The organism is Nostoc sp. DSM 114160, from assembly GCF_053470305.1.
Genome location: NZ_JBPFGO010000001.1, coordinates 777,542 through 1,008,227, shown reverse-complemented (window position 1 = coordinate 1,008,227; position 230,686 = coordinate 777,542). Strand labels below are relative to the sequence as shown.

Sequence of the window (230,686 nt, the reverse complement as noted above, 5' to 3'; positions counted from 1 at the left end):
CCACTCTTCCAACGCTTTTTTGGTTCTCAAATACCAGAACAACAGGATCGTGTAGAAAGAGGTACTGGTTCAGGTTTTATTATTAGTGCTGATGGTCGTATTCTTACCAACGCCCACGTAGTTGATGGTGCTGATACCGTAACAGTAACACTCAAGGATGGGCGTAGCTTTAAAGGAAAGGTGTTAGGAAAAGACGAGTTGACCGATGTTGCTGTTGTGAAGATTCAGGCAGACAATCTCCCGTTAGTAGCCTTGGGTAATTCAGATCAACTGCAACCCGGAGAATGGGCGATCGCGATCGGCAATCCCCTTGGATTAGATAATACAGTAACTACCGGAATCATCAGTGCCACTGGACGCAGTAGCAATCTCATCGGCGCTCCCGATAAGCGAGTAGAATATATTCAAACCGACGCCGCAATTAACCCCGGTAACTCCGGCGGGCCTTTGCTAAATTCTCGCGGCCAGGTAATTGCCATGAATACAGCCATTATTCAAGGGGCACAAGGATTAGGCTTTGCTATTCCGATCAACACAGCACAACGCATTTCCAGTCAACTAATAGCTACAGGTAAAGTAGAACATCCTTACTTGGGAATTCAAATGGTGGGGTTAACACCTCAGCTAAAACAAAGTATCAACTCAGATCCCAATAGCGGTTTGAGTGTGAATGAAGATAAAGGTGTATTAGTTGTAAAAGTTGTACCAAATTCACCAGCCGCTAAAGCAGGGATACGTGCTGGTGATGTAATCCAAACCCTTGGAGGTCAAGCAGTCACAGATGCCAGCAGTGTCCAAAGGGCAGTAGAAAATAGCCAAGTCGGAAGCGATTTACGTATGGAATTACGTCGCAATGGGCAGAATCTTAACATAGCTGTGCAACCTGGTGCTTTCCCCACCCAAACCCAAGTGCAATAAAAGTTTTGCTAGTCAATTAAGTAAAAGGGAATTTTCTGGGATGGGTATTTTACCCGTCTCTTTTTTTCAGGTGGCAAAATTGAATTGCAGTAATTGTATTGCCGTCAGATAGGCACTGCCCCAAACATCAAAATCACAATTTTCGGTATTAACAGTTCTATCTCGTAAAAATCGTTTTATTCAATAGCAGAGTCATGTTTATAATTTTTATCCATGACATTAGTCACGGTTCAACTAATGACCTTTCTCACTAGTAAATAGCTCTTTCCAACCCTAATATTTATTTGTCAAAGAGATTATTGGGCAATTATTAATCTCTTTGATGTCAATATCATAAAAGGGAAGTTTGCGAATGAGTATTAAAAGAATGCTTGCTAGTGCAGCCCTGATTTTACCAATTGCTGTTACCTTTATTCCTTTTCAAGCCGACGCTCAGATCAGACGACCAGTTAGGCGATCGGTTCCAGCTAGAATAATCAGAAGACCAGTGCGATTTAGAGTTCATACCCCTGCTCAAGCAAGAAGGAGAATAGTGATTCCTGGACGTTGGGTGCAAACAAATCGTGGTCGCCGCTGGATACCTGCTCGCTATGTATATCGATAAGAAGTCTTACAATTGCAAAAAAATATTGTCCATCAATATTGATTGCAGATTTATTTTTTCATAGCTTTAGTTAACGTGAGTTCGATGAACCTCTCCCCAACCCCTCTCCGAGGCGGAGAGGGACAGAAATATTCTTAGTTGACAACAAAAAAATTAGGGTTTCAAAGCCTCTCTCCCTGTGGGGGAGAGGTTTGGAGAGGGGTTTTTAGAGCCGTCGAACTCACGTTTAGTTAGTGTTTAAAAATCCCCTTTAGAAATCATCTAAAGGGGCATTATTTCGTATTTAACATGGTTCGACGAGTGCTATTTTGACCTCTCCCTTTGGAAGAAGACCGCGCTAACTCACTACAAACCTTAATTTATGGCTAGCAATAAGTTGCAATTGAATTTTAAGCTAGAGCCACTGCTGGTTGCTTCCAGCGCCCCACCGCCTTACCAATTACTGCCAATTCTTGCATCAAGTTATCGAAACCATCTGGTGTCAGAGATTGGGGCCCGTCGGATAAAGCTTTGGCAGGATTAGGGTGAACCTCTATCATCAGGGAATCTGTACCAGCTGCGATCGCAGCCATTGCCATTGAAGGCACAAACTCAGACCAACCTACGCCGTGGCTGGGGTCAATCATGATTGGCAGGTGAGTCAGCTTTCGCAACACTGGCACTACCGATAAATCCAGTGTGTTTCGTGTATACTGACGGTCAAAGGTGCGTATTCCCCTTTCACACAAAATTACATTGGGATTGCCAGATGCCAAAATATACTCGGCTGCCATCAACCAATCTTCAATAGTAGCTGCCATTCCCCGCTTCAACAGAACTGGTTTCGGCTGCGCTCCCACTTTTTTGAGCAAGGAGAAATTTTGCATATTTCTTGCTCCCACCTGAATTACGTCAGCAACTTCGGCAATTTTTTCGAGGTCTACCGCATCCATCACTTCTGTAATAATACCTAGTCCGCTAACTTCCCGCGCCTTCGCTAACAAATCCAAAGCACTCTCGCCGTGTCCTTGGAAAGCATAAGGTGAAGTCCGGGGTTTGTATGCTCCTCCGCGCAAAAATGCCGCTCCAGCAGCCTTGACGCGCCGCGCTGTCTCCACAATCATTTCTTCATTTTCTACGGAGCAGGGGCCAGCAACGACTACCAAAGGCTGATGTTCGCCAAATACTACTGCTCCATCAGGAGTATTAACTACCACATCTGACGCTTCGCCGTGGCGGTACTGACGGCTAGCTCGTTTGTAAGGCTGCTCTACCCGTAACACCTGCTCAATCCAGGGACTAAGTTCCTGAATTTGTAGCGGATCTAAGCTGGCGGTTTCACCTACTAGACCAATAACTACTTTGTGTTGACCAACAATTTTTTCTGGAGTTAGCCCCCAGCTACTAAGTTCCTCATCAATGCGGTTTATTTCCGCCTCTGGGGAACCACTTTTCATTACTATAATCATCTGAAAGTTCCTGATTAATTAATTGAGTAAAATTTTCTGTAAATAGGCTAACTTTATTGTTGCCTATTGGCCTAATTACAAATAGTTAAAAATAAAATTTGTTTACAAAATAAACAGATAAAATGCAGCGCTCAGTCAGTATTTTTACTGCTAATTAACTAGATATTGTGTATAAAAATGATTGTAGGATTTTAACTAGCAATGTTGAAGCGATCGAATTTCAACTTCAACATTAACTTTTTCATTTACCCAATATCACAGTTACTCAATACCTGAGCGCCGTTCATCATAAGTTTTTTTGCCGAGTTTCGCGCCAAGCTGCCACCATTCGTCCCAAATTGGTGTTGAACTCACCCAAACCCAGAAAACTTCCGACTTTTTCTTCATCCCAAGAGGCAGAGAGAACGCCATAAGTTATCCCTAAAACCCCCAAACCAAATAATCCCATGTTTACCAATAACACGGCGATGGGAGGTAGTCGGATATCAGAGTAGGCAGCAAGCAGATAGCTAACAACCAAGGCGCTAATGCCCAAAGCTGTTGGTACACCAGAGAACCCAGCTACCCGTCGGATCATCCGTTGGCTGACTACTTGGGGAATTGCCATCTCTTGTTTGGTATAAACCACTTTTTTATCAGCCTTTTTGACGGATTCTTGGGGCTGTGCTGCTGGTTTACTTTGAGCTTTTGCGGGTTTTTGGCGCTTTTTGTTCGGTTCAAAAGGCAAACGACTGCGTTCAGATTCTTCAGCAGACATAAGCGGTAGTCCTATCCACGAATACCGAGACGAGCAATCAAAGCTTGATATTTTTCCCGGCTTTCCTGCGATATGTAAGCTAGAAGACGCTTACGCTGTCCGATTAGCTTCAACAGTCCTCTTCGGGAAGAATGGTCTTTTTTATTTGCTTGGAGATGTTCGCTGAGGCGGTTAATGCGCTCAGTTAGCATAGCAACTTGGACATCGGCCGAGCCAGTGTCAGTTTCGTGAACTTGGTAGTTGGAGATTATTTCTTGTTTCCGCTGTTGCGTGAGGGCCATGGTCGATTCAGTTTCTAGTTTTTCTAAAATGTATGCAGCAGTCTCCTATAATATCACAGCCCTCAAGCTGGATGTGGAATGACCTTTATAAGAATATTTGTAATTTTTGACACCAAATGGTTAGAGGCTAACTCTCAGTATAATTAGTTTTAATCCTTAATAGGAGACTTCTAGAAAACAAATTATACCATTAAAATAATGATAATCATTTTAATAAAGAGTGTGAAGGGGCTGCCGTCGGCAATTCCTTCACACTCTTTTTGTAGTAATTAAAATAATGACTGATTTTTGATAAATATCTAACTGAAAGTAATACTTTGGGATGGAACCTTCCCACTTTTTTTGTAGTAATTTAAATAATGAATGACTGATTATTGAATATGGTGTGAGCAGCATGAACTTCCAGCAATTTGCTAAACAAGGCTACTCGATCCTGAGACAAAACTATCTTGACACAACCTTGGAATCCACTGAATTGGAGAGGTTTCACCAAAATATAGTCTTCTTCCGTGAAGCAATGAAGAAGTTTTTTGAGCAACCAATCCCAGAAAGACTTTTGTTTAAATCCGATCAACCTAAAGATTTAAGAGTATCAGGGTATCGTTGTGGCTATTGGCCTAAAGGTGTATATCAGGATAAATATGAAGGCAAAAATTTTCCACTTGAGTACTATCACTCCCGAAATTTCTCTTCTAGTGAACACGATAACTTCTTGATTCCTGAAAATGGATTAGAGCCTAGCTGGAGAGATAACGTCGATCGGTTGCCTCATCAACAAGGCTATGAAATAGCTGGGTTTATAGATCGCCATATCCTTAAACCACTTCTGGAAAACTTAGTTATCTATTTACAACCTAACTTGCTGCCATCCTTGATTCTTCAGGTTGGATCGACATATTATCGAGATCGGGTAGTGCTAAATATACATCGAGACAAAGGCTTTCTCCAAATTATTATTGGACCTGCATCGGGGTTAAGAATTCAACCTAGTGATAGTGCTAACCCTCAACCATTAACTCTTGATATTGGAGAAATACTTATTTATACAGGTTTTCAGTTTCAGGATTATTTTGGGGGAGTTCCTGCTCTTGCCAAGGTTGAACCCCTTTTGCATGAAGTTATAGCTACTGAAGACAAAAGAATGAGTATTGTAGCTGCGGCCTTTTTGAAGATATGACGATCGCTCCTCCTATGCATAGTCTGATTTTTCACGGGAAGTCCTCAAGCCTTGAAAAAGCATGGCTTTTTCCACAGGCTAATTTTCAATAGTCCTAAATTAATGAAAATAGCTGAGGAAAAAATCAGATTAGTAAAGGTAATTGATTGGGTGGTGGTAGTGTTGTTTCAATCCCTAATAGGGATTTTAGTTGATTGCAATTTGCTTGAGAAAGGTTTGAGAATTTTTCTGAGTAGTTTCAATCCCTAATAGGGATTTTAGTTGATTGCAATCGATGTATGAAATTAGCCAGAGGAGAAGAACCCGGTTTCAATCCCTAATAGGGATTTTAGTTGATTGCAATATGGTAATTTACCATCTGCGATCGCACTCTCAACGTTTCAATCCCTAATAGGGATTTTAGTTGATTGCAATGTCACAGGGTTAAACTCAGCCCTGGCTGGCTACGCGTTTCAATCCCTAATAGGGATTTTAGTTGATTGCAAGTTTATATAATCTGATTGGTTTTTAGAGGATTTGTTTCAATCCCTAATAGGGATTTTAGTTGATTGCATTGAGGATGGCACATTGGCCACCAACAGAGATATTTGTTTCAATCCCTAATAGGGATTTTAGTTGATTGCATCACCTCGGCAACCCTAATGAACCATAAAGCTAATTTGTTTCAATCCCTAATAGGGATTTTAGTTGATTGCAGTTCAAGGGGCGACAAGCGAACTAAAGTGCTTGCTGTATAAGCTTCATAGCCCTTAAACCTAGCTGATAATATGCTTGCTTATTGCGAATGAAACCGACCAGTTCCTTGACCCATGCTTGACACTCATGCCAAGCAACTATCCAATTTTGACCATATAAACCTATCCAGAAATTACTGTGACGTTTTTGAGTTCGATTTTTTTCTTGCCTACGACAAACATAAGATTCTTGGGATTGAAATTTAGTTCTTTGTCCATGCAACCAAGCACTGGTCATAGCTAAAGCAATTAAAAATATTATTCGTACAAGTCTATCAGGATTAGCTTGCGAAGCTTCTAGATTGTAACCACCAGTTTTACAATCTTTGAACATTGCTTCAATGCCAAAACGTTGAGCATATATTTTAAGAGCAGTATTTAAATCAGGCAAATTAGTTAATAAATACCAAGCTTCTTTATCCTGTTTACCTCGGTACTTTCTTTTCCAGTAAACTGCTAAATTAAACCGACCAAACCCTTTTTTCTGAGTAAACTTAATATTGGGATAAAACTGACGAATACCTGGGTAAATTTCAATACTACTTAAAGGCTGAAATTTCTGTCTTTTTTCTTGAAAAGTAGTATCCTTTTTTTGACGAAATACAAAACTCTGGTTCTGCTTGTGGAGCCACTGAGCCAGTTCAACGCTATGAAATTCTCTATCCCCGATAATTACTAATTTGAACTTTTTTAATAAACGGATTACTGGACGTAATACTTTTTGCTGTTCTTCTAGATTACTACTACCATCTTTCTCTAACAAACACCAATATATTGGCCAAGCTCTTTTTTGATAAATCACGCTCACCATCAACACATTATTTTCTTTCCACTGTGTTCTATCCATCGCTATAGTTAATTGTGACCCCAGTTTAAAATGTTGGTTAATTATTGATTCAATAATGGGAAACCACAACAATACTACACTCAAGGCATTTAGTGTTAGAAATCTTTGTAAATGTCGCCTCCGACTGTTTTGCTGTATTGGTAATGGTAACGTTGCTGCCAGTCTTTCTATCCTGACTTGCTTCTGATTTTGTAATAACCACACCAACATCTTTAGCGTGATTAACTGCGCTTTATTTAGATATTTTTCTAAGAAGTTTTGATAGAATGATGCCAGCATTATTATGACGGTCTTGGTCAAATTACGAGACCGTTCTTTTTTACCATTAAACTGTACCCTATAGATAGCTGCTTAATAACTGTACAGTTCATTCTCAATAAGTACCCTAATTGTTCTAGGGGTCTGTGCCTCCTAAACCTTTATTTGGCTGGGTTTAGAGGCGATTGTCGCCCCTTGAATGATTGCAGTTTCAAAATATTGGTATGGAACTGGCTAATCAGTTGTTTCAATCCCTAATAGGGATTTTAGTTGATTGCACACCGCCCGACCTAATCTTTGCTCGTATTGATCGGAGTTGTTTCAATCCCTAATAGGGATTTTAGTTGATTGCACAGCAAACCTCAAGAAAATAGACAGCCAATTAAAGTTTCAATCCCTAATAGGGATTTTAGTTGATTGCATTAAACTTCCCATATTCAGCATTAATCGCCCCCATGTTTCAATCCCTAATAGGGATTTTAGTTGATTGCTTTGCTGCTTCTATTGCTTCTTCACGATTGTCAACCCATGTTTCAATCCCTAATAGGGATTTTAGTTGATTGCATTGATTGGCTTGTCTCTTCGTCTTCAGATTCAGATTCATGTTTCAATCCCTAATAGGGATTTTAGTTGATTGCATTCCCGTAACTCCAGTCGTTCCAGCAGTTCCTCCCATGTTTCAATCCCTAATAGGGATTTTAGTTGATTGCACGCATCATGGTTCTCTTTGTTGCGGCTAGTGTAATGTTTCAATCCCTAATAGGGATTTTAGTTGATTGCATACCGAACCATTGCATTTAGATGGCATACTTGCTAAGTTTCAATCCCTAATAGGGATTTTAGTTGATTGCATATTAAGAGTAATGGTCGTGATGTTCGTAAGACTGGTTTCAATCCCTAATAGGGATTTTAGTTGATTGCAGATGCGGCTAGCCGTGGCCCTGGTGAGATTAAAGTTTCAATCCCTAATAGGGATTTTAGTTGATTGCAAGCAGGCGTCTGAAAGACTTGTGTTATTTGGTTTTCAAGGTTCAATAGCGCGAATGCAAAAATCATAACATAAGGAGTGGCAATTGTGCTAAATGTAAATAGCTGAAACTCAGTCTACATAAGGTGCGCGGATGGTTTGAAGATGCTACAGCCCTCAAAACCTTGCATATAGGGCAATTCAGCTATTTTTGTATTCCCCCCTTCTCCAACACCTACCCATCCGCGCATTTAGTTAAAAAACTAATCCGATTGAAAAGCTGTTTACTATAGATATCCCAAGATATCCCACTCAACTAGGTCAGATGGCTTTAAGATGATGCCTATACTTAGGCAATTCCAGCATCCCCATAACTAAACTTATTTGGCAACGTCTTCAAAGTCTGTTATCGCACAAGCAAATTCTCTAAAAGCTGTTTTAATCAGAACCTCTTTCGTTCCTCTTTCCAGAGAAGAGTTGCGTATAAGGTCTGTTAATTCTATGAACAACATAGAAAACATAAAACGATCTTGGCGGTCAACTTGTTTTAAACAAGACGATATAAACTGATAAAGCTCTGTTTTTCTAGGTTTGGTTTGTTCATCCCATATTTGCAAACCAAGCCGAAAAGTTCTCAAGCGGATTTCATTGGTGTTGAAGGACGCGTCTTTGTAGCGGACTGATACGCGTTGGGGTAGTTCCATGAGTTTTAGCTATACATATTCAATGTAAAGTAATTATTCACTTATATTTTGGCTCAACCGGAAAAATCTGATATTTTGCACCAATTGCAACAGCCACCATCGGTTAGAAACGAATGACTGGCGTAGAATATATGAAATTTTGTAGGGTAGTACAGCAGTTCTACCCTACGATCGCCAATTTAGAGGATACCCCAGAAATGGAGTAGCCCTTGACCAGAAAAAGCTTCAATCAAAATCGCAGAGACAAAACCAATCATTGCAAGACGACCGTTCCAATTTTCACTCTGAGGAGTGAAGCCAAAACGCACAGCATTAGGATCTTCTGAAACGATAGGCGCAGAATTCTTAAAATCTGACATGAGAATAACTCCAAAGTTCAAGTGTTGTAGCAGTTGTAACTGTCTGTAAAGTAATGTAACAGATGTTTAAAAAAATGCAAGATTGAGTGAATTAGGACTTACTCACTCTCTATGAATTCTTTGTCTATGAGACGCTGCGTGATGTTGATGATAACAGCGAATTAGTGCAATAAAATTGGACTATTAGCTTGAGTATAGATAATGATTTTGGCGATTTTTGATGGTTAAAGCGCTTTTCAAATGCATCGATTTTTCTCCTAAAGGACTTCCAAAAAATAAATTATCCATTTTGTGGGGTGGGCACATGAGCGCCCTAAATTTGGGACGGGTGGGGACACCCATCCCACAAGAAAATTTGGGATGTTTTTTTATTTGGAAGTCCGCCCCTACTATGGGATATTTTTTTAACTGGAAGTCCCTTAAAGTTACGCTGGATAAATCCGTAATCTTCTATTTGGTTCTTCGCCAAAACTATGCGACTTGAGGCGATAATGTTCTACCAACTCATGTTGCATTTTGCGAACTTGGGGAGAACGTGGCAATAACTCGACTGGCTGTCCTTTAGGAATCACAATTTGCTCAACGGCAAGTCTAGCTTCTTCCAAGGCATCCATCTCATCATCGCTACCATTGTGCAAAAACAATTGTAGTTCTCTATCGTCGGCCATCTCTGGGTCGTCAATGTTCAGCAACCGCCGCAAACCACGGGTAATTTGGGGAATGGTGCTGGACTTAATCATGTGGATGGGTACATGACGAGCTTTGGCCATTTGGCGTAATTTGGCGTGGTTTTTGACGTGCGATCGCAGTGCTAAAATTGCATCAGCACTATCTATATCTTTTGTCAATACTACGGGCAAAGTTAGCACACTAATCACCTGTTCCAGTTGGTGGCGGCTCACCCCATAAGGGTAAACGTGCAATGGCAAATCTTCACCATTCGGCCCTGGGTGTCTAGTAACAGCATCGAAATCAATGCTCTCAGAATAGTTGAAGGATTCATCCAGCAAACGGTCAAACTCACTGCGCCCAGTTACCCGCTCTACAGGCAATTGGGGTAGTGCAACCATTTGTCCAGATGAACGCCAGCCATTAGACGGTCGCGCCGGTGGGAAAGAATCCTCCACTGTTCCTAGCTGTCCACCACGACCGTTGACAACAGCTAACTGACGTGTAACTGCAATTTTGCCGTGGTCATCAACGGTTCTGGTTTGTGGAGTAGGTTGACGCCCCCGCAACAGATTATCCACGGTGTCAGCAACACTTTCGTGTACTGTCCAGCGTTGGCGTTCCAACATTTCCACCGCAATTTCAAAGGTAGGTGGGGCTTTGCGCTCCAAAACAGTCTTTTGAGAGCCTCGCCGTCTGGCTTCATCGTCTCCCAAGGTCACAGCTTGGATACCCCCAACTAAATCAGCCAGGGTGGGGTTTTTAATCAGGTTTTCGATCTGATTTCCGTGGGCAGTACCTACCAACTGTACGCCCCGTTCCGCAATGGTACGAGCTGCTAAAGCTTCCAATTCCGTGCCAATTTCATCAATGACAATGACTTCTGGCATGTGGTTTTCCACTGCCTCAATCATCACCTGATGCTGTTCGTTTGGATGAGCCACTTGCATCCGTCGAGCGCGACCAATGGCGGGGTGGGCAACATCACCATCCCCAGCGATTTCGTTGGAAGTGTCAATAATCACTACTCGCTTTTGCAAATCGTCCGCTAAAACACGGGCAATTTCCCGTAAGGCGGTAGTTTTACCCACGCCTGGACGCCCCAGCATGAGAATCGATTTACCAGTTTCTACCAAATCGCGGATCATGCCAATGGTTCCGAATACGGCTCGACCAACGCGACAGGTCAAGCCAATAATCTTACCAGTGCGGTTGCGAATAGCGCTGATCCGATGCAAAGTTTGCTCAATTCCTGCCCGATTATCTCCGCCAAAGATTCCGACTCGTTGAATGCAATCATCTATTTGTTCTTGAGTAACGGGTACTTCGCTCAAATACTCAGCTTGATTAGGAAAGCGAGCCTCTGGGCGACGACCCAAATCCAAGACCACTTCTACTAAACTATCTCGTTTGGGATGACTCTCTAGTACTTGTTGCAGGTCTTGGGGCAAAATGTCTAATAACTTTTGGAGATCGTCTGTAATCGTCATGCGTTCTATGGTGACGTTTTTAGAGATAGCGAGGACATTTGCGTGCAGGAGAACCCGTCCTGGGTATATTTCCGAACGAGCGATTAATGCTCCTGCTGTGACTTGATCTGGGAAACGAGAGAATGGGCAAGTTCTACAGCTTGCCAAAGCAATACTTCATCTTCTTCTAGGCGAACAGTCGCCTTCATATTGGTGTTACTTACCTCCTTATTCTCTAACTGTTCGAGAATTGGTGACAGCAGTACGCGAGCGTAGCTACCGTAGGCGACCCCGGCAATGGAGGCAGGGGAGCAGGGAGCAGGGAGCAAGGGGGAAAACTTTTCTCCTCTGCCCCCTGCCCCTTGCCCCTCTGCCTCTTTAAGTAGTCCCATTGCCTTTAACTTAGCAACGGTATACTTATTTGTGCCGCCTGCTAACTGCACATATCCTGGTAACTTAGCTGCCAAAACTTTTTGCCCTAATTTCACTGCGGCTATTGTGGTGCCATCGCCAATATCACCACTCATTGGACGACCATCGGTTTGCCAAATTAAAGCACCCTTGAGTGGGGCAATCCTCTCGTAGAGCGTTCTTAAGTAATCAATCATCCCTTCACCATCAGGACAGCTGATGGCTAGTAACTTTAGTTTATCGACCCACGGTAAAATTGCTTGCCATAATCGCTCAAATTCTGCCAATCGCCCGACTTTTGTATGGATTTCTACGGCATCTACTCCTGTTGACATTACCAATGGCGCGATCGCTCCTGGCGTTGTCACGTATGAAGCTGTATAAATTATACCATAAGGGCAAACTGGAATGCAACGACCGCAGCCATAACACTTTTTGGATACTACTCCTGAAAAGTCTTTTTTGATACTGTCAAACACAATCGCTTGTGCCGGACAAATCCGTTCGCAGGGTCTAGGGCAGTCTGGAGGACACTCATAAGGATTAAATTCTGCTTTGCGAAAATGGGGGTCTTCTCCATCGTTTAGGCTGACCATCAAAAACGGTAAATTGCCTTTGTAGTCAAAGCCTCGCTTTTGGGCATCCTGAGCCAGAGATTTGGCTGCTTGTAGCCCTGATTGCGCTGCTGCAATTACTGCTGGATCAGCTGCAACATCTATGCAGTCAGCGCCCGCCAAAGTATAGGCTAACGTTAAACTTCTGACTGCCGGCAAATGCTGGAAGCTGGCTCCGCAGATCAGCTTGAACCAGTCACCTTGTTTGAGAGATTGTAAAGGTACGAACAGATCAGTCACTATTCTATTATGCGTTTATGCGACTAAAAATAGTAGTCTGCGATCGAGAAAAAGTCCGAATTTGCTAACTTAGGGTTTATCGAATTGGGTATGGGGCACAAGAGGCAGAGGGGCATTGGGCATTGGGCACTTGTACTGAGCGAAGTCGAAGTATTGGGCATTGAGAAGAGACAAGGTAGACAAGGAAGATAAGGGAGAGACTTGTTCAATAATTCCCCCTTGTCCCCCTTGTCCCCCTTGTCCCCCTTGTCCCCCTTGTCCCCCTTGTCTCCCTTGTCTCCCTCATCTCCCTGCCCCCTGCCCCCTGCCCCCTGCTCCCCACTCCCACAGCTGTCTTAGGAGGCCGACAACATGACAACTGTATTTTTTGTAGAAGACTCTGCTGAAGATAGAGCTTTGTATCGACGCTTCCTAAAGCGGGACGATCGCTACACTTATGATATTTACGAATTTGAGTCTGGCAATCAGGCGCTACAAGCTTGTCAAGGGAAAATACCAGATGTGATTTTGTTGGACTATCGATTACCAGATTTAGACGGGCTGGAATTTCTCACTCAGCTACAGAGACAAACTTCTCACATTATAATTTCAGTAATTATACTGACGGGACAGGGAGACGAAACGATCGCAGTCCAAGCAATCAAGAGTGGGGCGCAAGATTATCTAGTCAAGGGAAAACTGACTTCTGATAATTTACGTCGAGCGGTTCATGGGGCGATCGAGCAGATGCAGCTAATGCGGCAGCTAAAACAACAACAAGAACAACAAAAGTTAGTAGGTGCGATCGCTCTTAATATCCGCCAATCGTTGAGACTTCAAGATATCCTTGCCACGAGTGCTCAAGAAGTCCGCAAGTTACTAAGCGCCGATCGAGTACTGCTGTATCAATTTATGCCTCAAATGCGCGGTAACATTGTAGCGGAGTCAGTATTACCCCAATGGACATCAATCTTCGGACTGGAGATTGAAGATACCTGTTTTCAGGAAAATCAGGGGGGAGAATATCGCCGAGGAAAAATTTGGGCAGCGACAAACATCTACGAAGCGAGTTTAAGTGATTGCCATATTCAACTTTTGGAACAGTTTCAGGTGAAGGCGAATTTAGTTGTCCCGATTTTGTTGGAGAGCAAAGAGACTCAAGCTGTTGAACTTTGGGGGCTATTTATCGCACATCAATGTTCTGCCCCGCGACAATGGCAGACATTTGAGGTGGAATTGCTCAAGCAAATAACGGTGCAACTAGCGATCGCTATCCAACAAGCGGAACTCTATCACAATCTCCAAACCCTCAACACCGAGTTAGAAGCCAAAGTAAAGGAGCGCACTGCCAAATTGCACCAAAGCGATCGCCGTTTCCGTGCCATCTTCAATAATACTTTCCAGTTCATCGGACTGCTAACGCCAGCTGGCATTTTACTGGAAGCGAACCAGACGGCGCTAAGTTTTGCCGGACTGAAACTAGAAGATGTCATCAATCGCCCTTTTTGGGAAGCACACTGGTGGACAATTTCACCGCAAACTCAAGCAGAATTAAAACAAGCGATCGCTCGTGCAGCCCAAGGAGAGTTTATTCGCTATGAAGTTGACGTTCTTGGTGCAAATAATCGGGTAGCAACAATCGATTTTTCACTCCGTCCGCTTTTAGATGAGACAGGTCAAATTGTTTTGTTGATTCCAGAAGGGCGAGATATTACCGAACTCAAACAAGCTAAAGAAAAGCTCCAACAAAGTGAAGCACTGCTAGCTACTACTCAACAAATCGCCCATGTAGGCAGTTGGGAATTGAATTTAGAAACGAAAAAGCGCTCCTGGTCAATGGAAACCTTTCGCATCTCTGGTCTAAATCCCACTCAAGGCGAACCCGACCAGACGGAACTTCTCCAAATAATTCATCCAGACGATCGCGCCTGGATAGAGGCTCAACTCGAAAAGATGATGTCTACAACGGGCTACGCCTACGCTCAACAAGCCCCTTTCAATCTTGAGTATCGAATTATCCGACCTGATGGTTCGGTGCGCTACGTTGAATCAAAAGCAGAGATAGCTTATGACGCTCAAGGACAACCAGTTAAGCTATTGGGAGCGGTTATAGATATTACAGAACGTAAACAAAATGAGTTAGAAATCATCCGTAGTCGTGACCTGCTAGAAGCTGTTTATAACGAATCCGCTGATGCACTTTTTTTGGTAGATGTTGAAACATTACTGATCGCTGACTGTAACGATCGAGCGGTGGAGCTATTTGCAGCCTCTAGTAAAGTTGAACTGATTAATATTGACAGTAATACTCTACAAAAACAACCCTTCACTTCCGATGAGATCGCCATCTTTATGGAAGAAATTAACCAGCAAGGGTTTTGGAGTCGAGAAGTTGAATATATTACTAAGCAGGGCAAACCCTTTTGGGGAAACATCGCCGCCAAGCAAATCACAGTCGCTGGTACTGTGATGCAACTGGTACGAATCACGGATATTACTGCCCGGAAGTATGGTGAAAAAGAGCAGCAACGAGCAGAAATAGCTCTCCGAGAAAGCGAGGAACGACTACAATTAGCCCTTGAGGCTTCTGGAGATGCTTTGTGGGACTGGCATATTTTGACTAAAGAGGTGTATTACAGCCCTGGCTATTTAGAAATGCTCGGATACCGCTTTGATGAACTCCCACAGAATTTGAGTACTTGGCAGCGATTAGTTCATCCAGACGATCTACCTTGGGTGGAGAAAATCTTGGCAGCTCACCTCAAGGACAGTTCAATACCGTACAAATTTGACTATCGGCTTTGCACTAAGTCAGGGGAATACAAATGGATTGCCAACTACGGCAAGGTTGTGATGCGAGATGCAGATGGTAATCCTCTGCGAATGACTGGTACTCATCGGGATATCAGCGATCGACAAGCCGCGCTACGCGAACACAAACAAGCCGAAGCAGCCTTAGCCAAAAGTGAAGAACAACTGAGACTAACGTTGGAATTTAATCACATCGGTCTTTGGGATTGGAATGTTCAAACAGGTGAAGTTATCTGGAACGACAACCATTTTCGTTTGTTAGGTTTAGAGCCAGAAATATCAGCCAGCTATCAATTATGGCGCGATCGCGTGCATCCAGAGGATGTTGACGGAATTGAACAGACTGTATCAAATGCACTGGCACAACATATTAATTTTCAAGCTGAATATCGAGTGATTTATCCCGATGGCAGGGTTCGCTGGCTCACGGGGAAAGGGCGTGCTGCTTACAACGAAGCAGGCGAACCTGTACGGATGTTAGGGGTAATTATTGATGTCAGTGAACGTAAGCAAGCAGAAGCAGCTTTGCAAGAAAGTGAAGCCCGATTCCAGGCATTTATGAACAACAGCCCAGTGCTAGCTTGCATCACTGATACAGACGGCTGTGTACTTTACTTAAATCAAACATACCTGCGGACATTTAAATTACTACCCGAACAGGTAATTGGGCAATCTATTTTTGACCTCTACCCAGATGAAATTGCTCGGCAGCATTTCGATCGCATTCGCACAGTCATAGAGACAAATCAGGCAATTGAGGTGATTGAATTTGCTCCTCGACCAGACGGTTCCCTCGGTGAGTTCTTGGTATACAAATTCCCGATTCTCGGATTGTCTGCACAAAAGCTAGTGGGTAGGGTAGCGATTGATATCACAGAACGCAAAATTCTAGAGCGAGAACTAGCTCACAAGCAAAAGTTATTGGATACCTTCATCAATAATGCACCTGTTGGGATAACCATTCTCGATCGGGAACTGCGTTATTCATTGATTAATGAAGCATTAGCAGAAATTAATGGCATTCCCGCAGCAGAGCATATTGGTAAGACACCGTGGGAGATTGTCCCTGATATAGCACCAAAACAAAAGCAACTCTTTCGACATGTTTTAACAACGGGCGAACCGATTTTAGATTTAGAAATCAGTGGAGAAACTCCAAAATTTCCAGGTGTAATCAGGACTTGGCTAGCTTCCTATTTTCCAATTCAGTCTGAAGCCGATCGACCTATTAGCATAGGCATTGTGGTAGTTGAAATCAGCGATCGCAAACGCACTGAACAAATGTTAGAGTTGCAAGCAGTCATTACCCGCAACATGGCGGAGGGGATTTGCTTAGTTCGTGCTACAGATGGCGTGTTTGTCTACGCCAATCCTAAATTCGAGCAGATGTTTGGTTATGAATCTGGTGAATTAATCGGTCAGCACGTATCGATTGTTAACTATGGTGATGAAAACAATACACCTGAAGATGTTAATCAGGCGATTAGAACTGCTGTTTTAGAACACCGCGAAGCAATTTATGAAGTCCATAATATTAAAAAAGATGGCACTCCATTCTGGTGTAGCGCTACCGCTTCCGTTTTTGAACATCCTGAGTATGGAAGTGTCCTTGTGGCTATCCAACAAGATATCACCGAACAAAAGCAAGCGGAAGAAAAAATCAAAGCCTCTCTAAAAGAAAAGGAAGTATTACTCAAAGAAATTCATCATCGTGTTAAGAACAATTTAGGAATTGTTAGCAGTTTGCTGCAAATGCAATGCAGACGAACACAAGATCCTGTGGTGACAGCTATTTTGCGCGATAGCCAAAACCGCATTGCTTCCATTGCCCTAGTTCATGAAAAATTATATTGTTCTGAAGACCTCGCTGATATTGATTTCGCTCAATACATTCCAGATTTAACAACTCATTTATTTGATTCCTATAATGTCAGTTCCAGCCAGATTCAACTACATATTCAAGTTGATAATGCTAGCCTTGACATCGAAACAGCCATTCCTTGTGGCTTAATTATCAACGAACTGGTTTCTAATGCTTTAAAATACGCTTTTATTGGCAATTGTGGGGGCAAAATTGAGGTTAAGTTTTATCAAGAATCCGCATCTACTTTGACACTCATTATTAGAGATAATGGTGTTGGCTTACCTGAAAACTTTGATAGTAAGAAAACTAAAACACTGGGTATAACACTTGTCCAAGGTTTAGTCAAGCAGCTAAGAGGAAAACTTGAAATTGACTCTCAACAAGGAACAGAGTTCAAAATTACTTTTACAAACAGCCGGATATGAACATAATTGACCTCTCACCAAACATGCAGACAAAAGAAACAGTTCGAGTCCTTGTTGTTGAAGATGAATATATCCTTGCTATCAACTTACAAGAAACTTTAGAGTCTTTAGGATATGTTGTTTTAGATATTGCCGATTCTGCCGAAGAGGCAATTGCAAAAGCAACTGAATTACGCCCAAACTTGATTTTAATGGATATCAGATTACGCGGTGAAATAGATGGTATCCAGGCATCAGAGCAAATTTGGCATCATTTGCAAATCCCAATTATCTACGTCACTGGGCACTCCGATAAAAGTACTGTTGAGCGAGCAACGCTGACATCCCCCTTTGGGTATATTCTTAAACCCATTAAAGAGCAAGAACTTTACGTTGCTATTCAAACAGCACTCAATCGCTACGATCGCGAGCAATTTTTGAGTTCTGTACTTCGAGGAATGGGCGATGGGGTAATTGTAGTCGATACTCAATTAAATATTAAATATATCAATCAGGTAGCTGAAGCTTTAACAGGGTGGCAATGGAATGAAGCTAAAGACAAGACGTTAACTGAAGTTATCAAAATCATTGATGAACAAACTCAGTTGCCGATAGAAAATCCAATTATTGCAGCCCTCCAACAAGAAACTATTATATATTTAAGCAGTGGTGTTCTACTAGTTGCTAGAAACGGGACAATTATACCAATAGCTGATAGCGCTACTCCCCTGAGAAATAACAATGGTGTAATTACCGGAGCCGTATTTGTTTTTCGGGATGACACGCAAAGACGGTTAACCGAAGAACGCAATCTCGCAGCTGAACGCGCTCAACAACTAGAAGTTAGAGTGGCAGAACTGCAACGCCTGAACCAATTAAAAGAGGATTTTCTGGCAACCACTTCTCATGAAATGCGAACGCCTTTGTCAAACATCAAAATGGCAATCTCTGTGCTAGAAAATATTCTCGATCGCCAGGGTATCTTAAATTCAAACACACTTCCCCCACCTGAATCTGTAGACCGCTATTTACGTATTGTGCGCGAACAGTGCGAACAAGAACTGGATTTGGTAGACAATTTACTGCATCTACGAATGATTGATGCAGATGTCTATCCATTGGAATTAACATCAATTCAACTTCAAAACTGGCTGCCTCACGTTGCCGAGTATTTTCAAGAACGCGCTCAAGCTAGAGAACAGTCTTTGCAAGTTAGTGTTTCTCCAGATTTACCACCTTTAGTTTCAGATTTGGCTAGCCTGACTGAAATTATCTCAGAATTACTCAACAATGCTTGTAAATACACTCCACCTGATGGGCAGATTGTGTTAAACGTTCAGCTAATTTATATCACAAAAAGTCCGCTTGATGAGGATGCTAAATCTGATGTATTAGATAATTTTCAAGTTCCTTATTTTCAAATCACAATTAGCAATTCTGGGGTGATAATTCCGAAAAAAGAACAATCTCGAATTTTTGAGCCGTTTTACCGGATTCCTGAAAGCGAACGCTGGCAAGAAAGCGGCACAGGATTAGGTTTAACATTGGTTAAGAAGTTAGTAGAATATCTCCAAGGCACGATTGAAGTTACCAGTTCTCAGGGCTGGACAACGTTTACAGTTCAACTTCCTTTAAGTTTGTGATGGTATTTGGCATTTGTCATTTGTCACTTGTACTGAGCGAAGCCGAAGTATTTGTCATTTGTCACTTGTACTGAGCGAAGCCGTTGGCGCAGCCTCTCGTAGAGAAGTATTTGTCATTTGTCATTAGTTATTTATTATTCTCCCTAGCAAGAACTGCTCCGCTGCCCCCAGTCCCCTGCCTCACCGTTCAAAAGAGTTCAAACTACGCCAAAATCTAAATAAACGCGATCGCGTCTTACTAACATCTTACCGACAATGCAGATTACCCAAAGTCTCCATACAGCGATTCTTGTGACTGACTTAGAACGCTCTGAACATTTTTATGGCAAAGTATTGGGATTATCCAAAATCGATCGTTCCCTAAGCTACCCTGGTGCATGGTATCAAGTCGGTAACTATCAAATTCACCTGATAGTTTCAACCACTGTCCCCACGGAAAACCCAAACGAAAAATGGGGACGTAATCCCCACGTTGCCTTCACAGTAGCTAACTTAGAGGCCGCCAAACAAGAATTCCTCAATCAGAATTATCCCATTCAAGCTAGTGCTTCCGGTCGCGCTGCCCTGTTCACTCAAGACCCGGATGGGAATATTATCGAGTTGAGTCAGCAGTGAGCCGGAGTGGGAAGCAGGGGAGCAAGGGAGCAGGGGAGCAGGGGGCAGGGGGCAGGGAGATGAGGGGGACAAGGGGGAATTATTGAACAAGTCTCTCCCTTATCTCCCCCCTCTTTTTTGTCTACCTTGTCTCCTCTCAATGCCCAATGCCCCACTTCTATTCTGGTAATTTATATTGCCCAACAATACGCTTGGCAAACTCTGGAACGTGCGCTTCCAATTTTTCTGGATGATTGCGCTTTACATACAAATAATTCCGAGTAAAGTGAGAATCAATGGAAAATCGTGCGTATTCTAGACCCTTGGGGCCGATTTTTTCGATTACCACACCCATCAGTTTTGCTGCCCACATCGGCAGGGTAACGCCTTTATCGTAAGCGGGAATACTTTGTTGTACGGCTTCTTTCCGGTTGCCTTTAGACGTTACTGGTTGAGTGTCTAACTGGTCTTTCACTAAATCCAGCATTTCCTTACCAGTGTCATTTCTAACTACAATCCATTGCCAGCCGAAGGGTGCGCCCATGTAACCAACAACTAAGTCGGCTAGGGAGTTGACGTAATCAAAGCAACTCATACAGGATGGAGCAAAGACATCTTTGAGTTGGTTAGTCTTCAAGCCAAAGAAAGGCACTGTTTCTGATGAGCCATCTTCATGTTTGAAGTGAACCCGAAAGTCTTGCATAAATTCGTAATGCACAACTGTATGAGGCGAACGACTGGTGGTTTCTAAGAATTTTTGCAGTCCGGCGCGGTTAACGTTGTCTACGCAGGGCGTACCCAAAATATACAGCTTTTCTAAACCAAGTTGTTTTTCTACGGCTCGTAATGCCTGGATTTGGCAACCAACCCCAATTACCAACAGCCGCTTCATCCCCGATTTTTCCACCTGTTCTAATATGGAAAGGTTCGGAGAAAGTGTTGGTTTGTTGACTCGTGCTGCTAGTATTTCTTCTGGAGTCCGGGCGATGACGGGCATGGGTTGGAAGCGGTCTTCTTTGGTGTTTTGCACGCAGACTACACCTTCAACTAAGCCGCGATTCAGCATTTCAATGGCAATGCTGCTCACGATACCCGTCCATTGTGCGCCTTCTATGGGTTGTTGTTTCTTCGCCGCTATCATATCTTGATGAACGCCAAAGTATAGTTCATCGGGGTTTTCGAGATGGCGCGATCGCGTGTGTGTTTCTTCTTCAAGTTCGCCTATTTGCTGATTAATAAAAGCGCAAGCTTCCTTGACATAGTGAATATAATATGTATCGCATAGCCCGCACTCGCTACAGAGTTCTTTGGCTGGGCGGCGGCTGGTAGGTTTTAAGGCTCTGGCTTTTTTGTGAGGAGAAACTGAGGTCATATAAACTTTTTGTTTTATCCAGGAATCGCTTTTATTACAATACCTTCACTCGCTATGAACTTGACGATAGAGAATGAACAAGACATTGTAATATTTTGAAACGCAGAGGGACGCAAAGTAAACGCATAGGCGCTTCTCTACGAGACGCTACGCGTAGCTTGCTTCCCCGTAGGGGTACGCCTTCCCGCAGGGTAGGAACGCAGAGTTTTACCTAATTTATTTTGCTACGAATTAATTAAATATTGTACTGAGGCTTTGATGAGGAACTATAGAAATACAGCCGTAGCCACATAGGTTAGGACATAATGACAAGCGTAAATGCTAGGAATAGTAATAGTTCTACCTTCTGCCTCCTGCCTTCTGCCTTCTGCCTCTTGCTATACAATCGCACTCAGCGATGAGTAGAAGAAATAGAATTTGATTTTTGATACACAGATAAAAGCAGACATTCCCAAACTAGCCGTGGTTGAGCGTAAGCAAGCAAGTATTTTCGAGATTGTTCTAACTGGTTAATGATACTAGGTTGATGCCACTGCTGCCAGTAAGATTGCTGAAGATAATCAACTAACCACAGTTGTGCTTCTGTATCTAAATCCCGATCAATTGTCTTGGCTAACTCTAAGGCGTTGCGGTAAGATTTAGGCGCTTTTTTCAAGTCTTCAAGTAATTTATCAGGAATAGCTTGTAATTGCTCATAAGATGCGATCGCACTTCCTGCACTACCAGCTGCTATGCTCAATACTGCCTGATTTGACAAAATTTCTTGATGACCTGTTTGTGTGAGTACAACAGCTAAAGACTGTGCATTTAAGCGATAAAAAGGAATGCGTTGACAGCGTGATACCAAAGTCGGCAACACAGATTCAAGTGTCGGTGCAATTAAAATTAATGTCGCCTGTCCCGGTTCTTCTAAGGTTTTAAGTAAAGCATTGGCTGCGGCTTCAGCCATTGTTTGCGCTTCTTCTAGCACTACCACATTTCTCGGCGCTTCTAAAGGGGGACGACTTAAAAACTCGGTAATTTCCCGAATTTGCTCTAGTCGAATTATAGGAGGGGCTTTACGCTTGAGTCCTTTTTCGGCTGCTTCTGCTGTTGTTAATCGTTGTCCCTGGTATTGGTACGTTGGTTCCACCCACAATAAAGCTGGATGGTTGCCCTGACGCAAACGGTTTTGTAAAGATGCAGTAACTCCCATCCCATTAGAAAATAGCAATTCCACAAAGCATCTGGCTGCTAAACTCCTGCCTACACCATCTGGCCCCACAAATAAGTAGGCTGGAGAAACCCGGTTTTGTCTGACAGCCTGAGTGAGTAACTCTATAGCTTGCTGTTGTCCGATAACTGGTGCAAATGGATCGTTAGTCATTAATCGACGTGACAGGGGACAATCGATATGGCATAAAGCTGAAATACCTCAGCCTTTGGTGGCAGTTGGTTGATGAGTGCCCAAGTGCTGAGTACGATTCTTACTTTTGTACTCAGCACTGTTTGGGTAAATTAGCAATCAAACCTTAGACGTGAGAAATCTGGATATCTCCGCGTGTGCCAACACAGCACCAGGTTCGCGCTGGAGAGCGTTGTAATACTTTCTCTCGAAGGTATTACCCGTCTCTAACGGTACAATGAGTGTACGGACATCAGCAATCAATTTTTGGAAATCTTCCAGCAATATCGGTTCATCTGCTTGGAGCATTTCATCAACTTGCACAACCATCTCAGAAATGCGATGTAGCCAAGCAAATTGTTCGTGAGCTATGACTAGCTGAAGAAGTTCTCCACTTGATACTCGTCCACTAATCTGTTCGTAGGCAATGCGTTCTGTCTCCAGCAACATCTTGTGAAGGTGGAGTAATTTGTTTCGTAAATCGCGCAGATATTGATGCTGACGTATTCTTTCTGTAAGTGTGTTAGAAGTCAATGTTACTTATCCTCTCGTTACAATAGTCTTCAATGGCTTAAGTAATTTCTAAGCATTGAGAATTGGGCATTGGGATTGGGGAAGAGGTGACAGGTAACAGGCGATCGCGATCTGTACCCTGTAACCTTTAACCTTGCTTTGATTTAGGTTTAGATGTCGATCCAGAAATACAGGCGATAGGGATCTGTACCCTGTAACCTATTCCCTTGTTCTTCCCCATGCCCTGGTGAATGAAGTTTTTTATCTATTTGGTTTCCTTGCTAAGAAGCATTATAATGAGCATATCTTTTTATAACCGTTATGTCTTATATCTGATTAATCATATATTAGCATAAAATTATAAGAAGTACACAGTGTAGAACCGAGCGAGAAAATATCAATTATGGGAAAACCATCTTCATGTCGCTAGCAAATGTAATTTTAGGTCTTCTTCAGCAGCAAGAAATGACGGGCTACGACCTCAAAACGAGCTGCTTCGATCAATGCATTGCCCATTTATGGCCAGCAGATCAGGCACAAATTTACAGAACTCTCGATAAGCTAGTTGAGCAAGGCTGGATTACCTGTAACATTGAGATTCAACACGATCGCCCCAACCGCAAAGTCTACAGTGTGACGGAGCTAGGGAAAGCGGAATTTAGGCGATGGCTAGGGATTCATCAGCCCTTACCGACTATCAGAGAACCTTTACTCGTCCAGTTGCATTTTGCAGATCAGTTGTCGAATGAAACCATCATTGATCTACTGGAGCAACAATTAGCGGCTCGAAGCAAAAAGCTGGCTGAATGTGAAACCATTGATTTGCCATCAATCGGTGATGAATCTGCCAACCGCAACCAGGTGATGCAAAGGCTGGTGCTGGAGTTGATAATCCGAAGAGAAGAGACTTATATTGATTGGTTAAAGACAGTAATCGAAGTTGTCAGTCGCCAAGAGCCATATCCATTTACCAAGAAAGAATTCAGGAGCCAGGAGGGTCACTGAGCGACTTGCCTTGAGCGAAGTCGAAAGGAGTCAAAGTGAGCCAGAATCAGAATTGAATTTTGAACGAAACAGCAGATGAATCGTGGATTATTTGTAGGTTTAGTAACTTTAGATTTGATTTACCTTGCTGACTCAGCCCCTAAGAATAATCAGAAGATTGTCGCTACTGACTATACTGTAGCGGCAGGGGGCCCAGCAACAAACGCGGCTGTAACTTTCAATTATTTAGGAAATCAGGCTACAGTCTTAGGTGTAGTGGGTTCTCACCCAATGACGCAGCTAATTCGAGATGATTTGGCAAATTACAAAGTTGCGATCGCAGACCTTGAGCCTAGCACTGATTTAGTACCGCCTGTATCTTCGATTATTGTCACTCAAGCCACAGGTGAACGCGCTGTGGTTTCGATCAATGCTGTGAAAACTCAAGCTAGCAACGCATCTATTCCGCCAGATATTTTGCAGAATGTCGATATCATACTGATTGATGGACATCAGATGGCGGTTGGTGATTCCATAGCTCAAATGGCTAAAGCCAATAATATCCCAGTAGCGATCGATGGTGGTAGTTGGAAGCCTGGATTTGAGCAAATTCTACCGTTTGTAGATTATGCTATCTGTTCAGCTAATTTTTATCCCCCCAACTGCCAGACTGGAGAAGATGTTTTTAGCTATCTCAGTGGATTTGATATTCCTCACATCGCCATTACTCACGGACAAGAACCAATTGAATACTTGAGTGGCACTAAAACTGGTATCGTAAATGTGCCGCAGATTCAAGCAGTTGATACGTTAGGGGCTGGAGATATTTTCCACGGTGCTTTCTGTCATTATATTTTAAGGGAAAGCTTTACTGATGCACTGACACTGGCAGCTAATATTGCTGCTGATTCCTGTAAATTTTTTGGTACTCGGCGTTGGATGGATTTAAGATAATTCGTAATTCGTAATTTGTAATTAGTTAGACTAAGTATCGCTGTGCGCCCCTAATCAACGTTATACATATTTTTAAATAGGCCAAATTAATGAAAGATTTACAAGAAATATTAGCGATCGCTCGTGAGGTAGGTTGGGGCGCAGCAGATATACTGCGATCGTATTACCACGGCACAGCAAAAGACCCTAATTTAGAAGTCCAATATAAGCAGAATGAGCCTGTCACTGTTGCCGATGTCGCTGTGAGTCAATACATTTTACAGAGGCTACAAGCAACTTTGGGTAACGAAGATTTTGCTTACATCAGCGAAGAAACTTATCAATCGTCAAGTAGTGGTAGACAGGCTTCTGCCCCTTGGGTATGGATAATTGACCCTTTGGATGGCACGCGAGATTTTATCGAAAAAACTGGCGACTATGCAGTTCACATTGCTTTAGTCAAAGAAACACGCCCAGTGTTGGCAGTGGTAGTAATACCAGAGGCTCATAAGTTATATTACGCTACCAAAGGCGGGGGTACATTTGTAGAAACCCGTAACGAATCTGTTCCTATACAAGTGTCTTCAGGTAAACAAATTGAAGATTTAACCTTAGTCGTTAGTCGCTCTCACCGCAACCAACGGTTAGATCGCCTGCTACAAAATTTACCCTGTCAAAATCAGAAATCTGTGGGTAGTGTAGGCTGCAAAATCGCCACCATTGTTGAGCAACAGGCAGATATCTACATTTCCCTTTCCGGCAAGTCTGCGCCCAAAGACTGGGATATAGCCGCTCCAGAATTGATTTTAACAGAAGCCGGTGGTCAGTTTACTCACTTCGATGGCACGCCGTTGCAGTATAACACTGGTGATATCAATCAATGGGGAGGTTTGCTAGCTAGTAATGGTGAATATCACGAATTACTATGTAAAAAAGCAGAAGGTATCTTAGCGCAGTTTGACCATAGCTAACGGGATACTGGATGATGAATATTTTTTAATTTGCTTTAATTTGCTTTTAAGACTGTCGATCGTGGTATGATTAATCCTATTACCAATAATAATCTTTACCTCTTAGTCCACAGGTTAATTTTGAAAACACTAAATATCTAGGCGATCGCGAGTTAATTACGATTTCCGATTAAAAGTGTAACTTGATATAGTACAAGCAAAAAAAGCCAGTCTTTAGAAAGTCTGCAAACCGTCTTTAAAGGTTTGATTTGTGAATAAAATTCACTATCAGACAATATTCAAAGACTGAATGCTGTGCTACACTCATGGACATAAAGATTATTTTCGGTTGAGTAACTCGTTTTGATTTCTAAAAACCGTCTCTCCGAATTTAACTCTCTACACTCCCTGAATTCGGAGATTTCTATGTCAATTTACGTCGGAAACCTGTCCTATCAGGTTACAGAAGAGGACCTAAAGCAGGCTTTTGCAGAATACGGAACAGTAAACCGTGTTCAACTACCCACAGATCGGGAAACAGGCCGGCCGCGTGGGTTCGCTTTTGTGGAAATGGAATCAGACACACAAGAACAAGCTGCCATTGATGCACTTGATGGTGCTGAGTGGATGGGACGTGATTTGAAAGTGAACAAAGCTAAACCCCGTGAGGAAAGAAGCAACTCCTCTCGCGGTAGCTGGGGTGGCGGTAATAATGCCCGCCGCAACAATAATCGCTACTAAGTCAATTCCTGAAAATTTCACATTTAGAGTCTCCAGCAGATAAAGCCAAAGGCTCCATTCTGCTGGAATATTTTATTTGGTATCTAGTCTTGAACTATTCATCCATATTAAGGAGGAATGAGAATGACACAAGTAGTTCTAGGAGAGAATGAAGGTATTGAATCAGCCTTGAGAAGATTTAAACGGGAAGTTTCTAAAGCAGGAATTTTCCAAGATATGAGAAAAAAGCGTCACTTTGAGACGCCGATAGAAAAAGAGAAGCGTAAAGCAATTGCTAGGCACAAACAACGTCGTCAACAACGTTCTCGCTTCAGTTAAAAGTCCAAGCAAATTTGCCCTTCGATTTGACATCTAGCCAACATCTCTTCATTGTTGCCAGTAATTAGCATACATCAATCGATAAACAACACTGTTCGTAGAATCGCTGTATTGGCTTTCGGCGCTACTGAATTATACATGTTTTCAGTTGCGTGAAGTATGGGCTTACAGCTAGCTATGCGCCCTTAACTAATATCGTGTCCGGTGAAAGACTTATAATTAAGACCACAGTTCTTGCTGGGAACTTCTTAGCTGCGGGAAAGAGGGTTTTCCCGTTTCTGCATAGATTACAGGAATTATAACTAATTAACCGGACATGATATTACTCATCTTCGCACTCACTACTTTTATCGTAAGCGATTATCCGGACATGATATAACGATTACCTAGCATTTCTCCAGGTTACGGTTATACTGCTATCATTGCTGGCTCTACTGGTCAGCTAAATTTACTGAGTATTATTTTATTCAGTGTAACAAGGGTAGCAAATTAGTACTAACAAAATTGAGACATCCTTTAGCTGGAATGTTTCAAGGTATTTTATTGTTTTCTTTTTTCTTTCAGCAGTAGATATATTAATTACAACAGCCTAGAAATAATATCAAGTCCGGGTAATTCCAGTTTAATAAGTAATCACGCGGACATGATATAACGTATGGGAACATCAGGGAGAAACCAATCCCCAATAACTAATATTTGAGGAGATTTAATGTGTCTAGTCGTAAATTATCTTTATTACTGAAAATAATATTTGTTACATTGGTTACTAGTGCTAGTAGTTTAGGTATCAGCTTGCTTTTAACCACAAGCGGATTTGAGCATTTGTTGGGAATTCTCAAGCCAAAAAGCGAGAATGCTAAAGCGAGTCACAACAAGCTGATGAGTGCAGATGCACAGAATATAAATCCAGTCACAGACCAGATAAATGAACTGCCAAAGGCATTTCAGGGAGCAATCGTATATCAAGGGAAACTAAAACCGAATGAGAAAGTTATTGCCCTAACTTTTGATGATGGCCCCAGCCCCAAAAATACGGCACAGATTTTAGAAATCTTGAAGAAAAATGATATAAAAGCCACATTCTTCATGATCGGGGAAATGGTGAAATATTTTCCTCAAGTTGCCAAGCAAGTGGCTGCTGATGGTCACATAATTGGTAATCACACATGGCATCATTGGTATCGCCACATGGACTTAGCTACTGCGGCTAGTGAAATCGATCGTACAGCAGAAATTATCTACAAGACTACTGGAGAGAAAACTACTCTATTTCGTCCTCCTGGGGGTTTTCTGAACAATGGGCTAGCCGAATATGCCAAAAACGAGAAATACGCTGTCATGATGTGGTCAGAACAATCGGGAGATGCTGAACGTCATTCGCCTCAAGTTCCAGGGCTGGTTAAAAATGTGCTGAAATATGCAAAACCCGGTGCAATTGTACTGTTGCACGATGGGGGTGGCAACCGTTCCAAATCTGTCAAGGCTTTACCAGAAATGATCGCAGGTTTAAAAGCCCAAGGCTATAGATTTGTGACAATTCCCCAACTACTGGAAATACAAGCTCAAGAAAAAAGTGTGGAGACAGCAGCATCACCCGTAACAAATCAAGAACATCCAAACCAACAACTTAATCATCAGTGATATCATGTCCGGTCAAAGACTTATCATTAAGGCAGCAGAGGGGCAGGGGGGCAGCACTTCGGCTACGCTCAGTGACCGAGGGGCAGAGGAGAAGGGTTTTTGGGTTTTTGCATAGATTCGGAAATCATAACTAATTAGCCGGACTTGATATGATGTCCCAATACGGTTCGGTTAAGGTTTTTTGATGAAAATTATTGCTCGTCAAAGACGCGATAAATCGCCGTCTCTACAAAGGCGATTCATCGCGTCTCTTGCCTTGACCAAACAGTATTGAGTGATATCCTGTCCAGGTAATTAGTTAGTTTATTGGCCAGCAATGCGATTGTGTCGGCTGACAATGCTAATACAGCAATCTAAAATCGTGTTTCATACTCAACTTGAAGTTGATTGTCATCTCCCACATCAGTTGAGCCTCGCATCAGAATTTCGTCATTAACTCGATAGAGGACATTGAAACGGAAAGAGTCATCGCTAGAAAGAGCGCGTGATAAAGAGGCAGAGAAATTTTTATTAATATCAAACACACCTTCCGCTGATAAATTAAGAATTGAAGTTCTTGATGTTTTTGATTCGTCATTATTAATAGATGGAGTCGGAAATATCCGAAATTCACTGAAACCAACAGCCTGTCCGATCGCAGTGATAGTTCCTTGTAAACTACCTAAAATGGTAGAACTAGCGAAATTAGTTAGCCCTTGGCCTGCATCTGCTTGTTGACCGAAAGAACCCAGAATTGAGCCACCTAGCAAAGCAACTATTTCTCCCTTACTACGGCTAGGTTCGCTCGTCAGTTCTAGATTCTCACCCAATTTACTAGCTGGCCCGTTCACCCTCGCTTGAACGGTAACGCTACGTAAAGTCCCAAAGTTGTTTACAGAAACATCACTGACTTCAGAAGACAATGGTGATTCCAAAGTTTGAGTGTTCCTTGCTGATGCTTCCGGCACAATTGCCGTCAGTCGGACATCCAAAGTCGGGTCAAGTCCTTGACTTGGAGTAAACCGCGCAGTTTGTTCATAGCCCCGCGCCAAGGTAAACTCAGTAGAAAATAAGCTGAGTCGTCCTCCTGTCAAACGAATGACTCCTTGAGGAAGCGGTTTGGCTAATGTACCATTAATGGTCAAGTCGCCTGTTGCGTCAAACCTCAATAGGGGCTGACTTAATGCCGCTCCTCCTGGTACAAAGCTGAGTAGGGACTGAGTTGCAACCCGAATATCTTTGCCTAAAATCAACTTTAAATCTGCAAACTCTACAGGTAAATTGGGTGGAGTTGCGGCGCTAGTGCTTGTGTCTGCTGTCGCCACTGGGTTAGTGCTTCCATCCACTGTAACCACTGGGTTAGTGCTTCCGTCCACTGTAGCTACTGGGTTAGCGTTATTCTCTGCTGTTGGTGTGGCGTTAGGGTTAACTTGGTTAACTTGTTGTCTATCTAGATTTATGACTTTAGTGTTAGACTCTGCTGTAGCTGCTGATTTTTTTGCCGTAGTAGGCGAGTTGCCAATAATTACCTGACCATCACTCAGTTGAATCTCTCCACCAATTACAGGTTTTAAGGCTGTGCCGCGAATCACGACATCACCACCAACACCACCTTCATACAGTCCTGCAAGCTTAAAGTTGAGTTTGTCTGCTATTGATACTGTTAGGGGATTCGCTGCGGCTTGTTGAGCATCAAAAATCGGCAAGATACCTGATGCAGTTACTTGCCCTTGATTGTAATTACCTTGGATATTTTCAACGCTTACCGTTTTACCATTAAATTGCGCTGTTCCTGTGACATTAGTGAGAGGATCGGATAAGGCTTGAGCGCTAAAGGTAGCATTATTAAATGTGGCATTTCCGTTAATAATTGGTTCGGTTAAAGTACCTTTAACGTTTAAATCTACTTTTCCTTGACCGTCTACCCAAGCGACTTGATTGTTGGTTAACAGATTTAACAGTGCCAATCCTTCATTTTGCACATTGGCGTCGATGTTGATTTGATTGCTATCAGGTTGCACTTTGGCAAAAGGCAAAGGAGCAGGTACGCTACCTGTAATGGCAACTGGCTGCGTTCCTGTCACGAGTAAGGTACTATCAAAATTCAAGCGAGCGTTGTTGTAATCAAAGTTCACTTGTCCTGTTTGTACGGGTTGTTTGTTAAGGGTTGCATTCGCTAGCGCCACTTTCCCTTGAACTCTGGGGTCTTGCAAACTACCTGCTAAAGTGGCATCAGCATTTACGTTACCAGTGATATCTACGGGGTATTTTTCGATAAAAGGTTCTAAAAGTGATAAGGGCAGACTGGCTACATTCAATTTTCCAGATAGTTGATCGGTTCCTAACTGTCCTGAAAACGACACTAGTCCTCGATCGATCCCCACACTCAAGGGTGAAAGGGTGACGATACCATCGGCGAAAGTGCCTTGAGCAACGACTGGATTGATGGAATAATTACCCCATTGCCAGTTAGCACCTTGAAAATTAAAGCCAACATTCAACCCAGATTTTAACGAGCCATTGGCTGTAATTGCTCCGCTTAAAGCACCTGTTAATTCTGCAAGGCTGGGCAAAGATGCGGTTTTTTTGGTTTCAGCTTGCTGTTCTTTTGCTAGTGCTGTGGTAATATTCGAGAAATATGCTAACTGTGTTTTCAAGTCTGCATTGGGTAAACTGATAGGCTTGGTGTCAAGTACTTCTGCACCAGCTAATGTTGGAGGCTGCAACCCAGTACTAAGGTCTTTAAAGTCAAAGATATTAAACGCTTGTAAAAGTCTCTGGATATTGGCTTGGGCAAAATTAGCTTGGAATTGAAATTGCGGGTCATTCCCTGTTTGCACATTGCCACTGAGAGCAATGTTGCTACCTCCAATCAGCAATTGACCGTTAGCCAAGCTAGCAGTACCATCGGCATAATTGATGCTGCCGCGAAATTCATCGGCTGCAACTCTGGCAACGCGAGGCCCTGCGATCGCCACATCTCCCGCAATGGCATAATTATTCAGATTCACAACTAAATTACCCGATAGTTGCCCCCCCAGTGGTTTCAATTGATTGTTAGGTAAAAAGCCGCCAACCAGAGCGATGGGAAACTGTTGGGCGTTAATTATCAAGTTATCTCCCTCAGTTCTACCTGTAGTAACTGCCTCATCGCGTTTAACTAAAAATGAAGTGGGACGATAATCTGCACCTAAGTTAAGGGCAATCCGATCTTGTTTTCCAGCTAGTCGCAGACTTCCTCCTTGTCCGCCTTGAAAATTCACATTTCCGGTTAAAAGTCGGTCAAATGCTAAGTTACTGACATTGAAATTCCGCAACCGGATATTGCCATTAGCTTGCGGCACATCTGGAGTGCCTGTAACTTTTCCATTAAAATCAAGTCGCCCTGCTATTGCTACGTCCCCAGGAACTTTAAAGCCAGTATTTTGTAAGTTGAAATTCTGTGCCAGTACATTTAAATCAAATCCGGCAATTTGAGGTGCGCCAGTTGGGGGAGACTGAATAGCGATCGCACCATTAGCACTAAATCCTGGGGTACTTGCGTTTTCAACGATAATCTGCTGTCCATTCCACTGAAATCTGGCGGTGAGCGGTTTTGCCAGCTGCGCTACTCCTTGGGGAAGGCTGATTTGTCCTGCGGCGCGAATATCCGCAAGCTGGAAAGATTGGGTTGTGCCTGCTAACTGAATATTGCTATTCAGCCGTCCTCGCAGTTGTGGTGAGAAACGGCTGAGTTGAATTTGAGAAGTTTTGACAGTTCCTTGCCAGCGTTGTTGTGCAAGTTGACCTTGAGCTGTGATTGTCCCACCTGCGACGTTCACAACTGCATCGGGAAAGACGATATTCTCTCCTTGTTTGGTAACAACAACTCGTCCGCTAGTGGGATAGGTAGCTTTAGGCGCTTGCACTCGCGCGACTGTTTGCAGATTGCTCAGAGTGCCGGAAATATCGGCATTTGCCGAGACATTCCCAATGGTAATGGAGGGTGAGGAATTGTAGGCTTTGGCGATCGCATCCCCTGGTATATTTTGTGCTTGTACATTCAACGCTACCCTACCTTGGGGTGCAAGCTGAACTCGTCCGCTAGCTGTGACTTGCCCTCCTACATCTGGATTTGCTTGAACGCGAGAAACGTTGACATTTAACGGTGTACCCAGAGAACCAGAAATTTTCGCGTTCGCAGATATACCACCAACATTAATCGGAGTTGAAATGCCGTAACCTTGAGCGATCGCATTTCCTGGAATACCTTGAGCTTGAATATCTACGCCTACCTGACCTTGGGGAGCGAGTTGAATTTGACCATTGGCTGTGATTTGTCCCCCGGCTGGTGGCGTTATCTGAACACTAGAAACATCAAGTTTCAAAGGCTGTTTGCGAAGTGAGCCAGAAATTTGAGCTTTTGCTGAAACATTCCCCACTGCGATCGGTAGAGTAACGCCATAACTTTTTGCTAGTATATCTCCTGATATTCCATCAGCTTGAGCATTAAATATTACCCCATCTTTGGTTCCCAAATTAGCTTGACCGCCGCCGATAATTTGACCGCCAGCTGCGGGGACTATTTTCAGATTAGAGACAGTAAGTTGAGATGCAGTTTTGGATGCATTCAAGCGAAAATCAGTGTTGATGGTATTAAATTGAATGCGGTCAACTTGAATTGGTTTAGTGTTACTTACTGTACCGCTGACTACTGGTTGCTCAAGTGCGCCGCCTACCTGAATTTTTGCCTGAATTTCGCCACTAGCTGGGACTGACGAATTTACTTTTAATGTATCTAAGATATTTTTCGCAGTAACAGGTTTTATCTGAGCAGAAACATTAAAACCTGTTTGAGTATTAATTGTTCCATTCGCCACAATCGGAACTTTGCCAAAGTTAGTACTCAGACTATCTAAAGTAACTGTCTGACCCTCAAATAGAAATTTCCCATTAAAATTAGAAACAGGCTGAGGAAGATTTTGAATTTTAGCAGTGATTTGATTAGCTGTAGCTGTTCCCGTAATTGCGATGTCTGAAAGTTTGGGGGGAATCTGAACCCCTAAGTCAGCATTTAAATATCCTGCTTGCAGCGCGATCGGTAACTGAATTAATCGAGTGATATCGGATGCTTGTAAATTTTGCGCTGAAAGTTGGAGGTTAGTTTGTTGAGCTTTTACTTGGGTTTCGCCAACAATTTTAGCAGCGCCTCCCCTAGTGAATTGAGTATTGAAATCATAACCGATCCTTTGATTTTGATCGGAAAATCGGGCAATACCACCAACTCGATCTAATATGACTGAGCCTTTCGGTTTAGTCGGTGCGGCGAATGGCATCAACTCTATATTGCCATCTTGAATTTGAAGCGACTGCAACTCAGTTTGAATAAAACCTTTTCCTTCCCCAGCCTTAACTTGGGCTGTCACCCAACGACCATCTTTATCTTGTTGAATGTAGACATTGGGTTGAACTAACGTGACATCTAATACCAGTTTTCGGGTAAGGAGGAGTTGCAACGGCGAGAACTGCACATCCAAAGCTTTTGCTACTACCCGATCTGCATCGTTGGGAGTTGCTGGTATCGATAAAGAACTAAACCTCAGACTAGAAAGCGAAAAACGTTCAACGTTCCCAACTTTTACTGGACGCCCTAGCAATTGCTCAAGATTTTGCTGTACTAACGGTGCTAAATCTTTGTATACATAGTTTCTAGCCCACCAAGCACCAACTATAATTCCAACTAGTAAAACCCCACCCAGAGCCAAACTGGTACGTCCTAAAAGCAGGAGCCATAGACGACGATTAGATGGTTCCTGATTGTTTTCTGAATTTGGCGATCGCGTCATGATTGTTACTACTACCAGTAATTTTTCTGGAGTGAGGCTAGAGACAAATTAATTAGTTCTATCAGCAAGTTACAATTTATGGTTTCACAATATCAGGACTTACGCAAGAACTTTGTGGCAAGCTGCTTGTATTTTCGAGGAGAGGCTACGCCAATAAGACGCATTTGCGGTGCGTCTATGTTATTTCATGATTTTGTGTAATTCCTGAATTTCTTTCGATTAATAATTTTTCACCAGACGTTAGTTTTGTTCGTTTTGAGATTTGGAAACTTTGCTGGTATTAGGAAAATTATTTAGAATATTATGTGCATCTTCAAAAGAATTGGTATAGATATTATCTTTCACCAAGTCAGTAATTTTTTATTAAATGACTTTATAACCGCTCCTGTATATACAACTCTGGTTATAAACTTTAACTTTCCAGAATCTAACTTAGTATAGATGACAATGATGATTTAGCCTTCCATTATTCAGGAGGCAAATGTATCTGCGAACACACTTACAAAATATCTATGAATAAAGCTTAGAGGATATTTGAAAAGTGGTATGTTGTGTTAATTGAATTATTACCCCCCTTAACCCCCCCGATATATTGGGGAAAAAACAAATCTAGTTCCCTCCCCTTTATAAGGGGAGGGTTAGGGTGGGGTAAAAAATATTTTATACATCAATCATGACTTTTCAAACATCCTCTTAGGTTTACGCCAACTTATCAAATAATTTTATCCAGGAATTTATCAAGTTAAATTTGATACTCAGGCTGTGCTATCAGACATCAACACGCCGGAAATATATAGCGAATAACTACATAATCTTGAATAGCAACACATTACTAACAAGATTCGCTACTTGTGTAGAGAAGTAGCGAATCTAAGCTTTTCGATTACTGTTTTGCAAACTTAATCAATCATTATCAGATGGATCGTCAATCATTTCTGGTACTAAAGCTGGGTTACTTCTACGTTCTTCTGGTGATTGCTCTCGAATTACATCGTCTATTCTCGCAGGGTGTTTGATTTTGTCCAAAACCTCTGGACTTAATTGTGATGGATCGCCTTCTGGATTAGACTTTTCAGCTTGACTAGGAACTGTTTCCTTATTCATAACTATTTCCCTAAACCCTAAACTTATATGCCAAGCTTAAGTTCTTCTATGGTCGGGTACACACTATCTTGGGACTTAATTTCACATCATAGTGGGTGAGAAAGGCGATCGCTTAACGAAACAGCAATATTGGCGTCAGTCACCAGAAATCAGTTGGGTATTTTGAACGAAAGAGTTGATAGTGCAGCGTCTTTGGCTTTGCTTTTAAATTCTGACTTCTGAATTCTTCTTCAAGAATTGGGGTTTTTGGCTAACCCAGAAATAAATGTCATGAAAGTTTGACATTATATTCGTTGCTAAACACCTAGATTGCTCCAATTATCATGATTTCATGACAATAAGATCCCAGAAGGGCTGATAAATTCGTGAAACAGCCAAAAAACCTACTTCTGACCCCTTGATCCCTAGATATGCTTAGTGGTTAATATAGACTTAACAAATAGAAATCCTCCGATCCCAAAGAAATGCTAATTTTGGCATCAGAAGGAATTGAAAGGATGTTGGCTCAATTTAAAAACAGATTAAAAAACTTAAAAACTGGGCAAAACCAGGAGTCAGGAATAAGAAATTCATCTGGAATGGATGAGATTTTACATAGCATTCTTTAACCAGGGGAAATCATTTACCGCTTAAACTACTGGAGGCCAAATTAATGGCAAAAGAACGCCCGCCACTAGAGGAGATGACCTTACGCCAACTACGCAAAGTTGCTAGCGAATATAGCATCTCTCGCTATAGCCGAATGCGTAAATCACAACTGCTGACATCAATACAAGAAGTCCAGCGTAGCAAAAACTTACTCAGTCCATCTCGTTCATTGGAGGCACAAGAAACCGTGGAAGCTGCAAAGTTTGAATTAGGTCAGGAAGATCGTACTGGCGGATCTTTGGCTGATGTTGATGAAGGACTCGCAGATTTGCCCTCTGGCTATGGTGAAAGCCGGATTGTACTCTTACCGCGCGATCCTCAGTGGGCTTACACTTACTGGGATGTTCCCAATGAACACAAAGAGGAACTGCGTCGGCAAGGCGGACAACAACTGGCACTACGGATTTATGATGTCACCGACATCGATATCGAATACCAAAGCCCACATAGCATTCAAGAATATCCTGCTGATGAACTAGCTAGAGAATGGTATCTACCAGTTCCAGTTAGCGATCGCGATTATGTGATTGATATCGGCTATCGTGCTGCTGATGGTCGCTGGTTAGTACTAGCTCGTTCTAGTAAAGTACACATTCCTCCCGTCTATCCTTCTGACTGGATTGAGGATGTCTTCATCACTGTCAATTTTGAAGAAGATTTACGTGGCAAAACTCAGTACGAACTAGTTCCCCCTGCCAAGAAGGTTGCAGCTACCGCCAATGGTAATGTTGGTAATGCTGTGAATGGCAGCAACCCCATCTACGACGAAATATTTGGTTTAGCAGAATCTGCCGAAGCACTACGGGTTGCTGGTTCTATCTTCGGCTCCCAACAAGGTGCAGCGCGTCCCGAACAAGCTATTAGCTCCTACATTTTCCCATCTGGTGTAGGTCTGTGGGCTGTTCCTACCGTGTCTGGCTTAACCGCTTCCGGTGCAGGTATGTCAGGTGTTGGCTTCTCGGCTTCCGCCGTACCAGTGCGTCCGCGCAAGTTCTGGTTAATTGCTGATGCTGAGTTGATAGTCTACGGTGCAACCGAACCCGATGCTAATGTAACTATTGGTGGCCGTCCAATTAAGCTGAATCCAGATGGAACATTCCGCTTCCAGATGTCCTTCCAGGATGGTTTAATTGACTACCCAATTTTGGCTGTAGCTGCTGATGGCGAGCAAACCCGCTCGATTCAGATGAAATTTAACCGTGAGACACCATCTCGGAATACTAACACCAAAGAAGAAGCTGTCTTAGAATGGTTCTCTTAAGGTTTGGTTCTGAGATTGACTCCAGACTGAAATTTTAAATTATTCCCCGCTATAGTAATTCTGTAGCGGTTTTTTTTGCATTATATGTCCACAAAAAAATTATTTTTGTTATTTATTTTGATAATTAGTGCAAGCTTATTATCAGGTTGTCAAAAGATGGAAGCAAATTTAGTTCCAAAAGCGTCTAAAAGTTGCCCTGGCAAAGATGCCAAGTTTAGTATTGATTTTTTTAAAACCAATAATCAAGGTAAAAAAAATCCTAAAGGTATTAACAATGTAATTATTTTTAATCCCAAATCAGCAGAATTAGATTTCAAAGTTAATGTTGGACTATCTCATAAACTTTACGCCAAAGATAGTAGAGGGAAACTGCGTAAAGAATATGTAGCAAAACAGTTTCATGAACTCATCGCCGATGAAAATGCCAAGTTAAACGGACAGCTACCCATTGCCGCAATTAATGCCGACTATATAGATACTGATAATAAACCCCAAGGCTTAAATATTTCTCGTGGCGTAGAGTATTCAGGAGCATTTAAAAATAAACGTTCTTCCTTTGGGATATCAGGAGGTACACCCCAGCAGCGACAGGCTACTATTCAAACTGGCAGAAGAACAAGCGATATTCTCAATTATAATTTAGTCGGTGGTAATGGCAGATTCTATCGTCAGGGTAAATTTAAAGATATTTGTCAAGATTTGGGAGAATTTGCTTGTAAAAATGCAACTAATCGCTCTTTGGCAGCTATCACGAATCAAGGCTATGTAATCTTATTAGTTAATGACTTGAAAGCTAATTCTAAGATTGAATTATCGCAACTTAATCAAGAGTTACTGCCAGATATGTTTGATAATGTCTTAGAAGGTATTGCTAGCAATAACTGTTTAGGTAAGATACAAGAAGGGATTTTATTTGATGGAGGTATGTCTCCAGGATTGTATTACAACCAGAAAACTTATGTAGAAAACCTTGGGCCGATTGGTTCAGTTTTTTTGATTTACAAAAAATAAAATAGTTATAATTACCAGAGTTATTGCAGCCCTCCCCGATGCTTTGGCGGGGAGGGGTGATTCGTGTTTAATACAATAGGGTTCAGGTTTTTGAGACGCGATAAATCGCCGTCTCTACAAATATTTTCCCTCGTTCTCAGTCTCCGACTGGGAATGCATTCATTGAGTCTCTGACTCAATTCCAGGCGGAGGCAGAGCCTCAACGAGGGCATTCCCATGCAGAGCATGGGAACGAGATAGAATGCTTATTTACGACTTTATGATTCATCTTGATTTTTAGTTTTTTGATGAGAAAAGCGAATTCCGACAAAGATATCGTAAATAAACTCTAAAAAGTCTTTCTTTTGTAGTAACCCTGAAGTTTGATAACAGCATTTTTCATCTAACAAAGGCTTCATTAGATAGTATGTAGACTGATATTTGTACCAGGGAATACAAGTCCATAAATGATGAATTAAATGGTAGTTCTGACCTAAAATTAGGATGTTAAGAATTGGGCTAGGGTATACACGAGCATTTTTCCAGCGATCGCGTTCAACAAAGGGACGATGGGGCAAATAATCAAAAAACAAACCAAGTACTAATCCCACGATACCAGAAGGTACAACCCAAAAATTGAGAACGTACATTAAAAAATGATATTGAACTGAGATATAAAAAATTGCAACAACAATTGAGCGGCTAATTAACCATTCCCATAACTCATATTTGCGCCACAGTCGCCGTTGAAAGAAAAATACCTCATGGGACAAGAATCGAAATGCAATCATCCACAGCGGCCCACCTGTAGAAACAAAATGATCTGGGTCATCTTTGGGATGGTTGACATGAGCATGATGCTGCAAATGTACTCGTGTAAACACTGGAAAAACGAACCCTAGCATCAGGGCGCTACCATGCCCTAGTATGGCATTAATGACTCGATTGCGGTGAGCAGATTGGTGACAAGCATCATGAATTACAGTTCCAGCACAATGCAAAGCAATAGTGTTAGAAATAAAACACAGCCAGTCTGGCCATTGCCAAAGCCAGTAACCGCAATGAGATGACACCAGTACTGTCACAGATGCAAAAAACAGTTGTAGTGTAGGATTGAAATCACCAGGAGGTACTAACAATTCTTTTGGTGGAGCTTTCAGTATTTTTTCTGCTTTTGAAGTTACCGTTATTACTTCTGGATCTACTACGTCTTTAAAGATGACTTCCAAGTTGTTGCCATTTAGCTTTTTATAGTCATCAACGGCTGGGGTCGATGATGATTAGGCTTTTGTCCGGGATGTCAAAAAAATTAGGATCTAAAGAGGTCATAATTTTCCTGGTCGTGATTCGTTGATAAAATGAGTTTTAAATCCCAAACTCAGCCAGCACAGAATAGATTTCTTGCCCCGATTAAAGAGATGAAAAGATTGAAAGTTTAACCAATACTCTTCTCTATTCAAATTAGGTATGGACTGTAAGAGATAGGGAATAGTAAAAATTTTTGAATTTTTTGCTACATTACATGCATAAACAAAATATTTGATTTTTCATTTTGAGAGTTGCTCCTGTTACTCAATAATGCCAGCAACAACAGCATACATAGATTTTGGTTTGATATCGACATTTATCGATTTGCCCAGTCAATGTTTTTTGCGATGTGCTGAAATTGTGCTTTGTTATTGCTTTTGTGAAAAGCAATTTTCAACAATATAAAGAATACAGTTATTTTAACGATCGATGCAAGAGTTTTATCGGAATTTGACGTATAATAAAAATATTTTAGACACAAATATCATACTTCTAACAAAAATATATATTTTATTTGCTTACATAAAAATTTCATCCCTGGCTCTGGATGATGCAATAAGTATATATACTAGCGATCGCTTATCCTCTTTCGATTCCATGCAGTTTTGCTGTCTTCTTCTTTTAACCAAAAATCCATCGCTGGATACTGGTAGCCAGAATAAGCAAAGGTTCGTGCAAACCATGACACTTCTTTGTGGAGCATACCACTTTCTACTCTGATTCTGAGTTCGAGACCACCAAAAAGATCAAATTTCTATATTATTTAAGAACAAAGATTTTGCTATGCGTCAATTATTACTAGTTTTGTCCAGTATACTAACTCTCAGCAGTTTAAATCCCCTCGCCATGACAATAGCAGGCACAACGCCTGATTTATCTGAGATGCGCTTAGTTCAAAAGCTCAACTGCAATAATCCTCAAACTCAAGCGGCAATTAATGAATGTACAAAGTTGTCTTATCAGAATGCAGATAAAAAACTGAATCAGGTTTATCAACAATTGATATCTTCATTAGAAAGGCCTAGAAAACAAAAATTGATTGCTGCACAACTAGCATGGATCAAGTTTCGAGATACCAATTGTGAGTTTGAAAGAAGTAGATATGAGGGCGGAAGTATTGCCTCTAGCATTTATTTTGGTTGTTTGGAAGATACTACAAAACTGCGTACCCAACAATTACAAGAATATCTGAAAACTGACCCTTAAGCTGAAAGCAGGTTAGAAGAAGCTTTTAGAGATTATATTTGTTGCATGAATTTAAAGTCCTCACCCTAAATCTCTCTCCCAGGCTCTACCGTGTATACACAAGTCTCAAGTAGTTGATAAATCTTGGTTTTACCCCACCCTAACCCTCCCCTTATAAAAGGGCTACGGTGTACACACAAGTTATCGAATTACCCCACCCTAACCCTCCCCGTATGTATTGGGGAGGGAACTAGATTTTCTTGTTTCCCCCCTTTCCAAGGGGGGATTAAGGGGGGTAATTTGACTTGTGTATACACCGTAGCTTCAGGCTTGGGAGAGGGACTTTTAAATTTGCATTTGTGCAAGAGGTTTATTGAGTCAGAGACTCAATGAATGCATTCCCAGGCGGCAGCCTGGGAACGAGGAAATGGAAACTAGAGTAATTATCTTTTTTTGAGATTAACGCAAACCTAAAATTTCGGAAATCGCCGCTACAATATCTAAATAAAAATTGCCTTTCACCGCCCGAAATAACTCAAATTTAGAGTCAGGGGCACCAAAAAACGGTCTGAGAAACCATCCCAATTGCATACCAACAAAGGCATAAAGCAATAACCAGGATCTTAAAATAGTGGTGCGGGTTTTTTTACCAACTTCATCTTGTTGAGAAAGTAATTGCATTCCTTCATACAGGAATTTAACGCCAAATATGCCTGTAATACCAAAAATGAACACATTCAGCAGTTTAAAAAATTGATAAGAATCGGGTGTAGTTATTAGAAAAAATAGCGTCACGGGTGCCAAGCTAAATAAAAGTACGCTAATCACTGACACAGATGTGAGTAATACAACGAAATGCTGTAGAATACTGCTCCGAGAACCAAACAAAACATTAAAAAAGAATAACGTCGGGAAACAAATAATCAGTGTGATTAAATAGAATACCGGAAGTTTAATAGCACCAGATAATGCCTGTGCCCAACTGTGGGATGCACCGATAATTGCTCCATAAAGGGCAAAGAAAATGGAACTAGATACGAATAGAGAAGTTATTTTATTTTGTAATCGCACTCCCTGACGAATTTCTTCTAAGAACGACTGGCGATCGCGCAGTAAATTAACTAAAACTCCAAATTGTTGAATTCCGCGATTTTGCTTTTTCAGCATATTTTTTAGTTTGTATATTTTGGGGTATTGCTAACGACTAATTAACGGAATCCAAAGAGATAGCTAAGAGATTTAATCACGCTTAAATAGAAATTACCTTCTCTTTCGCGGAATAGTTCAAAGACAGAACCAGGTGTGCCAAAAAACGGTCTGAGAGTCCATCCTAACTGACTGCCTACGAATGCGTAAAGAAATAGCCAAAATTGCAAAATTTTCTGGCGTGTCTTACTACCTTCATTATCTTGTTCTAAAACTAAACTCGTGGCTTGATATAAAGATGAAACACCAATAAATCCAGTGATGGCAAAGATAAAGACATTTAACAAAATTAAAAATTGGTAATTATTAGTGGTAATTAAGAAAAAGAGTGTGATTGGAGCAAAGCTAAACAAAAGTACGCTGGTGACTGAAACCGCAGTTAAGACTAATGCTAAATGCTGGGCAAAACTCCGTTTGGAACCAAAAATAATGTTGGCAAAGAACAACGTCGGGATACAAATCAAAAGTGTGATTAAATAAAGGGCTGGGAGTTTAATGGCGGAAGATATAGCTTGCATCCAGCTATGATATGCACCAATGATTCCGCCATAAGCAGCGATAAATAAAGAACTGCAAACCAAGAGCGAAATGATTTTATTTGGTAATCTCGTACCTTGACGAATTTCCTCTAGAAAACCTTGGCGATCGCGCAGGAATCCAATCAGCACTGCAAAGTATTTTATTCCTGAAGATTTCCGTTCAATCATGTTATCCTCACACCGATATTATTCTAAGTTTCATTTGAGTAATCACAGCCAGAACCATACTTCCAAGCATCAACCAAACGATGCCAATAATATTGTTGTTCGTTCGGTTGATTCTTAATCCATGTTTCTAGCATTGGACTTAGCGAAAGCAAGGCAGTGTATACACCTAAATTACTGTAATGTAACATCCAATCTAACAAACTTGCCAAACCTACTTGTGGAATTATCTTGACAACTAATAGAGGATGATATAAACCAGTTTTTAACAGTGTTTGCGTTAATGCCGAAAATTGCACTATATCTTGTAAAAATGGTTTTAACACTGGCGTACCCAATTGTTGCATTTCTTGAAATACTGCTGAGAGTAATTGGTTAATTTGATCTGGGGCAATTTTCTGATTTACACCAACACTCATCGCCCTTTGAAACAACCAGGTAACAGTCAAACTTGGCTGATAGGGTTGCAGCAGTGTTAACGCTTTTGCAGATAATTGTTCTGTTTCTAGCGCTTCCTTGATGCCATAAGTTAAACGCTTCAGGTGACGCACCATTGCCCCAAAACCTCCAAAACTCAAGGGAGATTGACTACCACTGCTATCTCCGGCTGGGAGAATGCGATTCCAAGGAGTTTTTAAGGGACTTTGGCGATAGGTGGGAAAGAAGCCAAATAGTGCCCGTTGAAATTTCAGGTTGCTTAATTCCACTCCCTGATATTCTGGTAACAGACGCAGATATTCCTCAAATAGAGTTTCTAAACTCAAGCGTTGAGCATCTGCATCCATGTAGGTAAACAAGTAAGTTGTTCTGCCATCCCTGGCTGGAAAGGCTTCCCAGAAGTATTGGCATTGATTTTGCAACTCAGTGAATGATAATAATAAATCGCCTGAGTTATTTTCAGGAAAACCTTGGGCGCAACTTCCGACAACTAAGCATAAAGCATCTGGTTTTTTGCCTTGGCGTGCTTGTTGGCTGATGGGTGAAAAATGTCCCATCGCGTCGATTAATAAGCGAGTTTTGAATTGGTTATTTACCATCACCCCATCGGGATGAACCACGGCTTCGCTAAAGGGTGTGTTTTCTAACAACTTTCCCCCGGCGGCGAGAAATCGGGTTTTCAAGGTAGCGAGTAGATAAACTGGATCTACGCCGATATTCAAGACATCCTCTACCCAAACTTCTGTACCGCCAGCAAAACTAACTCGCGCTGGGTTATATTGAGTGGCGATCGCACTTGCTAATTCTTCCTCACTCAGCAAGTTCAATTCCACAAATACATCTAATTCTTTGCGAGAAATATTCCACTCTTGTTCCCTCCCCCGCAAAATACCCCGTTCCAGCAACGCCACCCGCAACCCCTTCACCGCTAAGGCGCAACCAATTAAAATGCCTAAAGTGCCACCGCAGATTAGCACATCGAAGTCTGTATCGCCTAAAAACTGTTGACTTTCTTTAACTAACGTTGGTATTGGTGCGGAGTTTTCGCGCACAGATGTTAAGATGCGATCGCCTTGGCGCAATCCTTTTAAAACATCGCCGGGTAATTGGGAAAGAATTTCTTCAGTTAAAGACATTTTGGAAAAATTCAACTCTACATTCCAAAACTACCTGAGAATGAAGAAAGTAGATATGATATTATTTGTAGAGAGTTACGAGCGTGGTCAACAATAATAATCAAATACTACTATTACCCTTAGAGGTTGACACAGAAGAGTTAGAAGGCGTTGTGCAGGTGTTAGCAAACGTAACTAAGCTCCCTGCTGAAGTGGTTAAGCCACATTTAGATGCATTACTTGAGCAGTTGATGAAATTAAAACAGGAGCAACCATTTTACAAAACTGCAACGGCTTTTGAGTGGATAACAGCTTTTCGGGAATGGGCACAGAGCCATAGGCGAGATACGCCCTTACTATCAGAGTATGCTTTAAGTCGGACAGGAATATACGATGATGAGGAGTCGGAAGATATTTAAGTGACTTATCTTGTCGATACCAACTTATTGCTACTAAGCTTTTATTAGGATAAAAATACGATGGATAGTATAAAAATCCGGTCGCATGTGGGTAAAGATGGTATTTTACATTTAGATATTCCAGTAGAAATGCCAGATACAGAAATTGAAGTTACGGTAACAATTCAAAGAGTTACACCACAACAACGGGGCTGGATGCCTGGGTTTTTTGAAGAAGTAATTGGTGGTTGGGTAGGAAAACCGCTAGAACGGGCAGAACAGGGAGAATACGAAACTAGGGAGCCGCTATTTTGATTTATCTGCTCGATTCTAATGTCTGTATCCGCTTAATAAATAATAGTAGTCCTGCGGTAACAACTCGACTGGCATCCCAACAACCAGAAGATATTTTAGTTTCTACAATAACCCAATTAGAACTGTACTATGGTGCTTACCGTAGTGCCCAACAGGAGAGAAATTTAGAAATATTGCAACGTTTTTTTAGTCAGTTTATTATTATACCTTTAGACCCAGAAGCCGCAAGGATAGCAGGGAGAATTCGGGCTGAGTTAGCGGCTAGTGGTACGCCGATTGGCCCTTATGATGTGCAGATTGCAGCTATTACAATGGCGAATAATTTGATAGTGGTTACGCATAATACAAAAGAATTTGGTCGAGTGAATGGGTTGCAGATTGAAGATTGGGAAGAAAAGAATTGACCAGCATTGTAAGAAATTGAATTTACCACAATAGGTAATTTCAATCTTTGATTAATTATTCTTGAACACCTAAAGACTGTTAATTTTCTTTAACTAACTGTGGTGTGGGTGCGGAGTTTTCGCGCCTAGATGTAAGGATGCGATCGCCTTGACGCAATCCTTTTAAAACATCGCCGGGTAATTGGGAAAGAATTTCTTCAGTTAAAGACATTTTGGAAAAATTCAAATGTGAAGAAATATTTTGCCAACAGCATCAGTAAAGCTTCAAAAAACTCGCATCCTCTACCCCCTCAATTCACCTTACCTGCGCCAAGAGTGCGATCGCCATCCTCTAAGAAAATAGACAAGCGATCGCACTAATAACGCTATATATTAAGTTAACTTCTCATCTTATTTAGCAGTGACAAGCTGACCTGTAAAGAAGAATGACCCACCATTTTGTCCATTACCTTGTAGTGGATTCCCTTGTAGAGGAAACAGACGAAGCTCAATTGTCCCTTCTACTGTTTGAGTTATCGGATTAAAAGTAGCTTTATAATCATTTCTTGCAATACCGCTACCGCCCTTGTTTGAAAGACTAAAGTTGAGTGCCCTACCTATAATCGCCTTCTTTCCATTACACGCCCAAGTACCCACAGATGTGGTAAAAGGATCAAACTGACCCGTAACACCACCTTGATTTGAGTCACTACTAATCAAGTTGCCTTCTTCAGTAAGAGCGATCAGCGCGCGTGAAGCAAACTTTCCTGTTTTATCTTTAATTGTCACGAGGTATGTACCAGCGACAAATTTGCTGCAAACTTTCAGTTCAGAATTGGTATCGACAGAGCCAGCCTTGACTTTTTGAATGCTCCAGATATCCAAAATGCTCGCTGTGCAAAGTACACCAATTGTTAATCCAAGCAAAGTTTTACGAATTTTCATGAGAAACAGTAGTAAAGAATTTATGAAACCTACTTAGAAACATATACAGAAACAAGAAACATTTTTGGTAAATTTTGGTTAACGCCTGATTAAAAAAGGCGATGTCTGCGACGGGCTACTCGGCGTCGCGTGTCTTGCCAATGAGAGCTAAATTGTAAACTCACGTTAAATTATCCCAAACCGAACAGTTTAGAAATCGCAGGCAATAATTTATTACCCGCTTCCACCAGAGAAGCAACAGCAGGTAAGCCTGTAAATATTCCTTTCAACATGGTGATTGCAGTTTTCGCCGTCTTCTGCTTAGTGGATTCTTGAGGATTTTTCCCCGCTTCTGCTAAAGCTTTCACCTGTTCTAGCGCTTCGGCTTTCTCTTCTTCTGGTAAATATGTGGATTGGATAATTGCATCTTGCAACTGCGACAATAATTCTTTGATTCCTGGTTTCTCGGCATCGCTTGCATCAGGTAACTCATTGAGGGCAATACTCACGTTACCGCTAATGGTTCCTAGATTAGCAATCGAATTATTGCCAGCGATACCGCTAACATTACTGCTACCTTGAATATTGATGCCGCTAATATCTGACATGATGGTATTTCCTTGTGTATAAGATTTAGGCTGCCCAAGTGCAGTTGTAATCATATTTTTTAAATCACTAATATAACTATCTTTTTCTACCAGCAATAATTGCTGACTCTGCGATAAAGCTTTGAGTTGATTATAATCATCAAAATATTCTGCACTCAGTTGAGATTTATCGCTACCTGCGGCGGTTTTGGCTCTGAGCAAGATTTTATCATCGCCGCGTTTCTCCATTGCCACGATTTCTAACTCGGCTTCGGGATGATTTTCAGCAAGGTTTTTGAAGGCAATAGCAATAGCGCGGGGGTCAACGCCTTGATTATGGTAAAGGTCGAGGGTGTCAAAAATTGGTTTGATAAAGTCGGCAAAATCCCCATCCTTGAAAAACTCTCGCTCATTATCAGGTTTGCGTAGGGGATTGGGGTATTCTTTTGTGGGTAAGCGCATGAAGACATATTCACACCTCACCCCATGCAATTTAGTTGTATTTGTAATCCCCCAATCTTCGATGTAGGCTCCGGTGAGGGTTGCACCTGTTAAATTTGTGCCGTCTAGTTGCGTTTGCTTCAGGTTTGCTTTTGACAAATCGGCATCTTGCAAATTAGCTTCACTGAGATCGGTGCCAATAAAGCTTGCATCAGCTAGGTTAGCTTTTTGTAAGTTCACACCTCGCAGGTTTTGACGGTCAAAGTTTTTGTTCTGTCCTTGTCTTGTAATTACTAGCTTGCGTACTTGTGGTTTTTCAAGATAAGTTGCACTAACACGAGCACGATCAAGCCTTTTAGCTTGAAACCAGCAAGTATTAGTTACATTAGCATATGCAAAATTAGTGTTTTTTAGCGTTGCCGCAGTAAAATTAGCATTTGTTAGATCAGCTTTGCCAAAACTTGTACCACCCGTATTAGTAATAGCAGTCTTTAAACACTCGTCAGCTATTGCTATGGAAAAAGGCACAATACCAGCTTCAACACTAGCTCTAGCTGTAGATATAATTGCGCCTCTAGAGCCAACTACAGCTAAGTATATAAACCCTAAAAACGCTAAAACAACTGGCACACTACCAGCAAAAACAACATCAAATATAGATATAGAGCCAGTTACAATTGCTGAGATAATCAAAGCCAAAACGAAAGCTATAGAACCAGCTATAGTTAAAACCAGATTTGCAGTCAGAGCAACAGCCCAGTTATATCTAGAAGCAACCATAGCTATGCTGATAACTACCAGTGAAGCTATTAGTAAAGCTATAATTACAGATTTTGATAGTGCGGATAAAACCAATAAGCCTGTTACTAATACTGCACCAATTGCCCAACGTCGTTGTAGTCCAGCTTTGGCGTGGCTGAAGTTTGCCCCTGTCAGGTTGGCTTTGGTGAAGTTTGCCCCTCGGATGTCGGCATAGCTAAAGTTTGCACCCGCAAGGGTCTTGTCCTTTGAAGTTGCGTCCTCGGAGATTTTGACCGGAGAAGTCTAAAGCCATGTTCCACTTTACGGAGGTGAGCAAATTTTACTACACGCTCACCCCTGTAAATTCAAGAATGGTTAGATATATTTGTTAGTTGAGCTTCAAAGGTGCAACATCGAGGATAAAAGGTGCAACATCGAGGCTCAGAAGGTCAACGTTGAGCTTCAGAAGGTCAACTTTGAGCCTCAGAAGGTCAACTTTGAGCCTCAGAAGGTCAACATTGAGCCTCAGAAGGTCAACGTCGAGCCTCAGAAGGTCAACATTGAGCCTCAGAAGGTCAACATTGAGCTTCAGAAGGTCAACGTCGAGGCTCAGAAGGTCAACGTCGAGCATCAAAGGCTCATTTTTCCCCTTTTATATTAAAATTCGATGTGCGACTTAATATTCTGACCTCTCTCCTAAAAGGCTACGGTGTATACACAAGTCTGAAATAGCTTACTCACCTGGTTTTTCGCGTCAGTTTTACCCCACCCTAACCCTCCCCGTATGTATTGGGGAGGGAACAAGATTTCTTATTTCCCCCCAATATATCGGGGGGATTAAGGGGGGTAAGTCTAAATTGGCAGCCAGGGAGCCATCGCTACTTTGGGTGGGTGGGTTGGATGCTGGTGATTTTAGAGTACCTGCAAGTTTTTGAACATACTGCAACACATCTTTTAGGTGCTGCTCTGGCAGTTGTTCTATTGCGTCAAAGATAGCTTGTTTCGTTGTCATGGCAATAGCTCAATGTCGCTTTCAGCTTGTTAAGATTTTATGCGCTAAAGTGCGGCTGGCTTACGCCCAGAAACAATAGCCGAGTCTATTATGTGGATATAGGCACTGAATAACAACTTGCATTACAGGAAATACTGATGGAACGTTCAAAATTAATTGCTATTCTTACAGGTGCGATTTCGGTCATTTTAGCGATCGCCTACCTCATCGTAGTCCAATTGCTAGACTACCGAGATATGAAACCCGCCCCCATCAGCCAAGTTGACTCCCCACCTGCCATTACTATCTCTCACTGGCAGGTTGACAAAATCACCAAAATATAAATTACATTTAGTCGATTCGTAGAGACGCGATTGATTGCGTCTCTTGTCATTTATATAAATTGATAAAACTAATGATAACTATTGATTGATCCCTCATGCAATGCATAGATAAGAATAAATACCTATTTTTCCTTGTTGAAATAGTTGCTTATATAAGAAATAATTAGAGTTATTATCTTAAATTTATTTAATTAACTAATTCCCTTTTGACAGATATAACGGTAAGCTGTTTTTAACAAAATTAAATAAACATAAATTTGTATGTTCTGCGTAGGCGTCGTCCATCGTAGATCATTGCTGGATTAACTGGGATCAACGCCAGTTGACTAAAAACCCATAATTTTTGATCTAAATCTTAGAGGTGAGTTGATGGCTCAGTTTCTACTAGAGACTGTTTGGCTTGTTCCGTGCTATGCCTTATTAGGTGGCTTGTTAGCCGTGCCTTGGTCGCCAGGGATCATTCGGAAAACAGGGCCAAGACCGGCGGGTTATGTAAACTTGGTGATGACATTTTTGGCGTTTGTACATAGTGCGATCGCCTTACAAGCAACTTGGAATTATCCAGCCCAAGAAGTATTTATTCCTTGGTTATCTACGGCTGGTTTAGACTTAACCATTGCTTTGGATATATCCTCAGTCAGTATCAGTGCTTTGGTTGTAATTACTGGCATGAACTTGCTGGCGCAAATTTATGCGATCGGCTACATGGAAATGGATTGGGGTTGGGGACGTTTCTATTCGTTGTTGGGATTATTTGAAGCGGGATTATGTGCCCTTGCTTTGTGTAATAACTTGTTCTTCAGCTATGTAATTCTGGAAATCTTGACGCTGGGAACTTATTTACTAGTCGGCTTATGGTTTAGCCAGCCTTTGGTAGTTTCCGGTGCAAGAGACGCGTTTTTAACCAAGCGGGTGGGAGACTTATTCTTGCTGATGGGCGTGTTGGCATTATGGCCTTTAGCTGGAACTTGGAATTATACAGAATTAGCCCAATGGGCGGCTACTGCTAACGTCAACCCGACAACTATGGCGCTGGTAAGTTTAGCTTTAATTGCTGGGCCGATGGGTAAATGTGCCCAATTTCCCCTGCATTTATGGCTAGATGAAGCGATGGAAGGCCCGGTTCCCAGTACGATTTTGCGGAACTCGGTAGTAGTAGCTAGTGGTGCATGGGTGCTGATTAAATTGCAACCCGTGTTAACCATCTCGCCCATAGCTTCCTCAGCGATGGTTGCGATTGGTGCGGTGACAGCGCTGGGTGCTTCTTTAATTGCGATCGCTCAAATCGATATGAAACGCTGTCAATCCTATTCTGTCAGCGCATACATGGGTTTAATATTCATCGCCGTGGGAGTGCAACAAGACGAAGCAGCACTATTATTAGTTCTCACCCACGCCATATCCGCAGCACTATTGGTAATGAGTACCGGCGGAATTATCTGGAATAGCATCACCCAAGACGTAACCCAAATGGGTGGACTGTGGAAACGTCGCCCAATTTCTGGAATTGCTTTTATTGTCGGCAGTTTGGGGTTAATTGGTTTTCCACCACTGGGTAGCTTTTGGGCACTGATGGAATTAGCAGATGGGTTATGGGAAACTCAACCTTGGTTAGTCGGAATCATCGTTGTGGTAAATGCTTTGACAGCTGTGAGTTTAACCAGAGAATTCGTTTTAGTTTTTGGCGGGAAAGCTACACAAATGACAGAGCGATCGCCTGAAGCTCACTGGCCGATGATTCTGCCGATGATGATTCTACTTGGCTTTAGTCTCAATCTGCCTTTCATCTTGCAAAATTTATCACTTTTACCAGATTGGGCAAGCCTAAATAAAGATGTCGCACTACTTTTAAATTGGTCAAGTATTTTCGGTTGCAGTATCACTGGGGTGATTTATTTCAGCAAGATTCCCAAACCGATTCGTCTGCCTTGGAAAGGGTTACAAGACTTAATCGCATACGATTTTTATACGCCCAATATCTATCGAATGACGATTATTTTCAGCGTTGCCAAAATTTCCCAACTTGCCGATATGATTGACCGCTTCGTAGTTGATGGCATCGTTAACTTCGTTGGTTTATTTTCGCTATTAGGTGGTGAAGGTCTAAAATACAGCAACTCTGGACAAACCCAATTTTATGCATTTACTGTGCTTCTAGGAGTGAGTCTTTTAGGAATGTGGGTAACTTGGCAATTTTGGGGAATGCAGTTTTTAAATTTGGTTTTTCAAATCTCGACAATTGGATAGCAGTTACTATCCTACTAAAAGTCGGCAGTTTAATATGGTGAGGAGAATTTCATGAGCAGACAATATCCCCAAATCAATGTTTCTAGAAGAGGTTTATTGAAGTTTGGTGCAGGTGCGATCGGTACAGGTGTATTGACAGCCGGACTGGGTTCCAACTTACTTGCAGCCGAAACCAAATCAGTACCAGACGATCTTACACCTGATAAGGCACTGCAAGAGTTATTAGATGGAAACGATCGGTTTGTTAAAGCAAGACGGCGCAATCCTAACCAAACTCAATCACGTTTAGTCGAAATTGCCAAAGGTCAAAAGCCCTTTGCTTCTATTCTAGGCTGTGCAGATTCACGAGTACCTTCAGAAATTGTTTTTGACCAAGGACTTGGAGATTTATTTGTCTGCCGGATAGCTGGTAATATTGCCACAACACAGCAAATTGGTAGTTTAGAATTTGGTAGCTTAGTGTTAGGTACCAAAGTCATTATGGTCGTGGGGCATGAAAGATGCGGTGCAGTAGAGGCGGCGATTAAAGGTGCTCAAGTACCAGGGCGAATTGGAAGTTTGCTTGAAGCTATAAAACCAAGTGTAGAAAGCTCAAAAGATAAATCAGGAGATAAGTTAGAAAATGCTTGTAAAGCAAATATTTTGGCGCAAATTGAAAAATTGAAATCATCGACAGTTTTATCTGAGTTAATCAAAGCAGAAAAACTGAAAATAGTCGGTGGTTATTACGATTTAGATACTGGAAGAATCAGTTTAGTAAGTTAGCTTTTTTGTCCTTTGTCCTACCCTGCGGGAAGCCCTTCGGGTTCAGCAGTCGCTCATGGGGGAAACCCCCAAGACCGCGCTACTTCACCGCTGGCGCGTCTATGTCATTAGTCATTGGCTAAAAGTTAAGTCATAAAGCAATACAGTTCAGTTAAGCTTGAAAATTATACTGATGTATGTTGGATTGAACAACTTAGCTTGCTTCTTATTTGCGTAGCGTTTCCAAAGAAGAAAAGTAAACCAACATTATCGAGACTTTGTTGGGTAATGCATACGCTCAATCCAATCTATTATTCTCTTAACTGAAGCGTATTGAGTCACAAAGGACAAAGGACAAAGGACAAATGACAAATACTTCGACTTTGCTCAGTACAAGTGACAAAGAACAAAGGACAAAATTCCCATGTTAAGTGTCTTGATTTGGCTGCCGATTTTTGTTGCTATTATCATAGCAATATTACCTGGAAGTATACCGAAGCATCGCATTCGTTTAATAGCATTAATATTTTCGGGAATAGTTCTATTCTGGAACCTGTTTATCCTACTAAAATTTGATATCAGCAATCCAGGAATGCAATTTAAAGAGTATTTACCTTGGAATGAAACCCTTGGGTTGAGCTATCAAATAGGTGTTGATGGGCTTTCTATCTTGATGTTGGTGTTAAATAGCCTGCTCACCTGGATTGCTATTTACAGCAGTAGTCAAGAAACTGAACGTCCCCGGCTATTCTACTCCATGATTTTATTAGTTAGTGGAGGAGTCGCAGGTGCTTTTTTAGCAGAGAATTTGTTGCTATTTTTCCTATTTTACGAACTAGAATTAATCCCTTTCTATTTGCTAATTTCCATTTGGGGAGGGGCAAAACGGGCTTATGCTGGAATGAAATTCCTGATTTATACTGCTGTTTCGGGAGCCTTAATTCTGGCAACATTCTTGGGTATGGTATGGCTTAGTGGTTCTACCAATTTTGCTTTTGATGCAGTCTCTACAGAAAACCTCTCAACAGCAAAGCAAATCCTTTTACTAGCAGGAATAGTATTAGGTTTTGGGATTAAAATTCCCTTAATTCCTTTCCATACTTGGCTACCCGATGCTTACGTTGAAGCTTCAGCACCAATTGCCATTCTTCTCGGTGGCGTGTTAGCAAAGCTGGGAACTTATGGATTGTTGCGATTTGGGTTGGGTATGTTTCCTCATGCTTGGAGCATTATTGCACCGACTTTAGCAATTTGGGGAGCAATCAGCGCCATCTATGGGGCAGTAATTGCGATCGCTCAAAAAGATATTAAGCGCATGGTAGCATACAGTTCCGTTGGTCACATGGGCTATATCTTGCTAGCTGGTGCGGCTAGTACTCCCTTAGCACTTGTGGGTGCAGTCGCCCAAATGTTCAGCCACGGTATCATTTTGGCGATTCTCTTCCACTTGGTGGGAGTTGTAGAAGCCAAAGTCGGTACACGCGAGTTAGATAAACTCAATGGTTTAATGAGTCCTATACGCGGTATACCCTTAATTAGCGCTTTATTAGTTTTAAGCGGAATGGCTAGCGCAGGTATTCCCGGTTTAACAGGATTTATTGCCGAATTTCTTGTCTTTCAAGGTAGTTTCTCTACTTTTCCCATCCCGACAATTTTGTGTGTAGTCGCTAGTGGATTAACCGCAGTTTATTTTGTCATCCTCCTCAACCGCACTTGTTTTGGCAGACTCGATAACTTCGCTTACTATCCCAAAGTTCTGTGGCCTGAAAAAATCCCCGCTTTAATTTTGGCAGCTTTCATCATCTTTTTAGGAGTACAACCCACTTGGTTAGTGCGTTGGAGTGAATCCACAACTACAACAATGGTGGCTGCAATTCCCCCCTTGGAAAAAACCGTAATCTCTGAAGTCGCCCTGAAATAAAAAATACATCGAAACACTTGTAGAGACGGCGATTTATCGCGTCTCAAAATCTATCCCCCCAAACGCGAGAAATTGCGTTTCAAAACCTATCCCCCAGACGCGATAAATCGCGTCTCTATCAATACCATGACAGCAATTAAAACAGCAATTAAATTACCTCCTTCTACACATGAATTTGCCGAAGTAATTCACCGCTTAGAAGCTGGCGGTGCAATGTTACCCGATACTCCAGAAAATTTGATGCAAATCATCGGTTTATACAAAGCTTATGCTGTACCGATGGATTTCTACTGGCGCGACCCTACTTTATATTGCCGAACGCGAATTTTTAAACCCGTTACCCTTCTTTAAATACTTCTTACCCAAAGAGTATTTAGAACGGCATAATCATTATGCTGGTGATGATGCCGATTTACGAATTTGGCGCGGCGAAGCCACTGCACATCCAGAACTTTTGGCATTTCTGGAAAAGGGTGAAACTTTCAAAATGCCAAAGTTGTTGCATCACTTGTTGCACGATCGCATTAACATGGAATTTGCGGAAGCTTGTATGCGGGCGATGTTGTGGCACAGAGGGATGGGTGGACAATTTGACCCTTACCTCGATTCAGACGAATACAAAGCCAACGCCGATAGAGCAATTAAAGCTTACTTCCAAGGGAACCCCGTGATGCTGGGGCTTTACAAGCTGTTCCCCGATATGTTTTTGGAACAGTGCCGCCAGATGTCATACTACGCGAATCTGGGCTTATTCTGGGAAATCATGGCCCCAGTATTCTTTGAAATGTCCGATCGCTATGACGAAGGTACCATTAGCAGCGTCCCAGAGGCGATGAGCTTCATAGTTAATGGTATATTTGCGATCGCAGGTCGTCCCATTTACCATCACGTTTATATTCGTGGTGAATGCTACGAAATTATCCCCAAATCTAAGGGTTTCATGTGGCTATACGAAGCTGCATTACCTTATGTAGAAGCAGTTTTCTACCGCACTGCACCCTTTAGAGGCACAAAATCTTATAATGCTCAAGCGGGTCAAGTGCCGGCAGACCAAAAAGATTTTCACTATGGTATTCTTTACGCTGATGTATTCCCAGTGGGTACTGCTGGCATTCCCCCGACATTATTAATGCAAGATATGCTGCATTTTTTACCACCATATCTTGTTGATTACTACAGCCAACATTGCCGCGGTGAAGAAGATATGTTGATTCAGTTGGGAGTGAGTTTTCAACGCTCAATGTACTGTGTCACTTCTGCCGTAATTCAAGCTTTGCGAACTGCACTTTTATATCCATTAGATGACCAAAATCCCAAGCATTTACAAGCTAATCGAGACTTTTTTGAAATGCAGCTAAATCGCTTTACCCGTGCTGACTACAATATTCGTGATGCTGCTCGTTTAAGGAGCATTCAAAGTCAAGATTATCGCTAAAATATCTCCATCTAAAACCTTTGTAGAGACGTATCACTGCTACGTCTCTACATTCTTTTATCCCAGGTGTATAATAGACCTCTTGCAAAAATATGTTTTTGCACTTTTAGGGTAAAGGGTAAAGGTTAAAGGGAAAGGATTTTGAGTTTCTTTACCCTTTTCCCCCTTGCCCTTTACCCCGACAAATGCCAAGAAGTCTAAAGTAAAGCTAATAGCTATGAGTAATTTCAAATACTTACAATTTCATCGAGTGTAGCCCAAGAGGGAAGCAACCCAGCCAATGAAGGCGCTACCAAAGACTAACCATGCAGCATTGATGCGAAAGTGAATGGCTAAAATGGCTGAGACGATCGCGATCGCCAAACCGAGAAAATCTACAAATGGGGCTTGTGGTAATGTTAAAGTCGCTGTCCCCAGTTGCAGAGTAGTCACAACCATTAACGCTACAGCACTAACATTCACAGCATCCAAAAATGCTCTAGTCCAAGAAGAAGCTCGTAAGCGTGGAATTAGGGGATTTAGGGCAGCAACGAAAACAAAGGAAGGTAGAAAAATTCCGATTGTGGCAACAATTGCGCCAGGTATGCCAGCAATCACATAACCGATAAACGTCGCAGTGGAAAGTACTGGCCCAGGGGTAAATTGACCAATTGCGATCGCATCTAATAACTGCTGTTGTGTCAGCCAGCCGTATTCTTGAACTAATCCCCCTTGCAGAAAAGCCACCAACAAGTAGCCACCACCAAACAAGACACTACCGACTTTTAGAAAAAACCAACCCAACTGCCATAAAGAAACATTGGCTACAGTAGATGCAGTAGCTACCGATGTAGCAAGTACAGTGGATGCTTTCAAAGTCGCACCTGTGCTAAGACTAGCAATGAGAAAGTTGGCTTTATCTCCTGGTTTATCGTGTTTATCGCCAGAATGTAACCAAACCATCCCCAGCAATCCCCCAATTAATAGGGCGATTACTTCATTTAATTTGAATAACAATGTCAGCAATGCCACAGCAAAAGCGATCGCTAGTAATTGGCGAGTTTTCACAGCCTTTTTGGCCAACCCCCACAGAGCATTGATGATAATTGCTAAAACGGCCGGTTTAATCCCATAAAGTAAAGGAGCAATTTGGGGTAGAGTACCGTAGGCAACATAAACCCCAGCAAACCCACCAGTAATTAGAACCGCAGGTAAGACAAAACAGACACCTGACACAATCAGCCCCAGCCATCCTGCATAGATGTATCCTATGTGGATAGCCATTTCTGTGGAATTTGGCCCAGGAATTAGATTAGTTGCACCCAGCAAATCTAGAAAATGCTCCCTTGTCAACCACTGACGCCGCTTAACCACTTCATCTTCAATCATGGCAATATGAGCAACCGGTCCCCCAAAGCCGATGACGCCCAATTTAAAAAACAGGTTGGCGAGTTCACCTAAACGACTTGGTGCTGAGTTAGTCATTTTTGCTGGGCAATATACTTTTCAAGTAGGAATTGCTTGAGGTGGGGTTGTTCTAAATTTAAACCAAGCTCTTGCGCTTTCTGACTAATTTCCTCATAAGTCAAACCTTCACTAATAGCATTGGCAATCAAGGCGATACCACTAGCCCTTGCTCCAGCAGCACAGTGAATTAAAATTGGTTTGGGTAAGTTCTCAATCTCCTGAATTGCTAACTCTGTTTGCTCTTGATTTGCTTCTGAAGGCTTTAATGGCACATTAGCATATTGCAGCCCAGCCGCTTCAGCTTGCTGCTGCTCGTCACTGAGAAAACCAGCTTCATCGGGATAACGCAGGTTCAGCACTGACTTAAATCCCTCTTGGGCTGCCTGTTTTAACTCTTCAGAAGTTAGTTGGGGAGCAGCGCTCAAGTCGTCACTAACTTTTTTAGTGTTACTCATAATCTTTCAAAGCACTATTCCGATAGTTTTATCGTAGTTTATTATATAAACTATTTATAGAGCAATTTTTGTAGGGTGCTTTAGCCTAAAATACAAATGCCTTGACTACTATATATAATCGATCGCTTCAACGAAAGAATCAGATTTAAAAGGCTGCGATCGCTCTACTTAAATTTAAAAAGCCCTGATAAAAGTTCAGGGCTTTGCTTTATATGCGGTTTATTAAATGCCAGCCTAAAATTTGTGCTGGCGCTTTTCTATAGAATTAATCATCCCTGAATCGCTTGCTTAAAGATAGCGGAGAACTACCCAATTTTTACCTGGGTAGCTATTTAATAAAGTCTTTAGATTTGTATATATCTCCACTGTGCGCTCGCTTCTTGGTAAAATTCCCCTGTCCTTTGGTATTTGGTTACACCACGTTAAATATGAGTAGGTAAGTGCTAACTAACCTGAGTAAAACCAAATTCAGTTCTCTTGAGATTTTCTTTACGAGCATGAACTATAACGTACCACCTCCGATGAGGATAAATCTCCGCCCTGCTACCTTGGCCGATTTGGATCTGCTGCGACATTGGGATGAGCAACCTCATGTGGTAGAATCCGATCCTAATGATGACTGGGGCTGGGAGACAGAACTTGACCGCACTCCTGAATGGAGAGAGCAATTGATTGCTGAAATTGATGGTCGCCCCATCGGATTTATTCAGATCATCGATCCGGCACGTGAGGATAGTCACTACTGGGGTGATGTTCCGGCGAATCTTCGCGCTATTGATATCTGGATTGGGGAAGAGAGTGATTTGGGCAAAGGCTATGGAACCCAAATGATGCAGCTTGCACTTGCTCGATGTTTTGCTGACCCGCAAGTGATAGCTGTACTCGTCGATCCACTTGCTAGCAATACCCGCGTCCACTGCTTTTATGAACGTTTTGGTTTCCAATTTGTCGAGTCTCGACGATTTGGTGACGATGACTGCTTCGTTTATCGTATGAACCGAGTAGATTGGCATCATGAAGGTGTTACGGCAGCACATTAAACCTCTTGCAAAAGTGCTTTTTGCAAGAGATGGGAAAAGGGTAAAGGTTAAGGGGGAAGGGCAAAATACAGAACCTTTCCCTTTCCCACCGCCCCTATCCTCAGAGGAGACCCCACCTTCCCCTTTCACCTTTACCCTTTCCCCTTTACCCTTTACCCTTTACCCTCTGAACCTTAAGGCTGAACTTCGCGCAGCCGACGCTCCAGAAAGCGGCGTTCGCTGTCATTTGTAACCAGCATAAGCGCGATCGCGTAACTCTCTGCGGCTAACGCTGAGGCTCCGATGCGGCGCAGCATCTCGGCACGGGTGGCGTGAAATAGATGGTAGTCGTTAAGTTGGGGGACAAGCCCATCAATCAGTTCAAGGGCCGTTTGAGGACTCTCTATCATTGAGATCGCCACTGCCCGATTCAGCGACACAATCGGCGAGGGCTGCAAGCTTTCGAGCAAATCATAAAGGCGGACAATTTGCAACCAGTCCGTTTCTTCTGCTTGTGCTGCTTGACAATGTAGTGCCGCGATCGCTGCTTGCACTGCAAACGAACCAATCTCGCCCCGCAATGCCTCTTCCACGAGCGGTAGCGCCTCAGCAATCTGCTGTTGATTCCAGCGACTACGATCCTGATCTTCGAGCAACACCAGATCGCCTGCCTCATCCAAACGGGCATCGCGTCGGGAGTCGTGCAGCAACATCAGCGCCAAGAGTGCAGTCACTTCTGAGGGCGGTTGCGGTGCCATCAACGTCCTTACGAGGCGAGCCAGCCGAATCGCTTCTGTGCAGAGGTCAGCCCTCATCATCGTCTCGCCCCTAGTCGTCGCGTAGCCCTCATTGAAAATCAGATAGATCGCCGTCAGCACTGCGTCTACCCGCACAGACAGATCGGTTGTGTCCGGCACTTTATAGGGAATACCTGCATCCCGAATCTTGCGTTTGGCGCGTACCAGTCGTTGCGCCATCGTTGCCGTGGGTACGAGAAACGCCCGCGCAATTTCGTCTGTTTCAAGTCCGCCCAGCAGCCGCAGCGTCAAAGCAACCTGCGCCTCGATCGCCAGTGCTGGGTGGCAGCAAGTAAAGATCAGCCGCAGCCGATCGTCTGGAATTTCGTCTGTATCGTAAGTTGGCTCCTCGCGGGTTGGGATTAACCCAGAGGCGGCGTACCATTCCAATTTTTCCGTCAGCCGTGTCCGCCGTCGGAGGCGATCGATGGCTTTGTATCGGGCTGTTTTGACGATCCACGCACGGGGGAGATCGGGCACGCCGCTCGATTGCCATTGATTCACGGCGGCGATAAAGGCTTCCTGTACCGCTTCTTCAGCTACATCGAAATCCCCCACCAAACGGATGAGGATGGCGACGATCCGCCCCCATTCAGCCCGGTAAAGGGAGGCGATCGCTTGTTTTACGTCTGTTTTTCCGTTTGGGATCATACCTGAATTGAAGGAGGCAGGGGGCAGGGGGCAGGGGGCAGGGGGCGGTTTTTCTCTTTTCTTCGATAAAAATTTTTGGCGAGGTGTCGATTTGAGTTAGCGCCGTTCGACTTACTAACAAAGGGGAACAAGGGAGGTATACCCAGATCGTACTAAAGGATAAAAATTTTTGGCGAGGTGTCGATTTGAGTCAGCACCGTTCGACTTACTAACAAAGGGAAGTAATACCAATTCTCTAAAATGAGGCAACACTTTCAAACCCCGAAAGCCATGCCATATCTGACTTTCTTAATTACAAACTACGAATTACAAATTACGAATTGGTATAACAACGGGAAATAAAGGAGGCAACCCGATGAAATATTTGCTGCTGATTTACCTGGAGGAAAATGCCCTGAGCCAAACCGAACGGGAACATTGTTATGTTGAATCCGCGCAACTGGCACAACAACTCAACTCGAAGGGGCAATATCTCGCAACCGCCCCACTCCACCCTGTGGCAACTGCAACCAGTCTTCGGGTGCGCGACGGCAAACCACTAATAACTGACGGGCCGTTTGCAGAAACTCGCGAACAATTGGGCGGTTTTTTTCTGATTAATGCTCAGGATCTCGACGAAGCGATCGCGATCGCTTCGCGGATTCCAGGCGCGCACGTCGGCACCGTTGAAATTCGACCTGTGATTGAAGTTGCAGGCTTGCCAGAAAATTCGTAACTGCACTCAACCTCAACCCAAAAGGAGAGATGACAATGACAACTAAAAACGCGATCGCAACTAACGAAGTTCAGATTCGCCAACTAATTGCCGAGCAACAACGCGCTATCTGCGCCAAGGATGTTGAGCAAATCATGTCTCACTATGCCAACGAGATTATCGTCTTCGATGTTAAACCTCCTTTCCAAACCCAAGGAAAAGATGCTTGGAGTCAAGTGTGGAAAGAATGTTTGCCTTACTTCCCCGACACCTTTGAGATTGAAACACGAGACCTGAAGATTACCGCTAGTGAAGACCTTGCGGTTGCACACTGGCTATTTCGCTTCACAGGAACCCAAGACCATCCGGCAATGCAGACGTGGATGCGCGTCACCGCTGTTTGCCAGAAAAATCAAGGCGAATGGCAGATATTACACGAACATCTCTCGGTTCCATTCAATCCAGAGACTTCTCAAGCTGTATTCACGCTCAACCCATAGGCTAATCTACTGAGTCAACGCCATGAAACTCAATCCTTATCTCATGTTCAACGGTAACTGTGAAGCAGCGTTCAAGTTCTACGAACACTGTCTTGGCGGCAAAATTGTCATGATGATGACCCACAAAGATGCACCCTCAGCCGAGCATATACCTGCCGAATGGCATGACAAAATCATGCACGTCTGCCTCGATCTGGGCGATCGCCTTTTGATGGGGTCTGACAGCCCGCCTGGATATTTTGAAACACCCCAAGGCTTTTACGTGCAAATCAGCGTTGACGAGCCAGGGGAGGCAGAACGCATCTTTCATATCCTGGCAGAAAACGGAAAAGTGAAAATGCCGATCGATCAAACCTTTTGGTCTGTCCGCTTTGGGATGTTGGTCGATCAATTCGGTATTCCGTGGATGGTCAATTGCCAGAAAACTCCTTGACTTGGGGGGAGGCGCTTATAGGCGTCTTCCCTAGAGTAAAACCTCAGCACTTTTTCGCCAATCCTTTACTGTGCAATAATTCAAAAGAAGAACCCATGAGTACTCAAATTTTCGTTAATCTGCCAGTCAAAAACCTCAATCAATCGATCGAGTTCTTTACTCAACTCGGCTTTGAGTTTAATTCTCAATTCACTGACGAAACTACCACCTGTATGATTGTGTCCGAAAACATTTTCGTCATGCTCTTAAACCATGAAAAGTTTAAGACGTTTACTCCCAAAGAAATTTGTGATGCCACAAAAAGCACAGAAGTGCTTGTGTGTTTATCTTGTGATAGCCGAGAACAAGTTGATGAAATGATTCGCAAAGCTGTCGCCGCTGGTGGAACAACCTACAATGAACCGCAAGATCACGGTTTTATGTATGGACATGGATTTGCTGACTTAGATGGCCACATTTGGGAAATTATCTACATGGAGCCAAGCGCAATAAATCAAGGTTGATTGCAGACATCTAAATAATACTGCAAGTAAATAGGGCACGCGGTAGAGGCGCAAGGCCTTGCGCCCCTACGATAGGTGTGGTTCCAATACTACTCGGTTAATGAATATTCGTAGGTTGGGTTGAGCCAAGCGAAACCCAACAAACCCCTCAAAATGTTGGGTTTCGTTCCTCAACCCAACCTACACATTTTTATTTTTTAGCCTTAACTAAGATAGGTGTGGTTCAAAGATAGCCGTAATCACACAGGTTAGAACATTTGGAAAGAGTGAATGCGAGAGTTAGCAATAGTTTTACCTCCAGCAAGAACTGCCTTCTGCTATACACGAATAACTGCTGTAATACACAAATGCAAATATTCCTACCTTCTTCAACTAGCTCTTTGCCGCAGATGTCGCCCATCAAAGCCTTGCTTAATCCAATCCAAACATTCATATTCAGATTTGAATAACTTTGGAGCTGCAATATTATTTAATAACTCTGGTGGATAATGGTCATAAAAATATTTGTCTCCTTCTTGGAAGATGATAATCAAATTGTTCCGATAAACATAGCGAGACTTAAAACTATCCCCCCGATGAACAAACTCGGAATTTCGATCGATATGCTCTTTAGCAATATCAATGATGTTACTAACGTCACTTCCATAGATTTCTGCTGGATTTTCTGCTTTATGAAATTTGCTTCTGTGCCCAATTTCAGATAGCATTTTATACGAATAAATTTCGTAATTATCGGCTTTGCCAAAAACAAATGGAATTATGAGATATCCTTTATATGAGACTGAATTTTCATAAAGAAGACGACTCATCTCAACTCCTTTGGTAGAACTGCTCTAAAAAAATTTTTCTTTAACAGAAAAGTATTACAACCCTAATTATCTACTAAATACGATCGCCATAAACTGAGTTGATTAGGGGGATACTCAAGGTTATTCCAAGGTAAGGGGGGAACTGGTGTGCCACTTTGTTCTAATAGCTGTTGGAAGTGACGGGCCGTGCTGGGCGATCGCGCTTCTATTGGACAATGGACAAAGAAATAAATTCGCACTCCCATCTGTAACCATTGCTGAATCTGCCTTACCCACTCTTCCATAAATGGCTGATTCACTGATAAATTCGGATGAGAAATAAACCGAATCAGAGTAAAAGGTGCTGTCACACTCAATTGCAACGGTAATTTAGGTTTACGCCGTTCCGATTGCAACTGGGGGTCATCATCTCCAGTGTAAATCGGGCGCGAGTCTAACAGTACTCGTCCGACACCTAAATTTTCTAAAAGCGCCGTCAAATTACTAGCATGAGGTTCCTTGAACCAGTCGGGATGCCGAACTTCCACTGCTAGGGGTGCTTCTTTACGCGGCCAAGCTTCTAGAAAGTTGGACAAATCATCAAGTAATGCAGGTGCATAGCCCGGTGGTAACTGGGCAAAAATTGGGCCAAGATGCTTACCTAAAGGGCGCATCGCCTCCAGAAATTTTAAAGCAGCTGGTATATAAGGTTTCAGCAATCCTTGATGGGTAATATCTCGCGGTAATTTTAGACAAAATTCAAAACCTGTTGGTGTTTCGGCAGCCCAACGAGTTACAGTTTCTTGCTTAGGCACGGCATAAAAGGTCGTGTTACCTTCTACAGTGGTGAAGCGACGGCTGTAGAGATGGAGAAAATCAGCAGTGCGAGTACCTTGGGGATAGAGTTCGCCTACCCAACCTTTATATGCCCAAACAGCACAACCGATAAAAAAGTTCACAATGCCTAAAAGCCTCGATGTATCATATTTAATTTTACACGCAGATTGTAGGGATAGATAAAGCTAGGCCAGATTCCCGACTTGTGAAAAAAATCACAGATTTTTTCTCAAAATGCTTGATTGCTTTCTCATTTCAGTAGATTTAGCAAGCAAAAAGGCACATTGCTTTCTCAAAATGCTTGATTGCTTTCTCATTTCAGTAGATTTAGCAAGCAAAAAGGCATATTGCTTTCTCAAAATGCTTGATTGCTTTCTCATTTCGGTAAATTCAGCAAGCAAAAAGACATATTGCTTTCTCAAAATGCTTGATTGCTTTCTCATTTCGGTAAATTCAGCAAGCAAAAAGGCATATTGCTTTCTCATTTCGGTAGATCGCGTACTCATTGTAGTGTTTTAGGCAAGCAAACAGGCATATAGCAGTTTTCAATTGGATTGCATAGGAGTCATTTATGCACCAATACGTTTCAGTTAAGGGTTATACCAATTTGAAAAAAGAATGCGACAAATAGATCATTTGTAGAAACGCGATTTATCGCGTCTTTAGCCAAGGATATGTTGCAATCATTAATTGAATTGGTATTATTAGTCTGGATAACTGGTTTTTTAAGACGCGATCGATAAATCGCGTCTCTACATGAGGGTTTTGGTGTTATGGCGCAACCTCAGTTATTGATAAATTGAGCCATCAGGCATAATTGCCCCTGCTAAATTAGTTCCAACTAATTTAACCAGAAGCCGCTCACCAGAGCGAATCCGCGCTCCCGTCAAGTCGGCTCCTCGCAAGTCGGCTCCACTGAGATCCGCTCCAATCAAATTAGCAGCGCGTAAATTCGCCTCCCTGAGATCGGCTAAAAGTAAATTTGCCCGAAATAAATTTGCTTCAGATAAATTTGCACCTCTGAGGTTGACTTTGTGCATAAAAGTATCGCTGAGATTAGCACCGCTCAAATTGGCATAACTCAGATTTCTGCCAGATAAGTCTTTATTGCTCAAATTTGCCCGACTGTAGTCTTTGCCACTCAAGTCTGGGTTTTGCTTTGGTGGCCGCTGGATTGTTTGAGATGGTTTTTCCTGTTGAGGTGGCGGTGAGTTAGGTGAGTTAAATGTAGTTTGAGGTTTGGTTTTTAGAGAGCGCAACTTTTCACGAGCTTCATTTATAGCTTTTAGCTTGTCTTGCGCTTTCTGCTGTAAACGGAGATTGTCTTTGGGAATGCGATCGGGATGCCAAACAAAAACTAAATCTTTGTAAGCCTGGTTCACTTCTTCAAGTGTAGCCCCAGGCTCTAATTCCAAAACTCTATAGTACCGCTCCAGATCGCTCATACGATATTTTGGTGGACAATCAACTTAATTATGAGTGATGGAGTCATTTATACGCTGCATCATTTGTTATGGATTATGGGGCATGGGGCATTGGGCATTGGGGATTGGGCATTGGGGATTGGGCATTGGGGATTGGGCATTGGTATTAATTATTCTCCTCTGCTCCCTGCTCCCCTGCCTCCCCTGCTCCCTGCTCCCTGCTCCCCTGCCTCCCCAATCCCTCATCTCCCCATCTCTCCATTTCTCCATCGAGCGATCGCTCGAAAATATGCTGCAACTGGAATCTGATAAACTTCAATATAAATCCAAACAATAATTGATAAATGTGATAAGAAGGTTAATATTGTCCAAATATATGGCATCCAGGTAATGGGTTCTTTCAGATTAGCAGGAAAATAGTAAGCTACTATACCAATTAGAGTAGTGGGAAGAATTATAAAAACTGCTGCTGCTAATCCATAACCCCAACCTAATTCCACGCCTTCCAACTGGCCTTCTGTCCAACTAAACCCATTCCAACGCCAAGTTAAAGGTGGTTGCCTAGAAGGCATCTTGATTTGCTGTTGCTCTAAGTTGACTGTAAAAATCTCTTGACAAAAGTCACAAGCCATAGCTTCCATCAATGGCATGTGAGAAATCTTACCTATTCGACAGACTGGGCAGGGGTAAGCTCCATAATAGTCGAAAGATTGGGTTAAGATTTTGGAACTGGGCATAATGAGACAGATGATCCTAAAAAATTGATCTGGTGAATGAGAACTTGGTCAATAATGTATGGCGGTTGTCAATTCCCTGCAATAAGCTTTCGTAAGATGAAGTCTGGAGAATTATATATTTTAACTTTTCAATCCTGGCTTTTTCTTCTGAGGTTATATAACTATTGCGATCTTTAATGACAAGCCCTTCTCTACGAGAGGCTGCACTTCGACTCATTTCGGCTACGCGGTAGTTGAGCGCAGTCGAAACTCAATGACCAACGCTCTGTTACCACGCCAACGGGTTCGGAGGTGACGCTCGAAGACTCGCTTGCCGCCGACGCTATCGCAAGATGCTCGCAAGCTCGCTTGCCGCCGGCGCTAACGACGGGAATCGCCATCGCTCTTAGCGTCTCCCCTTCTCCCAAAGGGAGAGGCTAGCGCCAAGGGAGAAGACTGCGACCCCCTCACCGCTTTTTTCGTCTACGCAAATAAGCAACTAGTACAATTAGAACAGAGCGTGATTTTGAATTGTGCAAAGCGTTATTAGTCTTAATCCCCAGAGTTGTACTGAGTCTATCGTTTTTTTATAGTTTGTGCAGGTCTTGACAAAGCCCACTCTTCCTGCTAAGTTTACGTTAGATAGGTATATTTCTGAAGTTTCCCAGCAAAAAGCCCGCAAATGCTTAACACAAATTCCTACTTTTATTTTTGGTTTAGGGTGGTTCACCGGGGGTGAATTAAGTTTCCTAATGGAAACCGCCCGGTGAACCGCAGAGCAAACTCTGCGGTTTTTGTTTTTTTAAGGAGAATTTCATTGTCATGACTTATTTCATTAGCTGGTTTTATGGCTTTTACTTTTGGCCCAGAATAAATTCCGGGTAAATAGCGTCATGCCAATGAATCAGAACGCGCCCGGAACCTTGGTTTCGGGCTTTTTTGTTAATAGGGTATGGGGAATAGACGGACAAGGGAGACAAGGGAGACAAGGGAGACAAGGGGGACAAGGGGGACAAGGGGGAATGAAGGAGAAGAATGAATAACCAATGCCCAATGCCCAATACCCAATGCCCCATGCCCAATGCCCAATTCCCAATGGCCAATGCCCAATTCCCAATACTTAATTTTTCAGGAAAATATAACCATGATTAATGCCAAACTTGCTGCACAAGCCCATCTCAACCACCAGACAATCGTTAAAATCTCGAAAGAAGTCGCTTTCGGCGGTAAAGAACTGGTAATTATCGGCGGGCCCTGCACTGTTGAAAGCTTAGAACAAATGGAGATAGTCGCCCAAAAGCTATCTACTGCATCAGTACAGGGGTTGCGTGGCGGTGTCTACAAACCCCGTACATCTCCCTACGCTTTCCAAGGTATGGGAGAGTCAGGATTAGAGATTTTAGCTAGAGTGCGATCGCATTACAATATGCCAGTTGTCACGGAGGTGATGTCAATTTCCCAAATTGATGTAGTCGCCGCCCACGCTGATATGCTGCAAGTTGGTAGCCGCAATATGCAAAACTTTGATTTGCTCAAAGCTTTGGGACAAGCTGGTAAACCAATACTGCTCAAACGTGGTTTAGCAGCGACTATTGAAGAATTTGTCATGGCTGCTGAATATATCCTCAGTCACGGGAATCCTGATGTGGTGTTGTGCGAAAGAGGTATTCGCAGTTTCGACGATTACACCCGTAATGTCCTAGATTTAGGAGCTGTGGCAGCACTCAAGCAAATAACTCACTTGCCTGTAATTGTAGATCCTTCCCATGCCGTCGGCAAACGGGAGTTGGTTGCACCTGTAGCTAGGGCTGCGATCGCTTGCGGTGCAGATGGATTAATTATTGAATGTCATCCAGAACCAGAAAAATCTGTTTCTGATGCCCGCCAAGCACTTTCTTTAGAAGATATGGTGCATTTAGTTGATAGTTTAAAGCCTGTAGCTACAGCCGTTGGGCGCAGTATATCAGATGTTGGGGCGGGTTTATCACCTGCCCCGATTTTTTGGGCTGCTTAAATTTCAGCTTCAAGCGATCGCTTCAATGTCTCAGCCAAAATATTTCTTTTGGCTTTAGGACAAATAGCGATCGCTTTCGTAAAATAAACTTGTTACTTCAGCTATTCCATTTGTTCTCATTCTATATATAAATCTAACTTATCGTTTTAACAAATAAGACTATTTGATTTTATTCTCTAAGTCGTTTTATCCTGAAATCAGTAGATATTTTAATTTTTGCTAAATCATCTAAAGAAGTTTTAGTATACCGATCTTTAAACTTTGAAAACCAAAAGAAGGACAATAACTAAATGCTAGAGCAGCAGATTGATTGCCCCATAAAACCTAAGACAAGTGCAATGATTATGAAACTTTTTCAAATCACTCTAGTGGTCTTAGTACTTTTGATTAACTTAGCAGTTGCTTTTCCCTCTTGGGCAGACAGTACGCCTTCTTTAACTAGCAATCCTAACAACTTTCAAGTTGGGCAAAAAGTGATTTGGCTTTACAAGCCGCGCACAGATTCTAGCGATATCCAAAGAATTCCTGCTGAAATAGTCAAGTTAAGTTCCAAGCAAGTGCAAATCAAGATTTACAAACATAACAACGAATTTGTCAATCGTTGGGTGAATCCAAACAAGCTTGAGAATTCGACAAAAATTAAATAGTCAGTAGTCATTTGTCCTACCCTGCGGGTTCGCCCTTGGCGTTCTCGAAGAGTAGCCGCTAGGGCGTCTATGTCATTTGTGATTACAAAGAACAAATGACAGCCAACTCCAAAAATATTTCACAAATGATTTAGGCCTGCTATAGTTAAAACTCCCTTATATGGGTTTCGTTTTCATAATTAGGATCTTCAGTACCGAGCAGTTTGTCCCAGAACGTAAAATACAAACCGTAGTGTACTTTATACTTGCGATGATGTATGGAATGATGCATAGAACCAATAAGCCACTTTTCAATCCAGTAACTTTTAGATGAGGAGGGAAATAGCTCAAATCCAAGATGAGTAAACACTGCCCATACTGTCATAGTTATAAGTGCGGCAACTAAGGTGACGAAATGCAGGGGAACTATGAAGCTTACACCGACAAAAAAAAGTGCTTGTACAATTGCTTCTGGTAAGTCGAAGGCAGAAGAACTCCAGGGTGTTGGCTCTCCTGAACGGTGGTGTCCAAAATGCATCCATCTAAAAATTCTAGGATGGTGAAACATCCGATGGATAAAATAAAAATAAGTATCTTGAAGAATTAGTACTGCAATAAAGCTAACTATTAAATACCACAGTCCGTATTTCCAGATATCAGCGTATAGCAGGGTTGCTCCCAAATTATACTCTGAGATCATAAATGCTCCAGAAATAGCAAAAACTACTGTGGAGATTACTGATAATTCAATATCATTTTTAATCGAACAATTCATCAACGGTTTCAAACGCAAACTCTTGTTGGCAAGAGACTTTCCTAAAACTAAATAAAAGAGCAAGTATGCTCCGCCAGCAATCAGAAAGTATCGGGCAAGAGTGATGCCGAAGAAGAAAAAGCAATAATACCAAAATGAGTGATTCGTCAATTAGACCCATCCGTAAGATTAATTTGGTGAAATAAAAATGCTGATTATGTCCAATTTTTTGGTCTTCATTACCAAAAATAACCAAATTAAGATTTAATTTGTTAATCGACAAAATCCACTGCTTATTTTACAGCATCAAGTAGTTCAAATAATATATATTAACTTTTGTTAATAAAAACTAAACTAATTTTATTGCATATATAAATATAAATTATTAGTATTGATAAAAAAAGGTTCTTAATTGACTGAAATTGTAGTAAATAGCTAAATTGTAACTAAGTTACAATTTATTTAAGTTGTTTGTTTATATTATATATTTCAACAACAATTGAATTGATTTTTAACCATTGTGTTCTTTAACACCTAAAAAAACTTTTAAATCACTTTTCCCTCAATACGCTTGGGTTAAGGGCTAATGGCAAAAATTTTGGGTTTTGGAGACGCGATAAATCGCCGTCTCTACAGACGCGATAAATCGCCGTCTCTACAGACGCGATAAATCGCCGTCTCTACAAGTGTTTTGGTCTTATCTGGACTGTATTGACTTTTGCCTATGTCTACTTTTTATAAATTAATTTGCTATGGATTTTGTTCTACTTTTCTAGGCTCCAGCCCAAGGCTATGGCTACTTCAGCAGCTAATTCGAGAGGATTGAATGGTTTGGCGATCGCACTAATCATTCCCATCTGATTATAGCGACGGCGATCGGAAGCCTGGATTTTAGCAGTTAACAAAATTACTGGAATCGCTTTGGTTAATGGATTGGATTGTAACTTTTCAAAGGTAGTGATGCCATCCATCTCTGGCATCATCACATCTAGTAAAATTGCATCTGGTTGGTAAGTCTCAGCTTTAATTATGCCCTCTTGACCAGAACTCGCAGTCATTACTTTCCAGCCTGCGACTGTCTCCAAGCAAATCTTGGCAACTTCTTGAATATACTGCTCGTTATCAACCACTAGAATTTGCTTTGTTGTCATCGCTGCTATCCTCTTGTTGGTTCGGGGTAATGCTCTGAAGTAACTTCATCACCCGTTGTTCAAATTCCTTGGTAGTAACACGCCCGTTGCTCAAAAATTCTGCATTTGGACTTAGTTGGCTATTTGTAGTTGGCTCGTAACTACTATGAACTAAGGGAATGTTAGAAGAGTCTTCTAAATCAGGATTTTGGAAAGCCCTAAATAATGGCAGAGTGACGTAAAAAGTGCTACCTTCACCTAATACACTTTCAGCCCAGATGCGTCCGCTGTGTTGTTGCATAATACTCTTGCAAATTGCCAAACCTAAACCAGTGCCATCATGGTTACGTGAATCTGAAGAGTCAACTTGTTGAAAGCGCTCAAAGATACTCTCAAGTTTGTCTGTTGGGATACCGCGGCCGGTATCTTTGACTGTCAACAAAACTTCATTTTCTTGTGGTTGCGCCCCCAACCAAACCGTAGATCCAGCAGACGAGAATTTAATGGCGTTACTCAATAAATTGGTCAATGTTTGGACAATGCGATCGCAATCTGCCAATACTTGGCCAGATATAGCAGAAACAGATACTTTCACTCCTGCTTTGTCAGCCAGAGGCTGCATGACATTTACTGCTTGAACGATCAAATCAACAATATTGCAGATTTCTGGTTCCATCTTCGCCTTACCCGACTCGATGCGCTCAATGTCTAGGATGTCGTTGATTAAACGTACTAGGCGTTCGCTGCTATCAGTCGCAATTTGCAGTAGGCGTTTTCCCTGCTCTGAGTTTGTTGCTAGCAAACCACTGGCTAGCATTCCTAGAGAGCCGTGAATCGAAGTTAAAGGTGTGCGGAGTTCATGACTAACAACAGAGACAAATTCATCTTTCATACGTTCAATTAGTTTGCGCTCTGTGATATCTCGTAAAATAACCGTATAAAATATCTCCTCAGCCATCTCTATTTTAGAGATAGAAGCCTCCGCTGGAAATTCAGTACCATCCTTGCGGCGTCCGTAGATTTCACGCCGTTCTCCCATCCGACGGGCAACATTGGGAGATTGTCCAAAGTCAACCACATGTTGACGATGCGCTTGAAAAAAGCGCTGCGGTAAAAGTAAATCAAGTCCTTGTCCAATCACTTCCTGGGCCGAGTAGCCAAAAATCTTCTCTGCTCCTTGATTAAATAAAGTGATGCTTTGGAACCCGTTAATGGAAATAATTGCATCATCAGCAATATCTAAAATTCGTGCAAATCGGGCTTGAGAGAACAGTAATTCTCCCTGTGTCCGTTGACGTTCATCAAGTTGTGACTGCAACTGTTGATTCACCCGAATTAACTCAGCAGTGCGCTCTGCTACTCGCAATTCCAGTTCGTTGATGGCTTGTAAATTGAGAGATGAGGGAGGTGAGGGAGACAAGGGAGATGAGGGAGACAAGGAAGACAAGGGAGACAAGGGAGAACTAAGTTCTCCTGCTCCCCCTGCCCCCTGCCCCGGTGCCTCCCTGCCTCCCTGCACGACGCGCTGCCGCAATTTCATCCGTTCTAAGCGATTGACGATCCGGGTTACTAGTTCTGGCCCAACAATAGGCTTACTTACAAAGTCATCAGCACCAACACTAAACACTTGATTTACCATCTCGCCATCGCTATGCACAGTCAGGAATAGAATGGGTAATTCACACCAGCGCGAATCGTTGCGTACTAATTGGCAAAGTTCTATACCATTTGTATAAGGTAATTCCACATCCAGAATCAGCATATCTGGCGTAACTATTTCCAAGATTTCCCAGAACTGACGCGGATCTTCAAGAGCGATCGCTTTTAATCCCCAAGGACTAAGTAAGGTTTGTAAAAATGCCTGAATTTGCGGATCGTCATCCACAACCAATATTTTAGTTTCTGCATCGAGGTGATTTTGCAGTGGTTGTGTGACTGTTTCTAAAACCTGTGGGGTTGGTGATGCAGATATTGCTGCTGTGTCGTTTCCGTCAATTTCTCGACGCAATAACTTTACCCAACTTTCGAGGTTGCTAATTTCAGATTGACTCAAAGTTTGACCAGAACTCAGTAACAATTCGATATTGCGTGCTAATTTTGAGCCAAGAGGCAAGCCAAAAGTACCTAAAGATCCCGCCAAGGTATGCGCCTCTTTGGCTGCAAGCGATCGCAAATCGGGATTTAAACTATTTTGGTTTAAAGTTGCGATCGCTTCCTCCAGCACCCGCACCTGCTCGTCTACCCGCTTTTGAAATCGTTGCCAAATTTCCGCAACTGCCATTAATGTTTGCTGTTGTGATTTGAGATTAGGAACCAAAGATTTTTCACAATCTAATTCCCCCCTGCTCCTCTGCTCCTCTGCTCCTCTGCTCCTCTGCCCCTCTGCCCCTCGGTCACTGAGCGTAGCCGAAGTGCTGCCCTTCTCCTCTGCCAGTGATTTCAGCCGATAGCCAATACCGTAAACTGTTTCAACTAAATCACCGGGCGCTCCTACAGCTTTGAGTTTGTGTCGTAACCCTTTGATATGGGTGCGAACAGCTTCTTCTTGTGGAGTGTCTTCATAACACCACAGATGTTCTAAAATCATGCCGCAGCTAAACACCCGGCGAGTATTTCGCAAAAATAGTTCTAAAAGAGCATACTCTTTGGGAGTAAGTGCTAGCAGATTTCCAGCATACATCACTTCACAGCTACTAGGGTCTAGCCGCAACCCACCATACTCCAGCACAGGTTGCGAGGTTACGCCTTTGCGACGCAACAGTGCCCGAACACGAGCAATTAACTCTTCTGCATCAAAGGGTTTAACTACGTAGTCATCTGCGCCTGCATCTAGTCCGATCGCTTTCTCATGACTACTATCGCACCCTGTCAATAACAATATTGGCATTTGCAGACCACTAGACCGAATTTGACGACAAAGACTAATGCCATCCAGTTTGGGCAACACTACATCTAGGAGGATTAAATCATAATCGTAAGTTTTAATAAAATTCCAAGCAGTATCACCATCAGTGGCAACTTCAACCGCGTAGTTTTGGTTAGTTAAAACACAGGTGAGTGAATATGCACTTAACTCGTCATCTTCAACAACTAAAATTTTCATGTTAAAAGCTTTCCAAGTTAAAATGGATATAACAGATAATAAGTAATCAATTTAAATAGCAAGTCCAATATAATATCAATACTTATTTTTAAAGCATCTTCCAAAAGGTCTATATTTGCAATTTTAAATCATTAACAAATATCAATATTGATTAATTTTAATTGGATTTTCTAGCTACCTGCCCAAGAGCAGATGGTATGGAGAAAAAAACATTTTCCAGAGTATACTACCTTACTTACAAGTTTTTCTAGTACAGAGAGGTTTAGATCCAAAACTTTTTCAAGAAGCCAGGGATCTTTTTGTTCGTAACTCCTGCACGAATTGCTATAGTTTAACGCCATCACACGAAATCCCCGTTCTTGTAGGGGCGTACAGCCGATTTATGTGTTGCAAAGATTTTTGGAAATAGTGCTATGTATGTTGAGGTAGGAGCAGTGTCCTTCTCTTGCCTTGCTCGTTCGTTCGTGCAACTTACCACAAGAAAGGACTGATAAAACTCTCAATACGCTACAACAAAAAAAACCCTCTGCTAAACCTGTGAAAAAACGAGTAACACTCACCTTCCCAAAACGCGCCGTGCAAATGCCAGTCACTTACGTACTGGCTAAAGAGTTCAACGTCGCTGCTAATATTATCCGCGCCCAAGTTGCCCCAAATCAAATTGGCAAATTGGTAGTGGAATTATCGGGAGACATCGATCAATTAGATGCAGCGATCGAGTGGATGCGATCGCGTAATGTTAATGTTTCTTCGACGTTAGGCGAAATTGCGATCGACGAGGATGTGTGCGTCCACTGTGGCTTGTGTACTGGGGTTTGTCCTACCGAAGCCCTCACCCTCCAGCCAGAGACATACAAGTTGACATTCACGCGATCGCGCTGTATCGTCTGCGAACAGTGTATCCCTACCTGTCCCGTACAAGCAATTTCTACTAACATTTAACAATCTAAAATCCCAAAACCAAGAGCGAAGTTAGCCCAACTTAAACACATCCGCCATTACACTATCATCACCCACCAGCCTACTTTTTGCTGGAGAATCATAAACTACCAATAGCGAAGGTATACCAGCTACATCCTGAAACAGCGTCATTCCCTCAGCGTGTTCTTCCCGATTCCCATAAGGAATATCTTGCACAAAATCGGGATTGCTGAAAACATTTTCTCGCATATTCACACCATTTACCCAACGATAAACTTGCACGGGGCCATCTAAATCCATCGTTGGCCCGGCTAAAATCAACAAATCTTGCTCATCTACATACAAATCTCGAATTCCCAAACCATTCAACCAGATAAAATGCTTTTTATATAACTCCTGCAATTCCCCAATTTGCTTTAGTTTCATCAATCCAGAGGTAGAATCCTCTAACTCTATTTCCAGCACCACAGCCCAACCTCGCAATACAGGCCCGCGCAAACCCAGAAAAACGCGGTTTTGATAAATGCCTATTCCTTCAATATCAAAGCCATTATCCTTTCCGGGAATTGCTGCTTGAATAAACGAGCCTAAATGGGCATCATCTGCTAAAGCTGTCATCAGCAAATTACCCTGATTCGTCACCTCTAATTTACTAGCAGTCAATTGCACATCTGGCTTTTCGGGATGTGGGCAAGATGAGAATAGCTTACCGTCTATTAGAGGAATTCGTCCTAAAATGTAACGGTTAGGTTCTGATTCAATTTTTGCTAGCCTTTTAAAATTTTTAGCATCTGTATTTTCGGGGTTGAATTTTTTCCGTTTGTAGCTGTGAGAACCAACAAACCATAAGTAATTATCCGCGTAAGCCAGTCCTTCTATATCAATTTCTTCCTCTTCTGGTGCAGGTAAATCGATAAATTCTGCTACACCAAATTGTTGATGATCTGTAAATTTATCAGTATCAACCAAAGAGAGACGCTCAATAGTTGAAGTTTCATCTGACCCTAACCATAAATACTTCTGATGTGTGAGTAGCAGTGCTGATAAATCTTCTCTATGCTCTTTAAAAGAATCTGCAAAAGTCAATAAAACTTGATTTAGCAAATGTAACTTTGACATTTTAAATTATATTGATATTTACAAATATATTAGCCATGCTATTATAATATATAACTTGATGAGCGAAAAATCGGATTCTCAAAACTATAGCTCATATCAACTTAAGGGGATGAAATATTGTCAACCTTTGATAGATACTGCATATTTATAAAATCAAATGCAACTATCAATAGTCATAGGCATACCTAACAATTATCATACCTAAAAAACTTTCAAAAGTATATGCAATTTATCAAATAATCTTGTTATTATGCAATAACTTCGTGAGGTAATAATTCAGATAAATTATGAAATTAGCTACACAAACTACAGTAAAAACTCTCGGTGACTACGCCTACCAAGCGATTGAAAAACACTTTAAGAAAACCTTGAAGTGGGAAAAGTCAGTGAAGAAAGATGAAGATCCAGAAGCACTGCACCAAATGCGAGTAGGAATGCGCCGCCTACGGACAGCGGTAACTCGGTTTGGGCTAGCAGTGGATCTGTCGAAACCAGTCAGCGATAAAAATATTGGTAAAATAGCCCGTCGTCTTGGTAATCTGCGAGATTTAGACGTACTTAAAGAAAGTTTGGAAAACAATTATAAACCAAACTTACCCCGCAAAGAACAGGAATCTCTGCAAACAGCTTTTACAGCTTTGGCGAAACAACGTGAAGATGTAGAATCGAGCGTGCAGAAAACATTAAGCGATGAATCTTACAAGTCTTTAAAAGATGCATTGGATAAGTGGTTAGAAAAACCTACTTATCAACCTTTGGCATCTATTGCCATTCAGCAAGTATTACCAGACTTACTTTTACCAGAAGTGAGTAACTTCTTATTGCATCCAGGTTGGCTAGTTGGTACTGAAATTGTAGAATCAGAAGTGAAGATCCAGAAAAACTGGAAGCCAAAAAAGGTAGAAAAACAATTGACAACAGAAGGTGAAAATCTTCATAGTTTGCGAAAAGAAGCTAAACGTATACGCTATCAAATGGAGTTATTTACTGACTTATATGGCGAGTCTTACGAAGCTTATATTACAGAAGTGAAAAATATCCAAGAAATTTTGGGTACGATGCAAGATAGTGCCGTATTAACTGACTGGCTTGGAGATGTTTATAAATCAGAAATTCACACTGAGTTGCCCACCCTTGCTAATTTATTAACTGAAAATCGTTACCAGTCGTGGCAGCAGTGGCAACCTTTGCAAGAACGGTATCTGAAAACTGAAACCAGACATAGTTTTCATTTAACAATACTGCACCCACTTTCAGGAGTAATCAGTTAAAAGTTACTCTTTGTTGAGAAAAGATTGGACTAACAAACGGCAGTGTCAGTAATTACGTTCTTCACCATGCTCCTTGTTCTTCTAAATCAAAGCAAGATTCTGAAACTTTGATTGAGTCAACCTTTGAGCCTCTATTTTCTAATAGTAACTATTTGTAGCCAAAACCGGAAAATTAAAGCTCTGAAAGTCTTTCAGCGATTGGGTTCTCCCAAAGTGACAAAAGAAAGTTAGTTTGACATCAACTCAACCAGCAACGAATGAGATTTTGGGCAGGAGCTTGGGTAGCGAACTCTTGAGCCTGCGCGATCGCAATATCTCACACAAATCAACAAGTTTTAATCCGGTTTCCGCAAGGGAGCTATTATGACACGACAAAAAAAGCAGATCGTTAGACTTCTTGGCATTTGTCGGGGAAAAGGGGAAGGGTTAAAGGGTAAAGGTATGGAATTTTCCCAAACCCAGTAACCTTTTACCTTTCTCCAACCGGAAAGCAAAAGCTACTTTTGCAAGATGTCTATTGCTTTTGCACAGCAACAAATAAAAGTCACTGTACATCCTCTAAGAGTTGTTTCCTACTGGTCTCCAAGCTAAGAATACAGAAAATCAACCACAGTAAACCTGCGGCATAGCCAGCTGTCACATCAGTTAACCAATGGACTCCAAGATAAAGCCGACTAAAACCAATGGCAGCAATTAAGACCGCAGTCAAGGTATAAATCCAAAAGCGCCATTGAGGAAACTGTTTTGCTAGAATATAGCCGATAAAACCGTAAATTACTATTGAGACCATTGCATGGCCGCTGGGGAAACTGTGTTGACCCACATTAATAATATGCTTCCATAGTGCTGGACGCGCTCTACCAAATAATAGTTTCATCAAATAATTTAGTAAGATTGCGCCGACTCCAGCTATGCCCAAGATAGTTGCTTCCCGGCGACGATTATAATATAAAGGACTAATTGCCAGCCCCAAAGAAGATAACAGTATTACTACTGGATCGCCGAGAAAAGTAATACTAACCATGATGCGATCGCGCAGTGGTGTATGCAACTTCTGAATCAAGAGCAAAATGGCTTCGTCAAGATTATATGCATACAACAATCCGGTGCTGCATACAAAGGCGCTAACAACCCCCAATACCGGAATAAATCGATTACTTGTTTGGTGTAATTGTCGCTGCATCCATATTTGAGACAGTACGGCTGAATCAAATATGTTTCGATTTTTCCCCCTCACCAAAGCTATATTTTTTTTAGTGCCAAAGGATTGCAAGTTACTGTCTTCAATGACTGCGGCAGATGATTTTGGAGCCTTGACTGATTGACTTTGTATAGAAGAAGCAAGTGATTTATTGACTTTTTTCCAATAATCTAAAACAATTTCTTGAATAAGCAGCCCGATGGTCATTGGCGTAGCGTCTCGAAGAGAAGACCCACCTTGTCCTGCCGGACACGCTTCGCGAAGGGCGATCGCGTTTAAACTCTTATCTGGAGAGAAAATAACAAGCACATTCCCGGTGTAACTATTAGCACGAGCTTCTAAGATTATTTTCTGCTCTAATAATCTCGATTCCAGATATCTTTTGAGAGCTTCTGAATGGTAAAGCCCATTTACCTTATATCTAGCTCTTCCTTTAACAGCAGTATGTATTGCTTTAACCCAATGATTTTCATTGAGAAGTTCATCGAAATGAGCTATACCCATTTTTTTTTAATTGATAATAGGGACATTTGGACTGGGGACTAGGAAAGAGAAATTTTCATACGTTCTGGGACGCTGTTGTTCAAAGTTACTTACTCTTAACTATCAATAAGTTAATGGCCACTGTATTGGCAACTACACAACCTTTTCGCTCACAGGTTGCAGTTGTAAAGCCTGGGAGTTCACCCCACCATTACCACGCAATCGCCATCGCTTGTAGGGCAAGATAAATATGGTGGCAGATTTTAGTTTCTTAATTATGTTTCTTGAGGTAGAAAGTATCCGTTCCCAAACATCTGTCCTAAACCTTCGATACACAATAACATTATGTGCTTGGTTGAGTTTGCGCGTACTATCAATTAGATTAATTAAAGCGTCAAAAATAGCACCTACAATTGATTTTGTCGCTACCTCTTTTGGCTCAATCGCTTCACGGGCAGTTTGAATCAGACTAATCAGATGCTGGCGCATTTGATTGTCTGAAATTACACGTACTTGATAATTGATAACGATGGATGTAGCTTCTAAATTAGTACGAACATTTGTAACTCTATTATCAGATTCTATGATCATTTTGAGTTTATTAGCATACTCTGTATCTCTGGCTAACAGAGGAATACGAAAACGAATGCGTCCAGGAATTGCATGGACAATACTATAGAATATTTTTGGAGTTGGTGGTGTTTTATTAGCTGCGCTTTTAACTGCATTTTTTGGTGATAAATGCTGATAAAAATTAGCTTTTTTGTCAGAATGAGGCCGATTTCTATTAGTCATAAGATTATATGATGTTTTAGTTTCAAAAGATAAAATAATCTATTAATGTGCTGATATAGCGTTTTATTTAACTGCATTTATTTTACTTTAGTTATACATATTCTTCTGAGTGAAAAAATCTATCCCAGTAGTGAATCTAGCTGTTGCTATCATCAGGTTGATTTATTTCCAGATATTTAAGTATACATAGGGTTGAATGTAAAATTTGTAACTTATGACTGTTGAATTACTATAGTCACAAGTAGTAAGATCGAGAGTATATATGAATTGACTGGATAAGAGTATTAGCTTGATTTCATACAAGCGTTGCTTATTTATTTTATTTAGTTTTTAGGTATGTGTTTATGCCGCAAGGGTTAGGGTTACTAATTCAACTGGTACTAGAGTTCGCACCTGTTGTTGCAGAGCTAGTACAAAAGAGAAGTCAAGACAGTTTGGCTCTAAGTAAATATAAACCGATTGAAGCAATTCCCGAATTACTCAAAGTTATAAATGCTTCCAATCAAAAAAGCAGTTATTTGGAAGATTTTGAACAAGAAAAAATTCTCCAACAGCAATTAGTAGTTGACAATCAAGAAACAAGATTAAGAATAGCCGCCGAAGAGCGAGAAACAACGCTCAAGTTGCCAGAAGTCAATAAAATTATTGATAGCTGGCCCTTAAGATTATACCCTTCACAAATCTTAGAACAAACCAATTATGGACGCACTCCACTAAAAATTTTTATCGCTCCTCCTCAAATCAATTTTGATCGATTTGATGATAATCGAGATGAAAAAATTCCCCAAATTGAGTTAATGTTAGCTGAAGGATTACGAGATTTTCTTAACAAGCATTACTCTTTACACAGTCAAGTTAGACCAACAGAGTTGTTAGCAGGAGCTTGGGATAGTAAACGTTTTCACAGTGAATCAAGTATTAAGGCTCTGTTTAGTATGTTGAAAACAGAGCCTATTTTAATTTTGGAATCAGAAAAGGATGGAGATTATTTAAATTTTCGGATTGCCTACTGGGGTTTAGAACCAGGGAATTATTTTTATAAAACAATTGCTCGTCTACCTTATCGAGAGATTTTGGAAGAGTCTGCTAAAAGACGAGCGTTAGAATGGAAAAAAATTAGAGATGAACTGATTGCTTTGGGAGAAGAAAGCGAGGAAATTAATCACATTGGAAAAGAGAATGTGGTTAATTTGACAATTTTAGAAAAGGTAGAAAAATGGAATGAAAAAGGAATTGATATTAGTAAGTTATCTTTACAATATCAAGTCAATCGTCAAGACTTGGAAGAACTTTGCCAGGTTTTGATTACCTATCACTGTTTGGTTGCAGGTTGGATAGCTGATGCTTACCATTTAGTCGATCGCGGTGTACCTCCACTATTACCAGAGTTGCTGCCGAGTTTGCTATCAGATAGTATTGATTTACAATCAATACAGGTTATTGCTTCAGGTTATAAACAACTTTACCAAGCTCTGGAAAATGAGCGTTCTTACTGGATTCCAGAGTTGGCTTTGCAATTAGCCCAAAGTTTATCACATTTAAGTAAGACCTACGGCGGTAAACTACGTACTTGGGCAAACGAACAGCTTGATTATTCTGTGAATACATGGTTACAACTACGCCAAATATCACCACAGAATTTTACTAACCCGCTTCAGGCAATGCAATCAGCAGTCAGCATCAAAGATGAAGAATATATCAAAAAGCTAAAAGAATATTTTGTCGCAGTAGGTGATAGTCAAAGTATTGCTGATGTTGAGTCAATTTTAAATTGCGTCGCCAACCTCAAACATCAAGTTAAACTAGAACATACCGTCCTTAGCCATACTCTAACGGGACATTCCGAAAAGGTGACATCTGTTGTTATTAGTCCCGATGGTGAGACTTTAGTTAGTGGGTGTGCAGATAAAACCATTAAAATATGGAATCTCAACACTGGTAAACTTATCCGCACCACAGAAGATTTAGGCAAAATTTCATCTGTTGCTATTAGTCCTGATGGCAATTTTCTTGCTGTTGGTAGTTCCCAACATCCCAAAAGTAATGTTAGAGTATTAAACGCTAATTCTGGCAAGTTAATCCACACTCTGTTAGGACATCAAAAACCGGTTAATTGCATCGCAATCAGTCCTGACGGACAAATTCTTGCCAGTGGTAGTAATAAAATTAAAATTTGGAATTTGCATAAAGGCGAACGCATTTGTACTCTTTGGCATTCATCGGCAGTTAATGCTGCTGCTATCAGTCCCAATGGTACAATTCTCGCTAGCGCTAGTTCCGATCGTAAAATTAGGCTATGGAACCCACGCACAGGAGATCCATTACGCACCATTAACGGACATTCAGGTGAGGTGAAATCAGTAATCATTAGTCCTGATGGAGAAATGCTCTTTAGCGGTAGCGCAGATAAAACCATTAAAATTTGGCATTTAGCTACGGGTAAAGTGCTACACACCTTGAATGGACATTTAGAAGAGGTTAGATCCTTAGCTGTTAGTCCTAATGGAGAAATTCTCTTTAGTGGTAGTGCAGACAAAACTATCAAAATTTGGCATTTGCAAACTGGAGAGTTACTACAAACTATCACAGAACACTCAGGGGCAGTAAACTCTATTGCTATTAGCCAGAATGGTCAATTTCTTGCTAGTGGTAGTTCTGATAAAACTATTAAAATTTGGCAGATTAATTAAACTTTTTAGTTACTCGTTTGTTGATTCTTCTTGGCTAGTTCCATGCAATTTAATAAAGCTATCAAAAGCATACCATGCTAAAACATACCAAGGAATCACTTCTAGTTGTAACCCTTTCTTAAGTAATTGCCGTACTGAAAGACTAGCTAATCCCAAAGGGAAAAGAATCCGCAGATCGAAAGCACCATGCGTTAACTGTTTGACGCGTTGGTTTAAGTCAACAACCGCAGATGATACTCCATCTGCTGCCTCGGTGTTACCTTCGGTAACATCAGCAAAAATTATGCCTAAATCTTTAAGGGTTGCTAGCACATCTTCCAGACTGCCATCATTACCATCGTGATTAATCACAATACTGCCATGAGCAACATTTGTCTTAACTCGATTAATGTGCGAATTTGCTGACAAAGCATTAGCAATGCATTGCATTTTTTCTGGTTGACGATGAGAATGAGCCACTCTCAACCGCAATCTTCCGGGAGTCGAACTTACAACTTTTGTAGATATCGGTTTTGGCGGGGTTTTGAAAGTAGTTTTGTTTATAATTTCTGACATTTTATTGTAAGTATTATAACCATTTGTCAACATAAAATCGCCTTTTTAACTGAAATTAGTCTAGTGGATTATTTTTCGTAAAAGGGCTTATTATATAGCAGTCACAAATTATTTATGAAGTTATTTATTTCTCTTTATTTGCGTTCTGCTCCGTAGGAGTATGCAGTTTGTTAAAAAGAGTCATTTTCACAAATCATGAATGATTTATGAAATTTTCTATTTTCGTAGGGTGGGTTAGGTAAGACACCGTAACACCCCCTACTAATTTGAGATTTTGATAATTGAAAGTCCGATATCAGGAACAATTTAATTTGCTGATATGTAGATGAAATTACACACCATTATCGGGGACATTATCTGCATGGGTGGCACTAGCTTCAAAGGCTGGGGTTTGTTTTTCCTCAGCAAGTTCTGCTCTAGCTTCAGCTACCATGTCTTCCCAAGTTTCCCCCATTTCTGCAATGGTTCCTTTGCTTCTTTCATAAAGACCAATTCCACCTTTGATCGCTGATTTGATTAAGGGTTTACCAACTCCAGCCACAATGGGCAACAAAACAGGTGCTAAAAGTACTGCACCAATTCCGGCTATTATACCGGGAGCGCCTGCGTCTTCAATAAAATCACTAATTTTAGGTGCCATATTCAAGTTCCTCCTATTAATTAAAAGGTTTGGGAAGCTTTCTAAATTACTCTGTCGGCATAGTTGTATCATCTCGCCGATGGTAGAGTTTTTTGGTGACGACTTTTGAGAATTGGACGCAATCCGTTGATGCCGGCAACTACTGTTGAGCCGTTGTTAACTACCGTTGCAGCTAAGGGGTTAAGACCAAAGAGAACGGCGATCGCTAATGCTGCTAAGTTAGGAACAGCAACAAGTCCTGTGTTTTGTCGAATCAATTGCTTGGCTTGACGAGCGATCGCGATCGCTTCTAATAAACCATGCAAGTCATTCTGCATCAACACTAAGTCTGCTGTCTCACGGGCGATCTCAGAACCGTTGGCAAAGGAAACGGAAACATCGGCGTAGGCTAAAGCTGGCGAATCGTTGATCCCATCGCCTACAAATGCAACTGTCTTACCTTGCTCGTGCAGTTGGCGGACAACTGTTGCCTTTTGTTCTGGAAAAGCTTCGGCGTGAGTATGCGTTGGCAAGATACCAAGTTCAGCAGCAACAGCAGTCGCAGTTCGCTGATTATCGCCGGTTAGCATGTGAATTTCTACACCTTCGACCGTCGAAAGTGCTGCGAGCACTTCCCGGCTTTCGGGACGGAGAAGGTCACTATATTTAATAATACCTTGAAGTTGACCGTTGCTGGCTACATAAATCGCTGAATTTGGAGATTTTTGCTGACCGTTTAGCGCTTCGGTATTAACGCCATTGGAGCGCAAAAAGCGATCGCTCCCCACGTAAACTGTCTCTCCATCAATCAGAGCTTGTACGCCCAAACCTAGTTGATAGTCCCACTTACTACGCGACAAAATTTCCACTTGCTCTGCTTGGGCATAGCGAACAATTGCTTCTGCTACTGGATGAGTTAAACGTTGTTCGGCGGCGGCTGCCAATTCCAACACCCGCAATCTTGAGGTTGCTGGATTGAGACTTTCCACACTAACAACATCGACTTCTCCCTTAGTCAGTGTCCCGGTTTTATCAAAAACTATGGTATCAACTTCTGCTAATTGTTCTAACGCCCGCCCGCTACGGATGAGAATCCCCCGTCGGGCAGCATAAGTTAATGCTGCTAAAACTGTTGTCGGGACTGATACTCGAATCCCTGTAGCAAAATCTAGAGTTAAAACGCTGGCTGCCCGTGAAGGATTGCGGGTTGCGGCAAATACTGCCCCACCAAGTAACAAAGTTGGCACAACAGCTTTTTGAGCAAATTTCGTGGCATAATTCTCCATCCGGGTATCGTGAACAGGTGCTTCTTGCATTAATTTAATGCTCTGTCCGGCGCGGGTATCGTTGCCTATCCGTTCTGTGAGAATATAAATTCGTCCTTCCCGTACCAGCGTTGAGGCGAAAACTGGTTGTCCTTTTTTCTTCAGCACCGGCATCGACTCGCCAGTTAGTTTCTGCTCATCTAGCAGGGCTTTACCTCGCAAAATGCTACCATCAATCGGCACTTGTTCGCCGGGGTAAACAATTACTGTATCGCCACGCTGCACATCTTGAATGGGAATTTGTTGCTTGTCGCCATTGCGTTCCACCCAGACGAATTGCCCTAGAGAACTAAGTAAATCTAGAGTTTGTTGAGCAGAAGAACGAGCCGTGCGATCGCGGATATTTTCGCCCACTTCAATTAAACTGAGCATCAGCGATGGTGTGAGAAATTGACCTTGGAAGGTAGTAATTGCGATCGCCATCAGATCCAAAAAGTCAATATTCAATTTTCGTTCTACCCTAATACCTTCCCATGCTCGTTGGACGACGGGAAGTGTGGCAATGGCGATGGGAAGCGCCACTATCAAAGGCGGGATCGGTAATCCTAACGGCCCTCCTAGTACTGCTAAAGTAGTGGCAACGGCAGACAGTTGTAAACCTGGCCAAGATGCCTCTTTTTCGGTTTCTGATAAAGATGTAGAGTTTTTGAGAACGACTACAACACTAGCAGCCTGAATCAAATCGTGAAGGTGCGATCGCATCTTCGCTTCGGAAACTTTATCAGATTTATAAGTAACTGCAACCGACATTGCCGCAGGCTTGACACGGACATTCTTCACCAACGCATCTGCTGTTAATAACACTTCCAGACGTTTGGCATAATCTGCATCACAACGTAAGCGAGGTAGGCGAAACCGCAGTCTTCCCAAAGTTGTATGGGACAACGCTGTAGTTAACATTGGGCAACTCTGCTTGAGAGTGTCCATTAGTGTCAATTAAAGAAACTTTTCCATTCCCTTCCAACACAGTGAATTGAGATTTTAGGGGTGATGGTAGTTGCAGTGCTACTTTTGCCATTACTTTTCTTTAATCCAATAGGAGTTACACTTCGATGAAAATCAGGCTCTTTGCTGGGGTAAAGAGAGCAAATTAGCCACCAATCCGGCGAGATTGATTAGCGATCAAAAGTTTGATTATTTGCGCTCTTCTGGACTGGTTGGCTAACTTATCGCTGTAGGTAAGCTAAGTTTGTCAGCCACGGGGTTTCAGAATCAGGGCGATAAGGTGCAATTTACGTTTATAAAGGTAAATTCGCCATAAATCCTAAAGAAACACACATCGCCGGGGATTTTAGATTACTCCACAGACTGGAGAACTCTGGAGTAGTATGATTTGCCGTTGTTGTGTCTGTAACTTCAACAGTCCGATCGACGAAAGTAGGATGATTTGCCGTTGTTGGATCTGTAACTTCATTCGTCTGACTAACTTCTTCTAGGGGTTGGTTAGCCGTTGCGCTCCCTAGTGTTGGTGGGTTTGTTTCCAACGCTAATTCCATCAGACTCACCCAATGAGATAATGGGATATCACCAAACTGATAAGCGATCGCGATCGATGCTACATCAAAATTCACACGCACGCTGGTAACTTGAGCATCAGTTTTCACTATTCTCTCAAGCCGCCGCCCATAGGCTCGATCTTGGGCAATTTTTGGCACATTCAACCGAATACGTCCCGGAATTTGATGAACTACGCTGTAGTCAATCTTTGCAGGTGCTACCACCTCACTATTTTCTTGTTGGATAGTAGATTCGGAGATGTCGCTTGCGATCGCAGAACTGGTGTGATTACCTTCGTTTTTTTCTGATGTCGGAACTTGAGAGCCAAGATAACCAATTACACCACGGGTTGCATCCGCCGTAATCATATAAACTGGAATCGAAACCCAGCCATGAATTCCTAACCCTCCTGTTACCGCCAAGCCTGTCATCATGGGAATTAAGGAAATACCTTGTTCTTTCCAAAATGAAAGCGATTTCCAAGCTGCAAAGGGATCGGTGTTGCTAGGTGAATCAGAGGAAGCTGGCGGCTGTTGAATCTGAAGATCGGATTTTAACGCCAAAATCTGCGGGAATGACAGCTTATGTTCATCAAAATTAATCACCAAACTGCCCGTTTGCTCGTTTACAGAAACTTCCCTCACTCCTTCTATAGAGCGTAAATCTTGAGCTATGTTGTCTAATATTGAGTTAAGACTACTGTCAGTGGTACGGAGTCGCACGCGCCCGGTAGTTACATGAACTATTTGCAAGGCACCTGAAGGCTGTAACTCCGTTGACTCTGCCATCGCTTTAGTTGTATTATGTCTAACTTTATTACTTTGTTGTGTAGAGATTAAGTCAGATGAAATTTTATCCGACAGACTTAATTTTTCGTGATTAATGATACTTTTAGTCATTTCCTCGATTACCCAATAGCTCAATCAAGCAATAGGTTAACAATAGGTTAATAATGGATTAACTGTAACACGTAGCTTTGAGGTTAAATCTATTTCTTGCGGATTATTTTCTATTAAAACTTATTAAGGTTTGCTGTTTATATTCTTGTTTAGTAAATACGTCTAAAGTAAGTAAACCAAAAAGTTTTGTCAGGATTCAGATCGAATAGTTAGGAAGTAGAGACGGGCAAAACTGATAATTAATAGAATCAGCCAGTAGTGCTTGTACAAAGAAATCAATCACAAACCGATCTTGACAGCGATAAGTCTAGAAACGTCTTAATTCTTCTAGTATTCCCTGCAAGCGTCTGGCTCGTTGGTTGAACTGGCTTTGGTCTAACAATTTTGAAAACAGGCTCAAGTAGTTTGCCTTCATAAACCCTATAACTTAGTGTCATTCGGTCAAAGGAACCTAGAGAACTGTGTAATAACCTTTCAATACCATAAATAAACGTGAGTTCGACAGACCTCTCCCGGACAGCCTCCCTCTCTTAAAAGGCGAACGCGAGTGCGTCTTTGTCAGGAGAGGGAGGAGTAACGAGTAAGGAGAGTTTTTGCTCCCCTCTCCTAGTAGGCTACGGTGTATACACAAGTCCTAAAAACCTAGCTTGATAAGACTTTCCTCGTTCCCAGTCTTCGACTGGGAATGCATTCATTGAGTCTCTGACTCAATATCTGACTGGAGGCAGAGCCTCAACGAGGAGCATTCTCATGCTCTTCATGAGAACGAGACAAACGAAAGAACAATGGAAAATCAAACTTTTTTTGACTTGTGTATACACGGTAGCTCCTAGTAGGAGAGGGGCTGGGGGAGAGGTCAAAATCGCACTCGTCGAACTCACGTTAAATAACTATATACTCAGTAAATAATTAATTTGCAATACTTAATGTTTGAAAAACTAATTATTAGTTTTTCGTGTTATTGTGATTTCCAGCACATCTTTTTTTGTATTTATTGTGTAGGCTCTATCTGGTAAGTAAAATTACTAGATAAATTTATGGTGATTAAAGCGCCAAGCAGCAGAATTCCTAATTTTGCTGTGGTATTAACCTGACTTACAGTTCGGTTATTTGATTTTTGAGCAATTAGTAGGTAACTCAACGGTAAGTTACTAGAAAAGCTTTGCATGACGACATTGAGTGTCTAGCAAGAGGTGAATGCCTACCTTTTGTAGCAGCAGTAATCATAACTGGCGTAGCGCAAATCAGCCATATCGAGCCTAAGCTTTCTCTACGAGACGCTCCGCTAACGCACTATAAGAAAAGAAAAATATATGAGTACAACACGCAAAATTCGTTTAGGTGCATTCATTCAAGCCACCGGACACCATGTTTCTGCTTGGCGACACCCCGATTCACAAGCAGATGCGGGACTGAATTTTGAGCATTACAAAGAAATTACCCAAACCGCCGAACGCGGCTTATTCGATGCAGTTTTCTTGGCAGATAGTCCAGGAGTCTGGGGCGGCGCTCCAGAAACTCAGCATCGCAATGGTAAAATTGCCCATTTTGAGCCTGTTACCCTCTTCTCGGCTTTATCCTCTGCAACCCAAAACATCGGCTTCATTTCCACCGCTTCGACCACTTATGAAGAACCCTACACCCTGGCACGTAAGTTTGCTTCCCTAGACTACTTGAGTAAGGGCCGGGCCGGGTGGAATGTAGTCACTACAGGCAATGAGAATGCTGCACGTAATTTCGGACTTGAGCATCACCCAGAACACAGCCAGCGTTATGAACGAGCTGAAGAGTTTGTGGAAGTGGTGAAAGGTCTATGGGATAGTTGGGAAGATGATGCTTTCATCCGGGACAAAGAGTCTGGTGTCTATTTCGATCCTGATAAACTCCATACATTGAACCACAAGGGCAAATATTTCTCTGTAAAAGGCCCTTTAAACGTCGGTCGTCCGCCTCAAGGTTATCCGGTGATTGTTCAGGCTGGAGCCTCGGAATCAGGACGGGACTTGGCTGCACAGACTGCCGAAGTGATTTTCACCGCCAATCAAACCCTAGCTGATGCCCAAGAATTTTATGCTGATGTCAAAGGTAGGCTAGCACAATATGGGCGATCGCCAGACGATCTCAAAATCATGCCTGGTGCTTTCCCAATCATTGGTCGGACTGAATCAGAAGCTCAACAGAAGTACGAATTTCTGCAATCGTTAATTCATCCCGATGTCGCCTGGGGGATTTTAAAGAACTATTACAAGGGTGTGGATTTGTCGAAATATTCTTTAGATGATGTGGCTCCCGAACTACCCAGCGACACCAACACTAACAAAAGTCGTCTCAAACTAGTTAGAGATTTGGCTACTCGTGGCACTCTTACACTGCGTCAGTTGTATCTTTCTCTTGCTACTGCACGAGGTCATCGCACCATACTTGGTACTCCTGAAACCATTGCCGACCAACTAGAAGAATGGTTCAACAACAGTGCAGCCGATGGCTTTAATATCATGCCGCCAATCCTTCCCACAGGATTGGATGAATTCGTTAACTTAGTCGTTCCCGTCCTCCAAAAACGCGGACTGTTCCGTACTGAATACGAAGGCAGTACTTTGCGCGAAAACCTGGGATTGCGTCGTCCGGCCAATCGTTTTGCTGCTAAACAACTAGATGAAAGATTGGTGTTGGCGTAAATGATTTTTCATATCTGCACTGTGTTGATAGTGCTGTAGCGTAAATCAATTTTTCACGGATGCTTATGCCATACCTTTTAAATTGCACTTTCTGTAGATCGCCACCTACAGACAATTGTGGAGAGACGCGATAAATCGCCGTCTCTACAGGAAATGTATTTGTCAATAGCAGCATTGGATGCTGAAAAAACCTGTAATTTTTGTTGTAGGGAAGGAAAAAAACATGACTGAATATAGCCGATTGAAGACCTCACGCTCTGCTGCAATCAGAGCAACCCTTGATTATCCAGTAATCGACACCGACGTTCACACCAATGATTTCACGCCAGCTTTTGAGGATTACATCGCTAAGTACGGCGGTGTGAAACTTGTAGATGAGTTACGCAAGACGGAAGCTTCCCGTCTGAACTCTAAGAGCAACGGTAAAGACTGGTATCAACAAACTCCTGAAGAACGTCAATACAACCGCACAATCCGATCGCCTTGGTGGGCTAGAGTTACCAAAAACACATTGGATTTGGCAACTTACACCCTCCCCGGACTTCTCTATGAGCGTCAGGCGGAGCAAGGATCGGACTATTCGGTGCTGTTTCCCAACAATGTCTTAGCACCGGCTGGAGCGAGTCCAGAGAATCGTCAAGCACTGCAACGTGCGGTCAATCACTATCATGCTGATATTTACCGGAAATATAGCGATCGCTTGACACCGGTTGCTGGTATTCCTTTAACTACTCCCCAAGAAGGCATTGAGGAGCTAGAGTTTGCTGTAAAAACACTGGGTTTAAAGGTGATTAATATCACTGGCGGTGTAAAACGGCCAATCAAAGCGATCGCTGATAAATATCCAGCCGATAAATTCCCTGAAATTGCCAAGTATGCTTCTTATATCGACTTCTACGGACTAGATAGTGAATACGACTACGATCCTTTCTGGGCAAAGGTCGTGGAACTTGGCGTACCTGTCACCACCCATTACGGCAGTCAGGGTTGGACTGGCCGCTCCTCCATCAGTAACTACATGAACAACCATATCGGTCACTTCGCCGATGGTTCGGAAGCATTTGCGAAAGCACTGTTCTTCGGCGGTGTTACCAAGCGTTTCCCGCAGTTGCGCGTAGCAATGCTGGAAGGTGGTGCAGATTGGGGTGCGCGTGTCTACATCCATTTGGTAGATCGTTTTTCCAAGCGCAACATCAAAGCACTGCAAAACTACAATCCAGCGTTGACAAATGCCGATGAGTTGTTTGAAATATTTGAGCGCTACGGTGCAGAAGTTACTCAAGGGTATTCCCTCGATAAGGAAGAATTGACCAAGACTGTACTGGGAGCTTCATTCAGCCGTCATAGCCGTGCGCCAATTGGTAGCGAATTGGATGATTTTGCCGCCGCAGGCATTGAAACAATTGAAGACATCCGCGATCGCTGGGTGAATAGTTTCTTCTTTGGTTCCGAGTCAGACGATCGCACGATCGCTACGGCATTCAACGACAAAGCCAATCCCTTGGGAGTCAAAATCAATGCCATCTATTCCTCCGATGTTGGTCACTGGGATGTACCAGACCTCACCTCCCCCTTGGCTGAAAGCTGGGATCTCGTACAAGAAGACGTTATCTCCGAAGCCGACTTCAAATCCTATGTATTCGCTAATCCCTACAAGTTTTACACCCAAGCTAACCCCGATTTCTTCAAGGGTACAGCGATCGAATCTAAGGTAGGTAACACCGAATTTAAACAAGTGGACAAGAACCTAGTAGTGGCATGAAGAGTGCTGAGTACTGAGTTCCGAGTGCTGGCTGAGTACTTCTTAATTCACTCAGGACTTAGGACTAAGTAGGGTAAAAGGCGAGATGAGGGAGCAGAAGAGAAGTTGCAGTAATGTTTTACCGCTCTCTCTGCCTCTGCTCCCCTGCCCAATGCCCAATGCTCAATGCCCAATGCCCAAATAATCAATTAGGAGTCATAACAATGCCTGTTGAACAACGCTCTCATGACACTAACAATGGTTCCTTGCCTTATCTGTTCTCACCCGTTTCTGACAATGCCAAGCAACCTGCACCTTTAGTATTGTTTCTGCACGGAGGACGCGATCGCGGGACGGATTTGAATGTGCTACTGAAATGGGGTCTACCTCGTTTCGTGGATTTATCCGACTCGTTACCTTATGTCTTTGCTGCACCCCAGATTCCGGCTGAACAGACTTGGGCAGATCGAGCCGATGATGTGCTTGCTTTGCTTGATGAACTGATCGTTTCTCAGCCTGTCGATCCAGCGCGGGTGATATTGGCTGGGTTCAGCTTAGGCTCGGCGGGTATCTGGCATATCGCTGCTTTACATCCCGATCGCTTCGCAGGTTTAGTACCTGTGTCTGGACGTGTACCAAAAACATTAGCAGAAAGCGAACTAGCTGCACTCAAAAACATTCCCGTTCAGATATTCCAAGGTGGACAGGACAAAAATCTGCCGATTGAGGATACAGAGAATTTTGTTGAGCGCTTACGCAAGGTAGGGGGGAAAGTTGATTTAACAGTGCTACCAGAAGGCGATCATTTTATTGCAGATGAAGTATACGGCGATCCGAAGTTACAACAGTGGCTAATTTCCCAGAACCGTCGTGAAATTTCTGTAGTCGCTTGAGGTGAAATATTCAAAAACTAATTTGCAATATTCTCTGAGGTAGGCAGCGTTCTGCCTGCTTAACATAACAATATATTAATATCTTCTAGAATCATGAACATAATGCTTCTCAAGTCAAAACCGAATTTTTTCGGCAAAATTTAGTTGACTTATGTCATCTCGCAAAGAAATCAGAATTTGTTTTATTGGTGAATCTTTTGTCAATGGCACAGGCGATTCAGAGTTTTTGGGTTGGACAGGTAGAGTGTGCCGCAATGCTGAGTCAAGAGGATACGCTATCACCCATTACAACTTGGGGGTGCGGGCAGAGACAAGTCGGTATCTCAAACAACGTTGGTACTCGGAAGTCTCCTATCGTCTCCCAAAAGAATCTGATGGTCGAGTAGTGTTTTCTTTTGGGGCAAACGATTCAGGATGGGCGGGTAAACAACAAGGAATCGAACTTTCAGAGTCGATCGCAAATGCTCGCAGTATCTTAAGCCAAGCAAAGCAACTCTATCCGATTTTGATGGTTAGTCCGCCACCCTGTGGTGATAATCAAATTCTTGCCAATCTCTCCGAGGAATTCGCATTGGTTTGCGATCGACTAGATGTTCCTTATCTCGATGTGTTTTCTCGTTTGGTGAAGTCACCAATCTGGCTAGCAGAAGCAAAAGCTAATGATGGCGCTCACCCAAAAGCAGATGGTTATGCCGAATTTGCGGCGATCGTTCAAAACTGGGAAGGTTGGTTAAATTGGTTCACACCTTAAAAAATGCATTTATTGCACAGCGTTTTAGTTCTGTGTTAGCGTACCCCTCCGGGGATCTTGCTACGCGTAGCGTCTCGTAAAGAAGCGGGGCAAAACGCACGTCGCATTCTATTTAAAAATTTTAAAACTTTCTCAATCAACTTCAATCAACAACATATCTATGACTTTACCAACTACTAATCTCGGTAAAACTGGATTAACTGTTTCGCGTCTTTGTCTCGGTACCATGACCTTTGGTTTACAAACCGACGAAGAAACTTCCAGGCAAATCCTCGACACCGCCGCCGATGGCGGAATCAACTTTTTGGATACAGCCGACGTTTATCCCCTTGGCGGCGGACTTACTACTGCGGGACGCACCGAAGAAATTGTTGGACGCTGGCTCAAAGGCAAACGCGAACATTTTATTTTAGCTACCAAATGCGTTGGTCGAGTCGGCCCTGCACCTTGGGATCGAGGGGCTTCGCGTAAACATATTTTGGATGCGATCGATGCTTCTCTGCGACGGTTGGGAACCGATTATATCGACCTGTACCAGTTGCACTCCGACGATGCTTCAACTCCCCTTGATGAAACTTTGGAAGCACTGGATGCAGTGGTTCGTGCTGGTAAGGTGCGCTACATTGGGGTTTCCAACTTCTTAGCCTACCGACTCGCCCGTGCTTTGGGTCGTGCTGAGACGCGCAATTTAACCAAGTTCATCTCAATTCAGCCCCGCTACAATTTGTTATTCCGCGAAATTGAGCGAGAACTATTGCCCCTGGCCAAAGAAGAAGGACTGGGTGTAATTTCTTACAATCCTTTGGCGGGTGGTCTACTTACGGGTAAACACGATTTTACTCAAGGCCCCACGTCAGGCACTCGTTTCACGCTAGGTGCTGCCGCAGAACGTTATCAAGAACGCTACTGGCGCGATCGCGAATTTAATACTGTTGAAGAATTACGCACGGTAGCCGATCTCGCCGGATTATCCCTCACCACCTTAGCAGTAGCTTGGGTTTTATCTAATCCGATTATCACTGCCCCGATCGTTGGCGCTAGCCGTCCCAGAACAACTTGCTGACAACCTCAAGGCGGTAGAACTAAAACTCGACGACAATTTGAAACAAAAGTTAGACGACATAACCGCCGAATACCGAAGGGGAGATTCTCTTCGTTAGAAACTAGGGACGCAGCGAATAACAAATGACAAAAAAAGCTAGACAATCCAAATCCTTTCAACGTGCCCCTGATGCACCAGATTTGCCATCAACTCCATTCAGGTTCATTTGCTATTTCGTTAACCAGTTTCGCTGGTGGTATGTGTTAATGGTGATCCTGGAGATTATACACGCAACCTGTGGCATTATGTTGCCTTATGCCATTGGCCAGATCATCCGGGGCGTAACGGCGACGGGACACAGCCAGCCCATTTTTGATGCCATGAAGCAACCCCTGATGCTGTTCATCGGCTTGAGTGTAGGTGAAGTGGTATTCGGGCGCTCGGCTGGACTCTTGCAAACGATTCTCCATCCCATCCACCGACAGCACATTGTGCGATCGCTATATGCCTACTTGCAACACCATTCGCATCGCTATCTGAGCAGCAGTTTTTCCGGGGCATTGGCACATCGGATTAGCGAAACTTCTCTGGGTGTTACCCAGACGATGCAAATGATGATTACTGAATTTATGCCAGTAATTGTTGTATATTCCGTCGCCACGACGATACTGTATCGCGCGTATCCTCCACTGGCTGCACTCGTGGGAATATGGGCAGTTCTCTTCATCAGTATTTCGTTTTGGCTGGCAACTCGCTGCCGATTTTACTCCCGGAAAGCCGCAGCCGCCAGAAGTGAGACAACTGGCATTATTGTAGATACAGTCACAAATCTCACTAGTAGCCGACTATTTGCTCGCTTTGGTTTTGAACGACGCTATTTAAATGAGCAATTAAGGCGCGAACTCAAACACGTGAGAGAGTCTAACTGGTATTCGGAGCGCATTCGCTGGTTTCAGTTCATCTCAGCAGCTATTCTCAAAATTAGCACCCTGTATTACTCGCTCTCTCTCTGGAATCAAGGAAAGATCGCTGCTGCTGACTTCGTTGTTGCAACCAGCCTCTCGCTATTGATTATCAGTGAAGCCCGGAATTTGAGCCGCCGCTTTCTGGAATTTTTTGAACATGTTGGAAATGTTGCCAATGGTGTTTTAACCATCGTTCAACCCCACGAGTTGATCGATCGCGATCGAGCGATCGCCCACTCAATCACTCAAGGTAAGATTGAGTTTCGGCGGGTGAATTTCAACTACACAGAAGAGAAGAAAGTTTTCAACAACCTTTCTGTAACCATCCAAGCGGGACAGCGTGTCGGATTGGTGGGCTTGTCCGGCTCTGGAAAATCCACCTTTGTCAATCTGATTTTGCGTTTGTTCGACCCACAATCTGGACAGATTATCATTGATGGGGTCGATATTCGAGACATGACTCAGGATGCTTTACACGCTCAGATTAGTTTGATTCCCCAAGATCCGTCTCTGTTCCATCGCACTTTGCTAGAAAATATTCGTTACGGACGTTTGGATGCAACCGATGAGGAAGTCATTGAGGCTTCGCGAAAGGCTCATGCTCACGATTTCATCGTTCAAAGTAAGGATGGTTACAATTCTCTGGTGGGTGAACGTGGCGTTAAGTTGTCTGGGGGGCAAAGACAGCGTATTGTGATTGCGCGGGTAATCCTCAAAGATGCGCCGATTCTAATCTTAGATGAAGCCACCTCTAGCCTCGATTCAATTACCGAAAAAGCAATTCAGGATACCCTCGATTTAGCCATGAATGGCAAAACGGTCATCGTAGTAGCTCATCGATTATCTACCATCGTCCATCTAGATCGGATTTTGGTGTTCGATAAAGGTCGGATTATCGAAGATGGTTCCCACGCCAAACTGCTGGCACTCGGCGGCGCTTATTACAGATTATGGAAAATGCAAGCAGGTGGATTTCTACCGGAAAATCTTGATGAGGTTCGCAGTGGCACAGATAACATCGAAAAGGGAATGATCGCTTGACATTTGCCGCTACTTGGGGCTTATTTGCAAATTCAATTCAAGAATTGTCCGAGAAAGAGTTCACAAAACTAAAGTAATGTAATTGAAGTAGTGGCGTGTCAAGACTAAATTTGTGCATTAGCAAACTCTTGTGGGATGGGCTTCTAGCCCGTCCTAATTTGCGGGCAAGATGCCCGCCCCACAAGAAAATTTATTGCAACATTTTAGCCTTGCCGCGCCACTACGTATATTTCAAAAATTAAATATGAGTTTTATATCATAAGTGCTGCATCGATCGCGACTATTGTTATTCTCTACATCTTCACAATCGGCTTGAATGTCTATTGTAAGTCTACCGATGCAGGTAACGGGGGAACTTTACCACCAGGGAAATAAAAGACAGATGCGATCGCTTCCTTAAGAGGAGCAACGCGAAAAAGTGAGATTATCGTGAAATGAGCAGGGAAGGCAGGGAGAGTAAAGAGAAATTTTGAGTAATTTTTACGACTGGTATAGCCATCAATACACTTATTTATTTCCTCTCCCTATCTCAAAACCCCAAAACGCGATCGCATTTATAATTGAGTTACTGTCTTAGTTATAGCCTCAGTTGAGAATAAGAAAGACAAATTATAAACATATATTTGCAATAAAAGAGGTCTAAAAATGAAAAGTGAACAGGAACGCGAACAATTAATTAAAGAGATTAACATTCTGTTAAATCAAGCTTATGATAGTACTTTAGATGAGATTTACGCCCTACTTCAAACAATCGAAGAAGAAGAAGAGGAAGAAGATTTAAAAGCCTACGACAAAGCGAAAAAAGAAGCTAGTGTTGAGAACTCATTGTCATGGGAAGAAGCTAAAAAAGAACTAAAGACAGGAATCAAAAAGGAAGTTGCGTAAGTTATAAGGTTGAAATATTGAGGGGTGCATTGAAGCAACTTAAAAAAATACCGTCAGAACTTCAAGAACGTATACAAATTAAAATTGACGATTTAGCTACAGAACCACGTCCGAATGGAGTCAAAAAGCTAAAAGTGAAAGAAAATGCTTACAGAATTTGAGTCGGTGAATATCGCGTTATCTATGATATTTTCGACGATCTTCTAGCGGTGAATGTTGTGGAAGTCGGACATCGTAAAAATATTTATAAAGATGAAAGTTGAGAAGCAAGAAAAACTTAGAGCGATCGCACCTCCACAAACCCAATACCCGTAGATGTAATGCGGTGAGGGGGTCGCAGTCTTGGCGGTTCCCGTCGATTGCAAACCCCCGAACCCGTTGGCGCAGCCTCTCGTAGAGAAGGGCTTGTCGTTAGACATCGACCTCCACAAACCCCAAACGCGATTCCCGTTGAGCATACAATATAGAAAAGCAAGTTATCTGTAATCTCTATGGAAAAGCTCAATATTAAAGAAGAAGCTCGAAAGCTAATTGATAAATTACCTGCTAACTCAACATGGGATGACCTCATGTATGAGATTTATGTTAGGCAAGTTGTGGAAGCTGGACTTGCTGAGAGTCAAGCTGGTAAAGTAATTTCCGTACAGGAAGTTAGGGCAAAATTTGGACTACCAGAGTGAAAGTTTTTTGGACAGAAACAGCCGTAGAAAACCTATCGGCAATTTATACTTACATTGCCCAGAATTCACTCCGGTACGCAACCAGGATTATTGACCGTATAACCAAACGTTCCCAGCAGCTTGCGAATTTCCCTCTATCTGGTCGAATTGTACCAGAGTTTGAAACCGAGCAAATTCGGGAAGTCATTGAAGGTTCATATCGAATTATCTATTACAACAAGCCCGAACAAATTGATGTACTTGCTGTTATACATGGGGCACAGGAAATTACACCAAGTATAGAATGAATAGCGATCGCTCTCCCCAACCAATCAAGCAACCGCGATCGCCCTTTCCCAAAAAACCCAAATGCGTAGACGCAACGCGGCTTATCGTTAAACTTTGCACATCGCCCCCCCTACTCCGGTAAAGCCTCTAAATTCTCTCGCGTTACCGTAGCCATATATTCATCCTGATACTCAATATATATCTCCAACGCTGTCTGCAAATTAGCCCTAGCCTCTGCATAGTTTTCCTCTGCTTGTGCAAGCGTTCCTAAACCATGAAGCGTGAGAGCTTGCGAATATCGATTGCCAAATTCGATATCTATTTCCAGGGCTTGTTGATAATAATCCCGTGCCTGGTCGTATTGGCGCAAATCTTGGGCAACCATTCCCAAATTGTGGTAAGTGTTAGCACAGTTATAGCGATCGCCAAATTCGATTTTGATTTCCAGGGCTTGTTGATAATAATCCCGTGCCTGGTCGTATTGGCGCAAATCTTGGGCAACCATTCCCAAATTGTGGTAAGTGTTAGCACAGTTATAGCGATCGCCAAATTCGATTTTGATTTCCAGGGCTTGTTGATAATAATCCCGTGCCTGGTCGTATTGGCGCAACTCTTGGGCAACCATTCCCAAGTAGTGGTAAGTGCTAGCACTCCAATAGCGATCGCCAAATTCAATATATATTTCCAGGGCTTGTTGATAATAATCCCGTGCCTGGTCGTATTGGCGCAACTCTTGGGCAACCATTCCCAAGTGGTGGTAAGTCCTAGCACAGTTATAGCGATCGCCAAATTCGATTTTGATTTCCAGGGCTTGTTGATAATAATCCCGTGCCTGGTCGTATTGGCGCAACTCTTGGGCAACAATTCCCAAGTGGTGGTAAGTGCTAGCACTCCAATAGCGATCGCCAAATTCGATTTTGATTTCCAGGGCTTGTTGATAATAATCCCGTGCCTGGTCGTATTGTCGCAACTCTTGGGCAACGATTCCCAAGTTGTGGTAAGTGGTAGCACTCCAATAGCGATCGCCAAATTCGATTGTGATTTCCAGGGCTTGTTGATAATAATCCCTTGCCTGGTCGTATTGGCGCAACTGTTGGGCAACCATTCCCAAGTGGTGGTAAGTGCTAGCACTCCAATAGCGATCGCCAAATTCGATTTTGATTTCCAGGGCTTGTTGATAATAATCCCGTGCCTGGTCGTATTGGCGCAACTCTTGGGCAACCATTCCCAAGTGGTGGTAAGTGCTAGCACTCGAATAGCGATCGCCAAATTCGATTGTGATTTCCAGGGCTTGTTGATAATAATCCCGTGCCTGGTCGTATTGTCGCATATTCAGAGAGACATTACCTAAATCAAACAAAGAATTGGCGACAGCAGCACGATTTTTCTGCTTTTTGGCAATATCTAAAGCTTGTTGATGATAGCTGTTTGCACTTTCAAACTGTCGTTGCTGCTGATAGCTTTTACCTAACTGATTGATAACTTCGATTTCTAAGGAATAATCAGGAAATTGCTGGGCAATTTTCCCAGCTTTTTCTAAATATTCTCTAGCTTTGATTGGTTTGTGCTGGCTTAAATATGCTTTGCCCAATTCATTTAAAATATTACAGCAATTGCGGAGATGTTCTGGGCGGGGTATTTCTCCAGTTGGGTTATATTCCATCAACAAGCCATGTAATAAATCGATACGTTCTTGTTGTTCTGGTGTTGGTAAGCGTTCTATATTTGTGTCTGCATTCAGAGTATTGGCAATTGCCTTATCTCTAGTCAATTCTGTGGTTTTAAAGCGAAATAAACCTGATTTCCAAGCCCAAAAATCGGGTGCAAATTTTGCTAACCGCGAAATCGCATAATCTGGCAAGATAAATAAAAGCGGATGAGGTACGGTTTGACGATAAGAATCGCGGACGAAGTTTAAATCCTGTAAAACTGGTGGATAATCTCCAAAAACACCAATCGATTTTTCTAAATTCCGAATTAATAAAACAAGTTTTTTATTTGTTTCTTTAGTAATTTTGGCTAATTGCTGTAACAACTCATCCCGCAGAAATCGCAAATTCTGATCGGGAAAATCTAAAACCACAAATTGGATTTCTTCACATTGAGGATTTTGTTGCAATCCAGCAATTAATAGGTCTATATCGGGTGTAAAGTTAATTTCAATAAAACCTAATGTAAAATTTTCTGCAAAATCGACAAATGTCACTAATTCAGCAAATTCATCTTGATTATAGGCAATAAATTTACCTATTTCGGCTTGAAGTTCACTGTTTTTGTGCTGATTGGAGAGCTTCTTGGAAGAACTCATTTCGCTTCACCACCGGATTTGGATAATTCCATCGTTTATCGCCGTTATATTCCAACACGGAAGTATTAAATAACATTAATTGTCCAATTTCATCTTTACTGACATTTTTAGTTAAACAAACCTGAGCCAAATGAGGGTAATGTTCTTCAGGAATAAACCGCTCAAAACTAAATTGTTGCTGTTTAACTGCATACTCTATATCTTCGGATATAATTTTTTCGTGTTTTTTGGTACTCGCTGTTTGACATGCAGAGCGCATCATTTGCATTAACTGACGCACATGACCACCACTTGCTTGTGCTAGTTCTAATAATTGATTACGGCTATTAAAAATTGCATCAATATCAACCCGCTTTTCAATTACACTTGCCATCGCATCTAAGCCCGTCTGATTGTAATCTAGATCGCATTTATGCCGTTCAAATTCATAGATATTAATCATCGGCACAATATGAGGATTACCATCAAATTGATTCAGGGGATTTTTTGGCGAACAAAGAATTGAAATTGGTACTGTATAAATAATTGTACAATTTAATTCTTGCATCTGAGCCGCATAATCAAAGAACAAATGTTCTGCTACGACAGGAGGAACCCGATCTAAATTATCGAAGATAATTAATAATCCTTTACATTCAGGAAATTTTTGCCGCAATTTTGCGTAAGCGTCGCTTAATAATAGATTAGTATCAGATTTGAGGCGAGATAAATCTTTTTCTAGAGTTTGCCGAATAGTTGTCTTTTGCTTGTCCGAGCCTTTAATTTGTGCCAGCAATTTGACCATTAGTTTGGCGAGAAATGGTGCAGTCGGGCTGAGAGTGGCTTCTGCCTCGACGTTGACTGATTTTTCTACACTTTGCTCGTTTTCTTGAGTAATGTCTTTAAACCATGATTCAAAACTTTTTAATAAAGCTTGATTAAAAGTCAAACCTAATTTTCGTAATTCAAATTCAACTTGTTTAATTACAATCAAATATAAATCTGTATACCGGGTATCATTAATATCTGTCTCTTCATTCGCTTCCAAATAAATTACCCGATAATTGTTTTCCCAAAGACTCTGAATTTTTTTTAACTCCGTACTTTTCCCACAACCGCGATGTCCGGTAAATAAAATTGTTGTAAAATCACCTGCTTCTTGAAAATCCAAAATTGTACTGACATTATCAATAGCCGAAGTTTTCCGCACCAGCGACAGATCGACATAATACCGTTCCATTTCTGCTGGTTCAAGCGGCTCAACATTACAAGCCAAAAAAGCCGCTTTAAGAGTATTTGCACGCTGAAAACTTGAGTGAGGCATTCTTTTGAGCAGATAACAATCACCAACTTTTAAATTTTAAGCGATCGCCCATCAAATTTAGCAAATATAGCTATAGCACTCATAAAACTCCGCGCGCAAGTTCGGAATTTAGTTATGATTCCTACAGCCATTGCACCCCAAAGAGCCAAAGCTATGCTTTGTCTCCCCTTTCCTTGATATCAGCACTTGTAACTCGCTTAACCTTCAACACTAGTTGCCAAAATTGAAACGTTTGCAACAATTACTTGTTCATGTATAAGAAAGGTTTAAGTATTTCCAAGAAAGGTATAAGCAATTGCTGCAAAGGCTTCATACTTTGCAACAATTGTTCCTTCATGTATAAGAAAGGCTTAAGTATTTCCAAGAAAGGTATAAGCAATTGCTGCAAAGGTTTCATGCTTTGCAGCAATTATTTGTTCATGTATAAGAAAGGTTTAAATCATTGCAGCAATCGTTGTAACTAACTTATGAGTCGCTCTATAGTGCGTCACTTCGGCTCCTTTCGACTTCGCGGTAGTTGAGCGCAGTCGAAACTCAAGGCAAGTCGCTCAGTGACCATCGTAGACATCGCAAACCGTCTCCATGAGGATAGCTTGGCGCGGACAGCATCAATTCTCGCTAATAATTGCTGTAAGTCAACCTGGTATAGAAACAGAAAGTGCGATCGCAATTAGCTGAGAAAGATTACACTTCTTGGCATTTGTAGGGAAAAGGGTTCATGTCAAAGGGAAAAGGAATAAAAAAACCTTTCCCCTTTGACATGAACCCCTTTGACCGCAAGAGTGCAAAAGTTACTTTTGCAAGAGGTCTATTGAATTTACGTTAACAGTGTTGTTGTTTTTTGAACAGTGACAACAGCAAACACACCAGTCCCATTACTAACAATGGCACTGAAGAAGTAGATTCTGGGACAGGCTGAGGGTTTTGCACAGGCTGATAATTGATAAAATTTCCTTGAATTGGGCTGAGTGATGCCAAAAGTTGCTCAATATCGCTAGATATATTAGTGTCATTACCAACACTTTTAGAAGAGATGAGGCGGTTAAAGGTTTGGCTACTCGATTTATCAAAATCTCCTGTGAACCCAAGAAAATTTTTACCTATTTTACCTATAAGAGAGTCAATTAGATTGTTAACATCAGTTTTGATTCCTAGTGGGGATAACTTTAAACTGCTGAGATTATTGACGTTTCCAATCGTTGTATTGTCAGTCTTTGTTAACCAATTGCCATTACCAATAATTTCATTTCCATTGGTAAAAACCCAGTTACCATTACCAATAATTGTATTATCTTTACCGAAGTCCCAATTACCGTTTCCAATGGTTGCGTTGTCACTGCCAAAGTGCCAATTACCATTACCTAATGTTGAATTATTACTTCCATCGTCCCAATACCAATTGCCATTACCAAGGGTTGTGTTACTCTTTCCAAATAGCCAGTTGCCATTACCGATGGTTGTGTTGTCATTATTAAAGTTCCAGTTACCATTACCAATGGTTGCGCTGTTACTGCCAGAATCCGAGTTAAAATTACCAATAGTTGCGTTATTACTGCCAGAGTCCTTATTACCTTTGCCAACCGGTGCGTTGCTCTGATTAAAGGTTTGGCTACCTGAATTAGATGTATTCCCAGTGTTACTAAAGGGTATATTGTTACCAAGGACTTCTTTCAACGGATCGAAAGGTGATTGTTGAAGCAAGCTTCCAGCACTTGCGATCGCATTACCACCACCTGCAAATGGGTTACTACCGCCTGCAAATGGATTACCACCGCCTGCAAATGGGTTAGTAGCCCCACTTGGAATCGCATTACCGTTACCTGCAAATGGATTAGTAGCTCCACTTGGAATCGCATTACCGTTACCTGCAAATGGGTTAGTAGCCCCACTTGGAATCGCATTACCGTTACCTGCCAAAGGGTTATTAGCCCCACTTGGAATCGCATTACCGTTACCTGCCAAAGGGTTATTAGCCCCACTTTGAATCGGATAACCACTGTTTGCAAAAGGATTACTACCTCCTGCCAATGTGTTGTCAATACCCTTGAAATAGTTATCACCTAGAACTAACTTTAATCGCTCAAAGATTAATTTCTGAAGCCCACTACCAGCATCGCCTGCAAATGGGTTAATACCGCCACCTGGAATAGGATTGTTACCGTTACCTAATAACAGATTGCTACCACCCGTCAACAGGCTGCCTTTAGCAGCAGACAAACTGTCATTGGCAGCAAAGGAATTACCGTTATATAGGTTGCTAGCGCCACCTGCACTTAATGGATTAAATCCACCATTTATGGGATTGACAGCAGACGCTTCCATTGGCACTAATTCTCCTATTTTTAGTTAAAAAATTATGGGGTCTTCAGTACTTCTTATACCAATTATGAATTTGCTAAACCCAAAATATCTCTACAAAAAAGGCTTTAATAATCTTACCGTCAAACTAACAGAAGATATTGCCTAAACCTTTGCCTGAGAAGAGTTTCGGGCGTAAAATAGCAAACTAGTACAATAAGGCAGAAGGCACATCAGAGATAATACACGCTTTTCCGGTTTATCGAATAATATGTTTATTTGCGCCAAGCTGTACTAGCATACTATGTACTGAAGAACTCATCATTGTTCACTTCTATTTATCTGCTGATTTTCGCAAATATTGTATTAAGCGAAGGGGTTTTGTCCACCAGTTGGAAATGGCGAGGTTTGTCCACCAGTAGGAAATGGCGAAGTTTGTCCATCAGTAGGAAATGGCGAGGTTTGTCCACCAGTAGGAAATGGCGAAGTTTGTCCACCAGTAGGAAATGGCGAGGTTTGTCCACCAGTTGGAAATGGCGAGGTTTGTCCACTACCCACTTCCTTGTCAAGCTTTGAGTTAACTAGCTTGTCAATAGTGGCCCTCAAAGTGAACCCGTCCGGTATTTCAGTTGTGCTAATGCCATAAGTCTGGCTGTTACTACCAGTCAAAGAGTCGTAGCCACTACCTTGGTTTCCGCCACCTGTGGATGGGCTGCCACCACCTGTGGATGGAATACCGCCACCTGTGGATGGAATACCGCCGCCTGTGGATGGAATACCGCCACCTGTGAATGGAATACCGCCACCTGTGGATGGAATACCGCCACCTGTGGATGGAATACCGCCGCCTGTGGATGGGATACCGCCGCCTGTGGATGGGATACCGCCACCTGTGGATGGGATACCGCCGCCTGTGGATGGAATACCGCCACCTGTGGATGGGATACCGCCGCCTGTGGATGGAATACCGCCACCTGTGGATGGGATACCGCCACCTGTGGATGGGATACCGCCGCCTTTGGATGGGTTGACACCGCCTGCAAAGATATTCCAGAAGTTGTCGCCAGCGAAAGGATTACCACCATAGGCTAAATCAGGCTGACTGCCACCCGCACCACCAGCAGCACCGCCACCAAATGGGTTACTGCCACTTTCTCCATTACCAACACCACTGAATAGATTTTTGACGCCTTCCTTACCGACAACTTCTTCCAAGCGACCGAAGGGTGATTGGCTAATCGAATTGTTCCCATTAGTAGAGGAGTTACTGCTACCACTATTACTTGAATTTTCTGCCATTAGATTAATCCTCATTATTGGATAAAAATTTTGCTAGCATCACAACATAAAATAGACTTTATTTTTGTCTATTGCATGGTTATTTTGTTGTTTTGATTGTTAGCAAAAATAGTTAGTAGCTATGAAATTACTTGATTATCTTTGTTAAGTGGAGATAATCAGTTTTGAATTAATGCTACCTATTGACAATTACAATTTATCTGATTTAACTTGGAAGCACAATGAAAAATATTTTGATATTTTTATCAAAATCGTAGATATTTTTAGACAATAATTAAAAAGATTAACTGATAGATATGTTTGTAAGTAGGTGGAGATAAACAGACTTAAAATAAAATAAAATCTTTGCGATCGCTTCTCTAGGAGAGGCTGCACGAACGTTTAACTCGCAATAACGTAGTTATGAATTTTCCCGCCTACTTACCTATAACAAAAATTAAACTTGGTTAAACATTATATTGCAATGAACAATCTTTTGATAAATTTACCAAATTTTTAGATATTTAATTAATATCAAGTCCGGCTAATTAGTTATGATTCCCGAATCTATGCAAAAATCCAAAAACCCTTCCCCTCTGCCCCCCTGCCCCTCTGCTACCTTAATGATAAGTCTTTAACCGGACACGATATAACTTGCGTTTAACCGGGCTTCTATTACTTTTAGCCGATGTAATACCCAATTTATCGGGGAATTGAGGGGGATATAAAACGTTTTGTTACCGTCCAAATAACTTTGAAAACATTCTCTTAGCACCACTACAAAGTGTAGCGAAAAAAAGTTCAGTACAGGAATTACTTCAGATAAATCAGCAAATTCAATCCCGGAATTGTGCGGGAAAGTGTCCACAAAACTAGCGTGATGTAAATTACACCCAAACTCCATTGATACCAAGCAAGTGCAGAGATGATGCCAGGTAGGTGTTCGTCTCGCAGGCGAATGTCGTTAAATCCTAATTTAACTAGGTTGTTGAGACTAAAATCATAGTAGTTGAGCCAGTTCCAACGGCGATCGCACAACAAAGGCATATATCGTTCCCGAAATGTCTGATTCCTTGGTATGACTGGCAAACGTCCAATCAACAATCGTAACTGGCGAAATGTGCCGTCTTCTGTGAAGTAAGAAACGTCCATTAAGTCATGATAACGCCCTTGTTGGTAAAGTCGGATTAATAAAGCCATTGGGACGGGGACAAGAATTATCAAAAGACACCCCAATGTCAACCAAGGTTGTTCGGCATTGCGAAAGATTGCTAGTAAGCTGAAGAATTCTAAAACGCTAAAACTGACTAATATTGAAATGGTTTCGTAAGATGTGGGAATAATTGGTACGGGATGCAGCCGACGACAGCGATCCACTAGCCAAAACAGTAAGCCGAAATAAGCGATCGCTAATCCTCCCACGCCAAAAACTAACCAAAAATTTGTCCCATAGCCACTCAACAACAGCAGTACACTCAACGCCAACCAACTCCAAGCTTGCAGCAACCATCCAACTATAGAAAGGGTTTCGCCAACAATTAAGCGATCGCTTAGTTGAGTATATTTTTCTAAATCGATGTCTGCAATGGTGAGTAACTCATTACTGTTGCGAAAGGATTTTACCAGACGACGCTGGGCGATCGCTTGGGCTTGAGTTGCAGAAAAACCCAGGTTAATCAAAGTTGCAACAGTTGCACTATTAATATTTGTAGCCGTCAAACGATGCCCAAACTCGATTAATCGCAATCGTTGTTTTGTGTATTCCAGTTCATTAGCATCGCCTACTTGCTGTTGCTGACGGAAATTTTGCCCCAAATTCCGCAAGACGTTTTGATTACCTTGCAATGTTGGGATGCAGAACATCTTACCAATCTCACCGGGATTACCTAAAATTTTCGCTTGGTTAGAGTTAAAAGTTAAACCAGGTACGCTTAAACAAGCCTCTTTAGCAAACTTGGCATCACTAAAATCTGCAAGGTTCAGAATATTTGCACCTTGCAGATTTATCAATAGGTTAAACTCCGCTTCTCGGAAGCTTACACCTTGCTCAAAAATCGCTTCTGTTAAAAGAAGAAACTGATTAAAACCTGCTTTAGTAAACTGGGCTTGATTGGCAAAATCCACTTCCGAAAAATCAGCATTTCCTTGCCATTGGACGCTACTGAATTTAGCCAACTGTTTAAAAGTTGCTTGGTTAAAGTTGGCAGTCGCCTCAAAGATACTACCTTGAAAATCAGCCAGTTCCCGAAATTTAATTTTTTTAAAGTTAGCTTTTTCAAAAAATATACTGCCCTGAAAATTGCTTGGTTGTTGGAAGTTAGCACTGGTAAAACTAACAGGACGAGCAAATCTCGTTTCAGTCCAGTCAGTAGGTTGGAGAAAAGTTGCACCTTGGGCATCAACAGACTGAAGAAAAAAAGTATTGGAGAACTTCACTTCGCCATTGAAGCGAGTTTGCACCAGTGTTAAGACACCACGAAAGACGGCGATTTCACTGGCTGGGGTTGACTCTGTTCCCAGAAGCGATCGACAATCTTTAGAGTTGGGTAAAGCGATTGCGAGTGACTCTAGACAAACGAAGCGCAAACGTTCTAGTTTTTCTTGTTCGGTAGCGGTGAAAATGGGTGCGTAGACGCCTCGCGGCTTGTCGCCAGACATCGCTTTTGCATACAATGGTGTTCTTAAACCCAAATCGCTGCCGACAAAATCCCCCAGAATTAAAGCATAGCTGAGGTCTAAACCCAGAGGTTTTGTACCGAGTTCTTTTCGCAGTAATTGGTAAAAAGCATCACGAAAGCTGGCGTTTTCTGGGCGTAAATCGATCGCCATTTTTTGCAAATCTACAGTCAAATTTCCTTCGCGGAGTATGGGTGTGCGTAGTCGTTCTTGTAATAATTCTAGGGTTAAGGGTGTGCGTTCTGGTTGTGTTTGTGTTGCCGAAACTGGTAGAGGGAAAAGGAGTAAAACGCAAAGGAACGCTAAGGGAAGCGCAGAGGTACGCCAAGAAATTCCTCTGTGTACCTTTGCGTTTAACCTCTGCGTGCCTCTGCGTTTAAAAGATAAATTATGCAAATTGTTCGATCATTCGTCACTAATCAGCAGAACAATTTTACCTGCCACAGACCCGCTTTCAATTAATTGGTGGGCTTTAGCTGCTTCTTTTAAGGGAAATTTGTGACTCACATGGATTTTTAATTTGCCTTCATCGAACCAGGTGGCACATTGTTCGAGAATTTCTGCATGATGGTGGAGACTATCTTGTAATCCTAGCAAGGCTGGTGTCAGCATTAATTCTAAACCGATGCGGAGGTTGCGAGTTCTAGCAGTTTTCCAAACAGTATTGGCATCTGGTTCGAGAATCGTCACAATATCGCCATAAACTCGCACTGCGGGGAAGGTTTTGTGAAAGGTTTCGCCGCCGACGGTATCAAAAGCCAAGTCTACGCCTTCGCCGCCAGTCCAATCTAATACCGCTTGCACAAAGTCTGTTTGTTTGTAAAAAATTACATTATCGGCACCAAGTTCTTTGACGAAATTAGCTTTTTCCTCAGAACCCACGGTGGTGGAAACAGTAGCACCTTTGAGTTTCGCCAATTGAATTGCTACATGGCCGACACCACCAGCACCCGCATGAATCAAAACGCGTTCCCCAGGTTCTAATCGTCCCCGTTCATATAAAGCTTCCCAGGCGGTGATTAATACTAAAGGCGCTGCTGCTGCTTCGGCAAAGGAGATAGAGGCGGGTTTACGTGCCACAAACCGCTCATCGACAACGGTATATTCAGCGTAATTTCCTTGGTGTGCGCCCAAGCCACCATAGCAAAAATATACTTCATCACCTGCGCGAAAACGCTGAACGCCAGCACCCACTGCTTCCACGACCCCTGCACCATCACATCCTAAAATTGTCGGCGTGCGATCGGGGTAGAAACTGCCTCGACTCCGAAGTTTAGTGTCAATGGGGTTAATGCCAGCCGCCACCAAACGCACTAAAAGTTCAGTATTCCCGACAGGAACAGCAGGATTTGGCACATCCTGCACTTGTAGAACGTCGGGATTGCCAGCTGCTGTCATCAAGACTGCTTTCACAACTCTTTCCTCCTGGCTTTAGATGCACATTCTTATGCAACTTTACCGCAAGAGGGTAGATCCAGAGATATTTATCAGCCAAAACTGCAATGTCTCCCACGTTTTTAGATATGTGTTCCCTTCTACCGTGTAGCTGGAATCCCCAGTGATTTATTTTTGAGGTGCTGGTGCTTGTGGTTCGCCAGTCGCAGGCTGTTGCACCAGATACCCAAGAATAGCTGTAGCGATGCCCCCAATAGTTCCAGCTGTGGAGTGATTGATAATACCAGTACTTCCAAGTAAGTTAGATCCGCCTGCAATCAAACCAAAAATTGTAGCTAAAGTATTGAGTGTAGATTTAGACATTTGATTAATCCTCGTTAGTGTGTTCGTAGTATTCCCGGATTTTGAAATCAGAATCACGCTGTAAAAAGCTTTGAATATCACGGGTATAAAACAGAATTTTTTTGAATTTGTGGTCAACCTTCTCATTGATTTGACCGAAAAGCATTTGCACTACATCTTTTCGATTTATATATTCTTGAAGATGTAAATCCAGTTTTTTATCAAGCTGGTCAATTCTTTTGGCATTATCAGCATGTTCTTTTAGGTCTTTTTCAATTTGAGTAATTGAAGAAGAAATCCGGTTGATGCTGCTAACAACTTTGATGCAAACTCCAGCTAAAACAGAAGCGCTAACAAGAATCCCTAAAAATACACCTGTAGATTCTAAGGTAAGTGTGATTCCTGGTGAACTAGAATAATTAGCAATAACAGGATGTTCATTTTTTAATGAATCCATACTTCAACAGAAACGGTTTTGAAATAATTTGGAAAACTAATGTCTATTGAGTAGTTATCAATCGCTTGAGGAAAAAAGATAATATTTCCTCCAATCTCAAGCTTTTTAGCAAAAGTAATCCAAGGGGTAGAATCTAGCTCAGTCAGAATTTTTTGCTCTATCCAGCCTCCCGTATACCAACTGGATTTGGCATTAATTGTTGAAATCTTAATCCCAATAATCTGAGAATTAAAAAACCCAGGAACACTAAATAAAGGAATAGAGCCACTGGCTGAACTAAAGCTACCATTCCCTACAGAAGTCCAACCAGTAGATAAATCCATTTTTGTTTGTCTTTATCTAAAAACTAAACAAAACTTTTGTTCCGGCGTTCAATAACTTCTTTAACAGTTGTATTATTGAACTTTGCACTTTTACCGCCAGCGTATTTTTTACCAAGAATATCTGCTTCGATTGTTGCTGATTTTAAACCAGAGTACCTAATTGCTCTTTGTCCAACAATCTTATTATCAGAACCTCCCAAATCAACTTCTACGGTGCGAATTATCCCGTGCAACAAAAGTTGATCTACATCGTGTAGCGGTACTTGTCCGGCTAGGGTATTGGTTACGTCAGTTATACCTGTAGCTGTAGCCATATCAGCATCGGCATAAACACCTTTAGCGCCTAAAAACCATGCTTTTTGAGTAGTCTGATTTTGTCCAGATCCAACATGGAATTGAACTTCGAGCGTTGCAAGCAAAGCCATATTTTTATTCCTAATTTAATACTAAACGTTAAGATGTTGCCCTAAATTAAACGGTAAGGTTTTACCCTAATCTGATGTGTTGAACAACAGAAGCAGATTTAATTACACTACTTCCATAAGTCTTGCCGATCAGTCCTTTAATTGTTTTTATACTACCTACTATTACTTTTCTGCGCTTACCATTTTCCAGCCCAACAGATACTTTAATAGCCTTTCCTTTGCGGCAGATAGAAGATTCGGTTTCGTCAACAACATTATCAGGAACAGGCGTAGGCATGTCAGTTAGACCGCACGCATCCTTAATTCCATCGTAATCAGAAGATAAATGCAAAGCGTACTGCACGCCACCAGAAGCCAATACGTAAGATTTTTTCGTCATAATAGACACTTATTTAACCGTGTACTTTATTATGCTATTGACAAACACTCGTCTTACGTATATGGAACCCTATAGGGTTCTAAAGAAAGCATACAAAAAACACACATGATAAAAGCCAATTAGCAACTAGGCGCTTATCTGATGACTGGTCTGAACGTGCCATTTGTTTTCGCAATCAAGGGAATTTCTTCTGCCTCTGCCCATAAAGAAATCCAGGCTTCTGTGGCGCGCACAGTGCAATTTGGTCGCCATTGTGGACGCTGCTTAGTTTCACCAAGAATTGTGATTGTATCGCTTGACGAGACGGTATTGCTCCTGGCTGGCTTGGTAATTTTGAACAGTGACTCGGTCCAAGCTTTGTTTAGTTTAGAAACAATTGCCTGAGCTACGCGAGAGCATTCTGCTTCATCAATGCAGTAAAGCTGCAAATGTAGCCCGTCAACGGGTGAAGTGTACCAGCCGATATATTTGCCTTTGTTAATTACAAACTGGTCTTGAAAAAAAGCAGTGTAAACAAGTCTTGCATAGTTATTCAATTTTTCATTTGTAATTGTTTCGCTAGTTTCTCCCATGACCCGATAAGAAAATTCCGCAGATTTGGGAAATTTCCCACGTGGCACGGCTGTAGAATCTTGCCAAAGTCTAATAAAAACTTGTGGATGATAAGTTACATCAGCATCTACATCGACTTTTGGCTTGCCAATAATAGTTGGTTTGTTTTGGATTTTTAAAACTTGATGATAAAAGAATGATTGTCGTTGTGCAGCAATTTGCATTGAGTCAGTAGAAGTTATCAAGCACAGGTTTTTTGCAGCATCCCGCCCAGAATCAGCAGAAGTATCACCAAAGTGTGCGTTAACTTCTGCATTGTAAGAAGTGCCATTAATTAAACCTTGGCGAATTAGTGCCCAGTTCCTAACACCACTCACGTTAAATCCTCCCAACTAAAATCAGGAGTAGTTAACTGCTGAATTTCATTGGTTCTTTGAGTAGATGCGTTAGTTATTGCAGTTTGAATATTAGTGTCTAAGTTTGTTAATTCTGTGTTTATTTGTTCAACTAAAGCTGATGCTGTTTTGGGATTTTGATTATTAATTACGGTGGTTGCATCAATGGGATTAGCAATGCTTCCAGTTTTCAAAGATATAGTAGAGGGGTGGTATTTCCAGTTATTTTCTGATAGGATTCCATCATCTTGAAGGGCGTTGAATCCTGAAGAAACTGTGTTAAGTGTTTGCTCAGATGCATTGACTATGATTGCCCCAATCTCGCGGACTTCATTTAGAACATTAGCAAAGCCACTTCCAGAACCAATCCTACAAGTAGCACCATTAGCAATTGCTTCTTGTTGAAATTTGAGTATTTCAGCTTCTTCTGTTCCTTGAATTACCGTAACAGTTCTTGAGCCATAGACAGGATTATTATTCTGGTCGCATCTTTCAAATATATCTACAGTTATTGTTGATGTTTGCACTGGTTTATCTGGTTTATTTTCGATTTCATTTTGAAGGTCATTTATTGATTTTGCTAGAGCATCAATATTTGCATTACTCTGAATTTCATTTCCGAGCAACTGACCGATTAATCCTTGGTCAATAATGCTAGCCGTAGTTAATCCAGCAAGGACAGAAATTAAAGCTGGGTTAGTAGCGCTCTCTGTTGCTGCTCCGACTGCTTCAAGTTCGGTTTTTGCAAGTCTAGCAACCGTTTCAAGTTCAGTTTTTGCAAGTTGAGTCGCACTTGTTAGTTCAGCTTCCGCTAACTTGGTGGCTGTTGACAGTTCAGTTTTTACAGAATCGCCAAGACTTTGTAAGTCTGATTTGACAGAATCACCAATACCTTTCAAGTCATCTTTAACAGAATCACTAATACCTTTTAGCTCACCTTCAACCGATTCAGCAGTTGATTTCAAGTCATCTTTAACAGAATCACTAATACCTTTTAGCTCACCTTCAGCCGATTCAGCAGTTGCTTTTAGGTCATCTTTGGCAGTGTCAGCAATTCCTTTAATTTCAGTTTCAGCAGTTTCAGCAGTTGCTTTCACTTCATCTTTAACAGTGTCACCAATGCTTTTTAATTCAGTTTCGGCAGTTTCAGCAGTTGCTTTGACATCACTTTTAGCAGTATCAGCAACACCTTTGAGTTCAGTTTCGGCAGTTTCAGCAGTTGCTTTCACCTCATCTTTGGCAGAGTTGGCAATATCTTTTAGTTCACCTTCTGCCGATTCAGCAGTTGATTTCACCTCATCTTTGGCAGAGTCAGCAATTCCTTTAAGTTCAGTTTCGGCAGTTTCAGCCGTTGCTTTCACCTCGGATTTTGCAGAGTTGGCAATATCTTTTAGCTCACTTTCAGCGGATTCAGCAGTTGATTTAATATCATCTTTGGCAGAGTCAGCAATTCCTTTAAGTTCAGTTTCGGCAGTTTCAGCAGTTGCTTTCACCTCATTCTTGACAGTATCAGCAACACCTTTTAATTCAGTTTCTGCCGAAACTGAAGTTGCTTCAATTTCAGACTTAGCGTTACGAGCTGTTGCTTCAATTTCAGCGTTAGCACTCCTAGCCGTCGCTTCAATTTCAGCTTTAGTAGAGCTACTAACACCTTCAACCTCACCTTTTACACTACTGCCAACGCCTTCAACTTCGCCTTTGATACTGTTACCGACACCTTCAACCTCACCTTTTACACTGCTACCAATGCCCTCGACATCACTTTTAGCAGAACGACTTAATGCTGCAATCTCTTCTGAGCCTAAGCCTACTACTTCTGTAATCTCTTTCAGCGCTCCGGCTAAAGCCGCTGCGATCGCAGCCGGTACGATACTCCCTACAATTCCGGCAACTGCTGGCCCTGCCAGAGCAAGTAATTCCGGTAAGAGAATCGGAATTAGCGCGGCTACCAAATCTACGATTATAAGTAGATCGATTTGTTTTTGTAGTTCTTCTATTCGCCTTAATAGCTCCCCATCATTAATTTCAATTGCCCCGCATCTTTCATTTACAAGATGTATTTGTGCTTGTAAATTATTGATTTTGGCTTCTAAGTCAGAGCAGCAATTGCATTGATGACCAGAACAATTACTAATGTTTGAAAGTGAGGATATTAGAGACTGACCCTCTGTAGACATTTAACAAACCTCACTACCAATTTTAGAAATCAAGGCTTCAATTGAATCAAATTCGCCCTGGTCAATGCAGACTTTACCACTAGGAATAAATTTAGTGGGATCTATACATTGTTTACCCTCAGCGCAAGCTCCACCGTTTGCACAAACAGCCTGACAATCAGAAAGTGAGTTGTACAAACCCGGTGTACTATATTGATTTGATAAAGTACAAGTGCCATTAATGCAGTCATAGCGCGCTGTAACTTGGCAAGAAGCTTGATCGGATTGAAAAATCGTGTAGCTTCCATCCGCAAATGAAGCAGCGTTATTGAATGATGTGTATGCATAGCCCCAATAACTTTGGTCTGCGGAATTGGAATGATAAGTAATTTGTGGTTCAGTGGTGTAATAAATCGCCTGTCGTGTGACTTGTCCCGGCGCTGTTACCACGTTTCCAACTATGCACCAACCCATATTTTTATTCCCTTGATTAGATTGCTAGTCAGACTGCATTGGGATCAAAAGTTGGAGCCGCGTAGGTTCCAAAAAACCTTTCTGAGAATTGAAACTGGGTTTTAGCAACCCCATTGCGAGTTATTGGAGATGAGATAGTTAGGTCGGAAGTTGCCATTACTGAAACATCTGTATTGGCATTTATCCAAGTGTGAGCAGTTTGAACGATGGCTGCATAAATTTCCAATGCTGTAGGGTTGGAACTTGTAAGCGCAGTCAGAGAACTTAGAGGAATTTCTAATACTTTCGGAGTCCCAGAGAATGTTGCAGTCGGGCCAAATAAATCAGTGATTCCAGGTTGCATAACAGATTTTTGTGAAGTGAATAAATCCGTTGTATTCGCTTTAGAAATTCATGTAAATGTTCCACTTTTATGTAAAACCGGAAGCTTCACTGACGACGCTAAACCGTTGCTGTGATTAGGATTGATGCGTGTTTAGGTAATACCTGAAAAATAAAAGCTTCCAGATTAACACCTCATGACGGTTAATCCGGAAGTCATTAACATCAAAATAATTCTATGAAAAACAACCGCAATGGACAAGCGGCTGTTTTTACGGCCAAGGAATATTCTCGAATCCGTAATAACATCCAAAGCCAAAAATACAAATTGCTTTTAGACTTGGCATGGTTCACTGGGGAGAGATGGGGGGCACTGGTGCAAATGAAAATTGCGGATCTTTACGATGCTGAGGGTAATCCACTTAAATTGATTACTTTTCGGGCCCGCACTCGCAAGGCTGTAGGGGGGAAAAAGAAAACCCAAAAAACTAGACAAGTGCCAGTACACCCAACTCTTCATGAAGCTTTGAAGGCATACACCCCAGAAGATCCAGATCAAGAGTGGTTATTTCCTTCTAAAAGGGACTACACAGCAGGGGAAATCCCTAAGCACATCACTTTGAGATATGCGGACATGGTGTTTCGGGAAGCTGTGCAAAAAGCTGGTTTGGAGAGCCGCGGACTCAGCACTCATTCCAGCCGCCGGAGTTTTGTAACCCATCTTGCCAGGAATGGTGTCTCGTTGCGAATTATTCAAAAGTTGTTGGGGTATGCGGATTTGAAGATGTTGGCGGTTTACATCGATGTGAATGATTCCGATCTTGAGGGCGCGATCGCAACTCTATGAACCCCAACCTGTGACAAAGTTTCTATGAGCAGGTAAGCTCAAACCAGCAATTAGTCACAGCGCGATCGCCCACATTTACTCACAAGGCGATCGCATTTTTAAAGGAGAAAAATATGCCTACAACCGAAGAACTGACAACAGAAGAACTGACTGTAGAGAAGCTGATTCTTGAATTACAAGACTTTCCCAGTGATGCAGTAATTTGCTTGACAGATGCCTATGGTGAAACATACAGCATCATCGGTTTTGAGGCTGGGTCTGACTGTGTGAATGTTGTCATCAGCACAGATGACGATGATGATGGGGAATAGCCAAAAGTCAAAAGTCAATTCGTCATTGGACATTGGGCATTGGGCATTGGAGAATGGGGAATGGGGAGTTAAGAGTTAGGAGTTAGGAGTTAGGAGTTATGACTGACTACGCCAGGAGTGAATCAACTCTTCAATCTCACTTGGCGGCTGCCCGTCCGCGATCGCAATCTCAACTTCCAGCTTCCTGTGCTGTGCCAACTGCGATCGCACACTCCCCCCGGTAATGTGCCGATGCTTAATTTTGCTGCCGGTCTTCCAGCAATAGCGGTAATAATGGTTATCTTTGCGATTGCTTGGGCAGTACTTTTCTACCCAGTGAAGATGTTCTGGAACGGGTAAAATGTGTTCTGGAACATCGGTATAGTCCCCCAATCCTGGGGTTTTTTGTTCTGGAACAGGATTTTGTGTATCACGTTCCAGAACAAGAGACGGGCGATCGCCCCCGGTTTTTTGCGAGTGTTCACTGACTAATGCACTCTGCTGTGTATCCCGTTCCAGAACGCGGGCTGACTCCCAATCACTCCAGGCTTGCTCATATTCGGTCAGATTTAAAAAATCGTCTGGGTCTGGTGGTTCAAGCGATTCATCGTAGAAAATTGTCAGTTGTCCATTGTCGCTTTGATGGGGTACTTCTCCAAAGTCGGCCGGGTTCCAGCGATCGCTGGAAGTTAGTTCCCCAGGCTCAGGTTCACAAGAGGGAACAGGGGAGCAGGGGGGAGCCGCAGTTTCAAGCGATTCCACCGCGAACAATGTCAGCTGCCTGGGGGCCCCTGCTTTGTCGGTTTCCGTCATAATCAAGTTAGTGTTAATCCCCGCAGCAGTGATTGCTAAATCACTGCTGCGAATTTTTAGTATCGGTCAGCTTACTCGTAGTCGTCAGGTATGCCTGAGATATCAATACCTAACGATCTGAACATAGTCTTTAAGGAGACTTTGTATAAACGGCATAGTGCTGCTATGTTTTCAGCGCTTGGCATAGCTTTTCCAGACTCCCAGTCAGCTTGCCGTCGCTCTGAAACACCTATTTTCTGCTTAACTTGAGGGCGTGTTAGCCCTGATTCTTCTCTTAGTAGCCTCAAGGGAGACTTTTCCTGTTGTTGTTGGTTATCTTCTATCATAGACGCTTAGTTCATGAATGAAACGTCTTGACAAGAGACATGACAGGACGTATCATTCATGTTGAACGACAAAAAAAGACCAGCCGATATAAGTGACTCGGCAGAGAAACAGCGTTGGCTGGTTCACCTAAAGTGTCTCATCTCAGTAGCAAATGCCAAATCCGGGAAAATTAGCACTTTGTGTAATAGCCGTTGAAAGCTGATGAAGAGTGTTTCAGGCTACCAATGTCCCGTAAGTGGTAAAGCGGAAGAGTTGATAACTGAAGTGTTTGTCTACACAAGTCGCGGTTTAGATAAAAGCTGGTGACGTGCAACTGTATGGGGGCCCCAATCTGTAAACGACCTTAGTAGGGCATTCCACATTTTCCAGGGGCTATATGCCGACGTGGTGACACGGTGGGCTGTGGAAATTAAGACCTGGGTGAAAATCCCCTAGAGGCTGGCGTGTAGGTAATGGCTCACGCACAGATGCACGATCGCGAAATTGCATTCCACCCTTCGGGTTCGCCACTTTGCCATCTGGCTACAAGCCAAGACGGCAAGTGGACTCACCGTGTGGTTATGCAATTGCTCACAGTTCTTTGAAAAACGCGCAAACCTGTGGCCGGTCACACTTTTTTATATGACTGAGATTAAGGGGAAGTATGTAACACGAAAAAAACGGATTCGCCAACTAGAAACAGAAATTGAGCAGCTAAAGGCCCAGGTTAAAACCTTAACCGAACTGCTTGACGATGCCCACGGGATGATTTATCGTTCCCGTCCTGGCTTGGCGCGTGCCGTCGAGCGAGATTTCCATGAAGAGTTATTGCCATCAGAATTACCACCGACAGCGATCGCTAAAAAACCACCGCGACGCAAAATCCGAAATTTATCAATTGCACCCCGCGCCGACTTGGTGATGGATCGTGACAGTAACGGCCGCCTAATTATTAAGGGCACGGCTAACTCTTCACCACCGCGCCCTCAAACTTGACAAACTCGCAGGAGGAATATGCCTATGAAATAACTACTTTCATTTATATGAGCCAAAAGCAAAACGTTCGATAAAAAACCAGTCAATTGCTGATGGTTGACTGGTTTTACTTGTTACCAAATTTAAATTATGCAGATTAAACAACACAAATCTGATGTATTACTTTCCAACGACTTCCTGTCATATTTGGTTGTCGCTTATGCCCTCGTCACAGAGGATTTAGCAAAACACACAGGAGAATCGCCGATTGTTCACCGAATGAAATATATCGACCTTGGTGAACAAAAGTTTCATCAATTCTCTGATGAGGAATTGCACCAGTTTCTTGCAGAGAACTACCCAACATAATTTAACAACAGCATTTACCTATGACTTATCGACAACAGCTTTTTGATTGGATTGTTCTCAAAGAAGTCTCGCCGTGCAAGTGGGTTATTTTGTCGCAATTTAGAAAACGCAGCGATGCGGATAGCTACCATCAAATGATGAGAAAATTCTCCCGAAACCCAATTGAAGTAGTTTTCCGTGACCGCCTTACAGAGTTTGGGTTGTAGGGCTAATTCAAAAGCGATCGCGCCATTCGAGAAACGCGATCGCAATTTGATTATCCAATTCAAACACTTGAAACGTGAACAAGTCAAAAATATCACAAAGCCATGAAAATCGAAACCATTACCTACAAGCGGGTCAAAAATCTGGGGAACTTTGAGAATGAAACTTTCCAGGCAACTGCAACTCTTGATGAAGGCGACGATCCGGTGTCGGAAGCTCGGCATTTAATGCGGTTTGTCAACTGTCAGCTTTTTGCTCCATATCCTACATATAATCCAACCCCCAAACCAGGTGAGGAGCCAAACATAGACGATATCCCCGACGGATTTTAGCTGAAATTTTAGGCGAACGCCTCCCTACCAAAGAACGCGATCGCCAATCGATACCAAAGTTAGTTTACCAAAATGCACACCATCATTAATACCCCATCCGTGTTTAGTTGCAAATTACCGGCCGCTGGCTGGATAAACTTAGCCCAAATCCGCCAAATTCAGTTTGAAGACTTGCCTACCCGGACTGCCGTTGTCACCTGGCACAACGGAGACAAGCAAATATTTTTTGGTGATGATGCTGTTGCTTTAATCCAAAGTTGGCAAGATGCAGCAACAGTTGTAGAGCAACTAGCAAATTGTAATTATCGGCTCAAAAATCGGAGGTAAATATGAGTCAAGTATTTTTAGAGAATTTAAAACGCAATGAATAACAATATGAGTTCTGACATTACACCAAAGGTTTCACAATCAGCAGATCCAGCTTGGGACTACTACTTGGCTTGGCACTCTTTACAAGTCGTAAAAAACCAAATTGAAAGCGCCTTGCTGATTATGGTCTCTCAAGAATATGGAAGCGATGATGCCGATGATGATATGAAAAATTTGCTAGAACCAGCGCGCGACAAGCTAACAGAAATAATCGAAAATGAATTGGTTTTTGGAGAACATGAAGAAGAATAACCGCCTGATGAATTGCAATTAATTAATTGCGATCGCACCACTAAGGTGTGGGCTAGCTGACACACTAGCCGAAACGGTGGCATTAAGAGCCACCGTCGCGGATTGTGTCCAAAGCATCCGCAAGTTAATTAGTATTGTGCAGCGTTTAGCTGGAATTGCGCCCCTCAATTGTGGCGTTTGCACTTTCATGCGCGACACAACTCTAATTAACTCCCCGAATGCGTTTACTCCTGAATCGCGCCCCTTATATGTGGGGCGTTAGGGTGATTCGTGCGCTCACTAGTTCGGGCTAATCAAAGGACTGGCATCCTTGAAAACCACCTCTTATTTTTGCAGAACCATGAAAATAGAATCAACTATTTTGGGTATTGATGTTAGTAAATCAAGCGTAACTTGCCATATTTTAACACAATATCCCAAGGGAGGATTGCAAGCATATTGGAATAAAACTAGAAATAAAGCATCTACTTTATATCCGGCTTTTTACTCCAATCCTGATGTTAGAAAGAAGCAAAAATCAGCGTTTGACTTTGCAGATTATCTAGCAGAAATCAAGCCAGATTATGCAATCTTAGAACCTACAGGAAACCATTATTCAAGATTGTGGGCATCCATTCTCAAAAAGTTAGAAATTAAAATACTTTGGGTCGGTCACGTCGAATTGCGGCGTTATCGCGGAGGTAAAAATCTCCCAAATAAAAGCGATCCAGCTGACGCTTTAGCAATGGCCGCCTACGGTCACGATCCAGATCACCGACTAGAAAATGGTGAACTGAATCTCAGGTATTTCCTCATGCACCGTCCCGAACCCATAGACGAGCTGCGCGACCTGTGTCAGCAACTAGAACACCTCAACCGGGTGCAATCGCCAATTGTGAATTACGCCCGTCAACTGTTGGCGTGGCAATTCCCAGAAGTGGCGCACACCAAGAGCGCATCTACCAAGCCCGGTTTTTTACCACCCCTTTGGGCATGGTTAGCTAAGAGGCTGGAGATTTCGCCCGCCGGGAGAACCCGGATTGAAAACCGTTATAAAATATCCATTGCCAAGGACTACGGCATTGAGTTTGACCCGATTCTAGAACTGCACGCTGGCTGGATGTGCGACATCTCACTTTTTGAGCAGCACTTAGAGGCGAGAATCACTCAAATGCTCTCGTGTCCTGAATTCTCCGCTTACATGAGCGTGTTTGATAAGTTTGGTTTTGGGTTGAGAGTGCGATCGCGATTGCTGACTCGAATTTACCCCTTTGAGTCGTTTCTCGGTGTCAATGGCAGGCCAGTCATTGAGTATGAGGTTCGGGAGGTAAAGAAAACTGAGCGCGATCGCAAAAACGGAGAAACCACAGTCCGGCGATTAGCCGGCGAAACCAAACGCATTAAACGCAACCGCAGCCGCGACACTTTCAAAATGCGTTTGGGTATGGGAACGGTTCTGGAGCAATCCGGTGATGGTCTTGTTGAAAAAGCTAGCGGCTCGTCACTGTGCCGAATTAGCCTCTGGCAGTACATCCTGACTGGCGTTGAAACTGGAAGGTTGCCAACCAATGACCTAACCAAGGAATTGATTGACTACCGCGACTCACTTAAAAGCAACGTCACTGAACAGGGTGAGAAGTTGCTAGGTGGTAAGCACATCCAGGGAAAACTGATGAGCAAAGTAGTTAACCTACTGTTTCATGAATTTGTTAAAGCGATCGCTAAAACTGATGTATGACTATAAATATCCGTGCCCTAGTTGTCATTACAAATGTTACAGCCCATCGCCTTATTGGATCATAAATGAGGATAACCAAAGGGTACGTGTTCAGCTGTACCACTGTATTAACTGCGGTTACGAACCAGAAGTTAAAGAAGCCGAAAGTATGTTAGAAGATCCAAGTCGAAGAGACAAAAGATTTCCCTGATGCTAAACCCCTACAGTAATGTAGGGGTTTTGAAACCAAAAGTTTCAGTTACCCTGAAAGTGCTGAGTGGCGAGTAAAAATACTAGTAGTCTGCCAACCCAAAAATGCGCTTGTGAGGACTGGGGAAAGGGGAAAGGGAAAAGGAAAAAGGGTAAGGGATTTAAACCCTTTCCCCCTGCCCCCTGCCCCCTGCCTTTCAAGGGCAGGCTTTTAGGCTTTCGATAAATAGTTGAGAATGTTCTCAATTATTGAACGTAGTTTTAAGTTCTCAGACAATGGTTTTGGTTTTAAAATCCCAAAAATTTGTCTAATCAAAAAAACCTGCCCCAGAAAGCTGCCCCCTGCCCCCTGCCCCCTGCCCCCTACCCCCTACTTCCTGCCTTCTGAATTACAAAAGATGATTGTTTTTGTCCAACTTCCTTCGCTGCTAGTAATACACTTAGGGCATTAATTACATAAGTGCTTTCTTCAGCAGCACTATTAATTTCTTCTCCTAAAAAGCTGTGTGCTAGTTTGAATTCGTGGATCAGAGTTTTGCGATCGTTTTGAATAATTAATTGTGCTAATCGATGATAAGTAGATGCTAGTCTACTTATGGCTGCACGTCGCTCTGGTGTAGCTAGCATAATGTCTACTATCATAGATGCAGACTGGGTGAACATGCGACTAGCCATATCAATTTCCAGACGGTAAACTGGGCTAGAGAAGTCTAAGCTACGACGAATGTCAATCTCTTCTTCTGCCAAGAAAACACCAAGGCTAAAGGTTTTAAAGTTACGAATTGCCTGAACAACCATCATCATTTGGTCGTGTTCTTCTGGTGTAGATGTAATCAGTTTGCCGCCATCATTGGCAATCAAATCTATAAACCATTGAAAGGCAGCATCTTCTCGACCTGGACAGACTACAACTTTTTGAGACAAGAAAGATTTTATCCCTGGGCCAAACATTGGATGGAAGCCCATGACCGGCCCACTATGATGCTCAAGCATAGCTTGTAAAATAGGAGTTTTAATACTAGCAATGTCAGCTAAAGCAGTAGTTGGCGTTAGGTGTGGAGCAAGTTTACGGATTACCTCTATTGTGTATTCAATTGGAACACAGACTAAAACTAAATCTGCTCCATCTAATAGCAATTTTGCTTGTTCCCAGTCACCGCGATCGAGAATACTAACGTGATGACCGGCAGCAGATAACTTTTGCTGAAAGAAGTGCCCCATTAGACCGCATCCGCCAACTAAAGTAACTCGTCGCGATTTTACCTTAGCAACAGGAAAATTTGCAGTTGCAACGGCACAAACACACCCCATAACAAGATTTTTCCAAATTGACTCTGGAACACCACTTTCTATTAAGGAAAATGTGAAATTAGTAGTTTGTTCTTCTAAGGAAATGTGTTCTAATTCAGCCAATACTGCAATTCTTTTCCCTAATAGATCGATCAATTTTTGGTCAATCTGTTTCAGTTTTTCTTGCAACATGAGACATTATAAATGTATTGATAATTTAAATAAAGTCTAAATAAAATCTCGCAAAGCGATGTCTGCGATGGGTGGTTCCTAAGCGTAGCCGAGGGGCTACGCCTACGCCTAACCTAAAAATGCTATATCTGGACGTAACTGAGCGGCACGGTGTAGATAGACTGGGCGTAATGCATTTTGGGGTAGAGGAGTGTTTAAGTGGATTAGCACCCGAATGCAGCGATCGAGGCTATTGGTAACCTGCATCTGTTGCACATCTAGCAAAGGAACTCGATCCCAACCAGGACGACGACGTGCAACCGCAGCCGGAAACATTGCATCCAAGTCTGGAGTTGCAGAAAAGGTAACACTGACGATTTCCTCAGAGTCTAAAACATTGTTTGTTTCTAAGGCGTCTAATAACTCATTTACAGCCTCAGTAATTGCTTTTATAGAGTTGTAGCTGACTGTCGTTGCACCTCGAAGTCCCCGGACTCGCCATTCTCCTACTACCTTTGCCATACTAGGATGTTGGTCTATGTGTGTTGAAAAGGTTAGCCGATCCATATTAGTTTGAAGGTTGAGTTTTAAGTTTTTTATGTACATAGCAATTGCCAAGTGTAAATCTCAATTGTTGATAGTTTTATTTGGCAATCTTAAATTCGCTACAGAGAGCTAGACAATCAAGAAATCGGCACTTGTAATAGTATTGACTTGTACTCCACTCAATACCATCAAAGGCTCGTTGCTGCTGGTAATATTAATCAAAGTATCATTTACACTACCACCAGTACCTTGATAGATTGTTAAATCAGCAAATGCCAGACCACCCAAAAGCCCAATAGAATCTTCCCCATCAGTAAAGTCAACAATGGTATCAATCCCCGATCCAGATGTAAAAGAAAATGTATCTTTGCCACTGCCACCAGTCAGAGTATCCCAACCAAATCCGCCTACAAGGGTATCATTACCAGCACCGCCTCGGAGTATGTCATCACCACTCAACCCCGACAGATAGTCATTGCCACCCTGACCGTTAATAACATCATTAGATTTGTCAAAGCCACTAGTATTATTATTAAGATCGTTCAGGAATGTTACTGAGTTACGATTGTAAACACTACTCCTTTGTTCGTTGGCATCAAAGACATCAAAGCTGTCTTGAAACCCCGTCTGCCCGTCAAACAAAATATTGCCAATATCCTCCGATGCACCTGTGGCTTGGCGAAGGTTATCTAGGTTTTGTAAGGCAAAATTTTGCAAGACTACCCCAGTATTCTCAACTCCCTCAAAGGTTATGAGCAGGTCATCTTGATTTTGAGTTAAGAGCAGATTTCTAGCAGTTAGCCCATTACCCTCAAATTTTAGAGTATCAATTTCCGCAGATACGTCTGTAGATGGACGAGATCCCGATCCTACACCACCAAAGTCAGTAATGGTGTCGATGCCGTTACCAAATTGAACTGCAAACAAGTCTATATTTCCACCACCTGTAAGGAGGTCGTTTCCTTTTCCAGCAATAATGTTTTCACTGCTTTTCCCACCCGTAAGGATGTTATTACTATCATCTCCAACCAGAAGAACACCATCTTTTCCTTTGGGTCGAGCGTCATTGTCTACAATTGTCAGAGTAGCCGTATTCTGCAATAGCCCAATGATTGCGCCACCTGTAGCATCGCTCAAGGTGAGGTTGATAGTTTTATTTGCTTCGATTGAATTATCATCAATAATTGGAATGTTTACAACTTTAACTCTTTCTCCATCAGCAAAGTTAACCTTTATCTGTTGAGAACCGTTATAATCTTCGAGATATTTAGCAGTACCATCTTTTAAAGTGATAGTAGCGCCAACTGCCCCTGTATCATCTAACGGGCGGATCAAAGTTACTGCTGCTATGGGAGAACCATCTTCATTGACGCTGTATTCAGTGCCAGCAAAAATTATTGAGTCTAGGGGTACTGATGCATTGTCCTTAAAGGCTTGCACGATTTTATCGAGTCCTTCATCGGTAAATAGTGGAAAAGCCGCAGATATGTCTGTCCCTGGACGACTCGTATCCTCAATCAATTTATCAAGCCCAGAGGGAATACCTTGGATAAGCATTCTCGCTGGCTTATCTTCAAGATTGCGATAGGCGTGGGTTTGCCCTTTAGGCACATTCACAAAAGTTCCAGGACTTGCAGTAATAACTCGATCGTTCAACTGAAATTTTACAGTCCCCTCGACAATGTAAAATCCTTCGTCTTGCTGAAGGTGGATATGCGGTGTAGTCCCGACATTTGATGGAACGTAAGCATCAAATAGATCGTATTTACCACCAGTATCTTTGCCAGTTGAGATAAATTTAACCAAGTCTCCAACCACCCACAATGACTTACTCGATTTGTTGGCTGGTATCTGTTGAAAGCTATTATATTCTGTCATTCTTGTTCTCCTTTCGAGCTGAATTGATGGTGAGCTAGTGGTACGCCAAGGCAACTTGGCGGGGTAAAGGGGAAGGGGGAAGGGGGACCTTTCTGGGGCAGGTTTTTTTGATTAGACAAATTTTTGGAATTTTAAAACCAAAACCATTGTCTGAGAACTTAAAACTACGTTCAATAATTGAGAACATTCTCAACTATTTATCGAAAGCCTAAAAGCCTGCCCTTGAAAGGGAAGGGGGACAGGGTTTAAATCCCTTACCCTTTTCCCTTTAACCTTTACCCAACCTCCACCTAACATTTTTGGGTTGGCAGACTACTAGTTTTGGATTGATGTTGTAAGTGCAGACATCGGCTCTATTGCTTGGACATTCTCTTGTTTAGTCAAGTGTTGAGCATTTATGTCTGCATTTGTGAAGAAATGTGGATTTATTAATCTGGAACTTGACTTACAAGATTCAAGCTTGCTAGGGAATAGTTACGGATGATACTTATTTATCGCGTCTTTGTTTGAGATTTATGCAAAAAGTATGAGAAAATATTTGAAAGTTCAATACACTTGGGTTAAAGGTTATTGGTGTAGATAATCGGTCTTAAAAGACGCAATAAATCGCGTTTATACATGAGGATTTTGGGGCTGATCTGAGATGTATTGCTTTAAAATCTGGATTGCAGCAAGATTGCAGTAATTGCGATCGCTATTAAGTTTCACCTTATATTTTTTAGAGTTGCGATCGCCCATAAAAACCTCAATAGATGTAGATTCCACTCTTTTTGTTCCCATCCAAACTAGTTTGGATGAGATTGTTTGGATCGAACTGATGCTAAGAAATTACCTCGTTACCGCCAGCCCATTTTGGTTTGCCCAACGTCTAATCGAATCTCTCAAAGATGGAACGTCAGCAAATAAACGACGTTGCAAAGTAGTATCAGCTACATATTTACCTGAAGAAACATATTCCATAGCCTTATCAGTACCCCGAAACATAGGATTAATAACTGCCATAAACTTAAACAAGATTGTTTTGACCAAAGGTGGAATTGTTTGCAATTGCACTTTCTGTCCAGTTATTTCTGAGAGCAAATTAGCAATTTCTCTAAGATTAGTTGGCTGTTCAGTGCCCAAATCGATGCGATGTCCTACAGCTTCAGGTGTCTCAATTGCTAAGACAAGATACCGGGCCACATCATCTGAGTGAATCGTCGATGCTGGCGCGTCTGCATCAGCCATAGCTCGAAATTTGCCATTTTTGATATCTTTAAGACTAAAGCCCAATAGTGTATCAACGAATCCGCCTGGTCGCAACGATACAAAAGGAACTCCAGATTTCTCAATATAATCCTCAGTCACAGATTTCTGATAAAAGTGAGGTACAGATTTTGCTTTTTCTGCCGTCAAAATACTTGTAAAAATGAACAATTTAATTTGCATTTGCTTGGCTGCATCAACCAGATTGCGATTTCCCTTGTCGTCAGTGTTTTCTAAAGAGTCTCCTTTCTTTCTATGTGAGTAACCGTTAGCCGTTGTAATTACAACATCAATATCACGCATTGCAGGCAAAAGTGTTTCATACTCAGTGATGTCGCCCCGAACTATTTCCACACCTTGAGCCTGCAAGTGAGAAGCTTCAGTTCCAGGGCGAACCAAAGCACGGACTCTATGACCTTTTTGCAGCAGTTCTTTAACCACTTTGCCGCCAAGCAAACCAGTTGCACCAATTACGAGAACTTGACGCTGAAGCATTATCTAAACTCCTTAACTATAAACATTTTCTTTGACTTTTCAGACTTGATTAAAGTTCTATTTTTTTGTCTAGTTTTCCGTATGAAATTTGTAGCAATATAAGCAGTAAAGCCCAAAATCCCCAATGTAGAAGTTGGTTCTGGGACAGCGATAGAAGAAACTGGTAAACCAGGATAAGTAACGGTAAATTTTCTCAGAGAACTTTCCTCAGATTCCCCGCCTCTATTACGAACTTCTTGACTTAAACCTTTGATATAGTTTGTCCAACCCATTTCCGGAGGTCCCCCGAAATCACCACCAAAATCTCCAAATACATTAGTCAACTGTGTGACAGAGTTAGTATAAAATGTCAGCGTACCATCTGGGTTTTCTTTAAACCCAAATTTTCTTGAGCCGTTCACTGGATGTTTTCCTGTTACGCCACTGGTAATAGTTGATAAGGTAAAATGATCGTCGGTCAAATCTGTAAGCATCACAGAAACATCATCTTCGTAATTAGGAAGACCCAGTGCTGCAAAAAGGCGTAATTTTATATCATAAATATCGCCTACCTTTGGGGGTGTGGAGGTGTTCCTGGGAATTAGCTGATTGAGCGTATCATCACCGCTAGAGAGATAATCATCAAAAGATTGATAATTTATTGCGCCATTTGGGTCTTTAGCTATTTCTAAGAGAAAATCTTTAGGCGTTAGCCCTTGGGGCATTCTGTCAACCAAAACAGAAATTTCGTCATAAAAAACTTTTTTATTCCTAGTAAGTAACTGCAAGTTGCCGTTATCTGCTTGAAGGGCTGCCTTAACTGTGGGATTTTGAGACCAAGGTTCTGTAAACAATTCCAGATGGTTTTTCAGTGGGTCGTAGGGTTGTGATTGCAAACTGAATTCGCTAGCAAGAGCCGGACTACTAAAATAAATCACAGGAGTAGTTAAGCCCAAGGTCAATAAAAGTGGTATAAACCCTAAGAATTTGTGTCTGTAACGCAGTTTCATAATTGATTATTTCAAAAAAGTTAAGTTACAAAATACTAGGAAACTGGCACAGCAATGAATAAAATATTTTTTTGCTGCTGAAAATATATGCGATCGCTAAAGCCAGTTTCCCAGATTTTATTTGCAAGTCTCAATGTTGGAAATTTTCAATAATCTATCGTAAAAAACAACTGACTGGGAATTTCCTGAGACTTTTTAAACGCGAACGAAATAGCTATCACTCAGATTTAAACCTGTGACTCCTTGGACAGTAGCAATCAATTCCAAAGGCTGATTTGCTCTTTGTAAGAATATATCTGTGGATGCTACACCTGAAGGAGAGCTAGAACCTGTAGCTAAAACATAATTAGCATTAGCTACACTTTGCAATTGGATGAAATCTTCATTCTTTTTGAAGTCAGTAATAATCGCAGCATCATAAACATCAGAACTGCCACTATCATAAAATACATGACCGTTATTCCCCAGAATAAATGTATCTCTGCCTTGATTGCCGGTGAGCGTATCAACCTCACCACGACCAAACCCAAATAACGAATCGAATGGATCAACACCAACAATCACATCATCTCCAGCGTCACCAGAGAGGAAATCGTTCCCGGATGCACCAACTAGTAAGTCTGCTCCTGCTCCACCGACGATAATATCATTGCCAGTACCACTATAGAGGTTGTCTTTGCCATCCGCACCATTGAGGAAGTCATCACCATCTCCACCATTGATGATGTCATTCCCGACATCACCATCAAGTATGTCGTTACCTTCCTGACCTAATATCCGGTCATTACCTGCACCACCTAAAACTCTATCCTTACCTAAACCACTATAAATAGTATCGTTACCATCTCCGCCATTCAGGTCGTCATCACCAGCTTCACCATTGATTTGGTCATTGCCGATTTCTCCAAAAACGCGGTCATTGCCATCACCACCTAAAATAACATCGTCTCCGACTCCCCCAAAAAGGTCATCAGTTCCAGAACCACCATCCAGGAAGTCATCGCCCTCGTCGCCTAATAATTGGTCAAGACCATCGCCACCCGAAATAATGTCATTCCCAAAACCTGCCGCAACAATGTCATCACCAGTTCCAGCTGAGACAACATCATCTCCAGCAGTAGAAACAATCAAATCATTTCCTGCCCCAGCATAAATAGAATCGTTGCCGTCACGGCTGTCGATCAAATCGTTGCCGTCTAAACCATAAATGTTATCGTCACCCGTAGTGCCACCGATAACATCATTACTATTTGTGCCAGCAATTAATCCTGCATCGGCAGAAACATAAACGAAGTAACTATCGTTTAAATCCAGATTTTTCACGCTTTGCACGCTAGCAATCAGTTCTAGCGGCTGATTTGGCCGACTGATCAGTATGTCTGTGGTGTATTCATTTCCCGCAGTCGAATTAGGGCCAGGAGCTACTACATAAGTGCTACCATCTGTCAACTTTTTCAGCTGAATGAAATCCTCATCAGGGTTGAAGTCAACAATTAAACCAGCGTCAGAAACGTCAGAGCCACCTTTATTGTCATAGTAGGATTCAGCAACATCCCCAAGCACGAAAGTATCGTGCCCTGAACCGCCGACCATCTCATCTCTTTCAATACCGTCCAGCCCAGGTATGCGGATAAATGGATTACTGCCAATAATTACATCATCTCCAGAACCACCATTTACATAGTCATTACCGACCGAACCAACAACTATGTCATTACCTTCTCCACCAAAAACTCGATCGTCGTCAAAACCACCCAAGACGCGATCGTTCCCTAAACCACCATCTATATAGTCTTCTCCGGCGACACCAGAAATGTCGTCATCACCTTCTCCACCAAAAACTCGGTCGTTACCATCATCACCCAAAATTTTGTCATTCCCAAGACCGCCCAAGATGAAATCGTTGCCAGTACCACCCGAAATATCATCAATCCCGTCTTTACCATTGATAAAATCGTCGCCATCTTCACCAAGTATCAGGTCATTGCCGTTAGCACCCGCAAGTTCATCATTTCCGGCACCACCTAAAATGAATTGGTTGCCTCCTGTGGCCGCAACAGTATCATTTCCAGGCCCCGCAATCACTAGTTTATTTCCAGTCCCACTAACGATGAAGTCATCACCTTCACGTCCCGAAATGAGATCGTCGCCCGCCAAACCAAAAATTTGATCGTTGCCTGTACTACCAACCAGTATATTGTCTTCAAATGTACCAAAGAGTTGACCAGGTGCACTTAAGGTTTTAGGGAAGTAGGAATTATTAGAAGTTTGAGCTTGTTTTTGTTTCTGATCTTGAGACATTTTTGTTCTCCTGATTGCGATCGCAAATTATGTAGGCAAATATTTTCAGTTTTCCACCAATAGAAACTGTGGAATTGTTGGTTCATTCACAGGAGTTTCTTTGAGAAACTCCTGTGGGATGATTTTGAGATTAATTGCTATACAGTAGTCAGGATGTTGCTAACTGACTTATTTAGATTGACTGCGGAAGCAGGGAGGGTTCCCAGTTTGACTTCACCCCAGCGCATGACGGTGGCAGCAGCAGTAGATGCTGAACCAATAGTATAAACAAGCACTAAATCGTTTTCTCGAAGTTTCTTTGATTGAGCGCCGTAGTACAGATTGGCAATGGGGAGGACAGGCCCAATGTTTGCATAATACGGGTAGAGATTGATTGTACGGTCTGGATCGATACCTAATGAGCGGGCACACAGATTAGCGTACCAGGCAGTTGGTGTATTGAAAGCAAAGAACTTAATATCATCGAGACTAACACCAGCAGATGCGATCGCACCTTCACAGCAAGTACGGACAAGATCAACAGATGTGCCACCTAGTTGCTTACTGGCGCTTTCACCAGTCTGTATCCGCATCCTTGGCTTACCTTGAGAGTCTGTAACTAGTTCATTAAAGAAAGCACCACAAGTTGCTTGAGTGTGAACAATTTTCGTACCCAAGACTCCTTGGTTCGGTTTGAGGGTACTAACTAAAAATGCACCAGCACCATCGGCCATAAACCACGAAAGGGTATCATCTTCGTCAACAAAGTGCGAATAGATGCACGAAATCACCACTAGGACATTGCGGTACTCTCCGGCTTGTACTAACGCCGAGGCGTTCTGCATTGCCACTAAAGCACTCGAACAAGTTGACTCTAGATTCCAAGCGGGGCAGTTCAGTCCTAATTTACGGGCGAGATAAGAAGCATTACCAGGAGCGATTTGCTCGGGAAACAGAGTAGTTACAATCATCAGATCGATTTCATCTGTGGAAAGTTCTGCTGCTTCCAGGGCACTTCTAGCCGCGCCGTACTCTAAGGCTAACGATGTTTCACCTGGAGCCAGCACCCGCCGCTCAACAGTACCTCGGAAGGGATCGGACAGATAAGGTCTTATAGCTTCAGACCAGAGGAGGTCTTGCTCTTTTTGGTTAACGGCAGGTTCAGCAGGTTTAAACAGCTTCGCGAGGGTTCTGCTCTCTGCCTCAGTTACCAATTTTGGGTAATTCTGTTGCCAATAATCGTTGGTACGCACAATGCTAGGGAAGTTAAGGGCAACTGAACGAATACCTACTGGTTGATGGGTCATGATATTACTCCTTCAAATTAAGAAAATTAAGATTCTTTTGCAACTTGTGAAATCAAACTTTGAATCCGAGTGCCAATTGGGGCAGGTCTGGTCGGATCGATTACGACATCAATCACAAAGGGGACATTGGAAATTAGCCCTTTTTCTAAAGCGGCTTCGACATCGGCTTCTCGCTCCACCCGGATGCCATCAGCTCCCATCCCACGAGCAATCATGACGAAATCTGTAGTGGGTATCTCTGCGTCTACACCGTTAAATCCCAACAAGGTCATCCCCTGGTCGCACATGTTGTAATAGCCATCATTGAGTACAATCCAAACGGCAGGAATTTTGTATTTGACAGCAGTGCTAATCTCGCTGTTCATGAGCATAGCTCCGTCCCCAAGAATAGCAACAGCTTTACTATTGCGTGCCAGTGCAGCACCGACAACACCTGTGGCAGCATGACCCATTGAGCCAAAACCAGTACTGACTCGATATCGTCTAGGGGTGTTAAACCGTAGCCAGTGGGTTCCCCAAGCAAAAGAGTTACCCGCCTCGGTAATTACTATTGCATCACTATTTTCGACAATTACACGTTGAATCTTATCCATCAGTATTTCTGGTCTAATTAAACCATCATTCTGAGAATCAATCGCCTCAAATTTGGGTCGGGGCAGCGATGAGACTGGTAATCGATCGGAACGCTTGGGAAAATGCTTCAATAATGCCTTAACAAATTCTCCGACATCAGACTGGATAGGCACTGTCTCAACAGATGGATAAGCAACTCCAGGTACTTCCGGGTCAATATCGACATGTATAAAACCGCGTGAGGGAATCATTTCCAGATTCCAAAATGAGGTAAATTCACTCAATTTTGTTCCCAAAACCAGTACGCGCAGAGGGCTTTGTGACTGCATGTATGTCAGAACTGAGGAATGTCCACCGAAGCCTGTCACACCGACAAACTGAGGATGATCTTCAGGAAATATACCCTTAGCACGGGGCGAACACATGACAGCAGATCCGGTTCTTTCGGCAAGTTGGCGGATTTCTTCGCCGGCATCCCTGGCACCAAAGCCCACCCAAATAGCAAACGGGCCTTCAGATAACAATTGTACAGATTTCCAAATCGTATCTTCTCCCGCAGATGGCAGAATTGGTGAGCTAGTTATACGAGGTATTGATGCCTTGAGAAAACTTGTTTGAATCACCGGGGGGACACTTAGATGTGCAACAAAGCTACCAGTTTGTCCTAAACCGAGGGCAAGTCTGCGAGCAGTTACTGGAAGTTCATCGCTGCCTTCAATAGTCGTTGCATAATGGAACAGCTTTCCTGAAGTAAAAATACTTGTATTAGACATTGTGTAGGCACTAGTTTCTTGAAAAGCCCAGCGTCCACGTTGCTGTGTTGAGGTAGAAGGAGAGAGAAAAATTACCTTTGCACCTTCCCAGCGTGCAGCAAACATTCCAGTTAGGGCGTTGGTAATGCCTGGCCCGGTTGTGGTGAATACTACCACAGGACGACCATTGGCAAAGTACGACTCAATAGCTGCAAAGGCTGCTCCGGTTTCGTGACGAAATTGCAGCACCTGGATTGAGCTTTGCTCTAGCATAGCTACCAGTGGCGTAATTCCACCTCCAAATAGACCAAAAGCTTGGCGTACTCCCAAATCTTCCAGCATTTTGACTATAGCTGCTGCAACTGTTATTTCAGTTGATTCTGAGTAGCTGGGCTTTCTATGAGGGGATAGCAAAGATGAGCTTGTGGATTGCGATCCAATAGCAGGTTCAGCTATTGAATGTTCAACTGACTTATGATTAGTTCTAACATTAGTATGACGCATCGATGAAACCTCTATTTATCTTTTTTATTTTGGTAGTTTGTTTGGGTTGTGAATTAATAGGTAATAGTGGCGAATTGAGATGTTGATTGCTTACGTAAAACTCGCTTGAGTATTTTACCTGTAGGGTTTTTAGGAATTGAATCCACGAAGTTAATTACATGGGGAATTTTGTAGACTGCCATCCTTTGCCGACAGAATTCAATGATTTGCTTTTCTGTAACTTCAATACCCGATTTAGCTACGATATTCGCCTGGATTATCTCACCTTTGAAACTATCAGGAATGCCATAAATAGCTACTTCTGCAACTGCTGGATGCTGATAAATGACATTTTCAACTTCAGTTGGATATACCTTAAATCCAGAGACATTAATCATGTCTTTTAAGCGATCGACGATGTAGAAAAAACCGTCTTCATCCATTCGACCAATATCGCCAGTATATAACCAACCATTTTTAATGACTTCAGCAGTTTCAAATGGGCGATTCCAATAACCAAGCATGACGTTGGGGCCGCGGATGACAATCTCACCCAATTCACCAGGCTGTACCTGACGATCGTCAGCATCAACGATTTTCATTTCTACATTTTCAATCGGAGCGCCAATGGAACCGAGTTTGTATTTCAAGTCGTGGTTATAACATGCACATGGTGATGTTTCAGTTAAACCATAGCCTTCATGAATCACTATTCCATACTTTTCCTGCCAAATTTGAGCTATTTCAACTGGCATAGGTGCCGCAGCAGAAAAGTAATAACGTATGCTCTCAAAGGCTTGCTGAGGTATGTCGCTATTTAAGATTTTGATGAATACTGTCGGCACACCAAAGAACATGGTGATTTTATGAGTAGCGATCGCATTTAAAACTTGTGTCAGATCGAACCGCCGTTGCAGGACGAGGGTGGAACAAGTATTGAGTGCAGCATTGAGAATTGCGTTTTGACCAAAACAATGAAATAGCGGTAGAAAAAGTAGTAATTGGTCATTAGCTTGCATTCCACAACAACGATTTTGGGAATACATATTAGAAATGATATTGCCGTGAGAAAGAGTAGCTCCTTTGGGAAAACCTGTGGTTCCTGATGTGTAGACTATGCTAGCAGGAGCATGGCGATCCATTTTCACTGCGCGTGCATTAGGGGAAGAGGTTTCTATTAATTTAGCTAAACTTATCCCCTTTTTGACGCTACCTTCTGCAATCAAAATGTGTTGTAATTCTGGTAAATCTGCCTCTTGTACCTCCAAACTACCTGATTCTGTGGTGATGATGGCTTTAGCAGCACAATCGTGAAGGATATAGCTGACTTCAGAACTTTTCAACATCACATTTACAGAAACAGCGATCGCACCAATTTTGAGAATGCCAAGATAAGAAGTAATAAATTCTGGAATATTTGGCAAAAACAAGGCGACGCGATCGCCTCTTCTTATTCCCAATCCTTGTAAACTATTAGCTACTCGATTTACTAACCGATCTAGATGGCTGTAAGTAAAAGATTTATCTTCAAAAATCAGGGCGATTTTCTCAGGAAATAATAAATGACCGCGCTCGATATGATTGGCGATATTCATAACTTAAAAGTCTCTCTTTCATCTGAAGTATGGCAACAAATTAAGTTAACAAAACTTTCGGAATAGAATGGCACGAATCAAAGCTAAAATCATTGCTAATACCATTTCACAAAATAATTGATACAAATGATTTGTCTCTAATTCTTTTCCCCTGCTCCCAGCAAGAACTGCTCCCCTGCTCCCCTGCTGCCTATTTGTATCAAATTTAAAGTGAAACGATATAAGGCTGGGTGTAAGTGAAATAATTACCGCGTCAACTATTGTGATGTTTTTCCCTACACCCAAAAGCCAGTTACATTCAGGTTTGCGTTTATCTTAGTGTCATTCCTTTCTGAATACCTGGTACATAAACATCACCAAAACTGATTTTTGGTTCCAATGTCATGAGGATGCCGTGACGGGGACGTAATGTAAACATTGGCTCCTCTTCAACCGGATGTCCAGGTACTAGGTGCAGCCGATATTTTTGAGCTACCATTGCAACTATCAATTGCATTTCAGTCATTGCAAATATTTCACCTATGCATTGGCGTGGGCCGCCGCCGAAGGGGTAGTAAGCATAGCGGGGACGCGCAGTCGCTTGTTCTTTCGTGAAGCGCTCAGGGTCGAAGTCTTCGGGATTCTCCCAAAAAGCTGGTAGGCGATGGGTGACATAAGGGCTAATCATGATTACAGAGTTAGCTGGTATGTGATAGCCTCCAACCTCGTCGGCCTGTAAGTTAGTGCGAGTATAAACCCATGCACCAGGATAAAGCCGCATCGATTCTTCGAGTATCATCCTGGTATATTTCAGGTTTGGTAAATCTTCAAGAGTCGGGATACGCCCATTTAAAACACTCTTGAGTTCATCTTGGAGCCGACTTTCGACGTGAGGATGAAGAGAAAGCAAGTACCAAGTCCATGCAAGTACAGCTGCTGAGGTTTCAAATCCACCGGTAAAGATGGTCATAATCTCATCGCGCAGTTGCTCATCACTCATTCCCTGACCAGACTCTTCATCGTAGGTATCCATCAGCATAGAGAGCAAGTCATCAGGACTATTACTATTTTCCCGACGGGAGCGAATAATCCGATAGACGATTCTATCCAGTGTTCCCATCGCTTGCACAAAGGCGCGGTTTTTCGGTGTGGGTACCCATAGAGGTAGTTTGAACACTGCCCATAGTTGACTACTAAGATACTCGTAAGCAGTATTCCATGCTTGATTCATCTCGGAAATTTCGTCTTCAGAATCAATACTCAACAAACTCTTGAGGAGGATATTCTGGGCTAGTTGCATCATCTGTGCAAACACATCTAGGGGTTTGTCTGAGCCGATGCTGCTCCAGTTATCTAGCATTTGGCTAATGGTTTTAGTCATGAAAGTAATTAATGCTCCAACCCGATGGCGATGAAAGGTTGGTTGCATCAAGCGGCGTTCGCGCCGCCAGGAGTCACCCTCGGCGACTGCTAGACCATTACCGATTACTTGCTTAATAGACTTAAAGTTTTCGCCTTTAATGTAGTTGCGGCTATTTTCTTGCAGGATGTACTTTAGATGATCTGGGTGAGAGACTAAATAAAGCTGTTGCGGCCCCATTGCCCCCAGGTGGACTACTTCGCCATACTCCTGTACGGCATTCGTGAGAAACTGTAGTGGATTCCGCAACATTTGCGGGAGATTGCCTATAATCGGGTAGCCGATAGGGCCGGGAGGAGCTTTGCTGATACTTGGTGAAATGCTCTGTTTGTGCATCTTAACTGTCCTCAAGATTTAATTGAGACTCGACAAAATATCTTGAACTGCTTGCACAATCTGCCCACCAGATGCGATATCTGCACTAATCCGAGCAATATGTTCGTCAAGAGGTTGTTCGTGGTCGTTCCAGATATAAGGACGGTCAGGTGAAGCTGGTTGTCCGATGACATCGCGCACTGCCATATATAAATCTCTGGTAGCGGGAGATAAACCAGCACGAGCATCATAATGGTCTGCAACTAAGTAGGTGCGTAAATCAACCGCTTGTACCCCAAATATCAAAGCGATCGCCATATACTGTTGGAAAGTATCTACTGAACGACGCGCTAAGTTTGCCGAAGCAAAACCTTGGCTGTTGATATTTTGGTTAAATTGTTCAGCATGGGTAGGAAATCTGTCTGCGATCGAATTTCCATAGAAGGTTAACAATGGCATGATGGAATTCCCAGATATTTGCAGACCTTTAAGCCCCATGTTGACACTGCGTTCTCGGTTCCCCACTAAAGATGCTGGCAGTCCATTGTTAAATTCTGGCGCTACCAGATAGGCTATTTGCACATCCAAATGTTTAGCCAACAACCCGATGTAGTAGCGCAGCCGATCCATTCCTATACCAATGTACTGCCCTAAGAAATTACCGCCATGATAGCTAACTTGGTTCTCAACATCGATCAGTGGGTTGTCGGTGACAGAATTAATTTCTACTTCGATTTGTTTTTTAATCTGCTCGATCCCATCTACAATCGGCCCCATATATTGTGGTAAACAGCGTAGTGAATAACGGTCTTGAATTGGATCTCCACCCCGATAGTTGTGAGAACCATCTAGTTCTTCGCGGACTAAGCGTGAACCTGCTAGTAAGTTCAGCATTTGGTTCGCAGCCCATTTTTGCCCTGAATGTGGTTTGAGTTGATGAATAAATGGGTGGAATGATTGATTGGTACCATTCAAACCTTGAATTGCTAGGGCATGTGCCCCCATTGAGAGAGCTAATAAAACTCTGGTGTCGTAGACACAATTGGCAGCAATACCTGTCATGACTGAGGTGCCATTCATCATTGCCAATCCTTCTTTAGGAAGTAATTGTAATGGCTCTAAACCCAGATGACTCAATGCTGTCGGCGCGTCGATTTCTTCGCCGTTAAAGTCAACAGTGTAGCAGCGGTCTAAACCAACCAATGCCCCAGTAATGTAGGATAAAGGCACTAAATCACCGCTTGCACCAATAGATCCAAATTCATATACATGGGGTGTGACACCAGCATTTAAGAAAGTTTCCATACGCTGGATCAGTTCTAGACGAATACCAGATGCACCATGCAAGTGGGAGTTAGCACGCAAAAGCATGGCGGCGCGGACATCAGCTAGCGATAATTTTTGTCCGGCTCCGGTTTTGTGATACCAAATCAGGTTGTTCTGAAGCAGTGCCGCAGATTCAGGGGAAATGACAACATTGGCCATGCCACCAAAACCACTTGTCACGCCATAAATTGGTTGACCAGATTCCACAGCATTACTAATGTAATCACACGATGCTTGAACTCCTTGTACAACATCTCGATTATCGGTTAAGCGTACTTGAACACCCTGACGGGACACACTAGCTACATCATCTATTGTGAGGTCTTGGTTGCCGACAACTACAGTTTTAGTGGAATTTACTAGGGAGGTTACAGAAGGTTGAAAGGTCTTGTTTTTGTTGAGTGATGTTGTATTCATTGAACTTCCAATTATTATTTAGATTGCACAAATGATGGACTGATTGGATGTCCTTGTTGGTAGGGTAATGGCACGCTTATAAAGCCCGAATGGCGGTGGTAGAAACTCGTGCAGCAAACTTGGGGGTAACGCTATGTTGTTTAGACCAACGACCAAAGAACTTAGCTAAAGAAGCCATTTCTAGCATTAAGTCTTCAAATGCTTGTGGTGTTAAAGACTGAGGCCCATCTGAAAGAGCCTTAGCTGGGTTAGGGTGAACTTCAATCATCAAGGAATCTGCGCCAGCTGCCAAGGCAGCCAAGGTCATCGGTTGAACAAACTCTGATTTCCCGGTGGCATGGCTAGGGTCAATCATAATTGGTAAGTGAGTCAAAGTCCGCAAGACAGGGATTGCAGATATATCAAGGGTATTCCGTGTATACTGTCGGTCAAAGGTGCGAATTCCCCGCTCACACAAAATTACATTGGGATTACCTGCTGCCAAAATATATTCAGCTGACATCAACCAATCTTCAATTGTGGCTGACAGTCCCCGCTTCAATAACACTGCTTTACCAGTAGCGCCGACTTTCTTCAGTAGGGAGAAATTCTGCATATTGCGGGCACCAATTTGGATTACGTCTGCTACTTCAACAATCTTGTCTAAATCAGCTGCATCCATAACTTCTGTGATAATACCCAAACCAGTAGCTTCGCGAGCTTTTGCTAACAAACCTAATGCGCTTTCGCCATGTCCTTGGAATGCATAAGGTGAAGTCCGAGGTTTGTACGCTCCACCTCGTAGAAACTGTGCCCCTGCTGCTTTTACTATCTGTGCTGTTTCAACAATCATTTCCTCGTTTTCAACAGAACATGGGCCAGCAACTACAACTAAAGGATGGGTTTGTCCAAAGGTAACAGCTCCATTAGGTGTAGGTACAACCACTTCACTATGTTCTCCATAGCGGAATTCTAAAGAAGCACGTTTAAACGGTTTTTTTACTCGGATAACCTGCTCGATAAAAAGGCTAATATTTTGAATCTGCCTAGTGTCAATTTCCGCCGTTTCACCAATTAAGCCAATTACTGTTTTATGTTGACCTTGGCATACCTCTGGAGTGATTTCATAATGACTAATTTCTTTAACAACACGCTCGATCTCTGTTGATGGCGTACCTAATTTCATAACTATAATCATTGCTTTGAATCTCCTAATTGCAACTATTGGTTGAGGTGTGATGCCTAAACTTAAGAATGTTGTTTGTTGTTTGTTTAATCCTTCAAATAACAATCAGTCTATTCTTTGAGTTTTATGCAAGATCCTAGAAAATTTCTATTTGGTTAGAATTGCTCGAAGTCATTATCCAAAGTATCTCCGATCTTTATTGCTAAATTCCAAATTTTTCACTGTAAAAGCCTCTCGATTCTACGGCAAATTATGGAAATTTATCTTGTCTTAATTGTTGCAGCATTATCTATCAAACTAATTGTCAATGCGTCTGCATCTAAAAACACGAAGTTCTTTATTCGTGTGTTGCTTGATGTTATATCTACCATTATTTTCCCAAAAAAGCAAGTATTTTTATTTTTGCTTTCGATTTTTATCATTTTCAAGATATTGTTTGATTTGCTATCCACAAATCTATTTTTTAAATATTTGTTACTTGGTTTAGCTGATTTGTTATGCAAATCTAAGAGGATGTCTGAGAAGTATTAAATATTTCTCTTGATCCCCCCTAGCCCCCCTTAAAAATGGGGAAAAGCTTCTTAAAGTCCCCCTTTTTAAGGGGGATTTAGGGGGATCTATAGGTCTCAAATACTACACCAAAAAGTTTTCAGACATCCTTTAAAACTGGAAAAATTATCCAGTTTAGGAATTTATCAAAAATAGATTTTTAAATAAAAGCTAGATGTACAGAGCCTTAGCAAAGGCTAGCACTGGAAGAGATTGTCAGATCGTGAATGGCGCTGTAGAAGACCTTTTACATCAAAAAAATCAGGGCTATATAAATTATAAACTCCTTACTTTCTGGCAAATGTCTATAATTGCAAGCTTCAAAGGAGCATATTAAAAATATGAAATAAATAAATTTAGAGATGTAGCAATGCTACCTATGTCTCTACAAGGTTTATGGATAATGCATATTTAATTTTTGAAGATATCTATTGATTCTACTAGATGAAAGTTAGCTCAATAATTAGTACTTAGACAAGTATAGGAATCCGGTTTGATTTCTGAAAAAAATCCGTACACTTATAATCCTCTTCTTCACTATTGCCTATTGCCTATTGCCTGTTCCCTGCCTCTACGAGTAATTTCAAAAATCAAATACTAGTCCTATATCAGAGATTGCTCTAACTACTGCTAGCTTTACTAGTTTGTAATAAAGTTAGTTCTGAACGAAGTTTTGCAATATCTTGCTTAAGTTTCTGATTTTTTATTTGCAGTGCTTCTAGTTGTGCTTTATAAGCATCACGCTCCGCTACCAATTTTTGCAGTTCATTTTGTTGAAGTGGAGAAGAAAGTGGCAGATGATTAGTGGTTGTTTGTTCAATGCTATAAACCTCAGTCTTGGGTAAGACTAATGCCTCTACTTGATTTGTATCCATCTGCTGACTAACTGAAAAAACTTTTTGTTGCTGTTCCTTTACTGTTTTAGAAGTTTTATATTTTTTGATGAGATTTTTAGCAACCTCTGGATCGACTACTGCGCCTGTTTTCAAAATATTTATTGCTTCATCTCTAGCCGCTTCAGACGTACTAGGAGCAGCCAGTTTATAAAGAGCAGTAGGAGTAATGCCATTAATTAAATTTCCGATAATCGGAATTTTAGACTCAAATGCTCTAGCAACGTGAATAAACTCATAGGCTGAAGTTTTTCCCATTCCGAACTCTTGTCGTAACCAAGGTAGAAACTCGCCATGTTCGGTAATTTTTTGAGCTTCTAACAAGTTGACACCAATGCAATAAATGTCCATAGCACTTCGTTTCAGCCTCCGTCGTGTGTCTTCTGCTAGAATAGCTAGACGTTGTTGTTTTTCCTCTTTATTTTCAAAGTCTAAATTGCTCTTAGGTACTGAAGACCGATCGATAATTTTTTCTGACTGGGTAGGTATTACTTGGATTTCTATAGGAAAAGCTGTTGACTGATGCTGACTCATTTTCATACAATCTATTTCTGCTAGCATTTGTATTTTTCTTAGAGATATTTTTGCAAAGCAGTTTTTTAGGCTTGTGATTTTATGTTTAAGGGAACTTGTATTAAGTTATTCAGGTCAAGCAAATAACTTTACGCAACTTCTTGTTATATCTTTACAAAAGTACATAATCGATTGCTACCCCAAATACTATTTTAAAAACGCTAATAGACATCTCCGGAAAAGATTTAGAAACTCCACCCTCTCTCCAAACCTCTCCCCCCGTGGGGGAGAGGCTTTGAAATCCAGTTTTAGTTTTTCTCTGCTTGTATGAAACCACCCTGTTTGTAGGGAAGGGGGAATTAAAGCCTCTCTCTGCTTGCCTAACGGCAGGCTGCACAACTCTTGGAGACGCTCCGCGTAGCTTGCTTCCACGTTCGCGGAGCGTGCCGTAGGCAAGTGGTACGACTCATTTCGGCTACGCGGTAGTTGAATCTCGACTTCGCTCGATTACCGCGCAGTCGAAACTCAATGACCAACGCTCTGTTACCACGCCAACGGGGAGAGGAATGGAAGCGGGGTATGGATGCGGGTGATTTTCCCAATTGGCAGACGCTTTACACCGATTTCCTTCACTGGTGTAAGCGCGATCGCCATTCATAATTGAGCCATTTTGTAAAGTCGCCAAACTCCTACTTAAGTATGGCGACAGCCTGATGAACAGATCGGGTAAATTAAGATAAGTAAAGAAAACGCTTTGAACTAAATGGCAGCTCTAAGCTTACAAGAAATTTCTACTCAGCTAGAAAGCCCGAATTTACGCGATCGCATGGTAGCCCTTGCTAATCTGCGTCATGTTGCGCCTGAGGATGCAGTCCCTTTAATTAAAAAGGTACTAGACGATGAATCTTTGCAACTGCGATCGATGGCAATATTTGCTCTGGGAATCAAGCCAACACCAGAATGTTATTCAATTTTGGTAAAAATTCTCGAAAATGACCCCGATTATGGTATGCGCGCTGATGCCGCCGGTGCTTTAGGATATTTGGGTGATGCCAGAGCCTTTGAGGTGCTTTCACGGGCATTTTATGAAGATACTGATTGGCTAGTACGTTTTAGTGCAGCTGTTTCTCTAGGTAATATTAAAGACCCCCGTGCCCGTCAAGTTCTTCTTCAGGCATTGGATAGCAAAGAAGTCGTGTTGCAACAAGCTGCAATCTCTGCACTGGGAGAAATTAAAGACATCGAGTCTGTAGATAAGATCCTGCGCTTCGCCCAATCAGATGATTGGTTAGTCAGGCAGCGTTTAGCAGAAGCCTTGGGAAATCTTCCCACTCCCAAGAGTGTCTCAGCTTTAAAATACCTGGAAAAAGACAATCATTTCAACGTTGCCGAGGCAGCCAGAATTGGCCTCAAGAAGCTTGAGGAAATAGGCAATCAAGCTTAATATTAAAGGCTCCTGCTACCTTTTAATCATAATTAAGTGGGAATTTTAGCATTTTGATGCAGGGTAATTTCATTCATGAATATTGAAGAGTTTTTTCAGTTAAGTACTGGTAAATGGTTTTCTCATCGTACTAGTCAACATTTGGCTTTTAACCAATCGGAACATAGCAAGTCAGATATCATCATTGAGTCGCTAGCAGTAGATCGTCCAGAAGTAATCGAGTTGTGTCAAAATTACAACATTAATCCTAGTGCTGCTTCCTCTGCTACCAAAATTACTTGGAACGGCACAATGGACAAGGATCGAGCAAAACACAGTGGTTCAACTGTATTAGTTTCGGTACCTGATGCGGATAATCCGTCCCCAAGGCAGGTTACTGAGAGAAATAGTTGATGCCAATAAAACTCCAGTTCCCGGACGCTATAAATTTGACAGCGATGGTGCTTTGATCTTAACTACAGAGGATGAAAACATATTCTCAGAGGAACGCCTGTGGTTTGCTAGCCCCAATTTGCGAATGCGGGTAAATATCCTCAAAAGTTTTGGTGGATTTAGCATCACTTCCTTCACTTCAGAGATTCGTATGGGCGGCTTTCCACCCCCTGAGAAGGTTTCCGAGGCGGCTAATTCAGTATCTAGTTAAGTTCGATGCAAAATATTCCCCCCAGAAACGGGGGGAATTAAGTAGAGATGGGTTAGGGTTAGAGAAAGTTTTGATTAAGCCTGTAATACCTTAAACCACTTATTCAAAACTGTGCTGATGGTTTTCTTAATCTGATGGTTGCGGCTCCATTTTTGGAATGCCATTTCATACTCTTCGCCTTTGATTTGAAAAGTATTCCAGACATCAAGTGCTACAGGCAATCCGCAGAATAGTAAAATGTACAGCGACCAAGAAATTCCGCCACCAGTAATTAAATCAAGCAGTATAAAAAAGCCATTGAAAATTGCATATTTGCTTAAACGCTTCTGAAATCTTCTGATGCGGTAAGCGTCAAAAGCTTTTCGCTGTTGAACTTGACCCTGTTGTAATACCCAATCGCGCTCTGCTAATTTTAAAGACTCAGGTGAAATTTCTAACTCAGCAGCAATTTCTAATATGTGCTCATAAGAAAATTCTGTGTCTTTATCATCTGCCTGACGAGCGATCGCTAAGTGCAGAATTTGTTGGACATCTTCTTGACTATACGAGCGGATGCTTTGAGGTTCAAACGCCGTCATAATTTTTTCTCTTATATTACTTTTAATAGAAATTTGCTGCCCGATAGATTTTAAGCAGCTACGCTAGTACTATTTCCATTATTCTTAGATTAACAAATCTAGATGCTGTCCGGCATCGAATGTATGGGATTTTTAACTTTGGGCATAGGGTAAAGAGGCAGAGGGGCAGGGGGCAGGGGGCAGGGGGGGAAAATTTACTGCATCTGCCCACTCCCTACCAATATAAAGACTCTCCAAACATCCAAGATATTATCAAATGCAGCAGAGCATAATTAATAACGAAATAACAAGCATTAACAAGGATGTAACTCAATGGTTGAAGAAAATGGATCGATTCGTACCTTATCAGTTGATATTGGCGGTAGTGGTGTTAAGGCTATAGTTTTGGATATTACGGGGCATCCTGTAACAGAAAGAGCGCGTTTAGATACACCTCAACCTGCGACACCGGAGGTTGTAATTAATGCAATTGTGGTGTTAGCAGCGGCTCAAGGTGAATTTCATCGCGTTTCGGTCGGTTTTCCTGGTGTGGTGCGGTGTGGAGTCACGGAAACAGCGGTAAACTTACATCCAGATTGGATCGGATTTGATTTGGAAACAGCTTTATTAAAACACTTAAACAAGCCTGTACGGGTGATTAATGATGCAGATATGCAGGGATTTGGTGCGATCGCTGGTAAAGGTGTCGAATTGGTGATTACTCTGGGTACGGGGTTTGGTTCGGCTTTATTTGTGGATGGTAAGCTAGTACCAAATATGGAAATGGGGCATCATCCGTTTCGCAAAGGAAAGACTTTTGAGGAGCAGTTGGGGCGTGCAGAGTTAGAAAAAATTGGTGAGAAAAGATGGAATAGGCGTTTAGAAAAAGCGATCGCATCCTTGCAACATCTGTTTAATTATGACCACCTTTACATTGGCGGTGGTGAAGCGGTAAGAGTGAATTTACAGCTCCCGTTAAATGTCAAACTCATCCCCAATATCACTGGTTTATTAGGCGGTATTGCTTTGTGGCGAGATGATAAAAGATGAAGAAGTACCGTGCAACAAGGTTGTGCGGTTTCATTCTTTTGAGGTGAAAGTGCGCGCTTTTCGAGAATAGCTTGAAAGAGCGACATAAGTTGTAATCCAGTTCAGAATGAGCAACAAAACCCTTATTGTAGAGACGCGATTTATCGCGTCTTCAAAGAGCAATAATCCTTAACAAAAGCGTATTTACATAAATTGTGATTGATAAAAAGTATTTGAACTTAAGAGCTTTTAATCAATAGTTCAAAAACTGACTCTATGAATTGAGTAGTATTATTACTGGCAGTATAAACATGATAAAAGCACATCAGGTATACCAAGTATGAACTAAATATAACTAGGTAAATTTATTTGATGGGATTCCCTAGCGATCGTATAGTATGTTATTGTCTAAACCATTGATTTAGATAATATGTCTAATAACTTGATGGCTTGATTAATGATATTAATCTGATTAAATGGAATCGGGGGTGAGCAAATATGAACATGAAAATATTACCTGGAAAAATTAGTACATGACTTTTTTAATCGGTCAGTATCTACTATCCCGGACAGCAAATGTTGGTTAAAAGAAATAGTGGTTGAAGTAAAATAAACGAAAATGAATGAAATTGGCCTGATGATGACGGGCGTGTTAACAATAAGACAAGCATCTGGAACCAATTTGCCACAGCAGCAATTATTACAGATGGAAAATGACGTAAACCAATCAAAACAGAGTCAGTTAGAGATAGCTGCTAAAGTTACGCCACCTGAATTTATGCAGACAGATGAGATTTCCCAGGCTTCTCTCTCAACGCTAAAACTAAAAAAAGAACACATACTTCAGAAAATTAGCAAAAAGAATCTGGGACTAATTTCTTCTAACTTCGGTAAGCCTAAGAAATCTTTTCAGTCTGAAGGTAAAATCCGTACAAAGGCTACAGGACGGTTTCAGAAGTTTAGTAGCCAACTACCAACTCTTTATTTTGGTAGTTCTGGTATTGCTGTCAGAGCCTTACAACAGTTATTAGTGTCTAACGGTTATGCTGTGAGAGTAGATGGGATTTTTGGCGCCCTAACAGAGACTGCTGTCAAAGCCTTTCAAAACCAGCAAAATTTAGGTGTGGATGGAGTAGTTGGTCAACGAACTTGGAGTGCGTTAACAATTTAGTCATTTGTCCTTAGTCATTTGTCCTTGGCTAATGACAAATGACGCCACGTGCTTAACTTGGGGAGACCCCAAGACCGCAGTGGCTCACAAATGACAAATGACAAACTAACGGTACTGATGCTGTTCTAATAGCTGTTGCGCTCTTGGCTTGTAAATTAAATAGAACAAAGCCTCAATATAGCGCAATAAATCTTCTCGATTTTCCTTTGAGGTAAAGTTCCAGAAGCCATAAATCCGTGCTAATGATAACAGCTTGCTAGTGTGAATTTTCCAAGTATAGGTGCTATAAACTCGGTCAATTCCTCGTTGGGAAATTTCACTCCAATAGTTAGGGTTTTGTTCGCATTTTGTGACAAAATCCACAATTTTGGTGGCTGTCTCTTCTAAATTCGTTGGGTTAATCAAAAAGCCATTCACCTTATCTTGAATAATCTCCAGTGGTCCACCAAACTGTGTGGCAAGAGTTGGCAATCCTGAAACCATCGCCTCTAAAATTGTTAAACCAAAAGCTTCAAATAAAGCTGGTTGGACAAAAATTCCCTGACGATCGGCAATGACTCGGTAAATTTCACCAGAATCAGTTTTGGAGAGACGCACACCCAACCAACGAATTTTCCCGTGGAGATTGTACTGGTCAATTATTTGGTAGAGTTTGATAATTTCGCTGCGTTCTTCGTTGTCATCTGATTCTTCGACGCGTAATTTACCCGCTACTAAAATTAAATTGCAATGCTCTTGTAATTCTTTACTTTGACCATAACATTCAGCCAAACCTGTGAGGTTTTTGATGTGGTCAAGACGCGCCATTGAGAAGAGAGGGCGCTTGTTAGGATCGTCGAGTTTGCCAAAGATTTGCGTGGGGTCTTCCAGAGTAAAGAGCATTTCTGTAAGGCGTTGGCGATCGCTCTCTACCCGGTCTTTATTTCGGGTGTAAGGGAAGTAATTATTTTCATTTACTCCCGGTGGTACGACATTAAATTTGGGACTAAATAATTCAATGCCATTGGTAACATGATACAACTCCGGCATAGTGAAGCACTTATAAGACTCGTACTGTCCCACACTATCCGGTGTTCCGACAATTTCTTGGTAGGTGCTACTAATCACAAAATTGGCAGCATTCATGGCAATCAAGTCAGCTGTGAATTGCAAGGAAAAATGATATTTATCCTCTAATTCTTGCCAGTAAAGGTTACTGAACAAGTATTTAGATTTTTCCAAAGCATGGGCAACATTGCATTGAGTAACTTTTAGCCGTCGCGCCAACAAGAATGCTACTAAATTTCCATCAGTATAGTTTCCAACTATTAAGTCAGGTGTGCCGTGAAATTCTGCCCGTAGTTCTCTTTCGGAATCAATGGCGAAAGTTTCTAGATAAGGCCAAAACTCAAACCGAGAAATCCAGTTTTGAGTCATATTAGGATTAAATTCCCGTAAAGGCACTCGCAAAATCCAGGCATTTTCGCTACCGTGAACTTTTTCTAGCCGTTGATTACATAGAGTACCATCACTATTGGGAATCAAGCGGGTGAGAATAATTACCTTTGGCTCGACATTCAATTTCTCTAAACCCGCAAGCAGGACATCTTCTTGTAACTGCTTCTCTAGGCTCTTTGCCTGGTCAAGGACGTAAACTACTTGACCGCCGGTATCAGGACGCCCTAAAACTCCCTCTTGCCCAAACCAACCGTGAGCTGACACTAGGACGATTCTAAAAATCATCGGGACACGAGAAATGAATGCTTCTAGGGTCTGAGGATCGGCAGAATCAATCAATTCATCGAGAATACTTAAGGTTTCCCGCACTCGCGCTGCGGTGTTACCCCAACCCGGCTCAAAACCCATTGACTGCAATTGGAAGCGGAATTGTTCGTAGGGTTCATCTTCGGGGCGATTATTAACAAAACCAATCGCCTTCTTAACTTGCTCGGAAAGTTGCTGCTGTGATTGAATGCGATCGTTGAGTAGCAGTTGCACACCGTTGTAGTGGTGCAGGCGCAAGAAATTCAATAAGCTGTCGAGCAATTGTTTGGAGTCTTGAAATATTTTGCTGGATAGATAGCGGTTGAGAAATTCTACCCCTTTACCAATATTTTTAGGGTCGCGGATGACTGGGGTGTAGTCATAAAACGGGCCGAAGTCCAATTCTAGCAAGCCGCCGTCGTTAGGATGAAATTTGTCCACCAAGCGATCGCGCAGATCCAACAAATCCTGCACCGTCATCGGCTCAATGCTTAAGTCTGATGTCAACCAATAAACTTCTTGGCTGGCAATCTTAGAACGGATAATGAAACAGAAGTTTGAGTCCTCTTGAATTATTTCCTGAGTATAGTAAATGAGTTTGCCTAACTCCGAGGAAGTGTAAAAAGTCTCAGGTTTCTGGGATTTGGAGCAATACTCACTATATACATTGAGTATGTCATTCCGCAGCAAGTACTTCTTTTCTTTTTGGCGTAATTCACTAAGAAAAGAACGTAAATCACTTCTTTCTTCACTATCTAAGACTGCTTGAAGCAATTCAGACATAGCAACTCCACTAAATGACGATGTTTGCATTGTTAACTTTCTAGGCAAGACAAATTAGCCTCTACCTTTTGTTAGACACATATAAACACGAAACAACACAGATAAATTATATTTACCTGTGTACATACAAGTATCAACTTTTTAGCAGACACTTAAAGCGTGTTCTTCTTTACCTAAAGTATCTATGACTCAGTATTTTTGGATCTCACTAAAGGAATACAATTTTTATTTCTTTTGATAGAGGTTACTAAATAACTGCATAATAATACTTGGGGCACAAACTATCACGCCCTCAATTGCTTAATGTAATCTTTACTATATCATTTATTTGCGTATATTTTGATTATCAGCACATACAGCATAATTCATAATTCAGGAGCAAAGCCGGAGACGTTTCCATTGCTTTGGTCAGAATGGGCTGCGCTAACAGAAGTAAAATAGACTTTGAGACTTAGTTTGTGTAGTTCACTTTCCTTGAAATCTGCTGTATATAAGGTAAATATTTTCAAAAATCAAATAAGATTCCTATATTGTGTTAATTTGGGTAATAATTGATAGTATTACTATAATTATTTTTAAAATATTTGAAACAAAAGTTAATGATTTTGCTGGAATTCAACTATTTATTTAAATTTAAATGAATTAAAATCAATTTTTGTTCAAAAACAAACTAATATTTGTTCTCCATAGTTATAATTTAGACAAAAGTTGTTTAAAATTGGTCAATTTATATGGATACCAATACAGATAAAATAACAGCTTCTGACCACAGCATAGGCAACATTTTGATTATGTCTTTACTTGCCTTCTGTGGGCTGACTTTGATCGTTCTTCTAGGCATTTTTTAAAATTTAAATGTGCGTTCAAAAACTTCTAAGGCTAGATTCCCGATTTTTTATAAAATTCGGGAATTTTAATATGAAGGGGAAAGGGTTTAAATCCCTTACCATGAATTCCCTTTCCCCTTTCCCCAGCCCTCACAAGCGCATTTTTGGATTGGCAGACTACTAGAGTGGTTTGCGTCGAATGCGTTGCCCCGTCCAAAACTATTAGGTCATAACATCGGTGTGCTTTATTCTAAATAGAACAAGTCGGATTTGTTTGCACGTAACATTTTGTCATCTTTAATATGAATCAGAACTGAAGGTATTAACTTGACGAACACTAATTGTGGTTAACTCAAAAAAGAGTTCATCTGTTACAAAGTTTAGAGGTGTAATGTTTGGGATGACTACTAATTGGTGTTTGGGTATTGCGATGGGGGGTGCGATCGCTTTGGGTGCAAATTATGCTTCTGCCCAAATAATCACCGATGGCACTCTGCCTAATAATTCCATTGTTACATCAGACGGCAGCACCCTCAATATCACAGGGGGAACGCAAGCAGGAAGTAATTTGTTTCACAGCTTTAGGGAGTTCTCTGTGCCTACTAACGGCGCTGTTTTGTTCAATAATGCTGTAGATATTCAGAATATCATCAGTAGAGTAACGGGTGGGTCAGTCTCTAACATTGATGGATTAATTCGCGCTAACGGTACAGCTAACCTGTTTCTGATTAATCCGTCAGGGATTATTTTTGGTCAGAATGCGCGGTTGGATATTGGTGGTTCTTTTGTTGGGACAACAGCTAATGCACTGCAATTTGGAAATATCGGATTTTTTAGCGCTACCGATCAAAATATCCCTTCACCATTGTTGACTATTAATCCTTCAGCATTGCTGTTTAATCAAATTAATCAAAACGGAGGGATTCAAAATAACTCAATAGCACCCACCGGAACAGATCCAGCAGGCTTTGATGCATTTGGTTTACGAGTACCAGATGGTAAAAGTTTACTGCTGGTGGGTGGTAATCTCAGCATGGATGGGGGGCAATTAAATGCTTTTGGTGGGCGAGTTGAGTTAGGAGGGTTGGCAGGAGAGGGGATGGTTGAATTGAATGGGAATAGCAACGGCAACCTGCTGAACTTAAATTTTCCTACAGTTGTGCCACGAGCAGATGTGTCTTTAAGCAACAATTTTTTGGTAGATGTCCGTGGTTTTGGTGGCGGCAGTATTATCATTAACGCCCAGAATATCGATGTTAGAGAAAGTAGTAGCTTCATAGCTGGAATAGCATCAGGGTTGAGGACGGCTAGCAGCCGGGCGGGAGATATTACGCTAAATGCCACAGGAGCAATAGTTATAGACAACAGTCTTATTGGTAGTGATATACGTGAGGGTTCAGTAGGTAATGGCAGTAATATTAATATCCAAGCTCAGTCAGTAACTCTGAATAATGGCGCTGCTCTGATTGCTAGCACTCGTGGGCGAGGAAACGGAGGCAGAATCTTGATTCAAGCTACCGATAGAGTTTCTTTCGATGGCACAACTAGCGATAGCAGGTTTGGCAGTGGTGCATTTAGCGAAGTGGGTTTTACGGGCATGGGCAACGCAGGTGACGTTAATATTACCACTAGTTCACTTTCCGTAACCAATGGCGCTCAACTAGTTGCCAGCACCAGAGGACAGGGAAATGCAGGCAATATCAACATCAATACACGCGAACAGGTTTCCTTTAATGGCACAAGTAGCGATGGCGCGTTTTCCAGTGGTGCATTTAGCGATGTGGAGGTGCAAGCCGTTGGTAGGGGAGGTAACATTAATATTAACACTAGTTTACTTTCCGTAACCAATGGCGCTCAACTAGTTGCCAGCACCAGAGGACGGGGAGATGCAGGCAATATCAACATCAATACACGCGAACAGGTTTCCTTTAATGGCACAAGTAGCGATGGCGCGTTTTCCAGTGGTGCATTTAGCGATGTGGAGGTGCAAGCCGTTGGTAGTGGAGGTAACGTTAATATTAACACTAGTTCACTCTCCGTAACCAATCGGGCTGAAATAAATGTGAGTATTGTGGGAACAGGGAATGCAGGTGACTTACAAGTTGCGACTCGCTTTATCAAACTAGACAACCAAGGAAAACTTCTAGCTGATTCAGTAGTGGGGGTCGTGGAGGAAATATTAATTTATCAGTACGGGATTTACTGCTCTTGCGGCGTAAAAGTGAAATATCTACTGTCTCAGGCACTGAACAGGCTGGTGGAGACGGCGGCAATTTCACGCTTAATATACCAGATGGCTTTATCATCGCCACTCCCAATGAAAATAGCGATATCATTACTAACGCCTTCACTGGTAAGGGAGGTAGAATTACGATTAGAGCCTTTGGGGTTTTTGGTATGGTAGTGCGTGATCGAGAAGAATTGGTGAGATTGCTAGGAATGAACGATCTAACCCAAGTAGACGCACGTAACCTGCCAACAAATGACATCACTTTATTTTCACAGGCAGGCTCTTCCTTAGAAGGAACAACAGAACTACAGTTCACTAGGGTAGAACTACCCGCAAACATAGTAGATGCTTCCCAGCTACTTGATACTAGCTGTAGCCCTAGAAGCAAGCAACAAGCTAGTTCATTTATCATCACTGGACGTGGCGGTTTACCCCGCAATCCCTATAACTTTCTTTCTCCTGATACAGTTATGGTAGATTGGGTAACGCTCAATCCCAGCACCAGAAACCGCAAGAGTCCACCTGTTACCATCAAACCTACTACTGATACACCAAAATCCATTGTAGAAGCTACAGGGTGGGTGATAAATGCCAAAGGGGAGTTGGAACTCACAGCGAATGCACCCAGCAAACCTCATGGTTTATGGCAGAATCCTGTATCTTGCCGTGTTCCTTCTTAGATGCTAATGTCCGTTTTAGAATACCCATACTATTAAGGATGAACTTGGTCATGACTTTAGGAGTGCGATCGCCAGTCTTAGGGTCTATAAAGCTACAGATCGCATATGCTTATCCTTGTTAAAGTTATGATTACAAGGATTTACACCATCTAACCCACCTTCTACAGGAGTGTAGATATTAATATTAAATTATCTAGGGCGAACGATGGGACTCGAACCCACGAATGGTGGTACCACAAACCACTGCCTTAACCACTTGGCTACGCTCGCCATTCAACAATTTGAATTATAGCAACAATTTGGCAAGCGATCAAGAGTTTTTCTTCAAGGAACGGACTTAGTTGATTTAGAGTCTCTGGAATCTAACAATTACAATGAATTTTATTTGGAAAATATGAAACCATTGACCATCATCGCGTATACTGGAGCAGCAGTAGGACTCGCCGCCTTGGGTGTGACAATGGCGAAAACCAATCCCAGTCAGGTTGAATATGAAGAATATGCAGTTCAACGGCTGACAAAATACTTAAAAACCGATGTATGTAAAAAAACTACAAATATTCTTGAAAATTTAATCCGTTTTAATTGTGATAAGTTAGTTGACTCGGCTAATCCACAAATCCAAAAAATTATTGCCAAGACCACAGAAAGGCAAGATTTCGTTATTTTTAGCATTTACCGTACAGATTTCAAAATAAACTCTTGGATACCTTCGTACAAATTTGAAACGGTAGGAGCTTTCGATCAATTTTATACTTACACTGCCGAAGAACAATAAGGTAAAGAGTACGGGGAGAATATAAAAGTGATTAAGAATACTTCTATTTAGTAATTAATAATAGTTTCAATAATTACCAGAGTACTTAATTATCCCCAGCTTAATCTTAAATAAGAATAGTAACTAAGAATTCAATTTACCGATGTCATCTGCCTATCTACTACTATCTCACGGAAGCCGCGACCCGCGCCCAGAAATTGCTATGCAGCAACTAGCTAGGCTGATATGTCACAAATTGTCAAAAAACCACAACTCAGCAAATAGCGAACATTTGGTTGGCATCGCTGCTTTGGAAATGAGTCCTCAGCCTTTACACGAGCAGATTCAACAATTTGCTAAAAGCGCTTTTGGCGATTGCCCACAGTCTCAAAATGAAAATCGCCTCAAAATTGTACCGCTATTTCTGCTGCCGGGAGTACATGTGATGACAGATATTCCTGCCGAAGTAGCACTCGCACAACAGGCTGCTGGTCAAGATATCATCATTGAGTTGGAACCATATTTAGGCTCTCACCCCAATTTAGAGAAATTGCTGGCAAAACAAATAGCTGCTATAAAAGCAGAAGCATGGATTCTCTTAGCTCATGGTAGTCGTCGCCCAGGTTCGCAAGAAACTGTGGAAGCAATGGCGGCGAGTTTGAAAGCTGTGACTGCTTATTGGGCTGGGCCTCCTAGTTTAGAATCACGGGTGAAAGAGTTGGTAGATGCTGGTTATCGGGAAATTGCAATTGTCCCATACTTTTTATTCCCTGGTGGAATAACCGATGCGATCGCCACCTCAATAGAGGAACTAAAATTACAATTTTCTGCGGTGAATTTCCAACTGGCCAAACCATTGGGAGCAAGTGCAGAATTAGCCGAGCTAATTTGGGATTTAACACAGAGATGAACCGCACAGAAAAACAGGATAACAAGTATTTAGGAAAGGTTTATTTAGTAGGTGCAGGGCCAGGAGATCCAGGACTAATTACCCTGAAGGCGAAAGGTTTATTGGAATGTGCAGATGTAGTTATCTATGATGCCTTAGTGAGTCCGGCAATTTTAGCAATGATTAATCCCCAAGCCGAGCAAATTAATGCTGGTAAACGGAGGGGAAAACATTCGCTGTTCCAGTCAGAAACAACTCAATTGCTGATTGATAAAGCGCAGGATAATGCAATTGTAGTGCGGCTAAAGGGTGGCGATCCGTTTATTTTTGGTCGCGGTGGCGAAGAGATGGAAGAATTAGTCAAAGCTGGAATATCAACGGAAGTTGTGCCAGGGATCACTTCGGGAATTGCAGCAGCAGCATACTCAGGTATTCCTTTGACGCATCGGCTTTATAGTTCGTCAGTCACATTTGTAACTGGTCATGAAGCGGCGGGTAAGTATAGACCGCAAGTAAATTGGAGTGCGATCGCTCACGGTTCCGAAACCATTGTAATTTATATGGGAATTCACAATCTGCCTTATATTGTAGAAGAATTAATCACAGCTGGGTTGAATTTAGAAACGCCGATTGCTTTGGTACGCTGGGGTACGCGCCCAGAACAAGAAGAATTAATTGGGACATTGGAAACAATAGTCACACAGGTAGAGGAAACGGGATTTGGTGCGCCTGCGATCGCAGTTATTGGACAAGTAGTAAATATGCACAGTATTTTGTCTGGTTGTCGTCCAGTTTAATGGTTGGTTTGAAAGTAATTGTATATATGCGCCCATCTGTACCAGTTTTTACACAAATCCTGAGAGAATGAGATTAAGTTCGCCCCGTCTAATAGAGCGATTGGTTGCTCGAATCGCTCTGATGGGTATGCCAACAGGCTAATAACCGACTAGGAATAACTTAGGAAACCAGCGTTTTGCCGCAGGCTATTTGACTTGAGTAATTTTTGCCGAGTAGAGATGCCATTTACGCTGCTCTGGAGTTGAGCCAGGAACATTATTGACTCGTCGCAGCACATAGCTGCCGCGAAATCGCTGTGGAGTTCCATTGGTGGTAACAGTAGTAATAGTAACCGGAATCTCAATGTAGATTGAGCCTGCACCTGGGTCTGGTCTACCAGGTTTTCCAATCTCTACAGCAACGGATGTGGTGTTGGCAAAACCCTGCTTGAACTGCTCAAACGATTGCTTGCTAGCAGCTCCATTTCCATCCCAAGCTGAGTAAGCTTGTTTATAGTCTTGACGGGCGATCGCACTGTAATAGTCACGAATGACTTGAACTGCTCGCTGCTCAGAGCTTTGTGTAGGAGAGGCTGGTGCTGGGGTTGGACCAGACGCAATCAGATTTGCAACCGATGGAGTATTCCCAGCAGGTGGTTGTGATTTCACAGAGTTATTACAGCCTGCGATCGCGATCGCAAATAGCATTGCTCCAACAAGCATACGGTGCTGTTTTAACCAGAGATATAAAGAAAAGTTCATTATTGACAAAGATACTTCCTTGGGATTCCACATACTGGAAATGCAATCGATACAATCATTGACAATTTTAGCTAAATATGCGGTTTTAACTAAAAATATCTCTGGCTAAAGGTTTCAGCATACTTGCAGTTAGTGTAGTTTCGCTGATTGCTGAGGATTTATGTTTGTAGTTGTCTACACCTGTGGCAGTTAGGCGCTGAATCCTCCATCAATCATTAGGTTTGCACCAGTGATGTAAGCTGCCTCAGACCCAGCCAGATAAGCGACCATCCCTGCAACCTCCTCAACAGTGCCGTAGCGGGGCAGTGCTAGCTGCTTTTTGAGCATCTCGGCAAACTCGCCCTCTGGGGGATTCATATCGGTAGCGATCGGCCCGGGCTGGACGTTATTGATTGTAATTCCGCGCGGGCCGAGGTCACGCGCCAACCCTTGCACAAGACCTTGTAGAGCAGATTTGCTCATGGCATAAACAGAGGCGCCAGCAAATGGCACACGTTCGGCGTTGGTGCTGCCAATGTTAATTATGCGTCCGCCTTCTTGCATATACTTGACTACGGCTTGAGCCGCCACAAATACGGCACGCACATTAATGGCAAAGGTGCGATCAAAGTCCGCAAGTGTGAAATCATCGATCGGGGACATCATCGCTACACCTGCATTATTGACGAGGATATCAATGCTGCCAAATTTGTCCGCTGTCTGTTCAACAGCAGCCACCACCTCACTGGCTTCAGCGCTGTCGGCTTGGATGGCCAAGGCCTGAACGCCGAGCGCCTGGACTGCCTCGGCGATTTCCTTAGCGTGATCGGGCGAACTGGTATAGGTGAAAGCGACATCAGCACCTTCAGTTGCTAAACGCTTAACTATGGCGGCCCCGATACCGCGACTGCCTCCGGTGACGAGTGCGCGTTTATTTTTGAGTGTGTAGTTCATATTCGATACCGTCGATTATAAATTGGATAAAATGCCTAGCGTCTAATGGGTAAAAGCTGCAAATTCTGCCTTCAAAAGGGTGTGGGGTGCGGGGTGTGGGGTGTAAGGAACCCACGCTTAAAAAACTTGGGATTGAAGCAAGGACTCATTGCTTTTCCGGGCTACGCCAATCAAAGCAATTCTTTTTTTTACGCTCGCTTAAACCCAGCAACTTCAGTTTTTCTCCCTTCCCCACACCCTACCCCCTACACCCCACATCCTGTTCTTTGTAACAACCTAATCTACTCGTCGTGAAAGTCACAATTAATCGGAATATATTTGTACATTGTTGTTTTTTTCGTAGTTGAGCACTTTAGGAATGTCAAGCTGTAAAATGTTACCCAACAGTACCCTCAGAGAAATTATAGGATGTATGAGGCTTTTGGGGGAAGTTGTCAAGTTTGTCACCTTCAAAAATGCGATCGCCACTATTGGATCTCGTCGAGCAGCAACGTGCAACTTACTTATATACCAGTTGAGAAAGCGTACCTTGAAGCTGCGCGTCCCTTCCACTTGGGGAATACGCAGGTCGCCACCTACAGCAATACTCCAAGCGGTGTCTACTACCTTACTTGCCTCCTTGAAAAAACGCGCCCGCAGATTTTGACTACCTTTAGCAAGGCAATTTTGCAAAGCCAGGGACTCAAGAGCAGAAACCGTCATGCCTTGACCGTAGACTGGGTTAAAGCTGCAAATGGCATCACCAAAAACCAAGTAATTTCCGGGAAAACGCGCCATTCTTTCATAATGGCGACGCTGGCTAGTCGGAACCTTGTAAGACACTATTTCTGAGAGGGGTTCAGCATCTTTGATGACTTCGTAGAATTCGCGAGCAGGCATGGCCTTAGCGAATTCCAGGAAGCCTTTTTCGTCAGTGGGTGCGCGATCGCCCAGATAGCCAGCAATGCTAACGATCCAGCGATCGTTTTCATAGTTTGTTCCTCTAGTTCTTCTAGGTCGCAAAGGTGCTGATAATTTATTTGTCTGCAAAACAAAAGTCAGGAGCTTGTCTCTTTAATTACGAATTAGTAATTATTAAGTCTTGGGTTGGGCGAAGACACCCACCTTCAACGATTCAGGAATATTGTTCTCAACTTTGAACTCTCCCCAAACCAAGCCGTGACCTTTAGGATGATCCTTTCGCAGGTCTGGGCCTTTCTCGGCTTGAACTTTGAGATCGATGTCCACGATGGTATTGGTAGCTGCTTCTTGGGCAGCAGTGTCCAAGATGGTATCAGTAGCCGTTTCTTGGGTAGCAGTGGATAGATTAGATTGGCTCATGGTTCTTTCTCCTTATTGATTGTGAGTGTTTCAAGACTGAGAAAATGAGGGTTACCAAACAAAGTAAAAGTTAAAAGGCAAAAGAAAGAAAAAAATGCAAAGTGTTGTGATTTATGGGAATGATGATAGTTAGTAACTCATAAGGCCTCCTCTGGTTGCTGGATTGTTTTCAATGCCCGTATACCAATCCAACATCCCAATCCATCTACTATTAATATGAGGATGGCTGTGATTTGGAAAAGCAGACCCCAACCTTGCCAAGAAACTTGAGAAAGATGATCGGGGCTAATTACGATCAAATGATTGTAAATTCCAAAAAGGAGCGATCCTGCTATTGAAAAGAGCAATAGCCAGCTACCAAGGCGATAGAACTGTGTCCAAAGTAAAACGGCTGCAATGATGGGAGTCAGAAAAATTACAATAACCACGAACGAACTCTGAAGCAAAGATAGGCCAACAGGGATTTCCACATGTGCTAAACCATGCATTCCGTTGGCGATCGCATGGACGATCGCCAACGCTGTTCCATATTGAGCAACCTTCATCTTTATTCCTCCTGAGTAGAAAACTTCAACAGACATCATTCATTGATGGCAGTGCGATCGCAGACCGTAAATATGCAATGCTGATTAAGTTAACTGGATTTACAGCGACGGAAAATTATCGATAAGTCTATTAGATTAAGTTGTTTTGCTGTGAGTTAGCTTGCACTGACCACGGGTGCGTCAACCATCCATTCCAAAGGTCGCGGCTGAAAATTTAATTCGCGTTTTGCCTTGGCATTCGATGCGCCTCGCATCTGAGTACCGTAGTAGACGGCATCTGCACCACCGATTTGTAAAGCATCTGCAACCGATATCTGCGGAGGCGATGGAGCATTGAGCCAACGAGCAAAGGCAGGGAGCCACTCGCGCACCTCTAAAGGGCGATCGTTGGTAATCAGGTAAATACCAGGATTGCCTCGCTCTGCTGCTGCAACTGTAGCGATCGCTGCATCTTCAACGTGTAACCACGACCATACACCTTCGCCATTGCCGACGATCGGGAATTGTTGCTGCCGTACTTGTTGAGCAACGTCGCCATCGGCAGCAAACCAAGTGCCAGGCCCGTAGAAGAAGCCATAGCGTAAGGCAATCCCTTCTAGATTGGGTGTTTCGAGTAAGCGACGTTCGATTTCAGTCACCGTGCGAGCATCTGCTGCAACTGCCGGCGAAGCATCCAAAGATAGCGGTGTTTCTTCATCTGCCAATCCAGTTCCAGGAACTCCCCAAAATGCGATCGACTGTCTCAAGTAACGACACACGCCAGCTGCTTGTGCTGCTGCTAGCACATTAGCACCCCCTTCTTGACGAAGACGCTGGTTGAGTGGTGCTGCTGCACTCATTGACTCGCCAGTGTAAGTTTTGGGTAGAGCGGTAAGTTGTTCGATAACTACTTCCGGTTGAGCGCGAACGATCGCAGCTTTGACGGCATCGGCATCGAATACATCTGCGATCGCAGGTTCTACACTTTGTTCTACTAAAGCCTTGGCTCTTTCTGAAGAACGGGTCAACGCAACTACATCATGTCCTTGCCCCAACAATTGGGCGATTAGCGGACGACCGATCGCTCCCGTTGCCCCAGCAACAAAAATTTTCATTTATGACCTCCTGTTGAATGGCATACTTTTGCGTCCTTTAGACACTATAGGATTTGTTGTTCAAGCATAGCTAGAGGCAAGGCAGCAAGATGAGCCAGTGGTATCTAAATCTGTGGGTAATGGTAGGCAGTACTTTGTGGATACTGGGTTGTATTCAACCGATCGCAGCTCAAGTGATTCCCGATAACACGCTACCTGCCCTAGAGCGATCGCCAGAGGTTTACAACTGGCGATTTTTAACAGCTGTGATGGACTAGGATTAGTACGACAATTAGCATCGCTGCACATTCCCCAAATGATTGTGATGCGGGAAGTAGTACCAGATCGGGTTGCTCAAGAATTTTTGAAGCACTTTCTAGAAGCTTTGGCGAATGGAGAATCTTGCCAATAGTTACCGTTACTGAGGCTGATGTGCGATCGCAACCTGCTAACCAAAGAGGTGGAGCTTCATTATCAGACCGCGCCCTAGCTCAAATTGTAGAAAAATTAGAGCAGTTCCAACCGCAAGTTATTGGCTTAGATATCTACCGGGAGAATCACGTAGAACCAGAGTATAAGAAGTTGTCTAAATTCATGCAAAAGAGCGATCGCTTTTTTGTTATATGCAAAGTTAGTGAGGAAAACAAAAACAGTGGTGTTTCACCACCACCTGAAGTTCCCAAGCAAAACTTAGGTTTTAGCGACGTTATACCCGATCCCGATGGCATTGTCCGCCGTCAAATACTAGCTATGGCTCCTGCATCCCCCTGCCCGCAGCAAGAACTGCCCTTTAAATGATAAGTCTTCAACCGGACATGATATTATTCATTCTGACTTGCATTCAGCAATGGAATACGAGATGCTAAAAATAGCACCTCGCAAACCGTAGCGGTTGATGGCAAGAGAGCGCTAATTTCGATTAAACAACCACAAAATTCTTTTCGGTTAGTGACAGTCCAGCAGATAGTTGTGCAAATTTTATCTGACTAAACCCAGCCGCACTACCATCCTGGTCAAAGTATAGTCCACCTGTAATGTTGTCATAGATAAATCGTTGATTGCTTGTCGTTGCAGATGTTCCCAAGGTAAACTGATTAGCTGAAAGTGAACCTTTTGATAACCCGCCAGCAAAAGAAAAAGCTGATATCTCAATCAAGTCATTAGTGGCGTTGAAGTCATAAAGAGCGTCAACACCTTGATTGTAGTTATCGAAAACAAAGGTATCAGTACCATTCCCTCCAATTAGGCTGTCATTACCCTTTCCACCTGTCAGGGTATCATTGCCGTTGCCCCCCACAATCAAGTCATTGTAGTTTGTACCTGAGATATTTAATCTTTCGATATTGTTGTAATTAACTAGATACGTATCTACCGTAACCGATCCAGTGTTAGTACTAGCATTAAAAGTCGAAGTAATCCCTTTTGTAGCATAAGAGCAATACATGGATAACAAATCGTTACCATTACCCCCATTTACTGTTTGAGTCGCTAAATCAGAGGGGATATCATCTGAGGATGTGATGCCTAAATTGAAGGAATCATTGCCATCACCCCCAGAAAGGAGGTTATTACCTTTTGCATTGGTAGCATCCAAGGTATCGTTACCTACACCTCCAAGTAGTGTGTTATTACCTGTGGAGCGAGAGTCAGAGGAGGCGTTAAAGGTGGAGGAGTAACTGTAGTAGCCAGAGATGTTAAGAGAATCATTGCCATCGCCTCCAGAGAGCAGATTATCGCCTGTTGAACCGCTACCATCCAAGGTATCGTTACCAGCACCTCCAAGTAGTGTGTTATTACCTGTGGAGCGAGAGTCGAAGGAGTCGCTATATTTGTTGTAGATGCCAGAGATGTTAAGAGAATCATTGCCATCGCCCCCAGAAAGGAGGTTATTGCCTTTTGTATTGGTAGCATCCAAGGTATCGTCACCAGCACCACCGTTGAGGGTGTTGGAAAAAGTAGGGGTCGCTGCCAGAGATGTCAAGATAATCATTGCCATCGCCCCCAGAGAGCAGATTATTGCCTGTTGAACCCCTACCAGACAAGGTATCGTTACCAGCACCTCCAAGTAGTGTGTTATTACCTGTAGAACGGGAATCTTCGGAATAGTCAAAGGAGGAAGAGTAGTAGCCGCCAGAGATGTCAAGAGAATCATTGCCATCACCCCCAGAGAGCAGATTATTGCCTGTTGAACCGCTACCATTTAAGGTATCGTCTCCTGCACCTCCAAGTAGTGTGTTATTACCAGTGGAACGAGAGTCGGAAGAGTAGCCACCAGATCTGTTAATGTAGCTGCCAGAGATGTCAAGAGAATCGTTGCCATCACCCCCAGAGAGCAGATTATCGCCTGTTGAACCGCCAGCACTCAAGCGATCGTCACCGACACCTCCTTGTAGGATGTTATTACCTATTGAACTGCTAACATTCAATATATCGTCATCGGCATCTCCGTCAAGAATATTATTGCCTGCACCACCAATCAGAGTATCATTGCCTGCACCACCAATCAGAGTATCATTGCCTGCACCACCTCTAATGATGTCATTACCACTCAATCCGTCGATGATGTCATTACCTCCTTGACCATTGATGACATCATTAGAGTTGTCAAAACCTGTAATATTGTTATCGAGGTCATTTAAGAAAGTAACAGTGTTCTTATTGAACAGGTTAGCTTGAGTGGAATTTTCATCAAACACATCAAAACTGTCAGTGACACTAGTTTGACCATAAAAGAGGATATTGCCAATAGCAGGTCGTGAAGAAGTTGCTGGCAAATTATCCAAGTTTTCTAACTTGAAGTTTTGCAGAATGACTTTGCTATTAGCAAGATTTTCAAAAGTGATTTCTAAGTTGTTGCCATTTTGAGTTAATTGCAGATTTTGAGCAGTGAATCCAGAACTTGTAAATTGCAAGGTGTCTAAAGAGGCAATGACCGTTGCTGAGGGGTTTGAGCCTTTACCCACACCACCGAAATCGGTAATCGTATCAGTATTTACATTGTAAACAAATTCATCATTACCAGCGCCACCAGTTAGAGTATCATTACCAACGCCCCCGGAGAGGGTATCGTTGCCACTGTTGCCCACAATTCGGTCATTGTAGTCTGTACCTAAGATATTTAATCGTTCGATATTCTTGTAATTAACCTGATTCGTACCCGACCTAATTAAGCCAGTGTTAGTAGTGACGTTGTAAGTTGTTGCGATCGCCGCACTACCGTTGTAATTGACGGACAGTACATCGTCACCCTCACCCCCATCTATGGTATCATTGCCACCATTGCCCGTAGAGAGAGTATCGTTGCCACTGTTCCCTACAATCAAGTCATTGTAACCTGTACCTGAGATATTTAATCGTTCGATATTCTTGTAACTAACCTGATTCGTATTTGCTTTAATTAAACCAATGTTAGTAGTAGGATTGAATGTCGTTGTAATTCCTTCTGTAACATCATTGTAATTGACGGACAGTACATCGTCACCCTCACCCCCATCTATGGTATCATTACCACCATTGCCCGTAGAGAGGGTATCGTTGCCACTGTTCCCTACAATTCGGTCATTGTATTCTGTACCTGAGATATTTAATCGTTCGATATTCTTGTAATTAACCTGATTCGTACCCGACCTAATTGAGCCAGTGTTAGTAGTAGAATTGAATGTCGTTGTAATCCCTGCTGTAGCAGCGCTGTAATAACTGTAATCAACGGACAACAAATCGTCACCCTGACCCCCATCTACCGTTTGATTCTCTAAATTTAGATAGAAGGAATCATTGCCATCGTCCCCAAAGAGGAAGTTACTTCCTGTTGAATCCTCAGCCCTCAAGGTATCGTCACCACCACCACCGTTGAGAGTATTATTGCCTGAAGACAAGTCTATAAAACCGTAGAAAGTGGGAATACCAGAGATATCAAGATAATCATTGCCATCGCCACCAGATAGCAGGTTATTGCCGGATGAAGCCTCAGCCATCAAGTAATCGTTACCAGCGCCACCATTGAGGGTGTTATTGCCTGATGAGATAAAATTAGGAGCAGCTCTATAAGTAAAAACACCAGAGGTGGAGAGAGTATCATTGCCATCGCCACCAAATAGCAGGTTATTGCCTTTTGGAGATTCAGCATCCAAGTAATCGTCACCAGCGCCACCGTTGAGGGTGTTATTACCTGATGAGGCTGTATAATTATAAGGGTTTTGAGAAACGTAAGAGGTGGAGAGATTATCATTGCCATCGCCACCAAATAGCAGGTTATTACCGGATGTTGCCCCTGCATTCAAGTAATCATCATCAGTGCCACCGTTGAGGATGTTATTGCCTGTTGAATATTTAACATCTAAGATATCATTGCCCACACCACCAATCAAAGTATTATTACCTGCGCCACCCCGCAGAAAATCATTGCCACTTTTGCCGTCGATTTTGTCATCACCCCCCTGACCATTGATGACATCATCTGAGTTGTCAAAGCCGCTAACATTATTGTTCAGGTCGTTAAGGAAGGTGATTGTATTCTTATTGAAGATAGTACTTTGAGTGGAGTTGGCATTGAAGACATCAAAGCTGTCAGTAATGGTAGTTTGCCCATCAAATATGATATTGCCCAAGTCTACAGTGGCTCCTGTAGATAAGCTTAGGTTATCCAGGTTTTCTAAAGCAAAGTTTTGCAGGATGAGTTTGGGGCTATAGTCCGCCGCGTCAAAGGTAATTTCTAGATTGCTGCCATTCTGGGTCAGTATTAAATTTCGAGCAGTAAAGCCGTCGCTCCCAGCGAAATTTAGAGTGTCTACTTCGGCAATGACTGCTGCTGAGGGGTTTACACCTTTACCTACTCCACCAAAATCGGTGATAGTATAATTACTATCATAGTTGTAAATATCGTTACCACCTCCACCAGTCAAGGTGTTGTCATAGCCATTGCCGTATAGGGTATCGTTACCGTTGGTTCCAATGATATTTGCCATAACTTTTACCTACCTCAATCGATTTTTTTAGTAATTTCAGTTTTGAAAGGAGCTGTTAGTGGGACTTAAACAAAAAGTAGCCAAAAAAGAGCCGAAATGCTATATGCGGATGTGTATTTTCTTTGCTTTGCATAGGTTTCAAGCTTGTTTCTGCCTCAAAAATGTTCTACCAACAGCTAGTCTCCTAAGTTGGCGAGGCTGTTGGGATTGCTGACAGTGAGCCTTACTGGAACGCATATTTGAACCAGTGGCAGGTTTGGGTTAACTTTGGGAGCGGGTGTCGTCACTCCTGTTTTGAACCAAGGAACTTTAAAACTTGAGTATTTCCCAATTATAATTGTCCGGAAAAGGTTCTATTTCCCAGACTATGCTTTCTCCTGCTTCTAAGGCAACTTCTACGTAGAGTTGTTCTACAGCCGTTGCAGCTACATCTTCATTATTGGGAAAAGGCTGTAAATCTTCGGTAAGTAATCGGAGTTTAAAACCACCGGGAATAGCTGCACCGATCGCAGCATTACGTAATTCAAAACGCCAAATAGTTGCATCTGGCTCGCCTTGTGGTATAATTAAAAGTTCGTAAATTTGACCTGCGATCGCCAGCCGACGAGAGAGAATAGTACTTGGTTGCGTGTCTTCCACACCCCGCGCCCCAGCAGCACTCAGTTGTAAATCAAAGCTTCCCCAACCGACAGCTTCAGCAACTTGAGAAACACCGCTTTGCAACCATTGGATAACTGACCACTGTTCTGGTAATCCTAAGCGTCGTTGATATAAATTTTGTCGCCAACCGCCATGTTGAATTAATCCACCCCACAGTTGAAAAGGGATTTCTTGTCGAGGTGTAAGTATTTCCGGGTTTCCCAGACGGGCAATTAAATTTTCTGCCTGTTGTGGCGATAAGCTCGGAATCTCTTTAATAGGGCTACGGGTGGGTTCTTCTGGGCACAATTGACGCGCCATAGCTAAAACGCTGATGTCGTTGATTATATCAGTAGCATCTAGGGAATAAGTGCGATCGCTGGCATCATAACTGCCTTGAGTTTTCAGTTGTTCATGGCTACAATAACCCCAAACCTTAACATAGCCTTCGTCTGGTTCAACTTGCACAGCTAAATAATAATCACCTACCCAACTAGAAATATCCACCCATTCTTGAGGTACTCGCAATTCACTCAAATCAATTGCTTCACTAGGAACTAAGACTAATCTTGTTGTCCCAAGCGTGAGTGCAATTCCATTAACCAGTTCCCAGAAACTGGGTAAAGCTGTGGTAGTTGGCCAAACCTTTGTCTGTGGTGTCCAATCTTCTTGCAACCATAGCAAAATAGCACCCAGGCAAAGTTGATTAATATAAGCTTGATAGCGAGAATTAGGATTAGAAAAAGCTTGGCTGTGTAAATCTGTTTGGTTTTGGGTAGTTGTAGGGATTTCCAAAACCATATCTGTTGGGTTAGCGAAAGTAAATACAGTAGTCATAGGAGTTGGGGATTGGGGTTGAGGTTCTAAGTTCAGCTTTGCGTAAAATCGTTGCGAATTGAGGGTTGAAATTTAAACGCATAGGTTCGCAAAGGGACGTAGAGAATTCACTACGAATTAATGAAATGTTGTAAGTAGCTAGATTAACGAGGTTTTGAGGTGGATGAACGAGGTTTTAACTCCCCTTGTCCCCACTCCCCAGTTATCCACCATAGTAATTTTTCAACCATTCCTCCATTAGTATGTTTATACTCTTGAGTAGGTCTGAAGTAACGGAAATATGCAAACTATCTTTACTCCAATTAGCTAAAAAGCGTAACAAAGTTTCTTGGGCTTTTTTTAGTCGCCGCGAGACAGTATATTGCTGTATTTGTAATTGTTTGGCAATTTTGTCTTGAGTTAGTTCTTGAGCATAATAAAGTTGTAAAATCTCTTGTACTTGCGGTTCGAGTTGAGCGATCGCAGCCACTAAAACTTTGTTAATCTCAGTTTGTTGAAACTTTCTTGTTTGTTCTTCTTCTTGAGCCAGAATTTGATTAATTAGAGATTCTTGTTGTGTTCCGGGAATATTATCAAGCCACTCCCACGAATCATCATTACCTTTAGGGATATTAAGAGAGTCAACCCTAAAATAACGATAGCGGCGTGCGGCTTTAGCAGCAGTTAAAAGCCACTTTTCTAGGGTTTGGGAATTGACTTGCTGACTACTTTGTGAATTATAAGCTTTAGCGATCGCCTCCCAAATCTCGTTGTCTGGTTGAGGAATTTGGCGAGAAGTGCCTTTTTGCGTTGGGATATATATACTTTTAAAACAGTTCCAAGCGAGGACGTAATCGTTAATATCCTCCAGCAACAAACCTGCATTTTGTAAAGACTCCACCAAAAATTTTTTAGTAATTTTTCGTAATAATCCCCAATCGGTACAAATATCAATTTCACGATTTTGGCGTAAATTTTCCCGAATAGCACTGCTAAAGAGGGCGCTAGCGTAGTTTTTTAATATAAAGCCTCGATCTGGATTAAATCCTTTGAGGACTTTATCAACTTGAGCGATCGCAATTTGAAAACAGTCTGATAACTTGTACTGAGTACTCGCAAAACTGTTAACTGTTTTTTGGGATGCCCAATAACAGGATTCTTGCAAGTAAGCCGTTAGATGCTGTTTAGCCAGTAGCGTTGTTTCAGGAACGAGCCAAAATTTATACCAATATAAAATCCAAAAATTTTCCGAAGTTTCTTGAGGAGTGTGGTTGAGACAACTTTGGATACTGCGACGTAACTTTGATTCCGTCGCCCAACCACTGAAGCGATCGGCGTCAAATTGCACAAAAGTCGAAAAAATTTCAATGATGCTTTGCCGAGGGTGCATAAAAAAATGGAACCCAACCTATAGGAAGACTGAAGGCGTTAAAGGACGCCTACACAAACTTTACTACAAGGTGTGAGGATTATATTTCGACTTCGATGAAATATTTTATACTTAGCCAACTGGTAATCGTGTCTACTTATCAATAAATTACAAAAACAATTACAAATAATGGAGTGTGACTAAAATGTTGAAACGTTCTTTGAGTATTATTGCTGCTAGTAGCATCTTAACTACTGCTTTAATCAATCCTGCTTTAGCTGTACCTGCTGACTTTATTGGTACTTGGGTAAATAAAGATGCCAATACTTCTAATATTACTCGTTTAGTAATTACCTCAAGTGGTAGCAATAAATTAAATATTAAGGTGTTTGGCAAATGTCATCCTAGTGATTGTGATTGGGGAACTGCACCATTACTTACCTATGGTATTAATGTCCAAGATACTAATCATAAATATGCAACAGCTAACTATAATAAAGGGTTCGCAAATTCCTTCTTAACCTTGGGATCTGCTGGTCAAGAATTACTGTTGCAAGGCTATACGCAGTTTTTAGATAATAGCGGCAGGCAGAATTACTATTCTCGTGAATACTTTCAAAAGCAAACAAGAGTGAGATAAGCGATCGCTAAAAATCAGCATTAATTATTACTCTAATACCAATTCTGTATGAAGATGCACATAATAATACCCCCCTGTAGTCCCCCCTTGATAAGGGGGGACGGCGATAGCCGGGGGGTGAATTATATGCAGCTTCACAAAGAAACGGTATAACAACAATAGAGAAGTTTGCAAGTAAGTGAAGCAGCGCACTCTTCGGGGTTCCCCCCATGAGCGACTGCTGAACCCGCAGGGTGAGGTACACAAAGCAAGACTGAAAATAAGATAGAAATAGTTTCTAGTTATTGCCTCAAAATCCATAGCTTTGTACTTCAAAACTGCTGCAAAATGTAAAATTTATCCCAGCATTAAACCTCGCTTTTGCGGGGTTTGTCTATTTGTATTCAAAACTGAATTATTCTCAAAAAACAATTTTCAAAAATTTTGCCAAGACTGCATAAAAATATCAAAGCAAACCTATTGAGTAAGTGAAGGGTGAAAACTGAAAACTTTAATTTGATTTTTTCAATAGTTTTCATACGATCGCAATTTACTTAATAAAGTAATCTTTTTTTAACCTGTAACGAATGAGTTGTAGGAGAAAAAAAGATGAAACTTAAGTAGCCGTATAAACTTGAAAAATTCAGTCACAACAACAAAAGCAATAAACCAACTTAAAGGAGAATCAAAATGAAAATTACAAGTTCAACTTCTACACGTTTAGCATTAGTAATGGGTTTAGCAATAGCTAGTTCAATTATTAGTACTGTAGCTAAAGCTGAATCTATCCCCCAAGTAAATTCTCATGGTAGCGTATCCAATAAGCCTTTTATTACTAATTCTGCCCGTCGCGATACTCTTCATAATTTGAATCAACGACCGTTGAATAGTATTTTAGAAACTGACGGTGGTAAAACAAAAGAATCGAGTGATAAAGGCAAAGATTCTAGCGATAAAGGTAAGGATAGTAAAGAGACTTGCGAAAGTGGTAACTGTGGTGGTGCTTTTCTAGATAGAGTCAATCCAGTTATTTTACCAGCAGATCAACTGAAAGTTCCTGTACTACAAAATGTGCGTCCTCAAACTTTAATTAAAGCTAACAAGCCAATCTTCTAAAGAATAGAGATTGAAAATACAGATTCTCGACTTTTTGAAGAAGTCGGGAATCTAAGAGGTTGTTTGAAAAGTGGTTGACTGTGCTTTTAATTACGTTTTTACCCCCCCTTAATCCCCCCTTCGACAAGCTCAGGGCATCGCTTATAAAGGGGGGAAACAAGAAAAATCTGGTTTTCTCCCCAATACATACGGGGAGGGTTAGGGAGGGGTAAAAAAATATTTGATACATCAATCATGACTTTTCAAACATCCTCTAAGCCTTCCATGAAAGAAACGAGCGACTAAATACTATGGATTTATTAATTATTGGTTCGAGTGATGACATTTTTTGTCAAGCAGTTAACGAATTGGTTAGACAAAAAGGTTATACGAGTCAAGTTTTAGATGTTTGCAATGCTGCAAGAATGTTTTCTATCAGTGTTACTTCTGAAAAATTATCTATTACACCAGAAATCCCAGTTATTTTACGTATTCCGCCACAGACGCCGATTCGCACTAGTTTTGATGATTCTTTTATTTATGATGAGTGTCTTGCTACTTTATGGGCAGCGATGACATTATCTAAATCAACAGTAATTAATCGTCCAACCGCAAACAGTCTTTGGGGTAATTTATCATATTCTTCTAACTTGACTAAATTAAAGGCTGGTTATACTAGCAATCTAGAAGTATTCTCTTCACAAGTTCCACCATCGCCGCAAGCATTACTTGATAAACAATGGTATCTCCAAGATTTAACTACTTATAATACTGCTGCGTATCCACAAATCCCTGAAGGGGTGGGGCCATTTCGCGCAAGTTGGGTTTCGGCTAACCTGGAATATGAAATTGTTGTTGTTTTAGAAGATAAAGCATGGCGTTGCACCAATACATCTCTAGAACATTTACAGTTAGAACAAAAAAGTATTTCGCTGCTAAGAAATTTAGATTTGGTATTTGGTACTGTAACTTGGAGTATTGATAGCAACCTAGAAAGTGCCAATATTGCTCGTATCAACCCTTATCCATCTTTGGAAGAAATACAGTTTGTTTGGTCGGATTTTGCTCCCGCACTTTTGGAGACTATTTTCTCATGATTTATGCAATTGGCCTTGATTCAGATCGCACTTTTTGTCATTTTGTTAACTACGCTAAATCTCGTGGTGTCGAAGTACAAGTAATTAATTTACGCGAAGTGATTCAAAATGGAGATTGGCGGCTAGCATTACCCGATGATAATCAAAGTTGGATAAGTTTTTCTAGCGAAAAGTACATATTAAATCCTCATGGTTCTTATTATTGTCGCTTGATTGACCTTTCAACCGTACAATCAGATTTACAAGATGCGATGCGATGGAAAAGTCTTCTTGCTGCACTTTGCTGTTGGCTAGAACATATTCCCGGTAACGTAATTAATCGCCCTGGTGCTGGTGGTAATAATTTCTCAAAACCGCTTCATGAATTTCATCTGCAATCTTTAGGTTTTCAAGTTGCTGATAGCGTTACCAGTTCCAATCCAGAAATTCTAGCTGAGTTTGCTAACGCTGGATTAACAATTGTTAAGACAACATCGGGTGTTCGTGCTGATAGCAGATTGGTAAAATCAGAGGAGTTTCTCGATTTCCACCCAGACGCAGGCCCAGTTCATTTACAAAGATATGTACAGGGTGCTGATGTGCGCGCGCACGTAGTGGGTAATAGAGTTCACGCAGAATTGATAAAATGTCCACAGGTAGACTATCGCCATTTTCATGAAGAAGCTGAGTATATCGAGTGGGAGTTACCAGAAGCTTTACACCAAAAAATTATTAATGCAACTGCCGCATTAGGGTTAAAGTTTGCAGGTTGGGATTTTAAAGTTACTAACTCTTTAGAATACTGGTGTTTAGAAGTTAATCCAATGCCGGGATACGATGGATATGATATTCGGGCAGATGGTAAAATAACAGATTCGCTATTAGCTTTGCTGACAGAAGATATTACAGGAAATAATATTAGTTGGTATACAGATTCGAGTAATGAAATTTTCTCAGAAAAAATTGTGACAGTCGAACAGTGTAATGATATTTGTTCTGTAATTCATAGTTTAAAAGAATTATGGATAAAACGAGGAAAATCTCCAAAATTTTTCTATACTTTAGGTACGGCTAGTTACTTAGATTTCTTAAATGAACCTAATTTTTCTAGAGATTATTATACTATAGCTCGCGAACATAATCTAATACTAGAAGAACGTTTAGGTTGGCTTTATAAGTTAGTCAAAGAATATTTAGAGCAGACGCTTATAAACCCTGTAGTGTATAAAGCAGGTGCAGCATTGCCAGGTTTTCATATTTGGCAAGATGCTAATCTTATTACTAAACCAAATGCCACTACACATTTCGATTTGCAGTACCGAAACCTCAAATGGGATGAAGATAAACTCGATACTGTAAACACAATATCCTTTACTTTACCAATTAAACTGCCTAAAAGTGGCGGTGGCTTGAATGTTTGGGATTTTAACTATATCAATGATTATAGCCAAGCGATCGCAGGTGATGTAGAGATTCTTAAACGATTTAGAACCAAAACCTTTCATGATTACAAAGTTGGTGAAATTGTCTTGCACAGCGGACATACACTTCATCAGATTGCACCAACTACTTGTATTTATCCTGACGATGAAAGAATAACTCTGCAAGGTCATGGATTGTTTTGCGATGGTCAATGGTTACTTTACTGGTAATAAATACGATCCCCCAACCTCTGACAAGTCTTTGTATAGAAAATTTATCAGCTTGGAACTGCAATTCAGTTATTATTAGTTCTGTATAGCAATCTTATCTGAGTTGTAATTTTATCCTAAAGTGCAAGTTACAGACTATTAGATATGAAGGACTTTTGAGAAACTTTTAGCATGTTTGCAAATGTTTTACTGTTGTTAAGCAGTTATTTAACTTATTGAATAATCATCAACAATTTAATTTTCCTACGTTACAACAGTATCTACCTTGTTTACAACGCATTTAGGACTACTGTAATGCCACCAATTGGGATCGCTAGTCGCTCAACTTCAGTCAAACAAACTGCAACTCCTAAGCTATGGCTAATATTGGTAGGAGTCAATAAATATCAAGATGACGGACTACCCAGCCTTAATTATTCAACAGTAGATTGTCAGGGTTTAGCAGAAGCATTGGTAGATGCTTCTGCACAATTTACCCAAACAGAGGTAACAATACACCATGATTTTGCACCGCAACCACCATCTTTAGAAAACATCCGTGCTAGTCTCCGACAAATTACCACTGCGGCTCAACCTATTGATACTATTTTATTTTATTTTTCTGGACATGGGATTGTAGAACCAAACATGCAGCAAGCATTTTTGTGTTTGGCAGATACTCAAAAATCCGATCTGCAAAACACAGCTTTAGCTTTACAAGAACTTTTACAATTGTTGGGTAATAGTGGGGTGCAAAATCAGCTTGTTTGGCTAGATGCTTGTCATAGTGGCGGGATGACACTCAGAGGTACAACAATAGAATCATTGCTGAATGCTACACCAAAAATGGTTGAAGTATTACAGCAGCGTGCTGCTAAAAGTAAAGGTTTTTATGCTTTGCTTTCTTGTGATGCTAACCAGCAATCTTGGGAGTTTCCCGAATTGGGACATGGGGTGTTTACTTATTATTTAATGAAAGGATTGCAAGGGGAGGCAGCAGATAGCCAAGGCTTAATTTATGTAGATAATTTGTATCGATACGTATATCATCAAACTCTCCAATATATAGATAAAAGTAATCAACAATTGCGGCTGATTAATCAGCAGAAAAAAACTAAAGGAGAAACTCAACTTTTTCGAGAATATCCGTTGCAAACTCCTAAACGAATTGTTGAGGGAGTTGGGGAACTAATTGTAGGAAAAAGATTAACCCAGGCAACTTTTGGAGTGCATCGCCGGATAGGAATAGTAGTAGAGGGATTATCAGTCAGCAAAACAACATTAGATATTAGCAAATTTCTCGGAAGTGCTGGAGATTTTGCACTAGAGTATTTGCCAGCAACAAAAGTATCTGCCGATCGCATAAAAGAAGCGATCGCTACTCATTTACAACAACCAGCATCAGAAGTTATTCTACTTTATCTGCGGGGACGAATTGAAGAAACTGACGCAGGCGAATGGTTATTACTGGGAGAAAATATCCGCATCAAGCGTTCCTGGTTGAAACAACAGCTACGCCTCTGTACCGCTCAACAAATTATTATCCTCGATTGTCCTGTAGCTAATACATCCTTGCAAGATTGGGTAGAAGATTTGCAAATTGATTCCCACCAAGGACAATGTTTAATCGCTTACGCCTCACCGGCTGATGCACCAGAACGCTTCGCCCAAAAATTTCTCGATACTTTGATGGCAGCTTCCCAAGTAGATGGACTCTCAGCCGCCGCAGCGATCGCTCAACTACAATTATCCTTAGCAGGTAGCGGTGTTCCTCTTTACATCTGGCTATCAGGCAGACAAGGCATTATAGAAATTCTCCAAGCAAAAACCTACGGAAACACGCCAAAATCAACCACAGGATTAGATTTGGGAGTATGCCCTTACATGGGGCTAAGTGCTTTCTCTGAAGAAGATAGTCAATATTTTTACGGGAGAGAAGCCTTAACTCAGGAGTTAATTCACCAACTACGCGATCGCTCTTTTTTAGCCGTCATCGGTGCTTCTGGAAGCGGCAAATCTTCAATTGTCCAAGCTGGTGTAATTCCCCAACTACGATTGGGCAAACAAATACCCAGTAGCGAACAATGGTGGATTGGAAGTATTCGCCCAGGGGGAAATCCGCTTGAAGCTTTAGCGCGGCGGCTTGGGGGAGTGGGGGGGCAGGGGGGCAGAGGAGCAGAGGAGGCAGGGGGAGCAGGGGAGCAGGGGAGGCAGGGGGAGAATTATTCTTACCCAATCCCCAGTCCCCAATCCCCAATCCCCAATCCCCAATCCCCAATCCCCAGTCCCCAGTCCCCAGCCCCCAGTCCCCAATCCCCAGTCCCCAGCCCCCAATCCCCCCATCTCTTGTTAGAGGGAATATTTCACCAAGGGGTGGAGGGATTTGTTTACTGGATACGCAATCAACCCCATCGAGTTGTGGTGTTAGTGGTAGATCAGTTTGAGGAACTGTTTACCCTAGCTCCAAACCCAGATAGAGAGCTATTTTTAGAATTATTGTTGGGAGCGGTGCAATATGCTGGCGATCGCTTCAAATTAATTATTACTTTACGCGCAGACTTTATTGCCTCCTGTTTAGAAGTACCAGCACTGGCGAAAGCTTTGCAGGATTTGAGCGTATTAGTTCCACCGAAGCTAAGTTTGGATGATTATCGGCGAGTGATTCTCAACCCGGCTCAACAAGTCGGGTTAAAAGTAGAACCAGAACTGGTGGAAGTATTGTTGCGGGAGTTAAATCACTCACCTGGAGATTTGCCGTTACTAGAATTTGTTTTAGAACAATTATGGCAACATCGAGTTGCTGGTGAGTTGACTTTACAAACCTATCAAGAGCAACTAGGGGGAATTCAAGGAGCATTAGAGCGATCGTCTCAGGCTGTTTACGAAAGTTTAGATACCCAAATGCGAGAGTGTGCTAAATGGATTTTTTTATCTTTGACGCAACTAGGTGAGGGTACAGAAGATACTCGCAGACGGGTACATAAATCAGAGTTAATAGTCAAAAAATATCCCGCCGCAGTGGTAGAAAAAACCCTCAACGCCCTAACTGCTGCCAAGTTAGTAGTGATGAATTTAGAAGAAGAAGTAACAAAAGGACAAAGTAGACAAGGCGAACCAGAAAACATTTCTCCCCCTACCTCCCCTGCCCCCCGGTCACTGAGCGTAGCCGTTCGCGCAGCGTCTCGTAGAGAAGTGCTGCTCCCCTGCCCCTCTGCTCCCATCACAGTAGAAGTTGCCCATGAAATCCTCATCCGTCATTGGTCAACTTTACGCTGGTGGTTAGAAGAAAATCGCGATCGCTTGCGAAAACAAAGGCAAATTGAACAGGCTTCCCAATTATGGCTGCAACGTAATCAGCAAGCTGATTTTTTGTTGCAAGGAGTGCGACTGGCAGAAGCAGAAGATATCTATATTAAATATACCGACGAACTTTCTGCTGATGTACAACGGTTTATTGAAGCTTGTTTAGTACAAAGAAAACAACAGCAACTACAAGAGAAAAGAAGACTCAAGCAAGCTCAAAGGGCTGTAGTTGCACTCAGCGTTTTGGGATTAGCGGCAGTCTGTTTCGGCTCTTTAGCCTATTGGAAATCCCAAGCAGCCCAATTACGAGAAATTGAAGCATTAAATGCCTCATCTCAAGCTAATCTTTTATCACATCAGCAGCTAGAAGCATTAATTGCCAGCGTTAAAGCAGGTAAACAGCTAAAAAACACCTTTGGCGCACCAGCCGAGGTGCAAACTCAGACTCTGGGTGTTTTACAACAAGTAATTTCTGGAACCCAAGAGCGCAACCGCTTAGAAGGGCATACCGCTGAAGTATCGAGCGTGAGTTTCAGTCCTGACGGCAAAACAATTGTATCAGCTAGTAACGACAAAACGGCCATAATTTGGGGACGGGATGGCACAAAGCTACGAACATTAACAGGGCATACTGATATAGTACGGAGTGTCAGTTTCAGCCCAGATGGTCAAACGATCGCAACTGCTAGTTTCGATCGTACCGTCAAGCTGTGGAGAACTAGGGACGGTGGTTTAATTAGAACGCTAAACGGTCATACTAGGGAGGTTTTGAGTTTATCTTGGTCTAGGAACGGTAAGACGATCGCCACTGGTAGCGCCGATGGCACTGCTAAAATTTGGCAAGTTAGCGATGGTCATTTGCTGAGAACTTTTAGCGGATATAAGGATTTTATTAATAGTGTCAGTTTTAGCCCTGATGGGGAAATTTTGGCGATCGCTAGTGCAGATAAGACTGTTAAACTTTGGAGTGTTAGCGATGGATTGTTGCAAAAAACCCTACTTGGGCATAGCGCTGGAGTTTCCAGTGTCGCTTTTAGCCCCGATGGTCAAATACTAGCTTCAGCTAGCGAAGATAAAACCGTGAGACTCTGGCGCAGAGATGGGACACTGCTAAAAATTATTCCAGCGCACAATGCAGGAGTTCTCAGCGTCAACTTCAGCCATGATGGTCAAACCCTAGCTTCCACCAGCGCTGATAGCACAATCAAACTTTGGAGTTCTAAGGACGGCTCTTTACGCCAAACTTTATTAGGACATAGTATTGCAGTATATAGCACCAGTTTTAGCCCAGATGACCAAACTTTAGTCTCGGCTAGCGCTGATAAAACTGTTAGACTTTGGCAGCGAGATAATCCTCTATTCAAAACTCTCACAGGATCTCAAGGTCAACTCTATAGTGTGAGTTTTAGCCCCGATGGGCAAACTCTAGCTACCGCAGGTCAAGACACTACGATCGAACTTTGGCGGACTCGTGACGGAACTTTGCGCCAAACTCTAGAAGGTCATAGTACTTCAGTTTATGGACACAGCGATGAAGTCTACGGTTTAGCCTTCAGCCCTGACGGCGAGACATTAGCTTCAGCTAGTCTTGACCATTACATTAAACTTTGGCGGACTCGTGACGGCTATATGATTAAAACCCTCCAAGGTCATCGCAGCAATGTCAATAGTCTCAGCTTTAGCCTTAATAGTCAAATTCTGGCCAGCGCCAGTGCTGATATGACCATTAAACTTTGGAATATTCAAAGAAAAGCTTTAATTAAAACTCTCCAAGGACACACGGCTGAAGTTTTGAGCGTTCGTTTCAGCCCTGATGGTCAAGTACTGGCCTCAGCTGGTAGAGATAACAAAGTTTTGCTTTGGAGAGTTAAAGATAGCAAATTACTGTATAATCTTTCAGGACATACTAATGCTGTCAACGCCATCAGTTTTAGTCCTGACGGTCAAGTACTCGCCTCGGCTAGTGCTGATAAAACTATTAAACTCTGGCAAGTCAGCAATGGAACTTTACTACAAACTCTTACAGGACATACTGATGCTATCTACAGCGTCAGCTTTAGTCCTGATGGTAAGATAATAGCCTCAGCTAGCGGTGATGGAAGCATTAAACTTTGGAACCGTGATGGCAGAGAACTCAAAACTCTCCCAGGCCATACTGATGCAGTATTGAGCCTCAGTTTTAGCCCTGATGGGAAATTTTTGGCTTCTGCCAGTTTTGATGGTACAGCTAAACTTTGGCGTCTTTTTAGCACAGAACTGCAAACCCAAGATTTAGACAATCTACTGATTCGCAGTTGTAAATTGCTGAAGGATTACCTCAAAACTAACCCGAATATTAGCGACCAAGAACGGGGTTGGCTATGTTCAGATTTACGGAGTTAGACTTAATCGTATTTTGTAAACCTGTACCCAGTTGCAACAATGTATCTCTGCGAGGAGGTCTGGGCCCTGGGCCTTTTACCGGCGAGCTCCCACCGGTTGGGCCTGGTGATTGGCCATCTCCTGGGTTAGAGAGTTGATTCTCAATTACAGGAGTTTGAAACTCTCCCTTGACCACAACTTGTTGTAAATTACCAACTTTAGGTGTAATGACTTGTACAGGATTTGCCAAAGTAGGTAATGCAGTGAATAATATCGTTGGTAATGCGATCGCTAAACCCAAAATTTGCTTTTGCATATCAAGCCTTTTTCCTTTTAATATATACTTTCAACTGAACTACTAGGGAGCCTGTACCTCTGTAGATACTTAGCTACAAAGGCAAGCAACAGTATTCCAGATTTTGGGTTTAAAACCCTTCACTGACTTAATAGATCCAGTTGAGTTTTTTTATGCAGTTTTCTGAGTGGTATTTCCAGTACTTATGTCCATTAAATAATTAAAGCGAATTTTGGGGAAAGCGAACTACTAGTTCTTATATCATGTCCGCCTAATTAGTTATGATTCCTGCATCTGTGCAAAAACCAGGAAAACCTCTTTCCCCCTGCCCCCTGCTCCCTGCCCCCTGCGGTCTTAATGATAAGTCTTTAACCGGACATGATATTAGCCCCTAGTCTCTCTTTCAAGTATGCTGTATGGTGTATAAAGTTTACGACAGCTACTTACGTTTTTGACGTTTGACTGCATAACCATAAGGTACAGGCCAGTTCGGTGTTTCATCCAAGCTAGACTGAGCATGAATAGACCAGTATGGGTCGCGCAACAATTCTCGACCGATGAGAACTAAATCTGCACAGCCACGAGTAATGATTTGATTGGCATACTCAGCATTATTTATTAATCCTACAGCTGCTGTATTGATTTGAGCTGATTGCTTGATTTTGGCAGCAAAAGGCACTTGATAACCTTTCTCTACAGGAATTTTCGCTTGAGGCACTAACCCGCCTGTAGAAACATCGATCAAATCAACACCTAATACTTTTAGTTCACGAGATAGAATCACTGATTGCTCAATATTCCAACCGCCTTCTACCCAATCAGTAGCAGAGATGCGAACAAAAAGTGGCATACCTTGAGGCAAAATATCTCGTATCCGTCTTGCCACCTCTAGCAATAGACGTATTCTATTTTCTAACGAACCTCCGTAAATGTCTGTTCGCTGATTACTGAGCGGTGAAAGAAAAGAATGCAATAGATAGCCATGAGCGGCGTGGATTTCGATAACTTGAAAACCAGCTTGCAGCGCCCGCTCTGCTGCTTGCACAAATGCGATAATGGTTTCTTCAATACCACGCTCATCAAGGGACATGGGAACAGGACTATTAGCATCAAACCCAATTGAGCTTGGTGCAACTATAGTCCAAGCGCCTTGTTCGGGTGTTAAAGGTGAACCCCCTAGCCAAGGAACATTACTACTTGCCTTTCGCCCAGCATGAGCCAATTGAATGCCTACAACCGCTCCTTGTTGACGAACAAAGCGCACAATACGTGCTAATGGTTCAATCTGAGTATCATCCCAAAGACCGAGATCGCCAGGTGTAATTCGCCCAATGGATGTTACTGCTGTTGCTTCCACCATAATTAAACCAACACCGCCAGCTGCCCTGCTCCCCAAGTGAACAAAGTGCCAATCATTTGCTATTCCATTCTCTGCGGAATATTGACACATTGGTGACATTGCCACGCGATTTGGCAAGATTAAATCTCGAATTTTTAGTGGACTAAATAAGTCTAATTCAGGTATATCCTGGTCGTGTAAACAACCTGATTGACTTCCATAAGACTGTAGGGATTCTAATCCATTAGAAGTTACGGATGATAAATTTGTTAAATTCTCTGTAGACATCTATTTGTTAATTCCTCTAGACTTTGAGCTAACAATTAATTCTTGGCGTATATTGCCAAAAGCAATTTATTTTAAGCACTAGTTGGCTCTGCATAACCTTGAATATTTTCCGGCTCAAAAGAGCGTAAGATACCCGTAGCACGTCGGGTTAGCTCCTCTGTTCCTTTAACCACTATTAAATACTTGCCTGCATTTAAACGATTGCGATATGGCAAAGCATCACCACTACCTACGGTAAGACCAACTCCACCACCTACTAGATAAGCCCCTAAAACACCAGAAGCTGCTCCTAAAATTCCGCCAATAATATGGCTGCCAATATCACCGAGCGCAAAGATTTCAATACCAGTTAGATAATTAAAGGCATAACCAGCAATAAACCCAAAAGGTACTAACCAGTATAACAGGACTTACGCAACTGGCACAGAGCGATCGCCGCTAGCTAGTACATGAGTATTATTTGAATTTAATTCCGAAAGCCTTGTATTCGTAATAGAGGCAGGTGTATTGGAGGCAAAGCATGAAAGATTCATGAGAAAATAGGTAGAGGTTGTATTAGATAAATGTTGCTTACGGTAATGAAATTTACTAAGCTTGATTACTGCCAATACTTATTAAGTAGTCAGATTAATTATACAATGACTAATTTGGCAGAGCATTTAGAAAGTATTAGCCATGATGCAATTAACTATTATTTAAACAGAGAAAAATTAACACCTCGGTTATTATGGGATAACGTGAAAGAGGTAATTGAACCTGATGCTAATGGTTACATAATATTTGATGATAGCGTTTTAGATAAAAGGTATTCTAAAGAAATAGAAACAGTCAGAAAACAATATAGTGGTAATGAACATGGTGTCCTCAAAGGTATTGGTGTAGTTAGCTGTGTGTATGTCAACCCTACTCTTCAAAAATTTTGGGTAATCGATTACCGCATTTTTAATCCTGATGTCGATGGTAAAACCAAGATAGACCATGTGAAAGACATGCTGCAAAACCTTGTATATCATAAGCTTTTACCATTCGATACTGTTTTGATGGACACATGGTATGCCGTACATAGTTTAATGCTTTATATTGATGCAATCGAGAAAATATATTATTGCCCTTTAAAAAATAATCGGTTAGTTGATGATACATTTGGACAAGACAAATATAAACGTATTGAATTATTAGAATGGAGTCCTGAAGAACTAGACTGTGGTAAGATAATTAAAATTAAAGGGTTCCCAGCTAAGAAAAAAGTGAAACTATTCCGGGTTACTGTTTCTACCAACAGAACGGATTATATCGCCACTAACGATTTATCTCAAAGCTCCACGGATGTTGTACAAGAGGTGTGTAAAATTCGTTGGAAAATCGAGGAGTTTCACCGAGAGATTAAACAACTAACAGGCATTGAATCTTGTCAATGTCGTAAAGCTAGGCTTCAAAGAAATCATATTGCTTGTGCAATGTTGGTTTGGATTAGATTAAAGAATTTAGCCTATCAAACTGGTCAAACTATTTATCAAATCAAGCATAATTTGCTTTCTAATTATTTAATTCAGCAACTAAAACGCCCAAGTATTCTTATGTGCTTGGTTTGAGTTGAATTGTCGCTGGCTAGGGCTGCACCTTACCCCCTTTTTGTGCCAGTTGCGTAAGTCCTGTATAATAATCGCTTTGCTCCTTTACGAGCTTGTTGATTCGGATCAATCAGGTTGTAATCATCAGCACTTTTATAACCATTGCCCAAGATATCTACTTGGTTTGGAGATAAACCATCATTTGTTAAGGCAGAATAAGCTGCTTCTGCTTTTGATTTGTTTGGTAAAACTGCAATGAGGTAATTCATAGAACAAAATCCCACTAGATTATTTTCAAAAATTTTATCAACACTAGGCTATTTTCTAAGTACTCGTTATTTCGGCTAATTTAGTATTATTTTTTCATCGAGCTAAATAGAAAAATCAATTTTATATTTGAAAAATGAACAAACTAAATTGTACATATTAACTAGGACACCAAACCCTAGTCTTGAAAACATCTTTCTCAAGAACCACTTACAAGAAATACTTTTAATTCTTTAGAAATAACTATTTATCTTGATTTTTAACCTTCCGGTAGAAGTTCTTCTTAGATAAACGTCTATGATTATGCTCAGTTTTTAAGCTGAACGGCAAAAGTCACAATCCTATTCTTACTTCAGAGATACGCATCTAAGTTAAAGTTTTCATACTCTAAAGGGGTAAAATTTGGGCTTGGACAATGGCAAAGTTTACTGTTAGCGACTATTTATTGCTTCGTCTGGAGCAAATCGGCATCAAGCATATCTTTGGCGTTGCTGGAGACTATAATATGGAATTTCTCGACTATATTGTTAACCACGATGGCATCGAGTTAATTCCTACTTGCAACGAACTTAACGCATCTTATGCTGCCGATGGTTATGGTCGGATTAATGGTGTTGCGGCATTAGTAACTACCTTTGGTGTTGGTGAACTCAGTGCTATTAATGGTGTCGCTGGCGCTTATGCTGAACACGTTCCGGTTGTAGCGATTACTGGTGCTCCTGCAACTAAAATTCAAGCTCTTGGTTCACTTGTCCATCATACGTTTGGTACTGGTGATTTTTCAATCTTTGCCCGAATGTATCAACAGGTAACGGTGGCTCAAGCATATTTAACAAAGGAAAATGCAACAACGGAAATTGACAGAGTTTTAGGTATCTGTTTGCTGAAGAAATTACCTGTTTATATTTCCATACCTATGGATGTTGCTCTCACAGAGGTTTCTGCACCATCTGATTTGTTTATACCCCCTGTATTTCAGAGTGATGGCGCTACAATAGCAGAAATAGTTGATGTCTGTGTAAATATACTGGAAAAAGCTTCCCAACCTGTGATTATTGCTGATATTGGTGTAGCTCGTTATCACTTGCACGAACAATTGCGAGAACTGCTAACAGCTACCGGATACCCTTATGCCACGATGAACATGGGCAAAGGATTGCTAGAAGAAAGCCACCCCCAATTCATCGGCATATATAATGGTGCTGCCAGTGAGGAATCTGTTAGAAAACGTATTGAGCAGGCAGATTGTGTTTTAACTATCGGTGCTTTGATGACTGATTTCAACACAGGCAAGTTTTCTGCCAAACTCGATCCCAGCCAAACTATTGAAGTGCATGGGGAGTATGTAAAAGTTAAACATGCTTTATACAACAATGTCGCTATGGCAGATGTGCTTTCTGCTTTAAGCCAACGGTTGCAGCACCGCGATCCTCAAACGCTTTACTTCAAATCAGCAACAGAGAATTTAGATCCTGGTTTTATAGAGCCTATCGTTGGCGACTCTTCGGCACCGATTTCGCAGCAACATTTTTGGTATAGATTTGCTCATTTTCTCCAAGAAGATGACATTATTGTTGCCGAGACTGGAACTTGTTTGTTTGGCGCTTCTACCGTTCCTTTACCAAAAGGAGCTACTTTCGTTGGGCAAGTACTTTGGGGATCGATTGGTTACTCTGTTGGTTCATTACTTGGTTGTGCGTTGGCGAAGCCCACCGCAGGTATCGCTGCATCACAACGTCGCTCTATCCTACTAGTTGGTGACGGGTCTTTCCAAATGACTGCACAAGAACTTTCAACCATCTTACGCTATAATCTAAAACCGATTATTTTTTTACTCAACAATGATGGATATACTATAGAGCGTGATATTCACGGTGAACGTATGCCCTATAACGACATTCAACCTTGGAATTATCATCAGCTTCCTGAAGTTTTCGCTGGCAATGCCTGGGCAATTAAAGTTAGTACCGAATCCCAGTTAGACAAAGCATTACAAACAGCTCAACAAAACCATGACCAACTTGCTTTTATTGAGGTTGTCATGGATAAAATGGACAGCCCAGAGGTTCTGTTGAAAATGTTACAACAATAAAGCAACATACTGCCTCATCAACTTACATCTAGTTCTCTACCTTGGCTTGATTTATTAGGTACAGAATACGGCGATGCTTTGTGTTGTTCGCTCAAAATTGTAGATGTCCACCCCTTAAGTTCTAACTGATACAGTTAAAGTAACGTGAGTTCGACAAGCCCTTTTTTGACCTCTCCCCCAACCCCTCTCCGAGACGGAGAGGGGAGCCAAAACCCTAATCTTTCGTAGCTCCTCCCTTTGCCTGTGGGAGAGGGAGGTTGTCCGGGAGAAGTTCATCGAACTCCTAAGAAACAAGGCAGGAGGCAGGAGGCAGAAGTTAGAGGGGAAGAGGATTTGACTTGTTTCTTTCGCCCTTCCCGCAGGTGCGCCTCCGTTGGAGACTCACGTTAAAGTAGTCAAGATGCACAGTATTTTATCTAGTTGTCGTCCAGTTTGAGCGTGAGCGCAAAGTTTGCTGTTTCGTATTCTCCGATAACCCTAGTGTATGATCGATAAGGTTATTCGGTTCTGGTGGGAGTCAGCCACCAGAGGTAACGGGGAAAGTTCGGTGCAAATCCGGCACTGTCCCCCCGCAACTGTGAACTAATTTGAGATTCAGGAACTAAATCGAAAATCTCAAATTGAGTGAGTCAGGATGCCCGCCGAAATAGATTTATTAGTTTCACATATCTGCGAGGTACAGATGACTACGACTGTAAATATTTCCCCAACCAGTCCAATGGAAGTTGCTGAACATACTTTATTTGTTTGCAAAACCTGTGCCAGTGTTTGGCAAAATGGAAAACGCTTAGGTGAAAGTGGTGGTGAAAAACTTTTACACCAACTTCAGCAGCTGGCACAAGATTGGGAGTTACGAGATCGATTCCCGATTCAGGAAGTTGAATGCATGAGTGCTTGTAATCGTTCTTGTGTAGTTGCCTTTAGTGCCAAAGGCAAATTAACATATTTATTTGGTGATTTAGCCGTTGATGGGAGTGCGTCTGCGGTATTGGAATGTGCTAGTCAATACTATGCTAAAGCAGATGGTTTGCTGCCTTGGTCAGAACGTCCAGAAGCGATGAAAAAGGGGATTTTAGCAAAAATTCCACCTTTATCTTAATGATGCGCGTTTTGATTCTGGGTGGGACGGGTGATGCAGCAGAATTAGCTGCCAAAGTTACGACTATCCAAGGGTTAGAAGTAATCACCTCTCTAGCTGGCCGCACCCGCGAACCGTCAGTACCGCTGGGCGATTTACGGGTTGGAGGCTTCGGCGGTGTGGCTGGATTGGCTAGCTATCTGCGAGTCATGCAAATCGACTTATTAATTGATGCAACCCATCCTTTTGCTAGTCAGATTTCCTGCAATGCGGCAGATGCAGCAACGGAAGTTGGAGTCCCCCGTTTGATGTTAATCCGTCCGCCTTGGGAAAAAGAAAGTGGCGATCGCTGGATTGAAGTTGACAGCGTTGCAGCCGCAGCAACCGCGCTGCAAAATCAGTCAGAGCGAGTGTTTTTGACAGTTGGTAAACAGGAACTCGCCGCTTTTGCTCATTTGGAGAAAATTTGGTTTTTGATGCGGATGATTGACCCTCCTAGCGATGATGCTTTAGTACCGCCGGGGATCGTATTGTGCGATCGCGGCCCTTTTACTCTCAATAATGAAAGACAAATTCTGATTCAGAATAACATTGATACCATCGTCAGCAAAAATAGCGGTGGCGATGCCACAAAGCCCAAGATAATTGCAGCGCGAGAACTCGGCGTAAAGGTTGTGATGGTAAATCGTCCAGCGATCCCGCCAGGGGAGCAGGTTAGTAATGTTGATGCTGCTTTGGCGTGGTTATGCAATCGCTGCTAAGGAAATAGCCAAGATTGATAATACTATCTTTCCTTCCGTATAATACACGGGAGCCTTCTACAAGATCCGCGATCGCAGTAACGACTTCCATGAAAAATCTAACTCTATCTGCCATAGCCCTCGTCACCACATCTGGATTAGTTTTCGGGACAATGCCATCTGCTTCTGCTTTAAGTTGGAGTTGGAATTATTCTGGTACTGGCATAGAGGCGAATGGTACTTTCACCACTAATGACACCCCTAATGATTTGGGTTTTTACTTAATTACTGGAATTACTGGTACGCGAAATGGTGAAACAATTACTGGTTTGCAACCCGCTGGGACTCCGATCCCAGGAAACGAACCTTTTAATGTTGATAATTTAATTAGTCTTAATACTCAGCAGTTAACAGGTGATGGTTTTGGGTATTCCACTTCGGGAGGAAACTATTCTAGTCCATTTTTTGCGAGTTTTTTGCCGACACCAGGTTATTTAGAGGTATTTTCTGCGCCGCCAATCATACCAGGTTTTGAAAATTTAGGATTAGAAGATAGTGAGTTACCTATTAGTTTTTCTGCAACTATAGTCACTGTTCCTGAACCTACTTCTATCCTGAGCTTACTCATTCTTGGTACTCTTGGCACATTTTCAGTACTCAAAGGCCACAATCTATCCAAATTTACTCAGAAGAAACTCGAAAAAGTTTCCTAAAACCATCAATAACAATTCAAAATTGTACCCTTATAGGGATCTTGCTACGCGTTTATGTGGCGGCCAAGATGCCATTGGTGTCAACTTAAGTTAAAAAGCCTTTTCAAATCTCGTTTCCAGCCTAGAGGCTGGAAATGTTGCTCTTGGCGGCTCTGCCGCCAGCAAGGGAGGCGGAGCCTCCTTGACGGCATTCCCAGTCGGAGACTGGGAACGAGACAATATCTAAAAGCTGGTTATAGGCTGACTTTCACGTTAAGTTGACACCAATGGCAAGATGCTCACCCCACAATATTGGATAATTTATTTCTTGGAGTTCCCTTAACAATGCAAGCCACCGCATTAACAATGTAAGCCACCGCATTAACAATGCAAGCCACCGCATTAACAAGGCCGCCGATCCATTAACAATGCAAGCCGATGCATTAACAAGGCCGCCGATCCATTAACAATGCAAGCCGATGCATTAACAATGCAGCTGCCGCATTAGCATTGTAGGGTATGGTCAAATTTAATTCGCGATTAATTAATGAAATACTGTACTAAGTGTTGACGTTCGGTCTTAGACTCTTAAATTTACTAGAAAACTTGCGATTTTTCTATGGTTCATTGAAACATACAGATTAAAGTAATATAGCAACGGTGGTATCATTGCATCCAAATGATACCGTAATTTTGTCTAGATATAGAATTCTATCGCCTGCTGACGATAGACTATTTCTAAAAGGAGTTTGCTGCAATGTCCACAACACCAACTACTCGATTAATTTTAGAGACTTTACTTCCCCATCTGAAAGTAGCAGCAGCCTATGCCCATTTTCTACAACCAAAAATTGCTGCACTTCCTGCCAAAGAACAAGCAAACAACTTTTTTAGTGCCGCCCTTACTGATGCAGATGTGGCTATTCAAAATCTAGTAGAAGTAGTATTACTAGGAACTTTTCCAGATATTCGCTTTTATGGTGAAGAATATGAAAGTTCTAATAATACCAAATATTTTCGCGCTATCGAACTCGGTTCAGAAGGTGATTACTTAGTAACACTTGACCCGATTGATGGTACGAAGTTTTATATGGATGGACATTCTAATTACCAAATTATTCTCAGTATTCTAAATGCGGATGACTTTGAAGCAGTAATTGCCATTTCTCCTGCCCAAAACGTTTATTTTTACGCCCTTCGAGGTGAAGGTGCTTTTAAAGGCACGCTAGACATGAACTTAGAAGCCTGTGCCCCATTAGATATAACATCCGCCAAACCTTCTATTTTATTGGGATGGGGAATGAATTCCATCGCACATTTATTAAAAGATCGATATAAAGTAATCGATATAGCGAATGATTACTCTAGTGATATTCAAATTCCCAATCTCAATGGTATTCTCAGTGGCGATTTGAGTGGAGCAGCGATTAAATCGGGCAAATTTCTTGATAGTGCTGCACTCGCTTTTATTGCAAAAGAGGCTGGCTGGATTGTAACTACTCTGGACGGTTCGACTTTACCGCCACTGCATACTTGTCAAAATTATAGTATGCCTGGATTGATTGTAGCTGCCTCAAAATCTGTTTATCAAGACCTGCTGTCAGCGCTGCAAAGCGTAGCTGTTTGAGGGTTAATCAATATCGGGTACTGTTACATTCACAGATTGATGTTGAAGGTAAGCTAGTCGAAGGTATTCGGTCTAGATCGCAAATGAAAATGTACTCTCAACGACTCTGTTTAGAACCACTAGAACCATATCATGCCGAACTGCTTTTTAATGGATTACAGAGTGCTAGTATATACAAGTTTATTGAAGATGTGCCGCCACAAAGCGTTCAATTGCTTCGCGATCGCTACGTGGTTTTGGCACGTCGTCAATCACCGGATGGAACGGAGATTTGGTTGAACTGGGCTGTCTGGTCTATTGTGGAGAAATGCTACGTTGGATATGTTCAAGCAACAATTACTATAGATAATAGTGCAACGCTTGGATATGTATTTTTCCCTAATTTCTGGGGAAAAGGTTATGCGCTCGAAGCGGTGAAGTGTATGATTAATTATTTAGTTGAGACATACAAAAATCTTGATTTTAGTGCTGACGTTGATGTAAAAAATCACCGTTCTATTGCCTTACTACAGAATCTAGGGTTTGTCAGATCGACATTTTTTAAAAATATTGAGTCTAACCAAGATGAATTCAACCACGAAGTACAGTACCGCAAACATTGATAGATAATTAATTCAGATAATACCACTTTCTATAAATCTCACCCCGCTTTTTGCTGAGGGTAAAAGCGACTGGATACCGTATTCCACGACTTAATAATTCTTTTGAACAAATGAAAATCTGTATTGTTGGCGCGGGTGCGATTGGTGGATATTTAGGGGCGAAATTGGCACTGGTAGGTGAAGAGGTGACATTAATCGCGCGTGGTTCTCATTTGGAGGCAATTCAAAAAAATGGGCTGAAGTTACTTATGGCAGATGGTTCTAGCCAAATTGCTACTCCATTTCTGGCAACTAGCGATATCCAGTCAGCAGGGGCGCAAGATGTAGTAATTTTAACTGTGAAGGCTCACAGTGTAGCCGCGATCGCACCTTTTCTCCCAGCACTCTACGATGCTCAAACAATGGTGGTGACAGCCCAAAATGGCGTTCCTTGGTGGTACTTTCGTCAGCATGGCGGTGAGTTTGAAGGTACGCGGATTCAATCTGTCGATCCAGATGGGATTATTGAAACTAGTATCGGTGCTGAACGCGCCATCGGTTGTGTTGTTTACCCGGCAACTGAGATAATTGAACCAGGTGTAATTAAACATATTGAAGGCGATCGCTTTACTCTGGGTGAAATCAACGGTAGTAAAAGCGATCGCATCCAATTATTGGCACAAACTTTAAAACAGGCAGGATTCAAAGCACCAATCCGCAATCAAATTCGCACGGAAATTTGGATCAAGTTGTGGGGAAATGTGGCATTTAATCCCATCAGTGCCTTAACTGGTGCGACTCTAGAGGATATTTGCCGCTATCCCCTCACCCGCGAACTAGCGCGACAAATGATGAGTGAAACTCAAGCGATCGCAGAAAACTTAGGTATAAAATTTGGCATCACTTTAGAACAGCGAATTAATGGCGCAGAAAACGTTGGCGCACACAAAACCTCAATGTTACAAGATATTGAAGCCGGACGCGCTACGGAGATAGATGCGATCGTTGGCGCGGTGGCAGAATTGGGAAAACTTACTCAAATTCCCACACCTTATATTGATGCAATTTATGCCAGCGTTAAGCTGCTGGAAGCGACTAAAGTCAGAATTTGACAGTCCCGAAGTTTTCATGGGATTAAGGGACTTCCAAGTAATAAAATATCACAATATTTCTTGTGGGATAAACATCTTGCCAGTGGTGTCAATTTAAGCTCAAACTCCCTTTCAAACCTCGTTTCCAGCCTCTGGCTGGAAATGCAACTCAAAAGCGGCTCTGCCGCAAGTCTTGAGGCAGAGCCTCAACGACGAACATCCCCAGTCGGAGACTGGGAACGAGACAACCGAGACAATATCTAAAAGCTTGTTCTCGGCTGGCTTTCACGTTAAGTTGACACCAATGGCATCTTGCCCGTCCCCTGTGAATTGGGCGCTCATGTTGCCCACCCCACAAGATTGAATAATTTATTGGAGTTCCCTAAGCAGAGACTTTACCATGCATTAATTAGGGCTTGTAAGTCGATGCATTGGCATAACAAGTCGATGCAATGGCATAACAAGCCGATGCAATGACATAACAAGCCGATGCAATGACATAACAAGCCGATGCAATGGCATAACAAGCCGATGCAATGGCATAACAAGTCGATGCAATGGCATTGCAGAGCAAGAAGTGGGGAAATATTTAGAAAATTTGTGTGTACACCATAGCCATTTAGCGGTCATGATATCACAGGTATTATTTGCTCGATTGATGTAGCAGTTTAAGGTGCGGAATATTTTATGAAGAAAAAAAAAGGATGGCTATTAGACCTCTTGCAAAAGTTCTTTTTGCAAGAGGTGGGAAAAGGGAAAAGGTTAAAGGGGAAAGGGAAAATAACAAACCTTTCCCCCTTTCCCCTTACCCTTTTCCCGACTTTTGCAAGAAGTCTATTAACGATACTGGTTGTAGCAGCAGTAGGAATCAGCATCATCATCGGACATAGTAATTCTCTAAAAGCTGCCTCACCTTTAGGGAAAGACACGCTGACGATGATTACTTCCCCAGATTATCCTCCTTATGAGTTTTATGATACAAAAGGAGGCGATCGCCAAATTGTTGGCTTTGATATAGATATTGCCAAAACCCTTGCTGAAAAACTAGGGTTTAAACTTCAAATAATGGAATCCGATTTTAATGGATTAATCCCTGCACTTCAAGCAAATCGCGCTGATTTTGTCATGGCTGGGATGACTCCAACTCCAGAACGTCAAAAAAATATTGATTTTTCAATTATTTATTACGAAGCCAAAGATACCATTGTCGCTCCTAAAGGTAGCAATCTGAAGCAACCTCAAGATTTATCAGGAAAAAAAGTTGGGGTGCAACTAGGAACGATACAAGAACAAAATGCTCAAAAAATTGCTAAAAAAGTTGCAGGTATTCAGCTAAAGCAACTCAATAAAGTGCCGGAAGTAGTTCAGGAAATCAAATCTGGGCGAATTGATGCCGCAATTGTTGAGGATACCGTCGCTAAGGGATTTGCCCAAGCTAACCCAGATTTAGAATTTAATACTATTCCCTCGGAAGAGGCAAGTGGATCGGCGATCGCTTTTCCCAAAGGTTCTTCTTTTGTAGAACCGTTTAACAAAGTCCTTCAACAAATGAAGGACGATGGCACATTGCCTAAACTAGTAACCAAGTGGTTTTCACAGAATACCGCCGCCAATTCTGCATCTTCAACTCCTGCTAAAGGCGGATTGAATCTCGACTTCACCAGAATTCTTCCCGACATTCCCTTTATTCTGCGGGGAATCCCATTAACTTTGTTGTTCACGCTATTATCTGTAACCTTGGGGTTAATTTGGGGAACAATCCTGTCTCTGTTAAAAATTCTCGGCATCAAGCCGCTTACCTGGGTTGCGAACGCCTACACCTCTGTTTTTCGAGGTACACCTTTGCTATTACAGTTGGCGTTGGTTTACTACGCAACACCCCAGCTTACAGGCTATGATATTTCTGCATTGGAGGCTGGGGTGCTAACTTTTACCCTGAATTCTGGCGCTTATATGTCGGAAACCATCAGGGGTGGAATTCAAGCGGTGGATAAAGGACAAAGTGAAGCGGCGATGTCTATGGGTGTTCCCTATTGGTTGATGATGTGGGATGTGATTTTGCCCCAAGCATTGAAGAACATTCTCCCCGCATTGGTAAATGAAACTATTGGACTACTCAAAGATTCCGCGCTGGTGTCAACGATTGGGGTGGTGGAAATATTACGCAGCGCTCAAATCGTTGGTGCAAACAAATATATTTATTTTGAACCACTGCTATTTGCAGGGTTAATCTACTATGTTTTGGTAATGGGTATGACTTTGGGTGCATCCGCTTTAGAAAGGAGGTTACGAGAAAGTGAGTAATGTAGTCATTCGCACGGAATTCTTATCTAAATCCTTTGGCAATCTCGACGTACTCAAAGATATTTCCACTGAGTTTTACCAAGGGGAAGTGGTTGCCATATTAGGCCCTTCTGGTTCAGGTAAGTCTACCTTTCTGCGATGCATAAACTTGTTGGAACAACCCACCAGAGGCAGAATCTACTTTCACGACCAAGAAATTACCAATCCCAAGGCCAACATTGCGAAAGTACGCCAGCATTTGGTGATGGTATTTCAACATTTTAATTTGTTTCCCCACATGAATGTGCTGGAAAATGTCACCTACGCGCCCATAAAGGTGAAAGGAGTAAACAAGCAAAAAGCAGCAGAACATGGCTTAGAATTGCTGAAGAAGGTAGGTTTAGAATCAAAAGTGTCTGTGTATCCATCTAAACTATCTGGGGGACAGAAACAGCGAGTAGCGATCGCCCGTGCATTAGCAATGGAACCTGAGATGATTTTATTTGATGAACCCACCTCTGCACTAGATCCCGAAATGGTCAAAGATGTGCTGGAAGTGATGAAAGCTTTAGCACTATCTGGAATGACAATGGCGATCGTTACTCATGAAATGGGCTTTGCCAAAGAAGTTGCCAATCGGATTATGTTTCTCGATCGGGGAAGTTTAGCTGAAGATACTACTCCTAGCGAGTTTTTCCAAAATCCTCGCTGCGAGCGCGCCAAGCAGTTTTTAGAAAAAATGCTTTAGAACATCAGAAATTCGCCGCTTTTTTTGTATTCTTGAAACTTTTCCAAAACAGGGCGATCGTTTGGCATTAACGTCGGTAAGTCAGCCAAATCAAAAAATTCCAGCGCCAGCGATTCTCCATCTAAGCAAGCGAGACTACCTGACCATTCAACGGCTCGCAAAATTAAAATGAAATTTTGGACGCGATCGCCGTTAGGATAAGTTACAGCTTCAAAGGATGGGTTAGAAGAAAATCCCACAGCTGCAAAACGCTTAACCGTTAAACCAGTTTCTTCAAAAACCTCTCGTGCTGAACAGTCTTCGGCAGATTCACCTACTTCTGGACAGCCACCAGGTAGCCCCCAAAGTTTGAAATCACTCCGCTTTTGCAATAAAACGCGCCCCAAATTATCCTCGATAATCACGCGTGCCCCAAATAATAGAAGTAGGCGATCGCCTACAATTTGTCGTAACTTGCCAAGATAAGAATCTGACCAATTCGCCATAATCTGAGAAAAAGTTTGTAAAGAAACTCTAAAAGTAACAAATAGCGATCTAAATCTACTTCAGTGTTTTCACACCAGAGTAGTTAATAATCTTGGTATCTGAAGTTAACAAAGGACAATCATAAAATCTGGCTGTAGCCACAATAAGTTGGTCAAATGGGTCGCTATGGAAGCCGTTTAATTGAGTTGAGTCAATGATTATCGGCACAGATAAATCTAATAGTTGTACTCCTGGATAACTCAAAGCAGCTTCTAGCCATTTGTCAATAGCCAAAGGTAAAACTAGTCTTTTTTTTTCTATCAATTTGGCTACTTCCCAACAAGAAAGAATGCTGATTCCTAAACCATCAGACTTGTAATCTTGTAACCATTGTCGCTGTTGCTTAGTCAGTCGTGAATCGTTCTGAACCCACCAAACCCAAATATGAGTATCAAGTACAATCATTGCAAAACTTCCCAGTCCTCTAGGGCGACGGGTTCTGTTGGATCGTCATAACGGTATGGCTGTGTGTTGTGTAATAGATTTGGATTTGTCTCAAATTTAGGTTTTGGCGCTGCTTGGTGGTGTGGAGTTTTCGTTTCCAGAATAATCACTTCCACAGCATCTCCGGCATGAAAGGGTAAACCGCGTAGTGTCAAAGTTCCATCTTCAGTTAAAACGACTTCTATCTTGTGAGCATTCATATTTCGACTCCAAAGGCAAATTTTCAGTCTTCACTAGAATTAGTGTAATTTTGTAACTTAGAAAAAGTTTGTAAAGAAACTCTAAAAGTAACAAATAGCGATCGCCTGAAAACAGGATAATGCAGCTGAACAGGTTAATCCTTCCCATTCAACCTAGAATTATGGCATCTACACCGAAAATCCTCGCCTTTGCTGGCAGCACCCGGATAGATTCTTACAACAAAAAACTGGTAAAAATTGCGGCGGCTGGCGCTAAGGCAGCTGGCGCAGAAGTGACTTATATAGACCTCCGCGATTTGCCCTTACCTCTGTATGATGAAGACTTGGAAGCTCAAGAAGGACTACCAGCCAACGCCCGCACGTTTAAGGACTTGATGATTTCTCATCAAGGATTGCTGATTGCTTCGCCGGAATATAACAGTTCACTCACAGCAGTTTTGAAGAACGCCATTGACTGGGCATCTCGTCCATATCAAAATGAAGCACCTTTGGCTTTGACTGCTTTTGCAGGGAAGGTTGCTAGTATTATGAGCGCTTCCCCAGGCGCTCTTGGTGGTTTGCGGGGGCTAGTTCACCTACGCTCTATTTTGGGAAACATCAAAGTTTTGGTGCTTCCCGACCAAGTAGCAGTATCCAAAGCTTATGAAGCCTTTAATGCTGATGGCGCATTAAAAGATCCGAAACAGCAAGAATCTATTGAGCGGTTAGGCGATGGCTTAACAAAGATATTGCTGAAACTTAACTAAATTCTTCAGGTGTTCAGTAAATAATGAACACCTATAAGTAAATATTTTAATTCCTAATAGGGATTTTGATAAATTGCAATGACAGTTACGAGCGATCGCGTTTGTCAGACTTGTGTTTCAATCCCTAATAGGGATTTTGATAAATTGCAATTCATCAGACCGAATTGCTTAAGCTGCTTGAGCTACTACCGTTTCAATCCCTAATAGGGATTTTGATAAATTGCAATAATTTGCTGCACATGCAGGATCGCCGCAGAAAGGTTTCAATCCCTAATAGGGATTTTGATAAATTGCAATCTACACCGATGCTAATGGGAATTCTAAAAGCACTGTTTCAATCCCTAATAGGGATTTTGATAAATTGCAATGCCACGGCTCCCCAATTTTTTAAATTCATTTTTTGGCAGTTTCAATCCCTAATAGGGATTTTGATAAATTGCAATATAGTTTCTTCTTTGATATCAGAAGTTAAAAGTTGTTTCAATCCCTAATAGGGATTTTGATAAATTGCAATTTTATGATGATTCAGTAAAATTACTCTTATTCTTGTTGTTTCAATCCCTAATAGGGATTTTGATAAATTGCAATGTAAGAAGGCTCGTTAAATGAAAAAAGGATTATTGTTTCAATCCCTAATAGGGATTTTGATAAATTGCAATAAAAGAATAATTGTTAATCCAAAGCATATTGAAAGTTTCAATCCCTAATACCGATTTAATGTGAAGCTGCATAGAATAAAGCTTCGAGAATAAAGTTATAAGAAGAGATAGATATTACCTGTTCAAGTGTAAGTTGATCGAATATTTCTTGGATGCGATCGCGTAAAGCTTGTAGAGAAGAGAAAAGTTGATTTTTGAGAGGTTTCTTGAGAGCTTGCCAAAGCCTTTCGATAGGATTGAGTTCAGGAGCCAATGGTGGTTGAAATAGAGGAATAATATTCTCTGGCCAGCTAATCGTGGAACTTGTATGAGCTGGTGCTTGGTCAATCTGTAAAATTGCATAATCCGAGCCTAATTGTACAGATAGCCAATCCAAAAACTGTTGAAAACACTCGCCATCTAGTTTTGGATATTCATAAAGGAAATGATCTCCAGTCAATGGTTCAATTGCACCATAAATCCAAAAGTTATCTCTTGGCCATATCACCTTAACAGTGGGCTTAACTCCGGAAGCTGTAATCACTTTTCCTGTAAGAGTTTTGAGTCCAACCCTAGTTTCATCCTGGCACAAGTAACGAACACACTTGCCGGGGGAAAGATGTTTTTCTAGACAATTAAGAATGATTCCGAGTTTTTTTTAAATTCAGATACTAATTTCTCGTCCTGGTTATGGCTTTGAGGGCGAGGCACTTTTAGTTTTGCCCCTAATCGATATCGAACCCAGGCATAAACCGTTGCATACTCTATATCTTGTCCATGTTCTTTTTTTAACCACTCAACTATTGCACCATAGCTACTAAAGCCTTTTCCTGTTTTTAACTCCTCTGAGAGTGCTGCGATCGCAGCATCATCGATTTTCCGTTTTGCACAAGAGTGCTTTTTTGATTTCTAATAAGCCTGATATCCCATCAGTTTTGTACTTCTGCAACCATCTCGTGACCGTTGAAGTATCTCTTGCCAAGCGTTTTCCAATATCTTGCTCCTCTTTAACCTGCCCGCTTTTTATCCACCACAGCATAATAAGCTTTTCTTTCTGGGTTCCTAAGTTCGCTGTTTGTAAACGTTTTTTAAGTTCTTCTTCGCTCTCTGCGATTTCAATCTTAAAAGGGCGGCTCATGGTTCTTTTTATTTATCGAGTTTGTTTCCTCTATTATATGCAGCTTCATATTAAATTGGTATAATAGGGATTTTGATAAATTGCAATCATGGGCAAGCGCCTTTTTCGCAAGACGTATCTTGTTTCAATCCCTAATAGGGATTTTGATAAATTGCAATTGTTTTGCTCCATGTATGTTCAATTTTCTCTCTAGGTTTCAATCCCTAATAGGGATTTTGATAAATTGCAATTATGTTTCTTTAGGTGCAATTATGCCAAGGCGTAGTTTCAATCCCTAATAGGGATTTTGATAAATTGCAATAGCGGGAGCCTGAAAGCCAAGCTGTATTTAGTTTTCAAGGTGCGGTTGCGCGATTCTGGAGCAATCATAGCATTAGAGAATTCGTTTGGAAAGAGTGCCAGGAAAATTTAAAGGCTGAAATCGTATTTTGATAAGCATTTCAGGGATTGCGCGGATGAGGATTAGGGGAATAATGGCTTCAAAGCCTTACTGGAGTAGGGATAGAAGCATTTTTTTTGGCTGTGAAATTTCTACACCTACCCCTCCGCGCATTTGAGATGCAGGAACCTAGCTAGAAGGAGACTCAGCAAAGAAAATTGTTTCGTCTCGTGGCTGTTCTCCGCCAATGCGTTCGACTTTTCGCTGACAACAGCGATGCGGACAATAGGCATATTGATTCAATGCCGCAATGGAAACATATTCAGTTTGATTCATAACTTAGATGGTTTTTAAATGATGATTGAAATTAGGGAGAATACAGCCGCCGCGTCATTCCCATACCCATAGTTGTTTTGCGACCAATTCCTGCATACAAAGCAAAATCAGCTAAAGCATTAAGTTGCTTAATTTGTATGGGTTCAATTTGTCCCAAAATTTTGTAATTAACTTCGCCAATAATGCCAATAAATTTGCTGCGAGAATCGGCTAATATTTCTGTGTGAATGTTGACAAAAGAAGGAAAAATTGACTCGATCGCAATCTGAGTAAATTCTATACCACTGTATTTATTCCACCGCGAAAGTAGGGAATTGAAAACAGATTCTCTGGTAGGAAGGGTAGTATCATACTGTCCTTGACGAAAGGCGGTAGGCGTGGAAAAGGTAAGGTTAATGGAAGAATTGCGCTCGCTAGCTTCTTCGTATAATTGAGCATAAGTACTGGCATTAGCCCAAGGTTGAATAGATTGGGGTGTGCCTTGAATGCTGGTAATATACAAGTCAGCCGGGCCAAGATGCCAAGGGCGATTGGGATTAAGATTTAGCCAGAGTTGGGTAAGTTTGCCAAATAGAGTGTCATCTAATAAAGAGATGCGCCACCAACAAGGAGTTCCGGCGGGAATGGGTTGTTGATGTGAATATTGCAATTTAAATCCCCCTTTACCACCCTTCAAAAGGGGGGAGTTAGTTTGCAGGGGAGAAAGAGTGAAAGCTTTATCTGCGGTGGAATCGTGCAAGCGATCGCCTAGTTCTTTATCTACAGAACTAACGAGAGTTAAAAATAGAGCGTGGAGATGTCTACCTGTAAGATATTGTGGTGGAATGGGCAATTGAGGTAGCAAATTCAACACTAAACTATGAGGCATACTTTCTTTTTTTGGTTGTAGACTGAGTGCTTCTTGACTCTACAGTAAACTCAGGGATTTCCTGGAGTTCAGCATCACTCAAACTATACTGTTCGCAAACGAGACTTAGGCGATTTCCTGGGGTTTTGACAGCATTAACCGAATGGGTTAAATCACCTTGAAAATAAACTAAAGTATTGAATTGGGGCTTAATTTGCCCAAGTTGGCGTTTGTGCGATCGCAATACCAGTTCTCCCCCTTCCATATCCGCAGGTACGCGCACATAAAGCACACTGACAACCGCAGGCGGTTCAATGGTTTTAGAGTAGGAACGCAAAGAGCGATCGATATGCGGATCGACGCGGGAGCCTTCTTTGAGTTGTAAAGGATTGAGGTAAAAAGCATTACAATTCGGCTGGAGAGCCAAATCGAGGTAAGGCTTGAAGTAGGGAAACTGCTGTTCTACTTTTGCTAATCCAGAACGCTGAAATACTACAGAAAATCCTTTAGTGGCGACAAAATCGCGGTTGAGGTTGTTGATAGCAAAGTAAGGACAAGCTTGGATTTCTCCCCACAAGTTGTTTAGGTAGTCGCTGGGGAAGGCGTTGGTTTGTTGTTGATAGTGTTTCACTGGGGATGTGGGGAGCGTACAGGAATAACAGGGGTTAAAGATTGTAGCGTAATTTGTAGCTGGGGGAAAGGTTAAAGACTATAGTAAAATCCTTTTGAACTGAAATAAAGAGCTAGAGCGATGAGAATTGATGATTACAATGCAGCAAAGGCACTTACTGAAAAACTAAAAGAGAGCTTACCAATAAAAACACGGGCTGGAAAGGAGTTTTTGAAGACATTAAAGCAAAAAGGAGTAAACGCCGATCCAGATAGAGAATTTGAAATTGATTTCGTTGGCTATTCAGGAGATGAAGGTGGGATTATGTGCGGACTAAAAGAGCCAAATAATCCCGAAAGTAAAGAAAAATATGTTTCTTCTATTACTCACCTAAAAATTGACCCCGATCATCCTCTAGCTGCTGACGTACAGGCTTACCAACACCAGCGAATTCGTAAGTTGATGTTGCAAGACTCTAGAGGTTTTAAAGCAGAGTTAATGACAATAGAGCCTCGAAAAGCTAAAAAACATGGTAAAGGGTTTGGAAGTTAGTTAACTCCGAAAACGATATTCCATCCGAACTGGAATTTTTAAGCTTTGAATGCCATCAAATTGATAGTATTGACCTCGCATTTGGACATTCTGAATTAAGCTAACTGGAGACATATTTACCACATCATAGCTTATTACTTGATTAGTGAACATTACATCTAATGGATTTAATGGATGTGTACAAGTGAAGATACCTTCAGCCGTTTTAGGTTTTGGTAATGGTTCAACCGTTACTTCAGCCTTGCTCATCCATTTACCCAAGCGAATCCACTTTAGTAGTTTGAGTTCTTTTTGGGAGATGACAAAAAACTCAAATTTACTTTCTGCTGCTATTTCTTTCGCTCTGCCAAAACTGGGGATATTTTTCTGAGTTTTCTCCATTTCAACGTGGTAGTTGTTGTTAGCATACTTCCAGGTGTTGAGGATAGACGAATGATTGAGCGATCGCGCCGGAGTTACATAAATTCCCTGTTGATTCAGTGGCGTTAGATGCTCCTCATATTTTGGTACTTGTTTGGGACAAAAATAGCGATAAGAATGTTCTTCAGCAACGGTAGTAGAGTAGATTTGGCTATCAACTAATCCCAGTGCATAACAGAGAGCATAATTGTGAATTATTGGCTCTGTTTCATACAATCGCCCGATTTCACGAGTTGCGTAATATAGGCTGTCGTGCAACTCCAATTGACAGCGATAAATAAATACCATTACTCTTTCCCCGCTTTAGCAGTAGTTTTCTTCTTACTAATATGCTTCTTGGCATAATCTTTAGCTTCTGCATCAGCTTTTTGTAAAATTGCCTGAATACCTTTCTCACTTCCTGTTAAAGTTTTGACTTCATTAATTAGGGATACAAAAGCATCACCAATGAAATCTGTATGAACAATAAACTCATCAGCCATTAACGCCTCAATAGCATTTTTCGCAGCAGTGATTACTTCATCTTCATCTAGTGGATCGGGAGGATTTAGAGTATTATTAGATTTCATTTGGTCATATATTGCTTGAGTCCAACGCAGGTTACTAGTAATTTCTCCATCAGCAAATACAACACCAATTAACTCATTTCTTACGCGACCTGTGCGGGTTGTTTGCGCTCCATAATGACGAGTTCGGAGAATATTATTAAAAACATAAAGGAAGCTAGCCTCAGTGGGATCTTTCAACGTGACAATACTAGGGAAGAAAACTTGCGGTCTAATATGATCTTGTTGATTAATTCGACTGGTAACTTCACCAGGTTTAGAACCATTTTCACCCTTGGAAGCCATCGTGCCATTCTCATAAGGAGCATTGAGGGTAAATGTTTCGTGTGATTCATCAAAAGCTGTAATTGAAAATGCTGTGTCTACCACAACTTTTGATTTTTCTGAACCAGAGTCACCAATAGCAAATCCGTAAATGATGCAATCAGGATTATCCATTGCAAAATTCACGTTATATTCGCATTCTTCAGCCGTCATCAAGCCATAGTTACGTAGCAATTCTCGACCAATTAAACGCTCTGGTGTAGACTGCTTGCGCTTGAACATTGACAAACGGCTAATTGTGGTTTTGTCTTTAACTCCTGCTCTTACTCGTGCTTTATTCAGTTCTGCATCTGTCTGGAATAGTGGATAAGATTCGGTAATACGGATAGTTAAAAAATGAACATATTTCCCCATTGGTTTGTAAGGAATTTCAGTTTGAAAGAATTTAGGTTCAACAGTTTTTAAAAGTCCCATGATTGCTCTCCAAATAATTATTCATTACTTATTTACGTTTTCAACAAAATTGTCAGGGCAAATCCCTACTCATTGTCGTTATCTATTTCCACAGATTTATCATCTTTTACCGCATTTTCTTTATCATCTTCTAGACGATAAAGAAATTCGCAAGTATCTCGAATTAAGTTGAGTTGACGACCAGCTAAACGAGCGCGATCGCCTGCAAATGATTTATCAAATACCTCCTCTACAAAATACTTTGCAAAATCCAGAACAGCTTGCCGTTCTTGTTCCCGTTTGCTCATGATCCAGCGTCCTTCAGCAGTAGAAGAATGCACACGATCCATAAGTTTAAAAACTTCTGCTGCAACAGCGGCAACTAATGTTTCTCCCTGAAACACGCTTGACTCAGCTTTGAGTATAGTTTCAGCTGCAATATCAATCGGTTTTAACACAGCGTTAGACTTAGGGTTATAACGCTTATTAGCTCGGTAAAATATGCGGTATAAATCTGTTAATTTCTTTGGGTGATTGAGACTTGATGCTTCTCCCACAATTAATTGCTCCATATTAGTGTCATATTTCACATAAGGGTCAAAACAAGGATAAAAATGATAGGTATAGAGCCGGATTTTTTCAATTCGCGCTGTTTCCGATCCCTGATTACGTACCCAGCGATTGAGATAAGAAAAGACGTACAGTGGACTGGTTTCAAAATCTTTAGCCAGTTCTGTGAATCTCCCCCAATTGGCATCGTAACCAGACTTACCTTGTCTAGCATTCACATCTAAATGAATGGCGTAAGCGGCGGTAAGCACATTTAAAGGCGCTGGGTATTGAATGCCGTTTTCATTCCAACCTTCGAGAATGTAGTCAAGACGGAAGCGATCGCGCCTTACTAAAGCACGGAAAGCATGAGGCGCACTATCAAGGAAAACACTTTCCTCAAATTCAGCCCCATCATTAAAAGGTGGAATTGGTGACTCTGAAACCACAGTTTTAACATCTAAAATCATCGGGAAAGCAAACGCTAACCAAGTTGGCATTACCCAAGATTCTGTATCGGTGCTGTCTCTTCCTGGCGGAAGCGCCATGAAGTAAAATGTTAAAGGCTGGTCTTCAGGATAGGAAAGCTTAAAGGTGCGATCCTTGTCACGCTGGAGATTTTCATCAATTAAGAAACTATCTACACTTTGGTAGCGATCGCGCCCCAAATTCGCCTGTAAATCCTTACTGATAAAATGATTACGAACGCTCGTATCAAAGCGAGTTTGAGCAATACCATTGTATGCTTTCTGCAAAAACTTATTAGTCTCTGGAGTAAAGTAATAAGTAGGATAAAAGTAGAGATAACGATATTTACCATCTTCAAATCGTTTACCTACAGCTTGAGTTTGATTCATCAATATTTGCCTCAGCATCATCTCCATACCTGCAATACTAGAGATATTGCGTTTAGCGTTAGAACCTCCTAACATTTGCTTATTTGTATAAACTTGAGGCGTAAATAAAACTGCTGATTCCATTTGTTCAGTAACCGTGTAAGCAGAATGGGAAATTGAGCAGATTAATTGTTTTCCTCGCCCTGCTTTTTTTGCAGCATTGTAATTATCTAACTCATTTAGAAATGTTTCAACTTGAGTTTTAACAGATGGCTCTTGATTAGTGCCTGGTAACATCACAACTCGTTTTACCCAAAGCCTTAAATCATCCCAACCATCAGGTAATTTATATTGAGAAAGTATTGGAGAAATTAAGGTTGTCAAATAGTTAATGACTTGCTGACAAGGTTCGCGTACATCTTCAATTCCTGGATGATGTTCTAAATATTTAGCCGCCAGATAATACCATTCATAAGGTACTCCTCCCGTATTCCCCTTTAACTTGTTTTCTTTGAGACTTTCGTTAATGCGTTGAATTTCTCTAATTTGGGGTAAACATTCTGCTAAATTCCAAAATTCTGCAACTTTGTGAGTTAAATCAAAATCGGGAACTGCTGGCAGCTTTTTATCTTTTTTACGAGCAGAATCAACGCGATTAACTGTCTCTTCCCAAATTTTACGGCTAACTAAATCGCCAAATTCTGCTATTTGGTCAATACGAATATCGTCTTCAAATGTGAAATCATAATCAGCAGATAAAACATTTTGTTGCTGAAACTTCTTCAGATTTTCGCTGCGACTTTTGGCAACAGAATCTTTGTTAGGGTTTAAGATGCCTAATGTAGCATCTAAGGCTACTTTCATCAAGCCTATATCGTCAAAAAATAAGTTGTAATATTCGGCATATTTCATGCCTTTGCCATCTCTACCAAATCCTGTTTGTCTGAGGCGTAATTGCCCCGCACAAAGCGATTTAATACTGTTAACTACACGGTCTGGTAAATCTGACGGCGAGATAGCTGGAGCATTGCGCGAAGCCAAGTAAATCACGCCTGTTGGTAGATATAACAAAGGTTCATAGTAGATATCTGCATCAGTATTCAGACTAATATGAGCGTCCACTAAAGCATTATTCACCACATTAGTTAAAACACCACGGTTCTCAGCAATGCTGTGATAGGTAAACTTTAATTGCCCATCACTCAAGCTATGAATAATTTCTTTGAGTCTAGGATGTTCTGCATCTTGAGGATGCTTAATAACTGAGGAAAGTAAATCAGCTAAATAAGTTAAATCAGCAAGACATATCAGGATATAATCATCAATTATTGGCTGTAAACCATACTCAGAAACATTGAGATTTGTATCATTTCGACGCTGAGCATTGTAGGCAATAAATAACAAATCATCTCGATATTCTTGCCATGCTGTTGGTTCATCAGGGCTAACAAATTTATCAAGACCTAATTCACAGACTATAACATCTATAATTTCGCGGTGGGCATCTATAGATAACTTGCGAATGTCTTGTTCCTTATCTTGGCTAATTGCTTTATAATTATCTGGCATTTTAGGAAATAGCCGATAATCAAACTTTTCAAAATCATGTAAAATAAACCCAGCAATTAACAAACGCCTTTCTTGTTCTTGAATTACCCTTTTTGCAGTGGTATCAAGCTTATTTAGACAACGTTCTATTAAATTAGTTGGTAGTAAACCATTGAGTAAATGAGTATTTAAAGATTGATCACCTGCATTTCTTCGATCAAGTTTTTTCGGCTCTTTTATTTTGTGACTTTTTCCTAAATTATTTTTGTGAAAATTCTCTATTTCTTTTTCTCTCTTTTCATCGAAATAATCAAAAAATTTACCACCTTTGGCTGTAACTCCAACCGCTACCCGTAAAAGATTGGGTAAAACGTAATCACTAAAATCCTGCATAATTAAATCATCGTCATTTTCTGATTTAATTGCATCTTGCAGTAACTTGAGAGTTAAGAGTTCTGCTGATTGTGTTTCGACTTTTAGATTAGATGTTTCTTGAAAGTCAGAATCATCTCCAGACATCCAATCATCATCTGAGAGTTCGGAGGTTGAATCATTTTCTGTTTCTGCTTCTAAGAGTGATAGTTGTTGATATTCATCTGATTTTTTACTTTTTTTAGCCATCTTTTTTATTAAATGAAATTAAATAAAATTTGAGTTTTCCAGCATTATCGCTAATCGTCAACATTCATTCAAATCCTTCTAGCAATTTAGCAACTTGTTCTGGATCTGGAAGTTGATTTTTTAATTCTTGTGGTACTTTAGAAACTATTTGGTAAGTTGCAACACCAATTGGTTTATTAGATTCCTTTAGTGCATATTCAACAATAGTTCTCTGTTTGGATTTACAAAGAATAATGCCAATAGAAGGATTTTCTTCTGGTAGCTTTACCGTATTATCTAAAACAGCTAAATAAAACTGCATTTTGCCAACATATTCAGGTAAAAACTTACCAATTTTTAATTCTATTGCCACCAGACATTTTAAACGGCGATGATATAATAGGATATCTATAAAATATTCTTCATCATCAACTTCTAAACGATATTGGCTACCAATAAAGGCAAATATTCCACCCATTTCTTGTAAGAATGGTTGAACTTTTGCTAAAATTGAATCTTCTAGCTGTCGTTCGCTGTGTTCATCTGCTAATTCTAAAAAATCAAAAGTATATTCATCTTTAACTGCTAGCTTTAATTGGTTACGTATCTCTGCTGAAATACTTTGATCAAAATTAGTTTGATTAAGCAGAGTTTTTTCATAGGTTTGATTTTCAATTTGGTGGATTAAAACGTTTTTTGTCCAGCCAAACTTCCGAGTCATTCTAATGTAAAATTCTCGTTCTAAGTCATCTTTACATTTTTCTAAAATGACCAAATTGTGAGTCCATCCAATTTCTGCAACCATTGGTTGCAGTTTTTCGTTTTGGCTATATGTGACGTAAAAATTCCGCATATTCCAGATATTTCTGGCAGAAAAACCACTAATACCAGGAAACTCTGCTTGTAAGTCTTTTGCTAGCTGTTCTACTACTGATTTACCCCAACTAGCATCCTGTTGTTTGATAACAATCATCTGCCCAATATCCCAATACAGGTTAATCATTTCCCGATTAACTGCCTTTAATGCTTCGTACTGGGCTGAACGAATCCGTTGTTGTACTTCCATAAGTAGATGTGTATAATCGTCTGAAATGGAATTACTCATAATGGCAATATTTCAAATTGTTATATATACTAAACAACCTCGCATATCTTCTATTTTTAACTTAAAATATGCTTTTAATTAACCATCTTTTAATTATTTATAAAAAATGCTCTACAGACTATTCCACAGTAGTAGTGTTACTGTAGAGCTATGTGAAAAAGTACAAATTTTATCAATTTGTAATTTGAAATCTAACTGTGTTATTCCTAGTTAACAATATTCGAGTGGAGCATATTTACTCATTACTACGCTATTGTTATGTTGAGAATAATGTTAGATAATACAATTTTGGGTTAGTTCCTATCTTGATCCTTTGAGCATTAGTAAAACTAGATTAGTTGCCTCTTTGAAATCTGATGGAACTGAATTTTTATCAAGAGCAGTCTTTAAATCCTTTACTTTTTCTTCAAACTGTTCAAGGATGATTCTGACTTCCTCACTGACATTTTCTTTGTGTTCAAAATATGGCTTCCAGTTGTATGGAATTAACAAGAGGATTTGCCCTGATGTTTCAGAGTAGCTAAAATCTTTCATTGTGGATTTTTCCTTATTGTTAAGAACAACAGGGAAAGCTACAGATACTATAAAGTCACAATTTAAAGTGGAGGGAAGTTAATCCCAGTCAGATACATCAAGCCCTAAAAGCCAGTCCAGCGATGAAATCAAGGAGGGCGGGGCGTACAGTTCTGTGTTCCTACTCGCGCTCGTTTCTCATATAACTGTAGAATTTTCCTGTTATTAATTAATATATGCGATTTTTTAATACGAACACAATCATTGACCATTTTATTTTTTATCCTTATTTGAAGTATAATGTGCATAGCTGGTCAATGTGCTTCATAGCACTTGTAGAGGTTATCAAACCCCTATTAGGGATTGAAACAATGCTTTGTGTTCGTAATGGCGCTCGTTCCTCTATCTCCAGCAAGCCCAAACTAATCCCTATTAGGGATCTCAACACGGCGTTATCCATATCTCATCCCCTTTACTCTTAAACCAATGTGTCAAGGTATCTAGCAATAGTGCAGACTGCCCGAAGGCAATGCAGTATGGTGGTGTATTATCTAAAACACTATATTGGTCACTAATTGGGTAAATCTGAAAGTGCATTGGCAATCTTCCTTGCTGACGTACTCTCTCTAAGGGAAAAGGCAGCAGATAACTAACTAATGCCTGTTTCTTCAATTGCTTGTTAATTTCACTAATCCAATAGTTTGCAGGTTGCCAAACCTGAATACCCAACAACACCTGTACATCCCAAGTATCAGCAAAGGGTTTCAAGTCCCCAGGATAAGTAAATTTCCAATCTAGTCTTTCTTCTCGATAGCGAAGTAATTTCATAAATCCTAAACAGTTTTTAAATCTGCCTTTGGGAATAGTTGTATCTGTGCGTTCTGCAGTCGCTTGTCGTAGTCGTTCAAATTCTGTCCCCTTCATCGGTTCAATTTCCAAGTTGCTGAGAATTCCTGGTAAATCGTAGGTTTTGAACTTATCAGCCTCATTTTGCTCTTTATCATCGTAAATTCCACACAGTAAAGGACTCTTACCCCGAAAACTCACAGCCTCCTCTAAAATAGGATTTCCCTTATCAGTTTTTGCAAGTGTGTACCATTCCCGTTCCCATTTTTTGCTACGAACAAACACATCTTTAAGGTTCACTGGTTTCTTGTCAGTTCTAAAAACTAACTCACAATCTTTCTTTAGTGCTTCCTGACTACCTGCTGCATATTGCTGTTTAATATTAGGATGTCCCAATTGTCGAACCAGTCGCATAGATTGAACAACACCCCATTTAAAGTAATAGCCTGTGAAATCATTAATTTTGCGGTATTTATCCCTAATTTGATCGTGAAAAAATGGACGTTCGTAAACTTCGCCTGACTTCAATAGTGGTGCTTCATCTTTCTCATCTTTTTCAAAAAGCCTTTTCACCAAAAATTCAGGGACAAGTGCATAAGCAGTGAAGTTAGTAAAATCAATCTGCTGTCCGTCACGTTCATAACCATCATGTCGTCCCAGTCTGCCTAAACGCTGGATAAAATTACCCGAATCTGCTGATTCAAAAAACAAGAAATTGATTTTGAAATCAACACCCACATCAATAGTGCTAGTTCCTAAAACTAAATCAGCATCTAGGGATTCTTCTTTAGTTTTTTTCCCAGATAAACCAGTATTTTCTTCAACTGTGAAATTATACGGCTGGAGAAAATGTGTAAAAAAATCCTTTAATCGTTTCACAGCAGCAATAGAATTAAGAATAATTGCGCCTTTGCTACCTGGATGCTTTTGTAAATGATTGAGAATCAACTCTGCATTATCTTTCAACCAAGTTTCAGATGCTTTAGAAGTTGGTGGTAAAGGGACAAATTGTAAAAATATTTCCCCCGTGACTTTGCGCCAACCTTGGGTTTCTAGCTGCTGACACTCAGCAATTGTATCGGGAAATTGATACTTGGGGTCTTCTTCTTCTATTGGGTTGACGGGGTGACAGCGAAAACCTACTAATTTAAGTCTCTCAATTAATTGCGGATTTGGTGTAGCAGAAAGAAATAAAAACTTTTTACGCCTGTTGGTGTGACGAATTAATAGCATTGTGTTGATTACACTGGCGATTTGTGGCGCTTTAAACACATGAAGTTCATCAAAAAGAATGACATTAAAACGCTTATCTATTCTATTCCAGAGTTTATCTGGATTATCTTTATAAAGTAAATATGCCCCATAATGTAGATAGTGAAAAATATCAGGATTGGTCAGCAAAATTTCAGATTGACCAGCGCGAGTTTCTAAAGCTACTCCTTTTTTTAAGTTTTCTTCTTCAGCATAAATTTCTAATTCTTGTCCACTTAACCGATTAACACGCGGTTCATGTTCAGGCTTAAATTTATCAATGTATCCTTTAATTTGCTTTTCTTGATCTCTAGCGAGTTCGTTTGTGGGATATAGCCCTAAAACTGGAGAGTGTCTTTGCAAAATATCCAGGTATCCGGCGAGACTTTTACCATCGCCAGTCATCGCAGTGTTGAACACGACATCAATATTTGGATCGCGCAAGGCCTTCAAAGTTTCTGCCTGATGCCAAGAAAGCGACCAATCTTGAGGTAATTTCACCCCGTCAGGTGTTGGGACGGTTTGGGAGTAAACAGGTTTGAGAGTAATGCTGTAATTTTCGGACATACACTTAAATAGTGTCCGTAACTGGTTGTTAAAAACTATATTGGCACGCAAAATAGAGATTGACAAGATTTATAAGTATAAAAGTGTCCGTATAAAAGATGAGTCGAAAAGGTCAATCTATTACACTGTCGATATCAGAACGTGATAAAGCGGAGCTAGAAGCGATCGCCTTAGAATTCGGTATGATGTGGGGCGATCGCCCAAATATCTCTAAACTAATAGAAGCGATCGCTCAACGTCAGTTACTCATCGGTAACAATAACGATTGGAAAGAACCACGCATCAGGGCATTACATAGATGTATCAATGCGTTGACAGATATCGGGCAAATTGAACAAGCGCAAATCATTGCACACTTACTTCTCGAACGCAGCGAATTATCATTACCGTTGCGAAGCGAAATCGAACGTTTCTTAGAGAATTTGCCCCCAGCTTGGCGATTACAAATAGATAACTACATCTTGCGAAACCAACCATTTCAGCTTTCTTATCAAGATGCAGCCGGACGCTTATTAAACTTCACTGTACGTTACGCCAAAGTTACACCCCACGAAAAGCGGGTATATCTTGATTGCTGGTGCGAAGAAACAGAAGGAAACTTTGATGTACCAGAACTGGTTCACAACTGGAGTTTACGATTAGACAGGATTACTGAAGCTGCTGTTATGCCAATTTCTGGTGAATGGCGAAGTTTGGCTGAGATAGAAGTGGAAATGCATCTATTTGCTGGCTTGGCTTTTGCCTATCAAGCTAAACCAGAAGACAATATTAATGAGTGGATACCAGATAAAGCGCGAGTCCGACGAGTTGTCAGGCGAGTATCTAGTACATTTTGGTTTATGCGCGAAGTCATGCAGTATGCGCCAGATTGTGTAGTGATATTACCTGAGAATGTGCGCGATCGCCTCAAACAAAAACTCCTCACTCTATGCCAGTTATACGATATCGAAACCAAAAGTTAAGTCTTGTGGGATAGGCATCTTACCTGCCTGGTTGTTGAGTTTCGACTACGCGGCAGTTGAGCGTAGTCGAAACACTGCCTCCAGCCTTTCTTTGTAAAAATTCTTTCTGTTGAATAACCCATTGGGGCGGATTCTAGCAGTTGTAGCAGGAGTGAGGGGTTTCCTTTTGGGAGCAGTGACGATGCTATTATTACGTCGCAGGACTAAGCCACGAACCGAAAGGATGTAGCAAATAAAGTGGGAATAAGTACCTATCAACTCAGTAAAAATACTAGCTTTCATCGTCGTCTCAAAGCAACCCTAGTAGTTTTATTAGTCTGGGGTGGCGTGAGTTTGCTGCACTGGCTACCAGAAACACAATGGTTGATGCTGGGATTAACGGCAATCCTGACTGTGCAAACGTTACGGATGCTGTTAGCCAAACCAGCGGCGGCGGTGATGGAGAGTGAAATTTATTTACCGCCAGTCTCGATTTTAGTTCCGGCTAAAAATGAAAGTCCAGTCTTGGCTAATCTAGTTTACAGCTTATGCCAACTGAATTATCCCAGCGATTCTCTAGATATCTGGGTTGTTGATGACGGTAGTACCGATGAAACGCCCCAGGTTTTGAAAGAATTACAAACTCAATTTCCAGCTTTACAAGTTCATCGACGGGAATCAAAAGGTGGTAAATCAGGCGCATTGAATGCGGTGTTTCCCTTTACTCAAGGGGAGATTATCCTAATCTGTGATGCGGATGCTCAGTTAAGAGCCAATTTTCTCCAGCAAACAGTACCTCTGTTTCATCAGCAAGCGATCGGTGCAGTGCAAGTACGAAAAGCAATTTCTAATGCTAATACCAATTTCTTAACTTGTTGTCAGCAGATGGAAATGAATTGTGATAGCTTTCTACAAACCCATCGCATTGCTATTGGTGGTATGTCTGAACTGCGCGGTAATGGGATGTTAGTTCGTCGGGAATTGTTAGAAAAGTGTCAAGGTTGGAATGAGAACACTGTCACCGATGATTTGGATCTCTGTTTCAAACTCTATTTAGCAGGTACGGAAATTGAGTTTGTTACAGTTGCATCAATTCAGGAAGAAGGTGTAACCACTTGGGAAAAACTTTGGAATCAACGCTGTCGTTGGGCTGAAGGTGGCTATCAGCGTTATCTAGATTATTTTCCGCAAATTCTTACTTTAGGTTGGGCAAAAGAAATTGATTTAATATTATTTTTTATATTGCAATTTCTTCTACCAATTGGATTAATACCCGACTTACTTTGGACAATTTTTTATAGCCATCATCCAGTTCTGTTTCCCTTGCAAACACTACTCAGCATCATTCTGACAATTGCCTTTACTGCTGGACTTTACCAATTTCAAAATTTACGAGGATGGTCTTTGGTTTGGGCAACAATTCAAGGGTCATTATACATGGTGCATTGGATTCCTGTGATGATTGTAGCCACTTCAAAGATGTGTGTGCAGCATGAGCGATCGCGCTGGGTAAAAACTGAACATAGAGGAGGATTTAATGGAGAGGCTTGAACCCAAGTTGTGAGCGCTCAGTCGAACGATTTTCATTTTAATCCAAAATCCAATACGGTTCAGTTAAGGGTTGTTGGTGTAGATAATTGGTCTTTTAAGACGCGATAAATCGCGTCTCTACATCTGGATTTTGGGCTTATCTGAACTGTATTGATCCAAAATCTAAAATCTAAAATCTAAAATTGTTCGGTCACAGCTTCTAGACATAACCAAGGAAAGTTAATTCGTAGAAGCTGCGATCAAACTTGGCGTTTTTTTGATGAGATATTAGCTAATTTAATCCATCAGATGCTGCTGTACTTTGGAAACTAGTTCATTTGTCCAGTAGTTGGCGAGTTCGGCATTGGCTGCTTCCACCATTACTCTGATGACTGGTTCTGTGCCAGAAGCGCGAACCAAAATTCTGCCGGAATCGCCCATTGCCGCTTCAGCAAGAGCGATCGCTTGTTGCACAGGTTGGCAATCTTGCCATCCCAAACGGCGATCGCGATCGACAACGCGCACGTTCCGCAATAATTGGGGATAGGTTTGGAAGCTTCGATCTACTAATTCGCTCAAGGGAACACCCGCCTCTTTCAGCAAAGATGCTATGTGTAATGCGGTTAACAAGCCATCTCCTGTGACAGCATAGTGACGGCAAAGAATATGCCCTGATTGTTCGCCACCTAGCATTCCCCCAGTGCGCTGCATTTCGGCTTGCACGTATTGGTCGCCAACTGCGGTACGAATTAAGTTACCACCAATTTGCTGCCAAGCTTTTTCAAAGCCTAAGTTGGCCATGACTGTAGATACAATCAGGTTGTCTGGCAATTGTTGGTTTTGTTGTAAGTGTCGTCCCCACAGGTAGAGAATGTAATCGCCGTTAACTTGCCTGCCTGTATTGTCTACTGCTAAGACGCGATCGGCATCGCCATCGAAGCCAAAGCCGATATCGGCGTTGTGTTCTTGTACCGTTGCTGCCAAAATGTCTAGGTGCGTGGAACCACAGTTAACATTAATGCGATCGCCATCTGCTTCGTTATGCAAGCAGATTACCTCTGCTCCCATTTGTGTAAATACTGATGGCGCTAACCCAACGGCGGCTCCCCACGCCAAGTCTAAAACAATCTTCATTCCCTGAAGATTTAGGGCACCGTTTAAGGGCTTTTTCAACGCCGAGCTATAATCTTCCACTAACTCGAAACGTGAGTAATGCCGTCCGCAATTACTGACTCTCGCGATCGGTGATATCTTGCCACGCAGTCCCCTGCTTCTATTTCTGTCTGCAATATTTGCGGCAACTTCCCACCATTGCTACCAAAAACCTTAATCCCATTGTCTTCTGGAGGATTATGGCTGGCAGAAATCATCACTCCACCAATGGCATCAGTGACGCTGGTGAGATAGGCAACGCCAGGAGTGGGACATAATCCCAAATACCAAACCTCTAACCCCGCTGCTGTTAACCCTGCACTCAAAGCCATTGCCAGCATATCACTGGAGTTTCTAGAGTCCTGTCCGAGAATGACTGGCCCTACTTGAGTTGCATGATTACGTAAAACAATCCCCGTCCAAAAACCAACTTGCAATGCTAAAGGCGCATTCAGTAATTCTCCGACTCGTCCGCGAATCCCATCTGTGCCAAATAAGGGATTTGCTGGTAATGGGATTAAATTCAGTCCAAAACTGCTCTCAATCCCTTTGCCCAATCCCTCAACTTCAGAAGTAGAATTCCCAGAAATGCCCGATGTCCGAGTTATAGATGAAACCATATTTTTAAACACTCCACACAATCACACTGAAAAATAAATAGCACTTAAGACTTTATTCAGCAATTTTGACATGCTTTTTCTCTTTAATAAATTCATTTTAGATCGAACTATCTTTACGTAATAATACTGAATTTTTTCTTCTGAGATTGTAAATCTTTGATAAAGTCAGTATTGGTTTTTACTTTATTAGTAAAGTCTCCACATCTTAGCTAATTATTCCTTTTCTGCCGACAACTTTCGTTTTGATTTTTATCTGTATTAGTTCACACTTTATAATGCTATTACCAGGCAAGTATGTAATAAATATTACTTTTAGTGGCTCGCAAAATTTTTCATCCAAGCTGAGAATGAAAGCAAGATTCACCTAATACAACAAAAAATCAAAATCCTCAAATCTAAAATTCTGTTCTCTTAGCCCGATCGCTGTGTAAAAAGCTACAAAATCATCGTAGCTTAAAAAATTTTAATATAAATTCTCATCAAATAGTTTTAAGGTAACGTTTTAATGGCCTTTTTAGCCGTTAGTGAATTAAAACTCCGGCAGTTAACTTTTTAAAGTTGAGAAATTTAGCATGAGCAGCAATTTAGCAACCAAATTACGTGTAGGCACTAAGAAAGCCCACACAATGGCAGAAAATGTTGGTTTTGTCAAGTGCTTTTTAAAAGGAGTAGTAGAAAAAAACTCTTACCGGAAACTTGTTGCTAACTTCTACTTCGTCTACTCAGCGATGGAAGAGGAGATGGAAAAGCACCGCCAGCACCCAATAGTTTCTAAAATTAACTTTCCTCAGCTAAACCGCAAGCATAGCTTAGAGCAAGACCTAAGTTATTACTTTGGTGCAAACTGGAGAGAGCAAATCAAACTATCTCCCGCAGGTGAAGCTTATGTACAGCGCATCCGAGAAATATCTGCTACAGAACCGGAATTGTTAATCGCTCATTCATACACTCGTTACTTGGGTGACTTATCCGGGGGACAAATTCTAAAAAATATTGCTGTTACAGCAATGAATTTGTCTGATGGACAAGGTACAGCCTTTTATGAGTTTCCAGAAATTCCTGATGAGAAGGCATTTAAAGCCAAATATCGGCAAATTTTGGATGAATTACCCCTTGACGAAGCGGCAACCGATCGCATCGTTGATGAAGCTAACGCCGCCTTTGGCACGAACATGAAGCTGTTCCAGGAATTGGAAGGTAATTTGATCAAGGCGATCGGTGTGATGCTGTATAATAGTCTTACACGGCGTCGTACACGTGGTAGTACTGAACTCGTCACAGCTGAGTAATCGTGTTGAGATTGCGGAGTCTGGTGTGTGGAGTTATAAATTCAGATAGCCTGATGAAGGATAATTCATAGGTGTTTCTGGTAAAAGAGCGATCGACGCTCAAAATATTTAGGGGCAATAGCCTTGTGACTGCTTTTGAGATGTGAAAGCAAGCATGGGGAGATTGCCCCTCAATTTTGATTTCATTGGGAATTGGGAAGATAATACCATTTTAGATTTTGGATTTTGGATTGGGAATTGCCTTGGTGCATCTGGCTTGGTGTGAATCCATCTGTCGCAATCATTTTTCAAAATGGTACAAGTATTTGGATTCAGATCCCAAGCAAATTTTGAAATATTTTCTAGTTTAGTAGTTTACACTACCACATTTATCAGTATCGATGCTTTGTCGAGTTCTGACTGAATCAGGCTGATAACCAGCAAATATCAAATAATAAAATACTCAGTAAAAGTCGGCAGTATTCCAAAATGGAATTTAAGTATATCGAGTCACGACATTGAAAAAATTGTCGCGATCGCGTCCGATTAATTTAAACTACGGTAATACGATAGGTTTATGATATATTACCAATATCAGAAAATTGTCTACTTGTAAACTCAGAATAGTTTTCAGCCGCTCTCAAGCTTTCGATTTTGACTAAAATTTTGCCCAATCGAGTTTTAGCTGATTTGTTAGCGATGACAAATTAGGCTTTGTTACATCACTTGCAAACTTAGACAAATAACCAAGCAATTTCAATTACAAACGCCCAATTATGGTAGATATTAAGTTCGCGTACTGGATTCCCAACGTCAGCGGTGGGTTAGTTGTGAGTAAAATTCCCCAACGCACAGATTGGACTTACGAATATAATGCTCAACTGGCTCAGACGGCTGAAGAAGTTGGATTTGAATATGCTCTAGCACAAGCTAGATTTATCGCTAGTTATGGCGCTGAATACCAACTAGAGGCACTTACAACTGTGTCGGCTCTAGCTCCTGTCACCAAGAAATTGAAATTGATTGCAGCAGTTCACCCTGGATTGTGGCATCCGGGAGTAGTTGCCAAAATGGGCGCAAGTATTGATTTTCTCTCTAACGGCCGATTTGCTTTGAATGTAGTTAGCGGCTGGTTCAAAGATGAATTCACTATATATGGCGAACATTGGTTAGACCATGACGAACGCTATCGTCGTTCAGAAGAATTTATCCGCGTTCTCAAAGGTTTGTGGACTGAGGATGAGTTTCATTTTAAGGGCGATTTTTACCGCATTAACGGCGGTTGGGTGAAGCCTAGACCAATTAATCAGAATCCCCACCCGGAGATATTCCAAGGTGGTAACTCCAAAGCAGCGCGGTGCATGGCTGGCCGCGTCTCTGATTGGTATTTCATGAATGGCAATACCATAGAAGGCGTGAAAGAGCAGATTGCAGAGGTGTCTGAATTAGCGAGTCTTGAAGGACGCACAATTAAGTTTGGTTTGAATTCCTTTATCATCGTGCGAGATACGGAAGCAGAAGCGCATGAAGTATTGCGCGATATTATTGCCCAAGCTGATGTGGAAGCGGTGAAAGGATTTGGCGAAGCGGTGAAACAGGCGGGAGCTTCAACTCGCGAACGTCAGGGAATGTGGGCGAATTCCAATTTTGAAGACTTGGTGCAGTATAACGATGGCTTCCGTTCCGGCTTGATTGGTACGGCTGAACAAGTAGCTGAAAAGATTCGCCAGTTCCATGAAGCGGGAGTCGATCTAATTCTTGGTGGCTTCTTACACTACACAGATGATTTACCAGCATTTGGTAAGACAGTAATACCAATTGTGCGCGAACTTAAAGCTAATCGTCGGACAGCTGATGAGTTGGTTGGAGTGTAGATTAACAGCAACATAGTCTGTAGGAGCGGGTTTTGTGGATTGAAGCTGTTGTAGATAACAGCTATATCCGAACGGCATTAAGAAAAATCCAAAGGCTGTCTCATAGTAGTGGCGATTATCAGTCACTCAATCACAATCAAGGAGTTTTACTATGACATCAGTAATTGATACTGACCAGAAGGCGCATATTATTCAAGATGACAAAGAAGCGATCGCGATCGCTCACGAATTAGCAGCTGAGTTTGCCAAGGGAGACTCAGAACGCGACCAAAATCGGCGTTTACCTGCCCAGGAAGTAGAAAAGTTCTCCCAGAGCGGATTGTGGGGAATTACAGTCCCGAAAGAGTATGGCGGTGCTTTTGTATCGAATGCCACTCTCGCAGAAGTAGTTAAAATCATCTCCGAAGCTGATTCTAGCCTCGGTCAAATTCCCCAAAACCACCTCTATATGGTCGAAGCAGTCCGGTTGGATGGTACAGATGAGCAGAAGAAGTTCTTCTTTGATTTGGTTCTACAAGGTAAGCGCTTTGGTAACGCCTTCTCGGAAATTGGCACTAAGTCTGTGACTGATGTCCAAACAAAATTAACACCAGATGGCTCTGACTTTGTACTCAACGGACGCAAATACTACTCTGCTGGGGCATTACTTGCACATTGGGTTCCTGTAATTGCCAGTAATCCAGAGGGTAGGACAGTGGTGGCATTTGTCGAAAGAGATGCCGAAGGATTAACCCTACTTGATGATTGGACAAGCTTCGGACAGCGTACCACTGCTAGCGGCACTACCATTATTGAAAATGTGAAAGTTAAGGCAGAACACGTGATTCCGCACTACTTAGCCTTTGAGAGAGCAACACCAATGGGTGCGATCGCCCAAATCATCCAAGCCGCCGTAGACGTGGGAATTGCTAAAGCCGCAGTCCGTGACACCATCTACTTTGTCCGCAACCATACTCGCCCTTGGGTTGACAGCAATTTAGAAAAAGGCTACGAAGACCCCCTGACGCTCTATAACTTAGGCAATGTCCAAATTCAGGTTCACGCTTCTGAAGCATTACTGCGTCGTGCAGGCGAATTTATTGACATCGCCAACGAGTCAGGCTTAGAAGAACCCAAGGTAGTTGAAGCATCAATTGCAGTTGCCGAAGCCAAAGCCTTAGCCACCGAAGCAGCATTACTAGCTACCAACAAATTGTTTGAACTAGCAGGTACTAAATCCACATTGGAGCAATTCAACTACAATCGCCACTGGCGAAACGCCCGCGCTCACACACTCCACGATCCCGTGCGTTGGAAATACTACGCTGTTGGTAACTACTTCCTCAACGGTGTCTATCCCCCGCGCCATCCTTGGTTGTAATTGCAGGATTTTCTACTGGGGTGAAGCTTTCAGAATTAACATTTACCAGAATGCTTTACCCCTGATAAATTTATTGATTTGGCATCCCGCTCAATCAAACTCCGCCAAATATTAGCGGCTTCTTCATAATTTTTCACTTATTCGGCAGATGTTGCTTTTTGTTCCAACTCCTCTACCGTTTGTGCCACAATGATTTGCAAAATTAAAGCCAAACCTAAACTCAACAAAAACGGGAATATTTTCAGGTTTACCATAGACTTTCAGCTTAAAATAACTAAGTAAATCTTCAAACCAAGCTTAATCTCAGTATTTAAGTTTGTAACCCGTAAAACTTACCATACTGAGTAAATCAGGCAAAAATATGGCTACGAAAATTCCTGTCACAGTAATCACAGGCTTCTTAGGTAGTGGAAAAACCAGCCTAATTCGCCACTTGCTACAAAACAACGAAGGACGGCGTATTGCCGTTTTAGTCAATGAATTTGGCGAACTCGGTATTGATGGTGAATTGTTAAAATCTTGTCAAATTTGCCCTGAAGATGGTAATGGTGACACTAATATCTTTGAATTAACCAACGGCTGCTTATGCTGCACCGTGCAGGAAGAGTTTTACCCGACGATGCAAGAGTTAATCAGGCGGCGAGATAGCATCGATTGCATTTTGATTGAAACCTCTGGTTTAGCTTTACCAAAACCGCTGGTGAAAGCTTTTCGTTGGCAGGAAATTCGTAACGCCGCCACTGTAGATGCGGTGATTACCGTGGTAGATTGTGCGGCGGTTGCAGCCGGGACATTTGCTAGCGATCCAGAGGCGATCGCTGCCCAGCGACAAGCAGATGATAATCTAGAACACGAAACACCCTTGCAAGAATTGTTTGAAGACCAACTTGCTTGTGCAGACTTGGTGGTGTTAAATAAAATTGACTTGGTAGATGCAGAGACAAAAGCCAGAGTTGAAGAATTGATTAAGCAAGAGTTGCCCAGAGTGGTGAAAATTGTCGAGAGCGACCGTTCTCAACTAGACACATCTATATTATTAGGATTTCAAGCGGCAGTTGAAGACAATTTAGATTCTCGTCCTAGTCATCACGATACCGAAGAAGACCACAATCACGATGAAGAAATTACTTCAGCTAATTTAATTTTGGATCGTACCTTTGACCCCGAAAAGTTGCAACAGCAGTTGCAAACATTGGTACAACAACAAGAAATTTATCGGATTAAAGGCTTTGTCGCAGTGCCTAATAAATCCATGCGCTTAGTGATGCAAGGCGTGGGAACCCGATTTGATAAATTTTACGATCGCCCCTGGAAAGCAGAAGAAGCTAGGCAGACGCGCTTAGTTTTCATCGGACGTGATTTGAATTCTTCAGAAATTGAATCACAGCTTGTAGCTTTATAAGTTAGGAGTTAAGAGTTAGGAGTTAGGAGTTAAGTGGAACTAATACACTGTGGCGGAAGTTTACCCAATACAGTTCGGATAAGCATTTTGAACTCAAAATAGGGTTTGGGGAAAAGATAAATGGGTTTGCGGTTAAAGGTTTTTTATTCCCCTTTCCCCTTTAACCAAACCGTATTGGAAGTTTGCCTGCCTTTAACAAGGAAACTTTACCATTGTCTATCGATTCTTATGCGGCTTATAGCAACTTATAATGGTAAATTTATGCCGCTATTGTGTATTAGTTAACTCCAAATCAAAAATAATACCAATAACTCAAAGCTCGGAATTTTTTACTCTCAACTCCTAACTCCTAACTCCTAACTTAAATCCTCAACCTTCACTTTACAAATATATGACGATTTCTCAAATATTTAACGTTGCCAACCTCTTCGTTTTGCCATTTTGGGCGTTGATGATTTTATTGCCGAACTGGAAATTTACACGGTGGATAATGTCATCATATCTGCCCTTTGTGCTGTTAGCAGGAACATATTTATATTTGTTTATTAACAGCATTACTCCAGAAAATGCTCAAGCTTTATCGAATCCTCAATTAGCTGATATTGCACGGTTTTTTGCAGATGAAACAGCTGCGGCAACAGGTTGGATTCATTTTTTAGTGATGGATTTATTCGTCGGTCGCTGGATTTATTGGGAAGGACAGAAAACAGGTGTTTGGACAATTCATTCTCTGGCTTTATCTTTGTTCGCTGGGCCGTTAGGATTACTATCTCACATTTTAACTGACTGGATTACTAAGAGATTTTTCCCAAAGTTTCAGCAGAATGAAAAGGCGACATTAGCAGAACAAGAAGTACCATCAACTACCACATAGCAATAGAGGCACACATCTGTGCGCCCCTATTAATGATAATTGCTAATAGTTTACTTCCCTTACCAATTATCTCATTTTTAAATCATTAACTGTTACCGTGTCTATAGTCAGCATCTATCCAGCAGCGTGGTAGAACTTCACCTGAAGGAAAAACAAGATTTTGTTTTTTAAAAGTTTCAGGTTGCTGTTCTTCTTGACCTTCTTGGTCTTTTGCCCGAACAACATCAGTATTCGGGTCAATTAATTCCTGAATTTCAACAATTTTTACCAATTCACCACTATCTTTGACTTGTAAAAGCATAGAAATCGCCTCAATAAGTTTGCATGAAAGTTAAGAGCAAGTTTAAGATAAACTCATTCTCGTCTCAACCAATTTAGAAGGTCGAGATTCCTTAATTGTTAAAGGAAATTTTTACCAGATATGAACACATAAATTACACCAAATTTATCTATGTGTCTCTGCGGTTTTTATCTTTATAAAATTGGCGCAACAAAATAATCCTCAATTCAGCATTTCAAATCCAATCAGGAAATACTGACCGAGAAAATTGTCTAATTCAAATAATCTTGGTTGTAGATATTAGATTTCGCGTTGATATTTTTCTAAAATATCAACTAATGTTACTTGGCATTGCAGTGGCAGTAAATCACTTAAAGGTAGTTCGCTTCTACCGCCGCCAATTTTGACTGTAATTGATTTCAAGACGTTTAAAACTCGATCTTCACTTACATTGTTGGAAGTAATTAAGGGATACAACTGTTCAGCAACAAGGGTGTGCAGTTTGGCATTAGATAAATAAAGATGCCATTTGGCAATGTCTATGTAGACATTTTCGCCAATTTCAGCTGCTAGGGCTTCCAGTAGTTCTGTGGTGTTAGTCTTTGCCATAAAAATAACCCTACGTTAAGAAAAAGTGCGAAATCTCAAGCTTTTTACATTATCGCTCAATTAATAGGCTGATTCTACTACCACAGGTTACAATCGCCCCAGCATCAGTAATCCGTCTTCAGGTGGATTTAGGTGGAGTTTCGCTGTAATTAGCGATCGCACTAATATAAATCAGATGCACTAATACTATTCCTGTCCAACTTGCAGTAAACAATGGCAGCCAGTCCCAGGTAGTGCTTTTCAAAATATGAAAAAACCATAAGCCAGAATTAATCGTAGCAGCGATCGCTACATGCAAAGCAAAATTCATTCGGTCATCAATCTTGCGGTAATCAGGGTCTTTGCGATCGGGTTTGCGAGGCCAACGAGGAGGCATAAATATTTGTTACAGATTTAAATACACCCTACTCATTCTAAGGTTTTTAGTGCAGTCGTTGCTATTAGACTTCTAGAACCAGTCATAATTGAATTGCAAGTGGAGATGAAGAAGGAAATAGGGTACAGGGTACAGATTAGACTTCTTGCAAAAGTGGGGAAAAGGGTAAGGGTTAAAGGGGAAAGGGCTAATAAAAACCCTTTTCCCTTTGACCTTTTCCCTTTAACCCCTCTTGCAAAAGTTACTTTTGCAAGAGGGTCTATTATTCCCTGTCACCTGTCACCTGTCACCTGTCACCTGTCACCTGTCACCTGTCACCTAATATGCCCAATAGCTTATTACTCTGCCGACAAATAATCTCCTGATTTCCCGCCACTCTTACTTATTAAACGAATTGATTCAATTTGAATCGACTTTTCTAAAGCTTTGGCCATATCGTATAAAGTCAAGGCAGCGACAGAAACGGCAGTTAAGGCTTCCATCTCTACACCGGTTTCAGCTTTGGTTTTGACTGCGGCTTGAATTTGATAACCCGGTAGTTGGGGATCGGGTATGATTTCGACTGCGATTTTTTGCAAAGGCAACGGATGACACAGAGGAATTAAATTGGCTGTTTGCTTGGCTGCCATAATCCCAGCCAATCTTGCAGTTGCCAACACATCCCCTTTTGGGACATTTCCGGCTTGAATGGCAGCGAAGGTGGCTGGTAGCATTCGCACGTTGGCAGCTGCTACTGCTTGGCGAATGGTAGGTGTTTTATCAGACACATCAACCATCTGTGCTTGTCCTTGGGGATCTAGATGGGTTAAGGAAGCAAAATTAGCTGGAAAATTATCTTGCGCCATTTGGTTAAAACGTGTTAATATATATTGTCGGTGAGGGCGTGTAGCTCAGTGGACTAGAGCACGTGGCTACGGACCACGGTGTCGGGGGTTCGAATCCCTCCTCGCCCGTTTTTAAAAGTAGAGACGCGATTAATCGCGTCTGTACAAGAATTGAAAGTTAGGAGTGAGGAATTAAATTTCATCACTCCTAACTTTTAAGTTTTTCAAGGCGTAGGCATCTGGAGCTAGACCTAGTGCAAAGCGCAGTGAGTTGGATAAGTTTTTGCTCGAACGGGTGAGGAAGAGGATAAGTGCTAGAGAAGTCATCGCAGCACCATAGCCAAACATATCGCGATAGCCTACAAGTTCTGCGATGATACCCAAAAGAGGAGCAGCGATCGCAACTCCTAAATCGAGTCCAGCTATGCAGATAGCAAAAATTTTCCCCCGTTCTTGCGGCAGCGAACGATCTGCCATCATGGTAATCATCATCGAGAACAGTGTACCACCACCAGCACCTTCAGCGATCGCAGCCAGTAAGAAAACGATCGCGCTGTCAGCTTGCCACAGCAGTATTAACGCCAAAATGTAGCAAAAAATCCCAAAGGTAATAAACAAACCCCGCCCGAAGCGATCGCTTGCTTTGCCAGCAAATATCCTGATACTAAAACTAGAAATTGCCGCAGCTGTAAAAAATAGTCCGCCATTGAAGTCCACCTCAGTGGATTTGAGGAACAACGACACAAAGGTATGTACAGCACCAAGAGACAAACCAACCAGCAACATAACTATAGTTGGAACTCTCACCCGTGGGCTGGCCAAAATTTGCCAAAATTTACGATCCTCTGCCTCTGTTTGCTCCTGCGTTTGCACTGGCGGACTCGTAACTTGTAAAATCCCCAAGAGGGCGACAAAAGCCAATTCGGCGGATAACAGGAATAATATTCCGTAACCACTTGTAGCTTCTAAATACCCACCCAAGGCAGGGCCAATTGCTAAACCAATAGGAGTTGCTAGAGTCATGTAACCAATGATTTCACCACGAGTCTCGGCGGGTGCTAAATCTGCAACTAAGGCACTGTAGCCAGTGGTAAAAGCAGCAATACTAATGCCGTGAAAAATCCGCACCAGGATCAACAGCCCAATTGATTTAGTTGACAAGTAACCAAAAGGTGCGATCGCAGCTACGATCGTACCAATCAACAAGACAATTTTGCGATCGCGTTCATCAGCTAACCGTCCCAGCATCGGGCGAGATAGCAATAACCCAATGGCGAAACTGCCCATAACAAGACCAATTTCTTGCTTGCTTGCGCCCACATCATCGATGTAAAGCGGTAGAGTTGGTAAGAGCGAAGACAGGCTCGACCAGAATAATAAACCTGCTGTAAATAAAATAAGCAGGTTACGCCGCAGTTCGGCATTAAATGTATTAAATGCTTTCACTCTAGTTATTCTGTTAGTGGTGAACGAGTACGGTACAAGTCGCTTGATTTATACCAGTAACTTTTACCCCAGTAGTATTTAACCAGGGCTTCTTGATTCCTATGTACCTCATGAATACGAACATCAATTACTAATCCAATGGGCCCACCTATTTCGTACCAAACATGATCGCCAATTTCTAGGATTCTAGGGAAACTGTGATTCATTCTAGTAATCTCTGAAAGATTTTGAAACCCCACTAATAAAGTAGGGTTTAGCATCAGGTATTTACGATCGTGAATTAATCAGCTGTAACAGCTCGTTTCAATTCCTTAAACATCAGCCTGCAACCGTAAGCAGCAGTTTGGGAAATGACCAAGTTACCAAAACCCTTTTTAACTTCCCGCTGTTTTACTCCAGGGGCAATGTCACCCGCCGCCATCGATGTAGTTAAACTCATCTGCATGGTTTGCAGTGTGAGGTTAAGTGTAGCTTCCAGTTGTGGCTGAAGTTCTTTGCTGACCATTGGAATTAGGTTTTGGGTTAGCGATCGCTTGAACTCTTTGAGGGCTTGTTGCTGAAGTCGAGCAACTGCTTTTTTCTTCCACAGTTCTGGATTGTCCTGAAATTGGGCTTTTCTAGAGTCATAGAACTCCCCCAGTTTTTGACCAATTTCGTTTTTTGGCCTAGCGTGTTCGGGGGCAATGATGTCGAATACCCACAAATAAAGCTGACTTCGGCACAGTTTAGAACCGGCGCCAGTGTTCATGGTTTCTTTGTCGCCGCTGGAGTTTTCGTCCTTGGCCATCCCCAAACGCCGTTTAAATCTACCGAGTGACTCGAATTTTGTAATTGGGTAAATTTGGGAAATGAGTAAAGCTTGTGGCCTAACTCCAATACCAAATTTGGTCATGGTTTGGCGGTAAGGGGTGAATTCTGGATTGTCCAAGATATCCAAAATACCTGATTGAATTTCACCTTCCCACTCTTGCAGGTCACACAGCATATTCGATAGCTTTCTGGTAAAGGTGGTAATGCCTACGCCGTACTTATTAGCAATCGAGTTTTGGTAAAGCCTGTCATAGTAGCTGGTTTTCAGTTTGGTGTTTCTCTCTCTCCCGGCTAGCCATGCCCACAGTGGTAGCATCCCGTCAGCTTTACTCGGTTGCGATCGTAATAGTGCAGCTTCTGGGAATTCTCTAGCCAGTTGTTGCCGCGCACGATTGATGACCGGGGATTGAATTTTATTGAGTGATTGCAATTGCAACCACAGATGACGCATTTGTGACACCTGACCCGCTTCAAATTGCAAGAAAAATTCATCATCTCCCCAATGCAGTAAAGCATAAGCTGCAAGTGCTAGTGCGTCTGCTTGGTCATTTTTATCGGGTAATTTGTTTTGTTTGCGGTAGTGTACAGCTTCGGCATGTCCTACCCACAAAACATTAATACCCTCAGCTTCACAAATGTGTGCCCAAATCCAAGAGTAATGCACTCCGGTAGGTTCTAAAACAACAGCATCGGGCTTGAGAGCTAACAGCTTATTGACCCCATCAGTATTAGCTTTAAATGTTAAAGGGTCATCATCTTTCGGGCGTTTATTGTCTCGAAAGTGGCTTCTAAAGTTTTTGGGAATTGATGTTAACTCCCAAGCAACTACACTGTTTTTACAAACATCAAGACCTAATATTTTCATTTTTCAAGGTTCAGCAATGGGTGTTTATTTGCAGCAATAACCGTGCTAAAATAGGTCACGAATCACCCAAATTAGCGATAACAATTCACTCTTAAACCAAGCACGGGCGGAAATAATTCACAGCAGTAGATTCCTGAAAGCATGAAACCTTTTAGGTCATTTCAAGGTAAAAATCCGTGCTGCTGTGTTATTTCCCTCTGGTGTGTGCCAGAGGCGAGTGAGTTGCGCGACCCAACCCGCGACTAGGGCAGCAGTTGCCCTAGTTTCGGCTACGGGGTCAAGTAGCCATCGTCAGGCGTTTAATAATCCTGATCATCTTCGTCATAATCATCTTCGTATTCGTTATCTTCTTGGGTGACAACTTCAGACTCAACAGTGACAGCAGTAAGCAAATTTCTAAATTGAGGCATTGAAGGAGCAGTGGGATTTAGACCTTGGGTTTTTAAGAATTCAGCCGTAGCATCCCATTCTTTACGTAATGTATTGAGCTTCTTTTCTAATTCAACGCATTCGCGCCAAATTTTATTCCTCTCATCGTAAAGATCATCAGCTTTTTTCCCAATAATTCTTTTAGCTCTTGAACGCAACTCTTCTACAGTTGATTCAACAGATTCTCCTTCATCTAATTCAACTGAAAAGCCAATTCGCTCGTTGCTGTAACTGCCAATTGAAATTAGAAAGTGTGCATGGATTGTTTTGATTTTCATTGTTTAATCCTTAGAAAACTCTGCGATTCTTTGAGCGGTGATTATCATAGCGGACATTCAAAAGTGTGACTGCCTCTGACCAAGCAGTGATTAGACTTGCAGCGTCTTCACCAAAGAATGTTTGCTTGTCTCCGTTCTGCCAGGTGACAACGGCAGTTCGGGAGGGTAAGTCTTCAAACTGAATTTGGCGGATTTGGGCTAGATTTATCCAGCCAGCGGCCGGTAATTTGCAACTAAACACGGATGGAGTGTTAACTATGGTGTGCATTTTGGTAAGCTAATTTTGGTATCTGTTCTGTGGCGATCGCGTTCTTTGGTAGGGAGGCGTTCGCCTAAAATTTCAGCTAAAATCCGTCGGGGACACCGTTGGCAGTTTGGGAAGTGTCCCCACCTTCAAAAGGGATATCATCTGGATCGTTCTCCTCAGAAGTCAGATTTTGTTGTGTGGGGTTTTGGTCGGCTTTGATCTGAGTCAAGTTATCTTGTTGTTTTGATTTGTTGGGCTGTTTTAGCAAATTCAGCAAATCGAGTAATTGACTCGCAAGAAAAGCGCGCTTTTCGTGCGAAATTCTGCACGACATCGCATAAAAGTGAAACTTGATAGATGGCAGGTAGTAGGAATCAGGAATGTATGACATTTCTTCTGATGACCACAACTCGCGCATACAGTTCAAGTAAACCCGCACTTGCTTGTGAGTTAAAGAGTCATACTTTTTATGGTTGTCCCTGATGATGTATAAAATATGCTCAAAATCATCAAGGGTTAAGGGGTCATACATGAGAAATGTGTGATATTTTTCATTTAAAATCCGCCGGGGATATCGTCTATGTTTGGCCCCTCACCTGGTTTAGGGGTTGGATTATATGTAGGATGTGGATCAAAAAGCTGACAGTTGACAAACCGCATTAAATGCCGAGCTTCTGACACCGGATCGTCGCCTTCATCAAGAGTTGCAGTTGCCTGGAAAGTTTCATTCTCAAAGTTCCCCAGGTTTTTGACCCGCTTGTAGGTAATGGTTTCGATTTTCATGGCTTTGTGATATTTTTGACTTGTTCACGTTTGAATTGGATAATCAAATTGCGATCGCGTTGTCATTGGTGCGATCGCTTTTGAATTAGCCCTACAATCCAAACTCTGTAAGGCGGTCACGGAAAACTACTTCAATTGGGTTTCGGGAGAATTTTCTCATCATTTGATGGTAGCTATCCGCATCGCTGCGTTTTCTAAATTGCGACAAAATAACCCACTTGCACGGCGAGACTTCTTTGAGAACAATCCAATCAAAAAGCTGTTGTCGATAAGTCATAAGTAAATGCTGTTGTTAAATTATGTTGGGTAGTTATCTTTGAGAAACTGATGCAGTTGCTCATCAGAAAAGCTATGAAACTTTTGTTTACCTTGGTCTATGTATTTCATTCGGTGAACAATCGGCGATTCTCCTGTATGTTTTGCTAATTCGTCAGTGACAAGTGCATAAGCGACAACCAAATATGATAGGAAGTCGTTGGAAAGAAGCACATCAGATTTTCGTTTTGTAATCCTCATAATTGCCTAACTTTGATGACAAGTAAAACCAGCCAACCATCAGCAATTGACTGGTTTAAAGTACTTTCGGCTTATATAAATGAAAGTTATTTCATAGGCATTTCCTCCGACAAAAATAGTCAAGCTTGAGGGCGCGGTGGTGAAGAGTTAGCCGTGCCCTTAATAATTAGGCGGCCGTTACTGTCACGATCCATCACCAAGTCGGCGCGGGGTGCAATTGATAAATTTCGGATTTTGCGTCGCGGTGGTTTTTTAGCGATCGCTGTCGGTGGTAATTCTGATGGCAATAACTCTTCATGAAAATCTCGCTCGACGGCACGCGCCAAGCCAGGACGGGAACGATAAATTATCCCGTGGGCATCGTCAAGCAGTTGGGTGAGGGTTTTGACCTGACATTGCAACTGCTCAATTTCTTTTTCTAGTTGGCGTATCCGTTTTTTTCGTGTTACATACTTTCCTTTGGTTTTAGTCATATAAAAAATGCGACCGGCCGCAAGGGTTTGCGCGTTTTTCAAATAAACTGTGATCCGTTGCATAACCACACGGTGATTTGCAATTTCGCGATCGTGCATCTGTGCGTGAGCCATTACCTACACGCCAGCCTCTAGGGGATTTTCACCCAGGTCTTAATTTCCACAGCCCACCGTGTCACTACGTCGGCATATAGCCCCTGGAAAATGTGGAATGCCCTACTAAGGTCGTTTACAGATTGGGGCCCCCATACAGTTGCACGTCACCAGCTTTATAAAAAACCGCGACTTGTGTAGACAAACACTTCAGTACTCAACTTGTTTACGTAACCACTTACGGGACATTGGTAGCCTGAAACACTCTTCATCAGCTTTCAACGGCTATTACACAAAGTGCTAATTTTCCCGGATTTGGCATTTGCTACTGAGATGAGACACTTTAGGTGAACCAGCTGAATAACTGTTTCTTGCCGAGGCAATTACGTTGGCTGGTCTTTTTTTGTCCACTAACTAGCAGTTTACTGCCAGATACAATTTGTGTCAAGCAGTTTACTGCTAGCACTAATTTGCTAGTATGAATGAAGAAAATCGAGAGCAGCCAACCTTGAAAGGACTTCGAGAAAGCGCAAACCTAACTCAACCAGAATTAAGCCGTCGAATGAAAGTAGGCATTCGTATTATTGGTGACTGGGAGAGGGGAGAATCTATCCCCAGGTTTGATCGTGCTATTGCATTAGCTCGTGAACTAGGGGTTTCCCTTAAGATTCTTGCAAAGTCAATGCAGATAGATGTCGCCGACCTACTTGATGATGGCCCATCCCTTGCTCAGTTGAAAGCTATATGCAGAGATTTGGGCATTACAGAGGTGGGCGAACTTCCAGACGACTGGAAGCAGCTCAAGCGATCGCAAAAGTCCGAAATTTAAAAATTCGCCACAGTGCTTGCTTACAGCGCTGTGGCGGGACGAAATGACTAACCTAATTATGACGGAAACCGACAATTGGGGGCCCCCCAAGGCAGCTGACATTGTTCGCGGTGGAGTCAGTTGCAACGGCTCCCCCTTCCCCCCTGCACCCTAGTTACGATTCTTACTGGGATGAAGTAACCAATGGCGATAGCGATCGCTGGAATCCGGCCGACTTCACAGAAGCACCACGTCTTGTAGACGACGGCGGTCAAGTTTCCGTTTTTTACGATGAATCACTTGAACCACCAGATCCAGACGATTACGAAAACCTCAATGCTTATGAGCAAGCCTGGAGCGACTGGGAGTCAGGCCGTGTTCTGGAACAGAACACACAGGTAGATGAATTAATCAGTGAAGACTCGCAGATTTCCCCTGGCGATCGCCCGTCTCTTGTTCTGGAACGTGATACACAAAATCCTGTTCCAGAACAAAAAACCCCAGGATTGGGGGACTATACCGATGTTCCAGAACACATTTTACCCGTTCCAGAACATCTTCACTGGGTAGAAAAGTACTGCCCAAGCAATCGCAAAGATAACCATTATTACCGCTATTGCTGGAAGACCGGCAGCAAAATTAAGCATCGGCACATCACCGGGGGGAGTGTGCGATCGCAGTTGGCACAGCACAGGAAGCTGGAAGTTGAGATTGCGATCGCGGACGGGCAGCCGCCAAGTGAGATTGAAGAGTTGATTCACTCCTGGCGTAGTCAGTCATAACTCCTAACTCCTAACTCCTAACTCTTAACTCCCCATTCCCCATTCCCCAATGCCCAATGCCCAATGTCCAATGACGAATTGACTTTTGACTTTTGGCTATTCCCCATCATCATCGTCATCTGTGCTGATGACAACATTCACACAGTCAGACCCAGCCTCAAAACCGATGATGCTGTATGTTTCACCATAGGCATCTGTCAAGCAAATTACTGCATCACCCGGAAAGTCTTGTAATTCAAGAATCAGTTTTTCTACAGTCAGTTCTTCTGTTATCTGTTCTTCGGTTGTAGTACTCATAAAATTTCTCCGGTTTAAAAATGCGATCGCCTTGTGAGTAAATGTGGGCGATCGCGCTGTGACTAATTGCTGGTTTGAGCTTACCTGCTCGTAGAAACTTTGTCACAGGTTGGGGTTCATAGAGTTGCGATCGCGCCTCTTCTCTCATCCGTCTCTATCTCAAAGTAAGGGTCAAGCCCTTTATTATCGCGGTGTCCGGTGAAGGTGCGAATAGTTTCTTTCGGGATTCCATTTTTTCTGAGTCGGTTAACAAAGCTCCGTCTCATGCTGTGAGTGGATATTCCCTTCGCTTCATACCCTGCTTTCTCCACCGCAGCCATCAAAATGTTGTAGGCATTTTTCCAGACAATCGGCTTAGTGCCGCACCGGGACGGGAATAACCACTCGCTATTTGTGGCTGGTTTGTATCGCTCTAGTGATTCCTTCAATATTGCATGTACTGGAATCTCTGTGGCATCGGCTGTCCCGTCTGGCCTGTGCTTTCTAATGATTGCAGGAAAAATGATATCGGTTTTAGCAATACCTGGTTCCTGATAAACATCGGCTACTTTCAGTTTCACCAAAGCCCCCCAGCGTTCGCCGGTAAACCATCCAATGTCTAAAAGCAGTTTGTATTTTTCTGTTAAAATTTGTTGCCTGACTTTGGAATATTCAGCGTTTGTAATTACAGCAGCTTTTCCTTTTCTGTTACTCTTTGCCATAGACGTAAAAAATAAACTTCGCATATTCCGCTTTTACCTGGTTCAGAGGTGAAAGTGGAATTACCTAAATATTCACTATTAGTAAATATTCGCTCAATCCTAATGCTGGCAAAGGATACACGGCATCAGTGAATATTCCACTTCTACATAAAAGTGGAACATTTACATTATTTTCGGGATTGAATACAACGGATTTATTCATTTCACACTCATCTGTTGTATGCAACCTGGAATCACTGATTTATTTGGGCCCAACTCTACCTTTTCCGGTTCACCAAAAGTATTAGAAATTCCACTTAGTTCCCTGCCCGCGCTGACAACTGCTAATCCAACAGCATTGGAATTGTACGCGGCAATTATTTCTTATGCTCATACTTGGATAAATGCCAATACTGATGCTTCAGTAATGGCAAGTTCCGATTTAGTTATCTC

At 41.9% G+C, this 230,686-nt stretch carries 209 protein-coding genes, 2 tRNA genes, 8 pseudogenes, 3 CRISPR repeat arrays and 1 riboswitch (2 of these 223 cut by a window edge); of the genes and pseudogenes, 95 read left to right on the top strand and 124 right to left on the bottom strand.

All coding sequences use genetic code 11. The annotated features are described in order from the left end of the window. Positions 1–918, top strand: the 3' portion of a protein-coding gene (locus NSTCB13_RS04740) for an HhoA/HhoB/HtrA family serine endopeptidase (protein WP_445628557.1). Its footprint begins 345 nt before the window's first position; 918 of the gene's 1,263 nt are visible here — the last part of the coding sequence; its start codon lies off the left edge, out of view; it ends in the stop codon at positions 916–918. A 352-nt stretch (positions 919–1,270) separates the two neighbouring features. Further along, a complete protein-coding gene (locus NSTCB13_RS04735; protein WP_445628556.1) occupies positions 1,271–1,522 on the top strand; it encodes a hypothetical protein in 252 nt (83 codons plus the stop codon). Positions 1,523–1,911: 389 nt separating this feature from the next. Here NSTCB13_RS04735 and aroF (NSTCB13_RS04730) read toward each other — a convergent pair whose 3' ends face one another. The 3 genes from aroF (NSTCB13_RS04730) to rpsO form a co-directional block, all read right to left on the bottom strand. Then, positions 1,912–2,970, bottom strand: coding sequence for a 3-deoxy-7-phosphoheptulonate synthase (gene aroF / locus NSTCB13_RS04730; protein ID WP_445628555.1), 1,059 nt, complete (start codon positions 2,968–2,970; stop codon positions 1,912–1,914). Positions 2,971–3,256: 286 nt separating this feature from the next. Then, positions 3,257–3,727 (bottom strand): photosystem II biosynthesis protein, encoded by a 471-nt coding sequence (locus tag NSTCB13_RS04725; RefSeq protein WP_448268817.1) that lies wholly within the window; start codon positions 3,725–3,727, stop codon positions 3,257–3,259. An 11-nt stretch (positions 3,728–3,738) separates the two neighbouring features. Next, a complete protein-coding gene (rpsO, locus tag NSTCB13_RS04720; RefSeq protein ID WP_322693329.1) occupies positions 3,739–4,008 on the bottom strand; it encodes a 30S ribosomal protein S15 in 270 nt (89 codons plus the stop codon). 394 nt (positions 4,009–4,402) lie between these two features. Here rpsO and NSTCB13_RS04715 point away from each other — a divergent pair, with 394 nt between their 5' ends. Further along, complete coding sequence (locus tag NSTCB13_RS04715) at positions 4,403–5,185, top strand: hypothetical protein (protein ID WP_445628554.1); 783 nt, start codon at positions 4,403–4,405, stop codon at positions 5,183–5,185. A gap of 164 nt (positions 5,186–5,349) precedes the next feature. Beyond that, positions 5,350–5,881: a CRISPR direct-repeat array (repeat unit 35 nt; unit sequence GTTTCAATCCCTAATAGGGATTTTAGTTGATTGCA). 21 nt (positions 5,882–5,902) lie between these two features. Here NSTCB13_RS04715 and NSTCB13_RS04710 read toward each other — a convergent pair. The 5 genes from NSTCB13_RS04710 to ldpA form a co-directional block, all read right to left on the bottom strand. Further along, entirely contained in the window at positions 5,903–7,045 is a 1,143-nt protein-coding gene (locus NSTCB13_RS04710) for an IS4 family transposase (RefSeq protein WP_448271514.1), read from the bottom strand. A 222-nt stretch (positions 7,046–7,267) separates the two neighbouring features. Then, a CRISPR array of direct repeats spans positions 7,268–8,014; the repeat unit is 35 nt; unit sequence GTTTCAATCCCTAATAGGGATTTTAGTTGATTGCA. A gap of 357 nt (positions 8,015–8,371) precedes the next feature. Next, a complete protein-coding gene (locus NSTCB13_RS04705; protein ID WP_322693331.1) occupies positions 8,372–8,695 on the bottom strand; it encodes a hypothetical protein in 324 nt (107 codons plus the stop codon). Between the two features lie 179 nt (positions 8,696–8,874). Continuing rightward, positions 8,875–9,054: a high light inducible protein gene (locus NSTCB13_RS04700; protein WP_448271512.1), complete on the bottom strand. Its 180-nt coding sequence runs from the start codon at positions 9,052–9,054 to the stop codon at positions 8,875–8,877. Positions 9,055–9,479: 425 nt separating this feature from the next. Further along, positions 9,480–11,213, bottom strand: coding sequence for a R3H domain-containing nucleic acid-binding protein (locus tag NSTCB13_RS04695; protein WP_322693385.1), 1,734 nt, complete (start codon positions 11,211–11,213; stop codon positions 9,480–9,482). Between the two features lie 83 nt (positions 11,214–11,296). Next, positions 11,297–12,457, bottom strand: a complete 1,161-nt coding sequence (gene ldpA / locus NSTCB13_RS04690) for a circadian clock protein LdpA (RefSeq protein WP_448271511.1) — start codon at positions 12,455–12,457, stop codon at positions 11,297–11,299. Positions 12,458–12,808: 351 nt separating this feature from the next. On the opposite strand from ldpA, the gene NSTCB13_RS04685 reads away from it, so the two are divergent. The 3 genes from NSTCB13_RS04685 (at position 12,809) to NSTCB13_RS04675 (ending at position 19,773) form a co-directional block, all read left to right on the top strand. Beyond that, a complete protein-coding gene (locus tag NSTCB13_RS04685) occupies positions 12,809–17,536 on the top strand; it encodes a PAS domain S-box protein (protein WP_448271510.1) in 4,728 nt (1,575 codons plus the stop codon). A 23-nt stretch (positions 17,537–17,559) separates the two neighbouring features. Continuing rightward, positions 17,560–19,158, top strand: a complete 1,599-nt coding sequence (locus NSTCB13_RS04680) for a response regulator (protein ID WP_448271509.1) — start codon at positions 17,560–17,562, stop codon at positions 19,156–19,158. A 255-nt stretch (positions 19,159–19,413) separates the two neighbouring features. Continuing rightward, the gene (locus tag NSTCB13_RS04675) at positions 19,414–19,773 is read left to right on the top strand and encodes a VOC family protein (protein WP_445628550.1); all 360 of its coding nucleotides are present in this window, start codon (positions 19,414–19,416) and stop codon (positions 19,771–19,773) included. Between the two features lie 157 nt (positions 19,774–19,930). On the opposite strand, the gene NSTCB13_RS04670 is transcribed toward NSTCB13_RS04675, so the two are convergent. The 3 genes from NSTCB13_RS04670 to NSTCB13_RS04660 form a co-directional block, all read right to left on the bottom strand. Further along, complete coding sequence (locus NSTCB13_RS04670) at positions 19,931–21,124, bottom strand: Coenzyme F420 hydrogenase/dehydrogenase, beta subunit C-terminal domain (protein WP_448271507.1); 1,194 nt, start codon at positions 21,122–21,124, stop codon at positions 19,931–19,933. A gap of 391 nt (positions 21,125–21,515) precedes the next feature. After that, positions 21,516–22,490 (bottom strand): DNA polymerase III subunit delta', encoded by a 975-nt coding sequence (locus NSTCB13_RS04665; protein WP_448271506.1) that lies wholly within the window; start codon positions 22,488–22,490, stop codon positions 21,516–21,518. Between the two features lie 138 nt (positions 22,491–22,628). Continuing rightward, the gene (locus NSTCB13_RS04660) at positions 22,629–23,042 is read right to left on the bottom strand and encodes a hypothetical protein (protein ID WP_445628548.1); all 414 of its coding nucleotides are present in this window, start codon (positions 23,040–23,042) and stop codon (positions 22,629–22,631) included. Between the two features lie 399 nt (positions 23,043–23,441). Between NSTCB13_RS04660 and NSTCB13_RS04655 the strand changes: the two genes are divergently transcribed. The 6 genes from NSTCB13_RS04655 (at position 23,442) to NSTCB13_RS04630 (ending at position 28,588) form a co-directional block, all read left to right on the top strand. Then, a complete protein-coding gene (locus NSTCB13_RS04655) occupies positions 23,442–24,026 on the top strand; it encodes a PadR family transcriptional regulator (RefSeq protein WP_448271505.1) in 585 nt (194 codons plus the stop codon). A gap of 75 nt (positions 24,027–24,101) precedes the next feature. Further along, the gene (locus NSTCB13_RS04650) at positions 24,102–24,959 is read left to right on the top strand and encodes a sugar kinase (protein ID WP_445628547.1); all 858 of its coding nucleotides are present in this window, start codon (positions 24,102–24,104) and stop codon (positions 24,957–24,959) included. A gap of 89 nt (positions 24,960–25,048) precedes the next feature. Further along, entirely contained in the window at positions 25,049–25,909 is an 861-nt protein-coding gene (locus NSTCB13_RS04645; protein WP_445628546.1) for a 3'(2'),5'-bisphosphate nucleotidase CysQ family protein, read from the top strand. 405 nt (positions 25,910–26,314) lie between these two features. Further along, complete coding sequence (locus tag NSTCB13_RS04640) at positions 26,315–26,629, top strand: RNA recognition motif domain-containing protein (protein ID WP_194047264.1); 315 nt, start codon at positions 26,315–26,317, stop codon at positions 26,627–26,629. Positions 26,630–26,752: 123 nt separating this feature from the next. After that, positions 26,753–26,947 (top strand): 30S ribosomal protein S21, encoded by a 195-nt coding sequence (gene rpsU, locus NSTCB13_RS04635; protein ID WP_292717212.1) that lies wholly within the window; start codon positions 26,753–26,755, stop codon positions 26,945–26,947. A gap of 711 nt (positions 26,948–27,658) precedes the next feature. Beyond that, positions 27,659–28,588 carry a polysaccharide deacetylase family protein gene (locus NSTCB13_RS04630; RefSeq protein ID WP_445628545.1) on the top strand — a complete coding sequence of 310 codons (930 nt, stop codon included), beginning with the start codon at positions 27,659–27,661 and terminating at the stop codon, positions 28,586–28,588. Positions 28,589–28,941: 353 nt separating this feature from the next. Here NSTCB13_RS04630 and NSTCB13_RS04625 read toward each other — a convergent pair whose 3' ends face one another. Both NSTCB13_RS04625 and NSTCB13_RS04620 read right to left on the bottom strand, forming a co-directional pair. Continuing rightward, entirely contained in the window at positions 28,942–34,392 is a 5,451-nt protein-coding gene (locus tag NSTCB13_RS04625; RefSeq protein WP_448271504.1) for a translocation/assembly module TamB domain-containing protein, read from the bottom strand. Between the two features lie 903 nt (positions 34,393–35,295). Continuing rightward, the gene (locus NSTCB13_RS04620; RefSeq protein WP_335007072.1) at positions 35,296–35,496 is read right to left on the bottom strand and encodes a hypothetical protein; all 201 of its coding nucleotides are present in this window, start codon (positions 35,494–35,496) and stop codon (positions 35,296–35,298) included. Positions 35,497–36,148: 652 nt separating this feature from the next. Between NSTCB13_RS04620 and NSTCB13_RS04615 the strand changes: the two genes are divergently transcribed. Together NSTCB13_RS04615 and NSTCB13_RS04610 are read left to right on the top strand one after the other, a co-directional pair. Beyond that, on the top strand, positions 36,149–37,405 hold the full coding sequence (locus NSTCB13_RS04615; protein ID WP_445628543.1) for a DUF4912 domain-containing protein: 1,257 nt from the start codon (positions 36,149–36,151) through the stop codon (positions 37,403–37,405). Between the two features lie 84 nt (positions 37,406–37,489). Further along, entirely contained in the window at positions 37,490–38,416 is a 927-nt protein-coding gene (locus tag NSTCB13_RS04610; protein ID WP_448271503.1) for a phosphodiester glycosidase family protein, read from the top strand. A 257-nt stretch (positions 38,417–38,673) separates the two neighbouring features. Here the strand turns inward: NSTCB13_RS04610 and crtR are convergent, their stop codons facing one another. After that, positions 38,674–39,615 (bottom strand): beta-carotene hydroxylase, encoded by a 942-nt coding sequence (gene crtR / locus NSTCB13_RS04605; protein ID WP_448273121.1) that lies wholly within the window; start codon positions 39,613–39,615, stop codon positions 38,674–38,676. A 656-nt stretch (positions 39,616–40,271) separates the two neighbouring features. Next, entirely contained in the window at positions 40,272–40,406 is a 135-nt protein-coding gene (locus NSTCB13_RS04600; RefSeq protein ID WP_445628540.1) for a hypothetical protein, read from the bottom strand. Between the two features lie 80 nt (positions 40,407–40,486). Here NSTCB13_RS04600 and NSTCB13_RS04595 point away from each other — a divergent pair, with 80 nt between their 5' ends. Beyond that, positions 40,487–40,909 (top strand): lysozyme inhibitor LprI family protein, encoded by a 423-nt coding sequence (locus tag NSTCB13_RS04595; protein WP_445628539.1) that lies wholly within the window; start codon positions 40,487–40,489, stop codon positions 40,907–40,909. A gap of 438 nt (positions 40,910–41,347) precedes the next feature. On the opposite strand, the gene NSTCB13_RS04590 is transcribed toward NSTCB13_RS04595, so the two are convergent. From NSTCB13_RS04590 to NSTCB13_RS04580, 3 genes are read right to left on the bottom strand one after another with little or no spacing between them, the layout of a single operon-like run. Then, positions 41,348–42,055: an actin-binding WH2 domain-containing protein gene (locus NSTCB13_RS04590; RefSeq protein WP_322710812.1), complete on the bottom strand. Its 708-nt coding sequence runs from the start codon at positions 42,053–42,055 to the stop codon at positions 41,348–41,350. A 41-nt stretch (positions 42,056–42,096) separates the two neighbouring features. Beyond that, positions 42,097–42,801 carry an actin-binding WH2 domain-containing protein gene (locus tag NSTCB13_RS04585; protein ID WP_445628538.1) on the bottom strand — a complete coding sequence of 235 codons (705 nt, stop codon included), beginning with the start codon at positions 42,799–42,801 and terminating at the stop codon, positions 42,097–42,099. Positions 42,802–42,824: 23 nt separating this feature from the next. Further along, positions 42,825–44,372: an FAD-binding oxidoreductase gene (locus NSTCB13_RS04580; protein WP_448271502.1), complete on the bottom strand. Its 1,548-nt coding sequence runs from the start codon at positions 44,370–44,372 to the stop codon at positions 42,825–42,827. Between the two features lie 83 nt (positions 44,373–44,455). On the opposite strand from NSTCB13_RS04580, the gene NSTCB13_RS04575 reads away from it, so the two are divergent. From NSTCB13_RS04575 to vapC, 3 genes are read left to right on the top strand one after another with little or no spacing between them, the layout of a single operon-like run. After that, positions 44,456–44,770 (top strand): hypothetical protein, encoded by a 315-nt coding sequence (locus NSTCB13_RS04575; protein ID WP_448271501.1) that lies wholly within the window; start codon positions 44,456–44,458, stop codon positions 44,768–44,770. A gap of 60 nt (positions 44,771–44,830) precedes the next feature. Beyond that, on the top strand, positions 44,831–45,064 hold the full coding sequence (locus NSTCB13_RS04570; RefSeq protein ID WP_322691308.1) for a hypothetical protein: 234 nt from the start codon (positions 44,831–44,833) through the stop codon (positions 45,062–45,064). Continuing rightward, positions 45,061–45,468, top strand: a complete 408-nt coding sequence (gene vapC / locus NSTCB13_RS04565) for a type II toxin-antitoxin system tRNA(fMet)-specific endonuclease VapC (protein ID WP_448271500.1) — start codon at positions 45,061–45,063, stop codon at positions 45,466–45,468. The genes NSTCB13_RS04570 and vapC overlap by 4 nt, the downstream gene beginning before the upstream one ends. 79 nt (positions 45,469–45,547) lie before the next feature. On the opposite strand, the gene NSTCB13_RS04560 is transcribed toward vapC, so the two are convergent. After that, the gene (locus NSTCB13_RS04560) at positions 45,548–45,679 is read right to left on the bottom strand and encodes a hypothetical protein (RefSeq protein ID WP_448273233.1); all 132 of its coding nucleotides are present in this window, start codon (positions 45,677–45,679) and stop codon (positions 45,548–45,550) included. A gap of 17 nt (positions 45,680–45,696) precedes the next feature. Here NSTCB13_RS04560 and NSTCB13_RS04555 point away from each other — a divergent pair, with 17 nt between their 5' ends. After that, the gene (locus tag NSTCB13_RS04555) at positions 45,697–45,828 is read left to right on the top strand and encodes a hypothetical protein (protein WP_448271499.1); all 132 of its coding nucleotides are present in this window, start codon (positions 45,697–45,699) and stop codon (positions 45,826–45,828) included. Between the two features lie 30 nt (positions 45,829–45,858). On the opposite strand, the gene NSTCB13_RS04550 is transcribed toward NSTCB13_RS04555, so the two are convergent. The 3 genes from NSTCB13_RS04550 to NSTCB13_RS04540 form a co-directional block, all read right to left on the bottom strand. Continuing rightward, on the bottom strand, positions 45,859–46,392 hold the full coding sequence (locus NSTCB13_RS04550; RefSeq protein ID WP_448268793.1) for a hypothetical protein: 534 nt from the start codon (positions 46,390–46,392) through the stop codon (positions 45,859–45,861). A 170-nt stretch (positions 46,393–46,562) separates the two neighbouring features. Continuing rightward, complete coding sequence (locus tag NSTCB13_RS04545; RefSeq protein WP_448271498.1) at positions 46,563–48,179, bottom strand: pentapeptide repeat-containing protein; 1,617 nt, start codon at positions 48,177–48,179, stop codon at positions 46,563–46,565. Positions 48,180–48,528: 349 nt separating this feature from the next. Beyond that, complete coding sequence (locus NSTCB13_RS04540) at positions 48,529–48,774, bottom strand: hypothetical protein (RefSeq protein ID WP_448271497.1); 246 nt, start codon at positions 48,772–48,774, stop codon at positions 48,529–48,531. Positions 48,775–49,289: 515 nt separating this feature from the next. On the opposite strand from NSTCB13_RS04540, the gene NSTCB13_RS04535 reads away from it, so the two are divergent. The 5 genes and pseudogenes from NSTCB13_RS04535 to NSTCB13_RS04515 all read left to right on the top strand — a co-directional run bounded on the left by NSTCB13_RS04535 (position 49,290) and on the right by NSTCB13_RS04515 (position 55,822). Continuing rightward, complete coding sequence (locus NSTCB13_RS04535; RefSeq protein ID WP_322674485.1) at positions 49,290–49,475, top strand: hypothetical protein; 186 nt, start codon at positions 49,290–49,292, stop codon at positions 49,473–49,475. 369 nt (positions 49,476–49,844) lie between these two features. Then, positions 49,845–51,722, top strand: a complete 1,878-nt coding sequence (locus NSTCB13_RS04530) for an NAD(P)H-quinone oxidoreductase subunit F (RefSeq protein WP_448271496.1) — start codon at positions 49,845–49,847, stop codon at positions 51,720–51,722. Positions 51,723–51,773: 51 nt separating this feature from the next. Next, positions 51,774–52,487, top strand: coding sequence for a carbonic anhydrase (locus NSTCB13_RS04525; protein ID WP_445628528.1), 714 nt, complete (start codon positions 51,774–51,776; stop codon positions 52,485–52,487). Between the two features lie 403 nt (positions 52,488–52,890). After that, entirely contained in the window at positions 52,891–54,387 is a 1,497-nt protein-coding gene (locus NSTCB13_RS04520; RefSeq protein WP_448271495.1) for an NADH-quinone oxidoreductase subunit M, read from the top strand. A 126-nt stretch (positions 54,388–54,513) separates the two neighbouring features. After that, positions 54,514–55,822, top strand: a pseudogene (locus NSTCB13_RS04515) (CO2 hydration protein). Positions 55,823–56,065: 243 nt separating this feature from the next. On the opposite strand, the gene chrA reads toward NSTCB13_RS04515, so the two are convergent. Both chrA and NSTCB13_RS04505 read right to left on the bottom strand, forming a co-directional pair. Continuing rightward, positions 56,066–57,286 (bottom strand): chromate efflux transporter, encoded by a 1,221-nt coding sequence (gene chrA, locus NSTCB13_RS04510; protein WP_448271494.1) that lies wholly within the window; start codon positions 57,284–57,286, stop codon positions 56,066–56,068. Then, entirely contained in the window at positions 57,283–57,723 is a 441-nt protein-coding gene (locus tag NSTCB13_RS04505; RefSeq protein WP_448271493.1) for a beta-lactamase hydrolase domain-containing protein, read from the bottom strand. The genes chrA and NSTCB13_RS04505 overlap by 4 nt, the downstream gene beginning before the upstream one ends. A gap of 497 nt (positions 57,724–58,220) precedes the next feature. On the opposite strand from NSTCB13_RS04505, the gene NSTCB13_RS04500 reads away from it, so the two are divergent. After that, positions 58,221–58,763, top strand: coding sequence for a GNAT family N-acetyltransferase (locus NSTCB13_RS04500; RefSeq protein ID WP_448271491.1), 543 nt, complete (start codon positions 58,221–58,223; stop codon positions 58,761–58,763). Between the two features lie 173 nt (positions 58,764–58,936). On the opposite strand, the gene NSTCB13_RS04495 is transcribed toward NSTCB13_RS04500, so the two are convergent. Continuing rightward, a complete protein-coding gene (locus NSTCB13_RS04495; RefSeq protein WP_448271490.1) occupies positions 58,937–60,190 on the bottom strand; it encodes an RNA polymerase sigma factor in 1,254 nt (417 codons plus the stop codon). 355 nt (positions 60,191–60,545) lie between these two features. Between NSTCB13_RS04495 and NSTCB13_RS04490 the strand changes: the two genes are divergently transcribed. The 4 genes from NSTCB13_RS04490 (at position 60,546) to NSTCB13_RS04475 (ending at position 62,320) form a co-directional block, all read left to right on the top strand. Continuing rightward, positions 60,546–60,905, top strand: a complete 360-nt coding sequence (locus NSTCB13_RS04490; RefSeq protein ID WP_448271489.1) for a YciI family protein — start codon at positions 60,546–60,548, stop codon at positions 60,903–60,905. Between the two features lie 35 nt (positions 60,906–60,940). Next, positions 60,941–61,384 (top strand): YybH family protein, encoded by a 444-nt coding sequence (locus tag NSTCB13_RS04485; RefSeq protein WP_448271488.1) that lies wholly within the window; start codon positions 60,941–60,943, stop codon positions 61,382–61,384. Positions 61,385–61,406: 22 nt separating this feature from the next. Next, complete coding sequence (locus NSTCB13_RS04480) at positions 61,407–61,817, top strand: VOC family protein (RefSeq protein ID WP_448271487.1); 411 nt, start codon at positions 61,407–61,409, stop codon at positions 61,815–61,817. A gap of 95 nt (positions 61,818–61,912) precedes the next feature. After that, on the top strand, positions 61,913–62,320 hold the full coding sequence (locus tag NSTCB13_RS04475) for a VOC family protein (RefSeq protein WP_445628519.1): 408 nt from the start codon (positions 61,913–61,915) through the stop codon (positions 62,318–62,320). Between the two features lie 368 nt (positions 62,321–62,688). On the opposite strand, the gene NSTCB13_RS04470 is transcribed toward NSTCB13_RS04475, so the two are convergent. The 5 genes from NSTCB13_RS04470 to NSTCB13_RS04450 all read right to left on the bottom strand — a co-directional run bounded on the left by NSTCB13_RS04470 (position 62,689) and on the right by NSTCB13_RS04450 (position 66,106). Beyond that, positions 62,689–63,129 (bottom strand): hypothetical protein, encoded by a 441-nt coding sequence (locus NSTCB13_RS04470; RefSeq protein WP_448268781.1) that lies wholly within the window; start codon positions 63,127–63,129, stop codon positions 62,689–62,691. A gap of 62 nt (positions 63,130–63,191) precedes the next feature. Continuing rightward, positions 63,192–64,067 (bottom strand): DUF72 domain-containing protein, encoded by an 876-nt coding sequence (locus NSTCB13_RS04465; RefSeq protein ID WP_448271486.1) that lies wholly within the window; start codon positions 64,065–64,067, stop codon positions 63,192–63,194. Positions 64,068–64,160: 93 nt separating this feature from the next. Beyond that, positions 64,161–64,451, bottom strand: a complete 291-nt coding sequence (locus NSTCB13_RS04460) for a hypothetical protein (protein ID WP_448271485.1) — start codon at positions 64,449–64,451, stop codon at positions 64,161–64,163. Between the two features lie 282 nt (positions 64,452–64,733). After that, the gene (locus NSTCB13_RS04455) at positions 64,734–65,390 is read right to left on the bottom strand and encodes a pentapeptide repeat-containing protein (protein ID WP_448271483.1); all 657 of its coding nucleotides are present in this window, start codon (positions 65,388–65,390) and stop codon (positions 64,734–64,736) included. A gap of 221 nt (positions 65,391–65,611) precedes the next feature. Beyond that, positions 65,612–66,106 (bottom strand): hypothetical protein, encoded by a 495-nt coding sequence (locus tag NSTCB13_RS04450; RefSeq protein WP_094347731.1) that lies wholly within the window; start codon positions 66,104–66,106, stop codon positions 65,612–65,614. A gap of 1,123 nt (positions 66,107–67,229) precedes the next feature. Here NSTCB13_RS04450 and aroF (NSTCB13_RS04445) point away from each other — a divergent pair. Further along, complete coding sequence (gene aroF, locus NSTCB13_RS04445) at positions 67,230–68,099, top strand: 3-deoxy-7-phosphoheptulonate synthase (RefSeq protein ID WP_448273119.1); 870 nt, start codon at positions 67,230–67,232, stop codon at positions 68,097–68,099. Between the two features lie 344 nt (positions 68,100–68,443). After that, complete coding sequence (locus tag NSTCB13_RS04440) at positions 68,444–68,746, top strand: hypothetical protein (RefSeq protein ID WP_448271482.1); 303 nt, start codon at positions 68,444–68,446, stop codon at positions 68,744–68,746. Between the two features lie 145 nt (positions 68,747–68,891). Here NSTCB13_RS04440 and NSTCB13_RS04435 read toward each other — a convergent pair whose 3' ends face one another. The 3 genes from NSTCB13_RS04435 to NSTCB13_RS04425 all read right to left on the bottom strand — a co-directional run bounded on the left by NSTCB13_RS04435 (position 68,892) and on the right by NSTCB13_RS04425 (position 73,712). After that, on the bottom strand, positions 68,892–69,650 hold the full coding sequence (locus NSTCB13_RS04435; protein WP_448268772.1) for a sterol desaturase family protein: 759 nt from the start codon (positions 69,648–69,650) through the stop codon (positions 68,892–68,894). 593 nt (positions 69,651–70,243) lie between these two features. Beyond that, on the bottom strand, positions 70,244–70,630 hold the full coding sequence (locus NSTCB13_RS04430; RefSeq protein ID WP_448271481.1) for a response regulator: 387 nt from the start codon (positions 70,628–70,630) through the stop codon (positions 70,244–70,246). Beyond that, on the bottom strand, positions 70,602–73,712 hold the full coding sequence (locus tag NSTCB13_RS04425) for a response regulator (RefSeq protein WP_448271480.1): 3,111 nt from the start codon (positions 73,710–73,712) through the stop codon (positions 70,602–70,604). The genes NSTCB13_RS04430 and NSTCB13_RS04425 overlap by 29 nt, the downstream gene beginning before the upstream one ends. 537 nt (positions 73,713–74,249) lie before the next feature. On the opposite strand from NSTCB13_RS04425, the gene NSTCB13_RS04420 reads away from it, so the two are divergent. Further along, on the top strand, positions 74,250–74,654 hold the full coding sequence (locus NSTCB13_RS04420) for an NIL domain-containing protein (RefSeq protein ID WP_094347724.1): 405 nt from the start codon (positions 74,250–74,252) through the stop codon (positions 74,652–74,654). 30 nt (positions 74,655–74,684) lie between these two features. On the opposite strand, the gene NSTCB13_RS04415 is transcribed toward NSTCB13_RS04420, so the two are convergent. Beyond that, entirely contained in the window at positions 74,685–75,752 is a 1,068-nt protein-coding gene (locus NSTCB13_RS04415) for a DUF3616 domain-containing protein (RefSeq protein ID WP_445628509.1), read from the bottom strand. A 287-nt stretch (positions 75,753–76,039) separates the two neighbouring features. Between NSTCB13_RS04415 and NSTCB13_RS04410 the strand changes: the two genes are divergently transcribed. Beyond that, positions 76,040–77,023, top strand: a complete 984-nt coding sequence (locus NSTCB13_RS04410) for a CHAD domain-containing protein (protein WP_445628508.1) — start codon at positions 76,040–76,042, stop codon at positions 77,021–77,023. 544 nt (positions 77,024–77,567) lie between these two features. On the opposite strand, the gene NSTCB13_RS04405 is transcribed toward NSTCB13_RS04410, so the two are convergent. Both NSTCB13_RS04405 and NSTCB13_RS04400 read right to left on the bottom strand, forming a co-directional pair. Next, a complete protein-coding gene (locus NSTCB13_RS04405; protein WP_448271479.1) occupies positions 77,568–78,728 on the bottom strand; it encodes a phosphatase PAP2 family protein in 1,161 nt (386 codons plus the stop codon). Positions 78,729–78,860: 132 nt separating this feature from the next. Next, the gene (locus NSTCB13_RS04400) at positions 78,861–79,502 is read right to left on the bottom strand and encodes an HMA2 domain-containing protein (RefSeq protein WP_448271477.1); all 642 of its coding nucleotides are present in this window, start codon (positions 79,500–79,502) and stop codon (positions 78,861–78,863) included. 344 nt (positions 79,503–79,846) lie between these two features. On the opposite strand from NSTCB13_RS04400, the gene NSTCB13_RS04395 reads away from it, so the two are divergent. After that, positions 79,847–82,192, top strand: coding sequence for a WD40 repeat domain-containing protein (locus NSTCB13_RS04395; protein ID WP_448271476.1), 2,346 nt, complete (start codon positions 79,847–79,849; stop codon positions 82,190–82,192). Between the two features lie 9 nt (positions 82,193–82,201). On the opposite strand, the gene NSTCB13_RS04390 is transcribed toward NSTCB13_RS04395, so the two are convergent. The 6 genes and pseudogenes from NSTCB13_RS04390 to NSTCB13_RS04365 form a co-directional block, all read right to left on the bottom strand. Next, the gene (locus tag NSTCB13_RS04390) at positions 82,202–82,780 is read right to left on the bottom strand and encodes an HMA2 domain-containing protein (protein WP_448271475.1); all 579 of its coding nucleotides are present in this window, start codon (positions 82,778–82,780) and stop codon (positions 82,202–82,204) included. Positions 82,781–83,078: 298 nt separating this feature from the next. Beyond that, the gene (locus NSTCB13_RS04385; protein WP_445628503.1) at positions 83,079–83,387 is read right to left on the bottom strand and encodes a DUF5132 domain-containing protein; all 309 of its coding nucleotides are present in this window, start codon (positions 83,385–83,387) and stop codon (positions 83,079–83,081) included. A gap of 68 nt (positions 83,388–83,455) precedes the next feature. Continuing rightward, positions 83,456–85,709: pseudogene (locus tag NSTCB13_RS04380) on the bottom strand (heavy metal translocating P-type ATPase). Positions 85,710–85,929: 220 nt separating this feature from the next. Beyond that, on the bottom strand, positions 85,930–87,087 hold the full coding sequence (locus NSTCB13_RS04375) for an HMA2 domain-containing protein (protein ID WP_448271474.1): 1,158 nt from the start codon (positions 87,085–87,087) through the stop codon (positions 85,930–85,932). A 310-nt stretch (positions 87,088–87,397) separates the two neighbouring features. Beyond that, a pseudogene (locus NSTCB13_RS04370) lies at positions 87,398–87,511 on the bottom strand (IS982 family transposase); the annotation flags it as partial. A gap of 567 nt (positions 87,512–88,078) precedes the next feature. After that, entirely contained in the window at positions 88,079–88,255 is a 177-nt protein-coding gene (locus tag NSTCB13_RS04365) for a hypothetical protein (RefSeq protein ID WP_448268763.1), read from the bottom strand. A 145-nt stretch (positions 88,256–88,400) separates the two neighbouring features. On the opposite strand from NSTCB13_RS04365, the gene NSTCB13_RS04360 reads away from it, so the two are divergent. From NSTCB13_RS04360 to NSTCB13_RS04315, 10 genes and pseudogenes are all read left to right on the top strand, one after another. Further along, complete coding sequence (locus tag NSTCB13_RS04360) at positions 88,401–89,765, top strand: LLM class flavin-dependent oxidoreductase (RefSeq protein ID WP_448271472.1); 1,365 nt, start codon at positions 88,401–88,403, stop codon at positions 89,763–89,765. Positions 89,766–89,988: 223 nt separating this feature from the next. Further along, a complete protein-coding gene (locus tag NSTCB13_RS04355; protein WP_448271471.1) occupies positions 89,989–91,527 on the top strand; it encodes an amidohydrolase family protein in 1,539 nt (512 codons plus the stop codon). A gap of 203 nt (positions 91,528–91,730) precedes the next feature. After that, positions 91,731–92,399: a carboxylesterase family protein gene (locus NSTCB13_RS04350; protein WP_445628498.1), complete on the top strand. Its 669-nt coding sequence runs from the start codon at positions 91,731–91,733 to the stop codon at positions 92,397–92,399. 151 nt (positions 92,400–92,550) lie between these two features. Beyond that, complete coding sequence (locus NSTCB13_RS04345; RefSeq protein WP_448271470.1) at positions 92,551–93,150, top strand: GDSL-type esterase/lipase family protein; 600 nt, start codon at positions 92,551–92,553, stop codon at positions 93,148–93,150. 160 nt (positions 93,151–93,310) lie between these two features. After that, positions 93,311–94,213, top strand: a complete 903-nt coding sequence (locus NSTCB13_RS04340; RefSeq protein WP_448271469.1) for an aldo/keto reductase — start codon at positions 93,311–93,313, stop codon at positions 94,211–94,213. A 122-nt stretch (positions 94,214–94,335) separates the two neighbouring features. After that, positions 94,336–96,198: an ABC transporter ATP-binding protein gene (locus NSTCB13_RS04335; protein WP_448271468.1), complete on the top strand. Its 1,863-nt coding sequence runs from the start codon at positions 94,336–94,338 to the stop codon at positions 96,196–96,198. A 645-nt stretch (positions 96,199–96,843) separates the two neighbouring features. After that, positions 96,844–97,083, top strand: coding sequence for a hypothetical protein (locus NSTCB13_RS04330; RefSeq protein ID WP_292819910.1), 240 nt, complete (start codon positions 96,844–96,846; stop codon positions 97,081–97,083). 14 nt (positions 97,084–97,097) lie between these two features. After that, a pseudogene (locus tag NSTCB13_RS04325) lies at positions 97,098–97,346 on the top strand (type II toxin-antitoxin system RelE family toxin). Positions 97,347–97,574: 228 nt separating this feature from the next. Beyond that, positions 97,575–97,763: a hypothetical protein gene (locus tag NSTCB13_RS04320; RefSeq protein WP_094347334.1), complete on the top strand. Its 189-nt coding sequence runs from the start codon at positions 97,575–97,577 to the stop codon at positions 97,761–97,763. Next, a complete protein-coding gene (locus tag NSTCB13_RS04315) occupies positions 97,760–98,050 on the top strand; it encodes a type II toxin-antitoxin system RelE/ParE family toxin (RefSeq protein ID WP_448268756.1) in 291 nt (96 codons plus the stop codon). Before NSTCB13_RS04320 ends, NSTCB13_RS04315 begins: the two co-directional genes overlap by 4 nt. 110 nt (positions 98,051–98,160) lie before the next feature. Here NSTCB13_RS04315 and NSTCB13_RS04310 read toward each other — a convergent pair whose 3' ends face one another. The 15 genes from NSTCB13_RS04310 to NSTCB13_RS04240 form a co-directional block, all read right to left on the bottom strand. Beyond that, a complete protein-coding gene (locus tag NSTCB13_RS04310; protein WP_448271466.1) occupies positions 98,161–100,338 on the bottom strand; it encodes a tetratricopeptide repeat protein in 2,178 nt (725 codons plus the stop codon). After that, positions 100,295–101,641, bottom strand: a complete 1,347-nt coding sequence (locus tag NSTCB13_RS04305) for a P-loop NTPase fold protein (RefSeq protein WP_448271465.1) — start codon at positions 101,639–101,641, stop codon at positions 100,295–100,297. Before NSTCB13_RS04305 ends, NSTCB13_RS04310 begins: the two co-directional genes overlap by 44 nt. Positions 101,642–102,463: 822 nt before the next feature. Further along, the gene (locus tag NSTCB13_RS04300; RefSeq protein WP_448271463.1) at positions 102,464–103,963 is read right to left on the bottom strand and encodes a hypothetical protein; all 1,500 of its coding nucleotides are present in this window, start codon (positions 103,961–103,963) and stop codon (positions 102,464–102,466) included. A 342-nt stretch (positions 103,964–104,305) separates the two neighbouring features. Then, positions 104,306–105,238, bottom strand: coding sequence for a hypothetical protein (locus tag NSTCB13_RS04295; protein WP_448271461.1), 933 nt, complete (start codon positions 105,236–105,238; stop codon positions 104,306–104,308). Between the two features lie 792 nt (positions 105,239–106,030). After that, entirely contained in the window at positions 106,031–108,289 is a 2,259-nt protein-coding gene (locus tag NSTCB13_RS04290) for a pentapeptide repeat-containing protein (RefSeq protein ID WP_448271460.1), read from the bottom strand. Between the two features lie 9 nt (positions 108,290–108,298). After that, a complete protein-coding gene (locus NSTCB13_RS04285; RefSeq protein ID WP_448271458.1) occupies positions 108,299–109,306 on the bottom strand; it encodes a zinc-dependent alcohol dehydrogenase family protein in 1,008 nt (335 codons plus the stop codon). Between the two features lie 150 nt (positions 109,307–109,456). Beyond that, positions 109,457–109,651 carry a hypothetical protein gene (locus NSTCB13_RS04280; protein WP_448271456.1) on the bottom strand — a complete coding sequence of 65 codons (195 nt, stop codon included), beginning with the start codon at positions 109,649–109,651 and terminating at the stop codon, positions 109,457–109,459. Between the two features lie 4 nt (positions 109,652–109,655). Next, a complete protein-coding gene (locus tag NSTCB13_RS04275; protein WP_448271454.1) occupies positions 109,656–110,087 on the bottom strand; it encodes a hypothetical protein in 432 nt (143 codons plus the stop codon). Beyond that, positions 110,075–110,410: a hypothetical protein gene (locus NSTCB13_RS04270; RefSeq protein ID WP_448271452.1), complete on the bottom strand. Its 336-nt coding sequence runs from the start codon at positions 110,408–110,410 to the stop codon at positions 110,075–110,077. Before NSTCB13_RS04270 ends, NSTCB13_RS04275 begins: the two co-directional genes overlap by 13 nt. Positions 110,411–110,433: 23 nt before the next feature. After that, positions 110,434–110,835, bottom strand: coding sequence for a hypothetical protein (locus NSTCB13_RS04265; RefSeq protein WP_448271450.1), 402 nt, complete (start codon positions 110,833–110,835; stop codon positions 110,434–110,436). A 61-nt stretch (positions 110,836–110,896) separates the two neighbouring features. Continuing rightward, positions 110,897–111,214, bottom strand: a complete 318-nt coding sequence (locus tag NSTCB13_RS04260) for a hypothetical protein (RefSeq protein WP_448271448.1) — start codon at positions 111,212–111,214, stop codon at positions 110,897–110,899. Positions 111,215–111,348: 134 nt separating this feature from the next. Then, entirely contained in the window at positions 111,349–112,143 is a 795-nt protein-coding gene (locus NSTCB13_RS04255; protein WP_448271446.1) for a hypothetical protein, read from the bottom strand. Beyond that, positions 112,140–114,338 (bottom strand): hypothetical protein, encoded by a 2,199-nt coding sequence (locus tag NSTCB13_RS04250; protein ID WP_448271444.1) that lies wholly within the window; start codon positions 114,336–114,338, stop codon positions 112,140–112,142. The genes NSTCB13_RS04255 and NSTCB13_RS04250 overlap by 4 nt, the downstream gene beginning before the upstream one ends. After that, positions 114,339–114,791, bottom strand: coding sequence for a hypothetical protein (locus tag NSTCB13_RS04245; RefSeq protein WP_448271442.1), 453 nt, complete (start codon positions 114,789–114,791; stop codon positions 114,339–114,341). A 28-nt stretch (positions 114,792–114,819) separates the two neighbouring features. Next, the gene (locus NSTCB13_RS04240; RefSeq protein WP_448271440.1) at positions 114,820–115,134 is read right to left on the bottom strand and encodes a hypothetical protein; all 315 of its coding nucleotides are present in this window, start codon (positions 115,132–115,134) and stop codon (positions 114,820–114,822) included. A gap of 216 nt (positions 115,135–115,350) precedes the next feature. Here NSTCB13_RS04240 and NSTCB13_RS04235 point away from each other — a divergent pair, with 216 nt between their 5' ends. Both NSTCB13_RS04235 and NSTCB13_RS04230 read left to right on the top strand, forming a co-directional pair. After that, on the top strand, positions 115,351–115,959 hold the full coding sequence (locus NSTCB13_RS04235) for a tyrosine-type recombinase/integrase (RefSeq protein ID WP_448271438.1): 609 nt from the start codon (positions 115,351–115,353) through the stop codon (positions 115,957–115,959). A gap of 113 nt (positions 115,960–116,072) precedes the next feature. Further along, a complete protein-coding gene (locus NSTCB13_RS04230) occupies positions 116,073–116,270 on the top strand; it encodes a hypothetical protein (RefSeq protein WP_448271437.1) in 198 nt (65 codons plus the stop codon). Positions 116,271–116,366: 96 nt separating this feature from the next. Here NSTCB13_RS04230 and NSTCB13_RS04225 read toward each other — a convergent pair whose 3' ends face one another. Both NSTCB13_RS04225 and NSTCB13_RS04220 read right to left on the bottom strand, forming a co-directional pair. After that, the gene (locus NSTCB13_RS04225) at positions 116,367–117,062 is read right to left on the bottom strand and encodes a hypothetical protein (RefSeq protein ID WP_448271435.1); all 696 of its coding nucleotides are present in this window, start codon (positions 117,060–117,062) and stop codon (positions 116,367–116,369) included. Between the two features lie 71 nt (positions 117,063–117,133). Next, positions 117,134–117,388, bottom strand: a complete 255-nt coding sequence (locus NSTCB13_RS04220) for a helix-turn-helix domain-containing protein (protein WP_448271433.1) — start codon at positions 117,386–117,388, stop codon at positions 117,134–117,136. Positions 117,389–117,446: 58 nt separating this feature from the next. On the opposite strand from NSTCB13_RS04220, the gene NSTCB13_RS04215 reads away from it, so the two are divergent. The 4 genes from NSTCB13_RS04215 to NSTCB13_RS04200 all read left to right on the top strand — a co-directional run bounded on the left by NSTCB13_RS04215 (position 117,447) and on the right by NSTCB13_RS04200 (position 118,712). Further along, on the top strand, positions 117,447–117,584 hold the full coding sequence (locus tag NSTCB13_RS04215) for a hypothetical protein (RefSeq protein WP_448271432.1): 138 nt from the start codon (positions 117,447–117,449) through the stop codon (positions 117,582–117,584). 257 nt (positions 117,585–117,841) lie between these two features. Continuing rightward, complete coding sequence (locus tag NSTCB13_RS04210; protein WP_448271431.1) at positions 117,842–117,973, top strand: hypothetical protein; 132 nt, start codon at positions 117,842–117,844, stop codon at positions 117,971–117,973. Between the two features lie 37 nt (positions 117,974–118,010). Next, positions 118,011–118,364 carry a hypothetical protein gene (locus NSTCB13_RS04205; protein WP_448271430.1) on the top strand — a complete coding sequence of 118 codons (354 nt, stop codon included), beginning with the start codon at positions 118,011–118,013 and terminating at the stop codon, positions 118,362–118,364. A gap of 129 nt (positions 118,365–118,493) precedes the next feature. After that, positions 118,494–118,712 (top strand): hypothetical protein, encoded by a 219-nt coding sequence (locus NSTCB13_RS04200; RefSeq protein ID WP_448271429.1) that lies wholly within the window; start codon positions 118,494–118,496, stop codon positions 118,710–118,712. 14 nt (positions 118,713–118,726) lie between these two features. Here the strand turns inward: NSTCB13_RS04200 and NSTCB13_RS04195 are convergent, their stop codons facing one another. Next, positions 118,727–118,981 carry a hypothetical protein gene (locus NSTCB13_RS04195; protein WP_448271428.1) on the bottom strand — a complete coding sequence of 85 codons (255 nt, stop codon included), beginning with the start codon at positions 118,979–118,981 and terminating at the stop codon, positions 118,727–118,729. A gap of 39 nt (positions 118,982–119,020) precedes the next feature. Between NSTCB13_RS04195 and NSTCB13_RS04190 the strand changes: the two genes are divergently transcribed. The 3 genes from NSTCB13_RS04190 (at position 119,021) to NSTCB13_RS04180 (ending at position 119,869) form a co-directional block, all read left to right on the top strand. After that, positions 119,021–119,248 (top strand): hypothetical protein, encoded by a 228-nt coding sequence (locus tag NSTCB13_RS04190; RefSeq protein WP_448271427.1) that lies wholly within the window; start codon positions 119,021–119,023, stop codon positions 119,246–119,248. Positions 119,249–119,320: 72 nt separating this feature from the next. After that, positions 119,321–119,575, top strand: coding sequence for a hypothetical protein (locus NSTCB13_RS04185; protein ID WP_448271426.1), 255 nt, complete (start codon positions 119,321–119,323; stop codon positions 119,573–119,575). A 36-nt stretch (positions 119,576–119,611) separates the two neighbouring features. Continuing rightward, the gene (locus NSTCB13_RS04180; RefSeq protein ID WP_448271425.1) at positions 119,612–119,869 is read left to right on the top strand and encodes a hypothetical protein; all 258 of its coding nucleotides are present in this window, start codon (positions 119,612–119,614) and stop codon (positions 119,867–119,869) included. 18 nt (positions 119,870–119,887) lie between these two features. Here the strand turns inward: NSTCB13_RS04180 and NSTCB13_RS04175 are convergent, their stop codons facing one another. Continuing rightward, positions 119,888–120,058 (bottom strand): hypothetical protein, encoded by a 171-nt coding sequence (locus tag NSTCB13_RS04175; protein ID WP_448271424.1) that lies wholly within the window; start codon positions 120,056–120,058, stop codon positions 119,888–119,890. 151 nt (positions 120,059–120,209) lie between these two features. Here NSTCB13_RS04175 and NSTCB13_RS04170 point away from each other — a divergent pair, with 151 nt between their 5' ends. Beyond that, positions 120,210–121,586 (top strand): IS110 family transposase, encoded by a 1,377-nt coding sequence (locus NSTCB13_RS04170; protein WP_448271423.1) that lies wholly within the window; start codon positions 120,210–120,212, stop codon positions 121,584–121,586. 552 nt (positions 121,587–122,138) lie between these two features. On the opposite strand, the gene tyrA is transcribed toward NSTCB13_RS04170, so the two are convergent. The 14 genes from tyrA to NSTCB13_RS04100 form a co-directional block, all read right to left on the bottom strand. Next, positions 122,139–123,257, bottom strand: coding sequence for a bifunctional chorismate mutase/prephenate dehydrogenase (gene tyrA / locus NSTCB13_RS04165; RefSeq protein WP_445628486.1), 1,119 nt, complete (start codon positions 123,255–123,257; stop codon positions 122,139–122,141). A gap of 108 nt (positions 123,258–123,365) precedes the next feature. Next, a complete protein-coding gene (gene aroH, locus NSTCB13_RS04160; RefSeq protein ID WP_445632220.1) occupies positions 123,366–123,758 on the bottom strand; it encodes a chorismate mutase in 393 nt (130 codons plus the stop codon). A gap of 153 nt (positions 123,759–123,911) precedes the next feature. Further along, positions 123,912–125,660 (bottom strand): cupin domain-containing protein, encoded by a 1,749-nt coding sequence (locus NSTCB13_RS04155; protein WP_445628485.1) that lies wholly within the window; start codon positions 125,658–125,660, stop codon positions 123,912–123,914. Positions 125,661–126,272: 612 nt separating this feature from the next. Further along, positions 126,273–126,425, bottom strand: a complete 153-nt coding sequence (locus NSTCB13_RS04150) for a hypothetical protein (protein ID WP_448271422.1) — start codon at positions 126,423–126,425, stop codon at positions 126,273–126,275. Positions 126,426–126,488: 63 nt separating this feature from the next. Next, complete coding sequence (locus NSTCB13_RS04145) at positions 126,489–127,400, bottom strand: SDR family oxidoreductase (protein ID WP_448271421.1); 912 nt, start codon at positions 127,398–127,400, stop codon at positions 126,489–126,491. Then, complete coding sequence (locus NSTCB13_RS04140; RefSeq protein ID WP_448271420.1) at positions 127,400–128,389, bottom strand: hypothetical protein; 990 nt, start codon at positions 128,387–128,389, stop codon at positions 127,400–127,402. The genes NSTCB13_RS04145 and NSTCB13_RS04140 overlap by 1 nt, the downstream gene beginning before the upstream one ends. Before the next feature lie 195 nt (positions 128,390–128,584). Beyond that, positions 128,585–130,690: a calcium-binding protein gene (locus NSTCB13_RS04135; RefSeq protein WP_448271419.1), complete on the bottom strand. Its 2,106-nt coding sequence runs from the start codon at positions 130,688–130,690 to the stop codon at positions 128,585–128,587. 137 nt (positions 130,691–130,827) lie between these two features. Next, positions 130,828–131,976, bottom strand: a complete 1,149-nt coding sequence (locus NSTCB13_RS04130) for a 3-oxoacyl-ACP synthase III family protein (protein WP_445628480.1) — start codon at positions 131,974–131,976, stop codon at positions 130,828–130,830. Between the two features lie 26 nt (positions 131,977–132,002). Beyond that, the gene (locus NSTCB13_RS04125; RefSeq protein ID WP_448268740.1) at positions 132,003–133,805 is read right to left on the bottom strand and encodes a thiamine pyrophosphate-dependent enzyme; all 1,803 of its coding nucleotides are present in this window, start codon (positions 133,803–133,805) and stop codon (positions 132,003–132,005) included. Between the two features lie 53 nt (positions 133,806–133,858). Then, positions 133,859–135,379 (bottom strand): class I adenylate-forming enzyme family protein, encoded by a 1,521-nt coding sequence (locus tag NSTCB13_RS04120; protein WP_448271418.1) that lies wholly within the window; start codon positions 135,377–135,379, stop codon positions 133,859–133,861. 310 nt (positions 135,380–135,689) lie between these two features. Beyond that, positions 135,690–137,114, bottom strand: a complete 1,425-nt coding sequence (locus NSTCB13_RS04115) for a cytochrome P450 (protein ID WP_448271417.1) — start codon at positions 137,112–137,114, stop codon at positions 135,690–135,692. Positions 137,115–137,132: 18 nt separating this feature from the next. Continuing rightward, the gene (locus NSTCB13_RS04110) at positions 137,133–138,836 is read right to left on the bottom strand and encodes an HAL/PAL/TAL family ammonia-lyase (protein WP_448271416.1); all 1,704 of its coding nucleotides are present in this window, start codon (positions 138,834–138,836) and stop codon (positions 137,133–137,135) included. Positions 138,837–138,912: 76 nt separating this feature from the next. Continuing rightward, on the bottom strand, positions 138,913–140,013 hold the full coding sequence (gene aroF / locus NSTCB13_RS04105) for a 3-deoxy-7-phosphoheptulonate synthase (protein ID WP_448271415.1): 1,101 nt from the start codon (positions 140,011–140,013) through the stop codon (positions 138,913–138,915). Between the two features lie 1,157 nt (positions 140,014–141,170). Next, entirely contained in the window at positions 141,171–142,004 is an 834-nt protein-coding gene (locus NSTCB13_RS04100) for a DUF3102 domain-containing protein (RefSeq protein ID WP_448271414.1), read from the bottom strand. 480 nt (positions 142,005–142,484) lie between these two features. On the opposite strand from NSTCB13_RS04100, the gene NSTCB13_RS04095 reads away from it, so the two are divergent. The 3 genes and pseudogenes from NSTCB13_RS04095 to NSTCB13_RS04085 all read left to right on the top strand — a co-directional run bounded on the left by NSTCB13_RS04095 (position 142,485) and on the right by NSTCB13_RS04085 (position 144,043). Further along, entirely contained in the window at positions 142,485–142,616 is a 132-nt protein-coding gene (locus tag NSTCB13_RS04095; protein WP_448271413.1) for a hypothetical protein, read from the top strand. Between the two features lie 103 nt (positions 142,617–142,719). Further along, positions 142,720–143,400, top strand: coding sequence for a HEAT repeat domain-containing protein (locus tag NSTCB13_RS04090; protein ID WP_445628473.1), 681 nt, complete (start codon positions 142,720–142,722; stop codon positions 143,398–143,400). 75 nt (positions 143,401–143,475) lie between these two features. Further along, positions 143,476–144,043 (top strand): annotated as a pseudogene (locus NSTCB13_RS04085) (phycobiliprotein lyase). 74 nt (positions 144,044–144,117) lie between these two features. Here the strand turns inward: NSTCB13_RS04085 and NSTCB13_RS04080 are convergent. After that, positions 144,118–144,621, bottom strand: a complete 504-nt coding sequence (locus NSTCB13_RS04080; protein ID WP_104905232.1) for a 2TM domain-containing protein — start codon at positions 144,619–144,621, stop codon at positions 144,118–144,120. 312 nt (positions 144,622–144,933) lie between these two features. On the opposite strand from NSTCB13_RS04080, the gene NSTCB13_RS04075 reads away from it, so the two are divergent. Both NSTCB13_RS04075 and NSTCB13_RS04070 read left to right on the top strand, forming a co-directional pair. Continuing rightward, positions 144,934–145,650: an ROK family protein gene (locus tag NSTCB13_RS04075; RefSeq protein WP_448271412.1), complete on the top strand. Its 717-nt coding sequence runs from the start codon at positions 144,934–144,936 to the stop codon at positions 145,648–145,650. A 598-nt stretch (positions 145,651–146,248) separates the two neighbouring features. Further along, positions 146,249–146,800 (top strand): peptidoglycan-binding domain-containing protein, encoded by a 552-nt coding sequence (locus NSTCB13_RS04070; RefSeq protein ID WP_448268731.1) that lies wholly within the window; start codon positions 146,249–146,251, stop codon positions 146,798–146,800. A gap of 105 nt (positions 146,801–146,905) precedes the next feature. On the opposite strand, the gene NSTCB13_RS04065 is transcribed toward NSTCB13_RS04070, so the two are convergent. Then, positions 146,906–149,326 carry a sucrose synthase gene (locus NSTCB13_RS04065; RefSeq protein WP_448273118.1) on the bottom strand — a complete coding sequence of 807 codons (2,421 nt, stop codon included), beginning with the start codon at positions 149,324–149,326 and terminating at the stop codon, positions 146,906–146,908. A gap of 1,227 nt (positions 149,327–150,553) precedes the next feature. Between NSTCB13_RS04065 and NSTCB13_RS04060 the strand changes: the two genes are divergently transcribed. Both NSTCB13_RS04060 and NSTCB13_RS04055 read left to right on the top strand, forming a co-directional pair. Next, a complete protein-coding gene (locus NSTCB13_RS04060) occupies positions 150,554–152,557 on the top strand; it encodes a two-partner secretion domain-containing protein (RefSeq protein WP_448271411.1) in 2,004 nt (667 codons plus the stop codon). Continuing rightward, positions 152,551–153,063, top strand: a complete 513-nt coding sequence (locus NSTCB13_RS04055) for a hypothetical protein (RefSeq protein ID WP_448271410.1) — start codon at positions 152,551–152,553, stop codon at positions 153,061–153,063. Before NSTCB13_RS04060 ends, NSTCB13_RS04055 begins: the two co-directional genes overlap by 7 nt. A 197-nt stretch (positions 153,064–153,260) precedes the next feature. On the opposite strand, the gene NSTCB13_RS04050 is transcribed toward NSTCB13_RS04055, so the two are convergent. Continuing rightward, a tRNA-His gene (locus NSTCB13_RS04050) sits at positions 153,261–153,333 on the bottom strand. A gap of 124 nt (positions 153,334–153,457) precedes the next feature. Here NSTCB13_RS04050 and NSTCB13_RS04045 point away from each other — a divergent pair. The 3 genes from NSTCB13_RS04045 (at position 153,458) to cobA (ending at position 155,506) form a co-directional block, all read left to right on the top strand. Further along, positions 153,458–153,841, top strand: a complete 384-nt coding sequence (locus tag NSTCB13_RS04045; protein ID WP_445628468.1) for a DUF4359 domain-containing protein — start codon at positions 153,458–153,460, stop codon at positions 153,839–153,841. 142 nt (positions 153,842–153,983) lie between these two features. Then, positions 153,984–154,730, top strand: coding sequence for a sirohydrochlorin chelatase (locus tag NSTCB13_RS04040; RefSeq protein ID WP_448271409.1), 747 nt, complete (start codon positions 153,984–153,986; stop codon positions 154,728–154,730). Then, positions 154,727–155,506, top strand: coding sequence for a uroporphyrinogen-III C-methyltransferase (cobA, locus tag NSTCB13_RS04035; RefSeq protein ID WP_448268724.1), 780 nt, complete (start codon positions 154,727–154,729; stop codon positions 155,504–155,506). The genes NSTCB13_RS04040 and cobA overlap by 4 nt, the downstream gene beginning before the upstream one ends. A gap of 186 nt (positions 155,507–155,692) precedes the next feature. On the opposite strand, the gene NSTCB13_RS04030 is transcribed toward cobA, so the two are convergent. The 6 genes from NSTCB13_RS04030 to NSTCB13_RS04005 form a co-directional block, all read right to left on the bottom strand. After that, positions 155,693–156,247, bottom strand: coding sequence for a hypothetical protein (locus NSTCB13_RS04030; RefSeq protein WP_448271408.1), 555 nt, complete (start codon positions 156,245–156,247; stop codon positions 155,693–155,695). Between the two features lie 189 nt (positions 156,248–156,436). Continuing rightward, on the bottom strand, positions 156,437–157,180 hold the full coding sequence (locus NSTCB13_RS04025; RefSeq protein WP_448271407.1) for an SDR family oxidoreductase: 744 nt from the start codon (positions 157,178–157,180) through the stop codon (positions 156,437–156,439). 303 nt (positions 157,181–157,483) lie between these two features. Further along, positions 157,484–158,182, bottom strand: coding sequence for a hypothetical protein (locus NSTCB13_RS04020; RefSeq protein ID WP_448271406.1), 699 nt, complete (start codon positions 158,180–158,182; stop codon positions 157,484–157,486). A 72-nt stretch (positions 158,183–158,254) separates the two neighbouring features. Then, complete coding sequence (locus NSTCB13_RS04015; RefSeq protein WP_445628459.1) at positions 158,255–158,500, bottom strand: hypothetical protein; 246 nt, start codon at positions 158,498–158,500, stop codon at positions 158,255–158,257. A 137-nt stretch (positions 158,501–158,637) separates the two neighbouring features. Beyond that, positions 158,638–159,045, bottom strand: a complete 408-nt coding sequence (locus NSTCB13_RS04010; RefSeq protein ID WP_448271405.1) for a hypothetical protein — start codon at positions 159,043–159,045, stop codon at positions 158,638–158,640. A gap of 155 nt (positions 159,046–159,200) precedes the next feature. Continuing rightward, on the bottom strand, positions 159,201–160,139 hold the full coding sequence (locus NSTCB13_RS04005; RefSeq protein ID WP_448271404.1) for an NAD-dependent epimerase/dehydratase family protein: 939 nt from the start codon (positions 160,137–160,139) through the stop codon (positions 159,201–159,203). An 89-nt stretch (positions 160,140–160,228) separates the two neighbouring features. Between NSTCB13_RS04005 and NSTCB13_RS04000 the strand changes: the two genes are divergently transcribed. Together NSTCB13_RS04000 and NSTCB13_RS03995 are read left to right on the top strand one after the other, a co-directional pair. Continuing rightward, on the top strand, positions 160,229–160,396 hold the full coding sequence (locus tag NSTCB13_RS04000) for a hypothetical protein (protein ID WP_445628456.1): 168 nt from the start codon (positions 160,229–160,231) through the stop codon (positions 160,394–160,396). After that, positions 160,342–160,889, top strand: a pseudogene (locus NSTCB13_RS03995) (CHASE2 domain-containing protein); the annotation flags it as partial. The gene NSTCB13_RS04000 and the pseudogene NSTCB13_RS03995, both read left to right, overlap by 55 nt. Before the next feature lie 148 nt (positions 160,890–161,037). Here the strand turns inward: NSTCB13_RS03995 and NSTCB13_RS03990 are convergent. The 4 genes from NSTCB13_RS03990 to NSTCB13_RS03975 all read right to left on the bottom strand — a co-directional run bounded on the left by NSTCB13_RS03990 (position 161,038) and on the right by NSTCB13_RS03975 (position 167,927). Further along, positions 161,038–162,108, bottom strand: coding sequence for a calcium-binding protein (locus tag NSTCB13_RS03990; RefSeq protein WP_448271403.1), 1,071 nt, complete (start codon positions 162,106–162,108; stop codon positions 161,038–161,040). After that, the gene (locus tag NSTCB13_RS03985; RefSeq protein WP_448273117.1) at positions 162,041–165,070 is read right to left on the bottom strand and encodes a beta strand repeat-containing protein; all 3,030 of its coding nucleotides are present in this window, start codon (positions 165,068–165,070) and stop codon (positions 162,041–162,043) included. Before NSTCB13_RS03985 ends, NSTCB13_RS03990 begins: the two co-directional genes overlap by 68 nt. 321 nt (positions 165,071–165,391) lie before the next feature. Further along, entirely contained in the window at positions 165,392–166,558 is a 1,167-nt protein-coding gene (locus NSTCB13_RS03980; protein ID WP_448271402.1) for a DUF1822 family protein, read from the bottom strand. A gap of 202 nt (positions 166,559–166,760) precedes the next feature. Then, on the bottom strand, positions 166,761–167,927 hold the full coding sequence (locus tag NSTCB13_RS03975) for a sigma-70 family RNA polymerase sigma factor (RefSeq protein WP_448271401.1): 1,167 nt from the start codon (positions 167,925–167,927) through the stop codon (positions 166,761–166,763). Between the two features lie 184 nt (positions 167,928–168,111). Here NSTCB13_RS03975 and NSTCB13_RS03970 point away from each other — a divergent pair, with 184 nt between their 5' ends. The 5 genes from NSTCB13_RS03970 to NSTCB13_RS03950 all read left to right on the top strand — a co-directional run bounded on the left by NSTCB13_RS03970 (position 168,112) and on the right by NSTCB13_RS03950 (position 178,012). Beyond that, a complete protein-coding gene (locus NSTCB13_RS03970; RefSeq protein ID WP_445628452.1) occupies positions 168,112–168,546 on the top strand; it encodes a hypothetical protein in 435 nt (144 codons plus the stop codon). Between the two features lie 669 nt (positions 168,547–169,215). After that, the gene (locus NSTCB13_RS03965; protein WP_448271400.1) at positions 169,216–169,641 is read left to right on the top strand and encodes a hypothetical protein; all 426 of its coding nucleotides are present in this window, start codon (positions 169,216–169,218) and stop codon (positions 169,639–169,641) included. A gap of 290 nt (positions 169,642–169,931) precedes the next feature. Beyond that, the gene (locus NSTCB13_RS03960; RefSeq protein ID WP_448268714.1) at positions 169,932–170,717 is read left to right on the top strand and encodes a hypothetical protein; all 786 of its coding nucleotides are present in this window, start codon (positions 169,932–169,934) and stop codon (positions 170,715–170,717) included. Further along, entirely contained in the window at positions 170,714–172,348 is a 1,635-nt protein-coding gene (locus NSTCB13_RS03955) for an ATP-grasp domain-containing protein (RefSeq protein WP_448271399.1), read from the top strand. Before NSTCB13_RS03960 ends, NSTCB13_RS03955 begins: the two co-directional genes overlap by 4 nt. A 294-nt stretch (positions 172,349–172,642) precedes the next feature. Beyond that, positions 172,643–178,012 (top strand): nSTAND1 domain-containing NTPase, encoded by a 5,370-nt coding sequence (locus tag NSTCB13_RS03950; protein WP_448271398.1) that lies wholly within the window; start codon positions 172,643–172,645, stop codon positions 178,010–178,012. Here NSTCB13_RS03950 and NSTCB13_RS03945 read toward each other — a convergent pair. The 4 genes and pseudogenes from NSTCB13_RS03945 to NSTCB13_RS03930 form a co-directional block, all read right to left on the bottom strand. Beyond that, on the bottom strand, positions 177,966–178,307 hold the full coding sequence (locus NSTCB13_RS03945; RefSeq protein WP_445628448.1) for a hypothetical protein: 342 nt from the start codon (positions 178,305–178,307) through the stop codon (positions 177,966–177,968). The genes NSTCB13_RS03950 and NSTCB13_RS03945 overlap by 47 nt on opposite strands. Before the next feature lie 418 nt (positions 178,308–178,725). After that, the gene (locus NSTCB13_RS03940) at positions 178,726–179,913 is read right to left on the bottom strand and encodes an NADH:flavin oxidoreductase/NADH oxidase (protein ID WP_448271397.1); all 1,188 of its coding nucleotides are present in this window, start codon (positions 179,911–179,913) and stop codon (positions 178,726–178,728) included. A 71-nt stretch (positions 179,914–179,984) separates the two neighbouring features. Then, positions 179,985–180,320: pseudogene (locus NSTCB13_RS03935) on the bottom strand (hypothetical protein); the annotation flags it as partial. A 3-nt stretch (positions 180,321–180,323) separates the two neighbouring features. Next, on the bottom strand, positions 180,324–180,521 hold the full coding sequence (locus NSTCB13_RS03930) for a hypothetical protein (protein ID WP_448273232.1): 198 nt from the start codon (positions 180,519–180,521) through the stop codon (positions 180,324–180,326). Between NSTCB13_RS03930 and NSTCB13_RS03925 the strand changes: the two genes are divergently transcribed. Beyond that, positions 180,492–181,505 carry an IS701 family transposase gene (locus NSTCB13_RS03925; protein ID WP_448271396.1) on the top strand — a complete coding sequence of 338 codons (1,014 nt, stop codon included), beginning with the start codon at positions 180,492–180,494 and terminating at the stop codon, positions 181,503–181,505. The two genes, NSTCB13_RS03930 and NSTCB13_RS03925, sit on opposite strands and share 30 nt — an antisense overlap. 29 nt (positions 181,506–181,534) lie before the next feature. Here the strand turns inward: NSTCB13_RS03925 and NSTCB13_RS03920 are convergent, their stop codons facing one another. Next, complete coding sequence (locus NSTCB13_RS03920) at positions 181,535–181,753, bottom strand: hypothetical protein (RefSeq protein WP_448271395.1); 219 nt, start codon at positions 181,751–181,753, stop codon at positions 181,535–181,537. A 413-nt stretch (positions 181,754–182,166) separates the two neighbouring features. Between NSTCB13_RS03920 and NSTCB13_RS03915 the strand changes: the two genes are divergently transcribed. From NSTCB13_RS03915 to NSTCB13_RS03875, 9 genes are all read left to right on the top strand, one after another. Next, positions 182,167–183,843, top strand: coding sequence for an alpha-keto acid decarboxylase family protein (locus NSTCB13_RS03915; protein WP_445628445.1), 1,677 nt, complete (start codon positions 182,167–182,169; stop codon positions 183,841–183,843). Positions 183,844–184,328: 485 nt separating this feature from the next. Further along, positions 184,329–184,503: riboswitch (cobalamin riboswitch) on the top strand. 22 nt (positions 184,504–184,525) lie between these two features. Next, the gene (locus NSTCB13_RS03910; RefSeq protein WP_445628444.1) at positions 184,526–184,942 is read left to right on the top strand and encodes a DUF1636 domain-containing protein; all 417 of its coding nucleotides are present in this window, start codon (positions 184,526–184,528) and stop codon (positions 184,940–184,942) included. A 2-nt stretch (positions 184,943–184,944) separates the two neighbouring features. Then, a complete protein-coding gene (locus NSTCB13_RS03905; RefSeq protein ID WP_448273116.1) occupies positions 184,945–185,682 on the top strand; it encodes a cobalt-precorrin-6A reductase in 738 nt (245 codons plus the stop codon). Positions 185,683–185,771: 89 nt separating this feature from the next. Further along, a complete protein-coding gene (locus tag NSTCB13_RS03900; protein WP_448268707.1) occupies positions 185,772–186,374 on the top strand; it encodes a PEP-CTERM sorting domain-containing protein in 603 nt (200 codons plus the stop codon). A gap of 736 nt (positions 186,375–187,110) precedes the next feature. After that, positions 187,111–187,980, top strand: a complete 870-nt coding sequence (locus NSTCB13_RS03895) for an inositol monophosphatase family protein (RefSeq protein ID WP_445628442.1) — start codon at positions 187,111–187,113, stop codon at positions 187,978–187,980. A gap of 83 nt (positions 187,981–188,063) precedes the next feature. Beyond that, a complete protein-coding gene (locus tag NSTCB13_RS03890; RefSeq protein WP_448268705.1) occupies positions 188,064–188,582 on the top strand; it encodes a GNAT family N-acetyltransferase in 519 nt (172 codons plus the stop codon). A gap of 110 nt (positions 188,583–188,692) precedes the next feature. Further along, a complete protein-coding gene (locus NSTCB13_RS03885) occupies positions 188,693–189,673 on the top strand; it encodes a 2-dehydropantoate 2-reductase (RefSeq protein ID WP_448271394.1) in 981 nt (326 codons plus the stop codon). Positions 189,674–190,339: 666 nt separating this feature from the next. Beyond that, on the top strand, positions 190,340–191,956 hold the full coding sequence (locus NSTCB13_RS03880) for an ABC transporter permease subunit (RefSeq protein WP_448271393.1): 1,617 nt from the start codon (positions 190,340–190,342) through the stop codon (positions 191,954–191,956). Beyond that, positions 191,949–192,683 carry an amino acid ABC transporter ATP-binding protein gene (locus NSTCB13_RS03875; RefSeq protein ID WP_448271392.1) on the top strand — a complete coding sequence of 245 codons (735 nt, stop codon included), beginning with the start codon at positions 191,949–191,951 and terminating at the stop codon, positions 192,681–192,683. The genes NSTCB13_RS03880 and NSTCB13_RS03875 overlap by 8 nt, the downstream gene beginning before the upstream one ends. Here NSTCB13_RS03875 and NSTCB13_RS03870 read toward each other — a convergent pair. From NSTCB13_RS03870 to NSTCB13_RS03860, 3 genes are read right to left on the bottom strand one after another with little or no spacing between them, the layout of a single operon-like run. Continuing rightward, positions 192,680–193,168, bottom strand: a complete 489-nt coding sequence (locus NSTCB13_RS03870) for an NUDIX hydrolase (protein ID WP_448271391.1) — start codon at positions 193,166–193,168, stop codon at positions 192,680–192,682. The genes NSTCB13_RS03875 and NSTCB13_RS03870 overlap by 4 nt on opposite strands. Positions 193,169–193,223: 55 nt before the next feature. After that, positions 193,224–193,613 carry a type II toxin-antitoxin system VapC family toxin gene (locus tag NSTCB13_RS03865; protein WP_445628434.1) on the bottom strand — a complete coding sequence of 130 codons (390 nt, stop codon included), beginning with the start codon at positions 193,611–193,613 and terminating at the stop codon, positions 193,224–193,226. After that, entirely contained in the window at positions 193,610–193,852 is a 243-nt protein-coding gene (locus tag NSTCB13_RS03860; protein WP_322697324.1) for a hypothetical protein, read from the bottom strand. Before NSTCB13_RS03860 ends, NSTCB13_RS03865 begins: the two co-directional genes overlap by 4 nt. A gap of 161 nt (positions 193,853–194,013) precedes the next feature. On the opposite strand from NSTCB13_RS03860, the gene NSTCB13_RS03855 reads away from it, so the two are divergent. Then, positions 194,014–194,598 (top strand): NADPH-dependent FMN reductase, encoded by a 585-nt coding sequence (locus NSTCB13_RS03855; RefSeq protein ID WP_445628433.1) that lies wholly within the window; start codon positions 194,014–194,016, stop codon positions 194,596–194,598. A 43-nt stretch (positions 194,599–194,641) separates the two neighbouring features. Further along, a CRISPR array of direct repeats spans positions 194,642–195,257; the repeat unit is 37 nt; unit sequence GTTTCAATCCCTAATAGGGATTTTGATAAATTGCAAT. 55 nt (positions 195,258–195,312) lie between these two features. On the opposite strand, the gene NSTCB13_RS03850 is transcribed toward NSTCB13_RS03855, so the two are convergent. The 6 genes from NSTCB13_RS03850 to NSTCB13_RS03825 all read right to left on the bottom strand — a co-directional run bounded on the left by NSTCB13_RS03850 (position 195,313) and on the right by NSTCB13_RS03825 (position 198,567). After that, positions 195,313–195,879: an IS630 family transposase gene (locus NSTCB13_RS03850; RefSeq protein WP_448273115.1), complete on the bottom strand. Its 567-nt coding sequence runs from the start codon at positions 195,877–195,879 to the stop codon at positions 195,313–195,315. Further along, positions 195,864–196,040: a winged helix-turn-helix domain-containing protein gene (locus NSTCB13_RS03845; RefSeq protein ID WP_397330461.1), complete on the bottom strand. Its 177-nt coding sequence runs from the start codon at positions 196,038–196,040 to the stop codon at positions 195,864–195,866. Before NSTCB13_RS03845 ends, NSTCB13_RS03850 begins: the two co-directional genes overlap by 16 nt. 64 nt (positions 196,041–196,104) lie before the next feature. Further along, positions 196,105–196,374 (bottom strand): helix-turn-helix domain-containing protein, encoded by a 270-nt coding sequence (locus tag NSTCB13_RS03840; protein WP_448271390.1) that lies wholly within the window; start codon positions 196,372–196,374, stop codon positions 196,105–196,107. A gap of 568 nt (positions 196,375–196,942) precedes the next feature. Then, positions 196,943–197,089, bottom strand: a complete 147-nt coding sequence (locus NSTCB13_RS03835; RefSeq protein WP_448271389.1) for a hypothetical protein — start codon at positions 197,087–197,089, stop codon at positions 196,943–196,945. 31 nt (positions 197,090–197,120) lie between these two features. Further along, positions 197,121–197,957 (bottom strand): CRISPR-associated endoribonuclease Cas6, encoded by an 837-nt coding sequence (cas6, locus tag NSTCB13_RS03830; protein WP_448271388.1) that lies wholly within the window; start codon positions 197,955–197,957, stop codon positions 197,121–197,123. Beyond that, entirely contained in the window at positions 197,947–198,567 is a 621-nt protein-coding gene (locus NSTCB13_RS03825; RefSeq protein ID WP_190894279.1) for a 2OG-Fe(II) oxygenase, read from the bottom strand. Before NSTCB13_RS03825 ends, cas6 begins: the two co-directional genes overlap by 11 nt. A 120-nt stretch (positions 198,568–198,687) precedes the next feature. Between NSTCB13_RS03825 and NSTCB13_RS03820 the strand changes: the two genes are divergently transcribed. Continuing rightward, entirely contained in the window at positions 198,688–199,098 is a 411-nt protein-coding gene (locus NSTCB13_RS03820; RefSeq protein WP_448271387.1) for a hypothetical protein, read from the top strand. Here the strand turns inward: NSTCB13_RS03820 and cas5d are convergent, their stop codons facing one another. The 6 genes from cas5d to cas3 all read right to left on the bottom strand — a co-directional run bounded on the left by cas5d (position 199,099) and on the right by cas3 (position 208,616). Beyond that, positions 199,099–199,806 carry a type I-D CRISPR-associated protein Cas5/Csc1 gene (gene cas5d, locus NSTCB13_RS03815; RefSeq protein WP_448271386.1) on the bottom strand — a complete coding sequence of 236 codons (708 nt, stop codon included), beginning with the start codon at positions 199,804–199,806 and terminating at the stop codon, positions 199,099–199,101. Then, positions 199,806–200,822 carry a type I-D CRISPR-associated protein Cas7/Csc2 gene (gene cas7d, locus NSTCB13_RS03810; RefSeq protein WP_448271385.1) on the bottom strand — a complete coding sequence of 339 codons (1,017 nt, stop codon included), beginning with the start codon at positions 200,820–200,822 and terminating at the stop codon, positions 199,806–199,808. The genes cas5d and cas7d overlap by 1 nt, the downstream gene beginning before the upstream one ends. A gap of 65 nt (positions 200,823–200,887) precedes the next feature. Then, entirely contained in the window at positions 200,888–204,355 is a 3,468-nt protein-coding gene (gene cas10d, locus NSTCB13_RS03805; RefSeq protein WP_448271384.1) for a type I-D CRISPR-associated protein Cas10d/Csc3, read from the bottom strand. 64 nt (positions 204,356–204,419) lie between these two features. After that, positions 204,420–205,439, bottom strand: coding sequence for a PDDEXK nuclease domain-containing protein (locus NSTCB13_RS03800; RefSeq protein ID WP_448271383.1), 1,020 nt, complete (start codon positions 205,437–205,439; stop codon positions 204,420–204,422). A gap of 300 nt (positions 205,440–205,739) precedes the next feature. Continuing rightward, positions 205,740–205,973 (bottom strand): hypothetical protein, encoded by a 234-nt coding sequence (locus NSTCB13_RS03795; protein WP_448271382.1) that lies wholly within the window; start codon positions 205,971–205,973, stop codon positions 205,740–205,742. A gap of 420 nt (positions 205,974–206,393) precedes the next feature. Beyond that, complete coding sequence (gene cas3 / locus NSTCB13_RS03790; RefSeq protein WP_448271381.1) at positions 206,394–208,616, bottom strand: type I-D CRISPR-associated helicase Cas3'; 2,223 nt, start codon at positions 208,614–208,616, stop codon at positions 206,394–206,396. 98 nt (positions 208,617–208,714) lie between these two features. On the opposite strand from cas3, the gene NSTCB13_RS03785 reads away from it, so the two are divergent. Next, positions 208,715–209,578 (top strand): WYL domain-containing protein, encoded by an 864-nt coding sequence (locus NSTCB13_RS03785; RefSeq protein ID WP_448271380.1) that lies wholly within the window; start codon positions 208,715–208,717, stop codon positions 209,576–209,578. A gap of 237 nt (positions 209,579–209,815) precedes the next feature. Further along, positions 209,816–211,108, top strand: coding sequence for a glycosyltransferase (locus NSTCB13_RS03780; protein ID WP_445628405.1), 1,293 nt, complete (start codon positions 209,816–209,818; stop codon positions 211,106–211,108). 276 nt (positions 211,109–211,384) lie between these two features. Here NSTCB13_RS03780 and glmM read toward each other — a convergent pair. Continuing rightward, a pseudogene (gene glmM, locus NSTCB13_RS03775) lies at positions 211,385–212,859 on the bottom strand (phosphoglucosamine mutase). 572 nt (positions 212,860–213,431) lie between these two features. On the opposite strand from glmM, the gene NSTCB13_RS03770 reads away from it, so the two are divergent. The 6 genes from NSTCB13_RS03770 (at position 213,432) to NSTCB13_RS03745 (ending at position 219,637) form a co-directional block, all read left to right on the top strand. After that, complete coding sequence (locus tag NSTCB13_RS03770) at positions 213,432–214,148, top strand: biliverdin-producing heme oxygenase (RefSeq protein ID WP_445628403.1); 717 nt, start codon at positions 213,432–213,434, stop codon at positions 214,146–214,148. A gap of 755 nt (positions 214,149–214,903) precedes the next feature. Further along, on the top strand, positions 214,904–216,001 hold the full coding sequence (gene sfnG, locus NSTCB13_RS03765; RefSeq protein WP_448271379.1) for a dimethylsulfone monooxygenase SfnG: 1,098 nt from the start codon (positions 214,904–214,906) through the stop codon (positions 215,999–216,001). 32 nt (positions 216,002–216,033) lie between these two features. Beyond that, positions 216,034–216,156, top strand: coding sequence for a hypothetical protein (locus NSTCB13_RS03760; protein ID WP_448271378.1), 123 nt, complete (start codon positions 216,034–216,036; stop codon positions 216,154–216,156). Then, the gene (locus NSTCB13_RS03755; protein ID WP_448271377.1) at positions 216,153–217,361 is read left to right on the top strand and encodes an SfnB family sulfur acquisition oxidoreductase; all 1,209 of its coding nucleotides are present in this window, start codon (positions 216,153–216,155) and stop codon (positions 217,359–217,361) included. The genes NSTCB13_RS03760 and NSTCB13_RS03755 overlap by 4 nt, the downstream gene beginning before the upstream one ends. A 361-nt stretch (positions 217,362–217,722) precedes the next feature. After that, on the top strand, positions 217,723–218,763 hold the full coding sequence (gene cobW, locus NSTCB13_RS03750; protein ID WP_448271376.1) for a cobalamin biosynthesis protein CobW: 1,041 nt from the start codon (positions 217,723–217,725) through the stop codon (positions 218,761–218,763). 391 nt (positions 218,764–219,154) lie between these two features. Beyond that, positions 219,155–219,637, top strand: a complete 483-nt coding sequence (locus NSTCB13_RS03745) for an ABA4-like family protein (RefSeq protein ID WP_445628399.1) — start codon at positions 219,155–219,157, stop codon at positions 219,635–219,637. An 85-nt stretch (positions 219,638–219,722) separates the two neighbouring features. Here NSTCB13_RS03745 and NSTCB13_RS03740 read toward each other — a convergent pair whose 3' ends face one another. The 4 genes from NSTCB13_RS03740 to moaC form a co-directional block, all read right to left on the bottom strand. After that, the gene (locus NSTCB13_RS03740) at positions 219,723–219,938 is read right to left on the bottom strand and encodes an acetyltransferase (protein ID WP_445628398.1); all 216 of its coding nucleotides are present in this window, start codon (positions 219,936–219,938) and stop codon (positions 219,723–219,725) included. Positions 219,939–220,217: 279 nt separating this feature from the next. Next, positions 220,218–220,526 carry a DUF3181 family protein gene (locus NSTCB13_RS03735; RefSeq protein WP_445628397.1) on the bottom strand — a complete coding sequence of 103 codons (309 nt, stop codon included), beginning with the start codon at positions 220,524–220,526 and terminating at the stop codon, positions 220,218–220,220. A 118-nt stretch (positions 220,527–220,644) separates the two neighbouring features. Next, positions 220,645–220,902 (bottom strand): hypothetical protein, encoded by a 258-nt coding sequence (locus NSTCB13_RS03730; protein WP_445628396.1) that lies wholly within the window; start codon positions 220,900–220,902, stop codon positions 220,645–220,647. A gap of 338 nt (positions 220,903–221,240) precedes the next feature. Further along, a complete protein-coding gene (gene moaC, locus NSTCB13_RS03725) occupies positions 221,241–221,747 on the bottom strand; it encodes a cyclic pyranopterin monophosphate synthase MoaC (protein ID WP_448271375.1) in 507 nt (168 codons plus the stop codon). A gap of 34 nt (positions 221,748–221,781) precedes the next feature. Here moaC and NSTCB13_RS03720 point away from each other — a divergent pair. Further along, positions 221,782–221,855, top strand: a tRNA-Arg gene (locus tag NSTCB13_RS03720). A 63-nt stretch (positions 221,856–221,918) separates the two neighbouring features. On the opposite strand, the gene NSTCB13_RS03715 is transcribed toward NSTCB13_RS03720, so the two are convergent. The 9 genes from NSTCB13_RS03715 to NSTCB13_RS03675 form a co-directional block, all read right to left on the bottom strand. Beyond that, entirely contained in the window at positions 221,919–223,172 is a 1,254-nt protein-coding gene (locus NSTCB13_RS03715) for an MFS transporter (RefSeq protein ID WP_448271374.1), read from the bottom strand. A gap of 5 nt (positions 223,173–223,177) precedes the next feature. Then, entirely contained in the window at positions 223,178–223,378 is a 201-nt protein-coding gene (locus NSTCB13_RS03710; protein WP_448271373.1) for a hypothetical protein, read from the bottom strand. 74 nt (positions 223,379–223,452) lie between these two features. Next, entirely contained in the window at positions 223,453–224,847 is a 1,395-nt protein-coding gene (locus NSTCB13_RS03705) for an IS110 family transposase (protein ID WP_448271372.1), read from the bottom strand. 299 nt (positions 224,848–225,146) lie between these two features. After that, positions 225,147–225,554 carry a hypothetical protein gene (locus NSTCB13_RS03700; protein WP_448271371.1) on the bottom strand — a complete coding sequence of 136 codons (408 nt, stop codon included), beginning with the start codon at positions 225,552–225,554 and terminating at the stop codon, positions 225,147–225,149. Between the two features lie 10 nt (positions 225,555–225,564). Further along, positions 225,565–225,822, bottom strand: coding sequence for a hypothetical protein (locus tag NSTCB13_RS03695; protein ID WP_448271370.1), 258 nt, complete (start codon positions 225,820–225,822; stop codon positions 225,565–225,567). A 76-nt stretch (positions 225,823–225,898) separates the two neighbouring features. After that, positions 225,899–226,333 (bottom strand): hypothetical protein, encoded by a 435-nt coding sequence (locus tag NSTCB13_RS03690; RefSeq protein WP_448271369.1) that lies wholly within the window; start codon positions 226,331–226,333, stop codon positions 225,899–225,901. Between the two features lie 23 nt (positions 226,334–226,356). Next, a complete protein-coding gene (locus NSTCB13_RS03685) occupies positions 226,357–226,584 on the bottom strand; it encodes a hypothetical protein (protein WP_448271368.1) in 228 nt (75 codons plus the stop codon). A 297-nt stretch (positions 226,585–226,881) separates the two neighbouring features. After that, complete coding sequence (locus tag NSTCB13_RS03680; protein ID WP_448271367.1) at positions 226,882–227,100, bottom strand: hypothetical protein; 219 nt, start codon at positions 227,098–227,100, stop codon at positions 226,882–226,884. Positions 227,101–227,219: 119 nt separating this feature from the next. Next, positions 227,220–227,687 (bottom strand): hypothetical protein, encoded by a 468-nt coding sequence (locus NSTCB13_RS03675; protein ID WP_448271366.1) that lies wholly within the window; start codon positions 227,685–227,687, stop codon positions 227,220–227,222. Between the two features lie 457 nt (positions 227,688–228,144). Here NSTCB13_RS03675 and NSTCB13_RS03670 point away from each other — a divergent pair, with 457 nt between their 5' ends. Together NSTCB13_RS03670 and NSTCB13_RS03665 are read left to right on the top strand one after the other, a co-directional pair. After that, positions 228,145–228,495, top strand: a complete 351-nt coding sequence (locus tag NSTCB13_RS03670) for a helix-turn-helix domain-containing protein (RefSeq protein WP_448271365.1) — start codon at positions 228,145–228,147, stop codon at positions 228,493–228,495. Between the two features lie 110 nt (positions 228,496–228,605). Further along, a complete protein-coding gene (locus NSTCB13_RS03665) occupies positions 228,606–229,256 on the top strand; it encodes a hypothetical protein (protein ID WP_448271364.1) in 651 nt (216 codons plus the stop codon). Positions 229,257–229,352: 96 nt separating this feature from the next. On the opposite strand, the gene NSTCB13_RS03660 is transcribed toward NSTCB13_RS03665, so the two are convergent. Both NSTCB13_RS03660 and NSTCB13_RS03655 read right to left on the bottom strand, forming a co-directional pair. Further along, the gene (locus tag NSTCB13_RS03660; protein WP_448271363.1) at positions 229,353–229,553 is read right to left on the bottom strand and encodes a hypothetical protein; all 201 of its coding nucleotides are present in this window, start codon (positions 229,551–229,553) and stop codon (positions 229,353–229,355) included. A 116-nt stretch (positions 229,554–229,669) separates the two neighbouring features. Continuing rightward, a complete protein-coding gene (locus NSTCB13_RS03655) occupies positions 229,670–230,254 on the bottom strand; it encodes a tyrosine-type recombinase/integrase (protein ID WP_445631563.1) in 585 nt (194 codons plus the stop codon). A gap of 220 nt (positions 230,255–230,474) precedes the next feature. Here NSTCB13_RS03655 and NSTCB13_RS03650 point away from each other — a divergent pair, with 220 nt between their 5' ends. Continuing rightward, on the top strand, positions 230,475–230,686 hold the 5' portion of the coding sequence (locus NSTCB13_RS03650; protein WP_448271362.1) for a hypothetical protein. It continues 103 nt past the right edge of the window; the window shows 212 of its 315 coding nt (coding positions 1–212); the start codon lies at positions 230,475–230,477; its stop codon lies beyond the right edge, outside the window.

Bases quoted from the DNA above. Each gene is read 5' to 3' on its own strand.
- NSTCB13_RS04580 (WP_448271502.1), bottom strand. From the start codon at position 44,372: ATGTCTTTAACTGAAGAAATTCTTTCCCAATTACCCGGCGATGTTTTA.
- NSTCB13_RS04250 (WP_448271444.1), bottom strand. From the start codon at position 114,338: ATGTCTACAGAGGGTCAGTCTCTAATATCCTCACTTTCAAACATTAGT.
- NSTCB13_RS04055 (WP_448271410.1), top strand. From the start codon at position 152,551: ATGGTAGTGCGTGATCGAGAAGAATTGGTGAGATTGCTAGGAATGAAC.
- NSTCB13_RS04645 (WP_445628546.1), top strand. From the start codon at position 25,049: ATGAAAGATTTACAAGAAATATTAGCGATCGCTCGTGAGGTAGGTTGG.
- NSTCB13_RS04520 (WP_448271495.1), top strand. From the start codon at position 52,891: ATGTTAAGTGTCTTGATTTGGCTGCCGATTTTTGTTGCTATTATCATA.
- NSTCB13_RS04695 (WP_322693385.1), bottom strand. From the start codon at position 11,213: ATGACGATTACAGACGATCTCCAAAAGTTATTAGACATTTTGCCCCAA.
- NSTCB13_RS04220 (WP_448271433.1), bottom strand. From the start codon at position 117,388: ATGATAGAAGATAACCAACAACAACAGGAAAAGTCTCCCTTGAGGCTA.
- NSTCB13_RS04210 (WP_448271431.1), top strand. From the start codon at position 117,842: ATGGCTCACGCACAGATGCACGATCGCGAAATTGCATTCCACCCTTCG.
- NSTCB13_RS04725 (WP_448268817.1), bottom strand. From the start codon at position 3,727: ATGTCTGCTGAAGAATCTGAACGCAGTCGTTTGCCTTTTGAACCGAAC.
- NSTCB13_RS04570 (WP_322691308.1), top strand. From the start codon at position 44,831: ATGGATAGTATAAAAATCCGGTCGCATGTGGGTAAAGATGGTATTTTA.
- NSTCB13_RS04300 (WP_448271463.1), bottom strand. From the start codon at position 103,963: ATGGAAGCGTCTGCTGTCAATCCCATAAATGGTGGATTTAATCCATTA.
- NSTCB13_RS03970 (WP_445628452.1), top strand. From the start codon at position 168,112: ATGTTGAAACGTTCTTTGAGTATTATTGCTGCTAGTAGCATCTTAACT.
- NSTCB13_RS03655 (WP_445631563.1), bottom strand. From the start codon at position 230,254: ATGGCAAAGAGTAACAGAAAAGGAAAAGCTGCTGTAATTACAAACGCT.
- NSTCB13_RS04070 (WP_448268731.1), top strand. From the start codon at position 146,249: ATGAATGAAATTGGCCTGATGATGACGGGCGTGTTAACAATAAGACAA.
- NSTCB13_RS04675 (WP_445628550.1), top strand. From the start codon at position 19,414: ATGCAGATTACCCAAAGTCTCCATACAGCGATTCTTGTGACTGACTTA.
- NSTCB13_RS03890 (WP_448268705.1), top strand. From the start codon at position 188,064: ATGAAAATGTACTCTCAACGACTCTGTTTAGAACCACTAGAACCATAT.
- NSTCB13_RS04355 (WP_448271471.1), top strand. From the start codon at position 89,989: ATGACTGAATATAGCCGATTGAAGACCTCACGCTCTGCTGCAATCAGA.
- NSTCB13_RS04260 (WP_448271448.1), bottom strand. From the start codon at position 111,214: ATGACGAAAAAATCTTACGTATTGGCTTCTGGTGGCGTGCAGTACGCT.
- NSTCB13_RS04100 (WP_448271414.1), bottom strand. From the start codon at position 142,004: ATGCTAGCAGAAATAGATTGTATGAAAATGAGTCAGCATCAGTCAACA.
- NSTCB13_RS04480 (WP_448271487.1), top strand. From the start codon at position 61,407: ATGAAACTCAATCCTTATCTCATGTTCAACGGTAACTGTGAAGCAGCG.
- NSTCB13_RS03675 (WP_448271366.1), bottom strand. From the start codon at position 227,687: ATGGCTCACGCACAGATGCACGATCGCGAAATTGCAAATCACCGTGTG.
- NSTCB13_RS03945 (WP_445628448.1), bottom strand. From the start codon at position 178,307: ATGCAAAAGCAAATTTTGGGTTTAGCGATCGCATTACCAACGATATTA.
- NSTCB13_RS04145 (WP_448271421.1), bottom strand. From the start codon at position 127,400: ATGCTTCAGCGTCAAGTTCTCGTAATTGGTGCAACTGGTTTGCTTGGC.
- aroF (WP_448271415.1), bottom strand. From the start codon at position 140,013: ATGATTATAGTTATGAAATTAGGTACGCCATCAACAGAGATCGAGCGT.
- NSTCB13_RS03975 (WP_448271401.1), bottom strand. From the start codon at position 167,927: ATGCACCCTCGGCAAAGCATCATTGAAATTTTTTCGACTTTTGTGCAA.
- NSTCB13_RS04175 (WP_448271424.1), bottom strand. From the start codon at position 120,058: ATGAAAGTGCAAACGCCACAATTGAGGGGCGCAATTCCAGCTAAACGC.
- NSTCB13_RS04140 (WP_448271420.1), bottom strand. From the start codon at position 128,389: ATGAAACTGCGTTACAGACACAAATTCTTAGGGTTTATACCACTTTTA.
- aroF (WP_448273119.1), top strand. From the start codon at position 67,230: ATGATTAATGCCAAACTTGCTGCACAAGCCCATCTCAACCACCAGACA.
- NSTCB13_RS04495 (WP_448271490.1), bottom strand. From the start codon at position 60,190: ATGATCCCAAACGGAAAAACAGACGTAAAACAAGCGATCGCCTCCCTT.
- NSTCB13_RS03940 (WP_448271397.1), bottom strand. From the start codon at position 179,913: ATGTCTACAGAGAATTTAACAAATTTATCATCCGTAACTTCTAATGGA.
- NSTCB13_RS04170 (WP_448271423.1), top strand. From the start codon at position 120,210: ATGAAAATAGAATCAACTATTTTGGGTATTGATGTTAGTAAATCAAGC.
- NSTCB13_RS03770 (WP_445628403.1), top strand. From the start codon at position 213,432: ATGAGCAGCAATTTAGCAACCAAATTACGTGTAGGCACTAAGAAAGCC.
- NSTCB13_RS04180 (WP_448271425.1), top strand. From the start codon at position 119,612: ATGAATAACAATATGAGTTCTGACATTACACCAAAGGTTTCACAATCA.
- NSTCB13_RS04590 (WP_322710812.1), bottom strand. From the start codon at position 42,055: ATGCTGAAAAAGCAAAATCGCGGAATTCAACAATTTGGAGTTTTAGTT.
- NSTCB13_RS04000 (WP_445628456.1), top strand. From the start codon at position 160,229: ATGAGCCAGTGGTATCTAAATCTGTGGGTAATGGTAGGCAGTACTTTG.
- NSTCB13_RS03840 (WP_448271390.1), bottom strand. From the start codon at position 196,374: ATGAGCCGCCCTTTTAAGATTGAAATCGCAGAGAGCGAAGAAGAACTT.
- NSTCB13_RS04350 (WP_445628498.1), top strand. From the start codon at position 91,731: ATGCCTGTTGAACAACGCTCTCATGACACTAACAATGGTTCCTTGCCT.
- NSTCB13_RS03800 (WP_448271383.1), bottom strand. From the start codon at position 205,439: ATGAGTAATTCCATTTCAGACGATTATACACATCTACTTATGGAAGTA.
- NSTCB13_RS03860 (WP_322697324.1), bottom strand. From the start codon at position 193,852: ATGAATGCTCACAAGATAGAAGTCGTTTTAACTGAAGATGGAACTTTG.
- chrA (WP_448271494.1), bottom strand. From the start codon at position 57,286: ATGACTAACTCAGCACCAAGTCGTTTAGGTGAACTCGCCAACCTGTTT.
- NSTCB13_RS03880 (WP_448271393.1), top strand. From the start codon at position 190,340: ATGAAGAAAAAAAAAGGATGGCTATTAGACCTCTTGCAAAAGTTCTTT.
- NSTCB13_RS04295 (WP_448271461.1), bottom strand. From the start codon at position 105,238: ATGGCAGAAAATTCAAGTAATAGTGGTAGCAGTAACTCCTCTACTAAT.
- NSTCB13_RS03670 (WP_448271365.1), top strand. From the start codon at position 228,145: ATGAATGAAGAAAATCGAGAGCAGCCAACCTTGAAAGGACTTCGAGAA.
- aroH (WP_445632220.1), bottom strand. From the start codon at position 123,758: ATGGCAAAGGTAGTAGGAGAATGGCGAGTCCGGGGACTTCGAGGTGCA.
- NSTCB13_RS04685 (WP_448271510.1), top strand. From the start codon at position 12,809: ATGACAACTGTATTTTTTGTAGAAGACTCTGCTGAAGATAGAGCTTTG.
- NSTCB13_RS04710 (WP_448271514.1), bottom strand. From the start codon at position 7,045: ATGCTGGCATCATTCTATCAAAACTTCTTAGAAAAATATCTAAATAAA.
- NSTCB13_RS03965 (WP_448271400.1), top strand. From the start codon at position 169,216: ATGAAAATTACAAGTTCAACTTCTACACGTTTAGCATTAGTAATGGGT.
- NSTCB13_RS04615 (WP_445628543.1), top strand. From the start codon at position 36,149: ATGGCAAAAGAACGCCCGCCACTAGAGGAGATGACCTTACGCCAACTA.
- NSTCB13_RS03870 (WP_448271391.1), bottom strand. From the start codon at position 193,168: ATGGCGAATTGGTCAGATTCTTATCTTGGCAAGTTACGACAAATTGTA.
- NSTCB13_RS03730 (WP_445628396.1), bottom strand. From the start codon at position 220,902: ATGCCTCCTCGTTGGCCTCGCAAACCCGATCGCAAAGACCCTGATTAC.
- NSTCB13_RS04115 (WP_448271417.1), bottom strand. From the start codon at position 137,114: ATGCACAAACAGAGCATTTCACCAAGTATCAGCAAAGCTCCTCCCGGC.
- rpsO (WP_322693329.1), bottom strand. From the start codon at position 4,008: ATGGCCCTCACGCAACAGCGGAAACAAGAAATAATCTCCAACTACCAA.
- NSTCB13_RS03910 (WP_445628444.1), top strand. From the start codon at position 184,526: ATGACTACGACTGTAAATATTTCCCCAACCAGTCCAATGGAAGTTGCT.
- NSTCB13_RS03950 (WP_448271398.1), top strand. From the start codon at position 172,643: ATGCCACCAATTGGGATCGCTAGTCGCTCAACTTCAGTCAAACAAACT.
- NSTCB13_RS03755 (WP_448271377.1), top strand. From the start codon at position 216,153: ATGACATCAGTAATTGATACTGACCAGAAGGCGCATATTATTCAAGAT.
- NSTCB13_RS04235 (WP_448271438.1), top strand. From the start codon at position 115,351: ATGAAAAACAACCGCAATGGACAAGCGGCTGTTTTTACGGCCAAGGAA.
- NSTCB13_RS04440 (WP_448271482.1), top strand. From the start codon at position 68,444: ATGAAACTTTTTCAAATCACTCTAGTGGTCTTAGTACTTTTGATTAAC.
- NSTCB13_RS04715 (WP_445628554.1), top strand. From the start codon at position 4,403: ATGAACTTCCAGCAATTTGCTAAACAAGGCTACTCGATCCTGAGACAA.
- cobW (WP_448271376.1), top strand. From the start codon at position 217,723: ATGGCTACGAAAATTCCTGTCACAGTAATCACAGGCTTCTTAGGTAGT.
- cas10d (WP_448271384.1), bottom strand. From the start codon at position 204,355: ATGGCTAAAAAAAGTAAAAAATCAGATGAATATCAACAACTATCACTC.
- NSTCB13_RS04205 (WP_448271430.1), top strand. From the start codon at position 118,011: ATGACTGAGATTAAGGGGAAGTATGTAACACGAAAAAAACGGATTCGC.
- NSTCB13_RS03990 (WP_448271403.1), bottom strand. From the start codon at position 162,108: ATGATTATCTTGACATCTCTGGCAGCGACCCCTACTTTTTCCAACACC.
- NSTCB13_RS03900 (WP_448268707.1), top strand. From the start codon at position 185,772: ATGAAAAATCTAACTCTATCTGCCATAGCCCTCGTCACCACATCTGGA.
- NSTCB13_RS04005 (WP_448271404.1), bottom strand. From the start codon at position 160,139: ATGAAAATTTTTGTTGCTGGGGCAACGGGAGCGATCGGTCGTCCGCTA.
- NSTCB13_RS04735 (WP_445628556.1), top strand. From the start codon at position 1,271: ATGAGTATTAAAAGAATGCTTGCTAGTGCAGCCCTGATTTTACCAATT.
- NSTCB13_RS04120 (WP_448271418.1), bottom strand. From the start codon at position 135,379: ATGAATATCGCCAATCATATCGAGCGCGGTCATTTATTATTTCCTGAG.
- NSTCB13_RS04090 (WP_445628473.1), top strand. From the start codon at position 142,720: ATGGCAGCTCTAAGCTTACAAGAAATTTCTACTCAGCTAGAAAGCCCG.
- NSTCB13_RS04610 (WP_448271503.1), top strand. From the start codon at position 37,490: ATGTCCACAAAAAAATTATTTTTGTTATTTATTTTGATAATTAGTGCA.
- NSTCB13_RS04655 (WP_448271505.1), top strand. From the start codon at position 23,442: ATGTCGCTAGCAAATGTAATTTTAGGTCTTCTTCAGCAGCAAGAAATG.
- cas6 (WP_448271388.1), bottom strand. From the start codon at position 197,957: ATGCCTCATAGTTTAGTGTTGAATTTGCTACCTCAATTGCCCATTCCA.
- NSTCB13_RS04015 (WP_445628459.1), bottom strand. From the start codon at position 158,500: ATGAGCCAATCTAATCTATCCACTGCTACCCAAGAAACGGCTACTGAT.
- NSTCB13_RS04155 (WP_445628485.1), bottom strand. From the start codon at position 125,660: ATGACAGAATATAATAGCTTTCAACAGATACCAGCCAACAAATCGAGT.
- NSTCB13_RS04215 (WP_448271432.1), top strand. From the start codon at position 117,447: ATGTTGAACGACAAAAAAAGACCAGCCGATATAAGTGACTCGGCAGAG.
- cas5d (WP_448271386.1), bottom strand. From the start codon at position 199,806: ATGGTATTTATTTATCGCTGTCAATTGGAGTTGCACGACAGCCTATAT.
- NSTCB13_RS04490 (WP_448271489.1), top strand. From the start codon at position 60,546: ATGAAATATTTGCTGCTGATTTACCTGGAGGAAAATGCCCTGAGCCAA.
- NSTCB13_RS04455 (WP_448271483.1), bottom strand. From the start codon at position 65,390: ATGAGCGATCTGGAGCGGTACTATAGAGTTTTGGAATTAGAGCCTGGG.
- NSTCB13_RS04650 (WP_445628547.1), top strand. From the start codon at position 24,102: ATGAATCGTGGATTATTTGTAGGTTTAGTAACTTTAGATTTGATTTAC.
- NSTCB13_RS04450 (WP_094347731.1), bottom strand. From the start codon at position 66,106: ATGCCCAGTTCCAAAATCTTAACCCAATCTTTCGACTATTATGGAGCT.
- NSTCB13_RS04395 (WP_448271476.1), top strand. From the start codon at position 79,847: ATGCCGCAAGGGTTAGGGTTACTAATTCAACTGGTACTAGAGTTCGCA.
- NSTCB13_RS03700 (WP_448271371.1), bottom strand. From the start codon at position 225,554: ATGAAAATCAAAACAATCCATGCACACTTTCTAATTTCAATTGGCAGT.
- NSTCB13_RS03705 (WP_448271372.1), bottom strand. From the start codon at position 224,847: ATGAAAATATTAGGTCTTGATGTTTGTAAAAACAGTGTAGTTGCTTGG.
- NSTCB13_RS03710 (WP_448271373.1), bottom strand. From the start codon at position 223,378: ATGAATCACAGTTTCCCTAGAATCCTAGAAATTGGCGATCATGTTTGG.
- NSTCB13_RS04545 (WP_448271498.1), bottom strand. From the start codon at position 48,179: ATGGTTGCTTCTAGATATAACTGGGCTGTTGCTCTGACTGCAAATCTG.
- NSTCB13_RS04200 (WP_448271429.1), top strand. From the start codon at position 118,494: ATGCAGATTAAACAACACAAATCTGATGTATTACTTTCCAACGACTTC.
- NSTCB13_RS03680 (WP_448271367.1), bottom strand. From the start codon at position 227,100: ATGAGGATTACAAAACGAAAATCTGATGTGCTTCTTTCCAACGACTTC.
- NSTCB13_RS04245 (WP_448271442.1), bottom strand. From the start codon at position 114,791: ATGGGTTGGTGCATAGTTGGAAACGTGGTAACAGCGCCGGGACAAGTC.
- NSTCB13_RS04405 (WP_448271479.1), bottom strand. From the start codon at position 78,728: ATGGGTATAGCTCATTTCGATGAACTTCTCAATGAAAATCATTGGGTT.
- NSTCB13_RS04700 (WP_448271512.1), bottom strand. From the start codon at position 9,054: ATGTCAGATTTTAAGAATTCTGCGCCTATCGTTTCAGAAGATCCTAAT.
- tyrA (WP_445628486.1), bottom strand. From the start codon at position 123,257: ATGTTGCAAGAAAAACTGAAACAGATTGACCAAAAATTGATCGATCTA.
- NSTCB13_RS04365 (WP_448268763.1), bottom strand. From the start codon at position 88,255: ATGCAAAGCTTTTCTAGTAACTTACCGTTGAGTTACCTACTAATTGCT.
- NSTCB13_RS04110 (WP_448271416.1), bottom strand. From the start codon at position 138,836: ATGAATACAACATCACTCAACAAAAACAAGACCTTTCAACCTTCTGTA.
- NSTCB13_RS04075 (WP_448271412.1), top strand. From the start codon at position 144,934: ATGGTTGAAGAAAATGGATCGATTCGTACCTTATCAGTTGATATTGGC.
- NSTCB13_RS03905 (WP_448273116.1), top strand. From the start codon at position 184,945: ATGCGCGTTTTGATTCTGGGTGGGACGGGTGATGCAGCAGAATTAGCT.
- cas7d (WP_448271385.1), bottom strand. From the start codon at position 200,822: ATGGGACTTTTAAAAACTGTTGAACCTAAATTCTTTCAAACTGAAATT.
- NSTCB13_RS04620 (WP_335007072.1), bottom strand. From the start codon at position 35,496: ATGAATAAGGAAACAGTTCCTAGTCAAGCTGAAAAGTCTAATCCAGAA.
- NSTCB13_RS04470 (WP_448268781.1), bottom strand. From the start codon at position 63,129: ATGAGTCGTCTTCTTTATGAAAATTCAGTCTCATATAAAGGATATCTC.
- cas3 (WP_448271381.1), bottom strand. From the start codon at position 208,616: ATGTCCGAAAATTACAGCATTACTCTCAAACCTGTTTACTCCCAAACC.
- NSTCB13_RS03740 (WP_445628398.1), bottom strand. From the start codon at position 219,938: ATGCTTTTACAAGTCAAAGATAGTGGTGAATTGGTAAAAATTGTTGAA.
- NSTCB13_RS04410 (WP_445628508.1), top strand. From the start codon at position 76,040: ATGAAATTAGCTACACAAACTACAGTAAAAACTCTCGGTGACTACGCC.
- NSTCB13_RS04125 (WP_448268740.1), bottom strand. From the start codon at position 133,805: ATGCGTCATACTAATGTTAGAACTAATCATAAGTCAGTTGAACATTCA.
- NSTCB13_RS04375 (WP_448271474.1), bottom strand. From the start codon at position 87,087: ATGACTAAAAGTATCATTAATCACGAAAAATTAAGTCTGTCGGATAAA.
- NSTCB13_RS04040 (WP_448271409.1), top strand. From the start codon at position 153,984: ATGTCATCTGCCTATCTACTACTATCTCACGGAAGCCGCGACCCGCGC.
- NSTCB13_RS04095 (WP_448271413.1), top strand. From the start codon at position 142,485: ATGACCAACGCTCTGTTACCACGCCAACGGGGAGAGGAATGGAAGCGG.
- NSTCB13_RS04385 (WP_445628503.1), bottom strand. From the start codon at position 83,387: ATGGCACCTAAAATTAGTGATTTTATTGAAGACGCAGGCGCTCCCGGT.
- NSTCB13_RS04335 (WP_448271468.1), top strand. From the start codon at position 94,336: ATGACAAAAAAAGCTAGACAATCCAAATCCTTTCAACGTGCCCCTGAT.
- NSTCB13_RS04640 (WP_194047264.1), top strand. From the start codon at position 26,315: ATGTCAATTTACGTCGGAAACCTGTCCTATCAGGTTACAGAAGAGGAC.
- NSTCB13_RS04265 (WP_448271450.1), bottom strand. From the start codon at position 110,835: ATGGCTTTGCTTGCAACGCTCGAAGTTCAATTCCATGTTGGATCTGGA.
- NSTCB13_RS03820 (WP_448271387.1), top strand. From the start codon at position 198,688: ATGAGAATTGATGATTACAATGCAGCAAAGGCACTTACTGAAAAACTA.
- NSTCB13_RS04670 (WP_448271507.1), bottom strand. From the start codon at position 21,124: ATGACCTCAGTTTCTCCTCACAAAAAAGCCAGAGCCTTAAAACCTACC.
- NSTCB13_RS04415 (WP_445628509.1), bottom strand. From the start codon at position 75,752: ATGTCAAAGTTACATTTGCTAAATCAAGTTTTATTGACTTTTGCAGAT.
- NSTCB13_RS04525 (WP_445628528.1), top strand. From the start codon at position 51,774: ATGAGCAGACAATATCCCCAAATCAATGTTTCTAGAAGAGGTTTATTG.
- NSTCB13_RS04550 (WP_448268793.1), bottom strand. From the start codon at position 46,392: ATGAAAATTCGTAAAACTTTGCTTGGATTAACAATTGGTGTACTTTGC.
- rpsU (WP_292717212.1), top strand. From the start codon at position 26,753: ATGACACAAGTAGTTCTAGGAGAGAATGAAGGTATTGAATCAGCCTTG.
- NSTCB13_RS04190 (WP_448271427.1), top strand. From the start codon at position 119,021: ATGAAAATCGAAACCATTACCTACAAGCGGGTCAAAAATCTGGGGAAC.
- NSTCB13_RS03915 (WP_445628445.1), top strand. From the start codon at position 182,167: ATGGCAAAGTTTACTGTTAGCGACTATTTATTGCTTCGTCTGGAGCAA.
- NSTCB13_RS04080 (WP_104905232.1), bottom strand. From the start codon at position 144,621: ATGACGGCGTTTGAACCTCAAAGCATCCGCTCGTATAGTCAAGAAGAT.
- NSTCB13_RS04045 (WP_445628468.1), top strand. From the start codon at position 153,458: ATGAAACCATTGACCATCATCGCGTATACTGGAGCAGCAGTAGGACTC.
- NSTCB13_RS04030 (WP_448271408.1), bottom strand. From the start codon at position 156,247: ATGAACTTTTCTTTATATCTCTGGTTAAAACAGCACCGTATGCTTGTT.
- NSTCB13_RS03835 (WP_448271389.1), bottom strand. From the start codon at position 197,089: ATGAATCAAACTGAATATGTTTCCATTGCGGCATTGAATCAATATGCC.
- NSTCB13_RS04560 (WP_448273233.1), bottom strand. From the start codon at position 45,679: ATGTCTTTAACTGAAGAAATTCTTTCCCAATTACCCGGCGATGTTTTA.
- NSTCB13_RS04330 (WP_292819910.1), top strand. From the start codon at position 96,844: ATGAAAAGTGAACAGGAACGCGAACAATTAATTAAAGAGATTAACATT.
- NSTCB13_RS03885 (WP_448271394.1), top strand. From the start codon at position 188,693: ATGAAAATCTGTATTGTTGGCGCGGGTGCGATTGGTGGATATTTAGGG.
- NSTCB13_RS04130 (WP_445628480.1), bottom strand. From the start codon at position 131,976: ATGACCCATCAACCAGTAGGTATTCGTTCAGTTGCCCTTAACTTCCCT.
- aroF (WP_445628555.1), bottom strand. From the start codon at position 2,970: ATGATTATAGTAATGAAAAGTGGTTCCCCAGAGGCGGAAATAAACCGC.
- NSTCB13_RS04135 (WP_448271419.1), bottom strand. From the start codon at position 130,690: ATGTCTCAAGATCAGAAACAAAAACAAGCTCAAACTTCTAATAATTCC.
- NSTCB13_RS04310 (WP_448271466.1), bottom strand. From the start codon at position 100,338: ATGAGTTCTTCCAAGAAGCTCTCCAATCAGCACAAAAACAGTGAACTT.
- NSTCB13_RS03785 (WP_448271380.1), top strand. From the start codon at position 208,715: ATGAGTCGAAAAGGTCAATCTATTACACTGTCGATATCAGAACGTGAT.
- NSTCB13_RS04460 (WP_448271485.1), bottom strand. From the start codon at position 64,451: ATGAGTACGCGATCTACCGAAATGAGAAAGCAATATGCCTTTTTGCTT.
- NSTCB13_RS03745 (WP_445628399.1), top strand. From the start codon at position 219,155: ATGACGATTTCTCAAATATTTAACGTTGCCAACCTCTTCGTTTTGCCA.
- NSTCB13_RS04305 (WP_448271465.1), bottom strand. From the start codon at position 101,641: ATGCCTCACTCAAGTTTTCAGCGTGCAAATACTCTTAAAGCGGCTTTT.
- NSTCB13_RS03690 (WP_448271369.1), bottom strand. From the start codon at position 226,333: ATGTATGACCCCTTAACCCTTGATGATTTTGAGCATATTTTATACATC.
- NSTCB13_RS04485 (WP_448271488.1), top strand. From the start codon at position 60,941: ATGACAACTAAAAACGCGATCGCAACTAACGAAGTTCAGATTCGCCAA.
- cobA (WP_448268724.1), top strand. From the start codon at position 154,727: ATGAACCGCACAGAAAAACAGGATAACAAGTATTTAGGAAAGGTTTAT.
- NSTCB13_RS03955 (WP_448271399.1), top strand. From the start codon at position 170,714: ATGATTTATGCAATTGGCCTTGATTCAGATCGCACTTTTTGTCATTTT.
- NSTCB13_RS04340 (WP_448271469.1), top strand. From the start codon at position 93,311: ATGACTTTACCAACTACTAATCTCGGTAAAACTGGATTAACTGTTTCG.
- NSTCB13_RS04530 (WP_448271496.1), top strand. From the start codon at position 49,845: ATGGCTCAGTTTCTACTAGAGACTGTTTGGCTTGTTCCGTGCTATGCC.
- NSTCB13_RS04475 (WP_445628519.1), top strand. From the start codon at position 61,913: ATGAGTACTCAAATTTTCGTTAATCTGCCAGTCAAAAACCTCAATCAA.
- NSTCB13_RS04425 (WP_448271480.1), bottom strand. From the start codon at position 73,712: ATGAAAATTTTAGTTGTTGAAGATGACGAGTTAAGTGCATATTCACTC.
- moaC (WP_448271375.1), bottom strand. From the start codon at position 221,747: ATGGCGCAAGATAATTTTCCAGCTAATTTTGCTTCCTTAACCCATCTA.
- NSTCB13_RS04665 (WP_448271506.1), bottom strand. From the start codon at position 22,490: ATGACTAACGATCCATTTGCACCAGTTATCGGACAACAGCAAGCTATA.
- NSTCB13_RS04400 (WP_448271477.1), bottom strand. From the start codon at position 79,502: ATGACTAATAGAAATCGGCCTCATTCTGACAAAAAAGCTAATTTTTAT.
- NSTCB13_RS03925 (WP_448271396.1), top strand. From the start codon at position 180,492: ATGAAATTTACTAAGCTTGATTACTGCCAATACTTATTAAGTAGTCAG.
- NSTCB13_RS04010 (WP_448271405.1), bottom strand. From the start codon at position 159,045: ATGAAGGTTGCTCAATATGGAACAGCGTTGGCGATCGTCCATGCGATC.
- NSTCB13_RS04585 (WP_445628538.1), bottom strand. From the start codon at position 42,801: ATGATTGAACGGAAATCTTCAGGAATAAAATACTTTGCAGTGCTGATT.
- NSTCB13_RS03895 (WP_445628442.1), top strand. From the start codon at position 187,111: ATGTCCACAACACCAACTACTCGATTAATTTTAGAGACTTTACTTCCC.
- NSTCB13_RS03695 (WP_448271370.1), bottom strand. From the start codon at position 225,822: ATGCACACCATAGTTAACACTCCATCCGTGTTTAGTTGCAAATTACCG.
- NSTCB13_RS03685 (WP_448271368.1), bottom strand. From the start codon at position 226,584: ATGAAAATCGAAACCATTACCTACAAGCGGGTCAAAAACCTGGGGAAC.
- NSTCB13_RS03795 (WP_448271382.1), bottom strand. From the start codon at position 205,973: ATGAAAGATTTTAGCTACTCTGAAACATCAGGGCAAATCCTCTTGTTA.
- NSTCB13_RS04270 (WP_448271452.1), bottom strand. From the start codon at position 110,410: ATGGATTTATCTACTGGTTGGACTTCTGTAGGGAATGGTAGCTTTAGT.
- NSTCB13_RS04595 (WP_445628539.1), top strand. From the start codon at position 40,487: ATGCGTCAATTATTACTAGTTTTGTCCAGTATACTAACTCTCAGCAGT.
- NSTCB13_RS04065 (WP_448273118.1), bottom strand. From the start codon at position 149,326: ATGTCTGAATTGCTTCAAGCAGTCTTAGATAGTGAAGAAAGAAGTGAT.
- NSTCB13_RS04280 (WP_448271456.1), bottom strand. From the start codon at position 109,651: ATGTCTAAATCTACACTCAATACTTTAGCTACAATTTTTGGTTTGATT.
- NSTCB13_RS04680 (WP_448271509.1), top strand. From the start codon at position 17,560: ATGCAGACAAAAGAAACAGTTCGAGTCCTTGTTGTTGAAGATGAATAT.
- NSTCB13_RS04275 (WP_448271454.1), bottom strand. From the start codon at position 110,087: ATGGATTCATTAAAAAATGAACATCCTGTTATTGCTAATTATTCTAGT.
- NSTCB13_RS04600 (WP_445628540.1), bottom strand. From the start codon at position 40,406: ATGCTCCACAAAGAAGTGTCATGGTTTGCACGAACCTTTGCTTATTCT.
- NSTCB13_RS04185 (WP_448271426.1), top strand. From the start codon at position 119,321: ATGCACACCATCATTAATACCCCATCCGTGTTTAGTTGCAAATTACCG.
- NSTCB13_RS04345 (WP_448271470.1), top strand. From the start codon at position 92,551: ATGTCATCTCGCAAAGAAATCAGAATTTGTTTTATTGGTGAATCTTTT.
- NSTCB13_RS03865 (WP_445628434.1), bottom strand. From the start codon at position 193,613: ATGATTGTACTTGATACTCATATTTGGGTTTGGTGGGTTCAGAACGAT.
- NSTCB13_RS04025 (WP_448271407.1), bottom strand. From the start codon at position 157,180: ATGAACTACACACTCAAAAATAAACGCGCACTCGTCACCGGAGGCAGT.
- NSTCB13_RS04360 (WP_448271472.1), top strand. From the start codon at position 88,401: ATGAGTACAACACGCAAAATTCGTTTAGGTGCATTCATTCAAGCCACC.
- NSTCB13_RS04705 (WP_322693331.1), bottom strand. From the start codon at position 8,695: ATGGAACTACCCCAACGCGTATCAGTCCGCTACAAAGACGCGTCCTTC.
- NSTCB13_RS04230 (WP_448271437.1), top strand. From the start codon at position 116,073: ATGCCTACAACCGAAGAACTGACAACAGAAGAACTGACTGTAGAGAAG.
- NSTCB13_RS03920 (WP_448271395.1), bottom strand. From the start codon at position 181,753: ATGAATTACCTCATTGCAGTTTTACCAAACAAATCAAAAGCAGAAGCA.
- NSTCB13_RS03660 (WP_448271363.1), bottom strand. From the start codon at position 229,553: ATGAGTACTACAACCGAAGAACAGATAACAGAAGAACTGACTGTAGAA.
- NSTCB13_RS03855 (WP_445628433.1), top strand. From the start codon at position 194,014: ATGGCATCTACACCGAAAATCCTCGCCTTTGCTGGCAGCACCCGGATA.
- NSTCB13_RS03960 (WP_448268714.1), top strand. From the start codon at position 169,932: ATGGATTTATTAATTATTGGTTCGAGTGATGACATTTTTTGTCAAGCA.
- NSTCB13_RS04430 (WP_448271481.1), bottom strand. From the start codon at position 70,630: ATGACAACAAAGCAAATTCTAGTGGTTGATAACGAGCAGTATATTCAA.
- NSTCB13_RS04625 (WP_448271504.1), bottom strand. From the start codon at position 34,392: ATGACGCGATCGCCAAATTCAGAAAACAATCAGGAACCATCTAATCGT.
- NSTCB13_RS03980 (WP_448271402.1), bottom strand. From the start codon at position 166,558: ATGACTACTGTATTTACTTTCGCTAACCCAACAGATATGGTTTTGGAA.
- NSTCB13_RS04535 (WP_322674485.1), top strand. From the start codon at position 49,290: ATGGAACGTTCAAAATTAATTGCTATTCTTACAGGTGCGATTTCGGTC.
- NSTCB13_RS04240 (WP_448271440.1), bottom strand. From the start codon at position 115,134: ATGCAACCTGGAATCACTGATTTATTTGGCCCGACTGCAACATTCTCT.
- NSTCB13_RS04320 (WP_094347334.1), top strand. From the start codon at position 97,575: ATGGAAAAGCTCAATATTAAAGAAGAAGCTCGAAAGCTAATTGATAAA.
- NSTCB13_RS04505 (WP_448271493.1), bottom strand. From the start codon at position 57,723: ATGAGTAACACTAAAAAAGTTAGTGACGACTTGAGCGCTGCTCCCCAA.
- sfnG (WP_448271379.1), top strand. From the start codon at position 214,904: ATGGTAGATATTAAGTTCGCGTACTGGATTCCCAACGTCAGCGGTGGG.
- NSTCB13_RS04390 (WP_448271475.1), bottom strand. From the start codon at position 82,780: ATGTTGACAAATGGTTATAATACTTACAATAAAATGTCAGAAATTATA.
- NSTCB13_RS04500 (WP_448271491.1), top strand. From the start codon at position 58,221: ATGAACTATAACGTACCACCTCCGATGAGGATAAATCTCCGCCCTGCT.
- NSTCB13_RS04225 (WP_448271435.1), bottom strand. From the start codon at position 117,062: ATGACGGAAACCGACAAAGCAGGGGCCCCCAGGCAGCTGACATTGTTC.
- NSTCB13_RS03735 (WP_445628397.1), bottom strand. From the start codon at position 220,526: ATGGCAAAGACTAACACCACAGAACTACTGGAAGCCCTAGCAGCTGAA.
- NSTCB13_RS04060 (WP_448271411.1), top strand. From the start codon at position 150,554: ATGACTACTAATTGGTGTTTGGGTATTGCGATGGGGGGTGCGATCGCT.